Source organism: Cellulosimicrobium sp. SJTW-1, assembly GCF_047716875.1.
Lineage (GTDB): Bacteria > Actinomycetota > Actinomycetes > Actinomycetales > Cellulomonadaceae > Cellulosimicrobium > Cellulosimicrobium funkei.
The window spans coordinates 338838-569523 of record NZ_CP136680.1 but is presented as its reverse complement, the minus strand read 5'-3'; the positions used below and the strand labels follow the sequence as shown (position 1 = coordinate 569523).

At 75.0% G+C, this 230686-nt stretch carries 206 protein-coding genes, 4 tRNA genes and 1 pseudogene (2 of these 211 only partly in view); 92 read left to right on the top strand and 119 right to left on the bottom strand.

Annotation, left to right across the window (positions count from 1 at the left end):
• A protein-coding gene (locus tag RSE42_RS02645; protein WP_076403647.1) for a Bug family tripartite tricarboxylate transporter substrate binding protein crosses the window boundary here: on the bottom strand, positions 1-345 show its 5' portion. The gene continues 726 nt to the left of window position 1, outside the view; 345 of the gene's 1071 nt are visible here — the first part of the coding sequence; it begins with the start codon at positions 343-345; its stop codon lies beyond the left edge, outside the window.
• A 183-nt stretch (positions 346-528) separates the two neighbouring features.
• On the opposite strand from RSE42_RS02645, the gene RSE42_RS02640 reads away from it, so the two are divergent.
• From RSE42_RS02640 to RSE42_RS02620, 5 genes are all read left to right on the top strand, one after another.
• Positions 529-2223, top strand: coding sequence for an ATP-binding protein (locus RSE42_RS02640; RefSeq protein ID WP_415297803.1), 1695 nt, complete (start codon positions 529-531; stop codon positions 2221-2223).
• A complete protein-coding gene (locus RSE42_RS02635) occupies positions 2220-2960 on the top strand; it encodes a response regulator (protein WP_415297802.1) in 741 nt (246 codons plus the stop codon). The genes RSE42_RS02640 and RSE42_RS02635 overlap by 4 nt, the downstream gene beginning before the upstream one ends.
• A 49-nt stretch (positions 2961-3009) precedes the next feature.
• Positions 3010-3795, top strand: a complete 786-nt coding sequence (locus RSE42_RS02630) for an exodeoxyribonuclease III (protein WP_144721410.1) — start codon at positions 3010-3012, stop codon at positions 3793-3795.
• Between the two features lie 90 nt (positions 3796-3885).
• Entirely contained in the window at positions 3886-4536 is a 651-nt protein-coding gene (locus tag RSE42_RS02625; RefSeq protein WP_415297801.1) for a DUF4190 domain-containing protein, read from the top strand.
• Complete coding sequence (locus RSE42_RS02620) at positions 4533-5369, top strand: septum formation family protein (protein ID WP_415297800.1); 837 nt, start codon at positions 4533-4535, stop codon at positions 5367-5369. Before RSE42_RS02625 ends, RSE42_RS02620 begins: the two co-directional genes overlap by 4 nt.
• Before the next feature lie 41 nt (positions 5370-5410).
• Here the strand turns inward: RSE42_RS02620 and RSE42_RS02615 are convergent, their stop codons facing one another.
• From RSE42_RS02615 to RSE42_RS02600, 4 genes are all read right to left on the bottom strand, one after another.
• Positions 5411-5968: a hypothetical protein gene (locus RSE42_RS02615; protein WP_415297799.1), complete on the bottom strand. Its 558-nt coding sequence runs from the start codon at positions 5966-5968 to the stop codon at positions 5411-5413.
• 42 nt (positions 5969-6010) lie between these two features.
• Positions 6011-6778, bottom strand: coding sequence for a methyltransferase domain-containing protein (locus RSE42_RS02610; protein WP_415297798.1), 768 nt, complete (start codon positions 6776-6778; stop codon positions 6011-6013).
• Positions 6779-6869: 91 nt separating this feature from the next.
• Positions 6870-7541: a TetR/AcrR family transcriptional regulator gene (locus tag RSE42_RS02605; RefSeq protein WP_415297797.1), complete on the bottom strand. Its 672-nt coding sequence runs from the start codon at positions 7539-7541 to the stop codon at positions 6870-6872.
• An 88-nt stretch (positions 7542-7629) separates the two neighbouring features.
• Positions 7630-8439 (bottom strand): peptidoglycan-binding protein, encoded by an 810-nt coding sequence (locus RSE42_RS02600; protein WP_085386648.1) that lies wholly within the window; start codon positions 8437-8439, stop codon positions 7630-7632.
• A 292-nt stretch (positions 8440-8731) separates the two neighbouring features.
• On the opposite strand from RSE42_RS02600, the gene RSE42_RS02595 reads away from it, so the two are divergent.
• The 4 genes from RSE42_RS02595 to RSE42_RS02580 all read left to right on the top strand — a co-directional run bounded on the left by RSE42_RS02595 (position 8732) and on the right by RSE42_RS02580 (position 12447).
• Positions 8732-9445 (top strand): ABC transporter ATP-binding protein, encoded by a 714-nt coding sequence (locus tag RSE42_RS02595; RefSeq protein WP_415297796.1) that lies wholly within the window; start codon positions 8732-8734, stop codon positions 9443-9445.
• A complete protein-coding gene (locus tag RSE42_RS02590; RefSeq protein WP_085386650.1) occupies positions 9445-10338 on the top strand; it encodes a hypothetical protein in 894 nt (297 codons plus the stop codon). The genes RSE42_RS02595 and RSE42_RS02590 overlap by 1 nt, the downstream gene beginning before the upstream one ends.
• Positions 10339-10483: 145 nt before the next feature.
• Positions 10484-11791: a sensor histidine kinase gene (locus RSE42_RS02585; RefSeq protein WP_051028414.1), complete on the top strand. Its 1308-nt coding sequence runs from the start codon at positions 10484-10486 to the stop codon at positions 11789-11791.
• Entirely contained in the window at positions 11788-12447 is a 660-nt protein-coding gene (locus RSE42_RS02580) for a response regulator (RefSeq protein WP_108050948.1), read from the top strand. Before RSE42_RS02585 ends, RSE42_RS02580 begins: the two co-directional genes overlap by 4 nt.
• Before the next feature lie 2 nt (positions 12448-12449).
• Here the strand turns inward: RSE42_RS02580 and RSE42_RS02575 are convergent, their stop codons facing one another.
• From RSE42_RS02575 to clpB, 4 genes are all read right to left on the bottom strand, one after another.
• Positions 12450-13256: a YqjF family protein gene (locus RSE42_RS02575; protein WP_415297795.1), complete on the bottom strand. Its 807-nt coding sequence runs from the start codon at positions 13254-13256 to the stop codon at positions 12450-12452.
• Positions 13253-13999 carry a UdgX family uracil-DNA binding protein gene (locus RSE42_RS02570; protein WP_415297794.1) on the bottom strand — a complete coding sequence of 249 codons (747 nt, stop codon included), beginning with the start codon at positions 13997-13999 and terminating at the stop codon, positions 13253-13255. The genes RSE42_RS02575 and RSE42_RS02570 overlap by 4 nt, the downstream gene beginning before the upstream one ends.
• Before the next feature lie 62 nt (positions 14000-14061).
• Positions 14062-15045, bottom strand: a complete 984-nt coding sequence (locus RSE42_RS02565; protein ID WP_114554268.1) for a diacylglycerol/lipid kinase family protein — start codon at positions 15043-15045, stop codon at positions 14062-14064.
• Positions 15046-15177: 132 nt separating this feature from the next.
• Complete coding sequence (clpB, locus tag RSE42_RS02560; protein ID WP_137279793.1) at positions 15178-17799, bottom strand: ATP-dependent chaperone ClpB; 2622 nt, start codon at positions 17797-17799, stop codon at positions 15178-15180.
• A 295-nt stretch (positions 17800-18094) separates the two neighbouring features.
• Between clpB and RSE42_RS02555 the strand changes: the two genes are divergently transcribed.
• Positions 18095-19444: an LppM family (lipo)protein gene (locus RSE42_RS02555; RefSeq protein ID WP_415297793.1), complete on the top strand. Its 1350-nt coding sequence runs from the start codon at positions 18095-18097 to the stop codon at positions 19442-19444.
• 73 nt (positions 19445-19517) lie between these two features.
• Here RSE42_RS02555 and RSE42_RS02550 read toward each other — a convergent pair whose 3' ends face one another.
• Complete coding sequence (locus RSE42_RS02550; protein ID WP_415297792.1) at positions 19518-20849, bottom strand: enoyl-CoA hydratase/isomerase family protein; 1332 nt, start codon at positions 20847-20849, stop codon at positions 19518-19520.
• Positions 20850-20955: 106 nt separating this feature from the next.
• Here RSE42_RS02550 and RSE42_RS02545 point away from each other — a divergent pair, with 106 nt between their 5' ends.
• The 3 genes from RSE42_RS02545 (at position 20956) to RSE42_RS02535 (ending at position 24178) form a co-directional block, all read left to right on the top strand.
• Positions 20956-21933, top strand: coding sequence for an alpha/beta hydrolase (locus tag RSE42_RS02545; protein ID WP_043659840.1), 978 nt, complete (start codon positions 20956-20958; stop codon positions 21931-21933).
• Positions 21934-21998: 65 nt separating this feature from the next.
• Positions 21999-23603 carry an AlkA N-terminal domain-containing protein gene (locus RSE42_RS02540; RefSeq protein WP_396049468.1) on the top strand — a complete coding sequence of 535 codons (1605 nt, stop codon included), beginning with the start codon at positions 21999-22001 and terminating at the stop codon, positions 23601-23603.
• Positions 23600-24178, top strand: a complete 579-nt coding sequence (locus RSE42_RS02535; protein WP_415297791.1) for a methylated-DNA--[protein]-cysteine S-methyltransferase — start codon at positions 23600-23602, stop codon at positions 24176-24178. The genes RSE42_RS02540 and RSE42_RS02535 overlap by 4 nt, the downstream gene beginning before the upstream one ends.
• Before the next feature lie 27 nt (positions 24179-24205).
• On the opposite strand, the gene RSE42_RS02530 is transcribed toward RSE42_RS02535, so the two are convergent.
• The 12 genes from RSE42_RS02530 to RSE42_RS02475 all read right to left on the bottom strand — a co-directional run bounded on the left by RSE42_RS02530 (position 24206) and on the right by RSE42_RS02475 (position 36527).
• Positions 24206-24631 (bottom strand): DoxX family membrane protein, encoded by a 426-nt coding sequence (locus RSE42_RS02530; RefSeq protein WP_232322637.1) that lies wholly within the window; start codon positions 24629-24631, stop codon positions 24206-24208.
• Between the two features lie 258 nt (positions 24632-24889).
• Positions 24890-25906, bottom strand: a complete 1017-nt coding sequence (locus RSE42_RS02525) for a CAP domain-containing protein (RefSeq protein WP_415297790.1) — start codon at positions 25904-25906, stop codon at positions 24890-24892.
• A gap of 84 nt (positions 25907-25990) precedes the next feature.
• Entirely contained in the window at positions 25991-26983 is a 993-nt protein-coding gene (locus RSE42_RS02520; RefSeq protein WP_081600373.1) for a cation diffusion facilitator family transporter, read from the bottom strand.
• A 141-nt stretch (positions 26984-27124) separates the two neighbouring features.
• Positions 27125-27628 (bottom strand): monovalent cation/H(+) antiporter subunit G, encoded by a 504-nt coding sequence (mnhG, locus tag RSE42_RS02515; RefSeq protein ID WP_081895835.1) that lies wholly within the window; start codon positions 27626-27628, stop codon positions 27125-27127.
• Entirely contained in the window at positions 27628-28035 is a 408-nt protein-coding gene (locus RSE42_RS02510; RefSeq protein ID WP_076403690.1) for a monovalent cation/H+ antiporter complex subunit F, read from the bottom strand. Before RSE42_RS02510 ends, mnhG begins: the two co-directional genes overlap by 1 nt.
• Complete coding sequence (locus RSE42_RS02505) at positions 28032-28631, bottom strand: Na+/H+ antiporter subunit E (RefSeq protein ID WP_415297789.1); 600 nt, start codon at positions 28629-28631, stop codon at positions 28032-28034. Before RSE42_RS02505 ends, RSE42_RS02510 begins: the two co-directional genes overlap by 4 nt.
• Positions 28628-30226 carry a Na+/H+ antiporter subunit D gene (locus RSE42_RS02500; protein WP_034652703.1) on the bottom strand — a complete coding sequence of 533 codons (1599 nt, stop codon included), beginning with the start codon at positions 30224-30226 and terminating at the stop codon, positions 28628-28630. The genes RSE42_RS02505 and RSE42_RS02500 overlap by 4 nt, the downstream gene beginning before the upstream one ends.
• A complete protein-coding gene (locus tag RSE42_RS02495; protein ID WP_128082744.1) occupies positions 30223-30843 on the bottom strand; it encodes a Na(+)/H(+) antiporter subunit C in 621 nt (206 codons plus the stop codon). Before RSE42_RS02495 ends, RSE42_RS02500 begins: the two co-directional genes overlap by 4 nt.
• The gene (locus RSE42_RS02490; RefSeq protein ID WP_415297788.1) at positions 30840-33899 is read right to left on the bottom strand and encodes a Na+/H+ antiporter subunit A; all 3060 of its coding nucleotides are present in this window, start codon (positions 33897-33899) and stop codon (positions 30840-30842) included. The genes RSE42_RS02495 and RSE42_RS02490 overlap by 4 nt, the downstream gene beginning before the upstream one ends.
• Before the next feature lie 195 nt (positions 33900-34094).
• Positions 34095-35165, bottom strand: a complete 1071-nt coding sequence (locus RSE42_RS02485) for a hypothetical protein (protein WP_034652706.1) — start codon at positions 35163-35165, stop codon at positions 34095-34097.
• A 65-nt stretch (positions 35166-35230) separates the two neighbouring features.
• Positions 35231-35806, bottom strand: coding sequence for a dCTP deaminase (gene dcd / locus RSE42_RS02480; RefSeq protein WP_034652708.1), 576 nt, complete (start codon positions 35804-35806; stop codon positions 35231-35233).
• A 163-nt stretch (positions 35807-35969) separates the two neighbouring features.
• Positions 35970-36527 carry a TM2 domain-containing protein gene (locus RSE42_RS02475; protein WP_144721380.1) on the bottom strand — a complete coding sequence of 186 codons (558 nt, stop codon included), beginning with the start codon at positions 36525-36527 and terminating at the stop codon, positions 35970-35972.
• 154 nt (positions 36528-36681) lie between these two features.
• Between RSE42_RS02475 and RSE42_RS02470 the strand changes: the two genes are divergently transcribed.
• A tRNA-Gly gene (locus RSE42_RS02470) sits at positions 36682-36752 on the top strand.
• 73 nt (positions 36753-36825) lie between these two features.
• On the opposite strand, the gene RSE42_RS02465 is transcribed toward RSE42_RS02470, so the two are convergent.
• From RSE42_RS02465 to RSE42_RS02430, 8 genes are all read right to left on the bottom strand, one after another.
• A complete protein-coding gene (locus RSE42_RS02465; RefSeq protein WP_114552790.1) occupies positions 36826-37017 on the bottom strand; it encodes a hypothetical protein in 192 nt (63 codons plus the stop codon).
• A 53-nt stretch (positions 37018-37070) separates the two neighbouring features.
• Positions 37071-38351, bottom strand: a complete 1281-nt coding sequence (locus RSE42_RS02460; RefSeq protein WP_415297787.1) for an AGE family epimerase/isomerase — start codon at positions 38349-38351, stop codon at positions 37071-37073.
• 150 nt (positions 38352-38501) lie between these two features.
• Positions 38502-43937 carry a GH92 family glycosyl hydrolase gene (locus tag RSE42_RS02455; RefSeq protein ID WP_415297786.1) on the bottom strand — a complete coding sequence of 1812 codons (5436 nt, stop codon included), beginning with the start codon at positions 43935-43937 and terminating at the stop codon, positions 38502-38504.
• Between the two features lie 285 nt (positions 43938-44222).
• Positions 44223-45350 carry a LacI family DNA-binding transcriptional regulator gene (locus tag RSE42_RS02450; protein WP_415297785.1) on the bottom strand — a complete coding sequence of 376 codons (1128 nt, stop codon included), beginning with the start codon at positions 45348-45350 and terminating at the stop codon, positions 44223-44225.
• A gap of 1 nt (position 45351) precedes the next feature.
• Positions 45352-46566, bottom strand: coding sequence for a sugar ABC transporter permease (locus RSE42_RS02445; RefSeq protein ID WP_400112562.1), 1215 nt, complete (start codon positions 46564-46566; stop codon positions 45352-45354).
• On the bottom strand, positions 46563-47375 hold the full coding sequence (locus RSE42_RS02440) for an ATP-binding cassette domain-containing protein (RefSeq protein WP_415297784.1): 813 nt from the start codon (positions 47373-47375) through the stop codon (positions 46563-46565). The genes RSE42_RS02445 and RSE42_RS02440 overlap by 4 nt, the downstream gene beginning before the upstream one ends.
• Positions 47372-48502 (bottom strand): substrate-binding domain-containing protein, encoded by a 1131-nt coding sequence (locus RSE42_RS02435; RefSeq protein WP_415297783.1) that lies wholly within the window; start codon positions 48500-48502, stop codon positions 47372-47374. Before RSE42_RS02435 ends, RSE42_RS02440 begins: the two co-directional genes overlap by 4 nt.
• Positions 48499-49617 carry an ROK family transcriptional regulator gene (locus RSE42_RS02430; protein ID WP_085386671.1) on the bottom strand — a complete coding sequence of 373 codons (1119 nt, stop codon included), beginning with the start codon at positions 49615-49617 and terminating at the stop codon, positions 48499-48501. The genes RSE42_RS02435 and RSE42_RS02430 overlap by 4 nt, the downstream gene beginning before the upstream one ends.
• A 372-nt stretch (positions 49618-49989) precedes the next feature.
• Between RSE42_RS02430 and RSE42_RS02425 the strand changes: the two genes are divergently transcribed.
• The 5 genes from RSE42_RS02425 to RSE42_RS02405 all read left to right on the top strand — a co-directional run bounded on the left by RSE42_RS02425 (position 49990) and on the right by RSE42_RS02405 (position 58431).
• Positions 49990-51291: an ABC transporter substrate-binding protein gene (locus tag RSE42_RS02425; protein ID WP_085386672.1), complete on the top strand. Its 1302-nt coding sequence runs from the start codon at positions 49990-49992 to the stop codon at positions 51289-51291.
• Between the two features lie 140 nt (positions 51292-51431).
• Positions 51432-52334 carry a carbohydrate ABC transporter permease gene (locus tag RSE42_RS02420; protein WP_021482933.1) on the top strand — a complete coding sequence of 301 codons (903 nt, stop codon included), beginning with the start codon at positions 51432-51434 and terminating at the stop codon, positions 52332-52334.
• Positions 52331-53233: a carbohydrate ABC transporter permease gene (locus RSE42_RS02415; RefSeq protein ID WP_034652728.1), complete on the top strand. Its 903-nt coding sequence runs from the start codon at positions 52331-52333 to the stop codon at positions 53231-53233. The genes RSE42_RS02420 and RSE42_RS02415 overlap by 4 nt, the downstream gene beginning before the upstream one ends.
• Positions 53234-53492: 259 nt before the next feature.
• Positions 53493-57470 (top strand): discoidin domain-containing protein, encoded by a 3978-nt coding sequence (locus RSE42_RS02410; protein WP_415297782.1) that lies wholly within the window; start codon positions 53493-53495, stop codon positions 57468-57470.
• A gap of 247 nt (positions 57471-57717) precedes the next feature.
• Positions 57718-58431 carry an anaerobic ribonucleoside-triphosphate reductase activating protein gene (locus RSE42_RS02405; protein ID WP_043657556.1) on the top strand — a complete coding sequence of 238 codons (714 nt, stop codon included), beginning with the start codon at positions 57718-57720 and terminating at the stop codon, positions 58429-58431.
• A 78-nt stretch (positions 58432-58509) separates the two neighbouring features.
• On the opposite strand, the gene RSE42_RS02400 is transcribed toward RSE42_RS02405, so the two are convergent.
• The gene (locus tag RSE42_RS02400) at positions 58510-59133 is read right to left on the bottom strand and encodes a GyrI-like domain-containing protein (protein ID WP_415297781.1); all 624 of its coding nucleotides are present in this window, start codon (positions 59131-59133) and stop codon (positions 58510-58512) included.
• A gap of 324 nt (positions 59134-59457) precedes the next feature.
• Here RSE42_RS02400 and RSE42_RS02395 point away from each other — a divergent pair, with 324 nt between their 5' ends.
• Positions 59458-59706 carry a hypothetical protein gene (locus RSE42_RS02395; protein ID WP_051028388.1) on the top strand — a complete coding sequence of 83 codons (249 nt, stop codon included), beginning with the start codon at positions 59458-59460 and terminating at the stop codon, positions 59704-59706.
• Here the strand turns inward: RSE42_RS02395 and RSE42_RS02390 are convergent.
• The 3 genes from RSE42_RS02390 to RSE42_RS02380 form a co-directional block, all read right to left on the bottom strand.
• The gene (locus RSE42_RS02390; protein WP_285678225.1) at positions 59681-60607 is read right to left on the bottom strand and encodes an alpha/beta fold hydrolase; all 927 of its coding nucleotides are present in this window, start codon (positions 60605-60607) and stop codon (positions 59681-59683) included. The two genes, RSE42_RS02395 and RSE42_RS02390, sit on opposite strands and share 26 nt — an antisense overlap.
• 136 nt (positions 60608-60743) lie before the next feature.
• Positions 60744-61346, bottom strand: a complete 603-nt coding sequence (locus RSE42_RS02385; RefSeq protein WP_409141246.1) for a TetR/AcrR family transcriptional regulator — start codon at positions 61344-61346, stop codon at positions 60744-60746.
• 117 nt (positions 61347-61463) lie between these two features.
• Positions 61464-61536, bottom strand: a tRNA-Arg gene (locus tag RSE42_RS02380).
• Positions 61537-61766: 230 nt separating this feature from the next.
• On the opposite strand from RSE42_RS02380, the gene RSE42_RS02375 reads away from it, so the two are divergent.
• Positions 61767-62534 carry an ABC transporter ATP-binding protein gene (locus RSE42_RS02375; RefSeq protein WP_085386678.1) on the top strand — a complete coding sequence of 256 codons (768 nt, stop codon included), beginning with the start codon at positions 61767-61769 and terminating at the stop codon, positions 62532-62534.
• The gene (locus RSE42_RS02370) at positions 62531-63904 is read left to right on the top strand and encodes a hypothetical protein (protein WP_415297780.1); all 1374 of its coding nucleotides are present in this window, start codon (positions 62531-62533) and stop codon (positions 63902-63904) included. Before RSE42_RS02375 ends, RSE42_RS02370 begins: the two co-directional genes overlap by 4 nt.
• Positions 63905-64082: 178 nt before the next feature.
• Here RSE42_RS02370 and RSE42_RS02365 read toward each other — a convergent pair.
• Together RSE42_RS02365 and RSE42_RS02360 are read right to left on the bottom strand one after the other, a co-directional pair.
• Positions 64083-64171: transfer RNA gene (locus RSE42_RS02365), tRNA-Ser, on the bottom strand.
• Positions 64172-64257: 86 nt separating this feature from the next.
• A complete protein-coding gene (locus RSE42_RS02360; protein ID WP_415297779.1) occupies positions 64258-65535 on the bottom strand; it encodes a threonine/serine ThrE exporter family protein in 1278 nt (425 codons plus the stop codon).
• A 96-nt stretch (positions 65536-65631) separates the two neighbouring features.
• Between RSE42_RS02360 and RSE42_RS02355 the strand changes: the two genes are divergently transcribed.
• Positions 65632-67446 carry a GMC oxidoreductase gene (locus RSE42_RS02355; protein WP_415297778.1) on the top strand — a complete coding sequence of 605 codons (1815 nt, stop codon included), beginning with the start codon at positions 65632-65634 and terminating at the stop codon, positions 67444-67446.
• Positions 67447-67455: 9 nt separating this feature from the next.
• Here the strand turns inward: RSE42_RS02355 and RSE42_RS02350 are convergent.
• The 5 genes from RSE42_RS02350 to RSE42_RS02330 all read right to left on the bottom strand — a co-directional run bounded on the left by RSE42_RS02350 (position 67456) and on the right by RSE42_RS02330 (position 73665).
• Positions 67456-67543, bottom strand: a tRNA-Ser gene (locus tag RSE42_RS02350).
• A gap of 99 nt (positions 67544-67642) precedes the next feature.
• Positions 67643-68251, bottom strand: a complete 609-nt coding sequence (locus tag RSE42_RS02345) for a GTP-binding protein (RefSeq protein ID WP_043657559.1) — start codon at positions 68249-68251, stop codon at positions 67643-67645.
• Between the two features lie 526 nt (positions 68252-68777).
• Positions 68778-69188, bottom strand: a complete 411-nt coding sequence (locus RSE42_RS02340; protein WP_021483501.1) for a DUF742 domain-containing protein — start codon at positions 69186-69188, stop codon at positions 68778-68780.
• 10 nt (positions 69189-69198) lie between these two features.
• Positions 69199-69648 carry a roadblock/LC7 domain-containing protein gene (locus RSE42_RS02335; RefSeq protein ID WP_021483502.1) on the bottom strand — a complete coding sequence of 150 codons (450 nt, stop codon included), beginning with the start codon at positions 69646-69648 and terminating at the stop codon, positions 69199-69201.
• A gap of 36 nt (positions 69649-69684) precedes the next feature.
• Positions 69685-73665 carry an ATP-binding protein gene (locus tag RSE42_RS02330; RefSeq protein WP_415297777.1) on the bottom strand — a complete coding sequence of 1327 codons (3981 nt, stop codon included), beginning with the start codon at positions 73663-73665 and terminating at the stop codon, positions 69685-69687.
• Between the two features lie 230 nt (positions 73666-73895).
• Between RSE42_RS02330 and RSE42_RS02325 the strand changes: the two genes are divergently transcribed.
• Together RSE42_RS02325 and RSE42_RS02320 are read left to right on the top strand one after the other, a co-directional pair.
• Positions 73896-74873 carry an NAD(P)H-quinone oxidoreductase gene (locus RSE42_RS02325; protein WP_415297776.1) on the top strand — a complete coding sequence of 326 codons (978 nt, stop codon included), beginning with the start codon at positions 73896-73898 and terminating at the stop codon, positions 74871-74873.
• Between the two features lie 54 nt (positions 74874-74927).
• On the top strand, positions 74928-75560 hold the full coding sequence (locus RSE42_RS02320; protein ID WP_043655284.1) for a bacterial proteasome activator family protein: 633 nt from the start codon (positions 74928-74930) through the stop codon (positions 75558-75560).
• A gap of 13 nt (positions 75561-75573) precedes the next feature.
• Here the strand turns inward: RSE42_RS02320 and RSE42_RS02315 are convergent, their stop codons facing one another.
• The 5 genes from RSE42_RS02315 to RSE42_RS02295 all read right to left on the bottom strand — a co-directional run bounded on the left by RSE42_RS02315 (position 75574) and on the right by RSE42_RS02295 (position 81421).
• Positions 75574-76494 (bottom strand): EamA family transporter, encoded by a 921-nt coding sequence (locus RSE42_RS02315; RefSeq protein ID WP_415297775.1) that lies wholly within the window; start codon positions 76492-76494, stop codon positions 75574-75576.
• Positions 76495-76604: 110 nt separating this feature from the next.
• Positions 76605-77555 carry a carbohydrate ABC transporter permease gene (locus RSE42_RS02310; protein ID WP_021483010.1) on the bottom strand — a complete coding sequence of 317 codons (951 nt, stop codon included), beginning with the start codon at positions 77553-77555 and terminating at the stop codon, positions 76605-76607.
• On the bottom strand, positions 77552-78535 hold the full coding sequence (locus tag RSE42_RS02305) for a carbohydrate ABC transporter permease (protein ID WP_034652574.1): 984 nt from the start codon (positions 78533-78535) through the stop codon (positions 77552-77554). Before RSE42_RS02305 ends, RSE42_RS02310 begins: the two co-directional genes overlap by 4 nt.
• A 178-nt stretch (positions 78536-78713) precedes the next feature.
• A complete protein-coding gene (locus RSE42_RS02300) occupies positions 78714-80120 on the bottom strand; it encodes an ABC transporter substrate-binding protein (RefSeq protein WP_043655287.1) in 1407 nt (468 codons plus the stop codon).
• Positions 80121-80392: 272 nt separating this feature from the next.
• Positions 80393-81421 carry a LacI family DNA-binding transcriptional regulator gene (locus tag RSE42_RS02295; RefSeq protein ID WP_415297774.1) on the bottom strand — a complete coding sequence of 343 codons (1029 nt, stop codon included), beginning with the start codon at positions 81419-81421 and terminating at the stop codon, positions 80393-80395.
• A gap of 171 nt (positions 81422-81592) precedes the next feature.
• Between RSE42_RS02295 and map the strand changes: the two genes are divergently transcribed.
• Both map and RSE42_RS02285 read left to right on the top strand, forming a co-directional pair.
• Positions 81593-82384 carry a type I methionyl aminopeptidase gene (map, locus tag RSE42_RS02290; protein WP_194227774.1) on the top strand — a complete coding sequence of 264 codons (792 nt, stop codon included), beginning with the start codon at positions 81593-81595 and terminating at the stop codon, positions 82382-82384.
• A gap of 212 nt (positions 82385-82596) precedes the next feature.
• Positions 82597-83613: a hypothetical protein gene (locus RSE42_RS02285; RefSeq protein ID WP_415297773.1), complete on the top strand. Its 1017-nt coding sequence runs from the start codon at positions 82597-82599 to the stop codon at positions 83611-83613.
• Between the two features lie 44 nt (positions 83614-83657).
• Here RSE42_RS02285 and RSE42_RS02280 read toward each other — a convergent pair whose 3' ends face one another.
• Positions 83658-84488: an HAD family hydrolase gene (locus RSE42_RS02280; protein ID WP_415297772.1), complete on the bottom strand. Its 831-nt coding sequence runs from the start codon at positions 84486-84488 to the stop codon at positions 83658-83660.
• Entirely contained in the window at positions 84485-85768 is a 1284-nt protein-coding gene (serS, locus tag RSE42_RS02275) for a serine--tRNA ligase (RefSeq protein WP_114553170.1), read from the bottom strand. The genes RSE42_RS02280 and serS overlap by 4 nt, the downstream gene beginning before the upstream one ends.
• 138 nt (positions 85769-85906) lie before the next feature.
• Between serS and RSE42_RS02270 the strand changes: the two genes are divergently transcribed.
• Positions 85907-87040: a diacylglycerol/lipid kinase family protein gene (locus RSE42_RS02270; protein WP_396049490.1), complete on the top strand. Its 1134-nt coding sequence runs from the start codon at positions 85907-85909 to the stop codon at positions 87038-87040.
• Between the two features lie 60 nt (positions 87041-87100).
• On the opposite strand, the gene RSE42_RS02265 is transcribed toward RSE42_RS02270, so the two are convergent.
• Entirely contained in the window at positions 87101-87667 is a 567-nt protein-coding gene (locus RSE42_RS02265) for a TetR family transcriptional regulator (protein WP_415297771.1), read from the bottom strand.
• Positions 87667-88191, bottom strand: a complete 525-nt coding sequence (locus RSE42_RS02260; RefSeq protein ID WP_415297770.1) for an FBP domain-containing protein — start codon at positions 88189-88191, stop codon at positions 87667-87669. The genes RSE42_RS02265 and RSE42_RS02260 overlap by 1 nt, the downstream gene beginning before the upstream one ends.
• A 171-nt stretch (positions 88192-88362) precedes the next feature.
• On the opposite strand from RSE42_RS02260, the gene RSE42_RS02255 reads away from it, so the two are divergent.
• Positions 88363-93036: a hypothetical protein gene (locus RSE42_RS02255; RefSeq protein WP_415297769.1), complete on the top strand. Its 4674-nt coding sequence runs from the start codon at positions 88363-88365 to the stop codon at positions 93034-93036.
• A 4-nt stretch (positions 93037-93040) separates the two neighbouring features.
• Here the strand turns inward: RSE42_RS02255 and bsh are convergent, their stop codons facing one another.
• Both bsh and RSE42_RS02245 read right to left on the bottom strand, forming a co-directional pair.
• Entirely contained in the window at positions 93041-93988 is a 948-nt protein-coding gene (bsh, locus tag RSE42_RS02250; protein WP_021482494.1) for a choloylglycine hydrolase, read from the bottom strand.
• A gap of 122 nt (positions 93989-94110) precedes the next feature.
• Positions 94111-94752, bottom strand: coding sequence for a GntR family transcriptional regulator (locus RSE42_RS02245; RefSeq protein WP_043656750.1), 642 nt, complete (start codon positions 94750-94752; stop codon positions 94111-94113).
• A 111-nt stretch (positions 94753-94863) separates the two neighbouring features.
• On the opposite strand from RSE42_RS02245, the gene RSE42_RS02240 reads away from it, so the two are divergent.
• From RSE42_RS02240 to RSE42_RS02210, 7 genes are read left to right on the top strand one after another with little or no spacing between them, the layout of a single operon-like run.
• Positions 94864-96006: a mandelate racemase/muconate lactonizing enzyme family protein gene (locus RSE42_RS02240; RefSeq protein ID WP_415297768.1), complete on the top strand. Its 1143-nt coding sequence runs from the start codon at positions 94864-94866 to the stop codon at positions 96004-96006.
• Complete coding sequence (locus RSE42_RS02235) at positions 96003-96776, top strand: SDR family NAD(P)-dependent oxidoreductase (RefSeq protein WP_085386691.1); 774 nt, start codon at positions 96003-96005, stop codon at positions 96774-96776. The genes RSE42_RS02240 and RSE42_RS02235 overlap by 4 nt, the downstream gene beginning before the upstream one ends.
• Positions 96773-97195, top strand: coding sequence for a sensory rhodopsin transducer (locus tag RSE42_RS02230; RefSeq protein WP_415297767.1), 423 nt, complete (start codon positions 96773-96775; stop codon positions 97193-97195). Before RSE42_RS02235 ends, RSE42_RS02230 begins: the two co-directional genes overlap by 4 nt.
• A gap of 40 nt (positions 97196-97235) precedes the next feature.
• Entirely contained in the window at positions 97236-98678 is a 1443-nt protein-coding gene (locus tag RSE42_RS02225; protein WP_171467348.1) for a sugar porter family MFS transporter, read from the top strand.
• 18 nt (positions 98679-98696) lie between these two features.
• Positions 98697-99122 carry a hypothetical protein gene (locus tag RSE42_RS02220; RefSeq protein WP_415297766.1) on the top strand — a complete coding sequence of 142 codons (426 nt, stop codon included), beginning with the start codon at positions 98697-98699 and terminating at the stop codon, positions 99120-99122.
• Positions 99119-99460, top strand: coding sequence for a transcriptional regulator (locus RSE42_RS02215; protein ID WP_021482310.1), 342 nt, complete (start codon positions 99119-99121; stop codon positions 99458-99460). The genes RSE42_RS02220 and RSE42_RS02215 overlap by 4 nt, the downstream gene beginning before the upstream one ends.
• Complete coding sequence (locus tag RSE42_RS02210; protein WP_415297765.1) at positions 99457-100023, top strand: GNAT family N-acetyltransferase; 567 nt, start codon at positions 99457-99459, stop codon at positions 100021-100023. The genes RSE42_RS02215 and RSE42_RS02210 overlap by 4 nt, the downstream gene beginning before the upstream one ends.
• Positions 100024-100035: 12 nt before the next feature.
• Here the strand turns inward: RSE42_RS02210 and RSE42_RS02205 are convergent, their stop codons facing one another.
• The 5 genes from RSE42_RS02205 to RSE42_RS02185 all read right to left on the bottom strand — a co-directional run bounded on the left by RSE42_RS02205 (position 100036) and on the right by RSE42_RS02185 (position 105450).
• Complete coding sequence (locus RSE42_RS02205; protein WP_082774333.1) at positions 100036-100917, bottom strand: glycosyltransferase family 2 protein; 882 nt, start codon at positions 100915-100917, stop codon at positions 100036-100038.
• A gap of 225 nt (positions 100918-101142) precedes the next feature.
• Complete coding sequence (locus tag RSE42_RS02200; protein WP_061267219.1) at positions 101143-101967, bottom strand: DUF5926 family protein; 825 nt, start codon at positions 101965-101967, stop codon at positions 101143-101145.
• A gap of 23 nt (positions 101968-101990) precedes the next feature.
• Complete coding sequence (locus RSE42_RS02195) at positions 101991-103082, bottom strand: pirin family protein (protein ID WP_415297764.1); 1092 nt, start codon at positions 103080-103082, stop codon at positions 101991-101993.
• A 644-nt stretch (positions 103083-103726) separates the two neighbouring features.
• Entirely contained in the window at positions 103727-104794 is a 1068-nt protein-coding gene (locus RSE42_RS02190; RefSeq protein WP_415297763.1) for a hypothetical protein, read from the bottom strand.
• 83 nt (positions 104795-104877) lie between these two features.
• Positions 104878-105450: a DinB family protein gene (locus RSE42_RS02185; RefSeq protein WP_415297762.1), complete on the bottom strand. Its 573-nt coding sequence runs from the start codon at positions 105448-105450 to the stop codon at positions 104878-104880.
• A gap of 87 nt (positions 105451-105537) precedes the next feature.
• Here RSE42_RS02185 and RSE42_RS02180 point away from each other — a divergent pair, with 87 nt between their 5' ends.
• The 5 genes from RSE42_RS02180 to RSE42_RS02160 all read left to right on the top strand — a co-directional run bounded on the left by RSE42_RS02180 (position 105538) and on the right by RSE42_RS02160 (position 110503).
• Complete coding sequence (locus RSE42_RS02180) at positions 105538-106152, top strand: TetR/AcrR family transcriptional regulator (RefSeq protein WP_021483301.1); 615 nt, start codon at positions 105538-105540, stop codon at positions 106150-106152.
• Between the two features lie 141 nt (positions 106153-106293).
• The gene (locus RSE42_RS02175; RefSeq protein WP_415297761.1) at positions 106294-106962 is read left to right on the top strand and encodes a heme oxygenase (biliverdin-producing); all 669 of its coding nucleotides are present in this window, start codon (positions 106294-106296) and stop codon (positions 106960-106962) included.
• A 240-nt stretch (positions 106963-107202) separates the two neighbouring features.
• Positions 107203-108471, top strand: coding sequence for an ABC transporter substrate-binding protein (locus tag RSE42_RS02170; RefSeq protein WP_415297760.1), 1269 nt, complete (start codon positions 107203-107205; stop codon positions 108469-108471).
• Positions 108472-108623: 152 nt separating this feature from the next.
• Positions 108624-109634: a FecCD family ABC transporter permease gene (locus RSE42_RS02165; RefSeq protein ID WP_051027807.1), complete on the top strand. Its 1011-nt coding sequence runs from the start codon at positions 108624-108626 to the stop codon at positions 109632-109634.
• Entirely contained in the window at positions 109631-110503 is an 873-nt protein-coding gene (locus RSE42_RS02160) for a heme ABC transporter ATP-binding protein (RefSeq protein ID WP_415297759.1), read from the top strand. Before RSE42_RS02165 ends, RSE42_RS02160 begins: the two co-directional genes overlap by 4 nt.
• A 160-nt stretch (positions 110504-110663) precedes the next feature.
• Here the strand turns inward: RSE42_RS02160 and RSE42_RS02155 are convergent.
• Positions 110664-111844 (bottom strand): IS3 family transposase gene (locus RSE42_RS02155; RefSeq protein WP_253705691.1). Its coding sequence is split into 2 segments (ribosomal slippage): positions 110664-111557 and positions 111560-111844, totalling 1179 coding nucleotides; the frame shifts between segments, so codons are not numbered across the junction.
• Between the two features lie 662 nt (positions 111845-112506).
• Between RSE42_RS02155 and RSE42_RS02150 the strand changes: the two genes are divergently transcribed.
• The 5 genes and pseudogenes from RSE42_RS02150 to RSE42_RS02130 all read left to right on the top strand — a co-directional run bounded on the left by RSE42_RS02150 (position 112507) and on the right by RSE42_RS02130 (position 117094).
• Positions 112507-113217, top strand: a complete 711-nt coding sequence (locus tag RSE42_RS02150) for a hypothetical protein (protein WP_171467207.1) — start codon at positions 112507-112509, stop codon at positions 113215-113217.
• Positions 113218-113981: 764 nt separating this feature from the next.
• Positions 113982-114422, top strand: coding sequence for a VOC family protein (locus RSE42_RS02145; protein WP_114552744.1), 441 nt, complete (start codon positions 113982-113984; stop codon positions 114420-114422).
• Complete coding sequence (locus tag RSE42_RS02140; protein WP_114552741.1) at positions 114419-115522, top strand: winged helix DNA-binding domain-containing protein; 1104 nt, start codon at positions 114419-114421, stop codon at positions 115520-115522. Before RSE42_RS02145 ends, RSE42_RS02140 begins: the two co-directional genes overlap by 4 nt.
• Before the next feature lie 359 nt (positions 115523-115881).
• Positions 115882-116559: pseudogene (locus tag RSE42_RS02135) on the top strand (IS30 family transposase); the annotation flags it as partial.
• A gap of 28 nt (positions 116560-116587) precedes the next feature.
• Positions 116588-117094, top strand: coding sequence for an IS30 family transposase (locus RSE42_RS02130; RefSeq protein ID WP_415297758.1), 507 nt, complete (start codon positions 116588-116590; stop codon positions 117092-117094).
• A gap of 125 nt (positions 117095-117219) precedes the next feature.
• On the opposite strand, the gene RSE42_RS02125 is transcribed toward RSE42_RS02130, so the two are convergent.
• Complete coding sequence (locus RSE42_RS02125; protein WP_232089073.1) at positions 117220-117696, bottom strand: AAA family ATPase; 477 nt, start codon at positions 117694-117696, stop codon at positions 117220-117222.
• A 259-nt stretch (positions 117697-117955) separates the two neighbouring features.
• Here RSE42_RS02125 and RSE42_RS02120 point away from each other — a divergent pair, with 259 nt between their 5' ends.
• The gene (locus tag RSE42_RS02120; protein ID WP_171467210.1) at positions 117956-118555 is read left to right on the top strand and encodes a recombinase family protein; all 600 of its coding nucleotides are present in this window, start codon (positions 117956-117958) and stop codon (positions 118553-118555) included.
• Between the two features lie 9 nt (positions 118556-118564).
• A complete protein-coding gene (locus RSE42_RS02115; RefSeq protein ID WP_114552731.1) occupies positions 118565-118831 on the top strand; it encodes a hypothetical protein in 267 nt (88 codons plus the stop codon).
• A 59-nt stretch (positions 118832-118890) separates the two neighbouring features.
• On the opposite strand, the gene RSE42_RS02110 is transcribed toward RSE42_RS02115, so the two are convergent.
• The 8 genes from RSE42_RS02110 to RSE42_RS02075 form a co-directional block, all read right to left on the bottom strand.
• Positions 118891-120996 (bottom strand): elongation factor G, encoded by a 2106-nt coding sequence (locus tag RSE42_RS02110; RefSeq protein WP_415297757.1) that lies wholly within the window; start codon positions 120994-120996, stop codon positions 118891-118893.
• Between the two features lie 104 nt (positions 120997-121100).
• Complete coding sequence (locus RSE42_RS02105; protein WP_415298816.1) at positions 121101-121925, bottom strand: MerR family transcriptional regulator; 825 nt, start codon at positions 121923-121925, stop codon at positions 121101-121103.
• Positions 121926-121990: 65 nt separating this feature from the next.
• Positions 121991-123145, bottom strand: a complete 1155-nt coding sequence (locus tag RSE42_RS02100) for a glycosyltransferase family 2 protein (RefSeq protein ID WP_415297756.1) — start codon at positions 123143-123145, stop codon at positions 121991-121993.
• On the bottom strand, positions 123142-123267 hold the full coding sequence (locus tag RSE42_RS02095; RefSeq protein ID WP_354050127.1) for a hypothetical protein: 126 nt from the start codon (positions 123265-123267) through the stop codon (positions 123142-123144). Before RSE42_RS02095 ends, RSE42_RS02100 begins: the two co-directional genes overlap by 4 nt.
• Before the next feature lie 236 nt (positions 123268-123503).
• Positions 123504-123887, bottom strand: coding sequence for a hypothetical protein (locus tag RSE42_RS02090; protein WP_415297755.1), 384 nt, complete (start codon positions 123885-123887; stop codon positions 123504-123506).
• Between the two features lie 48 nt (positions 123888-123935).
• On the bottom strand, positions 123936-124466 hold the full coding sequence (locus RSE42_RS02085) for a DinB family protein (protein WP_034655021.1): 531 nt from the start codon (positions 124464-124466) through the stop codon (positions 123936-123938).
• Positions 124467-124500: 34 nt separating this feature from the next.
• On the bottom strand, positions 124501-124845 hold the full coding sequence (locus RSE42_RS02080) for a MazG nucleotide pyrophosphohydrolase domain-containing protein (protein WP_415297754.1): 345 nt from the start codon (positions 124843-124845) through the stop codon (positions 124501-124503).
• Between the two features lie 101 nt (positions 124846-124946).
• Entirely contained in the window at positions 124947-125720 is a 774-nt protein-coding gene (locus RSE42_RS02075; protein WP_415297753.1) for a YwiC-like family protein, read from the bottom strand.
• Positions 125721-125976: 256 nt separating this feature from the next.
• Between RSE42_RS02075 and nrdD the strand changes: the two genes are divergently transcribed.
• Entirely contained in the window at positions 125977-128175 is a 2199-nt protein-coding gene (nrdD, locus tag RSE42_RS02070) for an anaerobic ribonucleoside-triphosphate reductase (RefSeq protein WP_415297752.1), read from the top strand.
• Between the two features lie 2 nt (positions 128176-128177).
• On the top strand, positions 128178-128750 hold the full coding sequence (gene nrdG, locus RSE42_RS02065) for an anaerobic ribonucleoside-triphosphate reductase activating protein (protein ID WP_415297751.1): 573 nt from the start codon (positions 128178-128180) through the stop codon (positions 128748-128750).
• A gap of 24 nt (positions 128751-128774) precedes the next feature.
• Here nrdG and RSE42_RS02060 read toward each other — a convergent pair whose 3' ends face one another.
• The 3 genes from RSE42_RS02060 to RSE42_RS02050 all read right to left on the bottom strand — a co-directional run bounded on the left by RSE42_RS02060 (position 128775) and on the right by RSE42_RS02050 (position 131067).
• Positions 128775-129077 (bottom strand): hypothetical protein, encoded by a 303-nt coding sequence (locus RSE42_RS02060; protein WP_086149346.1) that lies wholly within the window; start codon positions 129075-129077, stop codon positions 128775-128777.
• A gap of 119 nt (positions 129078-129196) precedes the next feature.
• Positions 129197-130060 (bottom strand): ABC transporter permease, encoded by an 864-nt coding sequence (locus RSE42_RS02055; protein ID WP_415297750.1) that lies wholly within the window; start codon positions 130058-130060, stop codon positions 129197-129199.
• The gene (locus tag RSE42_RS02050; RefSeq protein ID WP_415297749.1) at positions 130057-131067 is read right to left on the bottom strand and encodes an ABC transporter ATP-binding protein; all 1011 of its coding nucleotides are present in this window, start codon (positions 131065-131067) and stop codon (positions 130057-130059) included. Before RSE42_RS02050 ends, RSE42_RS02055 begins: the two co-directional genes overlap by 4 nt.
• A gap of 133 nt (positions 131068-131200) precedes the next feature.
• On the opposite strand from RSE42_RS02050, the gene RSE42_RS02045 reads away from it, so the two are divergent.
• Complete coding sequence (locus tag RSE42_RS02045) at positions 131201-132169, top strand: TetR/AcrR family transcriptional regulator (RefSeq protein WP_051027800.1); 969 nt, start codon at positions 131201-131203, stop codon at positions 132167-132169.
• 78 nt (positions 132170-132247) lie between these two features.
• A complete protein-coding gene (pgm, locus tag RSE42_RS02040) occupies positions 132248-133942 on the top strand; it encodes a phosphoglucomutase (alpha-D-glucose-1,6-bisphosphate-dependent) (RefSeq protein WP_354806393.1) in 1695 nt (564 codons plus the stop codon).
• A 120-nt stretch (positions 133943-134062) separates the two neighbouring features.
• On the opposite strand, the gene RSE42_RS02035 is transcribed toward pgm, so the two are convergent.
• Positions 134063-134941, bottom strand: coding sequence for a 2Fe-2S iron-sulfur cluster-binding protein (locus tag RSE42_RS02035; protein WP_415297748.1), 879 nt, complete (start codon positions 134939-134941; stop codon positions 134063-134065).
• Positions 134938-136806, bottom strand: coding sequence for an FAD-binding protein (locus RSE42_RS02030; protein ID WP_415297747.1), 1869 nt, complete (start codon positions 136804-136806; stop codon positions 134938-134940). The genes RSE42_RS02035 and RSE42_RS02030 overlap by 4 nt, the downstream gene beginning before the upstream one ends.
• 231 nt (positions 136807-137037) lie before the next feature.
• On the opposite strand from RSE42_RS02030, the gene RSE42_RS02025 reads away from it, so the two are divergent.
• On the top strand, positions 137038-137769 hold the full coding sequence (locus RSE42_RS02025; RefSeq protein ID WP_144721299.1) for a hypothetical protein: 732 nt from the start codon (positions 137038-137040) through the stop codon (positions 137767-137769).
• Positions 137770-137826: 57 nt separating this feature from the next.
• Here RSE42_RS02025 and RSE42_RS02020 read toward each other — a convergent pair whose 3' ends face one another.
• Entirely contained in the window at positions 137827-138132 is a 306-nt protein-coding gene (locus tag RSE42_RS02020) for a GNAT family N-acetyltransferase (protein WP_061266992.1), read from the bottom strand.
• Positions 138133-138260: 128 nt separating this feature from the next.
• On the opposite strand from RSE42_RS02020, the gene RSE42_RS02015 reads away from it, so the two are divergent.
• Complete coding sequence (locus RSE42_RS02015; RefSeq protein WP_396049509.1) at positions 138261-139601, top strand: MFS transporter; 1341 nt, start codon at positions 138261-138263, stop codon at positions 139599-139601.
• Positions 139602-139667: 66 nt separating this feature from the next.
• On the opposite strand, the gene RSE42_RS02010 is transcribed toward RSE42_RS02015, so the two are convergent.
• From RSE42_RS02010 to RSE42_RS02000, 3 genes are read right to left on the bottom strand one after another with little or no spacing between them, the layout of a single operon-like run.
• The gene (locus tag RSE42_RS02010; protein ID WP_114553117.1) at positions 139668-139985 is read right to left on the bottom strand and encodes a type II toxin-antitoxin system PemK/MazF family toxin; all 318 of its coding nucleotides are present in this window, start codon (positions 139983-139985) and stop codon (positions 139668-139670) included.
• Positions 139982-140308, bottom strand: coding sequence for a hypothetical protein (locus RSE42_RS02005; RefSeq protein WP_244985509.1), 327 nt, complete (start codon positions 140306-140308; stop codon positions 139982-139984). The genes RSE42_RS02010 and RSE42_RS02005 overlap by 4 nt, the downstream gene beginning before the upstream one ends.
• A 33-nt stretch (positions 140309-140341) precedes the next feature.
• Positions 140342-140932, bottom strand: coding sequence for a helix-turn-helix domain-containing protein (locus RSE42_RS02000; RefSeq protein ID WP_396049510.1), 591 nt, complete (start codon positions 140930-140932; stop codon positions 140342-140344).
• Between the two features lie 47 nt (positions 140933-140979).
• Between RSE42_RS02000 and RSE42_RS01995 the strand changes: the two genes are divergently transcribed.
• The 7 genes from RSE42_RS01995 to RSE42_RS01965 all read left to right on the top strand — a co-directional run bounded on the left by RSE42_RS01995 (position 140980) and on the right by RSE42_RS01965 (position 149770).
• Entirely contained in the window at positions 140980-141903 is a 924-nt protein-coding gene (locus RSE42_RS01995) for a class I SAM-dependent methyltransferase (RefSeq protein WP_415297746.1), read from the top strand.
• An 8-nt stretch (positions 141904-141911) separates the two neighbouring features.
• On the top strand, positions 141912-142898 hold the full coding sequence (locus tag RSE42_RS01990) for an NAD(P)/FAD-dependent oxidoreductase (RefSeq protein ID WP_415297745.1): 987 nt from the start codon (positions 141912-141914) through the stop codon (positions 142896-142898).
• A 156-nt stretch (positions 142899-143054) separates the two neighbouring features.
• A complete protein-coding gene (locus RSE42_RS01985) occupies positions 143055-144863 on the top strand; it encodes a pyruvate dehydrogenase (protein ID WP_415297744.1) in 1809 nt (602 codons plus the stop codon).
• Positions 144860-146482, top strand: a complete 1623-nt coding sequence (locus RSE42_RS01980; protein WP_171467327.1) for a RecQ family ATP-dependent DNA helicase — start codon at positions 144860-144862, stop codon at positions 146480-146482. Before RSE42_RS01985 ends, RSE42_RS01980 begins: the two co-directional genes overlap by 4 nt.
• 63 nt (positions 146483-146545) lie before the next feature.
• Positions 146546-147565 (top strand): phosphotransferase family protein, encoded by a 1020-nt coding sequence (locus tag RSE42_RS01975; protein ID WP_415297743.1) that lies wholly within the window; start codon positions 146546-146548, stop codon positions 147563-147565.
• A gap of 144 nt (positions 147566-147709) precedes the next feature.
• Positions 147710-148180: an NfeD family protein gene (locus RSE42_RS01970; RefSeq protein WP_415297742.1), complete on the top strand. Its 471-nt coding sequence runs from the start codon at positions 147710-147712 to the stop codon at positions 148178-148180.
• A gap of 120 nt (positions 148181-148300) precedes the next feature.
• A complete protein-coding gene (locus RSE42_RS01965) occupies positions 148301-149770 on the top strand; it encodes a flotillin family protein (protein WP_034652746.1) in 1470 nt (489 codons plus the stop codon).
• 94 nt (positions 149771-149864) lie between these two features.
• Here RSE42_RS01965 and RSE42_RS01960 read toward each other — a convergent pair whose 3' ends face one another.
• Positions 149865-150761 (bottom strand): GAP family protein, encoded by an 897-nt coding sequence (locus tag RSE42_RS01960; protein ID WP_076403802.1) that lies wholly within the window; start codon positions 150759-150761, stop codon positions 149865-149867.
• A 171-nt stretch (positions 150762-150932) separates the two neighbouring features.
• Between RSE42_RS01960 and RSE42_RS01955 the strand changes: the two genes are divergently transcribed.
• A complete protein-coding gene (locus RSE42_RS01955) occupies positions 150933-152309 on the top strand; it encodes a sensor histidine kinase (protein ID WP_085386720.1) in 1377 nt (458 codons plus the stop codon).
• Complete coding sequence (locus RSE42_RS01950; protein ID WP_232322641.1) at positions 152306-153049, top strand: response regulator; 744 nt, start codon at positions 152306-152308, stop codon at positions 153047-153049. Before RSE42_RS01955 ends, RSE42_RS01950 begins: the two co-directional genes overlap by 4 nt.
• A 180-nt stretch (positions 153050-153229) precedes the next feature.
• Here the strand turns inward: RSE42_RS01950 and RSE42_RS01945 are convergent, their stop codons facing one another.
• The 3 genes from RSE42_RS01945 to RSE42_RS01935 are packed head-to-tail and all read right to left on the bottom strand — an operon-like array spanning position 153230 to position 156129.
• Positions 153230-154093 carry a carbohydrate kinase family protein gene (locus RSE42_RS01945; protein ID WP_415297741.1) on the bottom strand — a complete coding sequence of 288 codons (864 nt, stop codon included), beginning with the start codon at positions 154091-154093 and terminating at the stop codon, positions 153230-153232.
• A complete protein-coding gene (locus RSE42_RS01940) occupies positions 154093-154758 on the bottom strand; it encodes a pentapeptide repeat-containing protein (protein ID WP_415297740.1) in 666 nt (221 codons plus the stop codon). Before RSE42_RS01940 ends, RSE42_RS01945 begins: the two co-directional genes overlap by 1 nt.
• A gap of 42 nt (positions 154759-154800) precedes the next feature.
• Positions 154801-156129, bottom strand: coding sequence for an MFS transporter (locus RSE42_RS01935; protein WP_415297739.1), 1329 nt, complete (start codon positions 156127-156129; stop codon positions 154801-154803).
• Between the two features lie 213 nt (positions 156130-156342).
• Between RSE42_RS01935 and RSE42_RS01930 the strand changes: the two genes are divergently transcribed.
• Together RSE42_RS01930 and RSE42_RS01925 are read left to right on the top strand one after the other, a co-directional pair.
• Positions 156343-156915: a SigE family RNA polymerase sigma factor gene (locus RSE42_RS01930; protein ID WP_415297738.1), complete on the top strand. Its 573-nt coding sequence runs from the start codon at positions 156343-156345 to the stop codon at positions 156913-156915.
• Entirely contained in the window at positions 156912-158276 is a 1365-nt protein-coding gene (locus RSE42_RS01925; RefSeq protein ID WP_415297737.1) for a hypothetical protein, read from the top strand. Before RSE42_RS01930 ends, RSE42_RS01925 begins: the two co-directional genes overlap by 4 nt.
• A 10-nt stretch (positions 158277-158286) precedes the next feature.
• Here the strand turns inward: RSE42_RS01925 and RSE42_RS01920 are convergent, their stop codons facing one another.
• Positions 158287-159240: a sugar phosphate isomerase/epimerase family protein gene (locus RSE42_RS01920; protein ID WP_415297736.1), complete on the bottom strand. Its 954-nt coding sequence runs from the start codon at positions 159238-159240 to the stop codon at positions 158287-158289.
• Between the two features lie 154 nt (positions 159241-159394).
• Here RSE42_RS01920 and RSE42_RS01915 point away from each other — a divergent pair, with 154 nt between their 5' ends.
• Positions 159395-159664: an HPr family phosphocarrier protein gene (locus tag RSE42_RS01915; protein WP_034650738.1), complete on the top strand. Its 270-nt coding sequence runs from the start codon at positions 159395-159397 to the stop codon at positions 159662-159664.
• A gap of 44 nt (positions 159665-159708) precedes the next feature.
• Here RSE42_RS01915 and ptsP read toward each other — a convergent pair whose 3' ends face one another.
• Positions 159709-161442: a phosphoenolpyruvate--protein phosphotransferase gene (gene ptsP, locus RSE42_RS01910; RefSeq protein WP_415297735.1), complete on the bottom strand. Its 1734-nt coding sequence runs from the start codon at positions 161440-161442 to the stop codon at positions 159709-159711.
• Positions 161439-162833 carry a PTS transporter subunit EIIC gene (locus tag RSE42_RS01905; RefSeq protein WP_415297734.1) on the bottom strand — a complete coding sequence of 465 codons (1395 nt, stop codon included), beginning with the start codon at positions 162831-162833 and terminating at the stop codon, positions 161439-161441. The genes ptsP and RSE42_RS01905 overlap by 4 nt, the downstream gene beginning before the upstream one ends.
• A 360-nt stretch (positions 162834-163193) precedes the next feature.
• Here RSE42_RS01905 and RSE42_RS01900 point away from each other — a divergent pair, with 360 nt between their 5' ends.
• The 4 genes from RSE42_RS01900 (at position 163194) to RSE42_RS01885 (ending at position 165111) form a co-directional block, all read left to right on the top strand.
• The gene (locus tag RSE42_RS01900) at positions 163194-164048 is read left to right on the top strand and encodes a GntR family transcriptional regulator (protein WP_085386727.1); all 855 of its coding nucleotides are present in this window, start codon (positions 163194-163196) and stop codon (positions 164046-164048) included.
• A complete protein-coding gene (locus tag RSE42_RS01895; RefSeq protein ID WP_021482555.1) occupies positions 164045-164290 on the top strand; it encodes a glucose PTS transporter subunit EIIB in 246 nt (81 codons plus the stop codon). Before RSE42_RS01900 ends, RSE42_RS01895 begins: the two co-directional genes overlap by 4 nt.
• 126 nt (positions 164291-164416) lie before the next feature.
• Complete coding sequence (locus RSE42_RS01890) at positions 164417-164647, top strand: PTS transporter subunit EIIB (RefSeq protein WP_061267010.1); 231 nt, start codon at positions 164417-164419, stop codon at positions 164645-164647.
• Positions 164647-165111, top strand: coding sequence for a PTS glucose transporter subunit IIA (locus RSE42_RS01885; protein WP_085386728.1), 465 nt, complete (start codon positions 164647-164649; stop codon positions 165109-165111). The genes RSE42_RS01890 and RSE42_RS01885 overlap by 1 nt, the downstream gene beginning before the upstream one ends.
• 54 nt (positions 165112-165165) lie before the next feature.
• Here RSE42_RS01885 and RSE42_RS01880 read toward each other — a convergent pair whose 3' ends face one another.
• Complete coding sequence (locus RSE42_RS01880) at positions 165166-165561, bottom strand: RidA family protein (RefSeq protein ID WP_034650926.1); 396 nt, start codon at positions 165559-165561, stop codon at positions 165166-165168.
• Positions 165562-165634: 73 nt separating this feature from the next.
• On the opposite strand from RSE42_RS01880, the gene RSE42_RS01875 reads away from it, so the two are divergent.
• A complete protein-coding gene (locus RSE42_RS01875; RefSeq protein WP_051028499.1) occupies positions 165635-166057 on the top strand; it encodes a winged helix-turn-helix transcriptional regulator in 423 nt (140 codons plus the stop codon).
• Here RSE42_RS01875 and RSE42_RS01870 read toward each other — a convergent pair.
• From RSE42_RS01870 to RSE42_RS01860, 3 genes are all read right to left on the bottom strand, one after another.
• Positions 166035-168065, bottom strand: coding sequence for an NHL domain-containing thioredoxin family protein (locus RSE42_RS01870; protein ID WP_415297733.1), 2031 nt, complete (start codon positions 168063-168065; stop codon positions 166035-166037). The genes RSE42_RS01875 and RSE42_RS01870 overlap by 23 nt on opposite strands.
• A gap of 65 nt (positions 168066-168130) precedes the next feature.
• Positions 168131-168646, bottom strand: a complete 516-nt coding sequence (locus RSE42_RS01865; protein WP_415297732.1) for a hypothetical protein — start codon at positions 168644-168646, stop codon at positions 168131-168133.
• Positions 168647-168705: 59 nt separating this feature from the next.
• Positions 168706-169878 carry an FAD-dependent oxidoreductase gene (locus tag RSE42_RS01860; protein WP_415297731.1) on the bottom strand — a complete coding sequence of 391 codons (1173 nt, stop codon included), beginning with the start codon at positions 169876-169878 and terminating at the stop codon, positions 168706-168708.
• A 94-nt stretch (positions 169879-169972) separates the two neighbouring features.
• Here RSE42_RS01860 and RSE42_RS01855 point away from each other — a divergent pair, with 94 nt between their 5' ends.
• From RSE42_RS01855 to RSE42_RS01840, 4 genes are read left to right on the top strand one after another with little or no spacing between them, the layout of a single operon-like run.
• Positions 169973-170185 carry a heavy-metal-associated domain-containing protein gene (locus RSE42_RS01855; RefSeq protein WP_085951370.1) on the top strand — a complete coding sequence of 71 codons (213 nt, stop codon included), beginning with the start codon at positions 169973-169975 and terminating at the stop codon, positions 170183-170185.
• Positions 170182-171153: a heavy-metal-associated domain-containing protein gene (locus RSE42_RS01850; RefSeq protein WP_415297730.1), complete on the top strand. Its 972-nt coding sequence runs from the start codon at positions 170182-170184 to the stop codon at positions 171151-171153. Before RSE42_RS01855 ends, RSE42_RS01850 begins: the two co-directional genes overlap by 4 nt.
• Before the next feature lie 46 nt (positions 171154-171199).
• Positions 171200-173518: a heavy metal translocating P-type ATPase gene (locus tag RSE42_RS01845; protein WP_415297729.1), complete on the top strand. Its 2319-nt coding sequence runs from the start codon at positions 171200-171202 to the stop codon at positions 173516-173518.
• A gap of 44 nt (positions 173519-173562) precedes the next feature.
• Positions 173563-173874, top strand: a complete 312-nt coding sequence (locus RSE42_RS01840; protein WP_043658900.1) for a hypothetical protein — start codon at positions 173563-173565, stop codon at positions 173872-173874.
• 112 nt (positions 173875-173986) lie between these two features.
• Here RSE42_RS01840 and RSE42_RS01835 read toward each other — a convergent pair whose 3' ends face one another.
• From RSE42_RS01835 to RSE42_RS01820, 4 genes are all read right to left on the bottom strand, one after another.
• Entirely contained in the window at positions 173987-174247 is a 261-nt protein-coding gene (locus tag RSE42_RS01835) for a hypothetical protein (RefSeq protein WP_228485195.1), read from the bottom strand.
• An 81-nt stretch (positions 174248-174328) separates the two neighbouring features.
• Positions 174329-175441, bottom strand: coding sequence for a hypothetical protein (locus RSE42_RS01830; protein WP_415297728.1), 1113 nt, complete (start codon positions 175439-175441; stop codon positions 174329-174331).
• A gap of 106 nt (positions 175442-175547) precedes the next feature.
• Entirely contained in the window at positions 175548-177989 is a 2442-nt protein-coding gene (locus tag RSE42_RS01825; protein ID WP_415297727.1) for a YhgE/Pip family protein, read from the bottom strand.
• Positions 177986-181087 (bottom strand): MMPL family transporter, encoded by a 3102-nt coding sequence (locus tag RSE42_RS01820; RefSeq protein WP_415297726.1) that lies wholly within the window; start codon positions 181085-181087, stop codon positions 177986-177988. The genes RSE42_RS01825 and RSE42_RS01820 overlap by 4 nt, the downstream gene beginning before the upstream one ends.
• 129 nt (positions 181088-181216) lie before the next feature.
• Between RSE42_RS01820 and RSE42_RS01815 the strand changes: the two genes are divergently transcribed.
• Entirely contained in the window at positions 181217-181918 is a 702-nt protein-coding gene (locus RSE42_RS01815) for a TetR/AcrR family transcriptional regulator (protein WP_415297725.1), read from the top strand.
• Positions 181919-181959: 41 nt separating this feature from the next.
• Complete coding sequence (locus tag RSE42_RS01810; RefSeq protein WP_415297724.1) at positions 181960-182325, top strand: VOC family protein; 366 nt, start codon at positions 181960-181962, stop codon at positions 182323-182325.
• 7 nt (positions 182326-182332) lie between these two features.
• Here the strand turns inward: RSE42_RS01810 and RSE42_RS01805 are convergent, their stop codons facing one another.
• Positions 182333-183238 (bottom strand): helix-turn-helix transcriptional regulator, encoded by a 906-nt coding sequence (locus RSE42_RS01805; RefSeq protein WP_171467313.1) that lies wholly within the window; start codon positions 183236-183238, stop codon positions 182333-182335.
• A gap of 50 nt (positions 183239-183288) precedes the next feature.
• On the opposite strand from RSE42_RS01805, the gene RSE42_RS01800 reads away from it, so the two are divergent.
• Together RSE42_RS01800 and RSE42_RS01795 are read left to right on the top strand one after the other, a co-directional pair.
• A complete protein-coding gene (locus tag RSE42_RS01800; RefSeq protein ID WP_137279864.1) occupies positions 183289-184026 on the top strand; it encodes an alpha/beta fold hydrolase in 738 nt (245 codons plus the stop codon).
• A gap of 130 nt (positions 184027-184156) precedes the next feature.
• Positions 184157-184363 carry a hypothetical protein gene (locus RSE42_RS01795; RefSeq protein ID WP_061267027.1) on the top strand — a complete coding sequence of 69 codons (207 nt, stop codon included), beginning with the start codon at positions 184157-184159 and terminating at the stop codon, positions 184361-184363.
• Between the two features lie 81 nt (positions 184364-184444).
• Here RSE42_RS01795 and RSE42_RS01790 read toward each other — a convergent pair whose 3' ends face one another.
• The 4 genes from RSE42_RS01790 to RSE42_RS01775 form a co-directional block, all read right to left on the bottom strand.
• Positions 184445-186841 carry a prolyl oligopeptidase family serine peptidase gene (locus RSE42_RS01790; RefSeq protein WP_415298814.1) on the bottom strand — a complete coding sequence of 799 codons (2397 nt, stop codon included), beginning with the start codon at positions 186839-186841 and terminating at the stop codon, positions 184445-184447.
• A gap of 137 nt (positions 186842-186978) precedes the next feature.
• Positions 186979-187920, bottom strand: a complete 942-nt coding sequence (locus RSE42_RS01785) for a type IV toxin-antitoxin system AbiEi family antitoxin domain-containing protein (RefSeq protein WP_415297723.1) — start codon at positions 187918-187920, stop codon at positions 186979-186981.
• 224 nt (positions 187921-188144) lie between these two features.
• Positions 188145-190253 (bottom strand): cytochrome c oxidase assembly protein, encoded by a 2109-nt coding sequence (locus RSE42_RS01780; protein ID WP_415297722.1) that lies wholly within the window; start codon positions 190251-190253, stop codon positions 188145-188147.
• A 41-nt stretch (positions 190254-190294) separates the two neighbouring features.
• Positions 190295-190828, bottom strand: a complete 534-nt coding sequence (locus RSE42_RS01775) for a PPOX class F420-dependent oxidoreductase (protein WP_415297721.1) — start codon at positions 190826-190828, stop codon at positions 190295-190297.
• Positions 190829-191032: 204 nt separating this feature from the next.
• On the opposite strand from RSE42_RS01775, the gene RSE42_RS01770 reads away from it, so the two are divergent.
• The 8 genes from RSE42_RS01770 to RSE42_RS01735 all read left to right on the top strand — a co-directional run bounded on the left by RSE42_RS01770 (position 191033) and on the right by RSE42_RS01735 (position 198302).
• Positions 191033-192031, top strand: a complete 999-nt coding sequence (locus tag RSE42_RS01770; RefSeq protein ID WP_415297720.1) for an AAA family ATPase — start codon at positions 191033-191035, stop codon at positions 192029-192031.
• Between the two features lie 32 nt (positions 192032-192063).
• A complete protein-coding gene (locus RSE42_RS01765) occupies positions 192064-192951 on the top strand; it encodes a DUF58 domain-containing protein (protein WP_415297719.1) in 888 nt (295 codons plus the stop codon).
• Positions 192938-193441 carry a hypothetical protein gene (locus tag RSE42_RS01760; protein WP_043660582.1) on the top strand — a complete coding sequence of 168 codons (504 nt, stop codon included), beginning with the start codon at positions 192938-192940 and terminating at the stop codon, positions 193439-193441. Before RSE42_RS01765 ends, RSE42_RS01760 begins: the two co-directional genes overlap by 14 nt.
• Positions 193435-194529 (top strand): vWA domain-containing protein, encoded by a 1095-nt coding sequence (locus RSE42_RS01755; protein ID WP_415297718.1) that lies wholly within the window; start codon positions 193435-193437, stop codon positions 194527-194529. The genes RSE42_RS01760 and RSE42_RS01755 overlap by 7 nt, the downstream gene beginning before the upstream one ends.
• A 7-nt stretch (positions 194530-194536) precedes the next feature.
• Positions 194537-195622, top strand: a complete 1086-nt coding sequence (locus RSE42_RS01750; protein ID WP_415297717.1) for a vWA domain-containing protein — start codon at positions 194537-194539, stop codon at positions 195620-195622.
• Positions 195619-196665 carry a hypothetical protein gene (locus RSE42_RS01745; protein WP_415297716.1) on the top strand — a complete coding sequence of 349 codons (1047 nt, stop codon included), beginning with the start codon at positions 195619-195621 and terminating at the stop codon, positions 196663-196665. Before RSE42_RS01750 ends, RSE42_RS01745 begins: the two co-directional genes overlap by 4 nt.
• A gap of 168 nt (positions 196666-196833) precedes the next feature.
• Entirely contained in the window at positions 196834-197469 is a 636-nt protein-coding gene (locus RSE42_RS01740; protein WP_415297715.1) for a nitroreductase family protein, read from the top strand.
• A gap of 110 nt (positions 197470-197579) precedes the next feature.
• A complete protein-coding gene (locus tag RSE42_RS01735) occupies positions 197580-198302 on the top strand; it encodes a GNAT family N-acetyltransferase (RefSeq protein WP_415297714.1) in 723 nt (240 codons plus the stop codon).
• 76 nt (positions 198303-198378) lie between these two features.
• On the opposite strand, the gene soxR is transcribed toward RSE42_RS01735, so the two are convergent.
• Positions 198379-198849 carry a redox-sensitive transcriptional activator SoxR gene (soxR, locus tag RSE42_RS01730; RefSeq protein ID WP_074804932.1) on the bottom strand — a complete coding sequence of 157 codons (471 nt, stop codon included), beginning with the start codon at positions 198847-198849 and terminating at the stop codon, positions 198379-198381.
• A 272-nt stretch (positions 198850-199121) separates the two neighbouring features.
• On the opposite strand from soxR, the gene RSE42_RS01725 reads away from it, so the two are divergent.
• Positions 199122-200153 (top strand): zinc-binding dehydrogenase, encoded by a 1032-nt coding sequence (locus RSE42_RS01725; RefSeq protein WP_415297713.1) that lies wholly within the window; start codon positions 199122-199124, stop codon positions 200151-200153.
• The gene (locus RSE42_RS01720) at positions 200150-201685 is read left to right on the top strand and encodes an MFS transporter (RefSeq protein WP_415297712.1); all 1536 of its coding nucleotides are present in this window, start codon (positions 200150-200152) and stop codon (positions 201683-201685) included. The genes RSE42_RS01725 and RSE42_RS01720 overlap by 4 nt, the downstream gene beginning before the upstream one ends.
• On the opposite strand, the gene RSE42_RS01715 is transcribed toward RSE42_RS01720, so the two are convergent.
• The 18 genes from RSE42_RS01715 to hisC all read right to left on the bottom strand — a co-directional run bounded on the left by RSE42_RS01715 (position 201675) and on the right by hisC (position 223947).
• On the bottom strand, positions 201675-202469 hold the full coding sequence (locus RSE42_RS01715; RefSeq protein ID WP_415297711.1) for a sirohydrochlorin chelatase: 795 nt from the start codon (positions 202467-202469) through the stop codon (positions 201675-201677). The genes RSE42_RS01720 and RSE42_RS01715 overlap by 11 nt on opposite strands.
• Positions 202466-203557 carry a uroporphyrinogen-III synthase gene (locus RSE42_RS01710; protein WP_137280062.1) on the bottom strand — a complete coding sequence of 364 codons (1092 nt, stop codon included), beginning with the start codon at positions 203555-203557 and terminating at the stop codon, positions 202466-202468. The genes RSE42_RS01715 and RSE42_RS01710 overlap by 4 nt, the downstream gene beginning before the upstream one ends.
• A gap of 44 nt (positions 203558-203601) precedes the next feature.
• The gene (cobA, locus tag RSE42_RS01705; protein WP_415297710.1) at positions 203602-204969 is read right to left on the bottom strand and encodes a uroporphyrinogen-III C-methyltransferase; all 1368 of its coding nucleotides are present in this window, start codon (positions 204967-204969) and stop codon (positions 203602-203604) included.
• Complete coding sequence (gene nirD, locus RSE42_RS01700; protein WP_415297709.1) at positions 204966-205406, bottom strand: nitrite reductase small subunit NirD; 441 nt, start codon at positions 205404-205406, stop codon at positions 204966-204968. Before nirD ends, cobA begins: the two co-directional genes overlap by 4 nt.
• Positions 205403-208132: a nitrite reductase large subunit NirB gene (gene nirB, locus RSE42_RS01695; protein ID WP_415297708.1), complete on the bottom strand. Its 2730-nt coding sequence runs from the start codon at positions 208130-208132 to the stop codon at positions 205403-205405. The genes nirD and nirB overlap by 4 nt, the downstream gene beginning before the upstream one ends.
• Before the next feature lie 257 nt (positions 208133-208389).
• Positions 208390-210117 (bottom strand): FAD-dependent oxidoreductase, encoded by a 1728-nt coding sequence (locus tag RSE42_RS01690; protein WP_415297707.1) that lies wholly within the window; start codon positions 210115-210117, stop codon positions 208390-208392.
• On the bottom strand, positions 210114-212294 hold the full coding sequence (locus RSE42_RS01685) for a molybdopterin oxidoreductase family protein (RefSeq protein ID WP_415297706.1): 2181 nt from the start codon (positions 212292-212294) through the stop codon (positions 210114-210116). Before RSE42_RS01685 ends, RSE42_RS01690 begins: the two co-directional genes overlap by 4 nt.
• Before the next feature lie 2 nt (positions 212295-212296).
• A complete protein-coding gene (locus tag RSE42_RS01680; protein WP_415297705.1) occupies positions 212297-213757 on the bottom strand; it encodes an MFS transporter in 1461 nt (486 codons plus the stop codon).
• 145 nt (positions 213758-213902) lie between these two features.
• On the bottom strand, positions 213903-214604 hold the full coding sequence (locus RSE42_RS01675; RefSeq protein WP_186325187.1) for a DUF6766 family protein: 702 nt from the start codon (positions 214602-214604) through the stop codon (positions 213903-213905).
• 85 nt (positions 214605-214689) lie between these two features.
• Complete coding sequence (locus RSE42_RS01670; RefSeq protein ID WP_415297704.1) at positions 214690-215193, bottom strand: hypothetical protein; 504 nt, start codon at positions 215191-215193, stop codon at positions 214690-214692.
• 132 nt (positions 215194-215325) lie between these two features.
• Positions 215326-216849 (bottom strand): dihydrolipoamide acetyltransferase family protein, encoded by a 1524-nt coding sequence (locus tag RSE42_RS01665; protein WP_137279882.1) that lies wholly within the window; start codon positions 216847-216849, stop codon positions 215326-215328.
• Between the two features lie 56 nt (positions 216850-216905).
• Positions 216906-217898, bottom strand: coding sequence for an alpha-ketoacid dehydrogenase subunit beta (locus RSE42_RS01660; RefSeq protein ID WP_043656580.1), 993 nt, complete (start codon positions 217896-217898; stop codon positions 216906-216908).
• Complete coding sequence (gene pdhA / locus RSE42_RS01655; RefSeq protein WP_212715453.1) at positions 217895-219073, bottom strand: pyruvate dehydrogenase (acetyl-transferring) E1 component subunit alpha; 1179 nt, start codon at positions 219071-219073, stop codon at positions 217895-217897. The genes RSE42_RS01660 and pdhA overlap by 4 nt, the downstream gene beginning before the upstream one ends.
• 248 nt (positions 219074-219321) lie before the next feature.
• Positions 219322-219588 carry a hypothetical protein gene (locus RSE42_RS01650; RefSeq protein WP_076403859.1) on the bottom strand — a complete coding sequence of 89 codons (267 nt, stop codon included), beginning with the start codon at positions 219586-219588 and terminating at the stop codon, positions 219322-219324.
• A gap of 56 nt (positions 219589-219644) precedes the next feature.
• Complete coding sequence (locus tag RSE42_RS01645) at positions 219645-220340, bottom strand: ABC transporter ATP-binding protein (protein WP_232422994.1); 696 nt, start codon at positions 220338-220340, stop codon at positions 219645-219647.
• 10 nt (positions 220341-220350) lie between these two features.
• A complete protein-coding gene (locus RSE42_RS01640) occupies positions 220351-222396 on the bottom strand; it encodes a hypothetical protein (RefSeq protein WP_415297703.1) in 2046 nt (681 codons plus the stop codon).
• A 60-nt stretch (positions 222397-222456) separates the two neighbouring features.
• A complete protein-coding gene (locus RSE42_RS01635) occupies positions 222457-222747 on the bottom strand; it encodes a lactococcin 972 family bacteriocin (protein WP_021483224.1) in 291 nt (96 codons plus the stop codon).
• A 120-nt stretch (positions 222748-222867) separates the two neighbouring features.
• Positions 222868-223947, bottom strand: a complete 1080-nt coding sequence (hisC, locus tag RSE42_RS01630; RefSeq protein WP_085386760.1) for a histidinol-phosphate transaminase — start codon at positions 223945-223947, stop codon at positions 222868-222870.
• Between the two features lie 103 nt (positions 223948-224050).
• Here hisC and RSE42_RS01625 point away from each other — a divergent pair, with 103 nt between their 5' ends.
• Positions 224051-224440 carry a phage holin family protein gene (locus tag RSE42_RS01625; protein WP_021483630.1) on the top strand — a complete coding sequence of 130 codons (390 nt, stop codon included), beginning with the start codon at positions 224051-224053 and terminating at the stop codon, positions 224438-224440.
• Between the two features lie 70 nt (positions 224441-224510).
• On the opposite strand, the gene RSE42_RS01620 is transcribed toward RSE42_RS01625, so the two are convergent.
• Both RSE42_RS01620 and RSE42_RS01615 read right to left on the bottom strand, forming a co-directional pair.
• Positions 224511-226181 (bottom strand): hypothetical protein, encoded by a 1671-nt coding sequence (locus RSE42_RS01620; RefSeq protein ID WP_415297702.1) that lies wholly within the window; start codon positions 226179-226181, stop codon positions 224511-224513.
• A complete protein-coding gene (locus RSE42_RS01615) occupies positions 226178-226495 on the bottom strand; it encodes a hypothetical protein (protein ID WP_415297701.1) in 318 nt (105 codons plus the stop codon). The genes RSE42_RS01620 and RSE42_RS01615 overlap by 4 nt, the downstream gene beginning before the upstream one ends.
• A gap of 170 nt (positions 226496-226665) precedes the next feature.
• Between RSE42_RS01615 and purB the strand changes: the two genes are divergently transcribed.
• A complete protein-coding gene (gene purB, locus RSE42_RS01610; protein ID WP_396049538.1) occupies positions 226666-228153 on the top strand; it encodes an adenylosuccinate lyase in 1488 nt (495 codons plus the stop codon).
• A 100-nt stretch (positions 228154-228253) separates the two neighbouring features.
• On the opposite strand, the gene RSE42_RS01605 is transcribed toward purB, so the two are convergent.
• The gene (locus RSE42_RS01605; protein WP_415297700.1) at positions 228254-229366 is read right to left on the bottom strand and encodes a hypothetical protein; all 1113 of its coding nucleotides are present in this window, start codon (positions 229364-229366) and stop codon (positions 228254-228256) included.
• Positions 229363-229776, bottom strand: coding sequence for a PadR family transcriptional regulator (locus RSE42_RS01600; protein WP_144721078.1), 414 nt, complete (start codon positions 229774-229776; stop codon positions 229363-229365). Before RSE42_RS01600 ends, RSE42_RS01605 begins: the two co-directional genes overlap by 4 nt.
• A gap of 236 nt (positions 229777-230012) precedes the next feature.
• On the opposite strand from RSE42_RS01600, the gene RSE42_RS01595 reads away from it, so the two are divergent.
• A protein-coding gene (locus RSE42_RS01595; RefSeq protein WP_415297699.1) for a glycoside hydrolase family 10 protein crosses the window boundary here: on the top strand, positions 230013-230686 show its 5' portion. It continues 964 nt past the right edge of the window; the window shows 674 of its 1638 coding nt (coding positions 1-674); its start codon is at positions 230013-230015; its stop codon lies beyond the right edge, outside the window.

The window sequence follows — 230686 nt, the reverse complement described above, 5'->3', positions numbered from 1 at the left end:
GTCGGTGGTGTTGGCGAGCGACGCGAGACCGACCGTGCCGCCGGCGCCGCCGACGTTCGTGACGGTCGCGGTGCGCACGAGCCCGGAACCCTGGAGGTCCTGCTGCATCGCGCGGCCGGTCTGGTCCCAGCCCCCGCCGGGGTCGGCCGGGACGACGATCGCGAGCTCGTCGACCGACGCGGCGGCCCCGCCGGACGCGTCGCCGGAGCCGCCCGTCGTGGGGGCGCCGGGCTCGAGGCCCGAGCACGCGGCGAGACCGAGGACGAGTCCTGCGGCGAGCGTCGCGGTGAGAGCGTGCCGCGGGCTGACGGTGTGCCCGGAGCGCGGGCGGACGACGGATCGCATGTCTCCTCCTTGAGCGGGACCCGCAACGGCGCGGGCCTCACGACCTGATCCGGGGAGCCTAGGAGCGCGGGGCGGCGCGGCGAGGGCTGCGGTCGTACTGGACGTTGTGGTCGATCCGGTGGTTGCGGTCGTTGTGGTCACGGCCGAGGCCCGGGTGCGGCGCACCTGGGGCACACTGGTGCGGTGGGTCGAGCAGTGTCGCTCCGGGTGCAGCTTCTCGTGCTGCAGGTCGCCATCGTGCTGCTGGTCGTGGCGTCGGCGGGGGCCGTCGCCTCGACCCTGCAGCACCGCCAGCTCCGCGACGCCTACCTCGACCGCATGACCGCGGTCGCGTTCTCCGTCGCGCGCCTGCCCGCGATCATCGACGCGTTCGACGACGACGACCCCGCCGCGACGATCCAGCCGATCGCGGAGGTCATCCGCGAGGCCTCCGACGTCACGTACGTCGTCGTCACGGACGACGAGGGCGTGCGGTACTCCCACCCGGACCCGACCCGCATCGGCGAGAGGGTCTCGACGGACCCGTCGGTCCCGCTCTCCGGCGAGGTGTGGACGGGCACGCAGACCGGCACGCTGGGCGAGTCGTGGCGCGTCAAGGTCCCGGTGTTCGGGCCCGAGGGGGACGTCGTCGGGACGGCGAGCGTCGGCATCCTCGAGTCCGACCTGGCCGACGACCTCGCCGACGACCTCGGGTGGCTGCTCGCGGCCCTCAGCGTCGCGGCGGCGCTCGGCGTGGTGTGCGCGGCATTCGTGACGCGTGCCGTGCGCCGCCGCATCTTCCGGCTCGAGCCCGAGGAGATCGGCCGGCTGCTCGAGACGCGCGACGCGATGCTCCACGGCATCTCCGAGGGCGTCGTCGCGCTCGACCGCGACGGGACGGTCGTGCTCGTCAACGACGAGGCGCAGCGCCTGCTCGGGGTCGCGGCGGCCGACGCCGTCGGGCGGCCCGCGCACGACGTCCTCGACCCGCAGCTCCTCGCGCTCGTGCCCGACACCGCGGAGACGGCCGACGACCCCGACGCGCCCGCCGCCGGGCCCGAGGAGGGCGGCGCGCTCGTCCTCGCGGGCGAGCGCGTGCTGCTCGCGCGCGCCGACCGGGCCCGCGTCGACGGGCGCGCCGTCGGGACCGTGCTGCTCCTGCGCGACCACACCGAGCTGCACGCGCTCCTGCGCGACCTGGACGGCGCGCGCGGCCTCACCGACGCGCTGCGCGCGCAGTCCCACGAGTTCGCCAACAAGCTCCACGTCGTCTCGGGCCTGCTGGAGCTCGGGCAGGCCGACGAGGCCGTCGCGTTCATCGAGCGCGCCGGGCACGGCGGGCTGCTCACCGCGTCGGGCGTCGCGCCCGGCGTCCACTCCCCCGAGGTCGCGGCGCTGCTCCTGGTCAAGGCCACGACGACGCGCGAGCGCGGCTCGCGCCTCGAGGTGTCGCCGTCCGCGCACCTCGCCGCGCCCACGGGGCCCGACGACGCCGCCCTGCACGGCGACGCCCTCACCGTGCTCGGCAACCTCGTCGACAACGCGGTCGACGCCGTCGGGGCCGGGGGACGCGTCCGCGTGCTCGTGACCGACCGCGCGCCCGACGGCACCGGCCCGACGCCGGGCGACCGCGTGGTGGTCGTCGTCGAGGACGACGGGCCCGGCATCCCCGCGGGCTCCCGCGCCGACGTCTTCGCCGCCGGGTACACGACGAAGGCGGGCCCGCCCGGGCGTGGGATCGGTCTCGCGCTCGTGCGGCGCGTGGCCGCGCGGCGCGGCGGGACGGTCGAGGTGACGACCTCCGTGCTCGGCGGGGCGCGCGTCGCGGTGGCTCTCCCCGCACAGCCCGTCGACGCGGCCGCGGGCGCCCGGGCCCGGACGCCGGAGACGGCGTCGTGACCCCCGCCGGCCGCTCCCCCGCCCCCACCGGCGCGCCCACGGCGCCGCCGGGCGACCGGCTGCGCGTCCTCGTCGTCGAGGACGACCCGACGATCGCGCGCCTGCACCGCGGCTTCGTCGAGTCGCACCCGCGCTTCGTCGTCGTGGGCGAGGCACGCACGGCGGCCGAGGCGCTGCGCGCGTTCGCCGTGCTCGACCCGGACGTCGTGCTGCTCGACATCTACCTGCCCGACGCGACCGGGCTGCACGTGCTGCGCCAGATCCGGCGCCGCCCGTCCCCGCCCGTCGACGTCGTCGCGACGACCGCCGCGCGCGAGCTGGAGAGCGTCCGCCAGGCCATGGCGGGCGGCGTGCAGCACTACCTCGTCAAGCCGTTCACGGCCGCGGCGCTGCGCGGCCGGCTCGACGAGGTCGCCCGGCTGCGCGACTCGCTGCGCACCGCGGGCGACGAGCTCGACCAGGACGCCGTCGACCGCCTCGTGCGGCGCGGGACGCCGGAGGTCGCGGCGCTGCCGAAGGGGCTGTCCGAGCGCAGCCTGCGGCTCGTCGTCGAGGCGCTCGCGGCCGCGTGCGCCGACGCGGGCGACGCGTCGGCGGGCGAGGTCGCCGCGCGGACCGGGATGTCGCGCGTGAGCGCGCGCCGCTACCTCGAGCACCTCGTCGCGACCGGGCGCGCCGACGTCGCACCCCGGTACGGCGCGGCCGGGCGGCCGGAGAACGGCTACCGGCCCGCCTGACCGTCGGGGCCGCTGCGGGTCGCGCCCGCGACGCCGTACGGTGGGGCCCGTGCGCCTCGCGACCTGGAACATCAACTCCGTCCGTGCCCGCGTCGACCGCGCGGTCGCGTTCCTCGAGCGGACGGGGACCGACGTCCTCGCGCTCCAGGAGACCAAGTGCACGGACGCGCAGTTCCCCGTCGCGCCGTTCGAGGCGGCCGGGTACGAGGTCGCGCACGTCGGCGTGAACCAGTGGAACGGCGTCGCCGTCGTCTCGCGCGTGGGCCTCGACGACGTCGAGACGTCGTTCCCCGGCCAGCCCGCGTTCGGCGACACGGTGGAGGCGCGCGCGCTCGGTGCCACGTGCGGGGGCGTGCGCGTGTGGAGCCTCTACGTGCCGCACGGGCGCGAGGTCGGCGACCCGCACTACGCCTACAAGCTGCGCTGGCTCGACGAGCTGCGCGCGCAGGCCGCGGGCTGGCTCGCCGCCGACCCGGCGGCGCAGGTCGCGCTCGTCGGGGACTGGAACGTCGCGCCGCTCGACACCGACGTGTGGGACGTCGCGTACTTCGCCGGGAAGACGCACGTCACCCCCGCCGAGCGGGACGCCTTCGCCGCGTTCGGCACCGCCGGGTACACCGAGGTCACGCGCGAGGCGATCCCCGCCGAGCGCACCTACACCTACTGGGACTACCAGCGGCTGCGGTTCCCGCGGAACGAGGGCATGCGCATCGACTTCGCGTACCTGTCGCCCGCCGCCCGCGCGCGCGTCACGGGCGTGACGATCGACCGCGACGAGCGCAAGGGCAAGGGCGCGTCGGACCACGTGCCGGTCGTCGTCGACCTGGCGGACTGACCTCCGGGGCGTCCGCCGTCGGGCTCGGGCCGCCGGTCCAGGCCGCGGGTCCGGGCCGGGCGGGGCGCGTCCCCTCGCTACGGTGTGTCCATGACGACGCCACCCGTCCCTCCGTACGGGTCCCCCGACGAGCCCGCCGACCCGTACGCCCCGCGGCGTCCGCATCAGCCGCCGCTCACGCCGTACCACCCGCCCACCGAGGACGCCCCCGCCGCGCCGGACGACGGCGGGTTCGTCGCGCCGTCGGGGGCCGGGGGCGGGTACGGGAGCACGCCGGGCGGCGGGAGCGGGCCCGGGAGCACACCGGGTGCCGGCGCCCCGTACGGCGCGCCGGCCGCGCCCGCCGGGTCGCCCTACGGCCCCGGCTCCCCCTACGCCCCCGGGGCGACGCCGTCGTACGGCGGGACGCCCGGGTACGCGGCGCCGCCCGGACCCGCGGCGTACCCGGCGCCCGGCTACGGGGGCTACCCGCCGCCGTACGGCGCGCCCTACGCGCCCCCGCCGCGGACCAACGGGCTCGCGCTCGCGTCCATGATCGTGTCGATCGCGAGCCTCGTGCTCTGCGCGGGCTTCCCCGGCCTCGTCGGCCTCGTGCTGGGCATCGTGGCGCTCAACCAGGTCATGCGCGACGGCACGCGCGGGCGCGGTTTCGCGGTGACCGGGATCGTCGTCGGCGCGGTCGGCACGGCGTTCGCGATGCTCGTGGTCCTCGCCGGCACGCTCGGGGACTCGGCACCGTGAGCGACGACGACCTCTTCGCCCCGCCCGGCGGCCGCGCGTCCGGGCCCTCGGGAGGCCAGCCCGTCCCGCCCCCCGCGGGAGCGCCCGGGGCCTCGCAGCCACGCGCCGCGGACGCAGGGGCGCCCCGGTCCGGCCCGACGCCGCACGACCCCTCGGGTGCGGCGGCACCCGTGCCGCCGCCCGGGGCCGGCGACCGGCCCGGCTTCGCCCCGGAGACGTACTACGCACCCGGGTGGCAGCCCGCGGCGCCCGGCGTCGAGCCGCTCGCCGTCGCGAGCGTGCCGGCGGGCGTGGTGCTCGGACCGGTCGGGGTCGGCCTCGGCGCCGCGGCCCTGTCGCGCGTCCGCTCGCGCGGCACCCGCGGACGCGGCCTGGCCGTGACCGGGATGGTGCTCGGCGCCGTCGCGACGCTCGGATGGGTGGTGGGCGGGATCGCCTGGTGGCAGGGCGAGCAGGCGCGCACGCCGCTCGCGGGCGACGTGGACGCGCCCCGCACGGCGAGCGCGGTGCAGCTCGTGCTGGGGACGTGCCTCGACGTGCTCCCACCCGACGGCGAGGTGTCGCGCGTGCGCGCCGTCCCGTGCGCGGACGAGCACCGGGCGCAGGTCGTCGGCCGCACCGATCTGGGCGCGGACGAGGTCTGGCCCGGCCAGGACGCCGTGGACCGCCGGGTGGCGCGCGTGTGCACGCCCGAGACCCTCGGTCCGGATGCCCCGGAGGACGTGCGGCTCGTGGTGTGGGCACCGACCGAGGCGTCCTGGCGCGGCGGCGACCGCACCGGGCTGTGCCTGGCGAGCAGCGAGGCCCCGCTCCCGGCGGACCTGATCGGCTGACGCGAGGGGCACGCCCTCGAAGCAGGCTGCCTGACCCGGGGTCACTGCTCGTCGGCACCACCCGGCAGGGTGTCGACGAGCAGCCCGCCGTTCGGACCGACCCGAGCGTCCTGGACGACCACGGACGACGGCTCGGAGCGGTCGGGCAGGAGGAGCAGCGCGGCGGTGGCCGCCGCCACGAGGAACGCGGCCGTCGCGCCCAGGCGGCGCCACGGAGCACGGGCGGTGCGCGGCCCGTCGACCACGCCGTCCCGCTGCCGGTCGAGGAGGCGCGCGGCCCGCAGCAGCGCGAGCGTGAGCGCGCCGGCACCGAGCGCCGCGGTGGCGACGTGGAGCGCCAAGGCGACGCCGAGCGCACCCGCCTGCCAGGACTCGGGGTCGTAGCTGCCGAACCGGTCCACCGCGTACGCGTCGAGGGCGTGCTGCACCGGCCGCAGGAGGAGAGAGCACGCCACGAGGACGACGCCGGTCCCGAGCACCGGTGTCACGGCCGCCGGTGGGGTCGGTTCGTCGGCCGCCGGAGCCTCCGCGGCGCCGCCCCCCGCGGTCTCCGCGTCGTGGGCCTCGTCGTCCGCCGTCAGCTCGAAGACGTGTGTCATCCGGGCATCCTGCCGTGCGCAGCCCGGGTCCCCGGTCGGCGTTCAGCGATCGAGAACGACCACGAAGAGGGTCACGGACGCGAAGAACCGCGCCGTCAGGAGGTGGTCGGTCCAACGGCAGGCGCCCTCGTCGGTGAGGTACCCGGCCTGCCGCGCCCTCTCGGCCACCCGTCCGAGGCCGAGGAACCTGTCCGCCTCGACCACGTCGTGGAAGACGGCCGTCAGCGGGACGACCCGGTCGACCGTGAGCCCGGCGTGCTCGGCGAGGCCGGGCAGGCGGCGTCCGATCCACGCGTTCCGCACGACCTGCTCGACGACGAACGCCTGGTACGCGTCGGTGGTGTCCGCGTCCGGCCCGTCGATCGCCAGCGTCCCCCAGTCCGGCTCGGCGAGCACCGCGCGCCCGCCCGGGCGCAGGACCCGAGCGATCTCCTCGACGACACCGCGCGGGTCGGTGACGTGCTGCAGCACCCGGTCCGTGTGCGCGCGGTCGACGCTGCCCGTCCCGAGGTCGAGCGCGTGCGCGTCGCCGACGACGACCCGCACGTTCCCGGCGCCCGCGACGCGCTCGCGCGCAGCCTCGACGGCGCGCGGGTCGTGGTCGATGCCCAGCACCGACCCGCCCGCACCGACCGCGTCCGAGAACGCCGGGAGGTCGACGCCCGGCCCGCAGCCGAGATCGAGCACCGTCTGTCCCTCGGCGAGGTCGAGCGCCGCCGTCGCCACCGCCTTGGAGCGCCGCCCGAGGTCGGAGGCCGCGAGGCGCTCCAGGTAGTCGTCCGGGTGGGTCGTCTCGAGCGTCCTCGTCATCGGGCGATTCTCGACCGCCGTCGGAGCCGGGTGGGGCGCGGAAGGGGGAGGCTCGGTGCCGGACCGGTGAACCATCGCCGGTCCGGCGCCGTCAGCGTTCGGCGTCGGACAGCACGAGGCGCAGGTACGCGCGCAGGTCCGCGGCCATGTCCACGCGCTCGGGCCGCGGGCGGTCGAGGGACAGCAGCCACTGGACCTGGAGACCGTCCATGAGCGCGACGAGCTGGCGGGCCGCGACCTCCGGCTCGACGCCGTCGCGCAGGCCGCCCGACCGGGCGCGCTGGGAGAGCTGCTCGCCGATGCGCGCGACCGTGGACTCGTAGCGCTCGACGAAGTACGCGTGCGCCGGGTGGTCGGGCGACGTCGCCTCGGCCGCGAGCGCCGTGAACAGCTCGACGATGGGCCTGCGCAGGGCGTTGCGCTCGACGAGCCGCACCAGCGCGTCGAAGAAGTCGGTCCCGCGCGCGAGATCCTCCTCGAGGTCGGCGCGGTCGACGGTCTCCCGGTGGTCGAGCACCGCCTCGAGGAGCGCCGCCTTCGTCGGGAAGTGGTGGAGCAGCCCGGGGTGGGACATGCCCACGCGGGACGCGAGCTCGCGCAGCGACGCGGCGTGGAAGCCGACCTCGCCGAAGAGCACGACGGCCGCCTGGAGGATCTCCTCGCGCTTGGCGCGCCCCTTCGCGTACCCGCGGGCGGGGTCGGGCGCCGCGGCGCGGCGGGAGCCCGTGCGGTCCTGCCCGGCGCCGATGGCCGCGCTCGTCATGGCACTGCTCCGTCCGTCGTCCGACGAGGGCACACCCTACCGACCGCGGTGCGGCCCGGCGGGGTGCCCGCGCCCGGGCGGAGAAGGTTCAGGGTGCGGGGGCGAGCGTCGGGGCGGGCTCGTCGGCGCTCGACGACGGCCCGGGCACCGCCACCGACGGCCGGTCGGTGGAGGGCGTCGGCGCGGGCTCGGCCGGGGGCGTCGGGCCAGGTCCGGTGGGGTCCTCGACGTCGGGCGGCGCGGCGCGCAGGGCCTCGGCGGTCGCCGCGGTGACGGTGCCGTCGGGTGTGAGGCCGTGCGCCTTCTGGAACGACCGCAGCGCGGTGCGCGTGGCGTCGTCCATCGTCCCCGTGACGGCGACGTCGGCACCGTGCACCCGGAGCCGCTCCTGGACCCACGAGACGGACCCGGTGCCGGGGTCGGTCGTCGGGGAGGACGTCGGGGCGGGCTCGGTCGGTGCCGGGGTCGGCTCGGACGCGGTGGGAGCGGGCGCGGGCTCGGTGGTGGGCGAGGGCGCGCCGGGCGCGGCCTGCTCTCCCTGGCCGCTCGCGGACGGGCGCGGGGACGGGGCCGGGCGCGCGTCGTCGGACGTGCCGTCCGCCGCGTCGGGCGGAGGGATGCGGGTCACCTCGGGGCGGGGGGTGTCGGGGCGCGGCGTGACCGCGGGGACCGTGTCCTCGCCGTTCGCGCCGCCCTCGGCAGAGACCCCGCCGACGACGACCGCCTCGCCACCGCCCGTCGCGGCACCGACCATGCCCGCGACGGCGACGACGAGCGTCACCGCCCCGGCACCGGCGGCGACCGTGACCCACGGCGTGGCGGTGCGGCGCGCGGGCCGCTGGAGGGGGGCGGTGCGGTCCCGCTCGGCGGGTCCGGACCGGTCGTGGCGTCGGCGCACGTCGCCTCCTTCCGGGGCTGTCGAGGGGGCGGACGGCGCGACACGCTGCCCGCCGGGGCGGTCGGGTGGACGTCCACCCTGCCCCATCCCGGCTCGTGTGTCACGCCCGACGCCCTCACCTGCGGCGATACCCGCCACGGCTCCCCCGGTCCAGCGGGGCGGCGCCGCGCCTCCCACGGAGGTCGCAACGCAGGTTCCGCCCTGCGCCGCAAGACCCGGTGGGGGCCCGCGCGACAGCCTGGTAGGGCACCGCACGGGAGGCCCGTGCGGGACGCACGAGGGAGGGACCGGCATGACCACCATCCACGTCTCCGGGCTGCGCAAGGCGTACGGGGCGTTCGACGCCGTGCACGACGTGACGTTCACCGCCGCGCCGGGCCGCGTCGTCGGGCTGCTCGGCCCGAACGGCGCCGGCAAGACGACCACGCTCCACGTCCTGCTCGGGCTCGCGGCCCCGACCGCGGGCACCGCGACGTTCGACGGCCGCGCGTTCGCGGACCTGGTGCACCCGGCCCGCACCGTCGGCGCGCTGCTCGACGCGGGCGGCCTGCACCCGGGGCGGACGGGGCGCGACCACCTGCGCGTGCTCGCCTCCGCCGGCCGGATCCCGGCGCGGCGGGTCGACGAGGTGCTCGCGCTCGTCGGCATGACGCCCGCCGCGGACCGCCGCGTGCGCACCTACTCGCTGGGGATGCGGCAGCGCGTCGGGATCGCGGCCGCGCTGCTCGGCGACCCGGAGGTCCTCGTCCTCGACGAGCCCGCGAACGGTCTCGACCCCGCCGGGATGCGCTGGCTGCGCGACCTCGTCCGCGCGTTCGCCGACGACGGCGGCACCGTGCTCCTCGCGAGCCACGTGCTGTCCGAGGTGCGGCAGGTCGCGGACGACCTCGTCGTCGTCGGGCAGGGTCGCGTCGTCGCGGAGGGGCCGCTCGACGAGCTGCTGCACGGGGAGTCCCTCGAGGACTTCTACCTCGACCTGACCGCCACGACCGAAGGGGTGCGCTGATGTACCGCGCCGAGATGCTCAAGCTCCGCACGACCCGCGCGACGTGGGTCGTCGCGGCCGTCGCCGTCGCCGGGATGCTCGTCGTCCAGGCCTTCACCCTGCTGCTCCCCACGATCCTGCGCAGCGCCGACGCGGCCGGCAGCGGCACGACCGTCGGGCTCCAGGCCCCGCCCGAGATGGTGGCCGAGCTCGCGCCGGACCTCGGTGCGCTCGCCGACGTCTCGCAGCCCGCGTTCCAGCGCTCGATGCTCGACCTCCTCGGCACCGGCCTCGGCGGCTCCGGCTCCGTCGGCGTCGCGACCGTGTGCATGCTCCTGCTCGGGGTGCTCGCCGTGACGACCGACTTCCGCACGGGAGGCATCGTGCCCACGGCGCTCGTCCAGCCGTCGCGGCTGCGCATCCTCGGCGCGAAGGCGGGCGCGACGGCGACCGTCGCGCTCGGCGTGGGCGTCGTCCTCGCCCTCCTGGGCGCCCTGGGCCTGCTCGTCGCGATCGTCACGACGCCGGGCGCGGGCCTCGCGCTCGGCCCCGGCGACGTCCTCGGCGTCTGGGCCCGCGGGCTCGCGGTGCTCGTCCTGCTCGCGTGGCTCGGGCTCGGCATCGGCACCCTCGTGCGCGGCCAGGTCGCGGGCGTCGTCACGGTCGCCGCGCTCGCGCTCGCCGAGCCGATCGTCCGCGGCGCGGTGACGCTCCTGTCCGGCGGCGACTCGGCCGCGGCCGAGTGGCTCCCGCTCGGGCTCGGTGCGCTCGCGTCGACCGGCGGGTCCGCCGCGACGCTCCTCGGCGGCGCGGCCCCGCTCGGCGCGCTCGCCGCCCTCGCCGGGCTCGCGGCCTGGGCCGCGCTCCTGCTCGGTGGGGGCGCCGTGAGCCTGCGGCGACGCGACCTCGTCTGACCACAGCCGGCTCGGCTCCCGACGCGACGACCTGGTCGTCCACAGGCCGGGAGCCGCACGGCGCCGTCGGCCCGCCCGCCCCGTAGGGTGGGCGGGCCCGACGGCGCACCCCGTCCCCGCACCCGTCGCCCGTTGGAGGAGGACCGTGACCGAGACCCTGCGCCGCGCGCTCGACCGGGTCGGCGTCCGCACCGACACCGGCCGCGACGCCGTGCTGGCCGGTGTCGTCGCCCTCGCGACCGTCGCGCTGTTCCTCGGCATCGAGCGCGTCCTCGCGACGGAGGTCGGCGCCACGTTCGGCGCGGGCCCGGGCGAGAGCGTGATCGGCCCGGGCGTGCGCGCGGCCGTGCTCGCGCTCGTCGTCGGCCAGGCGGCGGCGCTCGTGCTCCGCCGTCGGGCGCCGCTGCTCTGCCTCGCGCTGACGGTCGTCGCGCAGGTCGCGATCACCGCGCTCCTGCCCCCGTACGTCGGGTTCCAGGCCCCGGCGACGCTCGTCGCCGCCTACTCCGCCGGCGCGTACGCGCCCCGCCGCGCCCGCCTCGGGGCGCCGGCGCTCGCGGCGCTCGCGCAGGTCCTGCTCGTCTTCGCGCTCGGCGGTCTCGGCAACCCCGCCGGCGCCGGCCCCGCGCAGCACGCGCTCCAGGTGGGCGGCGCGCTGCTCTCGGCGGTCCTCACGTTCGTGGGCGCGGCCCTCGTCGGCTCGTACGTCGCGACGCGGCGCGAGCTCGTCGCCGAGCTGCGCGACCGCGTGGTGCGCGCCGAGCGCGAGCGCGAGGCGCTCGCCGCGCAGGCCGTGCTCGAGGAGCGTGCCCGCATGGCGCGCGAGCTGCACGACGTCGCGGCACACCATCTCTCGGGCATCGTCGTGCAGGCGTCCGCGGCGGAACGGCTCGTCGACGCCGACCCGGAGCGCGCCAAGGAGTCGGTGCGCTGGATCCGGTCGCAGGGCCGCGAGACCCTCGACGACCTGCGCCTCGTGGTCGGCATCCTGCGCGGGCGCGACGACGAGGGCGACGAGCGCGAGGCCCCGCAGCCGACGCTCGCCGACCTCCCCGCGCTCCTCGAGACGGCGCGCGCGGCGGGCACGACGGTCACCGTCGAGACCGAGGGCGAGCCCTGGGAGCCCGCGCCCACCGCGCAGATCGCCGTCTACCGCGTGCTGCAGGAGGCGCTCGCCAACGCGCGGCGGCACGCACCCGGGCGACCGGTCGCGGTGCGGCTCGCGTGGAGCCCGGCGGCCGTCGTCGTGACCGTGCGCAACCCCGCCGGTCGCGCCGCTCCCCCGCAGGACGCGCGACCGGGCCACGGCCTCGTCGGGATGCGCGAGCGCGCGGCCGTGCTCGGCGGCACGCTCGACGCGCGGCGCACGCCCGACGGCGCGTGGCTCGTCCGGCTGACCGTCCCCCGCGCCCCCGCGCGCGACCCCCGCACCCCCGCCCAGGAGGCCTCGTGACCCGTGTCGTGCTGGTGGACGACCAGGCCGTCGTCCGCGCCGGCTTCACCGTCATCCTCGAGAGCGAGGGCCTGGAGGTCGTCGGCGAGGCGTCGAACGGCGCGGACGCCGTGCGGGTCGCGCGCCGCGAGCGCCCCGACGTCGTGTGCATGGACGTGCGCATGCCCGGCGGCGACGGCATCACGGCGACGCGCGCGCTCGCCGGGCCCGACGTCGCGGACCCGGTGCCCGTCCTCGTGGTGAGCACGTTCGACCTCGACGACTACGTGTTCGGGGCGCTGGAGGCCGGGGCGAGCGGGTTCCTGCTCAAGGACGCGGAGCCGGAGGTGCTCGTGGACGCCGTCCGCCGCGTCGCGTCGGGCGACGGCCTCGTGGACCAGTCGCTCACGCGCCGCGTGCTCGGCGAGTTCGCGCGGCGTCGTGCCCCGGTGTCGCGGGACGACGACGCGGCCGCGCTCCTCACGCCGCGCGAGCTCGACATCGTGGCGCTGCTGTGCCGGGGGTCGTCGAACGCGGAGATCGCGACGGCGCTGTTCCTCGAACCGAGCACCGTGAAGTCGCACCTGAGCCGGGCCATGACGAAGACGGGCGCGCGCGACCGCGTGCAGCTCGTCGTGTGGGCGTTCCGGCACGGGATCGTCGACCCGGCCGCCTGACCTCAGCCCACCGGCCGCGGGACCGCGAACCGGGCGTGCACCGGCGCGGCGACGTGCACGAGCGGCGGGTCCGCGGGGGGCAGCCCGAGGCGGTCGAGCAGGTCGGTGTCGAGGACGTCGAGGGTTCCGCGTCGCAGGGTCCACGGCTCGTGCACGACGGGGAACCGCCACAGCCGCCCGGCCCGCGCGCCGTACGCGGACCACCGTGCCGTGAGCCACCGCACGAGGCCCGACGACGCGTCCACCTCCTCGTGCGCGCGCACCTCGGCGTGCAGGGAGAGATCGCGCAGCCCCGGGTGCTCGTGCGGCACGCGCAGGGGCCCGCGGCCGTCGGACCGGAACCGGTAGCGCACCGCGGACGGCGCCCCGGCCCGGTCGCCGCGCGCGTGCACCGCCGCGCGGGCCGGGTGGTACGGGACGCCGGCCGCGCGCGTCGCGGCGACGAACGCGCGCGACGTCGCCCACAGGCCGAGGAACCACACGCCCTCGGCGCCCGCACGGTCGCGCACGTACACGCGGACGTTGAGCTCGGGGAACGTCGACCACGCGCCCAGCGCCGGCAGCGGCGGGACGCGGACGCCCGCCATGCGGAACGGGACCACCCCGAGCCACGTCGTCCCGCCCGCCTCCTGCACGGTGAGGCCGGGCGGGAGCCACCCCTGCACGACGGCCGGGTCGACGGGCCAGTGCAGGAACGTCAGGGCCTCCCAGCGCTGGGCGTTCACCACGACCCGCGGTGCCGGGTGCGGCGACGCACCGGGCGGCGGCATGCCCGGCCCCGCACCGGGCGGGGCCGGGTGGGCGCTCACCGCGTTCCCGCCGCGTCGGCCGCGAGGCGGAGGTCGTCGACGAGCGCGGCGAACGCCGCCTCGCGCTCGGCGCGGTCGCGCACGCGCAGCAGCGCGGACGGGTGGGTGGTGAGGACGACGCGCGGCGCGTCCGTCGGCCGGGGCAGGCGGGCGCCGTCGGACGGCTCGGAGCGCCCACCGCCGCCGGGTGCGCCCGGGGAGAACGGTGACGCCGGCTCCGAGTCGCCGAGGTCGAGGACCCGTCCCCGCTCGGCGGTCACGCGCACGGGCCGCCCCAGGACGGCGCGCCCCGCGGTCGCGCCCATCGCGACGACGACGCGCGGCCCCACGGCGGCGACCTCGGCGGTGAGCCACGGCAGGCACGCGCGGACGTGCGCGACGTCCGGGCTCTTGTGCAGGCGTCGCCCGCCGCGCTGCTCGAACCGGAAGTGCTTGACGGCGTTCGTCAGGTACACGTCGTCGGCCGCGAGCCCGGCCGCGTCGAGGGCGTCGTCGAGGAGGCGCCCGGCCGGGCCCACGAACGGCTCGCCCTCGCGGTCCTCGTGGTCGCCGGGCTGCTCGCCGACGAGGGCGAGCCGCGCGTCCTGCGGCCCGCGCGAGAACACGACCTGCGTCGCGTCCGCCCAGAGCTCGCACCCGTGGCAGTCGTGCGCCGCCCGGTCGAGCGCCTCGACGTCGTGCACGGCGCGGCCGCGGGGCAGCCACTCCTGCGCGCCGGGGCGCTCGGGCGGTCGTGGGCTCATGGCCCTACGGTGCTCCCCCGCGCTCGTCCTCGCACGAGGTCGGCGCGCCGGTCAGAACAGGCTCAGCGGTTGCCGGGAGCGCCGCGCGTGAGGTCCTCGGACTCCTCGGGGTGGTAGACGCACACGTGCAGGGCGTCCGGCCGCACGCTGACGTCGAGCCGCTCGGCCGGATCGATGACGTCGCCGTCGAGCTGGCGGGGCTGCGGCCGGTCGGACACGACGGACACCTCGCGCCCTCGCACGACCTCGCGGCTCGGCACCCGGCTCTTGCCGCGCACCACGCCCCACAGGAGCTGGACCCAGTGCTGGAGGTTCCGGGGCGCGATGATCGCGACCTCGAGCTGGCCGTTGTCGGGTTCCGCGTCCGGGAGGAGGTTCGTCCCGGCCTGGAGCCGCCCGACGTTCCCGACCACGACGGTGCGCGCCCGACGGCGGCGCGTCCGCCCGTCGACGGTGACCTCGACGTGCATCTCGTCGTCGGCCAGGTGCTTGAGCGCGGAGAAGACGTACGCGATCGAGCCCGCGCGGGCCTTGAGCGCCGTCGGCGCGTCCTGCATCATCGCGGCGTCGAGGCCCATGCCGGCCATGATCGCGAACGTCTGCCCGTCGGCCACCCCGACGTCGATCGTGCGCCGACCGCCGCGCAGCACGAGCCGGATGCCCTCCTCGGCGTCCGACGGGACCCCGAGGTTGGCGGCGAGCAGGTTCCCCGTGCCGCCCGGCAGGATCGCGAGCGCGGCGTCGGTGCCCGCGAGCCCCTCGACGACGGCGCGGACCGTGCCGTCGCCGCCGCTCACGAAGACCACCTCGGCGCCGTCCTCGACGGCCTGGCGCGCCTGCCCCGTCCCCGGGTCCTCGGCCGTGGTCTCGAGCCACGCGGGCTCGGGCCACCCGGCGTCCGTGAGGCGCGCGACGATGAGCTCGCGCAGCGCGTCGAGCCCCTCGACGCGGTTCGGGTTCACGATGACCGCGGAGCGGCGCGGGACGTCGTCGGGCCGCCGCTGCGCGGAGGTGGTCGCGGAAGAGGTCGTCTCGTCGGTCGGCACGGACCGAGTATGTCCCGGTCGCCGCGAGGACGCGCGGCCGAGGACCGCCGAGGACCGCCGAGGCGCGAAGACGCCGCGGCCCGTGCCGCGGCCCGCCCGCGGGGGCAGGGCGCGGCACGGGCCGCTGGTCGGTCAGGCCGTGAGGATCTCCGTGCCGAGGGCGAGGCCGTCGCCCTCGGGGTCGCGGTCGACCCGCACGACGTCGCCGTCGGCGACGTCGCCCGAGAGCAGCATCCGCGCGAGGCGGTCGCCGATCTCGCGCTGCACGAGGCGGCGCAGCGGGCGCGCCCCGTACGCCGGGTCGAAGCCCTCGAGCGCGAGCCACTCGCGGGCGGCCGTCGTCACGTCGAGCGTGATGCGCCGGTCCGCGAGGCGCCGGCCGAGCGCGGCGACCTGGATGTCGACGATCCGGCCGAGCTCCTCGATCGTCAGCGGCTCGAACACGATGACGTCGTCGAGCCGGTTGAGGAACTCGGGCTTGAAGGACGCCCGCACCGTGCTCATGACGGCCTCGCGCTTCTCCGCGTCGTCGAGCATCGGGTCCACGAGGAACTGCGAGCCGAGGTTCGACGTCAGCACGAGGATGACGTTGCGGAAGTCGACCGTGCGGCCCTGGCCGTCGGTGAGACGACCGTCGTCGAGCACCTGCAGCAGGATGTCGAAGACCTCGGGGTGCGCCTTCTCGACCTCGTCGAGCAGCACGACCGAGTACGGCCGACGCCGGACGGCCTCGGTGAGCTGGCCGCCCTCCTCGTAGCCGACGTACCCCGGGGGCGCGCCGACGAGCCGGGCGACCGAGTGCTTCTCGGAGTACTCGGACATGTCGATGCGCACCATGGCGCGCTCGTCGTCGAAGAGGAAGTCGGCGAGCGACTTCGCGAGCTCCGTCTTGCCGACGCCCGTGGGGCCGAGGAAGAGGAACGAGCCCGTGGGGCGGTCCGGGTCGGCGACGCCCGCGCGCGAGCGGCGGACGGCGTCGGACACCGAGCGGACGGCGGCCTGCTGGCCGATGAGGCGCTCGCCGATGACCTCCTCCATGTGCAGGAGCTTCTCGCTCTCGCCCTGGAGCATGCGGCCGGCGGGGATGCCCGTCCACGCGGACACGACCTCCGCGATCTCGTCGGCGCCGACCTTGTCCGCGATCATCGGGGCGGCCTCGGGGCCGGACGCGGCGAACGCGTCGTCGGCCTGCTCGGCCGCCTCGGCCTCGTCGAGCTCGCGCTGCACCTGCGGGATCTCGCCGTACTGCAGGCGGCCCGCGGTCTCGAGGTCACCCTCGCGGATCGCGCGCTCGACCTGGACGCGCAGCTCGTCGAGCTTCGCGCGCAGGTCGCCGACGCGGTTGTGGCCCGCCTTCTCGGCCTCCCACCGCGCGGTGAGGGCTGCGAGCTCCTCGCGACGGTCCGCGAGGTCGGCGCGCAGCTTCTCGAGCCGTTCGAGCGACGCGGGGTCGGTCGACTCGGACAGCACGACCTCCTCCATCTCGAGGCGCGTGACGGCGCGCTGCAGCTCGTCGATCTCGATCGGCGAGGAGTCGAGCTCCATGCGCAGGCGCGACGCCGCCTCGTCGACGAGGTCGATCGCCTTGTCCGGGAGCTGGCGCCCGGTGATGTACCGGTCGGAGAGCGACGCCGCCGCGACGAGCGCGGAGTCGGCGATCGTCACCTTGTGGTGCGCCTCGTACCGCTCCTTGAGCCCGCGCAGGATCGCGACCGTGTCCTCCACCGAGGGCTCGCCGACGAACACCTGCTGGAACCGGCGCTCGAGCGCCGGGTCCTTCTCGATGTACTCGCGGTACTCGTCGAGCGTGGTCGCGCCGACGAGGCGCAGCTCGCCGCGCGCGAGCATGGGCTTGAGCATGTTGCCCGCGTCCATGGCGCCCTCGCCGCCCGCGCCCGCCCCGACGACGGTGTGCAGCTCGTCGATGAACGTGACGACCTCGCCGTCGGAGGACTTGATCTCCTCCAGGACGGCCTTGAGGCGCTCCTCGAACTCGCCGCGGTACTTCGCGCCCGCGACCATGCTCGCGAGGTCGAGCGACACGAGGCGCTTGCCCTGGAGCGAGGTCGGGACGTCGCCCGCGACGATGCGCTGGGCGAGACCCTCGACGACGGCCGTCTTGCCGACGCCCGGCTCGCCGATGAGCACCGGGTTGTTCTTGGTGCGGCGGCTGAGCACCTGCACGACGCGCCGGATCTCGGAGTCGCGACCGATGACGGGGTCGAGCCTGCCCTCGGCGGCCCGCGCCGTGAGGTCGGTCCCGTACTGCTCGAGCGCCTTGTACGTGCCCTCGGGGTTGGGGCTCGTGACGCGCGCGCTCCCGCGGACGGCGGGCAGCGCGGAGCGCAGGGCCTCGGCGGTCGCGCCGGCCTGCTGGAGGATCGTCGCGGCCTGCGACGACCCGGCCGCGATGCCGAGGAGCAGGTGCTCCGTCGAGACGTACTCGTCGCCGAGCGCCTGGGCCTCCTTCGCGGCGGCGTCGAGCGCCGCGGACGTGGCGCGCGACGGCGTCGGCTGCGCGACGGCCGAGCCGCTCGCGGTGGGCAGCGCGACGAGCGCCGCGCGCACCTTCTGCCCGACGGCCTGCTTGTCCGCGCCGACGGCGTCCAGGAGCCCGACGGCCACGCCGCCCTCCTGCGTGAGCAGCGCGGCCAGGAGGTGGGTCGGCTCGAGCTGGGGGTTGCCGGCGGCCGACGCGGTCTGGATCGCCTCGCCGATCGCCTGCTGCGACATCGTGGTGAACTTCGTTTCCATAGGTGCTCCGTGTGCTGCTCGAAAAGATGGTCTGACCAGTGGAACGACTCCTAAGTTGAGTGTATTCCGCTCAACTTCGATCGGCACCCCCGCGCGGCCTCTCCTCGCTCGCCCGCGTCCCCGGAGCGGATGAAGTCCGGCCGCATTCCGTCTCAAAACGGCATCGACCCTCGCCCCGGGCGACGATCCGCGACATGCTGGGCGGGTGAACTCCTCACCCTTGCGCAGACGACTCGGCCTCGGTGCCCTCCTCGCCACCCTCGCACTGTTCCTCACGGGGTGCATGAGGATGGACATGGCCATCACCCTCAACGAGGACGACACGTTCGACGGCAGCGTCGTCATGGCGTTCTCGGACGAGGTCGCCGAGTCGATGGGCTCGGACCCCCAGGAGCTCTGGGACCAGATGGGCTCCGAGATGGAGTCCGAGATGCCGGAGGGCGCGACGCAGGAGCCGTACGCGCAGGACGGCTACACCGGCACCAAGATCACCTACGCCGACCAGCCGATCGCGCAGCTCGACACCGGCGCCGCCGACTCGATCTCCGTCACCCGCGAGGGCGACGACTACGTCGTGAGCGGCTCGATGGACATGACGGGTGAGGAGTTCAACCCGGACACGGGTGACGCGGCGACCGACGAGATGTCGCGGCAGATGATGGAGGGTCTCGACATCAAGATCGCCATCACGTTCCCCGGCGAGGTGGCCGAGTCCAACGGCGAGGTCGACGGCAACACCGTGACGTGGACCCCGGTGGTCGGCGAGGTCAACGAGATGACGGCGCGCGGCTCGGCCGTGCCCGGCGGCTCCGCGGGCTCGGGGACGGACGAGGGCACGGACGAGGGGACCGACGACGGCGCGACCGCGCCCGACGCGGACAGCTCCGACGGGTCCGGCTCGTCGGCGTGGATCTGGTTCCTGGTCGGCGGCCTCGTGCTGCTCGGCATCATCGGCCTCGTGCTGTGGCTCGTGCTCCGCTCGAAGCCCGGCACGCAGGACGGCCAGGGCGCGGGCTTCCCGCAGGGCGGGTACCCCGGCCAGCCCGGACAGCAGGGCGTCTACGGCGCGCCGGGTCAGTACCCGGGCCAGCCCGGCCAGCAGGGCCAGTACCCCGGCCAGCAGCCGTACCCGGGCCAGCAGGGCCAGTACCCCGGGCAGGGCCAGCAGGGCCAGTACCCGGGCCAGTACGGCCAGCCCGGCGCGCACCCCGGCCAGCAGGGCCAGTACCCCGGGGCCCCGGGCCAGCCGGGTCAGTACCCCGGCCAGTACCCCGGCCAGCAGGGCCAGTACCCGGGCCAGCCCGGCCAGCCGCAGGGCTACGGGACGCCGTCCGGCCCGGGCCAGCAGGGTGGCCCGTACGGCGGCCAGCCGCCGGCACCGCCGCAGCAGGGCGGCTACCCGGGCGCCGCGCCGTTCGCGCCCCCCGGCGCGCCGCACCCGCAGTCGTCCCCGACGACGCCGCTGCCCGCCCAGCCGCCCGTCCCGCCGGGAGCGACCCAGCCGCTGCCGCCGCACCAGCCGCCGGCACCGACCCAGCCGCTCCCGCCGCAGCCGGGCCCCGCGGGCCAGGACGGCCCGGGCGCGCAGGCCGGTCCCGACGACGAGATCGACGACGCGACGCGCCTGCGCCCGCCGACCGACTGAGCGGTCCGCACCCCGCACGACACGACGGCCCGCCCCGGGAGACCGGGGCGGGCCGTCGTGCGTCCGGGACCGCTCAGGACTCGACGGTGACCTCGACGACGTCGCCGACGGCGTCGAGCCGCACCGCGGGCCAGTAGCCGTCGAGGAAGTGCTCGCCGCACGTGTCGGCGAGGTGCACGACGACGCTCCCGTCCTCGTGCCGCTCCACGAGCTCGACGACGAGGTCGTCGTGCGCCGCGGCGAGCTCGTCGGGCGTCGGATCCCCCTCGCTGAAGCGGCGCACGACGGCCTCGACCGCGCGGCGCGCGAGCCGCGGGCCGAGGGCGTCGTCCCACAGCGCCTCCGCGGGCACGTAGGCGAGCGCCTCGGCGCCGAGCGCGGGGTCGACCTCCGCGAGCGTCGCGGGGCGCCACGACGGGTCGCGGTCCTTGTCGACCACCTGCGCGCGGATCCCCTCGACGAGGTCGGGCTGCGTGTCGACGAACCAGCAGACGAGCCCGTACTCCTGGGTGAGCGCCGCGCGGAGGTCGGGCAAGTCGCGCGCGCTGCAGACGGCCGCGAGCGCGACGGTGACCGCCGTGGGCGAGAGCCGTTCGAGCTCGTCCGCCTCGGCGCCCGCACGCTCGTCGCCGTCCGCGGCGGCCGCGCGCAGGCGGGCCACGATCTCCGGCACCGTGTCCGCCGCGTACGCGGCGTCGATCGCGGCGCGGCGCGCGACGAGCCCGGACACCGGCGCCGGGAGGGCGTGCCGCCGCACGACGTCGCGCACGGCCTCGACGTCGAGCGGGTCGACGCCCGCGCTCGCGAGCGCGGCGAGGTCCGCGCCGAGCACGGGCAGCCGCTCGCTCGGCACGTAGTGGTCGGCGAACCCGGCGTGGACCGCGTCGGCGGCGTCCATCGTCACCGCGCCGAGGGCGAGCATCTCCCCCAGCCGCCCGGGCGCGCGGGCGAGGAGCCACGACCCGCCGACGTCGGGCGTGAAGCCGATCCGCGTCTCGGGCATCGCGACGCGCGAGCGCTCGGTGACGACGCGGACCGGCGCGTGGGCCGCGAGGCCGACGCCGCCGCCCATGGTGATGCCGTCCATGATCGTCACGACGGGCACGGGCAGCTCCGCGAGCGCCGCGTCGACCGCGTACTCGCGCCGGAAGTACCGGCGCGCGTCGCCCTGCCGCCCGGCGACGACCGACGCGTGCAGCTCGCGGATGTCGCCGCCCGCGCACAGGCCGCGGTCGCCCGCGCCGTCGAGCAGCACGAGCCGCACGGTCGGGTCGACACGCCACTCGCCCAGCACGTCGGCGATCTCGCCGAGCATCGAGTACCCGAGCGCGTTGAGCGCGCGGGGCCGGTCCAGGGTGAGGTGCCCGACGCCGTCGTCGACGCGGGCGAGGATCTCGCTCGTCATCCGCGTCACGCTACCGCCCGTCGGCGGCCGCGGGCACGCACGACGTGGGACCCTGGCACGGCAGAGGGGTCGGGCCGGCGGTGCCGGCGGCAGCGAGGAGGCGGCGGTGGACGAGGCGACGCGGACGGACGGGACCTGGCGGCCCGACGTGCTGGGCGGGGACTGGGTCGCGCGCGACCTCGACCTCCCGGACGGCGCGGTGGCGACCCTGGTGCGGCGCGACGCCGCGGCGCCCGCGGGCGACCGGCCCGCGGTGCTGTACGTGCACGGGTTCATCGACTACTTCTTCCAGACGCACGTCGCGGAGGCGGTCGAGGCGCGCGGGTACCGGTTCTACGCCGTCGACCTGCGCGGCTACGGGCGCTCGATCGGCCGCGGCTCGGGCGCGCCGTCGCGGCCCGACGACGACCCGAACTTCGTCACCGACCTCGCCGTCTACGCGCAGGACCTCGACGCGGCGGCGCGCGCGGTGCGCGCCGAGGGGCACGACCGGCTCGTGGTGCTCGGGCACTCGACCGGCGGTCTCCTCGCGAGCCTGTGGGCCGACGCGCGGCCCGGCCGGCTCGCGGCGCTCGTGCTCAACAGCCCGTGGTTCGACCTCAACAAGCCGTGGGTGTTCCGCGGCCCGGTGACGTGGGTGGTCGACGTCGTCGGGCGGGTCGCGCCGCGGCTCGTCGTGGGCGCGCTCGACCCGCACTGGGCGAAGGCGTTGCACGCGAGCACCGGCGGCGAGTGGGACTTCGACCTCGCGTGGAAGCCGATCGAGGGGTTCCCGGTGCGCGCCGGGTTCCTGCGAGCGGTGCGCCGGGGCCACGCCCGCGTCGCGCGCGGGCTGCACGTCGACTGCCCGGTGCTCGTGCTCGCGTCCGCGCGCAGCGGCCCGGCGTCGGGCTGGCACGACGCCCTGCTCACGACCGACAGTGTGCTCGACGTCGGGCACATCACGTCGCGCGCCGAGCGGCTGGGCGACGACGTCACGGTCGTCACGGTCGAGGGCGGCGCGCACGACCTGGCGCTCTCCCCCGAGCCCGCCCGGTCCACGTACCTGCGCGAGGTCCTCGACTGGCTCGACGCGCGGGTCTGACGCCGCCCACCGCCGTGTCCGAATCCCGCTAGCCAGGGCGTGGTCCGTCGGGTGAGGATCGAGTCATGACGACGACCCTCGCGACGCCCCCGGCGACCACGGACCCCGTGTTCGCCGAGCGCTACCGCGCCATCGCGTCGCGCGACCGCCGCTTCGACGGGCAGTTCATCACCGCCGTGAGCAGCACCGGCATCTACTGCCGGCCGTCGTGCCCGGCGCGGACCCCGAAGCCCGAGAACGTCACCTTCTACCTCACCTCGGCCGCCGCCCACGAGGCCGGCTACCGCGCGTGCAAGCGCTGCCTCCCGGAGGCGGTGCCGGGCACGCCGAGCTGGGACCTCGGGCACGACCTCTCGGCCCGGGCCATGCGGCTCGTCGCGGACGGCGTCGTGGACCGCGAGGGCGTCGACGGCCTCGCCGCCCGCCTCGGGTACTCGGCCCGGCACGTGCACCGCGTGCTCGTCGCGGAGCTCGGCGCCGGCCCGGTCGCGCTCGCCCGCGCGCTGCGCGCCCAGACGGCGCGCGCCCTGCTCACGGGGACGGACCTGCGGCTCGCCGACGTCGCGTTCGCCGCCGGCTTCGGGAGCGTGCGGCAGTTCAACGACACGATCACCGAGGTCTTCGACACGACGCCGGGAGAGCTGCGGCGTCGTGCCCGGCCCGACCGGGCGCCGTCGACCGGCGACCCGCGCCGCCCGCCCGCCGCAGCTCCCGCCGGGTCCACCGCGGACGACGGCGGCGCCACCGCCGCGCTCGACCTCACCCTTCCCCTGCGCGAGCCGTTCGACGCGCGCGGCGTGTTCGCGTTCCTCGCGGCGCGCGCCGTCGACGGCGTCGAGGTCGTCGACCTCGACGGCCCGCTGCTCTCCTACGCGCGGACGCTCGCGCTGCCGCACGGGCCGGGCGCGTTCCGGGCCACCTACGGGCCGCCGCCTGGGAGCCGACGGCGCGCACCGCGCTTCCACGTGGAGCTCGAGCTGACGTCCGTGGCCGACCTCCCGGCCGCGATCGCGCGAGTCCGGCGGCTGTTCGACCTCGACGCCGACCCGGCCGCCGTGGACGCGGCCCTCGCGGCGGACCCCGCGCTCGCCGCCTCGGTGCGCGCGGTGCCGGGCATCCGCGTCCCGGGGGCGGTGGACCCCGCCGAGATCCTCGTGCGCGCGCTCGTCGGGCAGCAGATCTCGGTCGCGGCCGCGCGGACGCACCTGTCGCGGCTCGCCGTCGCGCTCGGGACGGCCTTCGCGTCGCGGTTCGGCCCGACGCGCCTGTTCCCGACCCCCGCGCAGCTCGCCGCCGAGGGCGCGGACCACCTGCGCGGCCCCGCCCGGCGCACGGCCGCGGTGCTCGGCGTCGCGCACGCCCTCGCCGACGGGTCGCTCGCCCTGTCCCCGGCCGACGACCCCGCGGCCCAGCGCGCCGCGCTCGAGGCGATGCCCGGCGTCGGGCCGTGGACCTCCGGGTACGTGGCGATGCGCGTGCTGCACGACCCCGACGTCCTGCTCGACGGCGACCTCGCGCTCCGCGCCGGTGCCGCCGCGCTCGGCCTGCCCGACGACCGCCGCGCGCTCGCCGCCCGCGCCGAGCGCTGGGCGCCGTGGCGCTCGTACGCCGCGATGCACCTCTGGCGTGCCGCCGCGCCGACCCCGACCCCTGCGAAGGAGACCCCGTGACCACCGCACCCGCCCCGACCACCACCGCGACGCCAGGCACGAGCCCGGCCGTCACGACGACGCTCACCACGCCCGACGGCCCGTTCACGGTCGTCGTCGACGTCGGCGGCGCGGTCCTCGCGTCCGGCTGGACGGACGAGCCCGCGGACCTCGTCGCGCTCGTGCACCCCGGCCTGCGCCCCGCGACGGTCTCCCCCGTGCCCGACGACGACCCCGCCGTCGCGGCCGCCGTCGCCGCCGTCCGGGCCTACTACGCGGGCGACGTGCACGCGATCGACGCCGTGCCGGTGCGGCAGGCCTCGGGCCCCTACCGCGCGCACGCGTGGGACGTGCTGCGCACGGTCGAGCCCGGCGACCCGGTGACCTACACCCGGTACGCCGAGCTGTCGGGGCGGCCCGCCGCCGTGCGCGCCGCCGCGGGCGCCTGCGCGATGAACGCGGCGGCCCTGTTCGTACCCTGCCACCGCGTGCTGCGCACGGACGGCAGCCTCGGCGGCTTCCGCTACGGACTGGACGTCAAGCGCAGCCTCCTCGACCGCGAGGCCCGGGCGACCGTCTCGGCACCGGCGCGCTGAGCCCGGCGCGGACGGACCGGCCCGGCATCACGCCGCCGGAGCGCGCGCCGGCTCCGCGGCCGCGAGCGTGAACCGGGCCCCGAGCGTCGCCGCCGCCACCACCCCGGCGGCGGCGACGAGCACGACGTCCTTGAGCACGTACTGACCCATGAGGGTCATGCCGTCGCCGAACAGGTCGCCCGGGAAGAGCGCGACCGGGGAGAGGACGCCGGCCAGCGTGACGGCGAGCACGACGAGCCCGGCCCGCAGCGCGCGACCGGTGAGGAGCGCGAGCCCGACCGCCGTCTCGACGACCGCCGTGAGGACCACGGCGGCGGTGCCGTCGACGAGGCCGAAGGTCAGCGCCTCGACCGTGCGGCGCACGATCTGCTCCGCCGGGCTCGCGCCCGGGAAGAACTTGAGCACCCCGAAGACGAGGAAGACGAGGCCGAGGGCGACCCGCAGGGCCGGCACGGACCAGGCGGCGAGGCGCTCGCAAAGCCCTTCGCGGAGCCGCCGGGACGCGGCGCGCCGCGGCCCCTCCGCGGCGGGGGCGGTGGTGGACGGGGTCGGTGCGGCGGGTCCGGTGGGGGCCATTCTGAACTCCTCGTCGAGCAGTAGCGTTCCACTTTCCGGCGATAAGATAGCGGACCTGCGATATTCACCGCGCGTGGCCCCGCTCCCGCGAGACGCGGGACGGGCGGTGCGCCCGCCGCCGAGAGGGGCCGGGGCTCAGCCCCAGCCGAAGACCTGCGTCCAGGCCCCGTTCGCGTGCCCGACGCCGATCTCCCGCAGGCCGCAGTCGAGGATGTTCGCGCGGTGGCCCGGCGAGTCCATCCACCCGCGCACGACGTCCTGGGCGGTCCGGTAGCCCTTCGCCACGTTCTCGGCACCCGGGTTCGGGTAGCCCTGCGCGTGCGCCCGGTCCCACGGCGAGCGGCCGTCGAGGCTCGTGTGGTCCATGTACCCCTGCGCGTCCATGTCCTCGCTGTGGAGCTGCGCCGCGGCGGTGAGGCGCTCGTCGACGGCGAGCGGCTCACACCCGGCGGCGGCCCGCTCCGCGTTCGTCAGCTCGACGACCGCCGCGCCCTCCGCCGTGATCGTCCCCGGACCGGCTCCGCCGGGCGCCGCCGCCCCGGCGGCCGAGGCGGTCCCGGCAGCCGGCGCGACGCCGTCGGCCGTTCCGGTGCCGGGCGTCGGGCCCGACGCGGTCGCGCCGTCCGGGCCGGCCGGGTCCGCCGGGCCCTCGGCGGGCGGCACGTCCTCCGGGGTGGGCGTCGGCACCGGGTCGGCGGGAGGCTCCTCGGTCGCCGCGGGCGCGGGCGCGGTCTCCGCGGGCGGCGCGTCGTCGGCCCCGGGCGCACCGGGCGCCGTCGGGGCGTCCGCGGGGAGGTCGTCGCGCGCGTCGGCCAGGGTGCGCGACGCGCGGTCGTCGCGCGGGTCGCGCCCCGCGAGCCACTCCTGCGGCGCGCTCCCCTGCCACGGGAGCGCCGCGACGACGGGGCCGAGCGGGCCCACGTTCTCGGGCCGGATCTCGCCCGTCACCGTCGCGGCCGTGAGGCCCAGCGGAGGGCCGAGCAGCAGGGCGGCGGCGACGCCCGTCGTCACCGCGACGCGCGGACCGCTCCGCAGGTGCCGGGCGAACGGACCGCCGCGCGGTCGTGCGGGCGCGGCGGAGGACGCGGGCTCGGGAGACGGCGCGGGCGCCGCCCCCGCCGAACGGTGCCGGGGCGTGCGCTGCGAGGCCATCGCTCGACCCTACCCATCAGGACCACGGATGTGTACCGCTTCGTCCGTTCTGCGCCCGTTCGACGGCGGGGGTCGGCCGCCGGGTCAGACGATCGACGGCTCCTCCGGGGCGGAGACCGTGAACACCGCGCCCGCGATGAGCGGCACGGACGTCACCCGGCGCTCGAGCTCGTCGAGCCGGCGGGCGACGGACGTCTCGGACTCGTCGCCGCGCAGGTCCACGCTCGCCACGAGGTACAGCGCGCGCGGCCCGACGTACTCGAGCCGCAGGTACGTGACGCGCTCGACCTCCGGCAGGTCGCGGATGCCCGCGAGCACCGCGGCGCGCGTCGCCGGCATCGCCGCCTCCCCCACGAGGAACCGCCGGTTGCGGTCGATGAGCACGACGGACACCACCGCGAGGACGAGGCCGACGACGATCGACCCGACGGCGTCGGGCACGGGCGACCCGGTGAGCTGGTGGGCCAGGACGCCCCCGAACGCGACCACGAGGCCGATCAGCGCGGCGGCGTCCTCCGCGTACACCGCGCGCAGCGTCGGGTCCGACGTGACGAGCACGTGGTGCAGGGTGTCGCGGTCCGCGGCCTGCGCCTCGGCGCGCGCCTGCCGCCGGGCGCGCAGGAACGACACCCCCTCGAGCACGAACGCCAGGGCGAGGACCGCGTAGGCGACGACGAAGTCGTCCGCCGGCTGCGGGTGCACCAGCTCCTGGATGCCGTGCGTGATCGACACCCCCGCCCCGACGGCGAACAGCCCGATCGCCGCGAACATCGACCACACGTACGCCTCGCGGCCGAACCCGAGGGGGTGCTCGGTGTCCGCCGGGCGGCGCGAGCGCCGGTCGGCGACGAGGAGGAAGACCTCGTTGCCCGTGTCCGCCCACGAGTGGACGGCCTCCGCGAGCATCGACGCCGAGCCGGTCACCGTCGCGGCGACCGTCTTCGCGCCCGCGATGAGCGCGTTCGCGAGGAACGCGACGATCACCGTGACGGTGCTGTCGCCGCCGCCCTCCGGGCGCGCGACGCGCGGGTTGCGCGACTCCGGCTGCGGCGGGGCGGGCATGGGGGCGTCGGGCATGCTGCCGGTCTACCAGCCGCGTGCACGACCCGCGCGCGGAGGCCGGACGCTCACGCGTCGAGCACGCACGGGCCGGGCGCGCACGGCCCGGCGCGCACGGCCCGGGCGCCCGGTCCGGCACCGTGCGTGCGCGCGGCGGCGTCAGCGCGCCGGGCCCTCCGCGTCGGCGGGGCGACCCGCGTCGTCGGGCCCGGGGTCGCCCGTGTCGGCGAGCTCGACCCCGCCGGTGGCACCCGGCTCGCCGTGCCGGTCGGCGTCGTCGTGCTCGCCCGTGTCCTCGCGCTCGGCCGCCTCCTGGTCGCGCGTGAGCTCGTCGACGACGAGCAGGTCCGTGCGCACCTTGCCCGTGCGGTAGCCCGCACGGCCGACCATGTGCGCCGCGACGGGCGACGTGAGGAGCTGGAACACGACGACGAGGAACAGCGTCGCGACGGCGCCCCACGAGCGCAGCCGCAGGCTCAGGCCGGCGAGCACGAGGATCAGCCCGAGCACCTGGGGCTTGGTCGCCGCGTGCATGCGCGCCAGCAGATCGGGGAACCGCACGACGCCCACGCCCGCGGCGAACGCGAGGAACGCGCCGCACAGGAGGAAGACCGCGGACACGACGTCGGCGATCGTGTCCCACAGGCCGGTGGTCGGGTCCATCAGCGCACCTCCCCCTCGGGAGCGCCGCCGTGGTGCTCGGCGTCGACCGCCGAGTCCCGGTCGGACTCCTCGGCCTCGCGGCGGGCGGCGTCCTCGGCGGCGATCTCCTCGGCCGTGCGGATGCGGCCCTCGTCCTCGGGCTCGACCGACGCGAACCGCGCGATCGTCACCGAGCCCACGAACCCGACGAGCGAGAGCACGACGAGGATCGGGATGGTGTCCGTGCGCCGGGAGAACGCGGCCTCGAGCGCGATCGCCCCGACGAGCGTCGTCGTGAAGACGTCGAGCGCGATCGTGCGGTCGAGCATCGACGGACCGCGCTCGGCACGCGCGACGGCGAGGCTCGCCCCCGCGGCGAGCAGCACGGCGCTCACCACGACGATCACGAGGTAGACGGTGTCGCTCATGCCTCGGCCACCTCTCGCGCGGACGGGACGTCGTACAGGCCGGCGGCCCGCAGCTCGTCGTTCGACGCGAACGCGTGCAGCACGCGCGCCTCGAGCGCGAGGGTGTCCTCGCGGACCTTCTCCACGCCGCCCGCGGTCTCGACGTCGAGCACGTGCAGGTAGAGCATCCCGGTGAGGCGGTGCGCCTCGACGACGATCGAGCCGGGCACGAGCGACGACAGCTCGGCCGTGATGGTCAGGTAGATGTCGGACGGGTTCCGCAGCCGCACGCCCACGACGGCGCCGCGCGGCGTGTGCCGCGGGTTCAGCGCGAGCAGGCTGACCTGGAAGGACGCGACGATGAGGTCGGAGACGAAGCGCCCCACGAGCACGAGGAACGGCCACGGCCGGAACTTCCCGCGCGCCGCGATCGACGGCAGCGGGAAGAACGTGATGACGGCGAACCCGATGATGACGCCCGCGAGCACGTTGCCCACGGACAGGTCGCCCCAGAGCATGACCCAGACGATCGTCAGCCACAGGATGGTGCGCCACTGCGTGGTGACGCGGGCGAACCAGCCGGAGGCGAGCGCGCGGCGGCGGCGGTGCAGGCTCATCCGTCCGCACCTCCGCCCGTGCCCGCGGGTTCCGTGCCGTCGCTCTCGCCCGTCGCGACCTCGTTCGACTCGCCCTGGCCCCGGTCGGAGTCGCCGGGGAACACGGCGTCGACGTACGTGTGGCCGTCGAGCAGCGTCGCGGCGGCGCGCTCGGTGTACGAGTAGAGCGGGCCCGCGACCACGGTGAGCGCGAGGCCGAACGCGACGAGCGCCGTCGCCGGGCCGACCATGCCGCGCGGCAGGCGCGCGTCCGCGGGGATCTCGACGGGCGCCGTCTGCCAGAAGGCCTTGTTCCACGCCTTGACGATCGCGTACAGCGTGAGCAGCGACGTCACGACGGACCCCACGACGAGCGCCCACGTGAGCGGCGTGCCCTGCGCGACGCCCTCCTCGAGGAGGCCGACCTTGCCGAGGAAGCCCGACAGCGGCGGGATGCCCGCGAGGTTCATCGCCGGGATGAAGAACAGGATGGCCAGCCCGGGCGCGAGCTTGGCGAGCCCGCCGAGGCGGTCGAGCGACGTCGACCCGCCGCGGCGTTCCACGAGGCCGACGACGAGGAACAGCGTCGTCTGCACCGTGATGTGGTGCACCACGTAGAAGATCGCGGCCGCCATGCCCGGCTCGGACGCGAGCGCGATGCCGAAGATCATGTAGCCGATGTGGCTCACGAGCGTGAACGACAGCAGTCGCTTGATGTCGTTCTGCGCGACGGCGCCGAGGATGCCCACGACCATGGTCAGCAGCGCGAGCCACATGAGGACGTCGTCGACGACGCTGTCCTCGGGGAAGAGCAGCGTCTGCGTGCGGATGATCGCGTAGACGCCCACCTTGGTGAGCAGGCCCGCGAAGACCGCGGTGACGGGAGCGGGCGCCGTCGGGTAGGAGTCGGGCAGCCACGCGGACAGCGGGAAGATCGCCGCCTTGATGCCGAACGCGAGCAGCAGCAGGAGCTGGATCGCGAGCGCCGTCCCCGGGTCGATCTCCGCGTACCGCTCCGAGAGCTGGGCGAGGTTGACCGTGCCGGTCGCGGCGTAGGTCAGCGCGATCGCGACGAGGAAGACGATCGAGGAGAGCAGCGCCACGACCACGTAGATCGACCCGGCGCGGATGCGCTCACCCGTGCCGCCGAGCGTGAGGAGCACGTAGCTCGCGGCGAGGAAGATCTCGAACCCGACGTAGAGGTTGAACAGGTCGCCCGAGAGGAACGCGTTGAACACGCCCGCCGCGAGCACCATGAACGTCGGGTGGTAGATGGCGACCGGCGCCTCCTCGTCGCCGTCCGCCACGCCCTGCGCGAGCGAGTACAGCAGGACGCACAGCATGACGAAGCTCGACACCACGAGCATGAGCGACGAGAGCCGGTCCGCGACGAGGTCGATCCCGACCGGCGCCGCCCAGCCGCCGACGTCGACGACGATCGGCCCCGAGTCGGCCGCGACCAGGAGGCCGACGGACGCCGCGAGGACGAGCGCGAGCGCGGCCACGGTGATGATCCGCTGGGCGCGTGGGTGGCGCCAGAGCGCGAGCGCGAGGCCGGCCGCGACGAGCGGCAGGACGACGGGGAGCGGGACGAGGGCCGCGGCGGTGAGGCTCATCGCGGCTCCTTCCCGTCGGTCCGTCGGTCGTCAGGTCGTGCGTCGTCGTCCCGGGCGTCGGAGCCGCCGGTGCGGCCGTCCGTGGCGTCCCCGGCGTCCTGCCCCGCAGGGCCCGACGGCGGTTCCTCGCCGTCCGTGACGCCGTCGCCGTCGCCGTCGGTCTCGTCGCGGACCTGGGCGGCCTCGTCGTCCAGGGTGGCGCCGCTCTCCTCCGTGTCCGCGTCCTCGAACGCGGGCGCGTTGCGCGCGGCGTGCCGCGCGACGCGGCGGTCCTCGAGGTCGTCCTGCACCTCGTCGTGGCCGTGGAGCTGCCACGAGCGGTAGGCCATCGCGAGCACGAACGCCGTGATGCCGAGCGTGATGACGATGGCCGTGAGGACCATCGCCTGGACGAGCGGGTCGCTCATGTCCTCCTCGGGCGTCGTGCCGATGAGCGGCGCGCCCCCGGCGCGTCCGCCCGCGACGAGGAAGAGCAGGTTGGCGCCGTTCCCCATGAGGATGAACCCGAGCAGGACGCGCGTGAGGCTCCGCTCGAGGAGCAGGTAGACGCCCGCGGCGAACAGCACGCCGATCGCGAGGACGAGGACGACGCTGGGCGTCATGTCGATGACGTTCACCGGCGGCCACCTCCGATCGAGTCGGGCTCCATGGCCTCGAACGGCCCCGTGTCCTCGCCGGGCTCGCGGCCCGCGGCGGCGCGTTCCGCGTGCCGGTCGATCTCGGCGCCGAGCGTGCGCAGGATGTCGAGGACGAGCCCCACGACGACGAGGAACACGCCGACGTCGAAGAACAGCGACGTCACGAGGTGTATCTCCCCGACGAGCGGGAGCGCGAGGTCGTAGGCCTCGCTGCCGAGCACGTTGCCGGTGAGCAGGAACGCGACGAGACCCACGCCCGCGGACAGGAACAGGCCCGTCCCGAGGAGCAGACCGGGGTGGACGGGCGCGGCCTCGCCGAGCTCGTACCGCCCGCCCGCGAGGTAGCGCACGATGAGCGCGATGCCGACGACGAGCCCCGCCGCGAACCCGCCGCCCGGCGCGTTGTGGCCGGAGAACAGCAGGAAGAGCGCGAAGACGATCATGGCGTGGAACAGCACGCGCGTGACGACCTCGAAGATCACCGAGCGGCGTTGGGGCGCGAGGGTGCGCCCGGCGCTCAGCCACACGAGCATGCGCGGCTGGTCCTTCTCCGTGACCCCGCGGCGGCGCAGCGCGGCACCCGGGTCGTCGGTGTCGCTCCAGACGCCGGAGCCGCTGGCCGTGGTCGCGGGCCGGGCTCCCGACGCGCGCAGGATCTCGCCGCTGCGCGAGCGCAGGAACACGAGCGACGCGACGCCCGTCGCGGCGGCCAGGAGGACGGAGATCTCGCCCATCGTGTCCCACGCGCGGATGTCCACGAGGGTCACGTTGACGATGTTCTTGCCGTGCCCGAACTCGTAGGCCTCGGCCGGGAAGTCCACCGAGATGGGCGTCGCGACGCGCGCGAGCGGCGCGACGAGCGCGAAGCCCATCATGACGACGGCCACCGCGAGGCCGATCCCCAGGCGGACCCACCGGCTCGCCGCGAGCGGCCGGTTCGAGAAGTACGCGGGCAGGCGCCGCAGCACGAGCACCATGACGACGAGCGTGATCGTCTCGACGAGGACCTGCGTGAGCGCGAGGTCGGGCGCGCCGTGCAGGAGGAAGAGGACGGCGTTGCCGTACCCCGCGATCCCGACGAGGATCACGGCCTTGAGCCGGCGGCGCGAGCGCGCGGCGAGCACCGAGGCGATGCAGATCGCGGCGACGGCGACGAGCTGCGCGGGACGGTCCCAGGCCCGGAGCTGCTCGGGCCACGCGGTCTGCGCGACCATGACGACGCCCGGGCCGAGCACGAGGACCACGAGGATCGCGCCGAGGTAGAACGGGAGCGAACCACGCTGGGTGACGGCCGTGACGTCGGCGGCCAGGTCGTCGAGCTTGCGCATGACCTTGCGGTACGTGACGTCGGCCTCGGGCCCCGTCCACAGCGACGCCTGGAACCGCTCGACGCGCGACCGCTGCCAGAACAGCGCGACGCCGACCGCGAGCACGAGGACCGTCAGCGCGAGCGCGGGCGTGAGGCCGGCCCACAGGACGAGGTGCCCGGGCTCGCCGACGGGGTACGTGTCCGCGTACGGGGCGAGGAGGTCCTCGCCGAAGTGCGGCACGAGCGCCGTCGCGAGGCCGAGGACCGCGAGCACGACGGCCGGGCCCACGAGCAGGAACGGCTGGCGGTGGATGCGCGCCGGGTCGATCGGCGGCTCCTCGGCCTCGACGGCGGGGCGGCGCGCGGCGCCGACGCCCCACGCCTTCTCGTGCGCGTTGGCGCGCGCGGGCGACCGGCCGAGGTGCGGCTTGGACGCGAACGCGCCCCACCAGAAGCGCAGGCCGTACGCGACCGTGAACATCGAGCCGACGACGACCGACCACAGCACGACCGTGTCGACCCACACCGGCCCCTCGCCGTGCAGGAGCGACTCGAGCGCCGCCTCCTTCGCGACGTACCCGGCGAACGGCGGCAGGCCGATCATCGACGCGGTGGCCAGCCCGCCCGCGACCGCGGTCCACGGCAGGGCCTTGCCCACGCCCGTGAGGCGGCGCAGGTCGCGCGTGCCGGCCGCGGCGTCGACCACGCCGACGACGAGGAACAGCGAGGCCTTGAACATCGCGTGCGCGCCGATCATCGCGAGCCCGGCGAGCGCGGCCCCACGCGTCCCGAGGCCCACGAGCAGGATGATGAGGCCGAGCTGGCTCACGGTGCCGAACGCGAGGACGAGCTTGAGGTCGTACTGCCGCAGCGCGCGGTAGCCGCCCACGAGCAGCGTGCCCGCGCCGAGCACGACGACGAGCGTGCGCCAGACCGTCGTGTCCGAGTAGGCGGGCGCGAAGCGCGCGACGAGGTAGACACCGGCCTTGACCATCGCGGCCGCGTGCAGGTAGGCGCTCACCGGCGTGGGCGCCGCCATCGCGGCAGGCAGCCAGAAGTGCAGCGGGATGAGCGCGGACTTGCTCGCCGCGCCCACGAGGAGGCAGACGATCGCGGCGGTCACGGCGCCGCCCGTCGGGGGGTCCGCGATGATCTCGGACATGCGGAACGTCCCGCCCTGGACGCCGAGGATCACGACCCCCACGAGCATGGCGAGGCCGCCCGCGGTGGTGAGGATGATCGCCTGCATGGCGGCACGACGGCTCGCCTTGCGGTCGGCGTAGTGGCCGATCAGCAGGTACGAGAAGACGGTCGTGAGCTCCCAGAACACGAACAGGAGCAGCATGTCGTCCGCGGTGACGAGCCCGACCATCGCCCCCGCGAACGCGGTGAGGACGCCGCCGAACCGCCGCAGGCCCTGCGCGGTGGGCGAGAAGTAGGCCGAGCAGTAGACGAGGACGAGGGCGCCCACGCCGCCGACGAGCAGCAGCATGAGCCACGACAGCGTGTCCATGCGGAAGGCGAGCTCGAGCCCCAGCCCGGGCACCCACTCGATGACCTGCGTCGGGTGCTCCCCCGACATCACGCGGTCGGTCCAGGCGAGCGCGTAGGCCGCCGCGGACGCCGGCGCGAGCGCCATGACGAGGAACGCCCGGCGGCCGAGGAACGAGACGAGTGCAGGCGCGCCCAGTGCCATCACGAGATGGGCAAGGAGCACGTAGAGCACGGGCCGCTCCGTCCGGGTCGGGGGCGGGTGGGCGAAGTTCTTGCTGGACTTGTCATCGCCGCGCCCGGGCGGGGGGAAGCCGCAGGGCACGACAGTTCACGGCGCCGACGAGGCCGGGCCGAGAACCATTTTACCGACTCCTCAGCCGTGCGGGGCGCCCGTAGCCCCGTCCGTGACCGATTCCTCAGTCGGCCGTCACAGATCCTCGGGGTCCACGAGGAACTCCGCCTCGTCCGCGATCTCCCCGCCGACCGCCTGGTGCAGCGTGCGCGTGACCTGCGTGACCACCTCCGCGGCGCGCTTGCGCGCGATCTGGTGGTCGAGCGAGGGCTGCTCCCGCTGGGACTCCGCGAGGTCCTGCGGCTCCCAGCGCACGCGGTAGCTCACCGCGCCCCCCACCGTCCACGGCAGCCCGCGCAGCAGGAGGGGCAGCGCCTCCTCGCCGCCGACCTCGACCGCGACGAGCCCGTCCATGCCCAGGTCGACGAGGAGGCCGTACCCGTCGAGCACCGCACCGGTGGTCAGCGCCTTGATGTCGACGTCGTCCGCCGCGGCGTGCAGCGCTCGCCGCAGCTCGGGGTCCATCTTCTCGCCCGGGTAGAGCGGCAGCTCCGCGATGCCCTTCGGCGGCCCCTCGTACGGCTTGCCCTCCGTCGCGAGCCGCGTGCGGGGGTGGAGCCGTCCGACGAGCGCGAGCGCGGCGTGCGGGTCGAGCCACACGTCCGAGTACAGCGTCATGTCGACCGCGACGCCCGGGTCCGGCGTGAGGACGACGCCCGCCCCCGCCGGGTTGCCGACGTCGGTCCGGACCGACCCGCCGAGGCGGCGCGCCGCCGCGACGAGGAACGCGACCACGCGCTCCTCCTCCCGGACCGGCAGGCCGCCGGGGAACGCGCGCCCGACGCCGTCCCGGTCCCCGCCGCCCGGGTAGGGGACGTCCCCGCGCTCGCGGGGGCAGACGACGTCGAACACGAGCGCGGTGCCCGGCACGCCCGAGCCGGGGCCCGCGTACGGACCGGTGAGCGTCGTGTGGCGCGACGTGCGCAGGACGCCCGGCTCGCCCGGCCGCGCGGTGCGCGCAGGCGGCACGAGGGGCTCGGTGCCCTCCGGCGCGACGTCCCAGCGCGCGCCCGCGAACCGCGAGAGCGCGAGCGTCTCGACCTCGTCCACGAGGACGTCGGCGGGCAGCCCCAGCACGTGCCGCGCCTGGTAGGACTGCGCAGCGCCGGGCCCGGCGGGGTGCGGCAGGGGCGGGAGCGGGCTCATGCGGTGCGGTCCTCCGGTCCTCGGGTCCTGCGGGGTCGAGCGGCGTCCGACGCGGCGAGCCGCGCTCAGACGTCGGTGCGGTGGAAGTTCTGCCACGAGCGGGAGGCCGTCGGGCCGCGCTGGCCCTGGTAGCGGGAGCCGTAGACGCTGGAGCCGTACGGGTTGTCGGCGGGCGAGGACAGCCGGAAGAAGCACAGCTGGCCGATCTTCATGCCCGGCCACAGCGTGATCGGCAGCGTCGCCACGTTGCTCAGCTCGAGCGTCACGTGCCCGGAGAAGCCCGGGTCGATGAACCCCGCCGTGGAGTGCGTGAGGAGGCCCAGACGGCCCAGGCTCGACTTGCCCTCGAGGCGCGCCGCCACGTCGTCGGGCAGCGTGACCGTCTCGAACGTGGACCCGAGCACGAACTCCCCGGGGTGGAGCACGAACGGCTCGGCCGGGTCGACCTCGACGAGCCGCGTGAGGTCGGGCTGGTCCTGCGACGGGTCGATGAACGGGTACTTGTGGTTGTCGAACAGCCGGAAGAACCGGTCGAGGCGCACGTCGATGCTCGACGGCTGGAGCATCGCCGGGTCGTACGGCTCGAGCTGGACGCGGCCGGCGTCGAGCTCGGCCCGGATGTCGCGGTCGGAGAGCAGCACGGGCCCACGCTAGCCGACGCCGGAGCGTGCCCGGACCGGGCTCCGCACCGTGGATCGGTGCCCTGGACCGGCGCCCTGGATCAGCGGGTGCCGGGCGCCGTCGGGCGCGGGGCCGCGCCGGCTCGTCGTCGAGGCGGCGCGGCCCCCGCCCGCGGACGGGAGGTCAGGCGCGCAGCGGACGGCCCGTCGAGTCCACGGAGTAGTAGCCCGTCTTCGAGGTCAGGTAGAGAATGCCCTCCACGAGGCCCCAGATCGCGATCACCGGCGCCGCGAACCCGAAAGACAGCACCGACACGAGCAGCATCGTCAGGCCGATGCCGGTGTACCCGAGGTAGAAGCGGTGGATCCCGAGGCTGCCGACGAGGATGCCGAGCAGGCCCGCGGCGAGACGCGACTTCGCCTGGGGGTCGTACGCCGGGTCGTAGCCGGGCTGGCCGTACGCGCCGGGCTGGCCGTAGGCGCCGGGCTGCGCGTAGCCCGGCTGCTGGGCGTAGCTCTGCTGCGGGGCGGAGCCGTAGCCCTGGCCGGGCGCCTGCTGGCCGTAGTCGGGGGCGCTCGGCGTCCCGTACGCCTGCTGGCCGTACGCGTCACCGGCCCCGGGCTGCTGGCCGTAGCCCGGCGCCGGGCCCGACGGCGTGGCGGAGCCACCGTAGACCGGGTCACCGGGGGCGGTGCTCCCCTGCGACGGCTCGGGCTGCTGCTGGTACGGGTTCTCGGACAAGGCGGCTCCTCGGGCGGCGCGCCGCTCGTCGGCGCGGGACTGGTCGTGGTGCGGGCGGTTCTGGCATCACCGGCGTCGTCCGCTATGATCGGGTCGCGCGCTGGTTCGCCGAGGATCCTCCCAGAGGGCCCGGGGCGGACGCCACCGGCGCCGCGCGGGTGTAGTTCAATGGTAGAACTTCAGCTTCCCAAGCTGATAGCGCGGGTTCGATTCCCGTCACCCGCTCAGCCTGCGAGAGCCCCGCACCGGTCCGGTGCGGGGCTCTCGTCGTCGTGGGCCACAGGCCCGACGCGCTTCGTCACGGCCATGCCGCCAGCAGATCGTCTGCCGTCCACACCCGGGACAGGCGCGGATCGCCCTCGGCGGCGACGTCACGCGCGGCGAAGGGCGTGCGGGCGTGCCACGGGACGCTCCCGACGAACACCGAACCCCCAGCAAGAAGACAACTCTTGATGGGGGTGTCGTCGCCGAGCCCGAGGTCGCGCGCCACGGCGACGGTGACGTGGCGCGCGACCCCGGCCTCGGCGGTCCGAGGCCCGGGCGTCAGCCCAGGATGCTGCCCGCGGCCTTGGCCGAGGCGGCGAGGGAGCCGGTGAGCGGCAGGTCGGGGAGGATCACGGCCTGGGCCGCGTGGTAGACGTCGGGCTTGCCGACCCACGTGACGCCGTCGGGCCGGTTGGCGGTGTCGAGCTCGTGGTGCCACGACCCGCGCTCGTGGTCGACGAGGTGCGCGTCGATCCACTCCCACCAGCCCGCGGCGGCCTCGGCGAACCGGGGGTCGCCCGTGACGCGGCCCAGCACGTCGGCGGCCGCGACGGCCTCCGCGGCGACCCAGTGGTAGCGCCGGGGCTCGACCGGCGTGCCCGACCAGTCGACCGTGTACACGAAGCCGCCGCCGTGCTCGCCGTCCCAGCCGTCCGCGACGGCCCGGTCGAAGAGTGCGACCGCGGCGTCGGTGCGGGCGCCGGGCGTCCCGGCCGCGACGTCGACCTGGAGCAGCAGGCGTGCCCACTCCAGGCCGTGGCCCGGCGTCGACCCGTAGGGCTTGAAGGGGTCGCGGGGGCGGTCCGCGTTGTAGTCCGGCAGGGGGTTCCAGCCGGCGTCGAAGTGCTCGGGGATGCGCCAGTCGTTCTCGCGCGCCCACCCCACGACGCGGTCCGCGACCGACGCCGCGCGCGCGAGCCACTCGGGGTCGCCCGTCGCGTCGTGCGCGGCGAGGAGCGCCTCGACGGAGTGCATGTTCGCGTTGACGCCGCGGTACTCGTCGAGCACGGTCCAGTCGCGCGACCACTCGTCGGCGTGCATCCGCGGCCCGGGCTCCCAGAACCGCTCGTCGAGCACGGCGAGCGCCGCGTCGAGCAGCTCGCGCGCGCCCTCGCGGCCCGCGATCGTGCCCGACGCCGCGGCGAGCACCACGAACGCGTGCGCGTAGGCGCTCTTCGTCCCGTCCACCGGGACGGCCTCGCCCTCCGCCGGGTCGTGGCCGTCGCCCGGGCGCCGCGCGGGGCCGCGCGAGGAGACCCAGCCGCCGTTCTCGGCGTCGACGAGCACCGCCCGCAGCCCGTGCAGCGCGGCGTCGGCCCGCTCCCCCGCACCCGGCGCGCCGAGGAGCGACGCGAACGCGTAGACGTGCGCCATGCGCGACGTGATCCACGTGTGCACCGGCTGCGACAGGTCGGGGCGCCCGTCGTCGTCGAGCCACTGCGCGGCGCCGTCCGCGCGCAGCGACGCCTCGCCGAAGCGCAGCAGGTCGGCGAGCTGCTCGCGACGCCAGCCCCGCAGGTCGGTCGCTGGCGTGGGCTGCTCGGTCGGGTGCTCGGTCATCTCTCGGTCCTTCTCGTGCTGGGTGCGTGGCGCCGCACCGGGCGCGGTGCCCGTACGGCGCGGTGCCCCGGGACGATCATCCCGGGGCACCGCCGGTGGTGCATGCCTGCCTCACCCCGGTCGGACGCGGGGCGGGGCGGGCTCAGGGGTTCAGCCGCAGGTCACGGCGGCGTAGTCGGCCTGGATCGACGCCGTCACCTCCTCGTCGCCGGTGCCGCGCGTCGCCTCGACGGTGACGGTGCCGGCCTCGACCGCCGCGGCCCGCGTCGCGAACGACTGGTAGGCGTTGGCGCCCGGCGCGACGGCCGCGACCTCCTTGGTGCCGAACGGCGTGACGAGCCGGATCGCGAGCGGCACGTCCTCGCCGTTCTCGGCGCGGACCGCGACGTACGCCTTGCCGGCGAGGCAGCGGGTGCTCACCGTGACGTCGACGGCGAGCGCCGGCTCCGCCTCGGTCACGGTCACGGGGACCTCGACCACCTGGCTGGTCCAGCCGTCGTCGACCACGACGTACGCCGTGTACGTCCCGGCCGCCGCGTAGGCGTGCGAGCCGGAGACCGACCCGTCGCTCACCGTGCCGGCCGCGACGTCGGACCCGTCGCCCCACGTGACCGCCGCCCGGAGGTCGGCGCCCTCGCGGCCGCCGGCCACCTGGGCGAGCGCCACGTCCGTGGTCTGCCCGACGGCGAGCGTCACGCCCTCCGCGGCCGTGACCTCGAGCGCGGGGTGCTCGGCGAACGTGCCGTCGTGCGCGACCGCGACCACGTGGATGCGGCCGTCGCGCGAGAGCTCGCCCGGCTGGTCCGGGAGCGTGATGCTCACGGGCCGCTTGCCCTCGGGCAGCGTGATCGGCGCCGTCGCGAAGAACGCGGCGGGGGTGCCGGTCTGCGGGCTGCCGCCGCGGAGGCGGCTGTCCGTCACCGCGACGGGGATGTTGCCGAACACGGGGTTGCGGGCCGCGCCCGACCAGTCGCCGAAGCTCAGGTCGATCGGCTGGGTCGAGCCGTCGTCGAAGGTCAGCGTGCCGGTGGCCTGCTGGTTCTTCTCCGTGCCCGTGCCGATCACCGAGAGCTGCTCCGCGTCCGCGGGGACGTCGAGCTCGATGGTCTGCCCGTCGCCCGTCGCGTTGTCCGGCTGACCGGCGGGGACCGCCGGGACGTCGAACGCGAGGTCCGTGCCCGGCACCGTCGCGCGCTCGCCCTGGACGAAGCCCTTGGCCGCGAGCTGCGCCCGGTCGAAGAACACGCCCTGGCCGTCGCACGAGCCGACCGTCGTCCCGGCGTCGCCGATGCAGACGTTGTCGTACGCGGCGAGCAGCGAGCCCTCGCGCAGGAGGGAGACGTTGACGTACGAGGAGGTCGAGACGGTCTCGATCCCCTCGCCCGAGACCGTGACGGTCACGGGGTAGACGCCGGGTGCGGTCCACGTGTGCGCGGCGTCCACCGCGTACCCGCCGAACGCGCCCGCCCGCAGCGTCCCGGCGACCGGCTCGGAGCCGTCGCCGAACGCGACCTGCACGTCGAGCGCCGCGACGTCGCCCTCGACCCCGGTGAGGGTCGCGAACGAGCCCGAGACCTCGCGGCCCGTGACGCCGTCACGGTCCGGCGCGGCCGAGAGGGTGAGCTCCTCGGCCCCCGACTCCTTCGGGTCGGCGAGGAGCTCGACCTCGGCGAGCGACAGCGCGCCGGAGCCCGACGTCGCGGCCACCGTCAACCGGTACCGCGCGAACGCCGTCGGCTCGGCGACCGTGAACGGCCGCGTCTGCAGGGCCCAGCGGAACTGCTCGCCGGACCGCTCGTCGAGCGTCGTCCACGTCTCGCCGTCGTCGGAGCCCTCGAGGGTCCACGCGGACGGCGACGCCGTCCCGCTCGCCCCGGAGGTCAGCGTGTACGACCCGACGGTCGGGCGGATGCCGTTGCCCGCCCACGTGATCGACGGCGTCGTGGTGGCGAACGTCGTGCGCGTGCCGGACGTGTTGTCCGTGAGCGCCGCGGCGCTCGTGGTCGCGTCGCCGTCGGCGACGGTCGTCGTGCCGAGGCCCGCGGTCGTCGCGTCCTGCACCGGCGTCGGGGGCTCGTCGCCCTCGGTGAGCGACGGCGGCGCGTCGTCCTCGCCCGTGCCCCAGTCCGACGGCTCCGGACCCATGACGAAGTCCAGCGTCGCGCCGCCCGAGAGGTCGGCCTGCGAGAGCGACGTCGAGGTGCGGGCCTCGCCGTCCACCGCGAGGGACTGCACGTAGACGTTGTCGACCGAGTTGTTCTCGGCGTTGACGACGAGGTCGCCGTCCGGCAGGTGCACGGTCGCCTTGTCGAACAGCGGCGAGCCGACCGCGTACTGGTCCGAGCCGACCTGGAGCGGGTAGAAGCCGAGCGAGGCGAAGATCCACCACGACGACATCTCGCCGTTGTCCTCGTCGCCCGGGTAGCCCTGGCCGATCTCGCTGCCCACGAACAGGCGGCGGGTGACCTCGCGCACCTTCTCCTGGGCCTTCGACGGTGCGCCCGCGGCGTCGTAGAGCCACGGGATGTGGTGCGACACCTGGTTGCTCATGCCCCACTGGCCCATGCGCACGTCGCGCGCCTCGCGCTGCTCGTGGATGCCGCCGTTGCCGGCGCCCTTCTCCGGCGTGGAGAAGAACTCGTCGAGCTTGTCCTCGAGGCCCTGCTTGCCGCCGTAGAGGTTGGCGAGGCCCTGGCCGTCCTGCGGGGCGTGGAACGCGAAGTTCCAGCCGTTCGTCTCGGTGTACCCGCCGCCCCAGGCCTCCGGGTCGTACGTCTCGGGGTCGACGGCCCACGTGCCGTCCTCGTGCCGCGGCACGAAGAAGTCGACCTCGGGGTCGAACAGCTCGACGTAGTGCGTGGCCCGCTCGAGGAAGTACGCGGACTCCTCGCGCAGCGTCTCGCGGCGCTCGTCCGGCGTGGCCGGGTCCTCCGCGAGGGCGGCGGCCATGTTGCCGATGCCGAAGTCGTTGACCAGTCCCTCCAGGCCCCACGACACGGACTCGTGCGTGGACTCCGGCGTGAACCCGAGGAACGGCGAGGTCTGCAGGCCCTTGCGGCCCACGGCGTTGCTCGGCGGCGCGACGGTCGCGTTGCGCAGCGCGGCGTCGTACGCCTCGAGCGCGATGCCCGTGGGGAGCGAGCCCTTGAGGTACGCGTCGGCGAACGCGACGTCGGAGCTCGTGCCCGTCATGAGGTCGGCGTAGCCCGGCGAGGACCAGCGCGCGATCCAGCCGCCGTCGCGGTACTGCTGGACGAACCCGTCGACCAGCTCGGCCGCGAGCTCCGGGTAGAGGAGCGAGTACGCCGGCCAGGCCGTGCGGTACGTGTCCCAGAACCCGTTGTTCACGTAGATCTTGCCGTCGACGACCTTCGCGTTCGTCTGCGTGTCCGTCGCGGAGCCCGTGGTCGCGGAGACCGGGCTCGCGTACCGGTACACCGGCTCCTCGGCTGTGCCCGTGTTCTCGAACTGCGAGTTCGGGTACAGGTTGAGGCGGTAGAGGTTGGAGTACAGCGTGACGAGCTGGTCCTCGCTCGCGCCCTCGACCTCGATGACGCCCAGCCGGTCGTTCCACGCCTGCGCGGCGGCGGCCTTGACCTCCGTGAAGGTCTTGCCCGTCACCTCCAGGTCGAGGTTCTTGCGCGCCTGGTCGAGGCTGATGAACGACGTCGCGACGCGCAGCTCGACCGTCTTGTCGGACGACGTGTCGAACGTCGCGAAGCGCGCGTCCGCGCGGTTGCCCGCCGCCGTCCCGACCGCCGTCGGACTACGGTCGAAGGTGCCGGCGACGAACATCCGCGTGCGGCCCACGGAGAGGCCGGACCCGTTCTCGACCCAGCCGGACACCGTGCCCGTGGCCTGGTCGAGCGTGAGCTTGGACGAGCCGTCCACCTTGTCCACGAGCACGTGGCCGGCGCTCCCCGGGTAGGAGAAGCGCAGGACCGCGCCGTGGTCGGTGGGCGTCGCCTCGATCGCGGAGCCGTTGGTGAACGTGACCCCGTAGTAGTCGGGCCGCGCCGTCTCGTCGGCGTGGTCGAACTCGAGGCCGCGCGTCGAGAGCGTGGCGTTCGGCGTCCCGGAGACCGTGGACGGCAGGAACGTCAGCTGGTTGCGGTCGCCCATCCACGGGCTGGGCTCGTGCGAGATCCCGAAGCCCTGGAGGACGGGCTTGTTGTTGGCGTTGTTGGCCTTGTGGTACTCGTACAGCCAGCTCTGCGACGACGCGTTGGTGTACGGCGTCCAGAAGTTGAACCCGTTGGGCGTCGCCGTCGCCGGGATGTTGTTCCCGCGCGAGAAGCTGCCGGACGCGAGCGTGCCGCGGCGCGTGTCGACGTAGTTGGCGAGGCTCGACCCGTCGATCGTCGCCGGCTCCGCCGTGATCGCGACGTCGTCGAGCCAGCCCGCGAACTTCGTCCCGGCGTGACCGCCCGGGTTGTCGTACCCGAGGAGCACCTGGTCCACGGTCTTGCCCGCGGCGACGTCGCCGAGGTCGACCCGCACCGAGTTCCACTGGTCGGCGTAGAGGATCTTGCCCTCGCCCTGCGCCTGCGCGGTCGCGACCGTCTCGTGCGCGTCGCGCGCGCCGAGGTCGGACAGGTAGGTCCCGTCGGTGAACAGCACGTCCACCGCCGCGTAGGTCGACGGGTACTGGAGGTCGTCGAGCAGCTCGGGGAAGATCGTGTAGCTCAGACGCGTGTCCTCGCCGACGAGGACGTCCACGTCGTCGTAGAGCACGTTCGTCGCGTAGGTCTCGCCGTCGGCGAGGTGCGAGCCGTCGTACCGCAGCGAGTGCAGGCCGGAGAACCCGACGCCCGCCTTGTTGGTGAAGTTGACGCGCGGGCCCGTGCCGACCTTGGTGTTCATGGGCGCCGCGGAGGGACCGGCGCTCAGGTCGCCCGAGAGGTCCCACCCGGCGAGCTGGACGATGGAGTCGCCCGAGTTCGCCGTGACGTTGAGGCGCAGGTACGTGTACGCCGCGGTGGGCGCCTCGAGCTCGAACGTGCGCGTCTGCTGGCGGTTCGGGAAGTCCTCGTCGGTCCGCTGGTCGAGCGGGGTCCACGTCGTGCCGTCGTTCGAGCCCTCGACCGTCCAGGTCTTCGGGTCGCGACCGGCGGCGTCGTCGCCCGAGGTCATCGTGTACGCCACGAACGAGACGGGCTCGGTGAACTCGTACCGGACCCAGCCGGTCGATGCGAACGCGAGCCACTTGGTGCCCGAGCTGCCGTCGGCGAGGTTCGCCGCGCCCTCGTTGGGCAGGTTCTGCGCGCTCGCGGTGACGCCCTTGAGCTGCCCGAGGACGCTGCCGGGCAGGCCGGCAGTGAACGAGCCGACGTTCGCCTGCCAGGGTGCGCCGTCGCGCTCGGCCACGGTGGTGGGCAGCGCGGCCGGGTCGCCGGACTCGAACGAGGACGAGAAGTCGCCGGGCTCGGCGGCCGCGGCGGGCGCGGCGGCGAGGGCTCCCGCGGGGGCCGCGAGAGGCACCCCGAGCGGGACGGCGAGTGCGGCGGCGAGCACGAGGCCGAGGGGCCGGGCGCGGCCGCTGCCGGACCGCGCGACCGCGCGTCCGGGCGGGAGTGGTCTGGTCATGCCGCGATCTCCTTCGATCGTCTGACAGCGCTGTCAGGCTGCAGGGGTGCCCCTGACAACGCGCAGGGGGGAAGCGTTGTCAGGGGCGACCTGAACCTATGCGTCGGTTCCGGGCTTTGTCAACGCGGTCAGGGCTCTGCCGGAAGGGCGCGGACGAGAGGACCCCCTGGCGCGAAAGTCACGCTCGGTGTGACTTTCGCGCTACCCGCTCGACCACCGAGGGCGTCGCGCGCCGTCAGCACGACCGTGCTCGCACCGACACGCGCACGGGCACCGCGGCCACGCCTAGGCCGCGGGGCCGGAGACCTCCCCCGTGCCGCGGACGACGAGACGCGTCGGCACCACGACGAGCCGTGGGGCGAGCTCCGGGTTCTCGGCGCGGGACACCGCGAGCGCCGCCGCCTGCCGGCCCATCTCCACGACGTCGTAGCCCACGACCGTCACGTGCAGCAGGTCCGCGAGCTCGAAGTCGTCGAAGCCGACGAGCGCGACGTCCGCCGCCCCGCCCGTCGACTCGCGGTCGCGCAGCGCGTGGAGCGCGCCGACCGTGATCTTGTTGTTCGCCGTCACGAGCGCCGTCGGCGGCTCCGGCAGGGCGAGGAGCTCCGCGACGAACACGCGCGCGAGGTCGGCGTCGTGCGCGCCGTCGCGCACGTACCGCGCCGGGTCCTCGACGCCCGCGGCCCGCAACGTCGCGACGAACTCGTCGCGACGCTCCTGGAACGTCCACAGGCGCGACACGTCGCCGACGAGCGCGATCCGGCGGTGCCCGTGCGCGAGGAGGTGCGTCACGGCGTCGCGCACTCCCCCGCGGTTGTCGATGACGACCGTGTCCGCCTCGACGCCGCGCGCGGGCCGGTCGATGAACACGACCGGCAGGCCGTCGTCGAGCTCGCGGCGCAGGGCCGAGTGGTCGGTGGACGTCGGGGTGACGACGAGCGCGCCGACGCGGCGCTCGACGAGCGCCTCGGTGAGGGAGCGCTCGCGCTCCGGCTCCTCGTCGGAGCTCGTGGTGATGAGCTGGAGGCCGTGGTGGCGGAGCTCGCGCTCGATGCCGCTGGCCAGCGCGGAGTAGAACGGGTTGGCGAGGTCGCCGGTGACGAAGCCGACGAGCCGCGACGAGCCGCCGCGCGCGAGGTCCGCCGCGACGGCGTTGCGCCGGAAGCCGAGCCGCTGCGCGGCCTCCTGCACCTTGGCGCGCGTCTGCGGCGCGACGTTCGGCTCGTCGTTGAGGACGCGCGACGCCGTCTTGAGGCTCACGCCGGCGGCCTCCGCGACGGAGGCGAGCGTCGGGCGCCGGCCTCCACGTCCGCCGTGCGGACGCGCCACGGCCGCCTCGGTCGGGGTGTCGGGCACCATGACCCCGACCTCGCCCGGCGGGACCGTCCCCGCGCTCTCCCCCTGCATCACCATCTCAGACCTCCCGTCGACCACGAATGAGCATGTCGACGACGATAGCGAGGAGCAGGACCGCTCCGGTCACGATGTACCGCGTGGCCGTGTCGAGGTTGAGCAGCGTGAGCCCGTTCGCGATGGACTGCAGGACGAGCACGCCGAGCAGCGCTGACCACGCGCTCCCGCGCCCGCCGAACAGGCTCGTGCCGCCGATGACCGCGGCCGCGATCGCCGTCAGGTAGGTGTCCGCCGCGCCGGTCCCCTGGTTCGCCGCCGCGAGCCGGCCCGCGGCAAGGACCCCGCCGAGCGCGGCGAACGTCGAGCACGCGACGAAGCACGAGACGACGGTGCGGCGCACGGCGACGCCCGCGAGGAGCGCGGAGCGCCGGTTGCCGCCGACGGCGCGCACGGAGCGTCCCCAGCGCGTGCGGCGCAGCAGCACGTCGACCACGACCACGAGCGCCACGAAGAGCACCACGGTGTAGCCGATCCCCCGCGCCGTGCCGAGGTACGCGACGGTCGCGACGAGCACCGCCGCGAGGACCGCCGTGCGGACCGCGATGCGGCCCAGGCCCGGGCTCGGGAGCTCTGCCCGGACCCGGCGCACGTGGTCGGTCACGCGCAGCGCGGCGTACCCCGCCACGACCACGACCACGAGGCCCCACGCGACCGCGGGGGCGAGGAAGCCCTGCTGGACCGTGCGGACGAGCCACGACTCGAACGGCAGGTTGATCGAGCCCTTGGGCCCGAGGACGCGCAGCTGGACGCCCGCGAAGATGAGGAGCCCCGCGAGCGTGAAGACGAACGACGCGAGCCCGAGGCGCGTGGACAGCAGGCCGTAGCCGAGCCCGACGACGACGCCCACGGCCAGCGCCGCGACGATCGCGACCCCGACGGGCCAGCCCAGGCCCACCGTGCCGACGGCGAGCACCGCCGCGGCGAGACCGCTCACCGAGCCGACCGACAGGTCGATCTGGCCGACGAGCAGCACGAGCACGACGCCGAGCGCGATGATCCCCGTGGGGGCGCTCTGGAGCGTGAGGTTGACGAGGTTCTCCGCGGAGAGGAACGCCGGGTTGATCGCGCCGAGCACGACCCAGATGAGGACGAGCGCGGCGACGATGGGCAGCATGCCGAGGTGCGCGCCGCGCAGCTGCTGCACGACGGACCCGGACAGCGCGCCCGTCGCGGGCCGGTCGAGCGCCGCGCCCGAGGCGCGACCGGGGACGCTCATCGGTGCACCGCCCCGGTGCCGCCCGTACGCCGCTCGCGCTCGGCGCCGCCCGCGCTGCTGCCCGTACCGCCCGGGCGCGCCGGGCGCACGGCGCCCGTCATCGCGGCGAGCAGGTCCTCGTAGGAGGTGTCGCCCGGGAACTCGCCGTGCACGCGGCCGAGCCGCAGCACGAGGATGCGGTCGGCGACGGCCTGGAGGTCGCCCGCCTGGTGACTGATGAGGACGACGGCGTGCCCGCGCTCGCGCAGCTTCTCGATGAGGTTGAGCACCTCGGCCGTCTGCCGGACGCCGAGCGCCGCCGTCGGCTCGTCGAGGACGAGCACGCGCGGCGACCCGAGGAGGGCGCGCGCGACGGCCACGACCTGCCGCTGGCCGCCCGAGAGCGTGCGCACCGGCTGCCGCACCGACGGGACGGTCGCGGCGAGCTGGTCGAGCAGACCCCATGCCTCGCGCTCCATCGCGATCTCGTCGAGGAACGGCCCGCGGAGGACCTCCTGGCCGAGGAACACGTTCTCGACGACGTCGAGGTCGTCGACGAGCGCGAGCTGCTGGAACACCGCCGCGATCCCGTGCTGGCGCGCCGCCGCCGGGGAGTCGAGCACGACGGGCGCGCCGTCGAGCAGCACCTCGCCCGCGTCGGGGCGGAACGCGCCCGCGACGACGCCCGCGAGCGTCGACTTGCCGGCGCCGTTGTCGCCCACGACGGCGAGGACCTCGTGCTCGCGCACCTCGACGTCGACGTCGACGAGCGCCCGGACGCCGCCGAAGTTCTTCGAGACCCCGCGCAGGGCCAGGACGGGGGCGCTCACGGCGCCGCCTCCAGCAGACCCGCGGCGACGCACGCGTCGACGTACGACGGGGTGCAGATCTCGTCGACCGTGTACACGCCGCCGTCGACGAGGACGCGCTGGACGTCGTCGACCCCGACCGCGCGCGGCGCGAGGAGGAGGCTCGGGACGCCGTCGATCACCACGGTCGCGCGGGGGTCCTCGCCGCGCAGCACCCGCACGGCGAGCTCGGCGGCCGTGCGCGCCTGCTGCGTCGTGGCCTTGTAGACGGTCATGTACTGGTCGCCCGAGACGACGCGCTGGACGGCCGCGAGCTCGCCGTCCTGGCCCGTCGTGGGCGGCACCGGGTCGAGGCCGGCGGCCTTCATCGCGGCGATCGCACCGCCCGCGATGCCGTCGCTCGCCGCGAAGACGCCGTCGACGCGACCCGGGTACTGCGTGAGCTGCCCCTCGACCCACTCGGTCGCCTTGTCGGGGCTCCAGTCGGGCGTGTCGTACTCGGCGAGCACGTCGATGTCCTCTCCCTCGAGCGCACGGTGGGCGCCGGCGGCGAGCTCCGCGGCGTTCGGGTCGGTCGGCGAGCCCTGGACGAGCAGGACACCCGGCCGCCGGCCCTGCGCCGGCGGGTCCTGCTCCGCGCGGTCGCGGACCGCGCCGACGAGCGCCTCCCCCATGAGGTACCCGATGAGCTCGTTGTCGAACGAGACGTAGTAGTTCGCGCCGTCGACGAAGCGATCGTAGGCGATGACGGGCACGCCGAGGCGCTGGGCCTCGGCGACGACGCTCACCGCCGCGACGGCGTCGACCGCGTCGAGCACCAGGACGTCCGCGCCGCGCGCGAGCATCGACTCGGCCTGCTGCTGCTGGTTCGCGGCGTCCTGGGCGGCGTTCGCGTACAGCACCTCGCACGACGGGCAGCGCCGCTCGACCACCCCGACGAAGGTCGGGCGGTCGGTCGTCTCGTAGCGCGCGGTCTTCGCCTCGGGCAGCAGGAGCCCGATGGTCCCCTCCGACGGCCCGGCGGGCTCCTCCGGCGGCGCGCAGCCCGCGAGCGCCAGGAGGGCGACCACGACCGCCGTGACGGCCGTCGTCACCGCACCCCGCGCGCGACGGCGGGCGCCCCCGGCCGGGACGAAGGCCCCCGTCATGCGGTCACCCCCAGGGAGCCGCTCACGCGCGCGAGGTCGAGCGCGACGGCGAGCGCGCCGCGCACCTCGGCGGCCGACCCCAGCTCGGACGCGACGACCTCGACCGGGCCCGCCGTGCTGGGGACCGTGCGCTGCTCGAGCGCGGTGCGGAGCGGGCCGAGCAGGGCCTCGCCCGCCTCGGCGAGCTGCCCACCGACGACGACGATCTCCGGGTCGACGAGGTTGCACAGGTTCGCGGCCGCGACGCCGAGGTGCTGCCCGGCGTCGAACAGGACGCGACGGCAGCCGGGGTCGCCCTCCTGGGCGCGCGCGATGACGTCGCGCAGCGTGAGGTGGCCGCGGCTCTCGGAGAGCATGGACAGCAGCACGCCCGCGCCGACGTACATCTCGAGGCACCCGCGGTTGCCGCACCGGCACACGGGGCCGTTCTCGTCGATCGTCACGTGCCCGATCTCGCCCGCGACGCCTGCGCGGCCGTGCACGACGCGCCCGCCGAGGACGAGCCCGCCGCCCACGCCGTGGGACACGCGCAGGTAGGCGACGGCGTCGTGCCCGACGGCCGCCCCGAACCGGGTCTCCGCGAGGGCGCCGAGGTTGGCGTCGTTGTCCACCGTCACGGGCGCGCCGAGCTCGGCCTCGAGCAGCTCGGGGACGACGACGCCGTCCCAGCCCCGCATCATGCCGACCGTCGCGATGCGCCCGGCGCGCACGTCCACGGGGGCGGGCACCCCGACACCGACGGCGAGCAGCTCCTCGGGGGACGCGTCGACCGACGCGACCATCTCCCCGACGAGCAGCGCGGCGCGCTGCAGGCCGGTGTCCGCGCGGTGGTCCGGGGCGAGCGGCATGCGCTGGTCGGCGAGCACGCGCATGGACGCGTCCGCGAGCGCGACGCGCATCGAGCGGGTGCCGAAGTGCACCCCCGCGACGAGCCCGAGGTTGCGCGCGAGGGTGACCTGGAGGGCGCGGCGCCCGCTGCGCGTGGACGGCGAGGTGTGCAGGACGCCCGCGCCGGTGAGCTCCTTGACGATGTTGGAGACGGTGGCCGGGGACAGCCCGGTGACGCCGGCCAGCTCGATCTGCGTGAGGGAGCCACGCTGCTGGACGGCGCTCACGATCCGGGCTCGGTTGGCCTCACGCAGTGAAGTCTGCGAGCCCGGTGTCACCCGGTCAGCGCGCACGTCGGTCAGGATACCGCCGGGACGCGCCGGTCCTGGTGGGGCGCCTCGCCGTGCAGGTGGGGGCGGACAGCTCGACAGGGATCGGACAGCGCTGTCAGAATGATGGTCACCGCACGACCACGCGGTTTGGATCCATGTCCTGACGCGTACATCACGATTCAGCGACGCTTGCGTTCATTTCTTGACATCAAGCGTCGGGCGCCGTTGTATGGGCCTCGGGTTCGAGGGCGCGCCGGTGCGCCCGGCCGGTGCGACGTCGTCGTCCCGCCGGTCCCCCACGACCGAAGAAGGCGTAGGGATATCACGATGCGAATCGATCGCAGGACGAGCGCGACGGTGGCGACGGCCGCCCTCGTAGGTCTCGCACTCGCCGCGTGCAGCGGCGGTGGTTCCGGTGACGGGGGCACCGGTGACGGGGGCGCTTCGGGGGGCGGCGACGAGGTCGAGGTCTTCACCTGGTGGGCCGCCGGCTCCGAGAAGGCGGGTCTCGACGCGCTGGTCGGCGTGTTCGAGGAGCAGCACCCCGACGTGGAGTTCATCAACGGCGCGGTGGCCGGCGGTGCCGGCTCGGCCGCCAAGGACCTCCTCCAGTCCCGCCTCCAGGCCCAGGACCCGCCGGACACGTTCCAGGCGCACGCCGGTGCCGAGCTCCAGGACTACATCGACGCCGCGCAGATCGAGGACGTCTCCTCGCTCTACGACGAGTTCGGCCTGACCGACGTCTTCCCGGCCGACCTCGTCGACCGCCTCAAGTCCGACGACGGCGCGATCTACTCGATCCCGTCGAACATCCACCGCGCGAACGTGGTCTGGGCGAACCCGACGGTCCTCGAGGCCAACGGCGTCGACCCGGCCGCGACCTACGCGGACCTCGACGCCTGGATGGCGGACCTCGACAAGCTCCAGGCCGCGGGCGTCACGCCGCTGTCGGTCGCGACGACCTGGACCCAGGTCAACCTCCTGGAGACCGTGCTCCTCGCGGACCTCGGGGCCGAGGGCTACAACGGCCTGTGGGACGGCTCGACCGACTGGGAGGGTGCCGAGGTCACGGCCGCCCTCGAGGACTTCGAGAAGCTCATGAGCTACACCAACACCGACCGTGACGGGCTCGACTGGCCCGAGGCGACCCAGATGGTGATCGACGGCAACGCCGCGTTCAACGTCATGGGCGACTGGGCCGTCGCGGCGTTCGAGGAGCAGGGCAAGACGCTCGGCACCGACTTCACCGCGTTCCCCGTCCCGGGTACCGACGGCGTGTTCGACTTCCTCGCCGACTCGTTCACCCTCCCGGTGGGCGCCCCGCACCCCGACGGCGCCAAGGCGTGGCTCGAGACCGTGGGCTCGCTCGAGGGCCAGGTCGCGTTCAACAAGGCCAAGGGATCCATCCCGGCTCGCACCGACGCCGACCCGGCCGAGTTCTCGGAGTACCAGCAGACGGCGATCGAGTCGTTCGGCAACGACACGATCGTCTCCTCGCTCGCGCACGGCGCCGCCGCCCCGGTCGCGACGCTCAACGCGATCTCCGACGCGACGAGCAAGTTCACGTCCGGCGGGTCCGACCTCGCGACCTACCAGTCCGAGCTCGCCGCGGCCACCGCACAGGGCTGACACCGCTTCACGGAGCCGCCGCGCGTCGTCGGGCACGTCCCGACGGCGCGCGGCAGCCCCGCGAGCGGAACACGTCCCCCGGGGACGCCGGCGCTCCCGAGCGCCGCGTCCCCCGCACCCCACGACCGGGAAGACCCACCATGCTCAAGTCACTGCGACGAGCCGGCCCAGCGCTGCTGCTGCTCGCCCCCTCGCTGATCCTCGTCGGCGTGTTCGTCTACGGCCTGATCGGCGCGAACTTCAGGACGTCGATCACGGACAACCACACCGCGGCACAGGCCACGGGCCAGAAGCCGTCGGTCGTCGTGTGGTTCGAGAACTACACGGCCCTCCTCGGCAGCGAGGCGTTCCAGCACTCGCTGAAGAACCTCGTGCTCTACACGGTGGTCTTCCTCGCCGGCACGATGCTCATGGGCTTCCTGTGGGCGTGGATGCTGGACAAGCCCGTCAAGGGCGAGGGGATCTTCCGCTCGGTCTACCTGTTCCCCATGGCCGTGTCGTTCGTCGCGTCCGGTGTCGTGTGGCGCTGGCTCCTCAACTCGAACCAGGGCGAGCAGGCGAGCGGCCTCAACCGGTTGTTCCAGATCGTCGGGCTCGACTTCCTGCAGAACAACTGGTGGAACAACGTCACGTGGGGCATCACGGCGATCGCGATCCCCGCGATCTGGCAGCTCTCCGGGTACGTCATGGCGCTGTTCCTCGCCGGGTTCCGCGGCATCCCCGACGAGCTGCGCGAGGCCGCCCGCATGGACGGCGCGAGCGAGTGGAAGCTGTACCGCCACGTGCTGTTCCCGCAGCTCTCGCCGATCGCGCTCTCGGCGCTCATCATCATCGGCCACATGTCGCTCAAGGCGTTCGACCTCATCATGTCGATCTCGAAGCCCGCGAACTACCAGACCAAGGTTCCGGCCGTCGACATGTACGTCTTCAAGTCGAGCTTCGACTACGCCAACGCGGCGGCCGTCGGCTCGATCCTGCTGATCATCGTGGCCGTCGTCATCGTGCCCTACCTGATCCGCACCAACCGTCAGGAGAAGCGATGACGACCACCTCGACGCCGGCCGTCCCCGCCCCCGACGTCGTCGGCACGCCGCGCCAGCCGGCGCGCCGCACGCCGCGCGAGCGCTTCTCCGTCGGCCGCACGCTCAAGTACGCGGCGCTGGTCCTGTTCCTCGTCATCGTCCTCATCCCCGTCTACGTGCTCTTCGTGACGAGCTTCAAGGGCGCGGGCGACGCGTCGCCCGCGCGCGCGTGGTCGCTCCCGCAGACGTGGACGACGGAGAACTGGCAGACGGCGTGGACCGCGCTGTCCCCCGCCATCTGGCGCACGGTGCAGATGGTCGTGCCGTCGGCGATCATCGCGGCCTTCCTCGGGTCGCTCAACGGGTTCGTGCTCTCCCGCTGGTCGTTCAAGGGCGCGAACATCGTCTTCACGCTGATCCTCTTCGGGATGTTCATCCCGTACCAGGCCGTGATGATCCCGCTCAACCAGCTCGTGCTGGGCCTGGGCATCCCGAGCGGCGTGCCGTCGCTGATCCTGCTGCACGTCGTCTACGGCATCCCCATCACGACGCTCATCTTCCGCAACTACTACATGACCGTGCCGCACGAGCTCGTCGAGGCCGCGCGCGTCGACGGCGCGGGGATGCTGCGCACCTACTGGTCGATCATCCTGCCGATCTCGATCCCGAGCTTCGTGGTCGTGCTCATCTGGCAGTTCACGTCCGCGTGGAACGACTTCCTCTTCGCCGTGTTCTTCTCCTCCAGCCAGAACGGCCCCGTGACGCTCGCGCTGAACAACCTCGCGAACGGCGCGCTGCTGCAGAACTACGGCGTCTCGATGGCCGGCGCGCTCTTCGCGTCGCTCCCGACGCTGCTCGTGTACATCGTCCTCGGCAAGTACTTCGTCGGGGGTCTGATGTCCGGCTCGGTCAAGGGCTGACCCGACCGACCGCCCACCGCGGTCCCGAGGCCCGTCGGGGAGCATGGTCACCACCACGCTCCCCGACGGGCCTCGGCGCGTTCCCCGCCGCCCGCGGCTTCACCCGCGGCAGTTTCGCCGAACCTCTGGACTCTGCCAGACAGCGCTGTCAGGATGGCGGGCACCGGAGCTCCGCACCCGCACCCCGCACCCGCACCCCGCGCCGCACCGCCGTCCACGGCGGACCCGCTCCCGACGACGACGACGAGAGACCCCCACCATGACCCGATCACCCGCCCGGCCCCCGGCCGCGCGCCGCCCGCGGCGCCGCACCACGACCGCCGTCCTCGCCCTCGCGACGGCCGGCTCCCTCCTCCTGGCCCCCGCGACCGCCCAGGGCGCGCCGACCGCTCCGCCCGCGGCCCCGGCGTCGACCACGGCCGATGCCACGCCCGCGTACGGCGCCCCCGACGAGACCGCCGCCGACTACTACGGCGCCCTCCTGCGGCACACCCGCTGGGTCGAGACCGTCTGGGACGAGTCCGCCGGGGTGTACCAGCTCAAGGACTTCAACTTCGCCGTCGTGCTGGGCAACGCCGTGCTCCTGACCCACGGCGAGTACGACGCCGAGCTCGCGGGCGTCTCGGAGGAGACGCTGCGCGCCCGCACGCTCGCGACGATCCGGCACTACGCGGCCACCAACCGGTTCGTGGACCCGGCAGGCACGTGGGGCAAGAAGCTGTTCTGGGACTCGACGTTCCAGTCGTACTTCCTCGCGGCCGGGACGCTGCTGTGGGACGAGCTCGACGCGACGACGCAGGCCAACCTCACGACCATCGCGACCGGCCAGTCGAAGTACACCGCCGACCTGGACTTCGGCAAGGACCCGCTCTCCGGGTCGTGGACCGCGGACTGGCCGACGGGCAAGCACGAGGGCGACACCGCGCAGGAGGAGGTCGGCGTCTACACGCAGGCCCTCGCGCCCGGCCTCGCGTGGGCGCCCGACGACCCCGACGCCGCGCGCTGGGCCGAGCAGCTCGGCGACTGGGGCCGCAACGCGGCGGGACAGCCGACGGCCGACCGGAACAACCCGGCCGTCGTGGCGGGCAGGCCCGTGTCGACGAACACCATGCAGACCATCCACGACACGTACCTCGTGGAGAACCACGGGTCGTTCGGCCCGCACTACCAGTCCGACATCTGGCGGTCCGGCGGGCGCAACGCGATCCACTTCCTGCTCCGCGACGAGCCGCTGCCGGAGATCCTCACGCACCAGCCCAACTCGGCGGAGCTGTGGGAGTCGATCAAGCTCGTCATGTCGGACGCGGGCGAGCCGTTCATGCCCATGGTCGCCGACCGCGAGTTCCTCTACGGCCGCGACGCCATCCCCATGGCGTTCCTCGGCCAGGTCCTGCGCGACCCCGACGCCGCGCGCGCCGAGGCGAACCTCGCCGCCGCGCTCGAGGACTACCAGTCGTACGCGCCGGTCCACCGGCTGGCGAAGTTCTCGGGCGAGCCCAAGTACGAGCCCGAGGCGCGCGCGGAGATCGCGATCTCCTACCTCCTGCACGTCGAGGCGGCCGAGTCGCCCGAGGGCCCCGTCGAGCCGACGCCGCAGGACGAGTTCTTCGAGCGCCTCGCCGGGGTGCGCGACTTCGGCGCCGGGCCCGGCCTGACCGTCCAGCAGACGGCGGACGCGTGGGCCGCGGCGTCGAGCCGCAAGGGCTTCGTGAAGTTCCCCTGGGTCCCGTCGCACGACTCGTGGCTGTTCCACGTCTCGGGCTCGACCCCGTTCCTCTACCCCACGACCGGTGCCACGGTCGACGACCGGCACGTGCGGACGTACACCGGCCCGCGCGACGGCTTCGAGGGCACGTCGTCGGTGTTCCGGGTCGGCAGCGGCTACGCGGGTCAGGTCACGCTCCCGACCGGCGCGGCCGTCTACGCGTCGACCGGGGCGGGCACGGAGGACGCCAGCCTGTCGGTCCGCAACCTCGCCATGAACGGCTACTCGGGCCTCGACGGGTCGCGCACCTACACGACCGCCGAGGGCGAGACCACCGCGACGCTCCCCGTGACGCGTCCGGCCGACCCCGCGGACGCGAAGGCCGCGCGCGTCGACGACCTGTCGTTCGCGCCCGTCACGGCGCGGTACGTCCGGCTCCTCGGGCAGCAGGGCCACCCGCAGTACGGCTACTCGATGTTCGCGTTCCACGCCTACGGCGACGAGGGGTCGACGACCGACCTCGCCGCCGGGAAGGTCGCGACCGCGTCCAGCCAGGACACGGCGGGCGGCCGCACCGCGGCGCGCGTGACCGACGGCAACCCGTCGACCCGCTGGGCCGTCGCGGTCGGCGAGCGCACGCGACCGGACTCGTGGATCCAGGTCGACCTCGGCGAGGAGACGACCGTGGGCGCCGTGCGGTTCGCGTGGGAGGCGAGCGCGGGCGCGCGGTACCTCGTCCAGACGTCGACCGACGGCCGGACGTGGACCACCGCGACCGCGTACGGCAAGGCCCCGGCGGACGTGAACGTCGCGCGCCTCGACACCGTCGACCTCACCCCGGAGGGCGCTGACGAGCCCGCGCCGGTCACCGCGCGCTACGTCCGCATGCAGGGCGTGCGCGGCGACGCGGCCTACGGCTACTCGCTCTACCACCTGCGTGCGTTCTCGCCCACGGGGACGGACGTCGCCGCGGGCAAGCCGGCCACCGCGTCGAGTGCCAACGGGTCCAACCCCGCGAGCGCCGTCACCGACGGCTCCGCCACGACGCGCTGGGCGGTCGCGGTCGCGGACCGCACGCGGCCCGACTCGTGGGTCCAGGTCGACCTCGGCGCGCCCACCGCGGTGAGCCAGGTCCAGCTCGGCTGGGAGGTCGCCGCGGGCCAGGAGTACCGCGTCCAGACGTCGCTCGACGGGCAGACGTGGCACGACGCCGCGTCGTTCCGGTACACGGGCGACCAGGTGCTGCGCAGCGAGGGCGACTGGCTCAACGTCGAGGGCGAGGCCGGGTTCGTCGTGCGCGGCTCGGACGCCCCCGTGACCGTCTCGCGCGCGACCGACACGCGGCACGTCGTGCGGCTCACCGACGGCGCGACCGGGCCCCGGCTCGTCGAGATGGTCCCCGGCGACGCCGCGGCGACGGCCGCGCAGGCGGGGGTCCGCGTGCCCACGGCCGACGCGGCGGGCGTGCTCGTGAGCGCGGTCGACGGGTACGTCGTCGCGTTCAACCTCACGGGCGCCGACGTCGCGACGACCCTCACCGTCCCGCACGACGGCGGGGCCGTCCCGGTCTACGCCGGCACCCAGACCGTCGGGGCGGACGCCTCGACGCTCGCGGTCACGGTCCCCGCGGGCGACGCCGTCGTCCTCGCGCCGCGCGCGACGGTCGCCACACCCGCCGGGCAGACCCCGACCGGGGTCACGGTCGCCGTCGACGACGCCCGCTCGTTCCGCGTCAGCGGCGACGGGTCGCCGGTCGAGCTGCGCCACGCCGAGACGGGCGCGACGCGCACGGTCGGGGCGGCGCCGTCGGGCACGCGCGTCACCCTCCGGGACTCGACCCCGTTCCCGGTCGCGGACCACGCGCTCAGCACGCTCACGTTCCCCGCGTCCGTGCTGCCCACGGGCATGACGTCGCCCTCGCTCGCCGTCGACGGCGACGCCGCGACGGCGTGGGTCCCCGGGCCGGACGGCCGCATGGTCACCGACCTGGGCGCGCCGCGCGAGATCGGCACCGTCGTCGCCGCGTGGGAGCGCGGCGGCGCGCCGGAGTCGGTCCTCTCGGTGAGCGACGACGGCCTGACCTTCACCGACGTCGGCACGATCGGTGCCGGTGGCGCGCGCGGCACGCTCGCCGTGGACCGCACGGCCCGGTACGTCGCGCTGAGCACGTCGTGGCGGGACGGCGACCCGGGCCTCACGGCCCTCCGGGTGCTCGCGCCCGGCGCGGCGGACCCGGCGTCGCCGGCCGCCGTCGCCGTGACCGCGACGGCCGAGGTGCGGTGCCTCGCGGGCAAGGCGTACGTGGCGGTGCGCGTCGTGAACGACGACGACGTCCCGCTCGACGTCGACGTCGCAACCCCGTGGGGCGCGAAGAGCTTCCCGTCCGTGGCACCCGGCAAGAACGCGTACCAGTCGTTCGCCGTCCGCGGGGCCACGACCGGCCCCGTGACCGCGACGGCCGCGCCGTCCGACGACGCCGACGAGCGCGAGACCGTCGCGACTCCGGAGCACGGCCAGCCCGCCTGCGGCTGACCGTCCCGGTCCCCCGGACCCGGGGTCGTGCGCCCGCCCGGGGCGCGCGGCCCCGGGTCCGTCGCGTCCGGCGCGCGCGTCCCGCGTGGGGCTGCGTCGGGCCTGGACCGGGCCCGGATCGGGCCCGGCAGGTCGGGACCTTCGGCCGGTCCGGCGCGGGGGCCCGCGAGGATACGTTCGAGGTCCTGACGGCACCGCCGTCAGGAGGTCCGGACCGCCGGGCCGTCGTGGTCCGAAGGAGCCGCCGATGACCCGCCCCGGCCTCGTGGTCGCCGGACTGGACCGGCTGTCCGTCACGGACTGGCCCGGCCGACGGGTCGCCACCGTCCTCACCCAGGGCTGCCCGTGGCGCTGCGGCTACTGCCACCACCCGGGGCTGTGCGCGGTCGCCGCGCTCGGCGGCCCGCCGCCGCAGGACACAGTCCCCTGGTCCGAGGTCGTCGCGTTCCTCGCGCCGCGCCGCCGCCTGCTCGACGGCGTCGTGTTCTCGGGCGGCGAGCCCACCCTGCACCCCGGGCTGCTCGGCGCGATCGACGACGTGCGGGGCCTCGGCCTCGACGTCGGCCTCCACACGGCCGGCCCGTGGCCGGCGCGGCTCGCTCGGCTGCTGCCGTTCGTCGACTGGGTCGGCCTCGACATCAAGCACCTGCCGTCCCGCTACCCCGTCGTGACGGGCACGATCCCGTCGGGTCGGCGCGCGTTCGAGGCGCTGGCCGTGATCCTGCGCTCGGGCGTCGACCACGAGGTGCGCACGACCGTCGACCCGAGCGTCCACTCGCGCACCGAGCTCCTCGCGCTCGGCACGCACCTGCGCCGCCTCGGCGTGCGCGAGTGGGTGCTCCAGGAGGCCGTGCCCGACGGCGCGTCCCCCGCCTGGGCGCGCGGCCTCGCGGGCCGCCGCCTCACCGACGTGCTCGACGCGACCGACCTCGCCTGGGCGCGGCGGCGGGTCGCCGCCTGACGTCGCGCCGCGGGTGCGCGGGGTCGGGCCGCACGCGACGGCCCGATCGGGCGTGCCGGCGCCGCGCGAGCCCGCCCGTCAGACCGGGCGGACCGGCTGACGGAGCACGGTGCGCAACTTCGCGGAGTCGGTGCGCCGGACGTCGCTCAGGTAGATCTCGTGGTGCGGCCCGGCGAACGTGAGCCCGTTCTCGGGCAGGTAGACGTCGTGCAGCTCGGCGAGCACCGGGCCCTCGTCGTCGTACGGGCCGACGTGCAGCGTCTGCACCGACCGCCCCTCCGTGAGGCTCGTGCGGCGCACGAGGTCGAGCGCGACCGGCGGCTCCTTCTTCGCCCGGAGCGTCTCCGTGGCGGCGACCACCGTGTCCTCGTCCACCCAGTCGGGCTGGAGGACGAGGAGGGTCCACCGCCACGCGCCCTTCTCGCGGCGCACGAACGTGCCCGGGTCGTCGGCCGTCCACAGCCCCTCGAGCGGCCCGACGACGTAGTCCCGCCCCGCGCGCTTGCTCGCGAACTTCACGGCGTAGGACAGCGAGAACAGCGCCTCGACCGCCTGCGCGTAGGCCGACGCCGTGTTGGGGTCGCCCTCGCCGTCGACGGCGAGATAGGCCAGGGTCGGCACGTCCACCTCGACGAACCGGCCGCGGGGCGGCGCGTAGAGCTCGCGGTGGGACGCCTTGAGGTCGACCTTGTCCGACGGCATGGCCCGACGCTACCGGGCCCCTCCGACACGCGAGCGCGCCGCCGGACGGTCCGCGCACGATGCCCGCACGCCTGATATCCAGGACGGGTGACCTCACCGCCGCCCCACCCCCCGCACGACCCGCGGCACGGGTCCGCGTACGGCGGCCCCCCACCGGGGCCGCACCCCGCCTACCCGCCGCACCCCGGGCACCCGGGTCCCGGGTATCCGCCGCAGCCCGGGCACGCGGGGCACCCGGGGCTCGGGTATCCGGCACCGGGGTATGCACCGCCGCCCCCGCCGCCGGCGGCCGCCTTCACACCGAGGTACCGACGCACCGCCTGGGTGCTCATCTGGGTGCCGGTCGTCCTCATGGTCGTCGCGGGCGCGCTGAGCATCGGCCTGCTCGCCTACGCGGACAGCGACCCGTCGAACAACTCGGCCGCCGGCTACCTCGCGCTGATGATGTGGGCGGCGATGCTCGTCGTCGGGCCGCTCCTGCTCGGGGCGTTCGTGCCAGGCTGCGTGATGCTCGCGCGCTCGAACCGGGCACGGGCGCTCACGCAGGTCACCGGCTACCGGCCGCCGGCCTGACGACGGGCTCCGGGTCGGGCCGCGCGGCGGGTGGCGTCACGTAGTCGACGACCGCCCGCACGACGTCGGGGTCGCGCAGCAGCCGGTGGTGCCCGAGCCCGTCGGTCGTGAGCAGCTCGCCCTCGGGCCAGGCCGCCGCGAGCGCGGCACCCACGGGGTACGGGACCTCCTTGTCGGCGCGGTCGTGCACGACGAGCGCCGGCGGCACCGGGTGGGTGCGCAGCGTCTCGCGCACGTCGAGCTCGGGCAGCGGGCGCCCGGCCAGGTCGGAGAGCCGGCTCTGGAGGAGCTCGCGCGTCGGGCGCGACAGGCCCAGCAGGTCGGCGAACCCGTCGAGCTGGCCGAGGACGTCGGCGATCGCCGCGACGAGCACGAGACGCCCCGCGGGCAGGCCGTCGCGCACCGCGAGCACGGTCGTCGCCGTGCCGAGCGAGTGCCCGACGACGGCCGTCGCCTCCCCGTGCTCGCGCACCACCGCGGCGAGGGCGTCCGCGAGCTCGGGCATCGTGCTGCGCCGCGGACCGAGGCGGCCGGGCCCGGAGTCCCCGTGGCTCGGCGCGTCGAACGCGACGACGCGGTGGCCCGCGGCACGCAAGGGCTCGACGAACGCTCCGAGCTGGCCGCGCCGCCCGCCCCACCCGTGCGCGAGGTAGACGACGCCGGCCCCCGCCCCGTGCCCTGCGGTCCCGTCGGCCGCGTCGTCCGCGGAGGCGTGCGGGTCCCACGACTCGACGACGACCCGCGCGCCGGACGACGTCGTCACGGTGCTCAGCGCACCGGCGACGGCGCGGTCGTCGCGGCGACGACCCGCGCCGTCGGGCGGGGTGCACCACAGGTCGAGGGCGAGCCGGGCGGCACGCCGGGGCGACACCGTCTGGAGCACCGCGAACCGGGCGCGCACGAGCGCGAGTCGAGCCGCGGCCTTCCGACGACGCGCGGCGCGCCGTCGGTCCAGGCGAACGGTCGTGCTTTTCTCGGCTCGCGAGGTGGTCACGAGGATCCTCTCCGTCGGGATGGGTCGGGTGCGGGGCAGGTGCTCAGGCGACGGGCACGGGTGCGCGCGACCCGTCGAGGAGCGCCTCGAACGCGCGACGCGCCCGGTCCTCGGCCAGCGGGTCGGCCATGAAGACGTGCGCGTGGTGCAGCGCGAGCATCACCCCGTACAGCTCCGACGCGAACTGCTGGGGGTTTACGTCGTCGCGGAAGCCGCTCTCCGCGACGCACGTCCGGTAGACCTGCGCGACGGTGTCGTACAGGTCCTGGTGGTCGCGCACGAGCTGGTCGCGGACCGGCCCCTCCTGGGCGGCGAGCTCGGTCGCCGCCTTGACGAACAGGCAGCCGCCGGGCTGCTGCCGCAGGTCGCACACGAGCCAGCGCTCGAACAGCTCGCGCAGGCGGCGCTCGCCCCGGGGCGTGCGCAGCGCGGGCGCCACGACCGTGTCGACGAACTCCGCGCGCGCCTGGTCGAGCACCGCGAGCTGGAGCGACTCCTTGGAGCGGAAGTGCGCGTAGAGCCCGCTCTTCGACATGCCCGTGGCGCGCGCGAGCTCACCGATCGTCAGGCCCGAGAGGCCGACGCGGTACGCCGCCTCCACGCCGCGGTGCAGGATCGTCTGCCGCGTGTCGTCGCCCTTGGTCACCCGGCGAACGTAGCACGACCGTGCGGAAACCAAGAGAGTCGGCCGCCCGGCCGCGGCGTCACGCGACGCGCGGGAAACGACGAACGGCCCCACCCGTCGGGTGAGGCCGTTCCGCTGTGCGCCCGGAGGGATTCGAACCCCCAACCTTCTGATCCGTAGTCAGATGCTCTATCCGTTGAGCTACGGGCGCTGGTCGTGCTGGCCGTTGATCGCTCACCGGCCGTCGAGAACACTACCGCGTCCTCGCCCTGATCCCAAACCGGGTCCGGGCCCGGAGGCCGCGGCGTGACGGACGCCACGCCGTCCGACCCTCGCCGCACCGACGACGCCCCACGGTCCCCCCACGGTCGGACCCGGGCCGGGCGACGTCCCGTCCCCAGCCCGACGCGGCGGCACCGCTCCCCGGCGGACGATCGACGCATGACGTTCACCGGCCCCACTCCCGTCCCCGGCGGCTCGCCACTCGTCGCGAGCGCGCTCACCAAGGTCTACGGCTCCGCGCAGACCGCGACGCACGCCCTCGCGGGCGTGAGCCTCACGGTCCGTCCCGGGGAGTCGCTCGCGATCATGGGCCCGTCCGGGTCCGGCAAGACGACGCTCCTGCACTGCCTCGCGGGCATCATCACGCCGACGTCCGGCTCGGTGTCGTGGCGCGGCGAGGACGTCGCGACGCTCTCGGAGGCGCGGCGCACGATCCTGCGCCGCCAGGACTTCGGCTTCGTCTTCCAGTCGGGCCAGCTCCTGCCCGAGCTGCCCGCCGTCGAGAACGCGGCGCTGCCGCTCATGCTCGCCGGCACGGCCCGCGCGGAGGCCACCGCGGTCGCCGCCCGCTGGCTCGCCCACCTCGGCCTCGCCGGGATGGAGCAGCGCCGGCCGGGCGAGCTCTCCGGCGGGCAGGCGCAGCGCGTCGCGATCGCGCGCGCCCTCGTCGGGTCGCCGGGCGTCGTGTTCGCCGACGAGCCGACGGGCGCCCTCGACCAGTCGACCGGCGCGGAGGTGCTCGACGTCCTGACCCGCGCGACCCGCGACTCGGGTGCCGCGCTCGTCGTCGTGACGCACGACGCCGGGGTCGCGCGGCACTGCTCGCGCACGGTGACGATGCGCGACGGGCTCGTCTCCGGCGAGTTCTTCGCGCCCGGCCACGACGTCGCCGCCCCGGCCGTCCCCGGTCAGGAGAGCGCCCGATGAGGACCGTCGACCTCTGGTGGCTCCTGCGCCGCCGCAGCGCCGACGAGCGCGACCCGCAGGGCCTGACCAACGTGCTCGCCGTCATCGCGTTCGCCACGACCACCGCGATCCTGCTCGTCGTCGTGGGCGGGTTCGGGGCGTTCCTCGGCCGCGCGGGCGGGATCGAGGGCATGCAGGAGGGCGTGGACGCGGCCGTGACGTCCTACGACACGCAGTACCCGATCTTTGCCGGCATCGCCTCGCTCCTGCTGCTCATCCCGCTCGTGACGCTCGGCGGGGCGGCCGCGCGGCTCGCCGTCGCGCGCCGCGACGCGCGCCTCGCGGCGCTCAGGCTCGCAGGGGCGACGACTGGCCAGGTCACGTCCCTCACGGTGCTCGACGCCGCCGCCCAGGCCGTCACGGGCGCGCTCGTCGGCCTGGTCGGCTACGGCGCCCTCCTGCCGCTCGTCGCGCAGCTGCGCTTCCAGGGCCGCACGTTCGACGTCGGCGAGCTGTGGGTCGGCGTGCCCGCCCTGCTGGGCGCCGTCGTGCTCGTGGTCGCGGTCGCGCTCGTGTCGGCGCTCGTCAGCCTCCGGCGCGTCGCGATCACGCCGCTCGGCGTCGCCGCGCGCGTCACTCCCCCGGGCCTCAAGGCGGTGCGCCTGCTCGCGACCGGGCTCGCAGCCGTCGCGATGATCGTCGCGACCAACCTGTCGTTCGGCTCGGCCGCGGTCGGGATCACCGTCGTGGTCGTCATCCTGCTGATCGGCTTCGCGACGCTCAACCTCGTCGGGCCGTTCGTCATCTGGGTCGTCGGCAGGATCACCGCCGGCTCCGCACGCCGCGTGCCCACGCTGCTCGCCGGGCGGCGCATCGTGGACAACCCGAAGACCGCGTGGCGGTCCGTGGGCGGGGTCGCGCTCGCGACCTTCATCGCGGGTCTCGCGAGCATCTTCGCGCTCTTCGACCCGGGCATGGCGTCCGACCCCGCGGAGGCCCAGTTCCTCGTCGACATCAAGACGGGCGGCTTCCTCACCCTCGCCATCGCGGGCGTCCTTGCCGCCGTCTCGACAGGCGTCATGCAGGCGGGCCGGGTAATCGACCAGCGCGGCGAGTACCGCACGCTCGTCCTCGCGGGCACCGACCTGCGGACGCTCGACCGGGCGCGCTTCCGCGAGACGCTCGTGCCGCTCGTCGTGAGCGTGGGCGTCGCGACCGCGGCCGTGCTGCTGTTCATGGTGCCCGTCCTCGGCATCAACGCCTTCACGAACGCGAGCGTCGCCCTGCAGTTCCTGCTGTGCGTCCTGGGGGCGTCCGCGCTCGTGCTCGCCGGGGCGGGCGCGTCGCGGTTCGTCGTGCGGTCGGCGCTCGCGACGACCGGCACGGCGTAGGGCACGGCCCACGGCGCAGGGACGACGTCGGGGCGTCACGCAGGGCCGGTGACGGCACCGGGGCGGCTGGGGCTCGCCACGAGCCCGGCCGCCCCGCCCGCACGTCGGGCGGTGGAGGCCGCACGATCCCGGGCAACAGAAAAGGCCCCGGGTGCGAGCACACCGAGACCTTCCTGAGCGGAGACGGAGGGATTTGAACCCTCGAACGGGTTGCCCCGTTACCACCTTAGCAGGGTGGCGCACTAGACCTGACTATGCGACGTCTCCTCGCAGGACTCCGCGGAGAGCCTGCGTCGCCCAGGGTACAAGGGCGTCGCCACCAGACCAAACCGCCGGCCCGACGGCGTCCCCTCCTACCGCTCGAACGTCCACTCCCGGTCGGTGAGCATCCGCGCGACGGCGAGCCCGATCGCGAGTGCGACGATGACCAGGCCCGCCTCCACGGCGTAGGCGAGGGCCTGCGCCGTCGCCCCGGTGTTGAACTCGTACACCGCCCGGTACGCCGTGACGCCGGGGACCATGATGACCACGGCCGGGACGGACACCGTGATGCGGGGGACGCGCAGCGCGGGCGCCACCGTCGCCGCGAGGAGCCCCACGAGCAGCGCCGCCGCCGCGGCGGCCGCCTGCGGGACGACGTCGGCGTCGACGAGGAGCAGACGCCCCACGTTGGCGACCATCCCGATCGAGGCCGCCCCGAGCGCCATCGCCCAGGGGCTGTTGAACATCAGCGCGAAGCCGAGCACGCCGAGGAAGCTCGCGACCGCCCGCAGGCCGAACAGCACGGGCTCCGCGAGGGCCGGCGGCGGCACCGGGTCCGGGGCGAGCCCCGCGGCAGCCGAGACGCCCCACACCGCCAGCGCCGCCGACGCGAGGATCATCAGCGCGTACGTCACGCGCGCGACGCCCGCGGAGAAGTCGAGCTTCGCGAGGTCGAGCGCGCCCGTCACGAGCGCGAACCCGGGCACGAGGAACAGCACCGCCGAGACGTACCCCGCCTCGTGCCCGCCCTCGACCCCCGCGAGCGCGGAGAGCGCCAGCACGAGCCCGAGGTACGCGACGCTCGCGACCGCGGCCGCGAGCATCGTCACCCCGAACTGGTTGATGCCGCGGTGCAGCATCGCGCGCCGCACGCCCTGACCGAGCGCCGCCGCGACGAGCACCGCGCCGCACTCGACGAGCCCGCCGTGGTTGAGGAACGCGAACGCGGCGCACGCGATCCCCGCCCACAGCGCGTTGAGGAACGCCCCGTAGAGCGGCTCACGCCGCGCGATCCGGTCGAGCTCGGCGTCGACCTCGTCGAGGTCGGCCCCCGCCGGCAGCGTGGCCGAGAAGCGCTCGAGCTGCGCGAGCCGGTCGGCGTTGATCCCGATGGAGCGCACCTCGGTGAGCTCCGTGCGGAAGATCGGCCCCCGGTACGACGTCGCGGTGATCTCCGTGAGCGTCACGTGCGCGGCGATGCGGTCCAGGCCGAGCGCCCGGGCAGCGCGCGTCATGTGCGACTTCACGCGGTAGCTGCCGGTGCCCGCGGACAGCGCGAGACGACCGATCCGCAGCACGGTGCCCGACCGGCGGATGAGGTCGACGGGTTCGAGACCGGCTTCGTCGGCCGGGGAGGGCTCAGGCGTCACGACGCCATGATCCCGTACCGCCCCGGGCCCGGCACTCGCCGAAGGTCCCGGAACGCCCGGCCAGAGCCCCGCGTCGTCGTGACGTACCGTCTGCCCATGGCCGCCGACGTCCCCCGCACCGCCCCCGCCGACGCACCCGGGCGCGGAGGCCCGCACGTCCCGACCGACTTCGACGTGCTGATCGTCGGCTCGGGGTTCGGCGGGAGCGTCGCCGCCCTGCGCCTCACCGAGAAGGGCTATCGCGTCGGGGTCCTCGAGGCCGGCCGCCGCTTCGCCGACGAGGAGCTCCCCCGCACGTCGTGGCGTCTGCGGTCGTTCCTCTGGGCTCCCGCCCTCGGATGCTTCGGGATCCAGCGCATCCACCGCCTCCGCGACGTGCTCGTCCTCGCCGGCGCCGGTGTCGGCGGAGGCAGCCTCGTGTACGCGAACACGCTGTACGAGCCGCTCGACGACTTCTTCACGGACCCCGCCTGGGCCGGCGTCGCCGACTGGCGGGCCGAGCTGGCGCCCTGGTACGACCAGGCGCGCCGGATGCTCGGCGTCACCACCTACGCCGGACGTACCCCCGCGGACGACGTCATGGAGGACGTGGCCCGCGAGACCGGGGTGGGCGACACCTTCGTCAGAGCGCCGGTCGGTGTGTTCTTCGGCCGAGGCGGGACACCGGAGCCGGGCGTCACCGCCCCCGATCCCTACTTCGGCGGGGCCGGGCCCGAGCGACGCGGTTGCACCGAGTGCGGCGCGTGCATGACGGGGTGCCGGGTCGGGGCGAAGAACACGCTCGTGAAGAACTACCTCTATCTCGCCGAGGCCGGTGGCGCCCAGGTCCTGCCGCTCACGACCGTCACCGAGGTCCGTCCCGTGCCCGACGGCGCGGGCGGCGTCCTGCACGAGGTCCTCGCCCACCGCTCAGGGCGCCCCTGGGCAGGACGGCAGCGCTACACGGCACGCCACGTCGTGCTCTCCGCGGGGGCGCTGGGCACGCAGAGACTCCTCCACGCCATGCGGGACTCGGGACGCCTGCCGGGAGTCTCCGAGCGACTGGGACATCTCACGCGCACCAACTCCGAGGCCCTGCTCGGCGCCACGGTCCGGCGTCGCGACCACCTGCGGCGGCCCGACGCGCCCGACTACTCGCGCGGCGTCGCCATCACGTCGTCGTTCTACCCGGACACCCGGACCCACGTCGAGCCCGTGCGGTACGGGAAGGGGTCGGGCGCCATGGGGCTGCTCCAGACCGTCCTCACGGACGGTGGCCCGGGCAGGTGGCGCACCTGGCTGCGGGAGCTGTGGCGCCGACGTCGGGACCTGCCGGCGATGGCCGACCTGCGCGACTGGTCGTCGCGGACGATCATCGCGCTCGTCATGCAGAGCCACGACAACTCGCTCACGACCTCACTACGGCGAGGGCTCCTCGGCCGCAGGGTCCTCACCTCCCGCCAGGGACACGGCGCGCCCAACCCGACCTGGATCCCCGCCGGGAACGACGCCGCACGGCGCATGGCCCGGCGCATGGGCGGCATGCCGGGAGGGACCGTCGGCGAGCCCTTCGACGTCCCGATGACGGCTCACATCCTCGGCGGGTGCGCGATCGGCACCTCGCCGCGGACGGGCGTGATCGACCCGTACCACCGTGTCCACGGTCAGCCCGGCCTGCACGTCATGGACGGGTCCGCGGTGAGCGCGAACCTCGGGGTGAACCCGTCGCTCACGATCACGGCGCTCGCGGAACGGGCCTGTGCGCTCTGGCCCAACGCGGGCGAGAAGGACGTGCGCCCGCCGCTCGGCGCTGCGTACGCGGTGCTGGGCCCGGTCGCACCGCGGCACCCGCTGGTCCCGGCGCACGCCCCGGCGGCCCTGCGCCCGGCGCGCGTCAGGCCGGGACGGAGCACGGCTCCCGACCCGGCCTGACGGCACGACTGGCGGAGGGCGAGGGATTCGAACCCCCGGTGCGTTGCCGCACAACGGTTTTCAAGACCGTCACATTAGGCCGCTCTGTCAGCCCTCCCGGCGAGCCATTGTGGCACGCCCCGCCCCTGCACGACGACGGCGGGCCGACCCGTGGAGGGCGGCCCGCCGTCGTGCGTGGCGCGGGGTGCGGGAGCGGTCAGGCCGCGCCGCGGAGCTGGCGCATCGCGAGCTGGACGAGCGCGATGAGCGTCTGCTTCGTCGCCGCGCGCGAGCGCGCGTCCGTGTAGAGCATCGGCACGTGCGGCGGGATCTGCAGCGCCTCGCGGACGTCCTCGAGCTTGTGCTTGGCCACGCCGTCGAAGCAGTTGACGCCCACGACGAACGGGATGTTGCGCGACTCGAAGTAGTCGATCGCCGGGAAGCACTGCTCCAGGCGGTCGGTGTCGACGAGCACGACGGCGCCGATCGCGCCGCGGACCAGGTCGTCCCACATGAAGAGGAAGCGGTCCTGGCCCGGCGTGCCGAACAGGTAGAGCCACAGGTTGCCCGGCAGCGAGACGCGGCCGAAGTCCATCGCGACGGTCGTCGTCGTCTTGCGGTCGGACACGCCGCCCGCGTCGTCGACGCCCACCGAGTGCTCCGTCATCGCGGCCTCGGTGTTGAGCGGCTCCACGTCCGAGATCGAGCCGATGAACGTCGTCTTGCCGACGGCGAAGCCGCCCGCGACGACGATCTTCACGACCGTCGGCGCGGTCCGGGACGCCGCCGCGCCACCGGGCTGCGCCGCCGCGGCGGGCGGAGCCACGGGCGCTGCCGCGACCGGGCGCGCGGGGGCCGCCTGCTGCACCGGGGCGACCGGCTGAGCGGGCGCCTGCTGAGCAGGCGCCTGCTGAACGGGAGCCACGGGCTGCGCGGCAGCCAGGGGCTGCGGCGCGGTGCGCGGCTGGGCCGCGGCCTGCGCGACGGGAGCCGACGCAGGCTGCGCGGCGGCCGGGGACGGCTGCGCGGCGGCCGGAGCCGGGGCGGGCTGCGCGGCGGCCGGAGCAGGGGCGACCGGCTGCGGTGCGGCCGGAGCCGTCGCGGGCTGCGGTGCCACCGGCGCAACGGGCTGCGGTGCCGCCGGCTGCGGCGCCGCCGGAGCGACGGGCTGGGCCGCGGCCGGCTGCTGCGGTGCCGCAGGCTGGCCGGGCGTCGCCGGAGCCGCCTGGGTCGGCACGCCGACGGGGGCGCTCACCGGAGCCCACGCCGTCTGGCGCAGCGCCGGCTGACCGCCGGGCGCACCCCCGCTCGCCCCGGACGGCTGCCCTGCCTGCGGCCCGCTCCCCGAGCCGTCAGAGGGTGGAAATGCCATTGAGAACACTCTCCAAGACGCTCAGGGACAGACCCGAGTGGTTGCTGCCGTGACCCGTGTGGACGTTGAGCGGGGTCGACGTGTGGACGGTGATGTAGTTGTCCTCCTGCAGGTCCGCGACGAGCACCTTCGTCACGCCGAGCGGCAGGCGCAGGAGCGCGGAGAGCTCGGCGATCGAGACGTACGTGTGCGCGGCGTGCTGGAGGATCGAGCGCTTCTCGGGCGGCAGCCCGAAGCTGTTCACGGCACCCGGCATGACCTCGACGAGCGCCTCGAGCGGGAGGTCGGACGTGGCGGACCGCACGCGACCACCCGTCACCGCGTACGGGCGGACGGTCGCCGCCTCGTACCCGTCGTGGGCTCCCATGCTGCCGAAAGGTACGTTCGTCATCGATCAGTCCTCATCCCACCGGGGTTCGGGTCGCACCGTCGACCGGAAGGCTACCCCGCATCTCCGAGATGAGCTGCGGCGTCAGGGTCGCCTCCGTGCGCGAGACGAGGAGCGCCATCTCGTAGCCGATGAGGCCGATGTCGCAGTTCGCCTCGGCCACCACGCCCAGGACGGAGCCGTTCGACACGTTCATGAGGAACAGGAACCCGTTGTCCATCTCGATGATGGCCTGCCGGACGTTCCCGCCGTTGAGCTGGCGGGCCGCACCGCGGGTCAGGCTCGACATGCCCGAGACGATCGCGGCGAGCTGGTCACCGCTCGTCCGGTCGAGCTGGTCGGACATCGCCATGAGCAGGCCGTCCGCCGACACCACGAGCGTGTGCCGGCTGCCCGGTACGGTCCGCACGAAGTTGTCGAGCAGCCACCCGAAGTTCGTGGCCTCGGTGCTGAGCGCGTTCACTGTTCCTCCTCGTCAGTTGCCGCAGACGGCATGTCGTCACCGCGCCTGCGGCGCTGAATCAGGGACATAATCCATGGCCTCGGGGTTCCACGTCGAACTCGTCTCGTCCTGCCCCTCGACACGCCCGCGGGCGGTCGCCGACTGGAACGCCGACAGGCGCGCCCGCAACTGCTCCGGGTCGCGGTCGATCCGCGCCGTGAAGCGGTCGACGTACCCGTCGCGCTCCTCGCCGCGCGAGCGTCGCGCGAGGCCCGACGCCGCGGCGTCGACCTTGAGCGGCTGGTAGATGCCGTCGTTCGGGTCCGCCAAGGTCGCTTCCTGGAAATCGGTGCTGCCCTGCAGCAGGGTGGACATCTCCTCGTACAGCACCGCCGACGCCATCCAGTCCGACCGCGCCTCGACGGAGTCGGACACGTAGCCCGCGTCCAGCGGCTCGAGGGACTCCGCGACCGGGCGCCGGGCGAGCGGGCTCGGCGGACCGTAGCCCGACGCCGCGTCCCTGGCGGGAGCGGCGTCCCACGCGGCGGCGGGGGCCGGCTCGGGCGCGGACGGTCGGACCGCGGGGTACGGGTCGTCCTGGACCGGGGGGAGGCTCCGCGTCTCCTGCACCGGGGCCGCCGGCGCCTCGGGGGCGAAGGACGGCGTGGGCGCAGCAGGGAGGTCGGCGCGCGGCGCGAACGCGGACGTGCGTGCCGGCGCGCCCGGCTCCTGCCGCGCGGCCGGGGCCCCCTGGACCGGGGCGGGCGCCGCGGGCGCAGGTGCCACCGGGTTCGACGCCGCGGGTGCGGCCGCCGCCGGTGCCGGCGCCGGCGTCGAGACCGCCGGGCGCGAGGCGAGCGCCTCCGCCGAGGGGCCGGCGGGTCGCGTCGCCTGCGGCGTGGCGGTCGTCCGCGGACGACGCCCGAAGAGACCGCGCTTGCGCGCCTGGCTCTCGCGCAGCGATCGGCGCGTCGGGAGGTCGGCCATGAGCTCCTCGAAGCGCGGCAGCGCCTCGAACGAGAGCTCGGCGGGGATCTCTTCTGCGCCGTCCCCGGCACGACCCTCGGCCACGACAGGGACGTCCGTCGTCTGCTCCGGGGCGGAGGGCGCCACGGGCCGGACCTCGGTCGCGGCCTGGCTCCGGTCGGCGAGCGGCGCGCGCTCGGCCGCGGGCTGCTCGGGCTGCACCGCCACGGGCGGGACGACGCGGGTCGCGTCGAGCGGCTCGTCGGCGAACGACGACGGCGCCCAGCCCGCAGACGCGGTCTCCTGGGCAGGCTCGGGCTCCCACGCCTGCTCGGCGGGCTGCTCCGGGGTCCACGCCTGCTCGGCGGGCTGCTCCGGGGTCCACGCCTGCTCGGCGGGCTGCTCCGGGGTCCACGTCTGCTCGGCGGGCTGCTCCGGGGTCCACGTCTGCTCGGCGGGCTGCTCCGGGGTCCAGGCCTGCTCGGGCGCCCAGGCCTGCTCCGTGCCCGTCGCCGCGCTCGCGGCGGCCGGCTGCTCCGCGACCTCCGGCGGGGTCCAGACGACCTCGTGGTGGACGGCGGCCTCGGCCGTCGGCACGTCGCTCACCAGCGGGATGTCGGTCGCCGTGACGTCCGGCGCGACCGGCAGCTCGACCGGGTTCTCGGTGACCGGCCGCTCGCCCACGGGGCGGAAGCTCGAGAAGAGCGCGCTGCGGGTGCTGACGTCGAGCACCGGGATCTCGGCCGAGACGGGCTCGACCGGGGTCGTGGCGGCACGGGACCGGCTCGGGAGCGCCGACGCGGCGGGAGCCACCTCCGCGGGCGGGGTCCAGGCCTCGTCCGCGGCGGGCAGCTCGTCCGGGAGTGCCGGGGTCGCGAGCGGCGGGAGCACGATCGCGCCCGTCTGCGGGCCCGACGCGAACGACGCGCTGGGCGCGGCCGCCGCCGGGTCGACCGTGCGGGAGCGACGGCGCGGCATGCCCGTCTGCGTGGTCCCGTCGGTGAGCGCGTCGAGGTCGACCGGCACGGCGGCGGGGGCCTCGGGCTCCACGGCCGCGACGGACGCCGTCGGGGCGGGGGCGGGAGCGGCGGGCTCGGCGGGGAGCGCCGGCATCACGCCCGTGCTCGTGAGCTGCTGCGCGGCGGCCTGGGTGCTCGTCTCCAGCGGGTCCGTCGGCTGCGGGAGCGGGACGTTCGAGTCGGGGACGAAGAGGACCGCCGGGAAGGACACGACGACCTCGGTGCCCTGCTCGTCGCCCCCGGCGCTGAAGCGGACCTTGGCGCCGAGCCGCTCCGAGAGGCGGCCGACCACGAACAGGCCCAGGCGCTGGGCGCCGACGACGTCCGAGGCCGCGTGCGTCGCGACCTTGCGGTTCGCCTCCGCGATCTCCTCGGCCGTCATGCCCAGACCGTGGTCCCGGACGGTGATGTGCACGAAGTCCGCGTCACGGCCGGTGGTGACCTCGACGGGCGTGTGCGGCTCCGAGAACATCGTCGCGTTCTCGAGGAGCTCGGCGAGCAGGTGCGCCGCGTTGAGCGCGTTGTGCCCCAGCATGAGCGGGTCGACGACGAGGTTGAGGCGCACCCGGTCGTACAGCTCGATCTCGGAGGACGCGGTGCGGATGACGTCGGAGGCCGGCATCGGCTGGCGCACCCGACGGCCCGAGTCGATGCCGGCGAGCACGAGCAGCGACTCGGCGTTGCGGCGCATCCGGGTCGCGAGGTGGTCGAGGCGGAAGAGGTTGGACAGCGTGCCCGCGTCCTCCTCGGAGCGCTCGAGGTCGTCGAGGAACGCGAGCTGACGGTTGAGGAGCACCTGGTCGCGGCGGGCCACGTTGACGAACATCTCGGCGATCGAGCCACGCAGCGCGGCCTGCTCGCGGGCGACCTTGATCGTCGTCTGGTTCACGTCGTTGAACGCGGTCGCGAGCTGGCCGACCTCGTCGCTGGACTCGACGGTGATCGGCGCGAGGTCGATGCCCGGGCCCTGGCCAGGCACGGCGACCTGCTCGACGAGCTTGGGGAGCTGGTCACGGACGTCCTCGGCGGCGTCGGTGAGGCGCCGCAGCGGGTTGACGATCGCGCGCGCGATGAAGCCCGCCACGAGGATCGAGGCGACGACCGCGGCGAGCGTCACGAGGATGGTGATCACGGCGCGGGTCGTGGCGGCCCCCGCGAGGTCCGAGGCCTTCTCCGCGGTCTCCGTGCGCACGGCGTCGCGCACGGGGGCGGTCTGGTCGCGGTCCTCCTGCGAGAGGGTCGGCCACTGCGCTGCCTGGCTGGGCGGGGTGGCTGCCGGGCGCGATCCGATGAGGTTCTCCCGGATCTGGTTGTAGGTCGCGGTCGGCGTCTCGAGGCGGAACTCCCCCGGCAGCTGGCGGACCGCGGCGCGTGTCCGACCGGCGAGTGTATTACCGGTGGTGATGAGGACGGCGGCCTGCTGGTTGGTGGTGTCGCTCTGCTGCCCCGCCTGCGCGGCCTGGAGCACCGCTCCGGCCAGCGGCTGCTCGAGCGCCTGCTGGGCGAGCAGCTCGTCGAGGAGCACGTAGGTGTCGAGGTACTGCGCGAGGCTGCGGTCGGGAGTGGTGTCCGCGAGCGTGCGCGGCACGTCCAGCGCCGCGTCGATGAGGTCGCCGTACAACGAGTTGCGCTGCAGCTGGCCGAGACCGGACCGGTCGATCGCCTGGCGGACACCGGTGAGCTCGGACCGGTCACCGATCGTGTCGGCCATGGCCTTGCGCACGCGGGGGTCGAGCGCCGACGTGTTGAGCCGCTCGTACGCGCGGTCGCGCGCGTCGAGCGCGCGGTCGGTCTTCTCGCGCTGCGCCATCATCTGCGCCTCGGCCTCCTCGGCCGTGTCGCGCGTGCTGTTGGCGTCGAGGAACGAGTACGTGCGCTCGGCCGCGATCTCCGTCCCGGCCGCGTCCTGCGCCGCGAGCGCCGCGACGAGCGCGCTCGTCTGGCTCGCGTCGCGCGCGGTCCCGATGGCCTGGGCCGAGATGATCGCCGCGGCGGCGAAGAGGACGAGGACGGGCACCGCGAGTGCCGCAAGGATCTTCCCGCGGACGCTCAACCTGCGGAGCATACGAACCTGCCTCCATCACCTGGTCCACCCGTTCGGCGGCATGGTCGACGCGCGTGGCAGCGGCGCCTCCCGGGCTCGCTCCCCGGTCGTGCGTACTAACTATCGGTGCACTTCCCCCGGACACCTAATCCGCGAGGAGCACGAACGATCGCCCTCGTCACGCGGTGCCCCCGTCGGTGATCCGGCGCCTCCCGGGCCCTCCGCGTAGTCTCGGCGAGATGCGAGGCGTCACGATATCGGGCCCCGGTGGCCCTGAGAAACTAACGGTTTCCACGCTCCCTGACCAGACCCCTGGGCCGGACGAGCTCGTGGTCGACGTCGCTTCCGCTGGCGTGAACCGTGCTGACCTGCTACAACGCGCTGGATCCTACCCTCCCCCGCCCGGCGCACCCGACTGGCCGGGCCTCGAGGTCTCGGGCACGGTGGTCCGCGTCGGGGACGCGGTGTCGGGCTGGTCGGTCGGCGACCGGGTGGTCGCGCTGCTCGACGGCGGCGGGTACGCGGAGCAGGTACGGGTGCGCGCGACGCAGGTGCTCCCCGTCCCCGACGGCGTCGACCTCGTGGACGCGGCCGCCCTCCCCGAGGCGGTGTGCACCGTCTGGAGCAACGTGGTCGACGTGGGCCGCCTGGCGCCCGGCGAGTGGCTGCTCGTGCACGGCGGATCGGGCGGCGTCGGGACGGTGGGCGTCCAGCTCGGTGCGGCGCTGGGGGCGCACGTCGCGGTGACCGCGGGCGGTCGCGACCGCGCCGACCTGTGCCTGGCGCTCGGGGCGAGCCTCGCCGTCGACCACCGCGCGGAGGACTTCGTCGCCGCGGTGCGGGACGCGTCGGGCGGCCACGGCGCGGACGTGGTGCTCGACGTCGTCGGCGCGGCCTACCTGCCGCGCAACCTCGAGGTCCTCGCCACGGGCGGGCGCCTCGTCGTCATCGGCATGCAGAAGGGCCGACGCGCGGAGCTCGACCTCGGCCTCCTCCTCGCCCGGCGCGCCACGGTGGCCGGCACGACGCTGCGGGCCCGCCCGCCGCACGAGAAGGCGCGCATCGTGCACGAGGTGCTGACGCACGTCTGGCCGCTGGTGGAGGACGGCCGGGTGCGGCCGGTCGTGCACGCGCGCCTGCCGCTCGACGAGGCGGCGCGCGCGCACGAGCTGCTCGACTCGGGCGAGGTGTTCGGCAAGGTGCTGCTCGTCCCGTGACGGCGGGTCGCGCCCGTCGGTGCGCGCGGGGGTGGCACGCGCAAGACTGGACCCATGGCTGACGAACCGCGCGACCCCCGTCCCGACGAGCCCACCGCTCCCGACCCCGCGGCGACCGCGCAGGGCGACGACGAGCCCGGCCGTTCCACCGTGGTCATGCCCGACGGCACGGGGGTGAGCGTCGTCGAGAGCGACGACTCGACCGACCCCGACCGCAACCCGGCGACCGTCATCGAGGAGCCGGCCAAGGTCATGCGCATCGGCGGCATGATCAAGAAGCTCCTCGACGAGGTGCGCGACGCCCCGCTCGACGAGGCGGCGCGCTCGCGGCTCGCGGAGATCCACGAGCGGTCCCTCACGGAGCTCGAGGAGGGCCTCTCGCCGGACCTCGTCGAGGAGCTGCACCGCATCACGCTGCCGTTCTCGGACGACAGCGTCCCGACGGACGCGGAGCTCCGCGTCGCGCAGGCGCAGCTCGTGGGCTGGCTCGAGGGGCTGTTCCACGGCATCCAGACGGCGCTCGTCGCGCAGCAGATGGCCGCGCAGGCGCAGCTCTCGCAGATGCGCCGGGCCCTCCCGCCCGGCTCGCTGCCGCCCATGGGCCCCGGTGCGCCCGGCGGGATGCCGGGGCAGCAGCCGCGCCCGGACGAGCACGACGGCCGCCCCTCGCCCGGCCAGTACCTCTGAGGTCCGGGCCCGCTCAGGCGGGCGGGGGGTCGGTCGGCAGCACGTCGTCCGGCTCCCCGCGCCCGCGCGCGCCCGGGCGCGCGGCGGTCATGGCGATCGCCCCGGAGACGAGCACGAGGCCGACCAGCTCCAGGGGGCTCGGGACCTGCCGGAGCACGACGGCGCCCACGACGGCCGCCGTCGCCGGGAGCAGCGCGAGGAGCACCGAGAACGTCGCCGCGCTGACGCGGCGCAGGATCACCTGCTCGAGCGCGTAGGGCACGACGGACGAGAACAGCGCGATCCCCACGACGGCCAGGGCGTGCCGCCAGTCGCCGAGCACCGGGACGGCATCCGGCGCGAGGAACGGCGCGAACGCGAGCGCGCCCACGGTCATCCCGACCGCGAGCGACGTGACGCCCGAGCCCCCCACGGCGACCCGGCGGCCGAGCACGATGTACGCCGCCCAGCACGCGGCGGCGACGGCGATCGCCGCGAGGCCGAGCACGGCGTCGCCGTGCGGGAGGTCGGACCCCACCGTCACGCCGGCGAGCAGCACGACCCCGGCCGCCGCGACCGCGATGGCGCCGCGCTCGCGCCAGCCGCTGCCGGTGACCGCCGCGACCGCGACCGGGCCGAGGAACTCGATCGCGACGGCGGTGCCGAGCGGGAGGTGGTCGATCGCGACGTAGAACGCGAGGTTCATCGCGGCGAGCGCGGCCCCGAAGACCGCGGCCCACGCGAGGTCGTGCCGCGTCCAGCGGCGCCGCCACGGGCGGCGCCAGGCCAGCAGGAGCAGCGCGGAGGCCGCGATGCGCAGCCACCCCACCTCGACCGCCCCGGCGACGGCGAACAGCCCGACGGCGATCGCCGCGCCCAGGTACTGCGTGAGGCCCGAGACGACGAACAGGGCCGGTGCCGGGACGCGGTCGAGGGCGGCGGTTCGGGTGGGCACCGACCGACTCTACGACCGCGCCCGCCCGGAGACGTCGCACGCCGGTCGTGCGACGGCGGCCCGCCCGCCGTGCGGGACGGGCCGCCGCCACCGGCTCGCCGCGGCCGGCGTCAGCCCTTGACCGAGCCGGCGAGCAGGCCGCGCACGAAGTACCGCTGGAGCGCGAGGAACACGACCACGGGCACGACCATGGAGATGAACGCGCCCGCCGGGAGCAGGTGCCAGCTCGCGCCGCGCGAGCCGGACAGCTCGGCGAGCCGCACCGTGATCGGTGCGGTGTCCTGGCCGGACGCGAACGTCAGCGCGACGAGCAGGTCGTTCCACACCCAGAGGAACTGGAAGATGCCGAACGCCGCGATGGCGGGGACGAGGAGCGGCATGAGGACCTGGAAGAAGATCTTCACGTGCCCCGCGCCGTCGACGCGGGCGGCCTCGACGAGCTCGCGCGGGATGTCCTTCATGAAGTTGTGCAGCAGGAAGATCGCGAGCGGCAGCGCGAAGATCGAGTGCGACAGCCACACGGGCCAGAACGAGCCGTCGATCCCCCAGTCCACGTACTGGGTGAGCAGCGGGACGAGCGTGACCTGGATGGGCACGATCTGGAGCGCGAAGACCGCGACGAACAGCAGGTTGCGGCCCTTGAAGTTCACCCACGCGAACGCGTACGCGGCGAGCGACGCGAGCGTGATCGGGATGATCACCGCGGGCAGCGTGATGACGAGGGAGTTGACGAAGTACGTCGCGAAGCTCGTCGAGCCGCCGAACAGCGCGTCCGTGTAGTTGTCGACCGTGAACTCGGGGTTCGCGAACGCCTCCCACCACCCCGACCGGCGGATCTCGCGCGGCGGCCGGAACGACGTGACGAGGAGCCCGAACGTCGGGATCGTCCACAGGACGGCGAGCACGATCGCGATGATCGACGCCGGCCGCGAGGAGACCTTGCGGCGCACCTTGTCGGCGCGCGCGTCGAGGCCGGCGACGACGCCCTTGCCGCTGCCCTCCTCGACGGTCTCGTCGACGAGCGGGGCGTCGGGCACGGAGGCGGACAGTGGGGTGCTCATCGGATCTCCTCCGCCTGCTTCAGCTGCCGCACGTTGTACACGATGATCGGGATGACGAGCACGAAGAGGATGACGGCGAGCGCGGCGCCCAGACCCTGCTCGCCCTGGCGCAGCGCCTGCGTGTAGAACTCGTTCGCCACCACCGACGTCTCGAACCGGCCGCCCGTCATCGTGCGGACGATGTCGAAGACCTTGAGCGTGCCGATGGCGATCGTCGTGAGGACGACGACGAGGGCCGGGCGGATGCTCGGCACCGTGATGTAGCGGAACATCCGCATGCCGCCGACGCCGTCGAGCCGGGCCGCCTCGACGATGTCGTCCGGGATGGCGCGGATCGCGGCGGCGAGGATCGTCATGGCGAACCCGGCCTGGATCCAGATCATCACGAGGATGAGGAAGAACGTGTTCGCCGGCGCGCTGAGCAGGAACTGCTGCGGCTCCAGTCCGAGCCACACGAGGACCTGGTTGAACAGGCCGATCTGCGGCTGGCTGGCCGGCTTGTACTCGTACATGAACTTCCAGATGATGCCCGCGCCGACCATGGAGATCGCCATGGGCAGGAAGATCAGGGTCTTCGCGAGCTTCTCGAAGCGGGACCGGTCGACGACGACCGCGTACACCAGCCCGAGGAACGTCGAGACGAGCGGGACGACGATGACCCAGATCGCGGTGTTGCGCAGGACGATCTGGAACTCGTCCCGCGTGAACGCGGTGACGTAGTTGTCGAGCCCGACGAACGCGGAGCCCGTGCGGTTGTAGAACGAGTCGCGGATGGTGCGCAGCCCCGGGTACAGCAGGCCGAACGCGAGCATGACGACCGCGGGCCCGGCGAACGCGATCGCGACGACCCAGCCGGGCACGCGCTTCGGCCGGTCGACGAGGAAGAGGATCAGACCCATGACGACGACGAAGAGCAGGATCGCGACGACCATCACCGCGAGCTTGCCCCCCGTCCCGGAGGGTTCGAGCAACCAGTCCATGTGAGGCTCCTGAGGTGGCCGGCGGCGGCCGGGACGACGAGGTGGACGACGAGGGGCGGTCGCCCGAGGGCGGGCCGCCCGGGTCCGGCCCGGGCGACCCGCCCCCGGGTCGACGCGCGGGCCCGGGGCCCGACGACGTGGCTCGCGCCGCGCCGTCAGCCCCCGGGCCGCCCGCAGGTCAGGACGTCGGCCAGGACGCCTCGATGGCGTCGAGCACGGCCTGGTCGGACTTGTCGCTCGCGATCCACTCGGTCATCTCGGACCAGAACGAGCCGGCGCCGACGGCGGCGGGCATCATGTCCGAGCCGTCGAAGCGGAACGTGTAGCTCTCGTCCGTGAGCAGCTCGTACGCCTGCTGGTCCATCGGCGACTGCAGCAGCTCGGGGTCGAGGCCGTTGTTGGCGCTGATCCAGCCCTGCGGGGTCACGCTCGCCTTGGCGTTGGACCACTCGGGGCTCGACAGGTACGCGTGGAAGGCCTGGACCTCGGGACGGTCGTTGAACGCCGCGACGAACTCGCCGCCACCGAGCAGCGGCTTGTCGTCGGCCGACTCGCCCGGCAGGTAGAACGCCCACACGTCGCCGTCCTCGGCCACCTCGAGGTCGGGGTCGAGGGTCGTCCAGTTCGCCTGGTAGAACGTGGCCTGGCGGTGCATGTAGCACAGGCCGTCGATGATCGGGTACCCGCCCTCGGTGAACTCGGTCGTCGCGATGCTGCTCACGTCGCCCAGGCCGCCGTTGACGTAGTCCTCGTTCTTCAGCACGTCGCCGACCGCGGCGAGGGCCGTCGCGATCTGCGGGTCGTTGAACGGGATCTCGTGGTTGACCCACTGGTCGTAGACGTCAGGGCCGGCCGTGCGCAGGACGACGTCCTCCATCCAGTCGGTGGCCGGCCAGCCGGTCGCCTCGCCGGACGCGATGCCGGCGCACCAGGGCTTGACGTCGCCCTCCGGGTTGTCGGCGACGATCTGGTCGGAGAGCTCCATGAGCTCGTCCCACGTCGTCGGGACCTCGTAGCCCGCCTCCTCGAACATGGACGGCGAGTACCAGACGAACGACTTCACGTTCGCGCCGAGCGGCGTCGCGTAGAGCGTGCCGTCGACGGTGCCGTAGTCCTTCCAGGACTCGGTGTAGTACTGGTCGACGTTGGCCGCGGCCTGGTCGCCGACCGGCTGGATCGCGTCGGGGAAGTCCGCGACGATGCGGCGCAGGAGGCCGGGCTGCGGCAGGTACGCGATGTCGGGCGCGCTGCCGGACTGGATGCGGACGGGGAGCTGGGCCTCGAACTCCTTGGAGCCCTCGTACTCGATCGTCGCGCCGGTGCACTCCTCGAACGGCTCGTACGACGCCTGCTGCTGCTCGGCCTCGGTGTCGACGATCGTCGAGTAGACCGAGACGGTCTTGCCGGACAGGTCGCCGTACTGCTCGAAGTCGGCGCAGTCCACCTCGGCGCTGGGCGACTCGTCGTCGCCCCCGCCGCCGCCCCCGCTGCTGCACGCCCCGAGCACGAGCGCGAGGCTCGCGCCGCCGGCGGCGACCGCCAGCGTGCGGCGACGCGCCGCGCTGGTCCTCGTGGTCCTGGTCATCTCAGCCTCCACCTCGTCGTGGGTCCGGACGCCGTCACCCCGGTCCGGTGAGGACCGGGCGCATCGCGACGTCGCGAGCGCGGGTGCGCTCTCGCCCTCCCCCCATGCAAGCGGTTGCATCCTCGGGGTGCAAGCACAGCGGAGGTGAGTTTGCGTAACGATTCCGTCACGCGCGGCGGGTGCGCGCTCTCTCGGGGCCCGGACGGCTGGCCGCGCTCCCACACGGTGCGCGCGCACGGGCGTCCCGGCGTGGACCGGGGACGCGGCCGGGCCTACGCGCCCGAGGCGAGCGGCGCCGTCGACCCGCGCCGGACGAGCTCCGTCGGGTACGTCAGGCTCTCGGGGACGGGGGCACCGTTGATCATGTCGAGCAGCAGGAGCGCCGCGTCGAAGCCCTGCTGGTAGGCGTCCTGCGCGATCGTGGTCAGGCCGACGAGCTCGCCGAGGTCGTGGCCGTCCACGCCCACGACGGACAGGTCCTCCGGCACGCGCCGGCCGAGGTCGCGCGCCGCGAGGATCGCGCCCATCGCCATCTCGTCCGACGCCGCGAACACCGCGGTCACGTCCGGGCGGCGGCGCAGCAGCTCCGCGGTCGACTCGCGGCCGCCCGCGACGTCGAAGTCGCCGTTCACCTCCAGGTCCGGCTGCACGACGACACCCGCCTCCTCGAGCGCGCGCACGTACCCCCGCGCGCGCTCCACGGGCGGGGACCACGACGACACCAGGTCCGGCACCCCCGTCACGTGCCCGATCACCCGGTGCCCGAGGTCCAGCAGGTGGCGCGTCGCCGCGCGCCCGGTCGCGACGTCGTCGAGCCGGACCGTCACCTGCTCCGCCGGCCCGGACCCCACGAACGCCAGCGGGCGCGCCAGCCCGACGAGCGAGCGCACCTCGTCGTCGTCCAGCGGCAGCCCGACGACGAGCGTCCCGTCCACGCGGTGGCGCAGCACGCTCGGGTCGACCCGGCGGCGCGACGACGTGCGCCGGACGTCGAACGTGTAGAGCAGGACGTCGTAGCCGAGGTCGCGCAGGGCGCGCTCGGCGCCCTCGATGACGTTGGCGAAGAACCACCGGTTCACCCACGGGGTCAGCACGCCGATCGTCCGGGTCCGCCCCGTGGCCAGGGACGACGCCGACGGCGTGGGCACGTACCCGAGCCGCGCCGCCTCCGCGAGCACCCGCAGGCGCGTCGCCTCGGAGACGTTCGGCAGGCCGCGCAGGGCGCGCGAGACGGTCGCCGTGGACACCCCGGCGGCCTGGGCGACGTCGTCGATACCTGCCACGACGGGTGATGCTGCCACGCCGGGACGGAGCCTGGCGAGGCGCCGTGCCGCATCGTGAGCAGATCGATGCAAGCGCTTGCTCCCGCGGGGACCGATATCGTGGTCGGGCCCGCCCTCGGCACCGCTCGGCACGCCCGAGCCCGCCGCGCCGTCGTCGGGCACCACCACCTGCGAACCGGAAGGACCACGATGATCGAGCTGAGGACCCCGCGGGAGATCGAGCAGATGCGGCCCGCCGGACGGTTCGTCGCCGACGTCCTCACCACGGTGCGCGCCGCCACGAAGGTCGGGACGAACCTGCTCGAGCTCGACGAGGTCGCGCACCGGATGATCCGCGACCGCGGGGCCGAGTCCTGCTACATCGACTACCACCCGTCGTTCGGTGCGAGCCCCTTCGGCAAGGTGATCTGCACGTCCGTGAACGACGCCGTGCTGCACGGCCTGCCCCACGACTACGCGCTGCGCGACGGCGACCTGCTGAGCATCGACTTCGCCGCCTCCGTCGACGGGTGGGTCGCGGACTCGGCGCTGTCGTTCGTCGTCGGCACGCCGCGCGCGGGCGCGCTCGGCGAGGCGGACGCCCGGCTCATCCAGACGACCGAGCGCGCGCTCGAGGCGGGCATCGCCGCCGCGCAGCCGGGCAAGAAGGTCGGCGACATCTCCGCCGCCATCGCCGACGTCGCGCACGCCGCGGGCTACTCGGTGAACACCGACTTCGGCGGGCACGGCGTCGGCCGCACCATGCACGGCGAGCCCCACATCCCCAACGACGGCCGCCGCAAGCGCGGGTTCCCGCTCAAGCCGGGCCTCGTCATCGCGATCGAGCCCTGGTTCCTCGAGACCACCGACGAGATCTACACCGACCCCGACGGCTGGACCCTCCGCTCCGCCGACGGGTCGCGCGGCGCGCACAGCGAGCACACCATCGCGATCACCGAGGACGGCCCCGTCGTGCTCACCGCGCGCGAGCCCCGCGACTGACCGTCCCCGAGGTAGAGCCGCGGTCCGCCGAGGTAGAGCCGCGGTACCGCGGGTCGGCGGGCATCGTCACTGCGGGCGCCGAGCGACGTCCGAGCACCGCCAGACGTCGCCACCCGCCCCCTTCCGCCGCACCGTCCGGGACGCGCCTGACGCCGGGACGCGCCTGACGCCGTGGCGCCACGTTCCCGTCGTCGATCGAAGAGGATGCAGGGATGACGCACGACGCTCACGGACGCGACCTCGACCGAGGCTCCGGGGAGGCGCGGACCACGGTGGCCGGCCGCCCCCGCGACGCTCGGCGGCGGCGAGCCGCTGCCCGCCTCACCGGCGGTCTCGCCGTCTCCGTCGTGCTCGCCGGGTGCGCACCGGGCGCGGTCGACACCGACACCACCGAGAGCGTCACGGTGGTCGAGGACTTCTTCGCGAGCCTGGAGGCCGGGAGGGCGCGCGACGCCGCGGCGCTCACCACGATCGACCTCGACGAGGATCTCGTCGACGACGACTTCTACCGTGCCTCCGTGGCTCGGCCCACCGACGCGCGCGTGGTGGCGTCCTCCGGCTCGTCGGCCGGCGCGAGCGTGACGGTCGAGTTCACCCTCGACGGCGTCGACGGCGCCGTGCGCCTGGAGGTCCGGACGACCCGCGACGGCGACCGCACCACGATCAGCGACCTGGGCACCGCCGACACGATCGGTGCGGGTCAGCCGGTGTCCGGCACGCTGACGGTCAACGGCCAGGTCGAGTACCCGGCGGCGGAGCTCACTCCCGTCACGTTGCTCCCGGGTGCCTATGCCGTCGAGTACACCGACCCGACCGGTCTCCTCGAAGGGTTGCGCCGGGGCTCGTCGTTCACGGCCTACGTGCCCGACGTCGTCCGGGAGGACGGGGTCGTGGCCGAGGGCTTCGCGTTCACCCCGACCTTGCGGCCCGACGTCGAGCCGGGGGTGGAGGAGGCGATCGAGGGTCTGCGGGCCGCCTGCGAGGACGAGGGTCTCACCGGTCCGTCGTGCCCGTCGGAGCTCGTCGAGAACGCACGCGAGACCTCCCGCACGGAGTGGTTCGCCGAGCCCGGGCCAGAGATCCGGTACGTCGACGGGGCGTACGAGGCGACGGCGGAGTACACCGTCCTGCTCTGGGACGACGGCGACCTGCCCGTCGAGGTGCGCGCCTCGTACACCGGTACCGTCGCACGCGACGCAGCGGGGAAGATCACCTTCACCCGACCCTGAGGCGTGCGGCCCCGGTCGGGCGCCTCTCCCCCGGCGCCCGGGCGCTACCGCGCGGGCAGGAGGCTCTGCAGGACGCGCGCCGCGCCGTCGTCCTCGATGGTGCCGGTCACCTCGTCGGCCGCCGCCTGCACGACGTCGTCCGCGTGGCCCATCGCGACGCCGCGGGCCGCCCAGCGGAGCATCTCGACGTCGTTGCGCCCGTCGCCGACGGCCACGGTCCGGTGCGGCTGGACGTGCAGGGTGCGACGCACGAGCTCCAGGCCGGTCGCCTTCGTGACGCCGAGGGGCGCGAGATCCATCCATGCCGTCCAGCCGACGGCGTACGTGACGTCGTCGAGGCCGAGCCGCTCCACGAGCTCGTGGAACTGCTCGCTCGTCGACCCCGGCGCCCGCACGACGACGCGCGTCACCTCGCCGGACCACAGCTCGTCGAACTCGACGACGCGATGCACGCCGTCGAGCTCGCCGTCGGGGAAGAGCTCGTTCATGCGGAACCCGACGCCGACGTCCTCGACGGCGTACCGCGCGTCGGGCAGGTGCTCGCGCAGGAGCCGCAGGGCCGGGCCCGGGTCGAACGTCACGACGTCCTCGAGGACGTACCCGTCGGGCTCGTCGGGGTCCAGCCGCGCGGTCACGGCGCCGTTCGACGCGACGACCCAGCCGCGGTCGATCCCGAGGATCTCCGCGACGGGCGTCATCGCGATGAGCGACCGGCCCGACGCGAGCACCACGTGGTGCCCCGCGGCGCGCAGGTCGGCGACGGCGTCGCGCACGTCCTCCGACAGCTCCTGGTCGTAGGACATGAGCGTGCCGTCGATGTCGAGCGCGACGAGCAGCGGCTCGGCCGCATCGGTGGTCTCCCGGGGACCCGTCACGCCACCACCGGCTCGAGGACCTCGAGGCCCCCCAGGTACGGCCGCAGCCCCTCGGGCACGCGGACCGACCCGTCGGGCTGCTGGTGGTTCTCGAGGATCGCGACGATCCAGCGCGTGGTGCCGAGGGTGCCGTTCAGCGTGGCGACGGTCCGCGTCTCCGTCCTGCCGTCCGTCTCGACCCGCTCGCGGACGTTGAGGCGGCGCGCCTGGAACGTCGTGCAGTTCGACGTCGACGTGAGCTCCAGGTAGCGCTGCTGGGTGGGCAGCCACGCCTCGCAGTCGAACTTGCGCGCGGCGCTCGACCCGAGGTCGCCCGCCGCGGTGTCGATGACGCGGTACGGCAGGTCGACGAGGCGCAGCATCTGCTCCTCCCAGCCGAGCAGGCGCTGGTGCTCCGCGGCGGCGTCGGCCGGGTCGCAGTAGGAGAACATCTCGACCTTGTGGAACTGGTGCACGCGGATGATGCCGCGCACGTCCTTGCCGTGCGAGCCGGCCTCGCGGCGGTAGCACGCGCTCCACCCGGCGTACCGCAGCGGGCCGCCCGACAGGTCGACGATCTCGTTCGCGTGGTAGCCCGCGAGCGCGACCTCGCTCGTGCCGACGAGGTAGAGGTCGTCCTTCTCCAGGCGGTAGATCTCGTCCGCGTGCGCGCCGAGGAACCCGGTGCCCTGCATGACCTCGGGCCGCACGAGGGTCGGTGTGATGACGGGCGTGAAGCCCGCCGCGACCGCCGTGTCCATCGCCGCGTTGAGCAGCGCGAGCTCGAGGCGCGCGCCCACGCCCGTGAGGTAGTAGAACCGGGCGCCCGAGACCTTCGCGCCGCGCTCGGTGTCGATCGCGCGCAGGCCCTCGCCCAGCTCCAGGTGGTCGCGCGGCGTGAACCCCTCGGCGGCGAAGTCGCGGATCGTGCCCTCCTCGCGCAGCACGACGTAGTCGTCCTCGCCCCCGGGAGGCGCCCCCTCGACGACGTTCGAGATGCGGAACAGCAGCCCGCGCAGCTCCTCCGCCGCGGCGTCCGCGTCGGCCTGCCGCGCCTTGACGTCGGCGGCGAGCTGCTTGGTGCGCGCGAGCAGCTCCTGCTTCTCCTCCCCCTGCGCCTGCGCGACCTGCTTGCCGAGGGACTTCTGCTCGGCGCGCAGGCTCTCGAACTCGCTCAGCGCGGCGCGGTGGCGCGCGTCGGCGTCGAGGGCGGCGTCCACCAGCGCGGGGTCGTCACCACGGGTGACCTGGCTGGCACGGACGATGTCGGGGTTGTCGCGCAGGAGGCGGAGGTCGATCACGCCAGCAGCCTAACGAACCCAGCGGCGCAGCGGTCGTGGTCCTCCCCAGGCGGAGGTCGATCACGCCAGCAGCCTCACGAAACCCGGCGGCGCAGCGGTCGTGGTCCTCCACAGCCACGACCCCGCTACGGTGTCGCCATGGCCTGGACCCTCTGGGTCGCGATCGCGGCGCTCGCCGTCGCCGTCGTGGCCCTCGTCGTCGCGCTGGGGCTGCGCGCCCAGCAGTCGCGCCTGCGGCGCGCGCACGGCGCGGACCTCCCCGTCGAGGAGACGCCCCCCGAGGACGACCCGCGCGAGCTCGTCGCGTTCGTCGCCAACCCGTCGAAGCCCGACGTCGTCGGCCTGGAGGCCGTGGTGCGCCGCGCCTTCGCCGACGCCGCGCTCCCGGACCCGCTGTGGTTCGAGACGACGGTCGCCGACCCGGGCGTCGGGCAGACCCGCGCCGCGCTCGCCCAGGGGGCGGACGTCGTCGTCGCCGTGGGCGGGGACGGCACGGTGCGCGCGGTCGCGGAGGGCATGGTCGGCAGCGGCCGCACGATGGGCCTCGTGCCCGTCGGCACCGGCAACCTCCTCGCGCGCAACCTCGACCTGCCGGTGGGCGACGCCCGCGCGGCGCTCGCCGTCGTCATCGCGGGGTCGGACCGCCCGATCGACGTCGGCTGGGTCACGGTCCTGCGGTACGCGGACCCCGCGGGCCCCGGGGACGTGGAGGGCACGACCCTCGACCCCGTCCGGGAACCCGGCAAGGAGCACATCTTCCTCGTCATCGCGGGCCTCGGGTTCGACGCCGCGATGGTCGCCGACGCGGACGACGAGCTCAAGGCGAAGGTCGGCTGGGTCGCCTACTTCGTCGCCGGGATCCGCCACCTGCACGGCCGGCGCATGCGGGCCCGCATCCAGCTCGACGACTCGCCGCCCGTCGACGCGCGGTTGCGCTCCCTCATGATCGGCAACTGCGGGCGGCTCCCCGGCGGCATCACGCTCCTGCCCGACGCCGTGATCGACGACGGCGTGCTCGACGTCGCCGCGGTCGACACGCGCGGCGGCGTCGTGGGGTGGGCGCAGCTCTTCGGCGAGGTCGTCATGCAGGGCCTCGGCGTGCGGAACGACCTGCCCGCCAAGATCGGGCGCATCGACCACGCGCGCGCCCGGCGGGTCCGGGTGCGCGTCGAGGAGGGCGAGCAGGCGCAGGTCGACGGCGACGTGCTGGGCCTCGCGGTCGAGATCGAGACGCGCGTCGACCCCGGTGCGCTGGTGGTGCGCACGGCCTGACGCGCGGCGGCGGGCGACGGGCCCGGTCCGCGGTCGGTGCCGCGCGGTCAGTCCACGAGGTCAGTCCGCGCGGGCCGTCTCCGCGTCGATCGCCGACCGCATGACGGCCGCCGGCGGGACGACCCGCTCCCCGCCGACGCGGGTGAGGCCCGCGAGGCCGACGCCGACCATGAGCAGGCGTCCCGCGGCCTCCCGACGTCGCGCGTCGCCGCGGTCGCCGAAGACGTCCGCCAGGACGTCGGTCAGGAGCCCGAGCGTCTCCACGTACGCCCGCGCGACGGCGGGCCGCAGCTGCGCGTGCGCCCCGGCCTCCGCCCACCGGGCGAGCGCCTGGCCGTCACCGTCGGGCCCGAGCAGGTCCTCGAAGAAGAGCTCGAGCGCGGCACGGGCGGAGCGGCCGCGGGCAGCCTCCTCGAAGGCGCCGATCTCGACGTCGGCGTACCGCCGCCACGCCTCGGCGACGAGTTCGTCGGTCGACGCGAAGTGGTGGTGGATCTGCCCCGGCGACCCGCCGAGCTCGTCGGCGACGACGCGCGCGGTGACGGCGCCGAGCCCGTCGCGGCGCACGACGGCCGCCGCTGCCGCGACGATGGAGTCCCGACGCTCCGCGCGCGGCAGGTAGGCCATCAACGACTCCTCGTCCGCGCCGTCGGGGCGCCGTCGGTCAGGGTGTGCAGGAACGCGACGGTACGCGCCCGCAGGCCCTCCCGACGAGTCCGCACGACCTCGTCGGGAGGGGGGTCGAGCGGACCGCCGGACCGGACGGTCCGGACGTTGCGGTGGCAGTCGAGGTCGGTGCACAGCAGGAGGCCCACGCTGCTGAGCCGCTTCCGCGGGTCGCGCGACGGCCGGTGCGCCGCGAACAGCGCGACCTCGTTGAAGCGCCGCGAGAAGCGGCACAGGGCGCACATCACGGCGCGCGAGCCGGCCTCGGCGTGGCTCGGGCTCTGGCGCAGGAGCGCCCCGCCCGCGCGCCCGTCGACGTCCGCGACGAGGAACGCGCGGGAGGGCGCGCGCGGGTCGCGCCACCCGAGGTAGTCGAGCTCCTCCCAGCGCAGCGCGTCGAAGTGGCCGGGCAGGCGGACCTTCCCCTCCGCCGGGTCGACGTTGACGATCGCGGACCGCGCCTCGGCGCGGGTCAGCGCACGCACCGTCGCTCCTTCAACTTGTACATGTATACAATTTGTACACGCTCCCAAGTCTGCTCGTCCAGAAGATTGCGCGCAGCCCCCGTGGAGGCGGCGTGAGCGTCGCGCGCGGACCTGCGCCGACGCGGTCGGGCCGGTCGGGGGCGGCGCGTCGCGCCCCCGTAGGCTGGCCCGGTGACGTTCCCGGCCGCCGCGCTCCCCCCTGCCCGCACCCAGCCCGTCCGCCGGGACCGGGGCCTCGGGCGGCGGACGGCGGCGCTCGCCACCGCCGTCGCGCTGCTGCTGACGTTCCTCGCGACGGCGGGCCCGGCAACGGCGACGACCGCGGCAGCGGCGACGACCGGGGCGCCCCCGGCGGTCGCGTCGGGAGGCTCCGGCACCGCGGCCGGCGCCGCCGAGGCCACGAGCCCGCTCACCGCCGTGCCGACGCACGACCCGCGGCCCGTCGTCCTGGTCGCGGTGGCCGGCCTGTACTGGAGCGACGTCTCCCCCACCGCGACGCCCACGCTGTGGTCGATGATCCGGACGGGGTCCGTCGCGTCGCTCAACCTCGGGCGCACGGTCTGCACGACCGACGCGTGGCTCACGCTGTCGGCGGGGCGCATGGTCTCGGCCCAGACGGCGGAGCAGCCCGCGGAGCCGCTCCCCACCGACGCCGAGGAGCCGGCGAGCGGCTGCCTCCCCCTGCCCGTGCCCGCCGCCGCGACGACCGGCACCACCACGCCCGACGCACGCCCCGCGGACGTCCCCGGCTGGGCCGTCCTCACGGCGCCCGCCACGGAGGAGACGCCCGCGCAGGCGGCGCGGCACGACCCCGGTACCGCTGCGCTCCGGATCGCCGAGACGGGCGTCTGCACGACCGCCGTCGGGCCGGGTGCGGCGGTGATGCTCGCGGACGCCGTCGGGCACGTCGAGCGGTACACGCCCTCGCTCGCGGCGCTCCCCGACGGCGGCCTCGACGCGTGCGACGTGACGGTCGTCGACCAGGGCGAGATCGTCGACTCGGCCACCGGCCGCGGCGAGAGCCTCGACGAGCTCGACGAGGCGCTCGCCCGGGTCATGGACGAGGTCGATCGGGGCACGCGCGTCGTCGTGGCCGGCGTGTCCGCCGGACCGGTCGGCGAGACGGGGCTCCAGGTCGTCGTCGACTGGCGCAAGGGGCAGCCGACGAGCCGGTGGCTCCACTCGCCGAGCACGCAGAAGGACGGCATCGTCCAGCTCACCGACCTGACGGCGACCGTCGTGGAGTCGGCGGGCGGCAGCACCGAAGGCCTTGAGGGCGCCGCCCTGGAGCAGGGCGAGGTCCGTCGCATGGACGTGGCCCGCACGGTCGAGAACCGGCAGTACCTCAACGTCCTCACCAGCACGATCCCCACGCTCTACCCCGTGCTCGTGGGCCTCCTCGTCGCCACCCTGGTCCTCGCGCTCGGCGGCGTCCTGTGGGCGCGCCGCGCCGCCGTCCGCCGTGGCCGCGAGCCCGGCCCGGGGCCGCGCGGCCTGCGCGTGCTCTCCGCCGTGCTCATGGTGGTCGCGGCGGCTCCCGTCGCGGCGTCGCTCGCGAGCCTGTCCCGCTGGTGGGTGTGGAGCGCGCCCGCCCCGGCGCTCACGCTGGCGCTCGCGGTGAGCGCGGTCGTCGTCGCCCTCGTCGCGTGGGTCGTCTCACGTCTCCTCCCGCGGCGCCCCTGGGCGCTGCCGTCGGCCCTCGCGGGGGTGACGTGGCTCGTGCTCACCGTCGACGGCGCGACCGGCACGACGCTCCAGCAGGCGTCCCTGCTCGGGACGTCCGCCGTCGTGGGCTTCACGCGCTTCTACGGCTTCAACAACGTGACCTTCGCCGTGTACGCCGTCGCCGGCCTCGTGCTGGCGGGCGGCCTCGCGTCGGCCGCGACCGCCCGCGGACGACGCCGGCTCGCGGCCTGGTCCGTCGTCGCCGTCGGGGTGGTCACGGTCGTCATCGACGGCTGGCCCGCGTTCGGCGCCGACTTCGGCGGCATCCTCGCCCTCGTCCCCGCGTTCGCCGTCCTCGCGCTCCTCGTGGGCCGCATCCGCATCACGTGGCTGCGGGCGCTCGTCGTCGCGCTCGCGACGGTGCTCGTGGTCGTGGTCGTCGCGGTCGTCGACTGGCTGCTGCCGGGCGGGCGGTCCCACCTCGGCGGGTTCGTCCAGTCCGTCGTGGACGGCGCCGCGCTCGACGTGATCGGCCGCAAGGCGCTCGGCGCCTGGGCGACCCTCGCGAACCCGCTCGGCGCTGTCGCCGCGGTGCTCGTGGTCGTCGTGGCCGTCGCCGTGCTGCGCCCCGAGCGCTTCCGCCTCCCGGAGGTCGCGCGGGCCTACGAGACCTGGCCGGTGCTGCGCCCGCTCGTCGTCGCGCTCGTCGTCGTCGCGGGCGTCGGCTCCGTCCTCAACGACTCGGGCGTCATCATCGCCGTCATGGTCGTGGTGGTCGCGACCGCGATGATCGTGCCGGGGTTCCTCGCGCGCCCCGCGCCCCGGCAGACCGCGGGAGCCGTTCCCGAGCCGGGGATCCGGCGCATGCCGACGATGCTCGCGACGGTGGGGGCCGGGCTCCTGCTCGTCGTCCTGCTCGCCGCCACGGTGCTCGCCTCGACGGGGCTCCGACCGGCGGCCAGCGCCGCCCCGGCGGGCGGCGAGGCGTCGGTGACCCGCTCCGACGCGATCGCGACGGACCGGCCGGTCGTCGTCGTCGGGACCACGGGCGTCACGTGGAGCGACGTCACGTCGTCCGCCACCCCGACCCTCCACGCCCTGCTCACCGACGGCGCGGGAGCCGGCGGCGTCTCCCAGCCCACGGGCGCGGCGAGCCGCTGCACCGTCGGCGGCTGGCTCGCGCTCTCCGCCGGGCAGCTCGCCGAGGTCACGACCGAGCGCGGGCCCGACGGCGCGTGGGCGTGCCCGACGGCGCAGCCCGCCCCCGACGGCGCGGACGGTGCGCAGGTCGAGGGCTGGGACGACCTGGTCGCGCTCCAGCGCGGCTCGGGCTACCAGGCGCGCCTCGGCGTCCTCGGCGACGCGCTCGCCGCGGCCGGCGCCGACGGCGCGGTGTGCGCGACGGCGGTGGGCCCCGGCGCGGCGGTCGCCCTCGCGGACTCCGCGGGCCAGGTCGCGCGCTACCGGGACCTCGCGGACGCGACCGCACCCGGCTCCGACGCGTTCGCGTGCCCCGTGACCGTCGTCGACGCGGGCGACGCGACCCCGCCGGCCGTCGACCCCGACCTCCCGGCGGACGAGCGCGCCACGCTGCGCAGCACCCTGCGCGCCGACCGCCTCACCGCGGTCGACGCGACCGTCGGTGCCGTGCTCGACGCCGCCCCGAGCGGCACGACCGTGCTCGTCGTGGACGTCGCCGGGACGCCCGGCACGCGGCCCGCGCTCGGCACGACGCTCGTGCGCCCGTCGTCCGACGGCCCCGACCAGTCGCGCTACCTGACGAGCGCCGCCACCCGGACCGACGGCGTCGCGCGCGTGCTCGACGTCCCCGCGACGGTGCTCGACGCCGCGGGCGCCGCCACGCCGGCGCGGATCCAGGACACGCCGCTGGCCTGGGGCTCGCCGCGCCCGGCCGACGCGACGTCGACCGCCGACGCCCTCGCCGACCTCACGACCCGCGACCACGTGCGCCGCGCCGTCTACACCGCGTTCGTCGACGTGCCGCTCTACGCGGGGCTCGTGATCGCCGGGCTCTGCCTCCTGCTCGCGCCGCGCGCCGCGCGCGCGACGGGTGACCGTGCGCGCGCCCGCTGGGCCCGGGCGGCGCACTGGGCCCGCGGGTCCGCGCTCGTCGTCGCCGCGGTGCCCACCGCCGCCTTCCTCGTGTCGCTCACGGGCTGGTGGCGGTTCGGGAACCAGACGCTCGCGATCGTCGTCTCCACGGTCCTCGCGACGGCGGCCGTCGCCGGCCTGGGCGCGCTCGCGCCGCGTCGGCCGGTGTGGCTCGGGCCCGGGATCGTCGCGGGCATCACGTTCGCCGTGCTCACGCTCGACGCGCTCGTCGGCACCCCGCTCAACCGGGCCAGCCCGCTCGGCTCGGCACCCACCTTCGGCGCCCGCTTCTACGGGTTCGGGAACCCGACGTTCTCCGTGTACGCGGTCGCGGCGCTCGTCGTCGCCGCGGCGCTCGCGCAGTGGCTCGTCGCACGCGGCCACCGGTACGCCGCCGCCGCGACGGTGGGGGTCATCGGCCTCGTGACGATGGTCGTGGACGTGTGGCCGACGCTCGGCGCCGACCTCGGCGGCGGCCTCGTCGTCGTGCCCGCGTTCGCGGTGCTGGGACTCGCCGCCTCGGGCGCGCGCGTCACGTGGCGCCGCTTCCTGCTCGTCGCCACGGCGGGCGTCGCGCTCGTCGCCGCCGTCGGCGTGCTCGACTGGCTGCGCCCGGCCGACGAGCGCTCGCACCTGGGCCGGTTCGTCGGGCAGGTCGTCGACGGGTCGGCGTGGGAGACGCTGCTGCGCAAGGCGGGCTACGCGGCACGGTCCGTGCTCGGCGGGGTGCCGGTGTGGCTGACGATCGCCGTGCTCGTCGCGGCCGCGCTGCTGCTGTTCTGGCCCCGACGCTTCACGCCGCGCTGGTTCGCGCGGACGGAGGCCGCCTGGCCGCTCGTGCGCCCGACCCTGCTGGCCCTGTGGATCGTGGCCGTCGCGGGCTCCCTCGTCAACGACTTCGGCGTGCGGATCGCGCTCATCGCGCTCATCCCGGCGGTGCCGCTGCTCACCGTCGCCGCGCTCCATGCGGCGGACGACGCCGACGGCACGGCCGAGGGCGAGGGCGAGGACCCGGACGAGCGCACCGGGGCGGGCTCCGCGTCGCGAGTCGAGAGCGCCACGTCGTGACGCGCTACACGAGGACGAGCTCCGTGCCGCCCGTGGCGTGGTCACCGAGGGCGACGCTCCGGATCGCCGGGTCCTCGTAGGTGTTCCAGTAGTACGTCGAGGTGCGGGACGAGAAGAGACCGGTGTACACCGTGATCTCGAACTCGCCCGACCCCATCGCGGCGCAGCCGTCGACCATCGCGACCTGCTGCAGCGTGTGGAAAGCGCGGCTGACGTTCTCCTCCTCGGTGCCCTTCGTCGGGTAGTGGGAGTTGACGTACGCGGCCCGGACGAACCGGGACGGCGAGTAGTAGTCGCCGGGGACGCCGCGCATGTGCGAGCCCGAGCCGAACGGGGCGAGGTGGGCCCGGCCCACGACCGTGTCCTCGGGGAAGTCGGGCGAGACGTTGAGGTAGTTGCGCAGGTTCTCGTGGTGCCAGTCGAACCCGGGCTGGTTCGTGAGCACGTCGACGTCGTCCTGGAACACGTGCAGGCCGTCCGCCGTGTGCTCGAGCACGATCGCGCGCTGCGCGTCGGCGACGATCCAGTGCAGCATCGAGCTGGGGTACTTCTCGTTGATGGGCCGGTCGACGACCACCACGTCCGCCAGGGCCGCCTCCACCTCGTCCACGCTCGCGAACTGCGCGCACACCCACAGCGGGAGCTCGAACGCGGCGACGTTGACCGCGCCGTCGACCGGCCCGGGCGCGTAGGCCGCGTAGCCCGGGAAGTTGAGCCCCGCGACGGCCAGGCCCGCGTCGTTGCCGCAGTCGAAGTAGAGCGGGGTGTCCTCCTCCACGATGCCCATGCCGATGACCGCGTGCTCGATCGCGCGCACGGCACCGAACGGCGAGCGTGGCGCGTAGCCCGTGGGCGTCACCACGACCTGCTGCCCGTAGCCGCTCGTCCAGTCGAGGTTGCGTGCCAGGTACACGCTGCCCTGGTCGTCCGAGAACCTGATCCCTGTGCACATCGCGCTGCCCCCGTCGTCGTCGGCGCGGCACGCGGGACCGCGCGCCGCCGGGTCACGACGTCGTGCCCCGTCCTCCCATGGTGCGTCCGGGCTCGGGAAGGGGCCACCGGCCGGGGCGCGCCTCAGGGCTGCAGGTAGACGGCGATGTGCTCCTCGACCGCGCGCTCCGCGCGGTCCGGGTCGCCTGACCGCAGCGACGCGAGCAGCTCCCGGTGCTGCTCGACGACGGCGTGCGGGTCCTCGTGGTGCGGCGCGTCGCGGACGAAGTACGCCCGGACGCGCGGCTGGATGAGCCGCCAGATCTGCAGCGACTGCGTGTGGCTCGCGGCGGCGATCACCGCCTCGTGGAACTCGAGGTCGAGGTCGGCGAGGCGACGGGCGTCGAGCGGGTCCGCCGCGCGCTCCATCGCCGCCACCGTGCGGTCGAGCGCGTCCAGGAGCGCGGGGTCCTGCGCACGCGCCGCCGAGCGGAACGCGACCTTCTCGATGACGGTCCGCACCGGGACGAGGATCTCGGCGATCTCCTCCTGGGAGATGTCCACCACGACGGCGCCGCGGTACGGGTGGGAGACGACGAGCCCTTCCTGCTCGAGCACCATGATCGCCTCGCGGACCGGGCCGCGGCTGATGCCGTAGGCGGTCGAGAGGTCGCGCTCGACGAGACGGTCCCCGGCGGCCAGGTCGCCGGAGGCGATGCGTTCACGCAGGTGGCGCAGGACCCAGTCGCGCCGGGACTCGGGCGGCGATGCGGGCAGGACGGGCACGACGGCGACCTCTCACTCGGGAGGGCTCCACCCTAGTGGGTGGCCGATGGTTGACCATCTACCATCGAGCGACCTAGAGTCGCGGTCCACGGCACCGACGAGAGGACACCCATGAGGATCACCGCCATCACCGCCGCCGGGCTGCGCGGCGCCACCCCCGAGGGCGGCTGGCAGGAGGAGCTGCGGCAGGACGACGTCGTGCACACCCTCGTCGCTGTCCACACCGACGAGGGTCTCGTCGGCGTCGGCAGCGTGTTCACCACGGAGGACCTCGTGCGCGGCGCGCTCGACGTCCTGCGGTCCTTGCTCCTGGGGGCGAACGCGCTCGAGCCCGAGCGCACGAGCGAGCGGCTGCACCGCACGACGTTCTGGATGGGCCGCGGCGGGTCGATCACGCACGCGATCAGCGGCGTCGACACCGCGCTGTGGGACCTTCTCGGCCAGGCGACGGGCCAGCCCGTCGGGCGCCTCCTCGGCGGGCGGTACCGCGACCGGGTGCGCCCGTACGCGTCGCTGCTCATGGACCAGCCCGACGCGCTGCGTGACCACCTCACCGCGCTGCGCGCCGAGGGGTGGACCGCGTTCAAGATCGGCTGGGGCCCCTTCGGCCGGGTCGACGAGCGGCTCGACGAGCGCATCGTCGCCGCGGCGCGCGACGCCGTCGGCCCCGACGCGATGCTCATGGTCGACGCCGGTGGCAGCGACAGCGCGTGGAGCCAGGGCTACAAGTGGGCCCTGCGCACCGCGCGCATGCTCGACGCGTACGGCGTCGCGTGGTTCGAGGAGCCGCTCCCGCCGGACGCGATCGAGGACTACACGCACCTGCGCCGGCGCTCGCCCGTGCCGATCTCGGGCGGCGAGGTGCTCACGCGTCGGCAGGCGTTCCAGCCGTGGATCGAGGGCGGCGCCCTCGACATCGTGCAACCCGACGTCACGAAGGTCGGCGGGACGAGCGAGCTGCGGCGCATCGCGTGGTCCGCGCACGACCACGGCGTCAAGCTCGTGCCGCACGGGTGGAACACCGCCGTCGGGCTCGCCACCGACCTCCAGCTCGCCTCCGCCCTGCCGGACACGGACCTCGTCGAGTACGTCACCGGCTCGCCCTACATCGACGATCTGACGACCGACCGCTGGACGCTCGACGCGGACGGGATGCTCCCGATCCCCGACGGTCCCGGGCTCGGCATCACGCTCGACCGCGACCGCCTCGCGCGCTACTGCGACGTCGACGCGCTGCTCGGGAGCGCGTCGTGAGCCCGCGGTCGCTCGTCGTGACGGGCGCGGCGTCGGGGATCGGCCGCGCGGTCGCCGTGGGCGCGGCGCGCGACGGCTGGTTCGTGCACGTGCTCGACCTCGACCCCGACGGCGCCGCGGCCACCGTGGACCTCGCCCGGCAGGCGGGCGGGGACGGGCGCGCGCACGTGCTCGACGTGACCGACGCCGCCGCCGTCGCGGCGGCGGTCGGGACGGTCGCGAAATCCGGACCGCCGCTGCGCGGCCTCTTCGCGGGCGCCGGGATCGACGTGGGCGGGGCGGCGCACGAGCTCGACCTGGCCACGTGGCGCCGCGTGCTCGACGTCAACGTGACGGGCACGTTCCTCGTCGTGCGCGAGGTGCTGCGCGCGATGATCGACGGCGACGGCGGGAGCGTCGTGCTGTGCGGCTCGCCCGCCGCGACGGTCGGCTTCGCGGCCGGGGGCGCGACGGCGTACGGCGCCTCGAAGGGGGCGGTGTCGTCCATGGTCCGCACCCTCGCGGTCGACTACGCGCGCCACGGCGTCCGGGTGAACGCGATCGTCCCCGGCCCGACGGAGACCCCCCTCATGTGGGCCAACGTGCCCGCCGACGAGGTGGCCGCCACGCGCGCGCAGATCGAGCACGAGGTCCCGCTGGGTCGGCTCGCGCGGCCCGAAGAGATCGCCGAGCCCGTGCTCTGGCTGCTGTCGGACCGCTCGTCGTACACGACCGGGTCGCTCGTCGGGTGCGACGGCGGCGTCCTCGCCAAGTCGTCGATCAGCGTATGAGTGCGCCGGACGCCCCGGCACGTCGCCCCCGGGTCGGGGCGACGTGCTGGGCGATCGGCGACGGCTGGATCCCGCCGTACGGCACGGGCGACGACCCGACCCTCGCAAGCCACGAGAGCCTGTGCCTGCTCAACGCCGGTCCCGACGACGCGTGCGTCGAGATCCGTCTCTACTTCGCCGACCGCCCGCCGGCCGGCCCCTACGTCGTGGTGGTGCCCGCCGAGCGGGTGCGCCACGTGACGCTCAACGACCTCGACGACCCCGAGCCCGTGCCCCGCGGCACCGACTACTCGGCCGTCGTCGTCGCGTCGGCGCCCGTCGTCGTCCAGCACACGCGGCTCGACTCGCGGCAGGCCGCCAACGCCCTCTTCAGCACGATCGCCCACCCCGTCGACACCCTTCGAGAGGACCTCCGATGACGCAGACCTCCACCCCGACGACCGCCCGCCGGGGCACGCCGTGAACGCCGCGACGGGCCGGCTCGGCCACGGCGCCCTCACCCCGCTCGTCGTCGCGTCGACCGTCGGGGCGGCGCTGGGCGGGTTCATGTTCGGCTTCGACACGGCCGTGGTCAACGGCGCCGTCGACGCCCTCAAGGCCGAGCTCGGCGTCGGGAGCGCGCTCGTCGGCGTGATCGTCGCGAGCGCGCTGCTCGGCGCGGCCGTGGGCGCCTTCGCCGCGGGCACGATCGCGGACCGCTTCGGGCGACGGCGCCTCATGATGGTCGCCGGGACCCTGTTCGTCACCACGTCGATGCTGTGCGCCGTCGCGCACGACGGCCCGACCCTCGCGCTGTGGCGCTTCCTGGGGGGCGTCGGGGTGGGGATGGCGTCCGTCGTCGCCCCGCTCTACATCGCCGAGATCGCCCCCGCCCGGCTGCGCGGGCGGCTCGCGACGGCACAGCAGATGTCGATCGTCCTGGGCATCTTCGCCGCGCTCGTCTCGAACGCGTCCCTCGTCCGCGCGGCGGGCGGGGCCGAGGCGGAGCTGGCCCTCGGCCTGCCCGCCTGGCGGTGGATGTTCCTCGTCGCGGTCGTGCCGTCGCTCGCGTACGTGGTCGCGGCGGTCCTGCTGCCCGAGTCGCCGCGGTACCTCGTGATGCGCGGCGACCGGGACGGCGCCGCCCGCACGCTGCGCCGCCTCCACCGCGTCCCGGAGGGCGACGCGCTGCTGGGCGTCGCGACCATCGAGGGGACGCTCCACGAGGCGCGGCCGGCGTGGTCCCACCTGTTCTCCGGCCCGGGCCGCCTCAAGCCCATCGTCTGGCTGGGGATCGCGCTCGCCGCGCTCCAGGCGCTGGTCGGGATCGACGTCATCTTCTACTACTCGACGTCGCTCTGGGCGCAGGTGGGCTTCGGCGAGCAGCAGGCCTTCTGGCTCTCGGCCCTCACGTCGCTCGTCAACGTCGCGGCGACCGTCGTCGCAATCTTCCTCGTCGACCGCGTGGGTCGGCGTCGCCTGCTGCTCGTGGGGTCGGTGGGCATGACGGTCGCCCTGGCCGTCATGGCGACCGGGTTCGCCCAGGCGCAGCAGACCGCGGACGGCGTCGCGTTCGTCGACGCGTGGGGCGTCGTGACCCTGGTCGCGGCGAACGTCTTCGTCGTGGCCTTCGCCGTCTCGTGGGGCCCGGTGGTGTGGATCCTCGTCGGGGAGATGTTCCCCAACCTGCTGCGCGCCCGCGCCGCGTCGCTCGCCGCCGCCGCCAACTGGGCGGCGGGCATCGCCGTCAATCTCACGTTCCCCTCGCTCCGGGACCTGTCGCTCCCCGGCAGCTACGCCCTCTACGCGGTGTTCGCGGCGGCGTCGTTCGTGCTCGTGCTGAGGGCGCTGCCCGAGACGGCGAACCGCCCGCTCGAGGAGATGCGGGAGGACACCGCGTCGGGTGGACAGCAATCACTTTAGGAGTGTTAAAGTGATTGCATGATCCAGAACTCCATCACCCCGGAGCAGGCCCGCCGTCAGCTCGGCCAGGCGGAGGAGGTCGCCGCCCAGGCCCACCGCGCGACCCGCTGGTACCCCTGGCTCAGCGTCGGGCACGCCGTCGCCGCCCTCGCGTACACGATCGCGATCGACGTCCTCGACGCACCGTGGTGGCCCGCCACCACGGTGCTCGTGGTCGTCCTCGCCCTGCTGTGGTCCGCCGTCGCGCGGCACCACCGGACGGCGCCCCGGCACTGGGTGCGCGACATGAGCATCGCCCTGATCACCTGGGCGGTGCTGTACTTCGTCATGCTCGACCCGGCGCTCCAGCTCGTCGGCGCGACGTCGCCCGCCTGGTGGGTCGTCGCCGGCGTCGTCGCCGCGTCCCCGTTCGCGGCGTGCGCGTTCGCGAGCGCACGCCGGTGAGCCACCCGCGCAAGGGCCTGGACGCGCTCATCCACTCGCCCGTGCGCTTCTCGATCCTCGCCGCCCTGGCGAACGTCGAGAGCGCGGACTTCCGCTTCCTGGCCGACCTGGTCGAGCTGAGCGACTCGTCCCTCTCCCAGGCCCTCACCGCGCTCTCCGACGCGGGCCTCGTCGAGATCCGCAAGGAGGCCGCCGGACGCCGGACGCGCACGTGGGTCCGCATCAGCGACCGCGGGCTCGACGCGTTCCGGCAGCACGTGCGCACCCTCGAGCAGATCGCCCGCACCGGCGCGATCGAGCCGCAGCCCGACCCGACCCCGAGAGGCACCGCACCATGACGCCGACGTTCCGTCGAGCAACCGCCGCCGACGTCCCCGCCGCGGCCCGCACCCTCGCCGCCGCGTTCCACGACTACCCCTGGACCCGCTGGGCCGTCCCGGAGGACGACTACCCCGAGCGCCTCGCCGCGCTCCAGGAGATCTACCTCGAGCACGCCCTCGCGCACGGGATCGTGGTCGTCCACGACCCGGCGGACGCCGTCGTCGCGCTCATGCCGCCCGACGCCCCCGCTCCCCCTGAGGACGTCCAGGAGCGCGTCGCCGCGCTGCACGGCCCGCGCATGCAGGCCGTGTCCGCCGCCGAGCTCTCGCCGTCCCCGCCGGACGCCTGGACGCTCGCGACGGTGGGGGTCCTGCCGTCGCTCCAGGGCACCGGGCTCGGCAGCGCGGTGTGCCGGGCCGCCCTGCGCGACCCCGCCCTCGGGGACGCGCCCGTCGCGCTCGAGACCTCCGACGCGCGCAACGTCACCTTCTACGAGCGGCTGGGCTTCGTGCGCACCGCGACCACGCAGGTGCACGACGGTCCCGTCGTGCACGGCATGGTCCGCACGCCGACGCCCTGAGCGCCGCCTCGGTCAGTGGTCGCCCGCGCGCACGCGGTCGACGGCGGAGCGCATCTTGCGCGCGTTCACCGCGAGCAGCACGTCGCGGTACTGGGCGGCGCGGTGGAGCTGGCCCTTGAGGTCGTTCGACGACGCGCGGTGGCGCAGGTCGCACGGCACCTCGACCGCCACGTACCCCTTGCGGAGCAGGTCGATCGTCATGCCCGTCTCGACGCCCCACCCGCGCGCGAGCGGCGTCGCGGCCTCGAACGCCTCGCGCGTGAGGCACCGCATCCCGGAGAGGGGCTGCGTCGGGGTCCACCCCGTGAGGGACTGGATCGCGCGGCGCGCGGCCCCCACGACGATCCCCCGGCCGCCCGCGCCCGGCTGCGGCGGGAGCAGCGCGATGGCGACGTCGGCGTACCCGTCGAGCACGGGCGCGACGAGCGGCGCGGTGTTCACCGCGGTCTCGCCGAGGTCGCCGTCGATGAAGAGCAGGAGGCGCGGCGGGCGGTCGGCCGCGTCGCGCATCGCGACGACGGCGGCGCCCGTCTCCATGGCCGCGGCCTTCCCGCGGTTGTGGGAGTGCCGCACGACGACGGCGCCCGCCTCGCGCGCGACGTGCTGGGTGTCGTCCTCGCTCCCGTCGTCGACGACGAGCACGAGGTCGACGTGCGGGATGGCCTTCGCGGCGCGCACGGTGGCGGCGATGCGGCGGGACTCGTCCTTCGCGGGGATGATCACCGCGACGCGCTGGCGGACGGCGCGGCCCGTGCGCCCGTCACCGGCCACGGGGCGCGGCGTGCGCGCCCGCGTGCCGGACGCCGACAGGTACGTCGGCGGCGTGCTCGCCGTGCTCGTGGGGGCACTCCCCGTGTTCTTCCCCGTATCGGTCGACCGATGGTCCGCGTTCACGCCGTCCAGCCTAGTAGTGCAAAGAGTTGGCCGCAGATGTGTCGTCGTTCCACCAGCGGATCCGCTCGGGATCTCCGCAGGACGACCGGGCTGCGTTCCCAGGTCTCCCGGATCCTACTCGACGCGAGAGCCCGCCGACAGGGGCGTCGGCGGGCTCTCGGCGTGGTCACGCTCCCGCGTCGTGCGCTCGCGCGGGGGCTCCGGATCAGCAGAGCATGCGCGGGGTCAGCGGAGCGTGACCTGCCGGGACACGATGCCCGCGCGCGCACGGCGCTCGTTCGCGTCGAGCGGCTCCGTGACCGCGAGCGCCTCGGTGAGCCGCGCGTCGAGCTCCGCGACCGGGCCCTCCAGCTCGTCCGCCTCCGTGCCGCGGGGCAGCTCCCACACGGGGACGAGCAGGCCGCTCGACCGGAAGGCACCGACGAACTTGCCGCCCGCGAGGCCGGACTCGCGCTTCGCGTGCAGGCGCGAGATCGCGTCGATGAGGGCGTCCTCCGGCTCGGGGCGGGCCCAGCGCAGGAACTCGCGCGACATGCGGCACCAGTACGCCGACTCGACCGCGTCGAGCTTGACGGTGGGCACCATCGACTCGGCCGCCTGGTCGAGCGAGGCGCGCAGGTCGGGCGTGATCTCCGCCGACGGGTCGAGCCAGAACGCGAAGTCCTCGTGCACGGTGACGTCGAACGGGACGGAGAGGTCGAGCACGTCCTGCAGGCGCGGGCCGGCGTCGGGCAAGGCGCTCGTCTCGATGGACGTGCCGGGCTCGGCGTCGATCGCCTCGAGGAGCGCGGCGGCGAGGTCGCGGCTCGTGTCGCCCGAGCCGGCGAGGGTCTGGACGGCGAGGAGGATCGCGCCGTCCTGGCGGTGCAGCGCGGCCCAGCCGGCGGGCAGGACCGTCACGACGAGGACGTCGCGCGCCCCGTGCTCGGCGGTCGTGCGCGCGGTCGCGGTGGCCGAGGGGACGACCTCGCGCATCGCGACCCAGTCGGTCTCGCCGGGGAGCCCCTCGAACGGGCGCAGCACGAAGTCGGGCGTGGTGTTCTTGGCCATGCGCGGCAGTCTACTGGCGCGGCCTACCGGCGGGGCGGCGCGGCGGGCCGGGTGCGCGGGCGCAGGCGGACGTCGGGCAGCGCGGGCGCGGGCAGGGGGCCGCCGTCGTACCCGACGACCTCGCCGTAGCGGCGCTCGCGCGCGCCGTCGGCGTACCGGGTGCCGCCGCGGTTCGGGCCCTGGTCCCCCGTGACGACGAGCTGGGCCTGCCAGTCCGCGCGGGCGCGCGCGACGTCGTCGTGCGAGCGGCCCACGAAGTTCCACCACATGACGATGTCCTCGCCGAACGGCTCGCCCCCCACGAGCACGGCCCGCGCCGGGGCGTCCGGCCCCGCCTCGACGACGAGCGTCGTGCGGCCGGGCTCGACGTACCCCAACGACGACGGCGGCACCGGCGAGCCCTCCAGCCGCACGAGGCCCTCGTCGACGAGGAGGCCGTGCTCGAACGTCGGGTCCACGTCGAGCGTGACGCGCGCGCCGGGCGCGAGGTCGAGCTGCGCACCGACGATCGGCGTGTAGGTCGTGGCGGGCGAGCGCAGGGCGGCGCCGCCCACGCGGAGCGCGCCGAGGAAGACCTGCACGCGCGCGCCGTCGACCGTGGCGACGGGGAGGTCGGCGTGGTGCTCGAACGCGGGCGGGTCCGCGAGGCGGTCGCTCGGGAGCGCGACCCAGAGCTGGACGCCGTGCAGGACCGGGGGCCGCTCGCCGCGCGGCGACTCCTCCGAGTGCGAGATGCCGCGACCCGCGGTCATGAGGTTGAGCTCGCCGGGCCGCACCGTCTGGAGCGACCCGACGGCGTCGCGGTGCAGGATCTCGCCGGCGAACAGCCACGTGACCGTCTGGAGCCCGGTGTGGGGGTGCGGCGGCACCTGCATGCCGTCGGTGCCGTCGCCGATCGCGGGCAGCGGGTCGGGCCCGTAGTGGTCGAGGAAGCACCACGCGCCGACGAGCGACCGCGCGCGCTGCGGGATCGTGCGCCGCACCCGCATCGCCCGGGTGCCCCCGAGCGGGACGTCGCGGTGCTCGAGGATCTCGACCGCGGCGCCTCCGCCGTCGTCGTGGGGCGCGCCCGCCGAGCAGACGCGCTCCTCGGGCCGGGTCTCGAGGTTGCTCATGGCACGAGCGTAGGCGCGCGGGGCGGAGCCGTCCTGCGCCTGTCGACGGTCTTCGCGTCGGGCCGTGCCCGCGGGAGAATGGGGACGAGGCCCCTCGGAGCAGGATTCCGAGGGGCCTCGCCGTGTCCGCGCGACCCCGGGGCGGTCGGGCCGGGTGGCCCGTCGGGGCGCCGCTCGCGACGTGGCGGCCCGGCGCCCTCGCGTCCGCCCGGGTGCCCGGGCAGGTGCGGTGACGCCGATCGCGGTCGGCCTTCCGGGTCCGGTAGGAACCTGCGCCGTCGCGCGCAGCCCCGCAGCAGGGGGTGGCGGGTCGTCCACCGTTCTCCGGTCGGCCGTGCCCTCGCGTGCGCGGCGAGACGTCGTGCGGTCCTGGCGAGGCCCTCAGACCCCTGCGTGATGCGTGCCGGAACCCCGTCGTCCGTGTGCGCCCGTCCGGGCCGTTACGGACGTTTGTAGTCCTCGGACCGGGGGTCTGCAAGAGTTCCCACCGTTGTCATTTGGGCCGGCCGGATCACCACAGGTTCGTCCACAGGACGGCCCGCGCCGTTCCCACGCCGCCCACAGGCCTGTGGATGAATTCTGTGGACAGGCCTCGCCGCGAGCCAGGCCCGTCCGACCCCGCGGCGCGGCCCGTGCGCACGCCCTCAGACCCAGAACCGCGCCGACGGTGCCGCCGCCGGGGAGAGCCGCTCGTCGAGGTCGAGGTCGCGCACGACGAACCCGCCGTCGTCGACGAGCGTCCCCGCGAGCCGGCCCTGGAGCATCGCCGCGAGCCGGGCGAGCAGCACCCGGGCACGCGAACGCGCGATGACGTGCAGCCCCGAGGGCCGCTCGACCGCGAGCTCGTCCGGCTCGGTCGGCACCCACGTGAGGCGGTAGGCGTGCGGCCCGTGCTCGCGCCAGTCGAGGCCGTCGAGCGCGAGCGGGACCCGCGCGACGCGTCGGGCCTCGAGCCGCACCTCGCCGTCGTACGGCGTCTCGCCCGACAGCACGTACTCCGCGAGGCCGTCCGCGCCCGGCCGCACCGCGACGACCCCCGCGCCGGGGACCGTCGTGCGCAGGACGCCGAGCGCGTCGTCGGGCCCGAGCACGTGGGCGCTGTAGAGCGTGAGGTCGACGCCCGACGCCGGGTCGGGCGTGAGCACGGTCCGGCCGTCCGCGACGACCGCGCCGCCGACGCGCCGGGCCGCGGCGACGGCCCAGCCCAGCACGCGGAGCTCGAGCCCCTGCGGCAGGCCTGCCGGGAACGCGCGCACCAGCCCGTCGCGGTCGTCGGTCAGGGAGCCGGTCGACGTGCCGGTCGACGTGCCGGTCGACGTGTCGGCCCAGGCGCCGGTCCACGAGCGGGGCGCGAGCCGCGCGTCGGGGTGGTCGACGTGCAGCGCGAACGCCTCGGCGCCCCCGCCCGCGAGGCCGAGCGCCTGCGTCTGCGGCGGCGTGAGCGCGAAGGGCCCGACGACGCGCGCCCCCTCGGCGAGGCGCAGCTCGCCCGGTGCGACGACGCCGTCGGGCACCACGCCACGGAACCGCGCGCCGGCCATGGGGCGCGCCGCTCCCCCACCGCCCGGCGGGGTCGTCCAGGCGGCACCGGCGAACCAGGCGCGCGCGAGCGCGTCCACGGGCGTGCGGGCCGCGCCGCGCGAGCGGGGCGTCGCGAGCAGGTGCGCACCGGCGTGCGCGTCCGGCACCAGGCCGGCGACGGGGGCGTCCATGACCGGAACGTAGAGCGCCCCGGAGGCGACGGTGTTACGGCGGTGTCACGAGCGTGGGTCCGCTCACGGGAACCCCGCGGGCGTCAGGCGCCGACGTCGTGGAGGTGGTGGACGACGTCGTGCACGAAGTACTGCCCCAGCGTCCGGACGGTGAAGACCGACCCGTTCGAGCGCCGGCCGGGGCGCTCCCACTGGTCGGGGACGAGCGCGTCGAAGCGGCCCGCGACACGGTCGCCCGCGATCCGGAGCTCGCGCGCGACGACGGCCGGGTCCTGGTGCGCGTAGTCGTCCGCGAGCGCGGTCGCGTCCTGGTCCCAGTTGGCGAACTGCGGGTCGTCGCCCTCGACCATGGACTGCACGCGCACGTCGAACACGGAGAAGACGTCGCGGACGTGCGCGGCGTACTCGAGCACCGACCACGTCGTCGGGTCGGGGCGGGTCCGCGCGTCGGGGCGGCCCAGGGCCGCGACGTAGCGCGGGACGGCGTCGCGCACGACGGCGCCCACGCGGTCGGGCGTGACCTCGCGGGCGACGAACCCGCACTCGGGGCACGGCCGCTCCATGACCCACGTCCAGTCCTTGGTGTCCGCAGGGACGGGCGGGAACTCCGGGTCCGGGGCGGCGGGGACGCCCTCGGGCGACGCGGTCGTGTCCATGGCGGCAGTGTGCCAGACGGCGCGGCGCCCTCCGCGGGCCCGTCGCCCGGGATTAGCGTTCTGACACGGACTGCCTATGATGTCAGCATGCCCAAGATCATCGGAGGGTCCCTCCACGAGCACCGCGCCCAGACCCGGCAGAAGCTCTTCGCGGCGCTCTCGACCCTCATGATGGACCGAGGCTTCGACGCCATCTCGCTCGCGGACATCGCCGCCGCCGCCGGGGTCGGCCGCACCGCGGTGTACAACCACTTCCCCGACAAGGAGGCCCTGCTCCTGGGGTTCATCACCCACGAGACGGAGCAGTACGTCGGGACGCTCGAGCGCGCGCTGGAGCACGTGGACGACCCGGTCGAGCAGCTGCGCACCTACATCCGCCAGCAGGCGCAGCTCAAGCGCATCTTCCACCTGGCCCCGGGGCCGGACCTGCGCACCGTGCTCTCGCGGACCACGCGGCAGCGGCTGCGCGAGCACGCCGAGCTCGTCGAGGCGATCCTGCGCCGCATCGTCCGGTCGGGGATCGAGGCGGGCGAGTTCCCCGCGCAGGACATCGACACGACGGTCCAGCTCGTCAACGCGTGCCTGTCCGGACGCCTCGTGCCCGACGACCCCGTCGCGCGCGAGCAGGCGATCGAGGCGACCGAGGCGTTCGTGCTGCGCGCCGTGGGGGCCGACGCGACCTCGCCCGCGCTCGCGGGCTGACGCCCTGCCCGTCTCGCGGGGCCGGATGACGGACAGAGGATAGGCAAGCCTCACCTCCGTGGGTTACAGTTCCTGACGCATCGTCATGACATGGCGTCAGGACGTGCAGTCCCGCCCCGACGCACCCGCAGGAGCCATACCGTGACTGCTCTCACCCACGACCTCCACCGCGCCGACGAGTCCGTCCCGCTGTCGCAGCGGCTGCGCGAGGGCACGCGCCCCGAGCACGAGCAGGCCGAGGGCTCCGGGTTCGTCGAGCGACTCATGTCCGGGCGTCTCGACGTCGCCGCGTACGCCGACCTCGCCGCCCAGCAGTGGGCCATCTACGGCGCGCTCGAGGACGCGAGCGCCGCGATGCGCGACGACACCCAGGGCGCGAGCCTCGTGTTCGACGAGCTGACGCGCACGCCCGAGATCGAGAAGGACCTCACGTTCCTCGTGGGCCCCGACTGGGCCGAGCGCGTGACGATCCACCCCGCGACGGAGCGCTACGTCGCCCGCCTGCGCACGGTCGGCGGGTTCTTGCCCGCGTACGCCGCGCACGCCTACACGCGCTACCTCGGCGACCTCTCAGGCGGGCAGATCATCAAGCGCATGCTCGAGCGCCACTACGGGCTCTCCGGCGACGGCCTCGCCTTCTACACGTTCGTCGAGATCCCCAAGTCCAAGCCGTTCAAGGACGTCTACCGCGAGCGCCTCGACGCCCTGGTCCTCACCCCCGGGCAGCTCGACGAGACCGTCGCCGAGGCCAAGCACGCCTTCCGCCTCAACAGCGACCTCTTCGCCGACCTCGGCGCCGCCCACCCCTGACCTGCCCCACCCCCCACCACGCCCCCATCCGGCTCCCCGCCGCCGACCATGCGGTCGCGGTCCGTCCCACCCAGCCGACGGGCCACGTCGCCATGCTCGGCCGCGCGCCGGGGGGTCGTTCGTGAGGTGAGTTACCTCCACGACGGTCGAGAAACGTCCGCGGGTCAGGTTAGGCTCGTCTTACCTGGTGGCGGCGGCCGTGGCGGCCGCGCCCTCGGACCGCTTCCTGGAGAACTCCCCATGCCTCACGCTGCCCGCCCTGCGCCGCACCCCGGCTCGTCGCCGCGCCGCCCGACGTCGCCCGCAGGCACGTCGGGTGCCGCGCCCCGCCGCGCACGCCGGACCGTGACCGCGCTGGCCGGGGCGGGCGCCGTCGTCCTGCTGGGCCTGGTCGCCGCGTGCGCGCCGCTCCCCTACGAGCCCCCCGCGACGCCGTCGGCCGCTGCGAGCCAGGACGCGGAGCCCGTCGAGGCGACCCCGACCGACACCCCGACGACCACGGCGCCCGCCTGCACGACGCTCGAGGAGTCCCGGGCCGCGGGCGGCGGCTCCGACGTCGACCCCGCGTCGTTCCCCACCGGGCCCACGAGCGCGATGTTCGCCGACGACGCGATCCACCCGGTCGCCGAGGCGCCCGCCCCGCAGCTCCCGGTGACGGTCGAGTCGGTCGACGGGCGCCAGGTCGAGATCACCGACGTGAGCCGCATCATCCCCGTCGACCTGTACGGGACGCTCGGCGAGATCGTCTACAGCCTGGGGCTGGGCGCGAACGTCGTGGGCCGCGACCTGCCGACCGGCTTCCCCGAGGCCGCGGACGTCCCCGTCGTCACGGGTGCCGGCCACGCGCTCGACGTCGAGGCGATCCTCGGGCTGGACCCCTCCGTGATCCTCACCGACGCGACGATCCTCACCGACGACGTGCGCGGCCAGCTCGAGAGCTCGGGCATCCCCGTCGTGTACTTCGACGAGGCCCGCACGCTCGACGGCGTCGACGACCGGATCCGCGCCGTCGCGACAGCGCTGGGCGTGCCCGAGCAGGGCGAGGCGCTCGTCGAGCGCGCGGACCGGCAGATCTGCGCGGCCCTCGCCGCGGTGCCGCAGGACACCGGGACGCCGCGCGTCGCGTTCCTCTACCTGCGCGGGGCGAACATCAAGATGCTGTTCGGGCCCGGCTCCGGCGCCGACGACCTGATCCGCGAGATCGGCGGCGAGGACGCCGGGACCGCGATCGGCCTCACGCAGCAGTACGCGCCGGTCACGAGCGAGGCGATCATCAGCGCCGCGCCCGACGCCTACCTCGTCATGACCGACGGGCTCGAGTCGATGGGCGGCCTCGACGCCATGATGGCGATCCCTGGCCTCGCGCAGACGCCCGCGGGCGAGGCGCGGCGCGTCGTCGACATGGACGGCTCGCGCCTCCTCACGTTCGGCCCCCGCACCGGCTCCACGATCGCGGCGCTCGTCGAGGCCTTCTACGGCGTGCCCGCGCCGGAGCTCCCGGCGTCGTGAGCGCGCCCGCCACCCGCCCCCTCGGCACGCCGGAGGGCGCGCCCGGTCCCGAGGGCGTCGCCGTGCCCGACGGCGCCCCGCGCCCGGGTGGTCGGCCCGCCCGGGTGGGGCCCGCCGTCGGGCAGCAGCGCCGCCACGCCGCCCGGTGGCTGATGGTCGGGCTGGGCGTGGCGCTCGCGGTGCTCACCGTCGTGTCCGGCATGACGGGGCAGGTGCCCGTGTCGCCCGCGGAGGTGCTCGGCTCGCTCGCGCACCACGTCGGGCTCGACTGGGGACCCATGCCGTCGCACCCGCAGGGCGAGAACGCGCTGTGGGTCGTGCGGTTCCCGCGCGTCGTCCTGGCGATCGTCGTCGGCGCGGCGCTCGCGTGCTCGGGCGCCCTCATGCAGGGCGTGTTCGGCAACCCGCTCGCCGAGCCCGGCGTCATCGGGGTCTCCTCGGGCGCGGCCGTGGGCGCGTGCGCGGTCATCGTCACCGCGGGCGCGCTCGTGCCCGGCACGTGGGTCGCCGCGGCGGCGTTCGCCGGCGGGCTCGTCACGACGTTCGTCGTCTACGCGCTCGCGCGCGCCGGCGGTCGCACCGAGGTCGTGACGCTCGTGCTCACGGGCATCGCGGTCAACGCGTTCGCGGGCGGGATGCTCGCGTTCTTCACGTTCGTCGCCGACCCGGCCGCGCGCGAGCAGATCGTCTTCTGGCAGCTCGGGTCGCTCGGCGGCGCGACGTGGCAGTCCGTCGCGGTCGTCCTGCCGATCGCCGTCGTCGGCGTCACCGGCGCGATGCTCGTGCGCCGCAAGATGGACCTGCTCGCGCTCGGCGAGCGCGCCGCGCAGCACCTCGGGGTCGACGTCGAGCGGCTGCGCCAGCTCGTCATCGTCCTCGTCGCGCTCCTCGTCTCCGCCGGGGTCGCGTTCACGGGGATCATCGCGTTCGTCGGGCTCGTCGTGCCGCACCTCGTGCGCATGGTGTGCGGGCCGAGCCACCGCACGCTCGTCCCCGCGTCCGTGCTGGGCGGCGCCGTCGTGCTGCTCGCCGCCGACCTCCTCGCGCGCAGCGCCGTCGCGAACGTCGAGCTGCCGCTCGGCATGATCACGTCGCTCGTCGGCGGGCCGTTCTTCTTCTACCTGCTGCGCCGCACGCGCTCGCGCCAGGGAGGCTGGGCATGAGCGACCTGCGCCACGAGGGCTCGTCGTTCCTCGGCTCCCTGCGCACCGCCGTCACCGGTGCCCGACGGCGGTCCCGCCTCCCGGGGCGTGCCGCGCCCGGCGACGTGGTCACCGCCGCGCACGGCGTGTCCCTCACCCTGGGCGAGGCGCCGATCCTGCGCGACGTGTCGGTCGACGTGCGCGCGGGCGAGGTCCGCGCGCTGCTCGGCCCGAACGGTGCCGGGAAGTCGTCGCTGCTCGGCGTGCTCACCGGCGACCTGCGGCCCGAGGCCGGCGACGTCACCGTGGACGGGCGCCCGCTCGCCGCGTGGACCCCGACCGAGCTCGCCCTGCGCCGGTCGGTCATGCTCCAGCAGGTGTCGCTGAGCTTCCCGTTCACCGCCGTGGACGTCGTGCGCATGGGCCGCTCGCCGTGGCGCGGCACCCCGTCCGAGGACGAGGACGACGCCGCGGTCGCCGAGGCGCTCGCCGCGACCGACGTCGAGCACCTCGCCGACCGGCACTTCACCTCGCTGTCCGGCGGCGAGAAGGCCCGCGTCGCGCTCGCGCGCGTGCTCGCGCAGCGCACCGCGCTCCTCATGCTCGACGAGCCGACCGCCGCGCTCGACCTCAAGCACCAGGAGCTCGTGCTCCAGCTCGCCCGGGCGCACGCCGCCGCGGGCGGTGCGGTGGTCGTCGTCGTGCACGACCTCTCGCTCGCGGCCGCGTACGCCGACCAGGTCACCGTCCTCGCGGGCGGGCGCGTCGTCGCCGACGGCGGTCCGCGCGACGTCCTCACCGCCGAGCTGCTGAGCGGCGTCTACGACTACCCCGTCGAGGTCGTCGACCACCCCGGCGGCGGCGCGCCGATCGTCGTGCCGCGCCGCTGAACGAGGAGCTTTATCTGGATCAGATAAACCACGGCGGTCTCAACCCACCAACGCACCACGAGGGTAGATGATGCGTTGTCGTGGAGGCTGGGATGAGTGTGGTGACGTCGCTGCCAGCGGCAGTACAGGAGGGGCTGCTGCATGATTCCGTGACAATTGGTTAGGCAGCTTGGTCGGCGGCCTGGCTCATGATGATCTCGAACTCGATCGGGGTCAATCGTGCGAGTCTGGCCTGGCGTCGGCGACGGTGGTAGGTCCGTTCGATCCAGGTCACGATCGCGATCCGCAGCTCCTCTCGGGTGGTCCATCTCTGCCGGTCCAGGACGTTGCGCTGAAGCAGGCTGAAGAAGCTCTCCATGGCGGCGTTGTCACCGGCTGATCCGACCTGGCCCATGGATCCGCGCATCTGGTGGCGCCAGAGGGAGTGCTGCAGCTTTCGGCTTCGAAACTGGCCGCCGCGGTCCGAGTGCAGGGTGCAGTCGGCCACGCGCACCCCGCGGCGCGAGACCGCCGATTCCAGGGCGTCGACGGCCAGCTGGGACGTCATGCGGTCGGCGATGGAGTACCCCACGATCCGGTTCGACCACACGTCCTTGACCGCACACAGGTAGACCTTGCCTTCGCCGGTGGGATGCTCGGTGATGTCCGTCAACCACAGCCGGTTCGGGCCAGGAGCGGTGAATTCGCGACGCACCAGGTCATCGTGCGCGGGCGCGCCGGGCCGCCCATTCTTCCCGCGGCGCTTCTTGCCGAACACGCACCACCACTGGTTCGCCGAGCAGATCTTCCACACCGTGCGCTCACTGACCTTGTGCCCGGCCGCGTTCACCTCGTCGAACAGCAGCCGGTAGCCGAACTCGGGGTCCTCACGGTGGGCATCGAAGACCGCGTTCGCGAGATACGCCTCCTCGAGCTCGCCGCCGGTGACCGGCTGGGCGAGCCAGGCGTAGTAGTGCTGGCGGTGGAGCTTGAGCACCCGGCACGCCACCGCGACCGGCACCCTGATCGGGGCACCGGCCGCGGCGAGCTCTCTCACGAGCGGGTAGAGCCTTTTCCCGGCAGCTGAGCCTGGGACAGGTACGCCGCCGCCCGCCGCAGGACCTCGTTCTCCTGCTCCAGCAACCGAATCCGACGTCGAGCCTCACGCAACTCCCGTGCGTGCTCCGAGGCGACGCCGAGCTTCACGCCGTCCTCGACATCGGCGGCACGCAACCACTTCGTGATCGTCATCTCATGGACCCCGAAGTCCTGGGCGATCTGTGCCAGCGTCACACCGGGACCACGGTTCCGGGCGACCCGCACGACGTCCTCACGAAACTCACGGGGATAGGGCCTGGGCACAGCAACATCCTTCCAGCCTGCTCGGCGAGCAAGCGATCTGAGATGTCACAGATCCGTGCAGCAGCCCCCTTCTTGGGCACAGCGACATCCTTCCAGCAGGACCTCGTCCCGCAGATGGAGTGTCAACCGATCCTGCAGCAGTCCCGGCGCGCCCGCGCCCGTGTTCGTCAAGCCGAACTACGTCGTCGGCGAGTACAAGGACTCTCGATGCAAGTAGAGCAGCAGCCGCCCGCCAGGGACGTCCCGTGGTGGAGACGCCACGCCCTCCCTCTTGCTCTGGTCGTGACCGCTCTCGCGCTCATCCCCACAGCACTGAACGGCTGGCAGCCCACCTGGTACGCGTGGGCTGCCGCGATACCACCGTGGATCGCACTGCTCGTGATTCCTGACCGCAAGAAGTAGCCCTACCGGGCATCGCCATCGAAGCGGCCCCTCTCCCATCGCGAGAGGGGCCGCTTCTCTGCGATGAACTCCACGCACTACCGATGGCACGAATATGGCCTCTTGCGGATGCGCTTAAGGGCCTCGATCCAGGCGCCGACCGACCCTGCGTCCGGGCGCGGAGGACGCCCGTTGAAGACACTGTCCACGACGATAGAGACCAGTGTTTGCAACGGATTCAGCGGACTTGCTCAGGGGAACTGGTGTTCGATACTGGAAGGGTGACGACGACCGCCCCAGGCGCGCTCGAGGTGGCTCGCGCGACCTTGCGCCGCGCCGAGCTGCGCACGGGCGTGCGCTCGTCGACGCCCGGCGTCGTCGACCTCGACGACGCCCCGCGGCCGCTCGGCACGGTCCTCGATGACGGTCGTCTGCCGCGTGGTGCGGCGAGCGTCATCACCGGGTCGACGTCGCTGCTCCTCGCGCTGCTCGCGACCTCGCAGGGCACCTCGGACTGGATCGCCGTCGTCGGTGCGCCCGACGTCGGGATGCTCGCGGCCACCGATGTCGGCGTGGCTCTCGAGCGCGTCGCCCTCGTCCCTGCCACAGGACACGACCCGGCCGGCGTCGTCGCGGCCCTGCTCGACGGCATGACGTACGTCATCGTCGGACCGGACGCCAGGCTCACCGCGTCCGAGCGACGGCGCCTACTCGCCCGGGCGCGCGAGCGCGGCGCCGGCCTGGTGAGCACGAGCCCATGGGAGCACGCCGCGGTCCGCCTGGACGTCGTCACGCATCACTGGGCCGGCACAGACCGGGGCGCCGGCTACCTGCGATCCTGCGAGCTCGGCGTCGCCCGCACCGCCAACGGCAGGACGGACCGGTGGACGCTCACCCTGCCGACACCAGGCAGCCTGCTCGTCGCCCCCGAGGAGGGACAGGCACGACCGGCTGCCTCGACGCGCCGCGCACCGCTGCGGCTCGTCGGATGAGGCGACCTCGACTCGTTCGACGCGGACAGGACCAGGCTCGAGTGCAGATACGGTATCCAGCAGGACTCACATGCGCGGGTCCGTGCCCCACGACTTTGGCAACGACATCGGCGACGTCGTCCGCGCTGAAGTCGACCCGTTCTCCCGCGTCGATATGCCCGTTACTGGTGACCCGGCGTAATCGTGACCGGCGTATTCGCTGTCGAGAATGTCCGTCCGACAATCCGCCGTTTCGGCGGGTCACGTTTCAGCGTGTCGCGCACTTGATGGTCATCGTCGGCCTGGTCGCCATACACGATCGTTTCCAGCGACCGCGTTGCCGACGGCGGCAGAATGCGCCCTAAACGTCAGGCGTAAGGGGTTGGTCTCGGCGTCTGGTGTCCGCCTCGCTATGGTGTGCGGTATGACTCTGACGGCAGACGCACACGTTCATAGCGAGTGGTCATGGGATGCGGGCTCGGATCCCGCATCCGCTGGAACCGCTGCTGGGGTCATCTGCTGCTCCTCGATCGTGGCGGGGACGGCCTCTGCTCGACCGCACTGGTCGACGGTCCGACACTAATGAGAAGTGGCGCCGCAGAAGAGGGCATTGACGATGTGGGGTCGGCGTCGTAGCTTGCGCGGCCTGTGGGCCGGGCGATGGCCGGGGGAGTGTGGACGAGGACCGGGCGATCGCAGCCCGCAGCGCACAGCCCATGGAATGTCCGAGGTCTGCTGTAGCGTGACGCCCACCGGCCATGTACTCGGCTCAGAGGAGAGTGTTCATGATGCAGTTGAACGGTTTCAGCAATGTGGTTCTGCCCGCGCGAGATCTGCCCGCGAGCATCGCGGCCTGGACGGCGTTGCTCGGTCGAGAACCCGCATTCCACAGCGACGAGTTCGCCGCGTTCTCCGGAGATGGCGTGGAGATCGGGCTGACCGCGGCGCCGTGGGTGGATCATCCGCTGGTCTTCTGGACGGTCGAGAACATCGAGCAGGCCCATCGAGCGCTCGTCGCCGCCGGGGCCACGGCGATGACCGAGGTCGCCGACGGATCCCTCGCCGAGCTCGGCACCGCCGAGGCCGCCGAGGGTGACAACATCGATCCGGGCACCGGGATCGTCGACATGCCCGGCGCCCGTCTCGCCGTGTTGAAGGCGGCCGACGGCAACCTGATCGGTATCACGCAGGAAGTACCGATGGACTGGTTGGTCGACGAGTCGTGAGCGCCGGTGTGCGCGCACTCACGCGGCGAGTCCTGAACCGGACGCTGCTGGAGCGGCAACTGCTGACCCGCCGCGTTTCTCGGACCCCACGGGAGGCGATCGAGCATCTCGTGGCGATGCAGGCGCAGGTGCCGAACGGACCCTATGTGGGGCTGTGGGCCCGGTTGGAGAACTTCCGGCGCGACGACCTCACGTCCCTGCTGGAGGGCCGGGACGTGGTGCACGCGACCATGTTGCGTGGGACGCAGCATCTGGCCCGCGGCGAGGACTTCGGTTGGCTGCGGGCGACGGTCGCGACGCTCGTGCGGAGCGCACTGGCCGAGCCATACTACGCGGCGCAGATCGAGGGGATCGATCCGGACGAGCTCGGCAGCGCCGGGCGGGGGATGCTGACCGGCAGGACGCTGCAGCGCCGGGAGCTCGGCGACCTGCTCGTCCACCGTTTCCCCGGCCGCAGCCCTGGCCGGCTTGCCGAGGCCTTCGAGCTGCTGGAGGCGCTGGTGCATCCACCCCCTCACCCCATCTGGGGCGGGTGGGGGCATCGCCGTGGGACACCGGTCGCCTTGGCCGACGAGTGGCTCTCCCGACCGATCGCCGACGCATCACAACCCGAGACGATGGTGCTGCGCTACCTCGCCGCATTCGGTCCGGCCTCTGTCATGGACGTCCAGGCCTGGTCGGGGATGACGCGACTCCGCGAGATCGTCGAAGGGCTGCGGCCGCGCCTGCGCGTCTTCCGGGATGAACAGGGAGCAGAGTTGTTCGACCTGCCCGACGCGCCGCTCGGCGAACCGGACGCTCCAGCACCCGTCCGGTTCCTGCCCGCCTTCGACAATGCTGTTCTCGGGCACCGGGACCGGACCCGGGTGATCAGCGAGGAGAATCGTCGACGTATCGCACCCCGGGCGTCCGCGGGCGTACCTCTGTTCCTCGTCGACGGCTTCGTCGAAGGAAGCTGGAGCCTGACCCGCGATCAGTTGCGCATGGCGCCCTTCCGGCCGCTGACGGATGCCGAGACAGCAGCTGTGCGGGACGAGGCCACCCACCTGGCCCGATTCGTCGCGCCGGACGGCACGGAGCCGGCGATCATCATGACGTGAACGTGGTCGGCGTCGAGCCTGCTCGTCGCGGTCGGGAACGGCTGTCATCACGCCTGAGGAGGGTGCCACCTGCACTGAGGGCAGATGCGGGGGAGCGCACCCGGGTTTTCGATTACCGACCGGTGACTCGGCGTACTCGTGACGGGCGTTCTGATTGTCGAGAGCGCTCGTCCGACTCTGCGCCGAATACGTACCACACGCGTTTCGGCGCCGTGAGGTTTCGGCGGTGGGTTTCGGCGGGTCAAGGTCGGCGTGTCGCGCGCATGAAGGTCATCACCGGCCGGATTGCCGTAAACGATGGCGGTCTCAACCCACCAACGCACCACGAGGGTAGATGATGCGTGGTCGTGGAGGCTGGGATGAGTGTGGTGACGTCGCTGCCAGCGGCAGTACAGGACGTCGTGTGGCAGGCATGGGGCGAGGGCGAGTCACTGCGGCGGATCGCCGATCGGGCCGGCGTCCCGTCGCATCACGTGCGCCGGTACTTGCTGCGTCATGGTGGGGTGCGACCCGCGTTGCCGAGACGCTCCCCACGGCACCTGAGTCCAGGTGAGCGGGAAGAGATCTCGCGTGGGATCGCTGCTGGTCTTTCTGCCCGGGCGATCGCCGAAGGGTTGGGGCGGTCGGCGTCGACGATCTCGCGCGAGATCGCCCGCAACGGCGGCCGTGACGCCTACCGTGCGACGGTCGCCGATGAGCGTGCCCGCGTCGAAGCCCGGCGGTCGCGGGTGCCGCGTCTCGCGAGCGACGAGCGGCTGCGGGCGGTGGTGCTCTCGCGGCTCGAGCTGGACTGGTCCCCGCAGCAGATCGCGGCGTGGCTGCGCCGCGAACATCCCCACGAGCCGGGCATGTGGGTCTCGCACGAGACGATCTACCGCGCTGTCTATCTGCCGGCATCGCGGAACCTGCCGAAGAGCACGTACCAGCGGCTGCGGTCCGGTCGCACGATGCGCCGGCCCCGGCTCGTGAAGCGATCGCACGGGCGAGGGCATCTGCGCGACATGGTCTCCATCCACCACCGCCCCGCCACCGTGACCGACCGGCTCGAGCCGGGTCATTGGGAAGGTGACCTCGTCATGGGCAAGCGCCCGAGCGCGGTCGCGACCCCTCGTCGAGCGCACCACCCGCTACCTGAAGATCGTGCCGCTGCCCGACGGGATCAAGGCCAAGGACGTCAGCATCGCGGTCGCCCGCGCCCTGTTCAACGTCCCACCCGGCATGTGCAAGTCCCTGACCTGGGACCGCGGCCGCGAGATGGCCGACCACGCCTTCCTCAGCGCACTCATCGACGCCCCGGTCTACTTCTGCGACCCCCGCAGCCCGTGGCAGCGCCGCACCAACGAGAACACTAACCGCCTCCTGCGCCAGTACCTCCCGCGGCGCACGAACATGAACGCGACGAGTAACGACGAGCTCGAACGCATCGAGAGGCTCCTCAACGAACGGCCTCGGCAGGTCCTTGAATGGGCGGCGCCGACGGAGAGGTTTCTTGAGACCGCAGCGGCGGCTCGAGAATTGCGCCGGTCGATGAGCAGATCCGACGCAGGCGTGCGAGCTGTAGCTGAGGAATGAAGCCGGGGCAGGCAATGAGAATCGGCGACTGTGATGTGTCTCTGCGAGACCGCCCACCGGGGATACCCCTTCGAGTCAGGAGGGCGACCAGCGTGGGCGTGGCGCCGGTCTGGGCGCAGCCACGATCACATCGGGCTTGTCACGTGGACGATCCTGAGTGGGCCTTCTTCAGGTGTGGGCGTCTCGAACCCGTCGATGTACGCGATCGCTCGCTCGCGCGACACAGCGATGTCGTCCGGGCCGGAGTTCTCGCGCTGGGCCAACCTGTCCAGGAGGATCGACCGCCTGGTGTCCAGGTAGTAGACGACCGGGACGACGCCGAGGGGGGCGCAGAGCCGCCTGAACTCATCGCGCGAGGCACGGGACCAGAACGAGGAGTCCACGACGACGCCCTTCCCCTGCTTCACACAGTCGACGAGCTTGTCCTGGAGCGTTCCGTTGACGACCTGGCGCGCGTCGTCGCCGATCGGGTGGGTCCGGTGCCCGAGGGCCCACGCCTCGCCGTCGAACGAGACCCTGACATAGCCCCGGGCCTCCAGGCCACGCGCGTAGGTCGACTTCCCCGATCCAGCCGGACCGCACATGAGGATGACCTGGTCCACGTAGCCAACCCTATGCGGGCTCAACGCAGGTGAGGGACAAAGGCGGTGACGCCCGGGTAGGAGTCGAGGGCTGCATGACCACCTACGGCCGGCATCACCCGGAAATCCGCTTGACCATACCGCCGTGCCGTAAGCCGATCCCCTACCGAGACACCCCGCGCACGCCCACGCGGCGAGGCAGCACCTTGATGTCGACTGTCTCGATAGACCCGCTCGAAAATCTGCCCGGTGAGGGCTGCCTATCTGCGACACTCACGGCATGACCGCGACGCTCATCGGGTACGCACGCTGCTCGACCGCCGAACAAGACCTCACCGCCCAACGCCAAGCGCTCGAGACGATGGGAGTCGACCCGAGACGCGTCTACGTCGACCAGGGCGCGACCGGCACCCACCGCGACCGGCCCGGGCTCCGCGAGGCCCTGGCCGCGACCCGGTCCGGGGACACGCTCGTGGTGACCAAGCTCGATCGCCTCGCCCGCTCGATCCGCGACGCGCGCGACATCGTCGACGAGCTCACCACCCACGGCGTCCGGCTGCAGATCGGAGGCACCGTCCACGACCCCAACGACCCGGTTGGCCGGCTGCTGCTCAACGTGCTCGCGATGGTCGCCGAGTTCGAGGCTGACCTGATCCGCGCCCGCACCCGCGAAGGCATGGCCATCGCGAAGGCAAAGGGCAAGCTCAAGGGCCGCAAGCCCAAGCTCACTCCTGCCCAGGAGCGTCACCTCGTCGACCTCCACCACGCCGGCAACCACACCTCCGCCGAGATCGCCGAGCTCTTCGGGGTCTCCCGCGCGACCGTCTACCGCGCCGTCGGGCGTGCTCGACCTCTGGCAGCACGCTCGGGCGAGGCCTAGCCTCGATCCATGTGGAGACGTCATAAGCCGAAGCCGCTGGATGAGGTCGATCGCTGGATCAACGAGGGCCAGTCCGCCACCGTCGAGGACCGGCTCAACACCATCGCGCACCAGCACGCCGGACACTCGGAAGACGAGGTCCGAACCGCGCTGCAGTCCGCGAGGATCCCAGCTCCCGCGTCGGTGATCGACGGGCTTGCGTCCCGGATCTCTGTCCTCGAGCCCGCCCAAGGGACACGGGCCACGGTGCGCATGCGCACCCACGATCCCCGCTGAGCTCGACGCTAGAGTTCCTCGGAGTGAAGGTGGTGCGTTGATCGGTTGAGACCGCCACCCTAAGAACGATAAGGCTCGCCGCCGATCGCCCCGGAGGCGATCTCGTAGCGGTCGGGCACGGCCGTGAACGACCCTCGCCCGCCGGTGATCGAGCGCAGGTCGAGGACGTAGCGGGTCAGCTCGGCCTCGGGCACGAGCGCGTCGACGCGCACGCGGCCGTCGGGCAGGGAGTCGGTCGCGGTGATGTGGCCGCGCCGCGCGGAGAGGTCGCCCATGACGTCGCCCTGCGCGTCGGGCGGGACGGTCACGGTCACCGCGGAGACGGGCTCGAGCACGACCGTCCCGGCCGTGGCGAGCGCCTCCCGCACCCCCACGCCGCCCGCGGTGCGGAACGCCATGTCGGACGAGTCGACGGAGTGCGCCTTGCCGTCGAGGACCTCGACGCGCAGGTCCACGACGGGATAGCCGTGCGGTCCGCCGCTCTCCATGGCCTCGCGGGCGCCGCGCTCGACCGCGGGCAGGTACTGGCGCGGCACCGACCCGCCGACGACGGAGCTGACGAACGCGAACCCCTCGCCGCGCGGGAGCGGGGAGACGCGCAGCTGCACGACGGCGAACTGCCCGTGCCCGCCGGACTGCTTCTTCACGCGTCCCTCGACCTCGACGGCGCGCGTGATCGTCTCCCGGTAGGCGACCTCGACGGGCTCGGTCGTGACGCGGACGCCGAAGGACCGTTCGAGCCGTTCGACGGCGACGGCGAGGTGCGTGTCCCCGAGACCGCCGAGGACCGCCTGGGAGCCCGTGAGGTCGACGTGCAGCGTCGCGTCCTCGGCGCGCAGCCGGGTGAGCGCGGCGGACAGCTTGTCGTCGTCGGACTGCGACACGGGCCGCAGCGCGAGCGTGTACACCGGTGGCCGGGGTGGCAGGTCTCGCGCCGCGACGGGCATCCGGCGGCCCGCGAGGAGCGTGCCGGTCGACGCGGCGGAGAGCTTCGCGACGGCGGCGACGTCGCCCGCGACGACCCGGTCGACGGCCAGGTGCTCGCGGCCGCGCAGCCGGAAGAGCCCGTGGACGCGGTCGTCCGCGCCGGTCGCGGTGCTCACGAGCCGGTCGCCCGTCGCGACGGTCCCGGACAGCACCTTGAACACGGACACCTGCCCGACGAACGGGTCGACGACGGTCCGGAAGACGTGGACGAGCGCGTCGCCCGCGGGGTCGGCCACGACCTCGGACGTCACGGCCTCGCCCGACCCGGCGGCGTCGGGCAGCGCGACGACGGCCGGGCGGTCCGCGGGCGACGGCCCGAGCTCGCACACGAGGTCGAGGACCCGGTCCACCCCGACCCCGGTGACGGCGGACGCGAGCAGCACCGGCACGGCCTCGCCCGCGAGCACCTCGTGCGCGAGCGTGCGCTCCAGGTCGGCAGGGCCCGGCTCGTCGCCCCCGAGGTAGGCCTCGAGCTGGTCGTCGTCGTGCGTGACGATCTCCTCGACGACCTCGTCGTGCAGCGCGTGCTCCTCGTCGCGGACGTCGGCGGGGACCTCCTCGTCGTGGCCCTGCCAGACCGCCTGACCGCCGCCGCCGTACTCGCGGGCGCGCTCGGTGAGGACGTCGGCGACGCCGTGCAGCGTCTGCTCCTCCCCGAGCGGGAGCTCGAGCGGCGCGAACGGCGCGTCGAACGCGGCCCGGAGCGCGGCGAGGACGGTGCGAAAGCTCGCCCGCGCGCGGTCCTCCTGGGAGACGACGACGAGGCGGGGGATCCCCGCCTCGTCGCACCGTCGCCAGACCTCCTCCGTGCCCGACTGCACCCCGTCGACGGCGCTCACCACCACGACCGCGAGGTCCGCCACCGCGAGCGCCGCGTCCACGGACCCCGCGAAGTCGGGCGAGCCGGGGGTGTCGAGCAGCGTGACCTGGTAGGTCGTGCCGTCGGGCGCGCGCCAGTCGAGGTGCGCGACGCCGAGGCTCACGGAGATGCCGCGCGCGACCTCCTCGGGCTCGTGGTCGCACACGGTCGTGCCCTCCGCGACGGAACCCGGGCGCGGGACGGCGCCCGCACGGTGGAGGAACGCCTCGGCGAGCGTGGTCTTGCCCGATCCGCTGTGCCCGACGAGGGCGACGTTGCGGGTCGTGGCCGGGCCGGTGGACGTCGACGTCGTGGCCATGGCTGCCTCCTGGCGGCGGCGGGGCGCCGTGTCCCGCCGGGGTTCCAGGCTAGTGACGTCGAACGGATCGTGCCCGGGCCGGAGGTCCCGGCCCGGGCACGGGGCTACAGGTGGGCGTCCGCGTAGACGCGCAGGGCGTCGCGCACGAGCGTCGCACCCTCGACGCCGCCGTAGCTCTTCGCGAACCGCTCGTCCGCGACGTACATCTCGCCGAGGCCGACGACGTACTCCTTGACCGGCGCCGCGCCGGCACCCGGGGTGCCGGGGATGCCGCCGAGCCACTCGACGTGGCGGCGCGCGAGCTCCTGCGCCGCGTCGGACGTCGGGTCGACACCCCGGGCGGCCGCCGCGGCCCAGTCCTCTCCGAGCGCGCGCGTGCGGTCCTGCCAGACGGCGCGGTCGTCGTCGGACATCCCCCGCCACCAGGTGTCGCTCCGCGCGTACGCGTCCTTCCCCCAGCGGGCCTCGACCTCGTCGCGGTGCTGCGTGTGGTCGAACCCGTCGAACATGTCGTCCGCCATGAGCTCGCCACCTCCTTCCATCGTGGTGATCGTCCGTTCGACCGACGCGATCTGCCGCGCCAGCCGCTGCCGCTCCGCCCGCAGCCACCCGAGGTGGCCGCGCAGCGCCCGCACCTGGGCCTCCCGCCGGGCGCTGGCCGACGGCGGCCCGTCACCCTGCCGGGCGGGCGGGCCGTCGAGCGCCTCGCGGATCGCGGGGAGGCCGAGACCGAGGTCGCGCAGGAGCAGGATCCGCTGGAGCCGGACGAGCGCGTCGGCGTCGTAGTGGCGGTAGCCGTTCGCCGCGACCCGGCTCGGGGGCAGGAGCCCGACCGCGTCGTAGTGACGCAGCGTGCGGCTCGTCGTCCCGGCCAGGCGCGCGACCTCCTGGATGGACCAGTAGGCCGTGCGGGTGCCCGTCGTGCCCATCTCCCGCTCCTCCCGTGCGTCGGTGGTGCTCTCGTGCGGCACCGGGACCACGGTAGAAGTTGACGTCACGTCAAGGTCAACTGCTTCGGGCTGTCGGAGTTCTCGATGCTGCTCGCGGGACCGGTCGCGGGCGCGTCCTCGGTCGCGCTCCCGGACGCGGTCGCGTGCGCCACGTGGTGCCACCCGGCGTCGCGCGACGTCGCGGCGAGGAAGCATGCCCGGACGAACGCCACCTGGAGGAACAGGTCGTAGAGCAGCTCAGGCAGCACGAGGACGGCGAGCAGCCGGCCCCTCGGCCCGTTCCGCCACACCGTCACGACCCGTTCGAGCACGAGGACCCCGCCCACGGCGAGCCACGCCGGGACCACCCGGAACGTGCCCGCGACGACGGTCAGCGCGGTGAGCACGAGGAGGCTCGCGAGCATCAGCGTGCTCAGCACGAGCATCGCCTGCTGCCCGACGTACCTGGCGGTGACCCGCGTGAACCCGTACGCGTGCAGGTTGTCGAGCATCCCCTTGTACCAGCGGACGCGCTGGCGGTGCAGGTCGCGGCACGTCGGCATGAGCTCCGTCGTGCAGGACATCCGCACCGGCGACGCGAGCTCGTAGCCGAGCGTGCGCAGCGCGAGGGTGAGCTCGGAGTCCTCGGTGATGGCGCCGACGTCGTACACGTCGCCGCGCCGCCCCGGGAGCCGGTCCCCGCGCGCGGCGGCCACCGCCCGCAGCGCCTCGGTCCGCACGAGCGCGGCCGTGCCCGTGAGGACGGACGTCCGCCCGGTCACGTCGATCTGCACGCCGTACCGCTCGTACTCGTCGGACTGGAGCTGCTCGAGCACCGAGCGCGGCGGGGTGCCGCGGAAGACACCACCGACCGCGCCGAGCTCCGGGCGCGCGTCGAGCAGGGCGAGGCCGTCCTCGACGAACGTCGGGGCGATGGTCGTGTCCGCGTCGAGCACGAGGACGTTCTCCGCCTCCACCCCGCGCAGCGCCTGGTTCAGCGCCCCGGCCTTGCGGCCGGTGTTGCCGACCGTCTCGACGACGTCGGCGCCCAGGCGGCGCGCGGTCTCGACCGTCGCGTCGGTGCTGCGGTCGGACACGACGACGACCCGGTCGACCGGGCGCGTCTGCGCCCGGACCGACGCGAGCGTCGTCGGCAGGGCCGCGGCCTCGTCGTGCGCCGGGACCACGACCACCACCCGTGGGAGCGTCGCCGCGCTCATCGGTGCTCCGCGAGCCGCTTGCGCAGGACGCGCGCCGTCATGACGAGCGCGAGCCCCGCCACGACGAGCGTCCAGGCTCCCACCACGTAGAAGCCCGCGATCGCTCCCGTCGTCGCGAGCACGGTCCCTGCCTGAGTCGTACCGAGCTGGTACACGATCCACCTCCTGTCGTCGTCGGTGGTTCCACCGTCCGTCGCGGAGGCCGGTACCCATCCGGGCCCGGGCGGCGGTGGAGCACCGCCCGGGACGTCGGGTGAGCACGCGGGGGCCGCGGAGGAGTGCCCTGCCGTCGGGCGGTGGGTACACGACGACGCCCGGCCTCCGCGGCGTGCGGGGACCGGGCGTCAGTGGTGGCGCGTCAGGCGGTCGGCGCCGTCCCGCCGTCGGACGGGGCGGAGCCGGGGCCGGGGCCGGGGCCGTCGGACGGTGCCGGCGAGGGCGCCGAGGTCTCCTGCGCCGGCGCGGCGCGGCGCCGTCCGAGGACGAACCCGACCGCCCCGCCCACCAGCAGGGCTCCGGCTCCCGCGAGGAGCGCCGCGGCGCCCGGCGGGTACGCGCCCACGGGGACGAACGTCGTCCCGGAGACCGGCGCGTACGCGAACCAGCCGAACGACGTCGGGCGGCTCGCGACCCAGAGCGCGGCGAGCAGCAGGCCCACCCCCAGCACGACGAGCACCACCAGGACGACGGCGGCGACGCGCGGACGGACCGGACGGGGCGCGGGCTGCTCGGGGGCGGTCACGTCCGCCATCGTCCCGGGCGACGGCGCCCGCGGCAACCGACCGCGGCGCTACTCCCCCACGGTCCCGTCGATCGCCTCGCGCAGCAGGTCGGCGTGACCGTTGTGCCGCGCGTACTCCTCGACCAGGTGCACGAGGATCCAGCGCAGCGTCCAGCGCTCGCCCGTGTGCCGGTCGGCGCGGGCGCTCAGCCGGTCGAGCCCGCCGTCCGCGAGCGCCGCGTCGAGCACCGCGTCCGACGCCGCGACCGCCCGGTCGAACAGCATGCGCAGCTCCTCCGGCGAGTCGCCCGCCGCGGAGGTCCAGTCCCAGTCGCGGTCGTCGGCCCAGTCCGCCGTGTCGAACGGGGGCATGAGCTCCTCGCCGCGGAACACCTGCGAGAACCACTGCGACTCGACGAACGCGAGGTGCTTGAGCAGCCCGCCCAGCGTCATCGACGACGGCCGCAGCCGGTGCGCGAGCTCCGCGGCGTCGAGCCCGGACGTCTTCCAGCGGAGCGTGTCGCGGTGGAAGTCGAGGAAGCCGCGCAGCGTGGTCACCTCGTCGGCGGCGACGGGCGGGTCGGTGCGGTGGTCGGTCACGGCGCCACCCTAGCGACCGAGCCGCTGCGCCCGCTCAGGGCAGGTCGACCTCCCACGCGAGCCACTTCCGCCGTACCGCCGCCTCGACGTCGACGCCCTGGGAGCGCGCGAGCAGCAGCAGGTGCGCCAGGACGTCGGCGACCTCGTCCGCGAGCGGCGAGGCTCCGCCGTCGGGCCCGGGCGTCCCCGCACGTCCGCGCGGGCGGGTGCGCCCCGTCGCGGCGAGGAACGCCTGGGTCAGCTCGCCGACCTCCTCGGTGAGCTTGAGCATGAACCAGTCCGGGTCGCGGTCGACGCCGAACTTGCGCGCGTACAGCGCCGACACCGCCTCGACGCGCTCGCCGAGCGCGGGCAGGGTGAGGGGCGCGTCGTCGTCCATCGCGCCAGTGAACCACCTGGCACCTCCGACCGTTCGGCACCCACGGTCCGCGTTCGGCAGCACGAGGTGCCGAACCCCGCACGACCTGCCGAACAGCGGACCTAACGCACGACGAGCGCGACGACGAGCAGCAGCACCGTCGCGACGATCTCCCCGGTCCCGACGGCCCGCGGGCTCAGCCGTCGGCCCGGCAGCACCGCCGCCCGGGCGGTCGCGGCGGCGAGGAACGCCGTCGCCCACCACCATGTGGGGTCGTGCACGACGGCGACGACGCCCGCCGCGACGGTGACCGCCGCGTGGTAGGCGACCGAGGCGACGACGTACGACCGCACGCCGCGCTCGCGGATCATCGTCTTGACGTAGAGCACCGTGCCGAACAGGTACGCGAGGAGCAGCGCGGCGACCAGCCAGACGACGGCCGGGACGGCGAGGGCGGACGCACCCGCGGGCCGGCACGCCGCGTAGGCGACGACCGTCATGAGCGACGCGGCGACCGTGAGGGCGCCGCCCGCGGCGACCGACCGCTCGGTGCGCCGCGCCGACGCCCACAGCCCGAGCGCGAGGAACGGCACGAACGCGGGCGCCCAGGCCGCGAGCGCCGGGTCGAGCAGGAGCACGACCGTCCCGAGAACGGTCGCAGCCGCGCCGTACGTGAGCATCGGGCGCCGGTAGCGGGGCCGGCGGCGGGACTTCAGCCACAGCCCGGCCGCGGAGTAGGCGAGGTACCCGACGAGCCAGAGCGCGCCGAGCGCGAGGGTCACCGGACGGAACCCGGCGTCCTGCACGCCGCGCACCGTGCCGACCACGAACGGCAGCAGGAGCATGGGCCACGCGCCGTGCTGGTTCGGCACCCAGCCGGGCGGACGTCGGGCCACGTCCCGAGGCTAGCGCCGCAGGGGCCGGCTCCGGCGGCGCGGAGTCCCCCGTGCGCGCGGCCGCACGTCCCGGCCGCGGGGGACCTTCGTCCTGACCTTCGACGGCGTCCCGCGGCGCGCCGTCGTCCGCCGTCACACGCGGTCGTCGGACTAGATATGGTGGCGCAGCCGTGATTCACACCCCACATGTTGGGGTACGGTCCGTCGCGCAACCCCTGCGTGCCGGCGAGAACCCGGTGGGCAGAGGGGACGAGCGATGACCGCCATCGAGCTTGACCAGGCAGCACCGCACCGCACGACCGCCACGCTGGAGGTCCTCAAGCGCGACGGCCGGCGACGGCCGTTCGACGACGCCCGCATCCGCGCCGCCGTGACGAAGGCGTTCGCGGAGGTGCACGGCGACCTCACGGCGACGCACCGCCGCCGCGTGGCGGAGGTCGTCGACCGGGTCGACGCGGAGATCGCCGCGCGGTTCGACGCGACCGTGAAGATCTACGAGATCCAGGGCGTCGTCGAGCACGTGCTCCTCGAGTCGCACGAGTACGACGTCGCGCGCGCCTACATCGACTACCGCGTGCAGCGCGACTTCGCGCGCAGCCGGGCGACGGACCTCAACCACTCGATCGTGCGGCTGCTCGACAAGGACTCGACGGTCGTCAACGAGAACGCGAACAAGGACAGCGAGGTCTTCAACACCCAGCGCGACCTCACGGCCGGGACGGTGGGCAAGGCGATCGGGCTGCGGATGCTGCCGCCGCACGTCGCGAACGCGCACCAGAAGGGCGACCTGCACTACCACGACCTCGACTACCACCCCTACGCGCCCATGACGAACTGCTGCCTCATCGACTTCCGGTCGATGCTGTCGAGCGGCTTCCGGATCGGGAACGCGCAGGTCGAGCCGCCCCGTTCGATCCAGACCGCGACGGCGCAGATCAGCCAGATCATCGCGAACGTGTCCTCCAGCCAGTACGGCGGGTGCTCGGTCAACCGCATCGACGAGCTCCTCGCCCCGTACGCCGAGCGCAACCTGGAGAAGCACCTCGCGGACGCGCGCCGGTGGATCGCCGACGAGTCCGCGCACGAGGAGTACGCGCGCGAGAAGACCCGTAAGGACATCTACGACGCGATGCAGTCGCTGGAGTACGAGATCAACACCCTGTTCACGTCGAACGGGCAGACGCCGTTCACGTCGGTCGGGTTCGGTCTCGGCACGGGCTGGCTGGAGCGCGAGATCCAGCGCGCGATCCTCCAGATCCGCATCCGCGGCCTCGGCAGCGAGGGCCGCACGGCGATCTTCCCCAAGCTCATCTTCACGCTGCGCCGCGGGCTGAACCTCGACCCCGGCGACCCCAACCACGACCTCAAGCAGCTCGCGGTCGAGTGCGCGACGAAGCGCATGTACCCGGACGTGCTGTCGTACGACAAGATCGTCGAGCTCACCGGGTCGTTCAAGGTACCCATGGGCTGCCGGTCGTTCCTCCAGGGCTGGCAGGACGAGCACGGCCGGAACGTCTCCGAGGGGCGCATGAACCTGGGCGTCGTGACGCTCAACCTGCCGCGCATCGCGCTCGAGGCGGACGGCGACCTCGACGCGTTCTGGCGCCTGCTCGACGAGCGCCTGGAGACCGTGCACGACGCGCTCGTCTTCCGGATCGAGCGCTGCAAGGAGGCGACGCCGGGCAACGCGCCGATCCTCTACGTCCACGGGGCGTTCGGGGAGCGCCTCGCTCCCGGCGACGACGTCGACCGGCTCTTCCGCGACGGCCGCGCCACGGTGTCGCTCGGGTACATCGGGCTGTACGAGGTCGCCGCCGCGTTCTTCGGCGGCGCCTGGGAGCACGACCCGCGGGCCAAGGAGCTGACGCTCGACGTGCTGCGGTCCCTGCACGCGCACGCCGCCGGGTGGACGGCGCGGCTCGGCTACCGGATCAGCGTCTACGCGACGCCGAGCGAGAGCCTGACCGACCGGTTCTGCCGCCTCGACCGGGAGCGGTTCGGCGCGGTGCCCGACATCACCGACAAGGACTACTACACGAACAGCTTCCACTACGACGTCCGCAAGAGCCCGACGCCGTTCGAGAAGCTCGACTTCGAGGCCGAGTACGCGCGGTACACCTCGGGCGGGTTCATCCACTACTGCGAGTACCCCGTGCTCCAGCAGAACCCGCGGGCGCTGGAGGCCGTCTGGGACTACGCGTACGACCGCGTGGGCTACCTCGGCACGAACACGCCCATCGACCGCTGCTACGCGTGCGGGTTCACGGGTGACTTCGACCCGACCGCGCGCGGCTTCGCGTGCCCGTCGTGCGGCAACGCCGACCCGCGCACGTGCGACGTCGTGAAGCGCACGTGCGGGTACCTCGGCAACCCGCAGCAGCGCCCCATGGTGCACGGCCGCCACGCGGAGATCTCCGCGCGCGTGAAGCACCTGCCGGACCCGGCGTCGGCGTGACCGTGGCGCGCACCCCCGGCCCCGGCTGGCGCTCGGACCGCGTCAGCCAGGGGTACGTCGCGGACTACAAGCCGTTCGTCATGGTCGACGGCGAGGGCGTGCGCTGCTCCCTGTACGTGAGCGGGTGCCTGTTCGCGTGCGAGGGCTGCTTCAACGAGGCCGCGTGGAGCTTCCGCTACGGCCGCCTGTACGACGACGCCCTGGAGGACCGCGTCCTCGCCGACCTCGCGCACCCCGCCGTGCAGGGCCTGTCCCTGCTCGGCGGGGAGCCCTTCCTCAACACGGGCGTGTGCCTGCGGCTCGTGCGCCGCCTGCGCGCCGAGCACGGCGACCGCCGGGACGTGTGGTGCTGGACGGGCTACACGTTCGAGGAGCTGCGCGCGGGGACCGCGGACCAGCGCGTGCTGCTCGCCGAGGTCGACGTGCTGGTGGACGGCCGGTTCGAGCTCGCGCGCCGCGACCTCACGCTCGCGTTCCGCGGCAGCACCAACCAGCGCGTGCTCGACGCGCGAGCCTCGCTCGCGACGGGGCGCGCCGTCCCGTGGGTGTCGGACCGCGTGACGACGAGCGCCTGACGACAGCAGCCCCGGGCCGCCGGATCACCGGGACGCGCGGCGCCTGGGAGCGGGGTCGGGTTCCGCGGGGCGGCGGATGCTCCCGATCATCTCCCACGTCGCCGTCGTCATCCGGAAGGTTCCCCAGAGGAAGAGGACGAACCCGCAGACGTAGAGGGCGTTGAGCGCACCGCGCGGGACAGGTGTGGTGACGTCGGGAGCGTCCGGGGCGACGACGACGGCGGTGAGGAAGGAACCCACGGCGGCGGCACTGAAGAAGATCACGCAGGCGATCACCGCGAGCACGAGCCCGGAGACCGCCTTCTTCGCCGGCGTGGTCCACGACATGTCGCCCTCCTGGTGGTCGGTTGCGCTCGACGATCTCATGAACGCCCCCGACCCACCACGGACGGCGACCACGCCCGCCGGAAGCGCCTTCACCCCGCGCAGCCGCGCCTGGTGAGGCGTCAGACGGTCTTGCGGGTGCGGCGGATGCCGACCCACAGCCCGACGGCGCACGTCACCGCCGCGGCGACGAATCCCCACAGCACGTCGGGGTCGGCGAACGACCCGGCGAGCAGCGCGCGCTCGGCGTCGACGATGTAGGTCAGCGGGTTGAAGAGCGCCGCGGTGCGCATCCACGCCGGCCCGGCCTCGAGCGGCAGCATCATGCCGGAGAGGATGAGCAGCGGGAACAGCAGCGACTGCTGCACTCCCCAGAACAGCCACTCGCGGTTCTTCGCGGCGAGCGCGAGCGCGATCGACAGCGCGCCCACCCCGATGCCGAACAGCCCGAGCAGCAGCAGCCCGACGAGCAGGTGCAGCGGGTAGAGCGTGAAGCCGAACGGGACGCACACGAGCGCGATGAGCAGTCCCTGCACGACGAGCGGCGCGAACTCCTTGAGCGAGCGCCCGACGAGGATCGCGGAACGGTCGAGCGGCGTCGCGAGCACGCGCTCGTAGGAGCCGGTCATCATCTCGTAGAGCAGGTTCGACCCGCTCATGGACGTGCCGAACAGCGAGATCATGACGATCACGCCCGGGACGAACCACTGCAGCGTCTCGGCCGTCGACCCGCCGCCCCCGGGTGCGCCGCCACCGAACCCGCCGACCGCGCCCGTGAGGAGCGGGCCGAACAGGCCGAGGAAGATCAGCGGCTGCAGCAGCGAGAAGATCAGCGTGAACGGGTCGCGCAGCACGAGCAGGATCTCGCGCGTGAACACGGCCCACGTGTCGCCGAGGAACTTCGCGACGCCGGTCCGCATCGCCGCGTCGGCACCGGCGGCCGGTGCCCCGACGCGTGCGCCCGCCAGGTCGGTCCGCGTGCTCATGCGGCCTCCTCTCGCAGGCTGCGGCCGGTGAGGTTGAGGAAGACGTCGTCGAGGCTCGCCTGCTTGAGCTCCGCCGAGCGCACGGCCAGCCCCGCGACGCGCAGCGCCTCGATGGCCTCCGGGAGACGGTCGGCGCCGTGCGTCGTCGAGATGCGGACCGTCACGACGCCGTCCGCGCCGGTCGTGGTCGCGACCCGGCCCGCGTCCTCGGCGAGGGACGCGCGGACGCGGCCGACGACGTCGGGCACCGCTCCCGGTGACGCCTCCCCCGGGGCGCCGCCGCCGGGCGCCGGGACCACGGCGAGCGTGATGACGTCGTCCGCGTGGTCGTGCTTGAGGGAGTCCGGCGTGGCGTCGGCGATGATCTCGCCGTGGTCGATGACGACGACGCGCTCCGCCATGCTGTCGGCCTCGTCGAGGTAGTGGGTCGTGAGCACGATCGTCATGCCGTAGCGCTCGCGCATCGCCGCGATGTGCTCCCAGAGGTTCGCGCGGGCGTGGGGGTCGAGGCCCGTCGTCGGCTCGTCGAGGAAGAGCAGCGGCGGGTGGTTCATCAGCCCGAGCGCCACGTCGAGGCGACGGCGCTGGCCGCCGGACAGCGACTGCACGGTCCGCTTCTCGAGCCCACCGAGGTCGAGGGCGTCGAGGAGCTCGGCGGCGCGCCGCGTGTACTCGGAGGGCGGCAGCCCGTAGAAGCGGCCCTGGTTGTGGAGCTCGTCGAGCACGCGGTAGGAGAACCCGCCGCCGTTGCCCTGGCCGATGAAGCCGATGCGCGAGCGGACCCGCGCCGGGTCGCGCGCGACGTCGTACCCGGCGACCTCCGCGTTCCCGGCGGTCGGTGCGAGGAGGCTCGTCAGCATCCTCAAGGTCGTGGACTTGCCGGCCCCGTTCGGGCCGAGGAAGGCGACGAGCTCGCCCTCCCGGACGTCGACGTCGATGCCCTTGACGGCCTCGACGGTCTCTTTCTTGCGGTGGAAGGTCTTGGTCAGGCCGCGGGCTCGGATCACCGGAGCCACCCTCTCGTACGCCGTACCGAAATGGAGCGACCACGCTAGCATACGGTGTACGGGAAAAGGCAAGCCTTCGTCGCACGCTCGCACCGGAGGCGAGATCCCGCGGGAAGTCGGGGAGGATACGCACGTGACGACCGACCCGACCGACGCCCGCGCGGCCGACCGTGCGCCGTCGGCCACCGCGCCGACCCCGCCCGCGACCCCGGACCCCGAGGGTTCCGAGCGTCCGCGCGGCGTCGCGGCCGCCGCGGACGCCGGGGTCGCCTCCGCGGTGCAGGCGGCCGAGCACGCGCGCGCCCAGTTCACCGAGATCGTCCGCACCCCCGAGATCACGCGCCGCCTCGCGCTCCTGTGGGACCCGCCGGCCCCCGCGACGCGCGGCCGCAAGCCGCGCCTCACGCTCGACGACGTCGTGCGGGCGGGGATCGCCGTCGCGCAGGAGGGCGGGCTCGACGCGCTGTCCATGCGCCGCGTCGCGACCGAGCTCGGCGTCGGGGCGATGTCGCTCTACACCTACGTGCCCGGCCGCACCGAGCTCGTCGACCTCATGATCGACCGCGCGTACGCCGAGCTCGACCTGCCCGCTGCGGGAGCCCCGTGGCGTCCCGCGCTCGCGCAGTACGCGCACGAGCTGTGGAACCTCTACCTGCGCCACCCGTGGATCCTCCAGACCAACATGTGGCGCGCCCCGCTCGCGCCGCACGTGCTCGACGCCCAGGAGGCCGGGCTGCGGACCATCGTCGACACGGGCCTCTCCGAGCTGCAGGTCGTCGACACCCTCGGCCTCGTCGACAACTACGTCCAGGGCCTCGCGCGCGCCACGATCGCCGAACGGACCGAGCGCGACGCGACCGGCGTGGGCAACGACGAGTACTGGACGACGCTCGGCAGCTTCTGGGAGGACTGGTTCGACGTCGAGCGCTACCCCGTCATGACGCGCGTCTACGTCGCGGGCGGCTTCGACGCGCCGCAGGGGCCCTTCGACGCGAGCCTCGACCGTCTGCTCGACGCCGTCGAGCTGGCCATCGACAGCGCGAGCGCCGACCGGTCCGACGACCCCGCCGCCGCGCCGGAGGACCCCGACCCCGCGGGCTAGGGAGGTCGTGCCGAAGGTCCCGCGGCACGACGTCCGTCCCGGCTGACGTGCGGGCGCCACCCCTGGCAGGATCGACCCATGGATCCCCGCGCCGGCACGCCCGCCCAGCCCAGCGACCTCATCGACGTCGACGCCGTGGTCGGCGCCTACTACGACCTCGCGCCCGACGTCGACGACCCGGCCCAGAAGGTCGTGTTCGGCACGTCGGGCCACCGGGGGTCGAGCCTGGACCACGCATTCAACGAGGCGCACATCATCGCGATCACGGCCGCGATCGTCGAGTACCGGCGCTCGCAGGGCACCGACGGGCCGCTGTTCATCGGGCGCGACACCCACGCGCTGTCGCTCCCGGCGTGGCAGACCGCGCTCGAGGTCCTCGTCGCGGCGGGCGTCCAGACGTACGTCGACGCGCGCGACTCGTTCACCCCGACCCCCGCCGTCTCGCAGTCGATCCTCCTGCACAACGAGGCGACGACGGTCGACGGCGTCCGCACCACCGGCCCCGGCCTTGCGGACGGGATCGTCGTCACGCCGTCGCACAACCCCCCGCGCGACGGCGGCTTCAAGTACAACCCGCCGCACGGCGGCCCCGCCGGGTCCGAGGCGACCGGCTGGATCGCGGACCGCGCGAACGAGATCCTGCGCACCGGCGTCGGCAGCGTGCCGCGCGTGCCGCTGACCCAGGCGCTCACGTCCGAGCACGTGCACAAGCACGACTTTCTCACCACGTACGTCGACGACCTGGCGAACGTCCTCGACCTCGACGCGATCCGCGACTCCGGCGTGCGGATCGGCGCCGACCCGCTGGGCGGCGCGTCGGTCGAGTACTGGGGCGAGATCGGCGAGCGGTACGGGCTCGACCTCACGGTCGTCAACCCGCAGGTCGACCCCCGCTGGGCGTTCATGACGCTCGACTGGGACGGCAAGATCCGCATGGACTGCTCCTCGCCGTACGCGATGGCGTCCCTTGTCGCGGGCATGACCGGGGAGTCCGGGAACGCCGAGGGCGGCGCGCCGTTCGACGTCGCCACCGGGAACGACGCCGACTCCGACCGCCACGGGATCGTCACGCCCGACGCCGGGCTCATGAACCCCAACCACTACCTGGCCGTCGCGATCCAGTACCTCTACGGCGGCGCGCGCGAGGGCTGGCGCGACGACGCCGCGATCGGCAAGACGCTCGTGTCGTCCGCGCTGATCGACCGCGTCGCGGGCGGGCTCGGCCGGCGGCTCGTCGAGGTCCCCGTCGGGTTCAAGTGGTTCGTGCCCGGCCTGCTCGACGGCTCGGTCGGGTTCGGCGGCGAGGAGTCCGCGGGGGCGTCGTTCCTGCGCAAGGACGGCCGCGTCTGGTCCACGGACAAGGACGGCCTGCTCCTCGCGCTGCTCGCGTCGGAGATCATCGCGACCACGGGCCGCACGCCGTCCGAGCACCACCGCGACCTCGTCGAGCGCTACGGCGAGTCCTGGTACGCGCGCGTCGACGCGCCCGCGACGCTCGAGGAGAAGGCGACGCTCGGCAAGCTCTCGCCCGAGCAGGTCACCGCGACCGAGCTCGCCGGCGAGCCGATCACCGCGAAGCTCACGAACGCCCCGGGGAACGACGCCCCGATCGGCGGGCTCAAGGTGACGACCGAGAACGCGTGGTTCGCGGCCCGGCCGTCGGGCACGGAGAACGTCTACAAGATCTACGCCGAGTCGTTCGTCTCCGCGGAGCACCTGACCCAGGTCCAGGCCGAGGCGAAGGACGTCGTCTCCGCCGCCCTCGGGAGCTGACGCCCCCGCCGAGGTAGAGGCGTGGTCACGACCACGCCTCTACCTCGCGAAACCGGGGCTCTACCTCGCGGGACCACGCCTCTACCTCGCGGGACCAGGGCTCTCCCTCGCGAGAAGGGGCTACGTCGTCCGACGGCGCTCGCGCTCGTCCCACGTGTCCGTCGCGACGCGCTGGGCGTCGCGGAGCGCGCGGGCCGGGTCGACGCCCTTGGGGCAGACCTGCGTGCACGCACCGATCTGGATGCACGGCCAGGCGCCGAACTCGGTGTCGAGGACGTCGGCGCGGTCGAGCTCGCCCGCGTCGCGCGAGTCCTCGTCCCAGCGGCGCGCCGTCGCGACGACGGCCGGGCCGAGGAAGTCGGGCGCGACGTCGAGCTGCGGGCACGCCGCGTAGCAGAGCATGCAGTCGATGCACTCGGCGAAGCCCTTGAACGCGGCGAGCTCGCCCGGCGTCTGCCGGTGGCCCGACGCCGGCCCGACCGCCCGCAGCACGTCGTCGCCGTCCGGCGTCGGCGAGCCGTCGACGTCTTCGCCCGCCTCGACTCCGGCGCCGGCCCCGGCCCCGGTCCCGGTCCCCGCCCCGACCCCGGCCGAGGGCGGGTCGACGAGCGGGAGGCGCGTGGCGCCGTCGGGCACGAGCCAGGGCTGCACGGTGGCGAGCTTGCCGAGGAACGTGTCGGTGTCCACGACGAGGTCGCGGAGCACCTCGGCGTGCGCGAGCGGCTCGACGACGAGGCCGGACGTGCGGTAGCCGCGCACGAACGTCTCGCACCCGAGCACCGGGCGGCCGTTGACCATGACGCCGCAGCTCCCGCAGACCGCCATCTTGCACGACCACCGGAACGTCAGCGTGGGGTCGGCGTGGTCCTTGACCCACTGGAGCGCGTCGAGCACGGACGTGCGGTCGTCGTAGGGCACGTCGAACACGTCCCGCCCGCCGGTGGCCGCGCCGTCGGGCGACGTGCGCGCGACCTCCAGCCGCACCGTCTGCTCGCTCACGCGCCCTCTCCCTCCTCCGCCGAGAACGACGTCGTCGTCGTCCCCGAGCCCTTCCCGACAGCGACCCCGTGCTCGGCGGGGGTCCCGGCGCCCACCGGGACGTGCGCCACCTCGATGGTGCCGCCCGCGCCGAGGCGGACCTCGGAGTGGCGCGCCACCGCGTCCGGCGCCGGGAAGTCCAGCCGCTGGTGGGCGCCGCGCGACTCCTCCCGCGCGAGCGCGGCGGCGACGGTCGCGTGCGCGACGAGCAGCGTCGCGCCGAGCTCGACGGTCGTCGCCCAGTCGGTGTTGAGCACGGCGCTCGTGTCGGCGACGCGCACGTCGTCGTACCGAGCCCGCAGGTCCTCGACGGCCGCGAGCGCCCGCCGCAGGCCGTCGGCGTCGCGGTAGATCCCGGCGTCGGCGTCGAGGACGCGCCCGAGCTCGGCCCGGATCGCGGCGGGCGGCTCGGTCCCCCGGCCGCGCATCGCGAGGTAGCCGTCGGCGATCTCGGCGGCCCGGTCCACGACCTCGGGGCCCGACCGGACGGCCGGGGGCCCGCCGTCGGCCCCGGGCGGGCCCATCTCCCGCGACCACGCGAGCGCCGCCTCGCCCGCCGCGCGCCCGACGACGAGCGTCTCGACGAGCGAGTTGGACCCGAGCCGGTTGGCGCCGTGCAGACCGGTGGAGGCGCACTCCCCCGCCGCGAACAACCCGGCGACGCCGGTCGTGCCGCGCGCGTCGGTGCGGATGCCGCCCATCGTGTAGTGCGCCGTCGGGCGGACGGGGACGGGCTCGGCCGCCGGGTCGACGCCCGCGAACTGCTTGGCCAGGCCGGTCACGAGCGGCAGGCGCTCGGCGAGCCGCTCCTTGCCGAGGTGCCGCAGGTCGAGCAGGACGACGCCGCCGTCGGTCGTGGGGATCGTGCGGCCGTCGCGGTCGGCGTGCCAGAACGCCTGCGACAGGCGGTCGCGCGGCCCGAGCTCCATGGTGCGCGGCACGGGTGCCCCGACGGGCGACTCGGGCCCGAGGCCGTAGTCGGCGAGGTAGCGGCGGCCGACGGCGTCGAGCAGCACCCCGCCCTCGCCGCGCGCGGCCTCGGTGAGGAGGATGCCGCTGCCCGGGAGGCCGGTCGGGTGGAACTGGAGGAACTCCAGGTCGCGCAGCGGCACGCCCGCCCGCAGCGCCATCGCGGTGCCGTCGCCCGTGCAGATGCCCGCGTTCGTGCTGGTCCCCCACGCGCGCGCCGAGCCACCCGTCGCGAGGACCACGGCGGGCGCCTCCAGGAGCAGCGGCTCGCCGCGGTGCTGGTCGTGCACGACGACGCCGCGCACCCGGGCGTCAGGCCCGCCCGGGTCGTCGACCAGGAGGTCGAGCACGTGGTGCTCGTCGTACCGGCGGACGGGACCGTCGGGGCCGGAGTGCCGCAGCGACGTCTGGAACAGGGTGTGCAGGAGGTGGAAGCCGGTCTTGTCGGCGGCGAACCAGGTGCGCGCGCGGCTCATGCCGCCGAAACGGCGGACGGCCACGTCGCCGGCGTCGGTGCGCGACCACGGCAGCCCCCACCGCTCGAGCCGGTAGAGCTCGCCGGCCGCCCGCTCCACGACGAACCGGACGGCGTCCTCCTCGCACAGCCCGGCGCCGCCCGCGAGGGTGTCGGCGACGTGCTGCTCGAGCGAGTCGTCGTCCCCCACGACGCCCGCCGCGCCGCCCTCCGCGGCGACCGTGTGCGAGCGCATCGGGTACACCTTCGACACGAGCGCGACCACGGGGGCGCGACCGTGGTCGCGGGCCGCCGCCTCGGCGACGGCGAGCGCCGCGCTCAGCCCGGCGGCGCCGCCCCCGACCACGACCACGTCGGCGCGCTCGACGCGCAGCGCGGTCACCGGCGTCCTCGGGGCGCGCGGGAGGGGCCGGCCGGTGCCGGTGCGGGGGGGGCAGGGCGAACCGGGGGGAGAGCGTGCCGAGGCATAGGGGAAGGGTCCCCGCGCCGCCGGGGCAGCGCAACAGGCGAAGGTCCCGGTCCGGGGCCCCATGGGCACCGCTCCCCATCGAGCCCACGACCCGTCTGTGGGTAAGGTCCGTGCGGAACCCCTCCCCGAACCACCGGAGCACTCATGCGTCCCGCCCGTACCGCCGCCCGCCTGACCGTCGCCGCCGCGCTCGCGCTCGGCCTCACCGCGTGCACCGTCGCCGTCGACGGCGGGGACGCCCCGAAGACGTCGGCCCCCGAGGAGACGACGACGGAGGAGTCCGCGCCCGCCGAGGACGCCGAGGAGACCGACGACGCCGCGGCGGAGGGGACCGGCTCGGACGGCGAGCTCCCCGACTGGGCCAACCCCGTCGCGACGCCGGGCGAGCAGATCTCGACGTTCAACGTCGGCGACGTGCGCGTCGACGTCTACCAGGTGGGCGTCACCCAGGCCTCGAAGGACGGCCTGTTCGTCGACCCCGACACCAACCAACCGCTCATCGCCGCGGGCGACGACATCGTCTTCATCAACTACGTCATCACGAACGAGGGCGACCCGATCGACCTCGGCTCGAGCCTCGTGAGCATCGACGAGCGCTACGACGACTGGCCGTACATGCAGGGCATGGACACGATCGTCGACGACGCGCTGTACGAGGCGCAGGGCGTGCACGACGACGCGATGCACAACCAGGCGTACCGCGAGCCGTCGGTGTACCCGTTCGCGACGGGGCAGTCGTACTCGTACGCCACGAACTTCCGCTACCAGCCCGGCTCGCCGATCACGTTCGACGCCGTGATCACGCCCGTGGACGCGGAGGGCGAGCTCCTGCACGACGAGCGCATCGAGGGCGAGGGCACCGGCACGATCTCCTGACGCCGCCCGCGCCTGCCGCGAGAGCCCCGGTCCCGACGGACCGGGGCTCTCGTGCGCTCAGCGCCGGGTCAGGTCCTCGTACTCCGGGTGCCGCTCGACGTACGCACGGATGAAGGGGCACAGCGCGACGACGCGCTCGCCCGACTCCCGCACGCTGTCGAGCGCGCCCGCGGCGAGCGCGGACCCGACGCCGCGCCCCTCGAACGCGGGGTCGACCTCGGTGTGCGTGAAGATCACCGCGCCCGGCTCCCGCACGTAGGCGGCGAAGCCGGCGACGACACCGTCGTCGGTGCGGGCCTCGAAGCGGTCGCCCTCGTCGGTGACGGTGACGGTGGGCGTGCGGGGTGCGGGGCTGTCGGTCATGCCGCCATCGTCGTCGGCCCGGCGCCCCCGGACAACCGCGGCGCGACGCCTGAGACGGCCGTCACGTCGGGCCCTCGCGAGGCGAATTCGCTACCGGCCGGACGGCTTCCGGGTGCGACACTGGGACGGTGGTCCAGGATTCCCCGTCGCGCGCTGACGACCCCGAGAACCCCGAGCACCGGCGGGACGACCTGACGACCGAGGGGACGACGTCGGTCACCGCGCCCGACGCCCCCGTCCGGGCCTCCCGCAACCCCTACCGCGCCGTGCTCACGCTGCCCGGCGCGTGGCGGTTCTCCGCCGCGGCGCTCGTCGCGCGCCTGCCGATGTCGATGGTCGGCATCGGCACGATCCTCATGATCCAGGGCATCTACGGCGAGTACGCCCTCGCGGGACGCGTCGCGGCCGCGCTCGTCGTCGCGCAGGCGGTCGTGTCGCCGCAGATCGCGCGCCTCGTGGACCGCACGGGGCAGCGCGTCGTCATGCTGCCGCTGCTCGCCGCCGCGACGCTCGGGCTCGGCGGGCTCATCCTGTGCGCCGTGCTGCGCGCGCCCGAGTGGACGCTCTACGTGTTCGCCGCCGTCTCCGGCGCGACGCAGGGGTCGTACGGCTCGATGGTCCGCGCGCGCTGGACGCACGTCGTGCCCGACGCGCGGCGCCTGCACACCGCGTACTCGCTCGAGTCCGCGCTCGACGAGCTCGTGTTCGTCGTCGGGCCCGTGCTCGCGACCGTGCTCGCGACGAGCGTGTCGCCGTCGGCCGGGCTGGTCGTCCCCCTGGTCGCGGCGGTCGTGGGCGGGCTGTGGTTCCTGTCCCAGCGTGCGACCGAGCCGCCCGTCGTCGTGCCCGAGGCCGGCGTCAAGCAGCGCTCGGCCATGCGGTCGACGGGCATGATCGTGCTCGCCGTGATCTTCGTGGCGATGGGCATCGTGTTCGGCGCGACCGACGTCTCGACCATCGCGTTCGCCGAGGAGGAGGGCCAGAAGGGCGCCGCCGGCGTCATCCTCGCCGTGTTCGCCCTGGGCTCGCTCATCTCCGGCCTCGTCTACGGCGCCCGCCACTGGGTGTCCCCGCTGTGGCGCCGGTTCGTCATCGGGATCGTCGCGCTCGCCGCGGGCGTCTCGCTGTTCTTCTTCGTCACGTCGATCCCCGTCCTCGCGGCGGTCATGTTCGTCACCGGGTTCGCCATCGCGCCGACGCTCATCAACGGCAACAACCTCGTGCAGAACCTCGTGGCCCCGACCCAGCTCACCGAGGGCCTCGCGTGGGTCGGGACGTCGCTCGGCGTCGGGGTGTCGATCGGGTCGTCCGTCGCCGGGTCGCGCATCGACGCGGGCGGCGCGCACGCCGGGTTCGAGGTCGTCGTCGCTGCGGCCGCGCTCGCCGTCGTGCTGGTGCTCGTGGCCCTGCGGTCGCTGCGACGCAGCGCCGACCGCGAGGACGTCGCGGACGGCACGCCCGCCCACTGACGCGGGGCACGCCGCGCGACGGTCGACGTCGAGCCGCCCGAGGACGACGGACGGGACGGCTCGGGGTCAGATGATGCCGAGGTAGCTCTGCACGGCCCGCTCGAGCGCGTCCAGGTCGTCTCGAAGAAGGAAGTCGACCGGCTCCCCGACGACGTAGTCGGTGTCGATCACACGGAGCTGGTCGACCAGGAGCACGGTCTCCTGGCCCGCGATCTCGAGGACGGGCCGGAAGATCGCACGCTGCGCGCTCGTCGAGGTCGGCACGATCGTCGCGACGGACCACGGCATGTTCGTCGGGGACAGGACCACCCCGTACCGCCGACCGCCCTGCTCGTGGCCCCGGGGGTCACCGAGGTCGACGCGGTAGACGGCGCCGCGGATCACCAGGCGTCCGGCTCGTCGTCGAGGTTCTCGTGGGCGAGACTCTCCGCATCGACGCGGGCCTGGTCGACCCACTTCTCGTGCGCGACCAGGTGCAGGCCACGACGGACGGCATCGCTGGCGGTGACGCCTTCGTCGCGGAGGCGGTCGAGGATCCGGCGCTCCTCGGGGGTGGGTCGGAACGTGACGGAGTCGCGCTTCGTCGAGGCGCCCTCGCCCTTCTCGCCCCGCGGGGTCCCCCCGGCAGGCACGTTCTTCCCGCCCCGCGAGGTCGAGCCTCGGGGGGTCGTTCTCTCGTGCGTGGTGCTGCGGGTTCTCGTCGCCATGGTCACGACACTACGCCGCGTGTCCCACATTTGTCAGACACGACCCGGCGCGGCTGACGCCGCGCCCGAGAGGTGGGCCCGCTCGCCCTCCTGGTCGAAGATCGTGAGGATCTCGACCGGGCCGTCGTGCGCGCCGAACGAGTGCGGCACCATCGTCGAGAACTCCGCTGCCTGGCCCTCCTGGACGAGGATCCGGCGGCCCGCGAGGTAGACGACGGCCGTCCCGGACAGCACGGTGAACCACTCGTGCCCCGGGTGGACGCGCTGGTGCTCCGGCCCGACGGCGCGCTCGGGCGTCAGGCGCATCTTCGCGACCATCGTCCCGGTCCGCTCACGGGACAGGAGCCACGTGGTCTCCCCCGGGCGGCGCTGCGGCTCGGGCCGGATCACGACGTCCTCGTCGTCGACGGGCTCGACGAGCTGGTCGAGGGTCGTGCCGAGCGCGCGGGCGATCGGCACGAGCTGGTCGAGCGCGATGCGCCGGTGCCCGGTCTCGATCCGGCTGAGCGTGGACGGGCTGAGGAAGCAGCGCGCAGCGAGCGCGTCGAGCGTCCAGCCGCGCGCGAGCCGCAGCCCGCGGATGCGCTGCCGCACGACGGCGTCGAGGTCCGGTTCTTGCGTCATGAGCAAGATCATATGCTCAGCGCGCACGGCCGTCCTACGGTGGAGCCATGGACCTCCCCGCCGCCGGGCGCCCCGCGCCCACCCCCGACGCCGCCGCCGCGGTCTCCCCGCACCGCGACGGTCACGCCCCGGGGCACCCCGCTGAGCACGGCCACTCCCACGGCCACGGCGGCCACGGCCCGCACGACGGCGCCGGGCTGGCCGAGCTGCTCGAGCTCGACGCGCTGGTCTTCGACGGTCTCCTCGACGAGGCCGTCGCGGTCGCCGTCGGGCACGCCCCGGACCCGACGCGCGCCGTGGTCGACCTCGGCGCGGGGACCGGCACCGGCACCCGGGCGCTCGCGCGGGCGTTCCCGGAGGCCGAGATCGTGGCGGTCGACGCGGACGCCGCGATGCTCGACCGCCTGCGCGCCCGGCTCGCCGGGACGGGTCTCGCTGACCGCGTGCGCACCGTCGAGGCCGACCTCGACGCCGGGTGGCCGCCCGTCGGCGCCGCGGACGTCGTGTGGGCGTCGGCCTCGCTGCACCACGTCGCCGACCCGGCGCGCGTCCTGCACGACGCCCGCGACGCGCTCGCCCCGGGCGGCCTGCTCATCGTCGTCGAGATGACCGCGACGTCGCCCGTCCTGCCCGACGACGCGGACCACGCCGACCTCGCCGCGCACCTCGAGCGCGCCATGGCGCACGCCGGTTGGAACCGCTACCCCGACTGGACCCCGTACCTGACCGACGCCGGGCTGGAGGTGGTGGACCGGCGCGAGCCGACCGCCGTCGTGCCGCCGGGGCCGGACACGTCCCGCTGGGCGCACGCCACCGCGCTGCGCCAGCGCGAGCACCTGGCGGACCGGCCGGAGCCCGCCGACCTCGCCGCGCTCGACGCCGTGCTCGCGGCGACCGCGCCCGGCACGACCGACCACACCGTCCGCGCCCGGGGCGGCCGCGTCCTCTGGGCCGCCCGCCGCCCCCGCTGAGGAGAGTCATGGACACCACCGCCGAGAAGAACGCCCCCTACGACGTCGCGATCGTCGGCGGCGGCCCCGCCGGGCTGAGCGCCGCGGTGACGCTCGCGCGGTCGCTGCGGTCCGTCGTCGTGCTCGACGCCGGCGAGCCCCGCAACGCGCCCGCGGAGGGCGCGCACAACCTGCTCGGGCGCGAGGGCGTGCCGCCGCGCGAGCTGCTGGCCGCCGGCCGCGCCGAGGCCGAGGGCTACGGCGCCGAGGTCCGCGACGCGCGCGTCGCCCGCGCCGACGGCGACGCCGGGTCCGGCTTCACGCTCACGCTCGACGACGGCGGGACGGTCCGCGCGCGCCGCGTGCTGCTCGCGACCGGCCTCGTCGACGAGCTGCCCGACGTCCCCGGGGTCCGCGAGGGCTGGGGGTCGAGCGTGCTGCACTGCCCGTTCTGCCACGGGTGGGAGGTGCGGGGGCAGCGGATCGCGGTGCTCGCGACCGGGCCCGCCGCGGCGCACCAGGTGCTGCTGTTCCGCCAGCTCACCCCGCACGTCACGCTGTTCCAGCACACCGCCCCCGAGCCCGACGACGCCACGTGGGAGCAGCTCTCGGCGCTCGGCGTGCGCGTGGTCGAGGGCGAGGTCGCGCGGCTCGACGTCGACGGCCGGTCGGTGCGGTCGGTCGTGCTGAGCGACGGGACGTCGTTCCCGGTGGACGCGGTCGTCGTCGGGCCGCGGTTCGTCGCGCGCGGCGAGCTGTTCGAGCAGCTCGGCGGGACGCTCGAGGAGCACCCGGCAGGCCGGTTCGTGCCCGCCGACCCGCGCGGCGCGACCGCCGTGCCGGGCGTGTGGGCCGCGGGCAACTCGAGCGACCTCATGGCGCAGGTCGGCGCGTCGGCGGCGGCCGGGGTCATGGCCGGCGCGGGGATCCACGGGGAGCTCGCGCAGGCGGACGCCGCGGCGGCCGTCGCACGACGACGGACGCCGTTCGCGGCGCACGCCGAGCCCGCGGTCTGAGGCGGCGGCCCGAGGCACCGGGCCGGGCCCGCGGTCGGGGGGCGACCGCGGGCCCGGCCGCGCGGAGGGTGACGCACGAGACGCCCGCTCGCGCTGCGCGGCCGGGCGGCCCGTCGCACGATGGAGGACGACCCCAGCCCACCGTGGAGGTACGTCATGCCGTTCGGAATCGGTCGCTCCCCGCAGGACAAGCGCAACCGCACGGTCGCCGACCTGCTCGTCGCGCAGCTCATCGAGGCGGGGGTGCGCCGGATCTACGGCATCGTCGGCGACAGCCTCAACCCCGTGGTCGACGCCGTGCACCGGTCCAACGCGGGCGAGAACGCGGGCAAGGGAATCGAGTGGATCCACGTGCGCCACGAGGAGGCCGCCGCGTTCGCCGCGGCTGCCGAGGCCGAGGTCACGGGCAGCCTCGCGGTGTGCGCGGGGTCGTGCGGGCCGGGCAACCTCCACCTCATCAACGGCCTGTACGACGCCAACCGGTCGCGCGTGCCCGTGCTCGCCATCGCGAGCCACATCCCGAGCAAGCAGATCGGCACCGGGTTCTTCCAGGAGACCCACCCCGACCGCCTGTTCACCGAGTGCTCCGTCTACTCGGAGATGATCTCGAGCGCCGAGCAGGCGCCGCGCGTCATCAACTCCGCGATCCACCACGCGTACGGCGCCCGCGGCGTCTCCGTCCTCACGCTCCCGGGCGACGTCGCCGACCTCGACGCCCCGGCCGCCGTGCCCGACGTCGCGTGCCGGCCCGCGCCCCCGCGCGTCGTCCCCGACGCGACCGCCGTCCGGCAGCTCGCGGACGCGATCGACGCCGCGAAGAAGGTCACGATCTTCGCCGGCGCGGGCGTGCGCGGCGCGCACGACGACGTGATCGCGCTCGCCGACAAGATCGCCGCGCCCGTGGGCCACTCGCTGCGCGGCAAGGAGTTCATCCAGTACGACAACCCGTTCGACGTCGGCATGTCCGGCCTCCTCGGCTACGGCGCCGCGTTCGACGCCATGCACGACTGCGACCTCCTCGTGCTGCTCGGCACCGACTTCCCGTACGACCAGTTCCTCCCGGAGTCGGTCCGTACGGCGCAGGTCGACGTCGACCCGACCCACCTCGGGCGGCGCACGCGCCTGGACCTCGCCGTCGTGGGTGACGTCGGCGAGACGGTGCGCGCGCTCCTGCCGCTCGTGAAGAAGGCGCGGTCCCGCAAGTTCCTCGACTCGATGGTTGCCAAGCACGAGAAGGCGATGACCGGCGTCGTCGGGGCGTACACGAAGAAGGTCGAGCGCACGACGCCGATCCACCCCGAGTTCGTCGCCGACACGCTCGACCAGGTCGCCGCCGACGACGCGGTGTTCACCGTCGACACGGGCATGTGCAACGTGTGGGCCGCGCGGTACATCACGCCCAACGGGAAGCGCCGCGTCATCGGGTCGTTCATCCACGGCTCGATGGCCAACGCGCTCCCCCACGCCATCGGCGCCGCGGCCGCCGGGCGTGCAGGGGGCCGCGAACGCCAGGTCGTCGCCATGGCCGGTGACGGCGGCCTCTCGATGCTGCTCGGCGAGCTCGTGACGCTCAAGCACTACGACCTGCCGGTCAAGGTCGTCCTGTTCGACAACGCGAGCCTCGGCATGGTGCGCCTCGAGATGCTCGTCGACGGGCTGCCGATGTTCGGCACCGAGTCGCCGCCCGTGGACTACGCCGCGGTCGCGAACGCGATCGGCATCCCGGCGGTGCGCGTCGAGAAGCCGAAGGATCTGCGCCGCGCGCTCCAGGAGGCGCTGAACCGGCCGGGGCCGGCGCTCGTCGACGTCGTCACCGACCCCCGCGCGCTCTCGATCCCGCCGAACATCACCGCGGGCCAGGTCCGCGGGTTCGCGGTCGCGATGAGCAAGGAGGTCCTCGGCGGCGGCATGGGCGAGGTCGTCTCGATGGCCCGCGCCAACCTGCGCAACGTGCCCCGCCCGTGACCGACGAGCCCACCCTCGCCGACGTCCGCGACACCGCCCGGGAGGTCTTCGGCTACCGCGACCTGCGCCCCGGGCAGCGCGAGGCGATCACCGCGCTCCTCGACGGCCGCGACGTCCTGCTCGTGCTGCCCACGGGGGCCGGCAAGTCCGCGGTCTACCAGCTCCCCGGCCTCGAGCTGCCCGGGCCGACGCTCGTCGTCTCGCCGCTCATCGCGCTCCAGCAGGACCAGGTGCGCTCCCTCCTCGAGCTCGGCGACGACGACGCGCGGGCCGCCGCCGTGAGCTCGGCCGTGCCCGCAGCCGAGCGCCGCGCCGCGCTCGAGGCCGCCGCCGCGGGCGAGCTGGAGTTCCTCTTCCTCTCGCCGGAGCAGCTCGCCAACGAGGAGGTGCTCGACGCCGTCCGCGCGGCCCGGCCCAGCCTCGTCGCGGTCGACGAGGCGCACTGCGTCTCGACCTGGGGGCACGACTTCCGGCCCGAGTACCTGCGCGTCGGCGAGCGCCTCGACACGCTCGACCCGCGACCGCCCGTGCTCGCGCTCACCGCGACGGCGTCCCCGCCCGTGCGCGAGGACGTCGCCGAGCGCCTGCACCTGCGCGACGCCGCGGTGATCGTCCGCGGGTTCGCCCGCCCGGGGATCGCGCTGGAGGTCGTGCGCACCGTCGAGGCGGCGGACAAGGACCGCGCGGTCGTCGAGCGCGTGCGCGCGGAGGCCGAGCACGGCGTCGGGATCGTCTACGTCGGCACGCGACGCCGCACGACCGAGGTCGCCGACGCGCTCGCGGAGGCGGGCCTGCGCACCGCGGCCTACCACGGCGGGCTGCGGAGGGCCGAGCGCGACGAGGCCCAGCGGCGGTTCACCGACGACGAGGTGGACGTCGTCGTCGCGACGTCCGCGTTCGGCATGGGCATCGACAAGCCGGACGTGCGGTTCGTCGTCCACGCGGACGTCCCCGGTTCCCCGGACGCCTACTACCAGGAGGTCGGCCGCGCGGGCCGCGACGGCGAGCCCGCCGTCGCGGTGCTCTTCTACCGGCCGGAGGACCTGGGCCTCCAGCGCTACTTCGCGGTCGGCGTGCCCGACCGCGACGACCTCCGCGAGGTCGCGCGCGCCCTGGGCCGGGGCGGCCCGGCGTCGGGCACGTCGTCGTCAGGAGGGCGGGCCCGGCTGCCGCGGCGTCTCGCACGCCTGCGCGCGCTCGTGGAGGACGCGCGGGCGCTCGCCGGTGAGGACGCGCGCCCGGGTGCGGTGGCCGACGTCGCGCACGAGCTCGCGGAGGCCCGGCGCCGGGTCGACGACTCGCGCCTGCAGATGATGCGCGCGTACGCCGAGACCCCGCAGTGCCGCCGCCAGTTCCTGCTCGCCTACCTCGGCGAGGAGCTGCCCGAGCCGTGCGGGCGCTGCGACAGCTGCTGGGCCGGCACCGCGGAGGAGCGGGCCGCCGACGACGCGTCCGCGCCGTGGTCGACGGGCACGCCGGTGCGGCACCCGGAGTTCGGCGAGGGGACCGTCATGGGCTACGAGGGCGACGACCGCGTGACGGTGCTCTTCGAGACGCACGGGTACCGGACCCTGAGCCTCGACGCGGTGACGGACCAGGGCCTGCTCACGGCGTCCTGACCCCGCCGGTGGCCGGCGCGGGCGCGCGTCGGGCGCCGCTGGCCCGGCCGGTAGCATCGCCGCGTGCTCACCAGGACGACGGTCACGGACGACCAGCTCGCGGCGCTCGTGGCGCCGCTCGGCGAGGCGCTGCGGTCCGAGCCGCTGAGCGGCGGGATGTTCGCGAGCGTCTTCGCGGTCGACCTCGCCCCGCGGCCGGGCACGGCGCCCGACGACGTCCCGGGCCGCGTCGTCGTCAAGGTCACGGGCGCCGACACGTCCCGGCTCCTGCGCTACGAGCACGGCATCCCCGGCACCGAGGAGGCGGCCTACCGGGCCGCCCACGCCGCAGGCCTGCCCGTCCCGCAGGTGCTGCACACCGACCTCACGCGCGAGCACGTGGACGGCGACGCGCTCGTCGTGACGTTCCTCGACGGGACCCTGTGGAGCGCGCGCGAGGCCGACGCGGCGGAGTCCGCCGCCGTCCGCCGCGGGCTCGGGTCGTTCATGGCGCGGCTGCACCGGATCGCGGGCGACCGGTTCGGCTACCCGGCCCCCGCGTCGGACCTCGCGGCGGCGAGCTGGCCCGACGCGGTCGCGCGCATGGTCGACGCCGTGCTCGACGACGCGCTCGCCTGGGGCGTCGACCTTCCGGCGGACCGGGTGCGCGACGCCGTCGCGCGGCACCGCGAGGTCCTCGCCCGCGTCGAGGTCCCCCGGCTCGTGCACGCGGACCTGTGGGCGGGGAACGTGCTGCTCGCGCCGGACACCCCGCGGATCGTCGGCGTGCTCGACGCCGAGCGGTCGCTCTGGGGCGACCCGCTGTTCGAGCTCGCGGGCGCCGACCAGCTCGGTGCCGGGCCCGTCGACGCGGACCTCCTCGCGGGCTACGCCGCCGAGGGCGGCGACCTGGGCCTCGGCGACGGCACGCCCGGCAGCGGCGACCCCGCCGCGTGGACGCGCCTGCGCCTGTACCGCACCTACCTGTCGTGCCTCCTCGCGGTCGAGGTGGTGCCGCGGGGCTACGAGGGCGACTGGGTCGAGGGGTACGCCGGCACGGCCCGCGCCAACCTGCTGCGGATGCTGGACGAGCTGGGCGTCTGAGACTCCCCCGTGGGGAGTCCTCCCCATGTGACGTACCCCCGGATCGCCCCACGGCACGGTCGGGTCACGGTAAGGTGTGCGTACGTTCACGACAACTCCACACGCCACTCCCGCGCCGTGGCCACCCGTCCGAGGGGACCTCGCATGATCGCGTTCATCGTCATCGGCATCGCCGGACTCGCCCTCCTGCTCCTCTCGCTGCTCGTCGGCGAGATCGTCGACCTGGGTGACGGCGCGGTGTCCGGGACGACGCTCGGCGTCGGTGGCGTGGTGTTCGGCGCCGTCGGCGTGATCGTGGCCTCCAACGACCTGCCGACCTCGCTCGCGTACGTCGGGTCCCTCGTCGTGGCGCTCGTCGTCATGGTCCTCGTCCAGCTGCTGGTCAAGAACCTGCGCGCGACGGAGGACGGCGTCCCCGTGTCCCTCGTGGGCGTCCAGGGCACCGCGACCACCGCGATCGACCCCGCGCGCGGCGAGGTCTCGCTCGACGCGGCGCACGAGCTCGAGCGCCGCCTCGCGTGGTCCGACGAACCGATCCCGGAGGGCGCGCGCGTCGTCGTGCTCGAGCAGTCCGGGAGCCGCGTACGCGTCCAGCGGCACTACCCCAACGACTGAGGTCCGACGGACCGACCACGACGCCCCGCGCGTCGTCCCGTGGGTGCCGCGCACCCGCACGACTGCCGCACGTCCTGACCTGCCCGCACCCACGGAAGGAGACGCGCCCCGGCGCGGACCATGTTCGACGACACGAACCTCATCACGACCCTGGCGATCGTCGCCCTGGTCATCGCGTTCTTCGCGGTGGTCATCTTCATCAGCAAGCGCATCCGCCGCGTCCCGCCGAACGAGGCCCTGGTCATCGTCGGCCGCGGCGCGGGCCGCAAGGAGGCCGGGGGCAGCGGGCAGAAGGTCGTCGTCGGCGGCCGCACGTTCGTCTGGCCGATCCTCCAGCAGGGCTTCTCCATCTCGCTCGAGCAGCGCCAGATCGGCATCACGGTCGAGGGCGTGGACAAGAACCGCATCAAGATCGCCATCAAGGCGTCGATCAACTTCAAGGTGCGTGGCGACGAGGAGGGCGTGCGCCGCGCGGCCCAGCGCTTCCTCTCCCAGCAGGGCACGCTCACCGAGATCATCAAGGAGTCGCTCGAGGGCTCGCTGCGCTCCATCGTCGGCGACATGACGATCGAGCAGATCATCTCCGACCGCAAGGGCCTGTCCGACCGCGTGGTCGAGTCCACGAAGGCCGACCTCTCGGAGCAGGGCCTCCAGGTCGACCTGCTCAACATCTCCGACATCTCGACGCCGGGGTCGGACTACCTCGCGAACCTCGGGCGCGCCGAGTCGGCTCGCGCCCGCCAGGTCGCCGAGGTCTCCGAGGCCGAGGCGCAGCGCGCCTCGGAGTTCGCCGTCATCGAGGCGGCCGAGCAGATCGCCGAGCGCCAGAAGGCCCTCGACCTCAAGCGCGCCGCGATCAAGGCCGACACCGACCGCGCCAACGCCGAGGCCGAGGCCGCGGGCCAGCTCGCGCGCGCCGAGCAGGACCGCCTCGTCGCGCAGCAGGAGCGCGAGGCGCTCGCCGAGCAGGCGCGCGTGACGCAGGAGCGCCTCGACATCGAGGTCCGCAAGCCCGCCGAGGCCAAGGCGTACGCGGAGGTCCAGGAGGCCAACGCGCGTCGTGACGCCGCGAACGCCGCCACCGAGGCCGACGCGTACAAGCGCACCGTCATCGCCGAGGCGAACAAGACCGCGGCCATCCAGGACGCCGAGGCGTCCGCGCAGGCCGTGCGTCGTGCCGGTGAGGCCGAGCGCGACCGCCAGGTCGCCCTCGCGGCCGGTATCCGGGCCGAGGGCGAGGCCCGCGCAGCAGCGATCGAGGCCGAGGGTCGCGCCGAGGCGGCGGCGACCGACGCCAAGGCCGACGCGCTGCAGAAGTACGGCGAGGCGGCGCTCGTCCAGGAGCTCATCGAGCGCCTGCCCGAGATCGTGCGGGCCGCGGCCGAGCCGATCGGCAACATCCAGGGCATGACCGTCGTCTCGACCGACGGCGCGTCCGCGCTCACGAAGAACGTCGCGTCCGTCCTGGGCGAGGGCCAGGGCGTCATCAAGCAGCTCACCGGCGTCGACATCAACCAGCTCATCGCCAACCTCGCGGGCACGCAGCTCGCGGGCTCGGGGGACGCGCCCACCAACGGCACGTCGCACTGACCCACCCCGCCGAGCATGCGGCCGTGGCCCGTCCGGACCTCCGGGCGGGCCACAGCCGCGTGGTCGGCGAGCCGGCCGGCAGAACCGGGGCCGGTCAGGCCCAGCCGAGGCGCCCGAACGCGTTGAGCGCGAGCAGCACGCCGAGCGCCCCGAGCACCCAGCCCGTCATGTCCGTCGCGTTCTTCGTGAGCCACCGGTCGAGACGGTGCAGCACCGGGTCGACCGCACGCGCCGCGACGAGCCGGCCGAGCAGCAGCAGGAGCGCGGGCGCGACCATGACGACGCAGTACGCGGCGAGGATCGCAGCGTTCCCGGGCCAGCCGACGTCGGACGTCGTGACGATCCCGATCGCGGCGAGGTACGGCAGCATCGTCCCTACCTCGATCGCGACGGCACCGAGGGCCAGCCCCATGAGCGGCAGCACCGACGAGCGCGTCCGGACCACCCCGGTCCCGACGGCGTCCGCCTCGATCCCGAGCGCACGCTCGCGCCACCGCGAGAGCCTCCCCGGACGCGGGGGCGCCGACGGCGCCCCTGGCCCGGCGGTCCCGGCACCGGCACCGGTCCACGGGCTGGGCCCCACGGCGTCGGGCCGGCCGGCGGCGGACGGGGCGGCGTCGGACTGCGCGGCCTTGCGCGCCGCGCGCTTGCTGTCGAACCGGAAGCTCAGCGCGAACAGCCCGATGCCCAGGAGCAGCTGCACGATCGCGGCGGCGCGTGTGTCGAGCGCGTCGCCGAACCGGTCGAGGAACGCGCCCGCGCCGAGCAGCACGACGATCCCGACGGCGAGGTAGAACCCCGCCACCGTGCCGAGGTACACGAGCACGCGCCCCGCACGTAGCCGCCCGGGCGCGAGCAGGAGCCACACGGGGATGAGCAGCGTGCCGAAGCTCGTGGAGTCGATGAGCGCCAGCACGACGAGCACGCCGGCCATCGCGGCCAGGCCGAGGCCCGGACCGCCGACGGCGTCGAGGTCGAGGGGGAGGTCCATGCCCCCGAGCCTCCCGTCCGGCGACCGGCGCGTCGTCCGGCGAACGACCGATCTGTGCTCCCCGTCGCGGGGCCGCGGAGACGGAAGAGGGGCGTGGTGCCGGGGGCGGGCGCGGGGGTCGTACACCGTTCGACGGATCCGTCGCCAGGCGGGCTGTGCTGGGATGGGGGCGTGAGCACGCACGACGACGGGACGCAGGACGCGCGCGCGGCCGCGCCCGGGCGCTCCGGGCGCTGGCGCGCGGCGGCCGGTTCCCTGCGCGGCGTGTGGCGCATAGAGGACCGGCGCAACGACCTGTTCTCCGCCGCGACGACGTTCGTCCTCGGTTGGGTGCTGCTCGAGGTCGGGCTCGTCGGCATCGTCCGCGCGTCGTTCGTCGTCGAGCCCCCACACGCCTGGTGGCGGGTCGCGCTGCTCGGCGTCGGGTGCCTCCTCATCCTCGTCAAGCGCGCGCACCCGATCCTCGCGCTCCTCGGCGGGGTCGTCGTGACCGCCGTCGACCTGCGGTGGGGCGGGAGCCTCGCCCTCATGCTCGTCCTCTGGGACCTGCTCTACGCCGCGGCGCTCTGGTCGCGGCCCCGGGCGCGCGCGTGGCTCTGGGGCGTCGCGGCGACGGTCGTGGCGGTGGGCGCCGTCGGGGCGGGCGAGGCCACGCGGGACGTGCGGGAGTTCGTGTACATGGGGCTCCAGCTCAGCGCGCTGCTCCTCGTGCCGATGTGGTGGGCCACCAACGTGCGCACCACGAGCGAGCTCGCCGAGGTCGCGAGCGAGCGCGCCGACCTCGCCGCGCGCGAGGCCGAGGCGTCGGCCCGCACGGCCGACCTGGAGCGCCAGCGCGCGAGCGACCTCGAGCGCATCGCGCAGCTCGACCGGCACGAGGCCGTCCGTGCGGAGCGGGCCGCGATGGCGCGCGACCTGCACGACGTCATCGCGTCGCACCTGTCGACCATCGCCATCCACTCCGGCGCCGCGCTCGCCCTCCCGCCCGACGCCGCGAAGGACCGCGCCGCGCTCGAGCAGGTGCGCGCGAGCGCCGTCGCGTCGCTCGACGAGATGCGGTCCATGATCCTGCTGCTGCGCACGGAAGGGCGGCGCGAGGACGGCGGTGCGTCCGACGCCGTCGTCGCCCCCGGCCGCCTCGCCGGCCTCGACACGCTCCTCGACGCCGCGCGCGCGACGACGACCGTCACGCTCCGCGACCCGGACGGCGTCGCCGGGTCGCCCCTGCCCGCGGCGGCGGACCAGGCGCTGTTCCGCATCGCGCAGGAGGCCATGACGAACGCGCTCAAGCACGCGCCGGGCGCCCCGGTCGTCGTCGAGCTCTCCCGGCACGGGGCGGCCGTCGTGCTGGAGGTGCGCGACGACGGCGCCCCCGGTTCCGGGCCCGTCGAGGCGCCGCTGAGCGCGGGCACCGGCCTGCTCACGATGCGCGAGCGCGCCGACGGGCTCGGTGGCACGTGCAGCGCCGGCCCGCTGCCCGCGGGCGGATGGTCCGTGCGCGCCGAGATCCCCGTGGCCGGGCTCCCGGTCGAGAGGCAGGACGCGTGACGCGACGACCGGTCCGGGTGCTCCTCGCCGACGACCACGCCGCCATCCGGGCGGGCCTGCGCCTGCTGCTCGACGCCGCGCCCGACGTCGAGGTGGTCGGCGAGGCCGCGGACGGCACCGCCGCCGTCACGAACGCCCGGGCGCTGCGGCCCGACGTCGTGCTCATGGACCTGCGCATGCCGGGCGTCGACGGCATCGAGGCGACGCGCGTGATCACCGGCGAGCACCTCGCCGAGGTGCTCGTGCTCACGACGTTCGACCTCGACGAGTACGTGGACGGGGCGCTGCGCGCCGGGGCCGCGGGGTTCCTCCTCAAGTCCGCCGAGCCCGCCGCGCTGATCGACGCCGTGCGACGCGTCGCCGACGGGGACGGCGTCCTCGCGCCCGAGGTCACCCGCCGGCTCCTCGCCGCGTTCGCGCGCGGTCCCGTGCCCGACGCCGGCCCCCCGCTCCACGCGGGATCGCGCCCGGGCGGCACGGACGGTCCCGCGGACCCCGCGGCGTCGGGCGGCGGGGGCGTCGTCGACGACCGGCCCGACCCGCGGCTCGCCGACCTCACGCCGCGCGAGGTCGACGTGCTCGCGGCGCTCGGCCGGGGCCTGTCCAACCAGGGCATCGCGACCGACCTCTACATCACCGAGGCCACGGCCAAGACGCACGTCTCACGCGTGCTCGCGAAGCTGGGCGTCGCGACCCGCATGCAGGCGGCGATCGTCGCGCGGGACTCCGGCCTCGCCTGACCGCCCCTTGCACCCGACCGCCGACCACGCGCCCGACGCCCGCCCGAGCACGGGGTTACCGACCGGAACCCGCCCGATCCGGTCGCCGACCCCGTGCTCGACGGGTGGGCAGGGGCGGGGCGTGGGCGGCGGGCCGGGGTCGCCGCCGGGGCGGGGCAGGCGAGGGGTCGTCAGGGCCGGTCAGGCCGGGGCGAGGTCCGGGCTCTGCACGACGAGGGCGGCGTGCCGGGCGCCCGTCCGCATCGCCTCCTCGACGCCTGCACCGCGCAGGTGCGCGTCGAGGAACCCGGCGAAGAAGCCGTCGCCGGCGCCGTTCGTGTCGACGACGTGCGGCACGGGCTGTGCCGGGACCTCGACGAAGCCGCCCTCCGGCGTGAGCGCGACCGCGCCGCGCGAGCCGTGCGTGCAGACCACCAGGCGCGCGCCCGCCGCGACCCGGGCGGCCATGAAGCCGCGCCAGTCGTCGAGCCGGTCCCCGCTGAGGAACACGTGCGTGCCCGCGTCGACCCAGGGCCGGTGGAACGCGGACTCCCCGTCGTAGTCGTGCAGGTCGACCCAGACGTCGCGACCGCGAACCACCGCGAGGTCGAGCACCGGGAGCGCGGGCACCGCGAGGTCGACGACGACGGCCCGCGCCGCGTCGAGCGCGGCGACCGTGGCGTCCCACGCCTCGCCCTGGGCCGGGACCTCGCCCGGTGCGCGCAGGTAGACCGAGACCCGGCCGCCGTCGTCGTCCATGAGGTTGAGGTGGCTCTCGGTGCGGCCGTCGGGCGACGGCTCCGCGAGCACCCGCACGCCCGCGCCCTCGAGCACGGACCGGACGCGCGCGCCGTCGTCGTCCGTCCCGAGCACGGTGCGCAGGAGCACCGACCGGCCGAGGCGCGCGAGGTTGAGCGCCTTGCCCGCGGACGTGCCGCCGACCGTGTGCCGGTGCGACCGCGCGAACACGGTGTGCGGCGTGGGGGCGGGCAGCTCGTCGAGCTGGACGAGGAGGTTCCACGACGCCGGCCCGGCCACGAGGACCTCGGCCTGCGGGGCCGCCATCAGTCCGTCACCGTGATGCCGAGGCTGTGGGCGAACGTCGCGGCCAGGCGGGCGAGCTGCATCGAGTCGATGGTCGATCCGCGCAGCGACTCGATGCCGCCGAGCTCGTCGATCTCGGCACCGCGCAGGTCAACGTGGGCGAGCGTGGCGCCCTGCACGTCGAGCCGGCGCACGCGCGTGCCCTCGAACGCGACGCGCAGCGCGTCGGACGCGACGAGGTCGAGCTCGTCGATCGTGCAGTCGGTGAACACCACGTCGCGCAGCGACGCGCCCCGCAGGTTGACGAACCCGAGCTTGCAGCCGACGAACCGCACCCCGGCCCACGACGACTCGTAGAGCTCGGCGGACCCGAGGCGCGCGCCCCGCACCTCGACCTCGCGCCACCGGCCGCGCGTCCCGCGCACCACCGGGACGTCGAGGCGCCCCAGCACGACCGCCGTGAGCGTCACCGCCCCCAGGTCGGCCTCGTCGGCGCGCACCTGGTCGAGCCGCGTGGAGAACACGGTCGCGCCGTGCAGGTCGAGCCGGTCGAGACGGAGGTCCGTGATCTCGAACCCCTCGAGGTCGGCCTCCGCCTCGAGGTCGTAGGCGTCACCGGGCTGGAGGTCGTCCAGGACGACCGGGTCGATCGCAGGTGGTTCGGTCGTCGGCTTCTTCGGGGGCACGCCCCAAGCCTAGGCCGGGCCGCCCACGCGGCGAGGAGCGGCTCAGGGCTCCGGGTGCAGGGCGTCGTAGCGCCAGAACCGGCGCTGGGCCCGCACGACGAGCCACAGCACGACGACGCACGCGACACCGCCCGCGACGGCGGCCCACGCCTCCCCCACCCAGGTGGCCTGCGCGCCGAGCACGAGCTCGCCGAGGCGGGGCCCGCCCGCGACGACGACGATGAACACGCCCTGGAGACGGCCGCGCATGTCGTCGGGCGTCGCGGTCTGGAGGATCGTCTGGCGGAACACCGCGCTCACGGCGTCGGACGCGCCCGCAAGCGCCAGCGCGACGCTCGCCGCGACGACGCCGCCCACGAGGACGGTCGTCGGGGTCGTCGCGCCCACGCCGAGGAGCACGACGCCGAACAGCACGATCGACAGCCCGTAGGCCGTGATCGCCCACACGATGACGCGGCCCTGCCACCGCACGCGCGACAGGCCGCCGGAGAACACGCCCGCGAGCACCGCCCCGACGGCGAACGCCGCGGTGAGGACGCCCGTCGTCGCCTCGCCGCCCCCGAGGAACACGACGCCGGCGGCGGGCAGGAGCACGCGCGGCGAGGCGAGCACCATCGCGGCGAGGTCGACGAGGAACGTCGTGCGGACGTTGGGCTGGGTCGCGAGGTACCGCAGGCCGTCGACGACGGACCGCCACCCCACGACGCGGCGCCGACGCCCTGCGGGGGCGGCGGCTACGGCCGGGGCGCCGGGCCCGGCGGGCAGAGGCGGGATGTCGGGGAGCCGCCACACGGCCCACAGCGCGGCCGTGAACAGGACGGCGTCGATCGTGTACGCGACCTGGTAGCCCCACAGCGCGACGAGGAACGCGCCGCCCAGCGGGCCGACGGTGAGCGCGACGTTCCACGCGATCGTCTGGAGCGCGTTCGCCGCGGGCAGGAGCCGGGGCTCGACGAGGCGCGGGATGATCGCGGAGCGCGCCGGGTTGTTGATCGCGAACGCGGCGGACTGCGCCGCGACGAGCGCGTAGAGCACGCCGACGGAGTTCAGGTGCAGCCACGCCTGGACGGCGATGAGCGCGGTGACCACCCACAGCGCCGTCGAGGCCGCGAGCGCGACCTTGCGGCGGTCGTACGCGTCGACGAGCGCGCCGCCGTAGAGCCCGAGCACCACGAGCGGCACGAGCGCGCAGAGGCCGAGCACGCCGACCGCGAGCGACGAGCCCGTGAGCGCGTACACCTGCAGGCCGACGGCGACGACCGTGAGCTGCGAGCCGAGGTTGGAGATCCCGAGCCCCCACCACAGGCGGCGGAACGGCGGGGAGATGCGCAGCGGGGTCGTGTCGGCGAGAAGACCGTTGACTCGAGCCACGACCGCCGAGCCTACGTCAGCCGGCCGCGCGGGCGGACCGGCCGCGCGGGCAGGCCGGGCGCGGGACCGCCCCGGGCGTCGACGGTGGCATCCTGGGCGATCCCTGCGAGCTCCCGGAGAAAGGTGGAACCCGTGGCACCCTCCGCTGCGTCTAGCAGTCGTGAGGAACCGACGTCGGCCGAGGTGCCGACCGCAGCAGGGGGGCGGTCGGCGATGACGGACGTCGCGACCGAACGGTGGGGCGGCGCGCCCGAGGTGCAGGTCGTGCGCGTCGGCCTGACCGCCGAGGAGCGCTTCACCGAGTTCGCCCGGACGAGCTCCGCCGACCTGTACCGGTACGCGTACCTGCTGTGCGGGGACGCCCACCGGGCGCACGACCTGGTGCAGCTCGCGCTCGAGCGCACGTTCCGCGCGTGGACGCGCGTGGGCGACGGGCAGCCGTTCGCCTACGCGCGGCGCGTCGTGGTGACGGCTCGCATCGACTCGTGGCGGCGCACCCGGAGGGAGGTCTCCGTGGAGCACGACACCCTCGTGGGTCTCGACGCCCCGGCGACGGGCGACTCGTCCGGGATCGAGGACCGGGACCGGGTCGTGCGGGCCCTGCTCGCCCTCCCCGTCAAGCAGCGGCGGGTCGTCCTGCTGCGCTACGTCCTCGACCGGTCCGAGGCCGAGACCGCCGCGGAGCTCGGGATCGCGGTCGGCACCGTGAAGTCGACCGGGTCCCGGGCCCTGGCCCGCCTGCGCACCCTGATCGCACCCGAGCACGGGACGGAGACCGAGCGATGAGCACGACGCCGGAACGCAGGACCCCGGACGACGAGGACCTCGTGGAGCGGGTGCGCGCCGCGCAGACCGCCGTCGAGGTGCCGCCCACGCTGGACCCGGACGCTCTGGCGCACCGCGCGGTCCGGCGCGTGCGGGCACGACGGCGCGTGGTCGCCGCGAGCGGGTCGGCCGTCGCCGTGGCGGCGCTGGTCGCGGTCGCGGCGATCCTCCCCGGGGCACTGTCCCGCGGGTCGGCGCCGGCGCCCGCCCTCGCGGCGGCCCCCGCGCGGACCACCGCACCGGCGTCGGAGGGACCGGCCCCCGCTCCCGCGGCGCCGCCGCAGGAGCCCGCACGCTACCTGCCGGTGGGCGACGGCGAGCTTCCGGCGCTGCCGGGTGTCGAGCACGGCGTCGTCGGCACGCACCACGGGGACTACACCGTGCAGGGCGGGCTCACGTACACGCTGCCCCCCGGGGGGTGGGAGGTCGAGGGCGAGGCGTTCGGCGAGCCCGCGTCGGTCCGCTGGAAGGGCCCGGAGCACTGGGCCCTCCAGGGGTCGGAGATCCCCGCGGACGCGGTCCCGCCGCCCATGGTCGACTCCGGCGCCACGGTGAGCATCGACGTCGATCCCGGGGCCGCGTCGTGGGTGGTGCCGGCCCGGGACTCCGGGGCCTGGACGGTCGAGGTCCCCGGCTCGGACTTCGTCGTGGTGACGCGGGGCCCGTCCGACGACCCGGACCTCGCCCGCTGGGAGGCCCGGGTCCGGAACGGGGGAACGGGCTGGACGATCCGCCTCGACTTCACGGACGACGCCGTGGGCGACGAGCTCGCCCGCAACTTCCTCGGCAACCTGTGGTTCGAGGCCGAGGGCGCGCCGGAGTGGTTCAGCCCGACGTACACGTACCCGGAGATCGGCCCGCTCACCACGGGCACGCCCGCCGGGTGGCAGACGGCCACGACGGGCACCCTCTCCTACGCCGTGCCGCCGGGCTGGACCGTCGCCGACGTCGAGGGCAACTACGGTCCCGGCGTGGAGTGGACGGGCCCGTTCGCCACGAACCCCGGGCCCATCCAGGACGGCACGTCCCCCGACGTGCACTGGAACATGTTCGTCCAGCGAGGCGGCTCCGGGGCGCGCGCGTTCGACTACTCCGGCGAGGGGTGGCACGGGCAGCGGATCGAGGTCCCGGGCGCCGACTTCGCCGAGCTGCTCCTGTCCCAGGGGCCGTTCTGGGCGGACGACGGGATGTCGGCGCTCAGCGCGGACGTCCGGGTCCACGGCGCGGACGGCGGAGAGAACCTCATGCTGATGATCTCGCTGCCCGGTGACGACGCGGGGCTCGAGACGCTGCGCGGGATCCTCGGCTCGCTCCGGTTCTGACGCTCCGCCGTCAGCCGGTGCCGGCGCTGCCCGCGGCGTCCTCCGCCGCCGCGATCTCGCGCGCCTCCGCCTCGCCCCACGCGTCGACGTGGCGGTGCGGAGGTCCGGGCGGCGGCGAGTACCTGGGGTGCGGCCCGGGCGTGAGGTAGGTGCGCGCGAAGAACAGCGAGGCGGCGAGGTCCTCGCGCCGCTCGGCCGCGGTGCGGGCGCGCCGCGTCGAGATCTCGACGACGACGTCCCCCTCCCAGCCGCGGCGCACGAGCTCGGCGAGGACGAGGTCGCACGGCTGGTCGCCGCGCCCGGGGACGAGGTGCTCGTCCGTGATGGACGACGACCCGTCCGCGAGGTGCACGTGCGCGAGGCGGCCGTCGAACACGTCGAGCAGCGCGAGCGCGTCCTGCTGCGCGACGGCGGCGTGCGACAGGTCGAGCGTGACGTGCTCGTAGCCGTGCTCGGACGGGTCCCAGCCGGGCAGGTACGCCTGCATCTCGCGCTTGCGGCTGCGCCACGGGTACATGTTCTCGACCGCGATGGTGACGCCCTCGGTCTCGTCGAGCTCGCCGACGAGGTCCTCGAACTCGCGCGCGTACCGGTACTGCCAGCGGAACGGCGGGTGCACGACGACGGTGCTCGCCCCGACCTCCTGCGCCAGCTCGACGCTGCGCCGCAGCTTGGGTCCGGGCGACCGTCCCCACACCCGCTGGCTCACGAGGAGCGTGGGCGCGTGGATGCTGCGGATCGGCACGTCGTGCTCGGCGGAGAGCCGGCGCAGCGCCGCGGCGTCCTGCGTCGTCTCGTCGGACCACACCATGACCTCGACGCCGTCGTACCCGAGGTCGGCCGCCGCCTCGAAGGCGTACTGGGCCTTGCGCGGGTAGACGCTCGCCGTGGACAGCGTGACGTGGATGCGCGGCTGCTCCCCCGGTGACCGGGGGGCCTCTCGCGGCGTCGTCGCGTCTGACATGCCGGTCACCCTAGACCCGTCCGCTGTGGCCCACACCAGCGGGCGGCCGGCGCCGACGACGCCGCGCCGCGCGGAGGGCTTCCGACCCTCCCCTTTCCGGGCCGGATCGCCTAGGATGCACTGGTCCAGACCACTTGTCTGCCGGAGGAACACCATGGACCGTGCCGTCGTCGTCGCGATCACCGAGGGCCTGCATGCCCGCCCGGCCGCGCTCTTCGTCAAGACCGCCGCCGCCCAGCCCGCGCCCGTGCGCATCGCCAAGCCCGGCGGCGACGCCGTCGAGGCGGCGAGCATCCTCGGGGTCATGACGCTCGGCGTCTCGGCCGGGGACGAGGTCGTGCTCTCGACCGACGCCGACGGCGACGACGCGAGCGCGTCGATCGACGCGCTCGTCGCCTTCCTGGAGCAGACCGAGGTCGCCTGACGCCGTGCCCGGCCCCGTCGTCGCGGGGCCGGGCACGGAGCTCGTCACAGACCCAGCTCGTCGAGCACGGGGAGCCGGGCGCGCACGGCGGCGCGCGCGGCGTCGGGCGTGGGCTGCTGCAGCGCGAGGAACGCGAGCTCCTCGCACTCCTCCGACGTCGTGGCCGCCAGCACCGCGGCGACGTCCGGGAGCGCGCGCGGCGTCATGGACAACGACGTCACGCCGAGCCCGACGAGCACCGGGGCGAGCACCGGGTCGGCCGCGGCCTCCCCGCACACGCCGAGCGGTCGCCCGTTGAGCGCCGCGCCCGAGCCCGTGGCCCCGACGAGCGCGAGAACCGTCGGCTGCCACGCGGTGGACAGGCGCGCGAGGTCGGAGACCTCGCGGTCGGCCGCCATCGTGTACTGCGTGAGGTCGTTCGTGCCGATGCTCGCGAACGCCGCCCTGGCCAGCACCCAGCGCGCGCCGAGCGCCGCGGCCGGCACCTCGATCATCACGCCCGCCGTCGCGAGGCCGTGGTCCGCGCACAGCGCGACGAACGACTCCGCCTCGTCCGGCGTCGCGATCATCGGCGCCATGACCCACACGTCCGCCGCCTCCGCCTCCGCCGCGCGCGCGACGGCCGTGAGCTGACGGTCGAGCACCTCGGGGTGGCGGCGCGCGGTCCGCAGGCCGCGCACCCCGAGCGCGGGGTTCGGCTCGGCGTCGGGCGTGACGAACGGGAGCGGCTTGTCGGCGCCCGCGTCGAGCGTGCGCACGACGACCTTGCGGCCCGGGAACGCGGCGAGCACCTCCCGATAGGCCGCGACCTGCTCGTCGACCGTCGGCTCGACGGTCCGGCCGAGGAAGCAGACCTCGGTGCGGAACAGCCCGACACCCTCCGCGCCCGCCTCGGCGGCGGCGCGCGCGTCCGCGCCGTCCGCGACGTTGGCGAGCAGCTCCACGCGCCGGCCGTCCGCCGTCCGCCCCGGGCCGTCGAGGCGCCGCCGGGCGCGGCGCGTACCCCGGGCCGCGACGACCGCCGCCACGTCGTGGTCCGACGGGTCGCGCTCCACCGTGCCGAGGCCGCCGTCCACGAGCACGGTCTCGCCGTCGCGCAGCGCGAGCGCGCCCTCGACCGCGACGACGGCCGGGATGCCCAGGGCGCGCGCGAGGATCGCGGTGTGCGACGTCGGCCCGCCGCCGCGCGTGACGACCGCGAGCACGCGCTCGGGGTCGAGCTGCGCCGTGTCCGCGGGCGCGAGGTCGTCGGCCACGAGCACGAACGGGTGGCCCGGGTCGGGCACGCCGGGTACGGGGAGGCCGAGCAGGGTCGCGACGATCCGATCGCGCACGTCCCGCACGTCGCGCGCCCGCTCGGCGAGGAGGCCGCCCAGCGCCTCGAGCCGCCCGACGACGACCCCCGCCGCGTCCCACACGGCCCGGGCCGGGGTGGCCCGCTGCTCGCGCACCCGCCCGACGGCGTCGCGCGCCAGGGCGGGGTCGGCCGCCATCGCGGCGGTCACGCCCAGGACCTCCGCCGCGGTGCCCTCGGCCCGCGCCGCGCGGGCGGTGAGGTCCTCCTGGACCGTCGTCACCGCCGCGAGGACCTGCGTCACCGCGAGGTCGACGTCGGCGTCCGACGCGTCGGCGGGCAGCGGCGCCGGGTCCGGCTCCGCGACCGAGCCGGGCATCCGGGCCACCGGTCCTGCCCCCCGCCCGGGGCTGACCGGCACGCCGGTCAGCCCCGGGTCGGCGGCCCGCGCCGGGGCGCGCGTCGCGTCGTCGGCGAGCGTCACGCCGCGCCCCCGCTGCCGGACGCACCCGCCCGGCCCCGGGCGCCCGCCTCCGCCGCGTCGGCGTCGCGTCGCACCGGTGAGACCTCCGCCGCCGAGGCGTCGGGCCGCGCGTCCTCGGTGGTGTCGACGGCGCCGGTCACCTGGACGGCACCCTCCGCGTCGTCGTCCTCACGACCCGGCGTCCGCAGGTTCCAGCGCGTGATGACGAAGCGGAAGAGGACGTAGTAGAGCACCGCGTACCCGAGCCCGATGGGGATGAGGAGCAGCGGCATCTCGGCGATCCGGAAGTTCAGCAGGTAGTCGATCGCGCCCGCGGAGAACCCGAACCCGTCGCGGATGCCGAGCGCGTTGACGAGCGCCATCGACGTGCCGGTGAGCACCGCGTGGATGACGTACAGCGGGTAGGCGACGAACACGAACGCGAACTCGAGCGGCTCGGTGACGCCCGTGACGAACGAGACGAGCGCGGCCGAGCCCATGATGCCCGCGACGACCTTGCGCTGCGCCGGCTTGGCGGTGTGGACGATCGCGAGCGCGGCGGCCGGGAGCGCGAACATCATGATGGGGAAGAACCCGGTGAGGAAGGTGCCCGCGGTGGGGTCGCCCGCGAGGAACCGGAAGATGTCGCCCTGCGCGACCGTGCCGTCGGCGGCGGTGTACTCGCCGAACTGGAACCACGGCAGCGAGTTGAGCAGGTGGTGCAGGCCGATGGGCACCAGGAGGCGGTTGAGCGTGCCGAAGACGAACGCGCCGAGGATGGTCGAGCCCGTGACGAACCCGCCGATCTGCTCGTTGATGAGCCAGTCGAACGCGGGGTAGATCAGCGCGCCCACCACGGCGATGAGCACCGAGACACCCGCCGTGACGATCGGCACGAACCGCCGGCCGCCGAAGAACGCGAGGTACTGCGGCAGCTTGATCCGGTAGTACTTCTGGTACAGGAGCGCGGCCGTCAGACCGATGACGATGCCCCCGAGCACGCCGTAGTTGATGAGCGCCTGGGTCTCGCCCTCGGCGGCCTTGCCGAGCACGTACGGCGACAGCGAGTCGCTGACACCCTTGAAGACGAGATAGCCGATGAGTGCCGCGAGGCCCGTCGTCCCGTCGGCCTTCTTGGCGTACCCGACCGCGACGCCGAGGGCGAAGATGATCGGCAGGTTGCTGAACAGCGCGTTCCCCGCGGCGCCGAGGACGTCCGCGACGGGCTGCATCCACGCGAAGGTCCCGGCGGCGCCCTGGGCGCCGAGCATGTCCGGCTGACCGAGCCGCAGCAGCAGCGCGGCAGCGGGGAGCGACGCGATGGGCAGCATGAGCGAGCGCCCGACGCGCTGGAGCTGCGCGAAGCCGGGCACCCCCCTCTTGGTCCGCGTCGGTTCGGCGACGGTCGTCATGTCCTTCTCCTCCTGGGCAGGCCTGGGGCGCAGGCGAGGTGCGTCGAGCGGCGGCTGTGGCGCGACGTCGAGCGGCGTCGTTGCCGGTCCCGGGGCACGGCGAGAAGACCTGGGGTCGTCGTGCCCGGGCAGTCGGTCCAGGTTGTCTGGACCACTTGCAGGAAGAGTGGTCTAGACCTCATGATGTGTCAACCCCCGAGGGTGACCCGGGACACACGGCGGGCCCCGCGGGGCGCGTCGTCGCAGGTCGCACGACGACCGGACGACGACAATGCAGCCGTGGAGAACGCGGCACCGGAGCAGGGCGGTCGGCGACGACCGGGACCAGGGACGGCACGAGGACGAGGACGCGGCACGACGATGAGCAGGTCACGATCGCAGGCGAGCGAGCACAAGTACCTCACGGTGCGCGCCTACCTCGCCGACCTCGTGGCGAGCGAGCTCTCCGTCGGCGACGCGGTGCCGTCCGAGCGCAGCCTCACCGAGAAGTTCGGCGTCTCGCGCATGACCGTGCGCCAGGCCGTCGACGCGCTCGTCACGGAGGGCGTGCTGGAGCGCGCGCAGGGGCGGGGCACCTTCGTCGCGCCGCCGCGCGCCGACTTCGAGATGCGCCTCACGACGTTCGGCGAGGAGGCACGACGGCGCGGCATGGAGCCGGGCACCGAGGTGCTGGAGGTCGGGACCGTCCCCGCGCCCGCGTCCGTCGCCGAGTCGCTCGGCCGCGCGACCGGCGACCCGATGCACCACGTCGTGCGCCTGCGCACCGCGGACGGGTCGCCCATGAGCGTCGAGGAGGCCTGGATCCCCGTGGACCTCGCCCCCGAGCTGCTCGACGACGGCGTGCCCGAGAGCCTCTACGGCGCCCTGCGCGAGCGCGGCCTCGCGCCGACGTGGGGCGAGGACACGATCACCGCGTCCGACGCCACCGTCCAGGAGCAGAAGCTCCTCGGGCTCCGCGCCTCGCGAGCCGTCATGCGCACCGTGCGGCGCACGTTCGCGGGCGACTCGCCCCTCATGTACTCCCGCTCCAGCTACCGCGGCGACCGGTACAGCGTCTTCGTCCCGCTGCGCGAGGCGCGCCCGACGCTCGTGCCCCGCAGCACCACCGCCGACGACGCCGCCGCGGACGGGGGAGCCGTCACCGACGACGCGCCGACCGACCAGCTCGCCCCCGTGCCGGTGCCGGCACGGGCGACCGAAGGGAACGACCGATGACACAGTCCGACGCGGAACGCGCCGCGACGATCCTCGCCGGCCTCGGCGGGGTGGGGAACATCGAGGAGATCGACCCGTGCACCACGCGGCTCCGGTCGCTCGTCAAGGACCCCGCGCTCGTCGACGCCGCGCTCCTGCGCCGCGCTGGCGCGTTCGGCGTCATGGTGAACGGGCGAGTCGTGCAGGTGGTGGTCGGCCCGCAGGTCGACACCATCGCGTCCGACCTCGCCGACCTCATGTGAGGAACCCGGCCCGGGCGCGACCCGGGCCACCGCCCTTCTCCGCGCACCCCGCGCACCCCGACCGGCACGGCTGCCGGCCGGCCCCCCGACCCGGCCCCGGCCGGACCCCGACCACGAGGAGCACCCGTGAGCAAGGCAGAGCAGATCCTCCGAGGCCTCGGCGGCGACGCGAACGTCCTCGACCTGGAGGCGTGCATCACGCGCCTGCGCGTCGAGGTCGAGGACCCGGCGCTCGTCGACGACGCCACGCTGACCGCGGCCGGGGCGATCGCCGTCGTGCGGTCGGGCGCCGCGATCCAGGTCATCGTCGGCCCCGAGGCGGACAACATCGCCTCCGACATCGAGGACCTCCGCTGATGGCGGCGCCGCTCACGGTGCTCGTCCCCGTCACGGGCACGGTCGTGGACGTCGGCGACGTCGACGACCCCGTCTTCTCCGCCGGGCTCGTCGGCCCCGGGCTCGCGGTCGAGCCCGACGACGCGCAGGGCGGCGAGGCCGTCGCGCCCATCACGGGCACGGTCGTCAAGCTGCACCCGCACGCGTTCGTCGTCCAGCACGACGACGGCCGCGCGGTCCTCGTACACCTCGGCATCAACACCGTCCAGCTCGGCGGCGAGGGCTTCACGACGCACGTCGCGCAGGGCGACCACGTCCAGCGCGGCACGGTGCTCGTCACGTGGGACCCGAAGGCCGTGCGCGCCGGCGGCCGGTCGGCCGTGTGCCCCGTGGTCGCGCTCGAGGCGGCGCCCGACGACGTGACCTCGCTCACCGAGGTCGGTGCGTGGGCCGCCCACGGCGAGGAGCTGCTCACCTGGGGCTGACGCCCGGCCCGCCCTGCCGGCGCGACCCGGCGAGGCCGGGCGGGGCGCCGTGTGTCAGTCGAGCACGGCGGTCGCCTCGACCTCGACGAGCACCCCCGGCGCGAAGAGCGCCTGGACACCGATCAGCGAGGCAGGGGGGAGCGGCCGCGGCATCGCGAGCTCGTCCGAGACGCTCTCGATGCCGGCCAGGAAGTCCGCCATCGCGGTCGGCTCCCACCCGACGACGAAGAACGTGAGGCGCACGACGTCGTCGAACGTGGCACCCGCGGCCGCGAGCCCCCGGGCGGTGCTGCGGAGGGCCGCAGCGACCTGGCGCGCGAGGTCGTCGCGGTCGGGGTCTCCGCCGACCTGGCCGGCGACGTGCACCTGGCGGCTCCCCGTCGCGACCGCGACGTGGTGGTAGGGGGCGGGCTGGAGCATGCCCTCGGGGGTGAGGCGCTGGACGGCCATGGGGACCTTCCTTCCGGTCGGGTATCCCATGGATACTTGATCGCCCGAACGCACTTCAACGAGACGAGGTGTCGTGCCCGATACCGCCCCACCACCCGCGTCGCACCGTCTGGAGATCGGCGACGACCACCGGCGCCTGCTGAACCAGGTGCTCGACACGTGGTCCGTCCACGTCCTCGAGACCCTCTGCGACGGCCCCGCACGGTTCAACGAGCTCCGGCGCGCGATCCCTGCCGTGACGCAGAAGTCGCTCGTGGCGACGCTGCGGCGCCTCGAGCGCCACGGCATCGTCGACCGTCGCGTGGTCCGCACCCGGCCCGTCGCGGTCGAGTACCGCATCACCCCGCTCGGCAAGTCGCTCCGCGAGCCCGTCGACGCGCTGCTCGCCTGGGTCGACGCGCACCGCCGCGAGGTCGAGGCGGCCCAGCGCCGGTTCGACGACGAGCTCGACGACGGCGAGCCGGACTACCTCGTCAGCCGCGCAGCGGGAGCGTGAGGGACGGGACGTCGCCCGGCTCGCCGCGGTCGACCACGCGGACCGGCACGCCCCAGTCCTGCTGCGCGAGGTGGCACGCGGGGAACACGTCCGGGTCGGGCTCGCCGTCGGGGCCGAGCGGGACGACGTCGCACGACGCCGCCCGGGCCGTCACGTGCAGCACGCCCTCCCCGACCGCGGGGTTGATGACCAGGTCGCGCCCGAGCTCGACGCCGACGCCCTCCCCGGACAGCAGGAGCTCGGGCGGCGTCGCGCTCACGCGCAGCTCCGTCGACGGACCGAACCGGTCGTCGAGCTTCTGCCCCGGCGCCGGGACGAACGGCACGTCGAGCCACAGCGGCCCGGCCCCGATGTCGGTGACGGGGCGCTGCGTGCGGTGCGCGCCGCCGTCGAGCACCTCGCCCGCGAGCGACGCCGGGAGCGCGACGCGCGTCAGGCGGTGCGCCGCGGACTCCACGACGAGCAGGTGGACCTGCGGCTCGCCGTCCGGCCCCTCGCCCACCTGCACGACGACGCCGCTCGGCTCCGCGAGGCCCGTCGCCAGGGTCGTGACCTCGCCGGCGAGGCGGGTTCCGAAGGTGTCGTCCCCGACGCTCCCGGCGTCACCGGCCGCGGGCGCGAACCGGCGCAGCGCGCCGTCGTAGGTGTCGGCGACGACGACGCTCCCGTCGGGCAGCGTCGCGACCCCGAGCGGGTGCTGCATCAGCGCCTGCTCGGCCGGGCCGTCGCGGTGGCCGAAGTCGAACAGCCCTTGCCCGACGGCGGTCCGCACCTCGACGCCCTCGGGCACCACGGCGACGCCACCGCCCAGCCCGGACACGCGGCGCAGCGCCGAGGTCTCGGCGTCGGCGACCCAGACGGCGCCGTCGGGTGCGACCGCCAGCCCGGACGGCTGGGCGAACCAGGCCGACGCTCCCGGCCCGTCCTCCAGACCCTCGTTCATCGTCCCGGCCAGCAGCCCGAGCTTCCACCAGTCGAAGGCCCACAACGTGTGATGGCCCGCCATCGCCACGACGAAGCCGGCCAGCTCGTCCGACCAGGCGACGTCCCACGGCGAGGAGAGCCGCACGTCGCGCGGGTCGTAGGTGGAGCCCGGATCGAACGGTCCGAACCGGGGCGTGCCCTCGTCGTCAGGGACGACCACGTTCTCGACCCCGCCCACCATGAACTGGTCGCCCGTGCCCGCGACCGTCGTCACGTGCCCGTCGGCGAGCCGTACCCCGCGGAGCGCATGGTTCGCGGTGTCCGCCACGAGGACGTCGAACCCGTACGTCGCACGCTCGCGCTCCGGGACGAGGCACAGCCCGTTCGGCTCGGCGAACCGCGCGTCCTCGGGGTCGCCGTCGGCGAGCCCGCGCTCGCCGGACCCGATGCGCCGGACGAGGGTCTCGCCGTCGGGCAGGAGCTCGGCGAGCGCGTGGTGCCCGGCGTCCGCGACGAGGATGTTGCCACCGGGCAGCTCGATCGCCTTCGCGGGGAAGCGCAGCGTGCCCGACGACGGCTCGGGCGCCACGTACGGGCCGTCGCCCCGGTGCAGCGTGCCCTTCGCGTCGTGCTCCGCGACGAGCTCCTCGACGAGCGCGGCGATCGCGGACGCGTGCCCCTCCCCCGCCATCTGCGCGACGACGTAGCCCTCGGGGTCGACGACCACGAGCGTCGGCCAGGCGCGCGCCGCGTACGCGGACCAGGTGACGAGCTCCGGGTCGTCGAGCACGGGATGGTGGACCTCGTACCGCTCGACCGCGGCCGCGAGCGCCGCCGGGTCCGCCTCGTGCTCGAACTTCGGCGAGTGCACGCCGACGACGACCAGCACGTCTCGGTGCCGCTCCTCGAGCTCGCGCAGCTCGTCGAGGACGTGCAGGCAGTTGACGCAGCAGAAGGTCCAGAAGTCGACCAGGACGATCTTGCCGCGCAGGTCGGCGAGGGTCAGGTCGCGGCCGCCGGTGTTGAGCCAGCCGCGCCCGACGAGCTCGGACGCGCGGACACGGGGAAGTCGCTCGGTGGTCACGCGACCATTCTCGCGCGCCGGCGCGCTGCGGACCGCCGACTGAGGAGCCCACCCGGCCGTCGAGGTCAGGCGACCGACGGCGTGTCCTTCGGGAACTCGACACCGAGCTCTCGGGCGATGTTCCGCGTGGTGGCGGCCTGAAGCGCGGCGACGAGGTCGAGGACGGCAGCGCGCTCGCCCTGTCCGAGGTGAGCGAGCAACCTCGCCGCGGTCTCTTCCGGATGGTCACGGTCCGCAGCCTGGACGACGAGGCGGGTCTCGTCCGCCTGATCGACGCCGGACGCCTCCCTGGGCACCGCGGCTGCTTCGTCGGTGCCCTCACCGAGTGCGGCCCGGTAGCGCTTTCTCGCTGCCTCGCCGGAGACGCCGAGGATAGAACCGACCTCGTCCCACGCCATCCCGTCACGCTTCGCAGCGACGACTGCACTCCGCAGGTCGCGTTCGGCAGCCGCACGGCGCATCGCAGCGTGCGCGAGAAGGCTACGGGTCGATGGCTCTCGGAACGCGTCAGGGCCCGTGCGCTCGAACAGCCCGGCGAGCTCGTCACCGTGAGCGATCAGTTCATCGAGGTTGCGTGGCATGGACGTTTCACCTCCCGGGGGGTCGTCGACAGAGCATGGCATGGATGACGTAGCTCCTCTTAGGGCCGGCGCAGGTCTCGGCGCAGCGCGTGGAGCTCCCGCGTCGCGCCGAGGCCGACCACGGCGACCAGGTCGCCCGCGACACGCAGCTCGGTGAGCAGCCCGCCGCCGTCGAGCGTGCGGTGCTCCGGGGTCGCGCCGGGCACCGCGACGCCGAACCCGGCGACCTGGGCGCCGTGCAGCACGAGGGAGAAGCCGGCGTCCGGCACGTACGGGCCGAGATCCGGGCCGCCGACGAGACGACGCAGGACGGCGCGCGCCGCGTGGGCTCCCTGCGCGACCGCGGCGTCCCAGTGGTCGGTCCGGAACCGTCGTCCGCGCCGGTCCCGGTGGACGGCGACCGCCCCGGCGGCGAACAGGCCGGGCGCGGCGGGGACGGCGAGGCGGTCGTCGACGTCGACGCCGCCGCCGGTGCCGGGTGCGGCGGGCGCGGTGCCGTGCGCGACGACCGCGAGGTCGGACTCCAGGGTCGCCCCGCCCGCGAGGCGCACGGTGACGCCGCCCGGGTGCTCGGTCACCGCCTCGACCCGGCGGCCGAGGTGGGCGTCGAGGTGCTCCTCGTGGCGCAGGGCGACGGCGCGCGCAACGGCGGTCCCGAGCGCCCCCGCGAGCGGGAGCCGCGAGCGGGCGACGAGGTGGACGGTCGCGCCGACCTCGGCGAGCCAGGCGGCGGTCTCGGAACCGACGAACCCGGCGCCGAGCACGGTGACCGTGCGCCGCGCGGGATCGGGGCCGAGCAGGGCACGCAGCCGCTCGGCGTCCCGTGCGGTGTGCAGGTGCACCACGCGGGGCTCCCCGCCGTCGGCGCCCGCGAGCGCCGGGACGCGGTCCACGGCCGGGCCGGGCCGAGGCACCGCGCCCGTCGCGAGGACGACTGTGGTGGGGGTGAGCTCGCGCCCGTCCGCGAGGACGACGGCCCGCCGCGCGGGGTCCAGCCCGATCGCGCGCCCCCGCACGAGCTCGACGTCGGGCGGCACGGGCAGGGCGGCCTGCTCCGCGGTGAGCAGTCCCTGGAGGATCGCCTTGTCGACGAGGGTGCGCAGGTACGGCTCCCCCTCCTCGCCGTGCACGAGGACGACGCGACCGTCGAACCCCTCGCCGCGCAGCGTCGTCACGGCGGCGTGCCCGGCTGCTCCGCCGCCGACCACCACCACGTCCGCCACGTCGCCCATCTCTCCTCCTTGACCTCAATACCCCCTGTGGGTATATTCGCCATCCTAGTCATACCCCATGGGGGTATAAGCACCGAGGAGGAACGTCGTGAGCATCGTCGAGATCGAGTACCAGGTGACCGGGATGACGTGCGGCCACTGCGAGATGTCGGTGCGCGAGGAGGTCGGGCAGGTGCCCGGCGTCACCGCGATCGACGTGAGCGCGACCACCGGTCGGCTGGTCGTCACGGCCGACCAGCCCCTCGACGACGCCGCGGTCCTCGCCGCCGTCGACGAGGCCGGCTACACGGCGGAGCGGACGCGATGAGAGCCCCCGCCCGGATCGCGCTCTACGTCGCCGGGCTCGGGGTCGTGTTCGTGGCCTCGGCCGCGGTCGCGGGCGCCGTCGTCCCCGAGGGCGCGCTGTCGGAGCCGCCCGCCGCGCACGCGCCGGAGCAGCACGCCGCCACGAGCGACGACCCCCCGCAGGAGACCACGAGAGGAGCGGACATGGTCGGCGGACCGTCCCTGGAGCAGGGCGGCTACACGCTCGGCGAGGTCGAGGCGCCGCAGTCGCCCGGCACGCCCGGCGAGCTCGCCTTCACCCTGACAGACCCCGCGGGCGCGCCGGTGACCGACTTCGCCGTCGCGCACGAGCAGCGCCTGCACCTCGTCGTCGTGCGCTCCGACGGGGCGCACTACCGCCACGCCCACCCCGAGCTGGACGACGCCGGCCGCTGGTCGGTGCCCTGGACGTGGGACGCCGCGGGCACCTACCGCGTGTACGCCGACACCGTCCCCACCGGGGGCGACCCGCTCACCCTGAGCCGCACCGTCGAGGTCGCGGGCGAGGTCGTGCCCGTGCGGGCCGACGCCCCCACGACCACCGCCTCGGTGGACGGGTACGACGTCGCGCTCGAGGGGAGCCTCGAGGCCGGTACGGTCTCGAGGCTGGCGCTCGAGGTCACGCGGGACGGCGAGCCGGTGACGACGCTCGAGCCGTACCTCGGCGCGTTCGGCCACCTCGTCGCCCTTCGCGACGGCGACCTCGCCTACCTGCACGCCCACCCCGAGGGCGCCGAGGCAGCGCCGGGCGAGGCCTCGGGCCCGACCGTGGCGTTCGCCGTCGAGGCACCGACCGCGGGCCGGTACCTCCTGTACCTCGACTTCCAGGTCGAGGGCCAGGTGCGCACCGCGGCCTTCACCGTCGAGGCCACCGGCGCCACGTCGACCCCGGGCGAAGCCCCGGGCGACGCCCCGGCCGACGACGACCCCGCCGCGCACGACGACCACTGACCACCCTGCACCGGGCAGCCCGCTGCCCGGCCGGAAGGAGAACCTCATGACGGCATCGGCCGCCCCGTCGCCGGGGACGTTCGTCGAGCTCGAGATCGGGGGGATGACCTGCGCCTCGTGCGCCATGCGGATCGAGAAGAAGCTCAACCGGCTCGACGGCGTCACCGCGACCGTGAACTACGCGACCGAGAAGGCGAGAGTCACCGTCCCGGACGGCGTCGACGCGGCCACGCTCATCGCGGAGGTCGAGAAGACGGGCTACACGGCGCAGGTCCCGCGCGCCGAGGCCCCCGCCTCCGAGGAGGACGCGGGCACGGACGCGGACGACCCCGAGCTCACCGCGCTGCGGCACCGGCTGGTCGGCGCCGTCGTGCTGTCGGTCCCGGTCATCGCCATGGCGATGGTCCCCGCGCTCCAGTTCACGTACTGGCAGTGGGCGAGCCTCGTGCTCACCGCGCCCGTCGTGGTGTGGGCGGCGTGGCCGTTCCACCGCGCCGCGTGGACCAACCTGCGCCACGGCGCGGCCACCATGGACACCCTGATCTCCGTCGGGACCAGCGCGGCGTTCCTCTGGTCGCTGTACGCGCTCTTCCTCGGCACGGCCGGGGAGCCGGGCATGACGCACCCGTTCACGCTCTCGGTCGCCCGGACCGACGGCGCGGCGAACATCTACCTCGAGGTCGCCGCGGGCGTCACGACGTTCATCCTCGCGGGCCGCTACTTCGAGAAGCGGTCCAAGCGGCAGGCGGGCGCCGCGCTGCGCGCCCTGCTCGAGCTCGGCGCGAAGGACGTCGCGGTGCTGCGCGACGGCGTGGAGACCCGCGTCCCGATCACCGACCTCGCCGTGGGCGACGAGTTCGTCGTGCGCCCGGGCGAGAAGATCGCGACGGACGGCACGGTCGTGGCCGGCACGTCCGCCGTCGACGCGTCGATGCTCACGGGCGAGTCCGTGCCCGTCGAGGTCGGGGAGGGCGACGCCGTCACCGGGGCGACCGTCAACGCCGGCGGGCGGCTCGTCGTGCGCGCGACGCGCGTCGGCGGCGACACCCAGCTCGCGCAGATGGCGCGCCTCGTCGAGGACGCGCAGTCCGGCAAGGCGCAGGTCCAGCGCCTCGCCGACCGGGTCTCCGCGATCTTCGTCCCCATCGCCATCGCGATCGCCGTCGGCGCGCTGGGCGCGTGGCTCGGGGCGGGTGCCCCGGCCTCGGCGGCGTTCACGGCCGCCGTCGCGGTCCTCATCATCGCGTGCCCGTGCGCCCTGGGCCTCGCCACCCCGACGGCGCTGCTCGTCGGGACGGGACGCGGCGCGCAGATGGGCGTCCTCATCAAGGGGCCGGAGGTCCTGGAGTCCACGCGTTCCGTGGACACCGTCGTGCTCGACAAGACCGGCACCGTGACGACGGGCGTCATGACGCTCGCCGACGTCGTCACCGGGACGGGCACGGACCGCGCGGAGCTCCTGCGCCTCGCGGGCGCGCTCGAGGACGCCTCCGAGCACCCCGTCGCCCGGGCGATCGCCCGCGGCGCGGTCCAGGAGGTCGGCCCGCTGCCCGTGCCCACGGAGTTCACCAACGTCGAGGGCAAGGGCGTGCAGGGCGTCGTGGACGGGCACGCCGTGCTCGTCGGCCGCGAGTCGCTCCTCGCCGAGTGGGCGCAGCACCTCCCGCGCGAGCTCGCCGACGCCAAGGCGCGCGCCGAGGAGCAGGGCGGCACGGCCGTCGTCGTCGGCTGGGACGGGCAGGCCCGCGGCATCCTCGTGGTGGCCGACGCGGTCAAGCCCACGAGCGCCGAGGCGATCCGCCAGCTCCGCGCGCTCGGCCTCACCCCGGTGCTCCTCACCGGGGACAACGCGACCGTCGCCCGACGGATCGCGGCCGAGGTCGGCATCGACGAGGTGATCGCGGAGGTCATGCCGCGCGACAAGGTCGACGTCGTCAGCAGGCTCCAGGGTGAGGGCAAGGTCGTCGCGATGGTCGGCGACGGTGTGAACGACGCCGCTGCGCTGGCCCAGGCGGACCTGGGCCTCGCCATGGGGACGGGCACGGACGTCGCGATCGAGGCCGCCGACATCACGCTCGTGCGGGGCGACCTCCGCTCCGCAGCCGACGCGATCCGGCTCGCGCGGCGGACGCTCGGGACGATCAAGGTGAACCTCTTCTGGGCCTTCGCCTACAACGTCGCCGCGATCCCGCTCGCCGCGCTCGGCCTGCTCAACCCCATGCTCGCCGGCGCCGCGATGGCGTTCTCGAGCGTCTTCGTGGTGGGCAACAGCCTGCGGCTGCGCTCGTTCTCCAGCCGCGCGACCGGCACGCACCCCGGCACGGCCGCCCCGACCGCGCCGACGGCCCGGCTCGCCGGCGTCTGACCCCGACTCCGATCCCGACCGACGACCCTCCAGGAGGACCCCGCATGTGCCAGCACCACGACGACACGCACCCCGGCCACGACGACCACCCGCACGACGGCGGGCACCACGGTGCGCACCACACGGCGCACCACCACGCGCCCGCGACCGCCGCGGGGGTCGCGCCTGCCACGGGTGAGGCGGCGGACGACGACCTCGCCGAGTGCCCCGTGATGCGCGGGAGCATGGTCGCGAAGGCCCACGCCGAGGCGGCCGGGCTCGTGCGCGACCACGAGGGCGTGCGCTACTGGCTGTGCTGCTCGTCGTGCGGCCCGCTGTTCGACGCCGACCCGGCCCGGTACGCGCGCGCCGCCTGACCGCACGGATCACCGGCCGCGCGTCGTCCCGGCGCCCTCGTGCCCGGTGCCGCACCCTCGCGGTGCGGTGCCGGGCACGCGTCGTGCGGCGGACGGGTCGTGGCGCGGAGGCTCAGGCGCGCGACGCCGTCACGTCGCCGACGACGCGCACCTCCACGTCGACGCCGTCCACGGTCTCGGGGACCGCGACGTCGTCGGACGTCACGTTCACGCGCAGCAGCCAGTCGTCGCCGACGCCGGACGTCCCGGCCCCGCGCACCGGGGCGCCCGTCAGGTCGGCGCGCGCGATGCCGACGCCGGTCACGCCGTCGAGGCCCGCGAGCTCGTCGCGCAGCGCGGCCTTGGCCTCCCGGGCTCGTTCGAGGGTCGCCACGGCAACCACCTCCCGCACCCATTGTGCGCCCGACGACGGCCGGGGGGCAGGGCCGAGCGTCCCGAGCAACGTCGCGGCGGTTCAGCCGGACGGCGTCGCGCCGGCTCGGCCGAGCAGCGTCGCCCCCAGCCGATCGAGGACCGTCCCGATCGGGTTGCAGTACGTGAGCCCCGTGCCGTTCGCGCCGCCGGTCTCCGACCCCGCGAACAGCAGCCCCAGCGCCACGCCGTCCTCGCGGTACACCAGCGACCCGGAGTCGCCGCCCCGCGAGAAAGGCCCGTCTCCCGTGGACTCGACCTCGATCTGGTCGTCGAAGCGCAGCGCGCCGAGCCCGTCGCCGTACCCGACGACGACGTCGTCGAGCTCGATCGCCGTGACCCGCCCCGCGGTGACGCCCGTGGTCCGGCCCGACTTGCTCACCACCTCGCCGCCCAGCGCGACCGCCGTCGTCGTGATCCGGCCGACCGGGTACTCCGGGTCGACGTCCGGGTCGTCGAGCAGCGCGACCGCGGCGTCCACGGTCTGCGTGACCCCCGCCTCCAGCGGGACCAGCCCGGCGAGGGTCCCCACGCGGTCGTCGGGCGCGCGACCGCCGTCGGCCGGGCCGGGCTGCACGACGACGTCCCCCACCCGCGCGGCCGGCGAGCCGACGAGCACGTGCCAGTTGGACAGCGCGTAGACCGAGGCCTCGTCGGCGCCGTCGACCGCGGGCGGCGCGACGCGTACGAACGCCCCGAGCGTCCCCGCGGTGACGTCCACGTGCGCGACGGAGACCCCGGGCCGCAGCGGCCGGACGCGGCCGGTCTCGCCGGTCGCGTACGCGGTGACGACGGGCGGGCGGACGCCCGGGCCGTCGCCGCGGGCACGCCCGGCGCCCGGCGCGGCGGCGAGCGGACGGATGCGTCCCGTGCGCCGCACGTCCACCGTGTCGCCCGCCTCGGAGGCGACCTTGCGCGCGATGCTGCGCGCGGTGGGCACCCCGAGGCGGTACCGGACCGCGATCGCGTACCCGCCGTCGTCGTGCGGGGCGAGCCCGATCGCGAGCGTGGGGGCGCGCACGACCTCCGCGGCGTCGGGCACGTCGCGAGCCTCGATCGCCGTGCCCGACCGGCCCGGCAGGCCCGACCGCTCGGCGAGCTCGCGCGCGTAGTCCGCGAGCTGCGACTTGATCTCTCGTGCCTTCTGCTGGTCCATCGGTGCACCGTCCCCTCGCCCGGCGGACGGCTCCCGCCGCCCGCGTCCTGCCGAGCGAGTCTGGCGGCAGCCGCCCACACGCGCACCGCGGCGCGCCGCACCCGCGTCAGGCGCGCAGGAGCTGCTCCACCCGGACGGACCGGCGGCGCGCGACGACGAGCGTCGTCACCGCGACGGACACGAGGCCCCACAGGACCAGGGCCACGGCGTCGCCCGCTCCCCCGGCCGCGCCGGGGTCGACGATCGACGTGAGCAGGCGGAGCGCCGAGCCCACCGGCAGGACGTCGCGCAGGCTCGTGAGCGCAGCCGGGACGGTCGCGACGATGCCGGTCGCGACGAGCAGCACCGCGACGAGCAGGCCGATCGCGCGCCCCACGTTCCCGAGGAGCGCGGCGAGCGCCTGGTTGAGCGCGACGAACACGACCGACGCGAGCGCCCCGGACGCGAGCAGACCGATCCAGCCGCCCACGCTCGCACCCTCGACCGCGGCGAGGACGCCGCCGACGACGAGACCGGTCGCCGCGGCGATCCCGGCCGGGAGCGCGAGCGCCGCGAGCGCGAGCCGGCCGGGGCCGCGCGTCGACCCGAGGAGCCGTGCCGGGACCGGCGGGAACGCGACGAAGATCGCGAGCGCGCCCAGCCACAGCGCGAGCACCGCGAACAGCGGGCCGGTCGAGCCGGTCCCGAGGTCGTCGACGCCGGGCGCGGCCACGGGGTCGGCCACGACGCTCGCGAGGTTCTCGCGCTCCGCGTCGGTGTACGAGGGGATCTGCCCGGTCGCCTCGCCCAGACCGTCGGCGAGGTCGGACGTGCCGCCCGCGAGCTGCCCGACGCCGCCCGCGAGGTCGCCCGCGCCCGTCGCCAGCTCCTGGGTGCCGGTCGCGAGCTGGTCCGCGCCGGTCCCGAGGGCGCCGACGCCGTCGGCGAGCCGGTCGGCGCCGCTGCCGAGCGCCCCGACCCCGGCGGCCAGGCCGTCGGCCCCGGTGGACAGCTGGCCCGCGCCGCCGGAGAGCTGCGCCGCGCCGTCCGCGACCTGGTCCGCGCCGGGCGCGAGCTGCCCGAGCCCGGTGGAGAGCGCGGCCGCGCCCTGGGCCACGCCGGCGGCCCCGGTCGACGCCTGCGCCGCGCCTGCGGCGAGATCGTCGGCGCCAGTAGCGAGCCGGTCGACGCCCGCCGCGAGCGCGTACAGACCGGTCGGGGCGCCACCCTGGCCCGACGGCGAGCCCGCCAGGGCCTCGTTCCCCGCGGCGACGCCCGCCGCGCCCGCGGCGAGCGGGCGCAGCGCGGCGAGCTGCTGGTCGAGCGCCTGGCACGTCGGGCTCGCCGGGTCCTGCGCGCACCCGGCAGCGACCTTCTGCTGCTCCAGACCGGCGACGACCTGGGCGAGGCCGCCCGCCACGTCGCGCGAGCCCGTCGCGAGCGCGGTCGCGGTCTCCGGGAGCGACCGGCCCGTCGACGTGCCGTCGGGCAGCCGCACGTCCGCGATCGAGGCGTCGAGCGCGCCGAGCCCGCTCGCGAGGTCCGACGCCCCGGTGGACAGCTCCCCCACGCCGCCCGCGAGGCTCTGCGCCCCGGAGGCGAGCTGCCCCGCGCCCGCGGCGCTCTGCCCGACGCCGTCCGCCACCTGCCGCGACCCCGCGGCGAGGCCCTGGGCGCCGCTCGCGACGCCCTGCGCGCCCGACGCGAGCTGGTCCGCGCCGCTGCCGAGCTCCCCGACCCCGGCGGCCAGGCCGTCCGCGCCCGTGCCGAGCTCGCCGACGCCGGACGCGAGCGCGCTCGCCCCGGTGGCGACCTCGCCCGCGCCCGACGCGAGCTGCGTCGCCCCGTCGCTCGCCTGGGCGGCGCCGTCGGCGAGCTGGTCCGCGCCGTCGGCCGCCTCGCCGAGCTGGTCGTGGAGCGTCGTGAAGCCGGTGAGGACGCCGTCCACGTAGTTCTCGGTGAGCGTCGTGCCGAGCACCGACGTCGCGGTCGTGGTGACGATGCGCGCGAGCGCCTCGTCGACGACCCGCCCGCCCGGCGTCGTCTCGACGGACAGCGTGGCCTGCGTCGCGGCCGACGGGTCGCCGCCGAACGACGTGGCCGCCGCGGAGAAGTTCTCCGGGATCGTCACGACGGCCGCGTACGTGCCGTCGGCGAGCCCGGCCGCGGCGTCGTCCGCGTCGGTGATGACCCAGTCGTAGTTCGTCGTCCCCGGGTCTGGCTGCACGGCGACCGCGCCGGTGTCGGTCGAGGCGGCGCCGCCGCTGACGAGCCCGGCGGTGAGCTGACGGCCGAGCGGGACGGTCTGGCCGTCCACCTCGACCGGCTCGTCGAGGTTCACGACCGCGGCCTTGACCGTGTCCAGCCGCTCCTGCGGGTTCCACAGCGCCCACAGGAGCAGGCCGAGGACGGCGAGGGGCAGCGCGACGGCGGCGGCCACGGTCCACGCGCGCCGGGCGTCGACGCGACGGGGGCGCGCCCCGCCGGTCGGTGCCGCCGGCGCGGTCGGGTGGGCGGTCGGGTCGGCGGTCGGGTCGGTCGGGACCGGCTCGGGCGGGAAGACGCTCATGCGGGCACCTCCTCGGTGCGCGGGCCGACGACGGGCGCGGCGGGGACGGTGCGGTCGGGCTGGTGCGGGTCGTGCAGGTCGAGCACGGGCGTCCCGGGCGGGGCGAGGTCCGTCGGTGCGGGCCCGACGGCGCCCAGCACCACCGCCGTGCCGCGACCCGCCGCGTCGGCGAGCACCTCGGCCAGCGCGGCCCGCTCGGCGGGCGACGTGACGGCGTCGGTCCCGACGACGGCGAGGAGCCGGGGCCGCTCGCGCAGGACCTCGGCGACGCTCGCCGCCGCCGGCACGCGGTGCGCCGCGGGCGCCGGGGCGTCGCCGGGGAGCGCGGCGACGTCCGCCGCGAGGTCCACGAGCGCGACGCGCCGCCGCACGGTCAGCGCACGCTCCGGCAGCACGAGGCCCGTGACCTTGAGCGCCCCGCTCGTCGGGCGCAGGCGCCCCGCGAGCGCGAGCACGACCCCGGACACCGCCGCGGGCGACTCCCCGTGCACGACGAGCGACCCGCCGTCGGGCACCCGGACCGTGACCGGCTCGGCCAGCGGGCCGCGCGCGCCGGCGACCACGAGGTCGTGCGCGACGACCGCGTCCGTGCTGCCCGGCTCCGGCCAGTCCGCGAGCGCGAGCTCCTTCGACAGCCCCTCGCCCTCGACGTCGAACGACGGCAGCACCCGGTCGAGCCAGCGCGGCATCCACCACGCCTTGTCGCCGAGCAGCGCGAGCACGGCCGGGACGAGCGTCATGCGCACGACGAACGCGTCGACGAGGACGCCCACCGCGAGGCCGAGCGCGATGGGCTTGAGGCTCATGTCGCCCTCGGGCACGAACGCCACGAACACGGCGAACATGATGACCGCGGCCGCGGTGACGACCTTCGCCGACGCCTGGAACCCCGTGAAGATCGACCGCCGGGCCTGGCCCGAGTGCACGTAGTCCTCGCGGATGCGCGCCACGAGGAACACCTCGTAGTCCATCGCGAGGCCGAACAGCACGCCCATGAGGACGATCGGCATGAACGAGATGACCGGCCCGAGCCGTGTCACGTGCAGCGCGTCCGCGAGGAACCCGTGCTCGAACACGAGCGTCACGACGCCGAACGCGGCACCGACCGAGAACAGGTAGCCGAGCGTCGCCTTGATCGGCACCGCGACCGACCGGAACACCATCGTCAGCAGCACGAGGGACAGGCCGACGACGACGAACGCGAACGGCAGCAGCGCCGCCCCGAGCTTCGCCGAGACGTCGATCCCGACGGCCGTGAAGCCCGTGACCGCGAGGTCGACGCCGTACTCGTCGAGGAAGTGGTCGTGCTGCGCGCGGATCTCCGTGACGAGGTCCTTCGTCTCCTCCGAGTCCGGCGCGCCGGTCGGGACGACCTGCACGATGCCCGTGTCCGCCGTGAGGTTCGGCGTCGCGAGCGGCACATCCGCCACGCCCGGGAGGTCCGCGATCTCGTCGCCCAGGTCGTTCATGAGACCGACGGGGTCCGTCGACGTGACGATCGTGCCCGTGACGATGAGCGGCCCGTTGAAGCCCGGGCCGAAGTGCTCCGACACCAGGTCGTACGTGACGCGCGCCTGGTTGTCCTCGGGCAGCGTCCCTGCGTCGGGCAGCGCGAGCTGCAGGTCGCGCGCCGGCAGCGTGAGCAGCACGATCGCGGCGACGACGAGCCCGATGGTCAGCAGCGGGATCCGCGTGACGGCGCGCACCCACCCCGCGAAGAAGCGGTTGCGGTGCCCGGTCGTGGTCGGGTCGGAGACGTCTCGGGTCGGGTCGGAGGCGTCCCGGGTCGGGTCGGAGAGGTCCCGGGTCGGGTCCGCGGTGGGGGCGCCCTCGGTGCTCGGGGCTGCCGCGCCGTCACCCGGGTCGTCCGGGCGGGGGTTCACGAGCGCGGCTTGACGCCCTGTCGCATCCGAGGCCGCCCCCACCGCTCGTCCGGTCCGTCGCCCGCGCGACCCGGTCGCCCCGGTCGCCCCGGTCGCCCCGGTCGCCCCGGTCGCCCCGGTCGCCCCGGTCGACCTTCCGCCGTCCGCTCCCGCGGCCGCACGCCGTCGCCCACGCCCTCGACGGCGCGGTGCCTTCGGGCGGAGGCGCTCGCCCGCGAAGCCCAGCATGGCGGGCAGCAGCGTGATCGAGACGAGGACGGCGAGCCCGACCCCGACGGCGGCGGCGACGCCCATGACGGTGAGGAACGGGATGCCGGCGACGCCGAGGCCGACGAGCGCGATCATGACGGTGAGGCCCGCGAAGATGACGGCCGAGCCGGCGGTGGCGACGGCCCGCGCCGTGGCCTCCTCGACGCTGAGGCCGGTCGCGAGCTCGTCGCGCTGCCGCGACACGATGAACAGCGCGTAGTCGATGCCGACGGCGAGGCCGAGCATGACGGCGAGCATCGGGGTCGTGGAGTTGATCTGCGCGACGGCGGTCGCGGCGAACAGGAGCCCCATGCTCACGCCGACCCCGACGACGGCGTTGAGGAGCGGCAGACCGGCGGCGACGAACGAGCCGAACGTGAGCACGAGCACGACGAGCGCGACGAGGAGGCCGAGCGCCTCGGTGACGGTGAGGGTCGGGAACTCGGTGCTGAAGAGCTGCCCGCCGAGCGCGGCCTGCGCGCCGTCGGGCAGGGCCGCGGCGAGGTCGTCGACGACGTCGCCGAGCGCGTCCTTCGTGGCGTCGGTGACCTCGCTCTGGCCCTCGTCGAGCTGGACGGTCATGAGGGTCGCGACGTCGTCGTCGCTGACCGACGCGGGCATGGTGTCGTCGTAGGGGGAGGTGACGGCGGCGACGCCGTCGACGTCGCCGAGCGCGGTGACGGCGTCCTCCACGGGGCCGCGGACGGCGTCGTCCTCGATGGTCGACCCGTCGGGAGCGACGACGACGACCTGCGCGGACGCCCCGCTGACCTGCGGGAACGTGGCGGCGAGACGGTCGAGCGCCGCCTGGGACTCGGTGCCGGGGATGGTCACCTCGTCGTCGAGGCCCTGACCGACGAGCCCGGCGAGCCCTCCGGCCAGCACGAGGATGCCGATCCAGGCCACGAGGACGAGCCGGCGCGCCCCGACCGCCCAACGGCCGAGCGAGTACAGCGCTGAGGACACGAGCGGCCTCCCGGGGAGAGTGCAGACGGATTCGAGGATACGCCGCTGTATCCGATGCGCGAACGTATCGGATACACTCGTGCATCGCAAGGCCGCCCGGTTCGGGCGGCGCCGTCCGACAGTGGGAGCATGTCCGGCGTGACGACGGACCTCGACCCGACCCGAGTCGACCGCGCGGAGAGCGACGCGCCGCTCTCGCGGCGCCGCGAGCGCACGCGCGAGCGCCTGCTCGACGCCGCCTACGGCCTCTTCGCCGAGCACGGCATCAACGGCACCTCGATCGAGGCGGTGTGCGAGGCCGCGGGCTTCACCCGCGGCGCGTTCTACTCGAACTTCGAGTCGAAGGAGTCGCTGTTCCTCGCCCTCACGGAGCGCGAGATCCGGACGCGCATGCGCAACCTCGAGGCCGCCGTCGAGCACCTGCCCGACGACCCGGTCCGGGACGGCGTCATCGCGCCCGACACCATCGCCGCGATCGTCGCGGCCGTCATGGCCGACCCGCGCGACGAGCGCCGCTGGTGCCTCATGAGCGCGGAGCTCGAGCTGCTCGCGCTGCGCGACCCGCAGGTCGCGGCGCGGTTCGCGGACCAGGAGGAGTCGTTCCGCGCCGAGCTCGCGGGCATCCTCACCCGCGTGCTCACCGAGGTCGGCATGCGGTTCGCGATCGACCCGGCCGCCGCGACGCGCGTGCTGATCAGCGCGTACACGAGCGCGGCGCGCGACGCGTTCCTCAGCCCCGCGGGCGACGACGCCGTGCAGCGCGCCCAGAGCGCGGACTGGCTCCCGGCGCTCGTCGGCCGGCTCGTCGAGCCGCTGCCCGCCGCGGACTGAGAACCGCCCCCGGTGTGGGTGGCGCGCGTCACACTGGCGGCATGACACTCACCTTCAGCGGCACCGTGGTCGACTGCGCCGACCCCGCCGTCGTGGCGGACTTCTGGCAGGCCGCGCTCGGGTGGACGGGGCGCGAGACCGGGCCGCACGGCGAGGCCGTGCTCTTCCCGCGCGACGGCGAGACGATCCTCGGGCCACCGAGCCTCGTCTTCCAGCGCGTCCCCGAGGGCAAGACGGTGAAGAACCGCCTCCACCTCGACTTCTCGTCGTCGACCCAGGCCGCCGACGTCGCACGGCTCGAAGAGCTCGGCGCGCGCCGCGTCGACGTCGGGCAGGGCGAGCACGAGACGTTCGTCGTCCTGGCGGACGTCGAGGGCAACGAGTTCTGCGTCCTGCGCGGCGACTGACCCCGGGTCACGCGGGGTCGGGGCGGTACACCGCGGCCGAGCCCGGGGGCGGCTCCCCCACGTCCGCGACGGGGCGCGGGTCGTACGCCTCCGCGGTGAGGTCCGCCCGCTCGACGCGCGAGAGCCGGAACCAGCGGATCGCCTCGCGCGTGCGGCACCACGCGACGAGGTACCAGCGGCCGTCGGTGTGCGCGAGCAGCACGGGCTCCACGCGACGCGTCGACGTCGCCCCGCGCCCGTCCCGGTAGCGGATCGCCAGCACGCGCCCGCCCGCGATCGACTGCTCGACCGCGCGCAGCACCCCGAGGTGGGTCCGCGCACGCCCGACGACGTCGCCGCGGCCGGACGCGGTCGTGTCGCCGTGCGGCTCATCCGGGTGGACGGCGGCGGGCGGGACGGCGTCGGCCGGGACGGCGGGCGGGCCTGCTGCGGGCGGGACGACGTCGGGCGGGCTCGCGGGCGGGACGGCGTCGGGCGGGCTCGCAGGCGGGACGGCGTCGGGCAGGTCCGGGTCCGGCGCGGCGTGGCGGACCCACACGCGGGCGGCGAGCGCCTCGGCCCGCGCGCGGTCGCCCGCGCCGAGCGCGTCCCACACCTTGCCGCGGGCGGCGAGGGCGTCGACCGCGAACGGGCTGCCGGGCGGGAGCGTCGCGAGCGCGACGGCCACGGCGACGGCCTGGCCGGGCGTGAAGTTCACGGGCGGCAGCGACGCGCTCGGGTCCAGCACGTACCCGCCCCCGGGGCCCGCCTGGGCCCAGATCGTGAGCCCGGCCTGCTGGAGCGCGGCGACGTCGCGCTTGATCGTCCGCTCGCTCACCTCGAGCGCCGCGGCGAGGCGCGGCCCCGTCGTCCCGGTCCGGCCCGCGCGGCGCAGCTCCTCCGCGAGCGCGTAGAGGCGCTCCGTCCTGTTCACCCGAGAATGGTGACAGACAGGTGTCACCGACACCCTGCGAGGGTGGCTGCATGAGCACCCACGGAACACCCGAGCAGCCCGTCCACGTCGTCCTCGTCCCCGGCTTCTGGCTGGGCGCGTGGGCCTGGGACGACGTCGTCCCCCACCTCGAGGCCGCCGGCCTCGTCCCCCACCCGGTGACCCTGCCGGGCCTGGAGCCCGGCGCGACCGCGGCCGACCGCGCGCACGTCACGCGCGCGGACCACGTCGCCGCGGTCACGCGCCTCATCGAAGAGCTCGACGGCCGCGTCGTGCTCGTCGGGCACAGCGGCGGCGGGCCGGTCGTGCAGGAGGCCCTCGACCGGGACCCCGCGCGCATCGAGCGCGTCGTCTACGTCGACACGGGCCCGCTCGTCGACGGCGCGGCGCTGTCGCCGGAGCTTCCGGCCGATGCCGCAGAGGTCCCGCTCCCGACGTGGGAGGAGCTCGCCGAGGCCGGGTCGAGCGTCGACGGGCTGGACGAGGCCGCGCTGGCGCGTTTCCGCGAGCGGGCGGTGCCCACCCCGGGAACCGTCGCGCGGGGGGCCGTGCGGGTGTCGGACCCGCGGCGCCTGCGGGTGCCCGCGACCGCCGTCTGCTCGTCGATCCCGTCCGCCGTCCTCGCCGAGATGGCGCACCCGGGGCCGCCCCTGCACACCGAGCTGGGCGAGGTCGAAGACCTCACCTACGTCGACCTCCCGACCGGCCACTGGCCGATGCTCTCGCGCCCCCGGGACCTCGCGGCCGTGATCGTCGACGCCGTGTCCTGACCTCCGGGTGAGACATCGTGCACGTTCCGGAAAAAAGTCTCCGAAGTCGCGTCACAGACGGAGACTTCTGCCGTCTCCTCGTGTGGACGGCCGACCGGCCGCCGCAGAACGACGGACGACGAGACGGACCATGCACGACACCCTGCCCTCCGCCCCCTCGCGCACCGAGGTGCGCACCGCCCTGCTCTGGGCGCTCGAGAACGACCGCGACGCGCTCCTCGAGCACCGCGAGACGACCCAGCACTGCCTGTGGGCGGCCGCGCGCGGCGCCGCCGACCGGCGCCTCGTGCGGCGCTGGCGCGCGGCGGCCGCGGGGCTCCCGTCGACCGTCGCCTGACGACCGTCGCCTGACGCCGGTCGCCTGACGCTGACCGTCGGTGGAAGCCCTGCGGGTCGCCGCCCGCGGGCGGCGACCCGGTCAGCCGAGCGTCGTCGGCAGCGCGGCGTCGCCCTCGCCCGGGACGGCCCCCAGCACGTGCTCCGCGAGGAAGGCCAGGACCACCTGGTACCAGACCTTCGCGTGCTGCGGCTGGAGGATCCAGTGGTTCTCGTCCGGGTAGAAGAGGAACCGGTGCACCGTGTCGCCGTCCGGGCCGGCGGGCAGCCCGGACGACGCGAGCAGCTCGTACCAGAGCCGCAGGCCCTCGCCGATCGGCACGCGGTAGTCCTTGTCGCCGTGGATGACGAGCATCGGCGTCACGATGTCCTGGACGAACCGGTGCGGGCTGTTCTCCAGCGCCATCTCGTCCGTCATCTCGCGCGCCCAGTAGTACGCGTGGTCGGTCGTCGGGCCGAACTGGTCGAGCGCCCACAGGCTCGCGTGCGTGACGATCGCGCGGAAGCGGTCCGTGTGGCCCGCGACCCAGTTCGCCATGTACCCGCCGAAGGACCCGCCCATCGCGGCCGTCCGGGTCGCGTCGATCTCCGGGCGCGCCTCCACGGCGTCCGTGATCGCGAGCAGGTCCGTGTACGGGGCCTTGCCCCACGCGCCCCACCCGCGCTGCACGAAGTCCTGCCCGTACCCGGTCGACAGCGCCGGGTCCGGCAGCAGCACCGCGTAGCCCTGCGCGACCATCAGCCACGGGTTCCAGCGCCAGCTCCACGCGTTCCACGACCCGAGCGGGCCGCCGTGGATCCACAGCAGCAGCGGTGCCGGGTCCTCCGCGGACGCGCCGTGCGGCAGCGCGAGCCAGCCCCGCACACGCACGTCGTCCCCCGCCGCCGTCTCGACGTCGACGAGCGTGCCCGGCAGGTCGGGCGTCGCGACCGGGCCGCGCAGCGGCGTCGCGGGCACCGGCGTGCGGCCGCCCGGCGTGCCGGAGTCGAGGAACGTCCCGAGGTCGACGCGCACCGGGTGCGCGGGCTCCAGGTAGCTCGTCCGCAGCGCGTAGAGCGTCCGGCCGTCGGGCGCGACCTGCACGTCCGTGAACGTCGCGTCGTCGCTCGTCACGCGCTCCGCCGTGCCGTGCTCGGCAGCGCCGTTGCCCGCGGGGTCGAAGGGGACGAGGAAGACCGGGCCGCGGCCGTCGTCGTCCGCGGTGACGAGCAGCCCCGAGCCGTCGGGCAGCCAGCGCAGCGACGTCGGCCAGCGGTCCCAGTGCGGCACGAGCGTGCGCGGCGACGCGTGGTTCTCGGCGCGCGTCGTCGCCGAGTCGTCGTGGCCCTCCGCGGTCCCGGCGGGCCCGTCCGGCGCGTGCAGCGGCACGACGGCGAGGCTCTCCTCCGGCGCCTGGTGCGGCGTCGAGATCGTCTCGCGCACGAACGCGACCCACGCGCCGTCGGGCGAGATCCGGGGCGAGTGCGCCTCCGCGCGCGGCTCGTCGACGAGCGTGCGGCGCGCGCCCGTCGCCGTGTCGATCGCGACGAGCGTGCTGCGCACCTGCGGGCCGGGACCCGGCACCTGCCACGTCGTGACGAGCGTCGTGCCGTCGGCGGACAGGTCTGCCGAGTGCTCGTGCAGCGCGCGCCCCGGCGCCGTGCCGTCGTGCCCGACGCCGCGGCTCACGTCGCGCAGGTCGAGCAGCCGCGCGTCGTGCTCGGCGGCGGCATGCTCGGCGGCGTGCTCCGCGGCGGTGCCCTGCGCTCCCGCGGCGAGCGGCGCGGCGGTGAGCGGCGCGGTGCTGCCCGAGCCCGCCGGCGCGTCGGTCGGGGCGGCCGGGGCGTCGGTCGGGGCGACCGGGGCCGGGAGGGGCTGCGCGGGCGCGTCGACCAGCGTCGTGAGGTCACCGACGAACCGGTGCGCCTCGTCGGGACCGCGGTCGTGGTCCCACTGCCGCACCGGGTAGGCGCTGTGCAGGATCGCCGCGACCTTCGCGTCCTTGCGCGCCGACCGGAGCTCGGCGTCGTGCGCGAGGTCGCGCGCGCTCGGCAGCACCGACGCCGCGACCGACACGATCGGCGCGTCCGTCGCCGCGAGCGGCCCGCTCACGCCCGCGGGCGCCGTGGCGACCACGCGCGCCTCCCCGCCCGACGCCGGCAGCAGCCACAGCGCCGACGTCGCGTCGTCGTCGGAGCCGCCGTCCGGGTCGGGCCGCGCCGACGTGAACAGCACGTCGCCCGCGCCGGTGAACGTCGCGCTCGACTCGCCCTTCGTGCTGCGCGTCAGCCGACGCGCGGGCGCCTCGCCCGCCGGGTCGACCTCCCACAGCGCCGCCCGGTACCCGGTGCGCTGCGGGTCGAGCGTCTGGACGGTCGTGACGAGGCGCGTCCCGTCGGGCGAGAGCGCGAGGCCCCCGACGCGCGGGATCGCGAGATATCGGTCGAGATCGTGGAACGGTCCCACGGTCGGGTCGGGTGTACCGGGCGTGCCAGCCAGATTGCTCACCCGTACGTCCTATCACGCCCCTCCCCCGGAAACGGCTCCCGCCGAACACGGGATCAGAGACCGGAATCCGCCGATTCGGGTCTTCAACCCCGTGCTCGACCGTCGCCTTTCCCGTGTTCGGGCCTCTGTCACGCGGGGAGGGCGCCGCGATGGCCGAGGAAGGCTCGTACCGCGGGGCCGACGCCGCCCGGCACGTCACGACCCGTGAACCGGAGCAGCTCGATCGTGCCCGAGGCGGCGAGACGGTTCTGGCGCGTGCGATCGGCGTACACGGCCTGAGGGTCGGAGTGCACGTCCGCTCCGTCCATCTCCGCCACCAGCCACCGCCCGCCACCGAGGCGCCAACCCATGTCTCCCCGCGCGACGACGCGACCGTCCGCGTTGAGGACCGGCAGCTGGAGGACGTCGGGCGGCACGCCCGCATCCACGCAGTCGAGCCGCCCGAAGGACTCCAACGGCGACTCCGCGCGGCCGTCCGCCATTCCCCAGAGCGCGTGCGTGGCGGCGACGCCACGACGCCCTCGTGCCAGGTCGTGCGCCCTCGCGAGCCCGTCGGGGTCGGTCGACCGCCGGTGCAGCGCGGAGTCCAGGACGGCCAGCGCGTGCGCGCGAGGCAGCTCGGGCACCGCCTGGGCGAGGGCGCGCTCGACGGTCGCGACGGCTCGCCCACCGATCTGGACGGTCGTCATCCCGTCGTCGAACTGCCGCAGGCGGATGCCGTCACGCGTGGTGCGGTCGCTCGCACGGGGCAGGGCGACCTCCGGGGCGACCCCGACGGGGATCCCCTGGACGCCGTGCAGCACGAGCGCCGTCGTCCCGACGGCGATGGCCTCCGGGCCGAACGCGAGCAGGCCCGCCCACGCCGATCTCCGCCGTCGATGGTCCCAGTCCCAGCGCTGACCGGCCGGCGGCCAGAGGTCGTAGACACCACGCGTGACGCGCGCCCAGGCACCCGAGTCGACGCGACGACGAGCGACGCGCGAGGAGACCCCTGCGGCGAGCAGCTGGTCGATCGACACGAGCCCGGCCTGCGCAGCGACGAGCCGGTCCAGCTCCGGTGAGAACGCCATGGCCGGCATGGCACCACGACACCCTCGTCCACTGCGGCACGAGCCTTCGCCCCCTGTGGACACCCGGCCCGGCACCGACCCTGTGCACAACAAGAGTCGCCCCCCATCACCGCCCCGCGAGCACGCGATCAGCGACCGAAATCACGGATTCTCGGTCGACAACCCCGTGTTCGTCGGGAGAGGGGGCGAGGAACGGGGGTCGGGGAGGGAGGGGGCAGGGTCGGTCAGTCGTTCCGCTTCGACATCTCGGCGAGCATGTCGTTGTACTCCTGGAGCTCGGCGTCGCCGTCGCGGTCTGCCTGGCGGTCGCGGCGCTTGGCCTCGCGCTCGTCGGAGCGCGTCCACATGACGGCGACGACGATCGCGAGGATGAGCGTCGGCAGCTCGCCGATGCCCCACGCGACGGCGCCGCCGCGCTGCTGGTCGGCGATGGCGCTCGGGCCCCACTCGCGGCCGAGGAGGCCGAACCACTCGGGCACGAGCAGCTCCTCGCCCGAGGTGAGCGCGACGCCGAAGAACGCGTGGAACGCCATGGTCGCGAACAGCAGGAGCAGACGCTGCGGGTAGGGCGGGCGGTGCGGGCCGGGGTCGATGCCGACGAGCGCGTTCGCGAACAGGTACCCCGCGAGCGTGAAGTGCACCAGCATGACGAGGTGGCCGGCGTACGTCGTGAGCGCGTACTCGAACGCGGGCGTGTAGTAGAAGACGATCATCGAGCCGGCGAAGTTCACCGCCGCGACGATCGGGTTCGCGAAGAACTGGCCCACGCGCGACGTCACGAGGGCGAGCACCCACTCGCGCGGTCCCCGCGACCCGTCCTTGCGCGGCGGCACCGCGCGCACCAGGAGCGTCACGGGGGCGGCGAGCACGAGGAGGATCGGCACGACCATCGCGAGGATCATGTGCTGGACCATGTGCGCGCTGAACAGCACGTGGCCGTACATCGCCGGGCCGCCGGACGTGACCCAGAACAGGATGACGATCCCCAGGCACCAGGAGACGGTGCGCCCCACCGACCACGAGTCGCCGCGCCGCGCGAGACGGCGCACCCAGCGCAGGTACACGACGATCGCCGCGACGCACGCGAACGCGGGCAGCAGGTCCCAGCGCCACTCGGTGAACCAGCGGGCGAGCGTCGGCTCCGGCGGGAGCGCGTGCCCCGTCACCTGGTACGCGGCGGAGGTGTCGAGCGGCTCCTCCTGCGGCACCGGCGGGGCGGTGGACCCGAGCGCGACCGCGACGCCGGACACGGCGCCCATGATCGCGAGCTCGACCGCGACGAGGCGCCAGAACAGCCAGCGCGTGCCCTCCGCGGCCGCCGCCCGTGCGCTCGTGGACGACGACGTCCCGCCCGTCCCGGCACCGCTCGCCGGGGCGTCGTCCCGGGCCGGGCGAGCGGCCGCCGTCGGGCCGGCGAGGCGACGCACGACGAGCTCGCGGTGCGCGAAGCCGACCGCGCCGAGGACGAGCAGGAGCGCGAGCTTGGTGAGCAGGAGGATGCCGTAGTCCGTCGTCAGGCCGGCGAGGGAGTCGACCCGGATGCTCGCGTTCGCGATGCCCGAGACGGCGACGGCGACGTAGCACCACAGCGCGATCGCGGAGTACCGCGCGACGGACGACGCGAAGTCCGCGCGGCCCAGGCCGCCGCGCACGCGCACGACGGCGAGCGTCCCGAGCCCGCCGACCCACAGCGCGGCGCCGGCCAGGTGCAGGAACATCGAGGAGACGGCGAGCTCGTGGCTCACCGCGCCGGCCGCGTGGCCGGTGTTGGCCTGCATCGCGAGGGCGACGAGGGCGAGGGCCGCGGTCCACATCGCCCCGGTCGCGCTGCGCACGGCGAGCGCGACGGCGGAGGTCAGGGCCGCGACGACGACGATCGCGAGGTAGTTCCGGCCGAGGCTGACCTGCGAGACGAAGAGGCCGAGCTGGTCGCCGAACGTCGGGTTGGTGACCGGCGTGCTCGAGATGGAGGAGTAGCGCAGCACGACCTGCAGGACGGTGAGCACCGCCCACGTGGCCGACGCCGCCCCCGCGACGCCGAGCGCCTTGCGCACGGGCGTCCCGGCGGGCAGCACGCACGCCGCGAGGACGAGCGAGCCGAGCGTGAGCGCGACGGCGAGCTCGGTGAGCACCGTGACGACCGGGGTGCCGAGGCGCGCGAGGGCGCCCGGGTCCGGGAAGCCGGCGGGGACGGTGAACGCGGCCGAGAACGCGCCGGCGGCGAGCACGGCGACGACCGCGACGACGACGGCGAACGGCCCGGCGACGACGAGCCACCACGGGTTCGCGGGTCGGGCGTCCGAGGGCGCGCCGCGCAGGGCAGTGGTGGTCACCCCACCAGGGTATCGACCGCGCGGGCCCCTCCGGTCACGGCTCAGGGCCGGGACAGGCGGGCCATCCCGTAGACCTTCGTCGCGCGCACGCGCAGCACCTGGCGGCGGTCCGCGACCATGGCGCGCCGGAACTCCTCCCAGTCCGGGTGCTCGCCCCCCGTGGCCGCACGGTAGGTCGCGACGAGCTCGTCGGCGGCGGCGTCGTGGGGGTCGAGCGCGACGGCGCTCAGCTCGGCGTCGCCCTCGACGACGGCGTAGCCCGCGAAGTCCTCCGCGCTCACGTGGAGCGAGACGCGCGGGTCGCGCGCCGCGTTGCGGGTCTTCGCGCGGTCGGCGGTGACGGAGACGCGCGCGAGCCCCTCCTCCGGGTCCCAGACGTAGAGCACGTTGGAGAGCTGGGGCCGCCCGTCCTTCTTCACGGTCGCGAGGACGCCCTGGCGGCGCGCGGCGACGAGGTCGAGGAGCGCGGGGTCCCCGAGCGGGGCGCGCGGGGCGCGGCCGGGGACGTCGCGGGCGGTGTCATGGGAGATGTCACGGGAGATGTCACGGGAGATGTCACGGGCGTCGGTGCTCATGCCGGGGCAACCGTAGCGCGCCCGCGGGGCATTCCCGGCGCACCGCACGTGGGGACCTCTCCCCACCCGAACCTGTGGACGACGCCCGGTCCGGCGGGGTCCGCGCTGGCATACTGGGCCGGGTTCGCCGGGGGCTCGCGAGGCTCCGTCCGCCCTCCGGCCGCGCACGGGACCACACCACCCGCACCACCCGGAGGACGACCGATGGCCGCAGGGCACGGCAGCATCTCGACGCAGGACCTCGACCGCGCGAGCCACCTGCTCAAGCGCGTCGGCCAGGTCTTCGACCAGCGCGTCGTCGGGCAGGAGGCTCTGCGTACCGCGCTCGTGAGCACGCTGCTCGCGGGCGGGCACATCCTGCTCGAGTCGGTCCCGGGCCTCGCCAAGACGACCGCGGCGCAGACGCTCGCCGCGGCGGTTGACGGCTCGTTCCACCGCATCCAGTGCACGCCGGACCTCATGCCGAACGACATCGTCGGCACGCAGATCTTCAACTACGCGACCGGCCAGTTCACGACCCAGCTCGGCCCGGTGCACGCGAACGTCGTCCTGCTCGACGAGATCAACCGCTCGTCGGCCAAGACGCAGTCGGCGATGCTCGAGGCGATGCAGGAGAAGCAGACGTCGATCGGCGGCGAGAACTACGCGCTCCCCGACCCGTTCATGGTGCTCGCGACGCAGAACCCCATCGAGGAGGAGGGCACGTACGTGCTCCCCGAGGCCCAGATGGACCGCTTCCTCATGAAGGAGGTGCTCACGTACCCGACGCCGCCGCAGGAGCTCGAGATCCTCCAGCGCATCGCGACCGGGCAGATGTCGCGCCCCCTCACGGCACAGCCGATCTCGCTCGACGACGTGCGCTTCCTGCGTGGTCTCGTCGACGACGTGTACGTGGACGACTCGATCAAGCGCTACGTCGTCGACCTCATCAACACGACGCGGTTCTCGGGCCCCCGCCCGGTGCCGGGCCTGGAGCGCCACGTGCGCGTGGGCGCGTCGCCGCGCGGCGGCATCGCGCTCATGCGCGTGGGCCAGGCGCTCGCGATCCTCGCGGGCCGGGCGTACGTCATCCCGGACGACATCAAGGCGGTGCGGTACTCGGTGCTGCGCCACCGCCTCGTGCGCACGTTCGACGCGCTCGCCAACAACGTGCCGCCGGAGCAGCTCGTGGACGCGGTGTTCGACGCCGTCCCCACGCCCTGACCGGTCCGCCCACCGTCCCGAGAGAGCACCACGTGCCCGACGTCTCCCGTCTCGCCCAGGTCCGGGCCCGGCTCGACCTGCCGGTCGCGCGCCGGGCGTCCGGCCTGCTCGAGGGCCGGCACCGCTCGGTGTTCAAGGGGCACGGGCAGGACTTCGACGACCTGCACCTGTACGCGCCGGGCGAGGACGTCGGCGACATCGACTGGAAGTCCTCGGCGCGCGCCGGGCTGCCGATCATCCGCCGGTTCGTGCGCGAGTCGAACCTCAACCTCGTGCTCGTCGTGGACACGGGGCGCACCATGGGCGCGACGGCGCCGAGCGGGGAGACGAAGGCGGAGATCGCGAGCTTCTGCTGCGCGCTCGTCGCCTACCTCGCCCGCGACCGGGGCGACCGCGTCGCGCTCGTCGCGGGCGACGCCGAGCGCCTGGTCCAGCTCCCGCCACGGGCGAGCACGCGCGACCTCGAGGTGCTGCTGCGCACCGTGGAGGGGCTGTGGCGCCCGGACGCTCCCGGGAGCGACCTGTCCCGTCCGCTCGACCGCGCGCAGACGGCGTTCCGGCGCCGCTCGCTCGTGGTCGTCGTCACCGACGAGGCCCGGCCGGCGGCCGAGCACGAGCAGCTGCTGCGCTCGCTGCGCGTGCGTCACGAGGTGATGGTCGTGCAGGTCGCGGACCTCTCGCCGGTGGGCGCCGGGACCGGGGAGGTGGCCGACGTCGACGGCACGCTGCGCCTGCCGCCGTTCCTGCGCGGGCGGGCCGCGCTCGCGGCGCCCGCCGCCGAGGCGCTGGCCGAGCGGCGCGCCGAGGTGGCCGAGCGGCTGCGCGCCCTCCAGGTCGAGGGCGTGCTCGTCGAGGGGTCCGACGACGTCCTGCAACGCTTCGTCGAGCTCCTGGGGAGGCAGAAGCGTGCCCGTCGATGAGCTCGTCGACCCCGTCGGCTACTCGGGGTGGTGGACGGCCCTGGGGGTCGTCCTGGTCCTCGCGGCCGCCGCGGTCGTGTTCCTCGTGATCTGGCTGACCCGCGCGAGCGCGGAGGAGAAGAACGCCCCGCGCCCAGCGCCGCTGCTCCCCACGGGCCCGCACGACCCGTACGCGTCGCTGCGGGCGGAGTACGAGCGGCGCCTCGACGCCGTCGCCGAGCGGTTCCGCGCGGGCGAGCTCGACGAGCGCACCTTGCACCTCGCCCTCTCGGCGGAGATGCGCGGCTTCGCGACCGGGCGGCTCGGCCAGGACGCGTCGTCCATGACGCTCTCGGAGATCCAGCAGCTCGCCGAGGCGGGCCGCCTCACGCAGCTCATCGCGCGCTACTACCGGCCGTCGTTCGCGGACCACGACAACGACCCGGCGGCGCGCTCGACGGACGGCGAGGACTCCATCGACCGCGCCCGGGCGGTGGTGCGCGGATGGTGACGCGTCCCGTCGCGGCGAGCGCCGCCGTCGTCCCCGGGCCGCAGGGCCCGTCGATCCTGTGGCCGTGGCTGTGGGTCGTCCTCGTCGTCGCGGTGCTCGCGGCGGCGGCGCTGGCGTGGTGGCTCGCGCGGCGGCGCCGGTCGCGCGACGCGGACGCGGGCGTGCTCTGGGTCGCGAACTCCGACTACCTCGCGCGCGTCCCGGCGTTCGCCGCGTGGGTGCGCCGCTACCGCGTGCTGCAGGGCCTCACCGCGGCGGGGCTGCTCGTGGCGGTCGTCGGGGCGGGCGCGGTCGCGGCCCGCCCGGTCGAGACGGACGTCGTCGTCGACCGCCTCGGCACGCGCGACATCGTGCTGTGCCTCGACGTGTCGGGCTCGATGATCGAGTACGACGGCGCGGTGCTCAAGGTGTTCCAGGAGCTCGTGGACAACTTCGAGGGCGAGCGGATCGCGCTGTCGATCTTCAACTCGTCGTCGCGCACGGTCTTCCCGCTCACGGACGACTACACGCTCGTCCAGGAGGAGCTCCAGGCCGGGATCGCCGCGCTCGACCAAGACCCGGCGACGTTCGACTACACGGGCGGCACCGACGACGCGGAGATCCTCGAGTACGCGCAGTTCACGGCGGGCACGACGGCGAACCTCTCGGGCGCGAGCCTCATCGGCGACGGGCTCGCGAGCTGCGCGCTCCAGTTCGACGCGGAGGACACCGAGCGCTCGCGCTCGATCATCCTGGCGACGGACAACTACGTCTCCGGCGAGCCGATCTACACGCTCCCGCAGGCGGCGGACCTGGTCGCGTCGCGCGACATCACGCTGCACGGCATCTTCGGCGGGTCCCAGCGCTACGAGGGCACGCCTGAGGAGACCGAGTACCGCGAGACCGTCGAGTCGGGCGGCGGCCTGTACTTCCTCGCGGACGACCCGGCCGCGGTGCAGGGCATGGTCGACGACGTCGTCGCCCAGCAGGCCGTCGAGCTCGACGCGTCCCCCGAGGTGGTCGTCACGGACCGGCCCGCGGGCTGGTTCCTCGTCGCGGTCCTCGGCGTCGCGCTGCTGCTCGTCGTCGCGTGGCGGGTGAAGGAGTGACGCGCCGATGAACCTCGCCGGACTCACGTTCCAGCCGCTCGTGCCCCTGTGGGGGCTCGCGCTGCTCGTGCTGCCGCTGCTCGGCCTCGCCGGGTGGCAGGCGGTCGTGGCCGGGCGCCCGGGGCCCGACGGCGCCCCCCGACCGGGCGCCCCGCGCGCGGCGTGGGTGCGCCGCGCCGGGGCGGTCGTGCTGCTCGGCATCATCGGGATCGCGCCCTCGGTCGCGTCGACGGACCGCGACACGTCGGTCGCGAACGTCGACATGTTCTTCGTCGTCGACCGCACGGGGTCGATGGCGGCCGAGGACTACGGGCCCGAGGGCGGCCAGGAGCGCCTCGACGGCGTGCGGCACGACATCACGAGCCTCACCGAGGCGATCCCCGGGGCGCGGTACTCGATCATCTCGTTCGACTCGCAGGCGTCGCGCCAGCTGCCGCTGACGACGGACGCGCGCGCGATCACCTCCTGGGCCGACACGTTCCACCGCGAGATCACGCGGTACTCGCAGGGCTCCCTCACGGACCGGCCGCTCGACGAGCTGCGGTCCGCGCTCGAGGGCTCGGCGGAGCAGCACCCGGCCAACGTGCGGCTCGTCTTCTTCCTCACCGACGGCGAGCAGACGGCGGAGGGCGAGCCGCGGTCGTTCGCCGACCTCGCACCGCTCGTCGACGGCGGCGCGGTGCTGGGCTACGGGACCGCCGAGGGAGGCCGCATGAAGGAGTACGACCCGGACGTGGACCCCGAGGACGCGGAGTACCTCGTCGACTGGTCGAAGCCGAGCGACGGCGGCGAGCCCGTCGAGGCGCTGTCCGTGCTGGACGAGGCGACGCTCACCGCGCTCGCCGACCAGCTCGGCGTGCCGTACGTGCACCGGCAGGAGCCGTCGGAGACGGCGTCGCTCGTCGCGGGCGTCGACCCGCAGCAGGTCGCGGCGGACGGACGCCGCGACGTCACGGCGTACCGGCCGGTCGTGTGGCCGTTCGCCCTCGCGCTCGTGGCGCTGCTCGGCGTCGAGGCGTGGTTCTGGGCGCGCTCCGCGAGCCGCTCGCTCGTCCGCCCGACGGCACCCGACCGGGCGGAGGTGCGCCGATGACCTGGACCCCTCCCCCGGCACCCCCGCCCGGCGCCCGCGCGCCCCGGCCCACCGGCGGGGCCGCCCTGCGCGCGGCGCGGCTGCGGCGGCGCCGGTGGTGGCTCCTCGGGACCCTGCCCGTCGTGCTCGTGCTCCTCGTGCTGGGGTTCACGCTCGCCCTGCGCGCCCCAGTCGCCTCGCTCGCGAAGGACCGCTACGACGCCGGCGACACCGAGGGCGCGGCGAGCACGTACGGCCTCCAGCGGACGCTCAACCTCGTCGAGCCGTGGAAGGCCCACTACAACCACGGGACGGCGCTCGCGCGGACCGAGGACTCGTGGTCGCTGTACGACGCGATCCGGTCCCTCGACCGCGCCTACGACCTCGCGGAGAACGCGTCTCCCGAGGAACGGTGCATGATCCAGACGAACCTGTCGCTGACGTACGAGATCCAGGGCGACGGCGACATGGCCTACGCCGACCGCAAGGCGGCGGAGCTCGCCCTCGTCGAGGAGGCGATCGCCGCCCGCGATGCGGGACTCCCCTACGACGAGGAGGTGCTCGACCCGTACGGGGACGGCACCGAGCCCGACCCGGCGGAGCTGCGCCAGGACGTCCAGGACTGGTACGAGTACGCCGAGCAGGAGTACGCGACGGCCGAGCAGATCCGCGGCTGGCCCGACTGCGGGGAGTCCGAGCAGACCCCCGAGCAGCAGGAGCAGGACGCGGCCGCGCAGCAGCGTCTCCAGGACAAGCAGCAGGAGGCGCAGGACGCGCAGCCCGAGAACCAGGACGGTGGCGACACCTCGGAGGGCGAGGGCGACGGCTCCGAGGGCGACGAGCAGTCGGACGCCTCGGGCGGGGACGGCGCGCAGGGCGAGGACCAGCAGAGCCAGGCCGAGCGCGAGGAGCAGGAGCGCCAGGAGCAGCTCCAGCAGCAGGGCTCCGAGGCGCGCGACGAGCAGGAGCGCCTCGAGCAGGAGTACCGCGACCTCTACGGGGACCAGCCGGGCACCGGCACGGACCCGGGCGACAGCAGCGGGAGCGGCACCAAGAACTGGTGAGCCCCGGCTGCGCCGCGGCCGAGCCGCCGTCGCCCGCCGGCCGCTCCGGCGTCCGCCTGCTCTCCACGCCGGCCGGTGGAGCAGGACGTGTCGCAGGGGTGCCCAGGCTGCGAGACGACGGCCACGAACCGCGGTCGCGCCGCTTGCCCGCCCGTACCCTCGGCGACCGTGACCACACCCGAGGACCTGCCCGTCCTGCGCGCGCTCCACTCGACGCCGTCGCGCCGCTACCTCTCGCCCGACCCGGTGCCCGACGACGTGCTCGACGCGATCCTCGACGCCGCGGTCCGCGGGCCCAGCGGGGGCAACCGGCAGCGGTGGGCGTGGGTCGTCGTGCGGGACCCCGCGACGAAGGCCCAGATCGCCGCCTGGTACCGCGAGGGGTGGCGCGCGGCGTACGGGGACCGCCGCGACGCCGTCCTCGGTGCCGCGACCGACGACGCCGGCGTGAGCGAGGCGGGCTTCCGCGCCGTCGAGCAGCTGGCGCTGCACCTGGAGGAGGCCCCGGTGTGGGTCGTGCCGGTGCTGCGGGACGCGGCGCGCTCGGCCGACCCCCGGCTCGGGGCCTCGATCTACGGCGCGGTGCAGAACCTCGTCCTCGCGGCCCGGGCCTACGGGATCGGGACGACGCTCACGACCTTCCACACCGTCCGGGAGCGCGACGTCGCCGCGCTGCTCGGCCTGCCCGACGACGCGCTGACGATGGGCCTGCTCCCGCTCGGGTACCCGACCCGGGGCCGCTGGTCCGAGCCGCGGCGGCGCCCGCTCGCGGAGGTCGTGCACCGGGACCGGTGGCACGGCTGAGCGCGCCGGGAAGAGGCGACCGCCCGGACGCGTTCGCCCCGGAGGACACGCACGGCCGGACGGCCGCGACGACGGCACGGCACCCGGGCGACCGGGCGAGGAGGAGCAGCATGACCGCGACGAGCACGGGGCCCGGCACCACCGGCGTCGACGACCCGGCCCTGGACAACCCGTCGTGGAGCGCGCTCACCGGCGCGCACGCGCACCTCGCCGAGGGCGACGACCTGGCGCGTCGCTACCCGGCCGACGTCTCCCCGATCACGGGCGTGCGCTCGTGGACCGACCCGGGCGTGTGGGACGCGATCGCCGCGCTCGTCGGCCCGGGCGGGCACTTCTCGGCGCCGCCGGTCGGGGTCGAGCCGCCGCAGGGCTGGACGGTCGAGGCCCGCGTCGAGGGCGTCCAGCTCGTCGAGACCGAGCGCCTCGTCACCCGACCCGACCCGGAGGCGGTCGTGCTCGGCGCGGACGACGTCCCGGAGATGCTCGCGCTCGTCGAGCGCAGCCGACCGGGTCCTTTCGAGGCGCGGACCTACCTCCTCGGCCGGTACGTCGGGTTCCGCGACGGCGACGGGCGCCTCGTCGCCATGGCGGGCGAGCGCCTGCGGCCCGCGGGGTGGACCGAGATCAGCGCCGTGACGACCGACCCCGACCACCGCGGGCGCGGCCTCGCCTCACGCCTCGTGCGCGACATCGCGTTCCACGTGCAGGAGCGGGGCGACCGCGCGTTCCTCCACGCCGCGGCGCAGAACGTCGGCGCGATCGGGGTCTACGAGCGGCTCGGGTTCGCCCTGCGCCACCGCCCGACGTTCGGGTCGCTGCGCGCACCGGACTGACGGCCTCGTCGGCGGGCCCCGCGCCACGGTCCTGCCACGCGGCCCGGCAGCGGGCCGGACGCTCGGCGCCCCCTGGCTAGTCCTCGATCCCCTCGACGAGCAGCGTGCGGGGGCCAGGGCCCTCGTCGGCGAGCGCGTCGTGCGGGTTGACGAGGACGCATCGGCGCAGCGACAGGCACCCGCAGCCGATGCAGTCCGTGAGGTGGTCGCGCAGGCGCGTGAGCTGCTCGATGCGCGCGTCGAGGTCGGCGTGCCACCCGGCCGAGAGCCGGTGCCAGTCCTTCGCCGTCGGCGTGCGGTCCCCGGGGAGCGTCGCGAGCGCGGCGCGGATCCGGGCGAGCGGGATGCCCACGCGCTGCGACGCGCGCACGAACGCGACCCGCCGCAGCGTCTCGCGCGTGAAGCGCCGCTGGTTGCCAGGCGTCCGGCGGCTCGTGATGAGCCCCTCGCGCTCGTAGAAGTGCAGCGCGGACACGGCGACGCCGCTGCGCGCCGCGAGCTGGCCGACGGTGAGCTCGTCGCTCGGGGACGGGGCGGCGTCGGGCACGGCGGTTCCTCCACGCGGACGGGTCTCGCCGCGACGCGGCGGACACGGCAGTCCGTCCGTCGGCACGGGCGCTTGACCTGAACAAATGTTGAGGTTCGAGACTAGCAGGGCGCGACCTTCGGGCCGCGTGACCGCGACGCCGCGCGACCGCACCAGCGAAGCCGTTCGCCCGGAGACCGACCGCGTCGCCCGGCACGACCGCCCAGCACGACCGCCCGGCACGACCGGCCAGCACGACCGCCCAGCACGACCCCGACCCTGAAGGAGCACCCGTGGACGCCATCCGCCTGCACGCGTTCGGACCACCCGAGAACCTCGTGCTGGACCAGGTCCCCGACCCGGTCCCCGGCCCCGGCCAGGTGCGGGTCGCCGTGCGCGCGCACGGCGTCCACCTGCTCGACACGACCCTGCGCCGGGGCGAGGCCACGGGCGGCCCCCTTCCGCTCCCCGCCCTCCCGACGATCCCCGGGCGCGAGGTCGCCGGGGTGGTGGACGTCGTCGGGCCGGGCGTCGACGTCGCGTGGCGCGGGCGACGGGTCGCGGCCCACCTCGGCGCCACGCCCGACGGCGGCGGGTACGCGCGTCTCGCCGTCGTGCCCGTCGAGGCGCTGCACCGCATCCCCGACCACGTCACGGCGCCCGACGCGCTCGCCATGATCGGCACCGGGCGGACCGCCGTCGGCGTCCTCGACCTGGCGGAGCTGACCGCGACGGACACCGTCGTCGTCACGGCCGCGGCCGGCGGGCTCGGCACGCTGCTCGTCCAGAGCGCGCTCGCGGCGGGGGCGCGCGTCGTCGCGCTCGCCGGCGGGCCGGAGAAGGTCGCGCTCGTCCGGTCGCTCGCCAGGGAGGCGCAGGAGGATCGACTCGCCGCCGTCGACTACCGGGCGGACGCCTGGCTCGACGAGGCGCGGGCCGCCGTCGGGCAGCACGCTCCGGAGGGCGCGACCGTGCTCCTCGACGGCGTCGGCGGCGACGCGGGCGCCGACGCCGCGAGCCTCGTCGCACCGACCGGTCGCCTCGTGCTCTACGGCTGGGCGTCGGGGGCACCGAACCGGGCCGGTGACGTCGACCACCCGGACGAGAAATCGGGGGCCGCGGGCGGCACGCCGGACGTACGGTGGGCCGTGGGACCCCGGGCCCGACCCTGGGGAGACCTGTCCACGCTGCAGGAGCGCGCGCTCGCGCTCGCGGCGGACGGGACGTGGCGGGTCGTCACGCACCAGATCCCCCTCGCGGAGGCCGCGCGCGCCCACCGCGAGCTCGAAGCGCGCGCCACCACCGGAAAGGTCGTTCTCGTATGACGGCGGACCCCCGCACCGACGCCGACGCACCGGCGTACGGCTCCCCCGCGCCCGGCGCGGACGAGACCGGCACGTTCGAGGCCGGCACGGGAGACGTCGGCACGGCAGACGTCGGCGCGCCCGCGGCCGACCCCGCCGAGGCGGGTGCGCTCTCGCCCGGGACGCAGCGCACGGTGCTGTTCGGCATGGTCGCGTTCGTGTTCCTCGGCGCGTTCGAGGCGCTCGCCGTCGCGACCGCCATGCCGACGGTCGCCGTCGAACTCGACGGCCTCACCCTGTACACGCTCGCGTTCGCCGCGTCGCTCGCGTCGAGCGTCGTCGGCATGGTGGCGTCCGGCCGCTGGAGCGACCGCGCGGGGCCGACCACCCCGCTGTGGACCGGCATCGGGCTCTTCCTCGCGGGGCTGCTCGTCGCCGGGCTGGCGCAGGACATGCTCGTGCTCGTCGCGGGCCGCGTGCTCCAGGGCGTCGGGACCGGCTTGTACATCGTCGCGCTGTACGTGCTCGTCGCGCGCGTCTTCCCCACCGACCGGCGTCCGAAGGTCTTCGCCGCGTTCGCGGCGGCCTGGGTGATCCCGTCGATCGTCGGGCCCGCCATCGCCGGGCTCGTGGTCGAGCACGTCGGGTGGCGCTGGGTGTTCCTCGCCGTCCCGGTCCTCGCGGTGCCCGCGCTGTTCCTCATGCACCCGGGCATGCGCGCCGCCCGCGGCTCGGCCCCCGAGCCCGCCTCGGCGCCCACGGACCGGCCCGACGACGCCGAGCCGCCGCTCGACCGGACCGCGCGCCAGGCGTCGCTCACCTGGGCCGTCGTCGCCGCCGTCGGCATCGGGGCGCTCAACTACGCGGGGCAGCTGCACGGGGTCGGGCTCGCGGCCCTGCTCGTCGCGTCGCTCGCCGCCGTCGCGCTCGCCGTCCCCCGCCTGCTCCCCCGCGGCACGACCCGCGCGGCCCGCGGCCTGCCGAGCGTCATCGCGATCCGCGGCCTCGTCGCGGCCGCGTTCACCGGCGCCGAGGTGCTGCTCCCGCTCCTGCTGTCGCACGAGCGTGGCCTCTCGCCGTCGCTCGCGGGCGCCGTGCTGACGTTCGGCGCCGTCGGGTGGTCGACGGGGTCGTGGCTCCGCGGCCGGGCGACCTGGGGTCTCCAGCACGCGGGCTACGTGCGCCTCGGCGGGACGCTCGTCGCGCTCGGGATCGGCGGCGCCGCGCTGCTCGCCTGGACCGCCGTGCCGCCCGTGGTCGGGATGGTCGCGTGGACCCTCGCCGGGCTCGGCATGGGCATGACGCACCCGACGCTGTCCGTGCTCACGCTCGAGCTCTCGCCCGTCGCCGAGCAGGGCGCGAACTCGTCCGCGCTCCAGGTGTCCGACGCCGTCGCCGCCGCGACCGCGCTCGCCGTCACCGGGTCGCTCCTGTGGGCCCTGCACCCCGCGCTCGGCCTGGCGTCGTACGTCGTGTGCTTCGGGGTCACGGTGCTGCTCGCGGCGGGCGTCGCCCTCCTCGCACCGCGCACCCGCCCGGTCCTCAGGGCGTAGGGCGCAGCCCGGCGGCGGCGTCGGCGTACCGGTCGAGCACGATCGCGGTGAGCCGCGCGTCGGGCGCGAGCGGGCCGGTCACGACGTCGGCGCCCGCCTCCAGCACCCGGTCGTAGAAGAAACCGGGCGCGAGGAGGTAGGCCGCGACGACGACGCGCCCGCCCGGGGGGAGGCCCGCGCGGGCGGCGGCGACGGCGTCGGTCACCGTAGGGGTCGCCATGGCGCCGTAGCCGACGGAGACCGGGCCGGGGACGCGCTCGCGGAGCCCGGCGGCGAGCGCCTCGACGTCGCGCGCGGCGCCCGGGCGGCTCGACCCCGCGGCGGCGATCACGACGGCGTCGCCGTCGCGCAGCCCGGCCTCCGCGAGCCGCTCGGCGAGCAGGTCCACGAGGCGCGGGTCGGGGCCGAGCGGCCCCGACGCGGCAGCGGCCCCGGCGCCGGGGCCGCGGTCCTCGACGGCCGCGGCGACGTCCACGCTCACGTGGAACCCGGCGGAGAGCAGGAGCGGCACCACCACGGCGTCGCCGGGCGCCCCGCCGTCGGACGGGGCGACGACGGCCGTCACGACGTCCGCCACCTCGGGCTGCTGGACGTCCACGAACGCCTCGCGCACGTCGAGGTCGGGGCGGGCCGCGCGCACGTCGTCCAGGAGGGCGCGGACCACCGCGCGCCCCGCGAGGTCGTCCGTGCCGTGGGAGCAGCCGACGAGCACCGGCGCCGCGGCGCGCGGGGCGGCCGGAGCGCCGGCGACGGCGTCGAGGGAGGTGGGGCTGTCCGGGCTCATGCGAGCTCCAATCGGTATCCGCGCTTGACGACGGTCTTGACGAGGTCCCGGCGGCCGGTGGCCTCGCGCAGGCGCGCGACCGCGACCTCGGCCGCGTGCGGGTCGCGCGAGTCGCCGGGCAGGACGTCGAGCACGTCGTCGCGCGTGACGACCTCGCCGCGGCGCGCGGCGAGGAGGCGCAGCACCTCGAGGCTGCTGGGCGACAGGGGCAGCACCTCGCCGTCGAGCACGGCGACGCGCGAGCGGATCTGGAGCGTCCCGGCGACGGTCGCGAGGGCCATCGTCTCGGCCTGCTCGTAGTGCGCGACGAGCGTCCGCACGAGCGCGCCGAGGCGTCCGCGCTCGGGCTGCAGCGGCGTGACGCCGCGGTGCTCGAGCGGCCGCGCGGTGACGGGACCGACGGCGGCCGCGACCATCGACCCGTCCTGGAACCGGGACACGACGAGCCGCCCCACGCCGTGCTCCTCGGCGGCGCTCAGCCACGCCTCGGCGCCGGGGGCGGAGGTGAACACGACGGCGTCGATCTCCCCGACGGCCGCGGCCTCGACCGACGCGCGCAGCGCCTCGGGGTCGGGCGGCGGCCCCCAGCGGTAGACGACGAGGCTCGCGACCTCGGCGCCCGCCTCGGCGAACACGACGTCGAGGCCGTCGGCCCCGGCGCCGTGGTGCTGGACGGCGATCCGCAGCCCGGCGACGCCCTCGCCGAGCAGCACGTCGGCGATCTCGGCCGACGTCTCGGACTCGGCGACCCAGTCGGCGGTGAGCCCGGCGGCCTGGATCGCGCCGCGCGCCTTGGGTCCGCGCGCGACGATCCGCGCGTCGGCGAGCACCTCGAGCAGGCGGTCGGCGAGGCCGTGCGCGTCCGCGGCCTCGACCCAGGACCGGAAGCCGATGCCGGTCGTCACGACGACGACGTCCGGCGGTCGCTCGACGAGGTCACGCGTCCCCGCGAGGAGCTGCTCGTCGTCGGCGTGCGGGATCATGCTCAGCGCGGGCGCGTGGCGGACCTCGGCGCCCCGGCGCTGGAGCGCGGCGGCGAGCTCGCTCTTGCGGCGGTCGGCCGTGACGAGCACGGTGCAGCCCGCCATGACCTGGCCGAGGGCGGGGCGCTCGCCGTCGGGGCCGGAGTCGCTCACGCGACCGTCGCCGGGTCCGGTTCGAGCCGTCCCGCGGCGGCGACGTCCCCCACCACGATGATCGCGGGCGCCCGGACCCCGACCTGGGCGGCGCGCTCCACGACCTCGCCGAGCGGGGCGCGCGTCACGCGCTGGCGGGGCGTCGACCCGTTCTCCACGATCGCGACGGGCAGCGCAGGGTCGGCCCCGGCGTCGAGGGCCTGGGCCGTGATGCGTACGAGCTGCGAGACACCCATGAGGACCACCAGCGTAGCCGTGCGGTCGCGCACCCCGGCGAGCGCGGCGGCGTCGAGCCCGTCGTGGCCGCTCACCACGTGGAACGCGGCGACCGTGCCCCGGTGCGTGAGCGGGATGCCCGCGAGCGCGGGGACGCTGAGCGCGCTCGAGACGCCCGGCACGACGTCGACCGGCACACCCGCCGCGCGGCACGCGAGCACCTCCTCGCCGCCGCGCCCGTAGACGAACGGGTCGCCGCCCTTGAGCCGTACGACGCGCCGCCCGCGCTGCGCCTGCTCGACGAGGATCGTGTTGATCTCGTGCTGCGGCACGGGGTGGTTCCCGGGGGTCTTGCCGACGTCGATCACCTCGACGCCGGGCGCGAGCTCGTCGAGCACGTCGACCGGCCCGAGCCGGTCCGCGACGATGACGTCGGCCTCCGCGAGCGCCCGACGGCCCCGAACCGTGAGCAGGTCGACCGCGCCGGGCCCTCCCCCGACGAGCGTCACGCGCCCCAGGCCTCCCGGCGCCGGACGGTGGTGGCGCTGGTCGGCGCCGCCGGAGCGCAGGTGCTCGGCGATCGCGTCGCGCACCGCGCGCGCCCGCCGCGGGTCGGCGCCTCGTCGCTCCCCCGGGCTGTCGGCCTCTCGTCGCTCCCGAGCGCACCCGTCCGCCGGAACGCCGGCCGCGGGGACGTCCGTGACGACCCCGACGAGCACGTCGCCGCTGCGGGTCGTCGCCGGCGTGCGGGCGGTGCCCTCGTGCGCGGCCCCGGCGTGGACGCACCAGGTGCGGCGCGCCGCCGCCCACGCGGCGACGTCGCGGTCGGTCCCCGAGTCGTCCGTCGCCGCGAGCACGAGCCACGCGTCCTCGACGTCGGACTCACGGACCTCGCGCGGCGCCCAGGTGACACGACCACCCGGCGCGACCTCGCCGTCGGCCCGCAGCCCGGCGGGTGAGGGTGCCCGGAGCGGGGCGCGCAGCGAGGCGGCGACGAGATCGCGCAGGTCCTCGCAGACGTGGGGCGCGACGACGCGGACGTGCGCGCCGTCGTCGGCCATCGCCCGCGCGCGGCGGGCCGCGACGGGGCCGCCGCCCGCGACGAGCACCGTGCGCCCGGCGAGGTCGATCCCGAGGAGCGTCGTCACGACGCACCGTCCGCGGGCCCGGCGGCGTGGGGGCGCACGCCCACGTGCACGACGCCGTCGCGCACCTCGGCGGGCCACGTCGCCAGGTCCGGCGCGAGGCCTTGGACGGGCACGTACCCGGCGGCCTCGAGGCACCGGCCGGTCGTGAGGTCGAAGACCTGCTTGTACATGGGGCCGGCGACCGTCGGCACGCCCCCGCGCGTGCCGACGATGCCGCGCGACAGGACGTTCGCACCGGAGAACGGGTCGCGCTGCTGCACGACGCGGACCGTGTCGTCGGGGAGGCGGAACAGCGCGACCTGCACCCCGCCGACGAGGGCGGCGGCGCCGCGCTCGACGAGGAGGTCGCGCAGGAGGCACACGCGCTCCCACCCCGCCGCGTCCGACGTCGGCGTCTCCCCGGGGTACGCGGCCTGCTCTGCTGGCACGACGATCATCGACGGACCTCCAGGGTCGTGCCGGCGATCACCACGGGGCCGGCGGGGACGGTGGCGAGACCCGCGGCGCGGGCCTCCTCGAGGGCGGCGCGCTCGTCGGCCGTCGCGGGCCGGATCTGGCCGCGCTCGGTGACGTACGCGAGGTCGGGGTCGGGCTCGGCGGGCGCGTTGACGAACGAGCCGAAGCGGCGCAGCTTCTCCGGGTCCTCGAGGACCGCGCGCCACTCGTCCTCGTAGTCGCCGACGTGGCGGGCCATCGCGGCGTCGAGGTCGGCACCGATGCCGAGCGAGTCCTCGACGACCACCTCGCGGATCGCGTCGAGACCGCCTTCGTGGTCCTCGACCCACGCGGCCGTGCGCTGCAGGCGGTCGGCCGTCCGGACGTAGTACATGAGGAAGCGGTCGACGGTGCGGACGAGCGCCTCGTCGTCCAGGTCCTCGGCGAGGAGCTGCGCGTGCCGGGGCGTGAACCCGCCGTTGCCGCCGACGTACACGTTCCAGCCCTTGTCCGTCGCGATGACGCCGACGTCCTTGCCGCGCGCCTCGGCGCACTCGCGCGCGCACCCCGAGACGCCGAGCTTGATCTTGTGCGGCGAGCGCAGGCCGCGGTACCGGAGCTCGAGCTCGACGGCCATGCCCACCGAGTCCTGCACGCCGAACCGGCACCACGTGGACCCGACGCACGACTTCACCGTGCGCAGCGACTTGCCGTACGCGTGTCCGGACTCGAACCCGTGCTCCACGAGCCGGCGCCAGATGTGCGGGAGCTGCTCGATGCGCGCCCCGAACATGTCGATGCGCTGGCCGCCCGTGATCTTCGTGTAGAGCCCGAAGTCCTTGGCGACCTGCCCGATGACGAGCAGCCCGTCGGGCGTGATCTCGCCCCCGGGGATGCGCGGGACGACGGAGTACGTGCCGTCCTTCTGCATGTTCGCCAGGACGTGGTCGTTCGTGTCCTGCAGCGTCGCCTGCTCGCCGTCGAGGACGTGACCGTTGCCGAGCGACGCGAGGATCGACGCGATCGTGGGCTTGCAGATGTCGCAGCCGCGCCCGGCGTCGCGCACCAGCACGGCACCCTGCGTGTCGGTGACCGGCTCGGGCACCCGGCCGAACCGCCGGACGATCTCGCTGAACGTGTGCAGGTCCGCGACGCGCACCGCGTCGAAGAGCTGCGCGCGCGAGAGGTCGAAGTGCTCGCACAGCGCGTTCGAGACCTCGACGCCGGCCCGGGCGAGCTCGGTCGTCGTGATCTTCTTGACGAGCGGCAGGCACGACCCGCAGCTCGTCCCCGCGCGCGTGCACGCCTTGACGCCCGCGAGGTCGGTGCAGCCGTGCTCGGTGACCGCGCCCCGGATCGCGCCCGCGCCGACGTTGTTGCACGAGCAGACCGTGGCGTCGTCGGGGAGCTCGAGGCTCGGCGCCCCGCCGCCGGACCCCTCGGGAAGGAGGAACAGCCCCGGGTCGCCCGGAAGCTCCGTGCCGAGCATCGGCCGCAGCGACGCGTACGGCGCGGCGTCGCCCACGAACACCCCGCCCAGGAGGGTGCGCGCGTCGTCGGACAGGACGAGCTTCTTGTAGACGCCCGCGACCGGGTCGGCCCAGACGAGCTCCATCGCGCCCTCGGTGCGGCCGTGCGCGTCGCCGAAGCTCGCGACGTCGACCCCCTGGAGCTTGAGCTTGGTCGCCGTGTCCGCGCCGGGGAACGTCGCCTCGCCGCCGAGCAGGCGGTCCACGACGACCTCCGCCATCGCGTAGCCCGGCGCGACCAGGCCGAGGCACCGGCCCTCGAGGCACGCGACCTCGCCGACCGCCCACACGTGCTCGTCCTCGGTGCGGCACGCGAGGTCCACGACGGCGCCACCGCGCTCCCCGACCGCGAGCCCCGCCGCGCGCGCGAGCTCGTCGCGCGGCCGCACGCCCGTCGCGAGGACCACGACGTCGACGTCGAGCCGGCCGCCGTCGGCGAAGTCGAGCCGGCCCACGTGCCCGGTCTTGCGGGAGACCCTCAGCTCCTTGGTCCCGGTGTCGCACCGGACCGCGATGCCCATGCCGTTGATGAGGCGCTTGAGGGCCTCGCCGCCGCCCAGGTCGATCTGCGCGTCCATCAGGTGCGTGCCGAACTGGACGACCGTGGCCTGCGCGCCGAGGGCCTTGAGCGCGCCTGCGGCCTCGAGGCCCAGGAGTCCGCCGCCGATGACGGCGCCGCGCACCGGGCGTTCCCAGCCACCCTCGGTCGTGGCGTTGCGCCGCTTCTCCTCGACCCAGCCGCGCAGCGCCGCGACGTCGTCGATCGTGCGGTAGACGAACACGCCGGGCAGCTCGTTGCCGGGGATCGGGGGGCGCGCGGCGTTCGAACCGGTCGCGAGGACGAGCTCGTCGTAGGCGTGCACGCGCCCGAGCCGGTCGGTGACGGTCTGCGCCTCGCGATCGATCGACGTCACCGCGCAGTCGCGGTGCAGCGTGACCAGCGGGTCGTCCCACAGGGCAGGGTCGCCGAGGGTGAGCTCCTCGGCGTCGCGCGCCGAGAAGTAGCTCGTCAGGGCGACGCGGTCGTACGGCTTGCGCGGCTCCTCGGCGAAGAGCGAGACGCGCCACGTGCCGTCGGCGTCGCGCGCGCGCAACGCCTCGACGAGCCGCTGCGCCACCATGCCGCCGCCGACGACGACGAGGTGCCGGGGCGCACCGGGGGCCGAGGCGGGGGCGGGATCGGTCTCAGGTCCGGTCACGGCGGGCTCCTGGGGGCGTCGGGGCGGATCGGTCACCGTCCGCGGGGTCCGACGCGAGCGAGGAGAGGCCCCCGGGGATGGTGCTGACGACGCTACGGACGGGCGGTTTCGCGACCGTGCCCCGCCCGTTGCCCGTCCGTAACGGTGTTCTCACCCGGCCGGACGCCGCCGTGTGAGGTCGGCGGAGCGGTGCGAGACCGGCAGGTCGTGTCCAGATCGGCGATCGTGACTGCCGATCTCGGCAGGGCTTGCCGACCTCACGCGCCGAGGCCGACGCTCGCCCGTGCGCCGTCGGCCTGCGGCTGCTCCGGGTCGGTCTGCGCGAGCCAGTCGACCAGGCCGCACACGACGTCCTTGCACCCGCCGCAGCCCGTCGTCGCGCGCGTCGCCCGTGCGACGTCGTCGACGCTCCGGGCGCCGTCGTGCCAGCAGCCCACGACGTCGCCCTTGGTCACGCCGTTGCACGTGCACACGGTCGTGCGGTCGGGCATGAGCGTCGGGGACGACGCCGGCGCGGGCGCCTGCGCGACCGGGCGCAGCAGCAGGTGGGCCGGGTCGGCGGGCACGGGGACTCGGCGCGTGTACGCGGCGGCGAGGTCGGCGCCCACCTCGGGCGCGCCGACGCACGTGGCGCCGACGAGCAGCCCGTCCGCGACGACGACCTCGACGTGCCGCCCCGCCGCCGGGTCGCTCAGCGTCACGGACCGGTGCGCCGCGTCGGGCGCGCGACGCTCGCCGCACACGCCCATCGTCACGATCTCGAGCCCCGCCGCCTTGAGCCGCACGACGTCGGTCCCGGCGGTCGCGCGCGTGCCGACCCCGGGGTCGGCCGTCGGCTCGAGCGGGCGCGCGACGACGTCCGTGGCGAGCCGCAGCGCCACGCTCGGCCGGTCGGCGGCCGGTCCTCGGCGCGCACGCCGCCGGTCGGGCGCGGCCCCCTGCGCGGCGCCCGGCCTCCCCGCGCCGTCGGCCCCGGCGGCGAGCCGCTCCGCGAGGTGCTGCGCGAGCCGGCGCGCCTGGTCCCACCCCTGGGCGATCAGCCCGGTGCCGCCCTCGGGCGGCTGGGCGCAGTCGCCGATCGCGAACACGCGCGGGTCGTCCGGGCTGGCGAGGTCGGGCCCGACGACGACCCCACGGTCGACCGTGAGCCCCGCCGCCCGTGCGAGCCCGGCCTCGGGCACGGTGCCGCACGCGAGCACGACGAGGTCGGCGTCGAGGTCGACGCGACGCACGCCGTCCGGCACTCCCCCGGCCGCGCCCGGCCGATCCGCCGCGGGGTCGTGCGGGCCAACGTCGGGCACGCGGAGCGTCACGCCCCGCACGCTGCCGCCGGCCACGACCACGCGCTCGGTCCGGGCTGAGGTCCAGGCGCGCACCCCGAGGCCGGCGAGACCGCGCGCGACGACGCCGCCCGCCGCACGGTCGAGCTGGCGGTCCATCACGCTCGCGCCGCCGTGCACGAGGCTCACGGCGACGCCGCGACGCGCGAGCCCGCACGCGACCTCCAGGCCGAGGACGCCCGCCCCCACGACGACGGCGTGCCGCGCGTCGAGCGACCCCGCGACGATCGCGCGCGCGTCGTCGAGCGTCCGCAGGACGTGCGCGCCGCGCGGCAGGCCGCCGGGCAGGCCGGTGAGGCCGGGCACCTCGGGGACGCGCGCGGCGGCGCCCGTCGCGAGCACGACGACGTCGTACGGGTAGGCACCCTCGCCCGTGAGGACGCGGCGCGACGCCCGGTCGATCGCGAGGGCCTCGGTGCCGCGCCGGACCGTCACGCAAGGGTCGTCCGTGGCGGGCAGCGCGATCGCCGCGAGGTCGGCCCGGCCCGCGACGACCTCGCTGAGCAGCACGCGGTTGTACGGCTCGTGCTCCTCCGCGCCGAGCACGGTGACCTCGACGTCGGCGGACCCCCCGCACCGCGCCGCGAGGTCGCCCGCGAACCGCGACCCGACCATGCCGTGACCGACCACGACGACGCGCGTCATCCCACGACCTCCTGGAGCGCAGGGGCGCGTCGCACGTCCACGGCGCAGACCTTGAACTCCGGCATCCCGGAGACGGGGTCGGTCGCGTCGGTCGTCACGCGGTTGACGCTGCCCTCGCCGCCCCAGTGGAAGGGCATGAAGACCGTGTCCGGCCGGACGCGGTCCGTCCACCGCACGACCGCCTCGATCGCGCCGCGCGCGGTCGTGAGGCGCGCCCGGTCTCCGTCGTCGATGCCGAGGCGCGTGCCCAGGACCGGGTGGACCTCGACGAACGGCTCCGGGACGAGTCGGTCGAGCTCCGGCACGCGCCGGGTCTGCGCGCCCGACTGGTAGTGCTGGAGCACGCGGCCCGTGACGAGGTAGAGCGGCGCGTCGGGCCGCACGTCGTCGCTCGGGCCCGTGTGGTCGACCGCGACCAGGCGGGCACGTCCGTCCGGCGTCGGGAACCGGTCGAGGAACATCCGCGGGGTGCCCGGGTGGTCGGGGGACGGCACCGGCCAGTGCAGGCCCGGGCCGCCGTCCGCCTCGTCCGCGTCGAGGCGCGCGTGGCTGAGCCCGGCGTAGTCCGCGACGCCGCCCGCGGACGCGCGCGCGAGCTCGTCGAAGACGACGGCCGGGTCGGTCGGGAAGGAGACCGGCGATCCCAGCCGACGCGCGAGCTCCGCCAGGATCCACAGCTCGGACCGTGCGTCGCCCGGCGCGTCGACCGCGCGGCGCCGTCGGATCACGCGTCCCTCGAGCGACGTCATGGTGCCCTCCTCCTCGGCCCACTGCGTCACGGGCAGCACGACGTCCGCGAGCAGCGCCGTCTCCGACGGCACGAGGTCGCACACGACGAGCAGGTCGAGCGCGCGCAGGTTCGCCGCGACCCGGTCCGCGTCCGGGGCGCTGACCACGACGTTCGACCCGTGCACGAGCAAGGCGCGCGGGCGCCCGTCCTCGGCGTAGGTCGTGGTCGCACCGCCCGGTCCGGGCCGCGCGCCGAGCGACCGCAGGAGCTCGACGGCGGGCATCCCAGGACCGGGGAGCGTCGCCGGGTCGACGCCCCACACCGCGGCGACGTGCGCGCGGGCCGCCGGGTCGTCGATCCTGCGGTACCCGGGGAGCTGGTCCGCCTTCTGCCCGTGCTCGCGTCCGCCCTGCCCGTTGCCCTGGCCGGTGATCGCGCCGTACCCGGACCCCACCCGGCCGGGCAGGCCGAGGGCGAGCGCGAGGTCGATCGCCGCGGTCACGGTCGCCGTGCCCTGCGCGGACTGCTCGACGCCGCGGCCCGTGAGCACGTACGCACCCGCACCCCCGTGGACGGGCGACGCCGCCGCGAGCAGCCGGGCGACGTGCCGCAGCCGTCCCGCCGGCACCCCGCACACCGTCTCCGCGCGCTCGGGCCACCACCCGGCGACGGACCGGCGGACGTCGTCGAACCCGGTCGTGCGCGCGTCGAGGTAGGCCGTGTCCGCGAGCCCCTCCGCGACCACGACGTGCAGCAGCGCGAGCAGCACCACGAGGTCGGTGCCCGGGACCGGCTGCAGGTGCACCCCCTGCCCGACGGCGTCCCCCGCCTCCCCCGTGAGCGCCGCCGTCGCGCTGCGGCGCGGGTCCACGACGACGAGCCCGCCCCGCGCCCGCACGCCGGCGAGGTGCTGGACGGACGGCGGCATCGTCTCGGCGACGTTCGACCCGAGCAGCAGCACGGCGTCCGCGCCGCCGAGGTCGGCGAGCGGGAACGGGAGCCCGCGGTCGGCGCCGAACGCGCGGTTCGCCCCCGCCGCGGCGGACGCCATGCAGAACCGCCCGTTGTAGTCGATGTTCGCGCTCCGCAGCACCGTGCGCGCGAACTTCCCAAGCGCGTACGCCTTCTCGTTCGTCAGGCCGCCGCCCCCGAACACCGCGACGGCGTCGCGGCCGTGCGCGGCCTGGACCCGCTCGATCCCGGCCGCGACCACGTCGAGGGCCTCGTCCCACGGGGCGGGCCGGAGCTCGCCGTCGGGCCCGCGCAGGAGCGGGCTCGTCAGCCGGTCGGGTGCGCGCAGGACCGTCGCGCTCGTCCAGCCCTTCTGGCACAGCCCACCGCGGTTGGTCGGGAAGTCGCGCGGGGCGACCGCGACCGGCAGCGGGCCGCGCGCGGGTGCGAGCGTCATGCCGCACTGGAGCGCGCAGTAGGGGCAGTGGGTGTCCACGCTCAGATCCCGGCCGCGGCGAGGGCCGAGCCCTTGCGCAGGTAGACCGCCCACGCGACGACCGCCATCACCGCGTACATCCCCACGAACGTCCACAGGGCGGGGACGAGCGAGCCGGAGAGGCTCGTCGACGCGGCGAACCCGCGCGGGATGAGGAACCCGCCGAACGCGCCGACGGCGCCCGCGATCCCGATGCACCCGGCCGCGGCCTGGCGGGCGCGGACCCGGGCCGCGGCCAGAGCCGCGGGGTCGCTCGCCGTCGGGCCGTCGAGGGCCCGCGCCGCGCTCGCCTGGAAGACGGCCGGGATCATCCGGTAGGTCGAGCCGTTGCCGACGCCCGTCGCGACGAACAGGACGAGGAACGACGCGAAGAAGAGGCCGAAGCTGTGCGTCTCCAGCGCCCGGATCGCGCCGACCGCACCGAGCGCCATGACCCCGTACGACGCGATCGTCACGCGCGCGCCGCCCAGGCGGTCCGCGACGATGCCGCCCAGCGGCCGGGACACCGAGCCGACCAGCGCGCCGAGGAACGCGATCGAGAGCGTGACCTCCGGGAACTGGCCCGCGAGGAGCGTCGGGAACGCACCGGCGTAGCCGATGAACGACCCGAACGTCCCGATGTAGAGGAACGAGATGATCCACGTGTGCCGGTTCCGCGTCGCGACGGCGAACGACCGCGGGTCCGCCTTCGCCGTGGCGAGGTTGTCCATGAACCGCCACGCGAGGAACGCCGCGAGCAGGACGAACGGGATCATCATGAGGCCCGCGCGCTCGAGCGCGACACCCGCCCCGGCGACGATGACGAGCGGCACCGCGAGCTGCACGACCGCCGTCCCCAGGTTGCCGCCCGCGGCGTTGAGGCCCAGCGCCTTGCCCTTCTCCCGCTCCGGGTAGAAGAACGAGATGTTCGCCATCGAGGACGCGAAGTTGCCGCCGCCGAAGCCGGCGAGCGCCGCGACGGCCAGCATCACGCCGAACGACGTCCCGGGGTCCTGCACGACGACCGCGAGCGCCGCCGTCGGGAGCAGCAGGAGGAGGGCGGACACGACCGTCCAGTTGCGCCCGCCGAACAGGGGCACGGCGAACGTGTACGGGATGCGCAGCGTCGCGCCGACGAGGCTCGGCACGGCGATGAGCCAGAACTGCTGGTCCACGGTGAAGGTGAACCCGGCGGCGGGGAGCTGCGGCACGACGATCGACCACAGCGCCCAGACCGCGAAGCCGAGGAACTCCGCGAACACCGAGATCCCCAGGTTGCGGGTCGCGACCCGGCGGCCGCCGTCGCGCCAGAACGTCGGGTCCTCCGGGTCCCAGCGGTCGATCCACCGCCCGGAGCGGCGGTGCGGCGTCCTCGGTGGTGCCGGGGCGAGTCCCGGGGCGGGCGGCGTCGCGGGCGCGACGCCGGACGGGCGGGCTGCGGACTGCTCACCCTCGTGGGTGGTGGGGCTCGTGGGCGCGGGCATGGCGGCTCCTTCAGCAGGTCCCGGTCAGTGACCAGGACGCTAGGAACGCCGTGTTTCCCCCGCGCGCGACCCCCGTTAAGCCCGTGTGAGGTCTTCCGCACACCCGCTCGGCGGCCGCTGTGAGCGGCCGTCCGTGCGGTCGCCGTCAGCCCTCGACGCCGGTCGCCTCGTGGGACGAGCCCACCGGCTTGGACTCGGGCGACCCGCGCTCGCGCAGGTAGATCGCGAGGACGACCATGCTGAGGACGGCCAGCATCTCGGACTGCCAGTTCTGGAACGTGCGGCTCCAGAAGTCCGGCATGGACAGGTACTCCGTCCACGGCACGGGGTCCTGGAGGTCGCGCAGCTGCTCCTCGCTGAACGCGACCGCGCCCGCCGCCGACTGCGCGGCCCACGACCCGACGAAGATCGCGCCCATGACGAGCGACAGGGAGCGCGAGTAGACGGCGAGCCGCCAGCCCCGGGCGCGGGCCCACGCCGGGGAGTCGTCGGTCGCGTGCTCGCCGACCTTCTGGTCCTCGTCGGACTCGCGGCCCGCCTGGTCGAGCTTCTTCGACTCGGGCGAGCCCCGCTGCACGAACCACACCGTCGCGGTGATGAAGAGGAGGAACTGCAGGTACTCGGACTGCCAGTTCTCCGTGACGTCGACCCAGAACGCCGACGACAGCACGTACTGGCCGAACGTCACCGGGTCGAGGCCCGCCGCCCGCTGGTCGGTGTTGAAGACGGCGACGCCGCTCACGGCCTGCGCGACGAGCGACGCGAGGAGCGCGAGCGCGAAGAACAGGCTCAGCGAGCTCGCGCGCAGGCCGCCGAGGACGCCGCCCTTCCCGCTGCCGGCGCTCATCGGTGCACCGCCGCCAGCACGAACGTGACCGCGAGGCCCGCGACGACGAGCACGAGCGTGGCCCAGAACATCAGCCGCGGGACCCTCATGCCTCCACCTCGCAGTCGTAGGGGCGGTCGTCGCGGGGCGTGCAGCCTGCTGCGGTGACGACCCACGCGTCGCCGGAGAGCGCGAGGAAGACGGGGTCCGTCGCCGTGACGACCTGCGCCTGACGCCCCGCGACGTGCACGTCCTCGACGACGACCTCGGTTCCGGCCGCGGTCAGCCCGGCGAGGGGGCCGTCCGGCGCGGTGACGACGTCCGCGCACGGCTCGCCCTCGTCGGCGGCGAGCGCGTCGGCCGCGGCGGGCAGGATCAGGGCGCACGCGGCGTCGCCGTCCCCCACGGCGAGCGCGCCCGCGAGGTCCTCGACGACGTCCTGCGCCTCTGCCACGCCGGGTCCCGCGCACCCCGCGAGCGTGGCGGTCACGAGCGCGAGGGCCGCGAGCCCGACGCCCGGACCCGTCCGTGACCCCCGACCAGCACTCCCGAGCACACGACCCTCCTGTGGCGACACCGCGCCGACCGGGTCGCCGACGCTGAGCCTCATGCTCGCGGTTCTCGATGCGCTCGCAAGCAGTGGCCCGGGCACGGTTCGGCACGGAGCGTGCCCGCTCGGCACCTCGAGGTGCCGAGCGGCGCAGCGTGTGCCGACGCGCGTCCCGCGTGCCGACGGGTGGGCTCAGCCCCAGACGAGACCGCGCGCCGGGTCCTCGAGGATCCGCGCGACGTCGGCCAGCACGCGCGCGCCGAGCTCGCCGTCGACGAGGCGGTGGTCGAAGCTCAGCGCGAGCTGCGTGACCCAGCGCTTGCGGATCTTGCCCTTGTGGACCCAGGGCTGCTCGCGGATCGCGCCGAACGCGAGGATCGCGGCCTCGCCGGGGTTGAGGATGGGCGTGCCCGTGTCGATGCCGAACACCCCGACGTTGGTGATCGTGATCGTGCCGTCGGACATGTCGGTGGGCGACGTGCGCCCGGCCCGCGCGGTCGCGGTGAGGTCCGCGATCCCGCCGGCGAGGCCGTGCAGGTCGAGGCGGTGCGCGTCCTTGATGTTCGGCACGACGAGCCCGCGCGGCGTCGCCGCCGCGATCCCCAGGTTCACGTAGTGCTTGTAGACGATCTCCTGCGCGGCGTCGTCCCAGCTCGCGTTGATCTCCGGGTGGCGGCGCACCGCGAGGAGCAGCGCCTTGGCGGTGACGAGCAGGGGCGTGACGCGCACGTCCGCGAACTCGCGGTCCTCCCGCAGGGTGCGGACGAGCTTCATGGTGCGCGTGACGTCGACCGTGTGGAAGACCGTCACGTGGGGGGCGGTGAACGCGCTCGTGACCATCGCCTCGGCCGTGCGCTTGCGCACCGACTTCACGGGCACGCGCGTCTGGCGGCCGTCGGCCGTGACGGCGCCCGTCGCGAGCCACGGCTGGTCGTCGTCGGCGTACGTCGCGAGCGGCTGCGCCTTCGCCTGCTCGTGGTAGGCCTGCACGTCCTCGCGCGTGACGATCCCGCCCGGGCCGGTGCCCGCGACGCTCGCCAGGTCGACGCCCAGGTCCTTCGCGAGCTTGCGCACCGGCGGCTTGGCCAGCACCGGCAGGGTCGCGTGCCCGACGGCGGCCGGCGCGCTCGCCCGCGCGGCGGGGGTCGGGGCCGGGGCCGGGGCCGACGGCGCGGTGCTCGCCGCCGGGGCCGTCCGGTCCGGGGTCGCCGGGCCGGGGCGGTCGGTCGCGGGTGCTGCGGCGGTGGGCTCGGCCGCGGGCGCTGCGGCGGCCGGCTCGGCCGCGCGGCGCCGCCGTCGGGCCGTGCCCGGCTCGACGGTGCCGTACCCGACGAGCACCGAGCCGGAACCCTCGCTCGCGGCGGGCGTCGCGTCCCCGGTGCCCGTCTGCGGCGACGCGGTCGCTGCGGGCGCGTCCGCGCCGTCGGGCACGACGCCGGCCGGTGCGGTCGGCGCCGGGGCCGTGCCGCCCGGGTCCGTGTCCACGACGATGATCGGCACGCCGACCTCGACCGTCGTGCCCTCGGGCGTGAGGATCTCCGTGACGACGCCCGTGTACGGCGACGGCAGCTCGACGAGCGACTTCGCCGTCTCGATCTCGACGATCGTCTGGTTGACCGTGACGGCGTCGCCGACGGCGACGTGCCAGTGCACGATCTCGGCCTCGGTGAGGCCCTCGCCCGCGTCGGGGAGGTTGAACTTCTCGAAGGTGGGCACTGCGTGGTCCTCCTGGTGGTCCCGGTCGGCGCTGTCGAGGTCGCGGTGGACGCGCGTCAGAACGCGAACGCGCGGTCGACGGCGTCGAGTACGCGGTCGAGGCTCGGCAGGTAGTCGTGCTCGATCTTCGCGACGGGGTACGGCGTGTGGAAGCCGCCGACGCGCAGCACGGGCGCCTCGAGCGAGTAGAAGCACTCCTCGGTCACGCGGGCCGCGACCTCGGCGCCCGAGCCGAGGTAGGTCGGGGCCTCGTGCACGACGACGCAGCGTCCCGTCCGGCGGACGGACTCGACGACCGTCGCGGTGTCGAGCGGCGAGATGCTGCGCAGGTCCACGACCTCGATGCTGCGGCCCTCCTGCTCGGCCGCCGCGGCGACGCGGAGCGCGGTCGCGACGGTCGGACCGTAGGCGACGAGCGTGAGGTCCGTGCCGGGGCGGACGACGCGCGCCCGGTCGAGCACGGTCGCGCCCTCGCCGCGACCCGCGACGTCGACCGGCCCCTTCTCCCAGTAGCGGCCCTTGGGCTCGAAGAAGAGCACCGGGTCCGGCGAGGCGACGGCCTCCTGGATCATCGTGTACGCGTCCTGCGGCGTGGACGGCGACACGACGCGCAGGCCGGCCGTGTGCGCGAACAGCGCCTCGGGGCTCTCGCTGTGGTGCTCGACCGCACCGATCCCGCCGCCGTACGGCACGCGGATCACGACGGGCACCTGGAGCTTCCCGCCCGAGCGGTAGCCCATCTTCGCGAGCTGCGTCGTGATCTGGTCGTACGCGGGGAAGATGAACCCGTCGAACTGGATCTCGCACACCGGCCGGTAGCCGCGCAGCGCGAGACCGATCGCGGTGCCGAGGATGCCGGACTCCGCGAGCGGCGTGTCGACGACGCGGTCCTCGCCGAAGTCCTTCTGCAGGCCGTCCGTCACGCGGAAGACGCCGCCGAGCGCGCCGATGTCCTCGCCCATGAGCAGGACCTTGGGGTCGTTCTCCAGCGACCGGCGCAGCCCCTCGTTGATGGCGCGGGCCAGGGTCAGGGTCTTGCTGTCGCTCATCGCGCCACCTCCGCGGTCGGCTCCTCGAAGGACTGCTGGTAGTCGGCGAACCACGCCTTCTCGCGCTCGACCACGGCGTTCGGGGTCGCGTAGACGTGGTCGAACATGCTCGACGGGTCCGGTGCAGCGAGCGCACGGACCTCCTCGCGCAGCCGCTCGCCCAGCGCGTCGGCCTCGGCGGCCAGGTCGGCGGCGAACGCGTCGTCCCACGCGTCCTCGGCGCGGAGCAGGTTCTCGAGCCGGTCGATCGGGTCCCGACGGCGCCAGTAGTCCTCCTGGGCGCGCGACCGGTACTTCGTCGGGTCGTCGGACGTCGTGTGCGCGCCCATGCGGTAGGTGAACGCCTCGACGAACGTCGGGCCGCCGCCGGAGCGGGCACGCTCGAGCGCCTCCGCGGTCACGGCGTAGCACGCGAGCACGTCGTTGCCGTCGACCCGCACGCTGGGGATGCCGAACCCGCCGCCGCGCCGGTAGAGCGGCACGCGGGTCTGCCGGGTCGTCGGCTCCGAGATCGCCCACTGGTTGTTCTGGCAGAAGAACACGACCGGCGCGTTGTTCACGGCCGCGAAGACGAGCGCCTCGTTGACGTCGCCCTGCGACGTCGCGCCGTCGCCGAAGTACGTGACGACGGCCGCGTCGCGCTCCGGGTCGCCCGACCCGACGAGGCCGTCGCGCTGGACCCCCATGGCGTACCCCGTCGCGTGCAGCGCGTGCGACCCGATGACGAGCGTGTACAGGTGGACGTTGTGCGCCGTCGGGTCCCACCCGCCGTGGTCCACGCCGCGGAAGAGGCGCAGGCGCGCCGTCGGGTCGATGCCGCGCACGTGCGAGACGCCGTGCTCACGGTACGACGGGAAGACGTAGTCCTGGGGGGCGAGCGCGCGGCCGGAGCCGATCTGCGCGGCCTCCTGGCCCTTCGCCTGCGCGAACAGCCCGAGCTCGCCCTGGCGCTGGAGCGACGTCGCCTCGTCGTCGAAGCGGCGCGTGAGCACCATGTCGCGGTAGAGACCGCGCAGCGCCGCGGCGTCGAGGTGGGCGACGCGCTCGCGGTAGCCGTCGGTCTCCGGGGTCGTGACGCGGGCGCCGGCGGGCGTCACGAGCTGGAGCAGGGGTGCGTCGTCGGGACCGCCCGCGACGTCGGGGAGGTCGGGGTGCGTGCTCGCAGCGTCCCGCACGCCGGTTCTCGCGTCGTTCTCGGTCACGCGACTCTCCTTCGGTGCGGCCCGGCCGGCGGCCGGCCCGCTCGGGGGCAGGAGGCGCCCGGTGCGGGGCGCCGTCGGAACCTACGTCTCCGTAGCCTACGCAAGCGTAGGCTACGACCCCGTAGGTAGCGCCTCCGACGTGTCGCCCAACGTCCGTCACGACCGGCTGTAGAGAACCTCCAATCCCCACCGGCGCACCCCCGGCCCCGGGAGGGCTGCCCCTACCGCGGGTAGACGCCGCCCGAGCGCAGCGCGTCGCGCTCGCGCAGGACCGGCCAGCGCGAGAACGCGAACACGAGGAACATGACGACGTTGAGGATCGGCACGAGGCCCACGAGCACCCACCAGCCGGAGTAGCCGGCCTTCTGGATGATCCGGACGTAGGCGATGAAGAAGATCACCGCGACCGCGACGTAGAGGACCAGGGCCGCGCCCCCGAAGAGCCAGCCGTTGTCCTCGACGAACTGCTCCCACTCCTGGTTGTCCATGCCGCGAGTCTTCTCGCGTGACCAGGACCCGGCAACCGCGCCGCCGTCGCCCGCCGCTACGCCGCGCCGTCGTCGTCCGCGCCGACGAACGCGCGGGCCACGTGCTGGGTCGAGGCGCCGAGCTCGAGGACGGTGTCGCAGGCCTGCTCGACGCGCGGGTTGTGCGTCGCGACGACCACGGCACGCCCCTCGTCCGCGAGCTCGCGCAGGAGCCCGACGATCGCGTCGGCGTTCCCCTCGTCGAGCGCCCCCGTGGGCTCGTCGGCGAGCACGACGCGCGGCCGCTTGAGGAGCAGCCGCGCCACGGCGACGCGCTGCTGCTCGCCGCCCGACAGCTCGTAGACGGCCGCGCGCTCGTACCCGCCGAGCCCCACGCGCTCGAGCACCTCCTCGCGCCGGCGCGCGCGGTCCGCCCGCCGGACGCCCCTGCTCACGAACGCGACGTCGAGGTTCGCCGCGACCGTCGCGTTGTCGATGAGCGCGTAGTTCTGGAACAGGTACCCGAGCTCGTCCCGTCGGAACAGGCGTCGCCCGTGCGGGCTCAGCGCGGTGACGTCGCGCCCGTCCACGAACAGCGTCCCCGCGTCCAGCCGGTCGAGCAGGCCCACGCAGTTGAGCAGCGTCGTCTTCCCCGAGCCGCTCGACCCCACGAGGCCCGCCATCGAGCCCGCCTCCACGCTCAGCGTGAGGCCCGTCCAGACCGTCCGCGCCCCGTAGAACTTGGCCGCACCCACGACCTCGATCATCGCCATCCCCCTTCGTTCAGCTGTCACTGGATCGCGTCCGCAGGAGCCTGCGCTGGGCCACCGCGAGCGCGGTCACCAGCAGGGCGGACGACACGAGGCACACCGCCACCGCGACGAGCGGCTCCGCTCCCCCGAGCAGCCGCGGTGCGGCGGCCGCGACGACGGCGCCGAGGGCCGGCGGCGTGCGCGGCGGGTTCGCCGCCACGTACGCGACGAGCAGCACCGCCGAGGCGGCCTCGGCGAGGAACGCCGCGCGGTACCGCGCGGCGAACGACCACCCCGCGATGTAGCGGACGAACACGCTCTGCGCGTACCGCCGCGTGTACGCGCTCGACACCACGACCGCGGTGAGGAGCACGACGCCGGCCGCCGCCGCGATGTTCGCGAGGCCGAGCCGGAAGCTCCGGACGAGCTTCTGGTACTCCTCGGCCGCGGCGTCCGCGATCGGCGTGACCGAGAGGACGTAGTCGCGGATGCCCGCCGCGCGGCTCTCCTCCAGCACGTACGCCGGGTCGAGGAAGACGACGTCCCCCGTCGAGGTGTACGCGCCGTACCCGTCGGCGCTCACGACCTCCGAGGCCGGGTCCACGACGAGCACGACCGGCTCGTCCACGAGCGGTGACGCGCTCGGGTCCGCGGCGTTGCCGTAGTCGAACAGCGTGCTGCCCTCGGCGAGCGGCGCACCGCGCTCGACGGCGCACGTCGCACCGAAGTAGTCCGCCCACGAGCCGACGGCGGCCACGACGTCGTCCTGCTGGTCCGCCCGCAGCGTGGTGGGCAGGTGGATCGTGAGGCACGACCCCGGCGCCGGGACGAGCCGCGACCCGGTCGCGTCGCGGACGTCCTGCTCCTCCAGGTACGACGGGCTGACGAGGAGGACCGGCTGGTCCTCGGGCGCGACCGTCACCGTGCCGAACGCCGAGACGGGCTGCCGCGCGGCGAGCACCGCCTCGCGGTCGTCGAGCGCCCGCACGACGACCTCGCCGAGGCGCTGCGCGAACTCGCCCGCGCGGGCCTGGTCGTCGCCGCCGACGCCCACGGAGGTCGCGCCGCCCGCGCTCTGCCAGGCGGAGCGGGCGGCCTGCTGACCCGCGATGAGCTGGCCCGCGTGCACGGCGGAGAAGATCGACGCGACGAGGATGACGAGGGCGCAGAACCGCACGCCGAACGCGGCGGGGACGACCCAGGCCCCCACGGACTCGCCCTTGATCGCGGCCGCGAGCGGGATGCGCTGCGCGGCGGCCGTCGAGACGGCGTGGGCGGTCACGGTGACGAGCAGCAGCCCGGCGAGGACGGCGCCGGCCAGGCCGAGGAACGTCGTCGCCTGCGCGAACCCGTTGTAGGCGCCGAGCACGATCGCGCACACGACGGCAGCACCACCCAGGTGGAGGGCGAGGCGTCGGCCGATCGGGGCGAGGTCGCGCCGCAGGATGCTGGAGAACGGCGCGCCCTGGAGGCGCTGGACCGCGTACGCCCGGGCGTTGAGGAGCGCGCCGCACCCCGCGAGGAGCACGACGGCGACCGCCGCGATGGCGTAGCCCGCCGGGATCGGCGTGCCCGCGAGGTAGCGGTGCCACGAGAGGATCGTCGGGTAGGAGTCGGCCGACGCCGTCACCCCGGCCTCCCGCAGCGCGGCGGCCAGCGCCTCGGCCTCCGCCGTGCCGCACGAGAGCCCGTAGGAGCCCACCGGGCTCGTGGCCCCGAGCTCGGTACCGGGGTGCACCTGCGTGGTGACGCCGCGGCTGAAGTCGGCGACGCCGTGGTCGAGCCACCGCCCGCCCGGGTCGGCCGAGCCGTCACCGAGGACCGAGAGGTGCCGCGTCGAGACGTCGGTGAGGTCGAAGGTCACCTTGGCGACGGTGCAGTCGCGGGAGGTCGCGAAGGTCGCGATCGTGCCGTACGCCTCGGCGCTCGACGCGGTCGTGCCGAGGGAGTCGACGCGGAGCTGGGCGTCGAACCCGCGGACCGCGAACTCGCTGTACGCCTGCACCGTGAAGAAGGCGAGGAAGAGGCTGACGACCACCGCGAGGGCGTAGGCCAGGCTGAGGCTTCTGTTCGGCATGGAGGCTCCGCGCCGGACCGGGCAGGGGCGGCACGGCGCCGCCCCTGCCCTGCGTCCGTGCTACGCGCACTTGTGCCAGTAGGCGTGGTCCACGCGCATGGGCCAGTCCTTGGCGTGCACCTTCGCCCAGACCCCGGGCTTGATGTTGGTCACCCGGTAGAGCTTCCCGTTGTGCACGGACGCGCCGTGGCACTGGGTGTTGTGCAGGTAGTGCGAGTAGATCGCCCCCGCACTGGTCCCGTAGTTCCAGATCCCGCCGCCCACGAGCTGCGAGCCGGCGAACGCCGCCGCCGGTGTGAAGGCCAGGACCCCGGCGACCATCGCCGTCGTCAGTACTCGACCAAACCTCATATCTCCCCCTTCGGAAGTGATTGCTACGTAAAAGTAGCAATCCGGAGACGCGAGCACCAGGGGTTCGGTCGATCTGGGGAAGTTCCGTTGCCGGAACGCAGAGGGGCCGTCGAGGAAGGGCTACAGCCAGGTCGCGCTGACGCGCAGGAAGAGGTCGGTCGCCTCGGGCTCGCCCACGCTCACGCGCAGGCCCTCGCCCGCGAACGGGCGCACGATCGCGCCGGCAGCACGCGCCTCCTCGGCGCGCTGGGCCGTGCGCTCCCCCAGGTCGAACCACACGAAGTTCGCCTGCGACTCCGGCAGGGACCAGCCCTGGTCGCGCAGACCCTCGACGAGGCGGGTGCGGTCCGCCACGAGGTGCTCGACCCGCTGCAGGAGCTCGCCTCGCGCCCCGAGCGACGCGATCGCGGCCCGCTGCGCCACGTGCGAGACCCCGAACGGCGTGGAGACGGCACGGATGCCCGCCGCGAGGCGCGGACGCGCGACGGCGTACCCGACGCGCAGGCCCGCGAGCCCGTACGCCTTGGAGAACGTGCGCAGCAGCACGACGTTCGGGTGCTGCGCGTACACCGCGAGACCGTCGGGGGCCTCCGGGTCGCGCACGAACTCGAGGTACGCCTCGTCGAGCACCACGAGCACGTCCGACGGCACCGCCGCGAGGAACGTCTCGAGCTCGTCGCGGTGCACCGCCGGACCGGTCGGGTTGTTGGGCGTGCACACCATGACGACGCGCGTGCGCTCGGTGACCGCCGCGGCCATCGCGGGCAGGTCGAGGCGCCCGCGGTGCTCCCCCGTCCGGAGCGGGACCCGCACCGACGTGCCGCCCGCGACGGCGACCGCGATCGGGTACGCCTCGAACGAGCGCCACGGGTAGACGACCTCGTCGCCCGGCTCGACGACCGCCTGGAGCACGTGCGCGAGGACCGCGACCGACCCGTTGCCCACCACGACCTCGTCGGCCCCGACCCCGAGGTCCGCCGCGAGCGCCTCGGTGAGCTCGGTCGCGTACATGTCCGGGTAGCGGTTCGCGTCCGCCGCGGCGTCGGCGATCGCCGCCACGACCGAGGGCAGCGGCGGGTACGGGTTCTCGTTCGAGGAGAGCTTGAACGCCGCCGCACCCGGGGCGACGCGCGCCCCCGGGACGTAGGCCGGCAGGGCGGCGACGGCAGGACGCAGGGGGACGCGGGGTTCGTGGGCCACGGTCCTCGATCATGCCACTCGTGCACCGCGGTCCGTGGCGGACGACGGCGCGCCACGCGCGGCGCCCGTGCCGGACCACCGCCCGGATGGCAGGATGCCGGGTATGAGCTTCGTCGTCCGCGTCCTCATCACCGGTCTCGCGATCTGGCTCACGAGCCTGTTCATGGACGAGCACTTCCAGATCGTCGGCTCCGACACGGCCGGCGGGAAGGTCGTGATCGTCCTCGTCGTGGCGCTGCTCTACTCGCTGGTGAACGCGGTGATCAAGCCGATCGTGCAGGTCCTCTCGATCCCGCTCTACATCCTCACGCTGGGGCTGTTCTCGCTCGTGGTCAACGCGCTCATGCTCATGCTCACCGCGTGGATCACCGAGCAGACGGACTGGGGCATCCGCATCATCGGCGGGTTCTGGTGGGCGCTGCTCGCGGCCCTCATCATCGCCGTGATCAACTTCCTCGTCTCGGCCGTCGTGCCGAAGGCCCAGGACCGCTGACCCGAGCGCTCCACCGCGCGCGCCGCTGCCCGCCCTCCCGACCGGCCCGCCGGGGGACGGCACCGGGCCGTCACCGCGCATCGTCCTCGCCACCACCCGTCCCGGCGCCCCCGAGCGTGCCCGTGCCGCCGAGCGTGCCGGAGCCACCGGTCGTCCCGGACGGACCCGGCGTGCCGAGGGACGGGCCCGGCGCCGTCACGACGCCGTCCGGAGCCGGCCACGGGGGCCACGGCGGCCTCGGCACCGCGAGCTCACCGACGCAGAACGTCGTCTCGGGGTCCGGGACGAGACGCGCCTCGTAGACGAGCGGGTCCTCCGCCTCGCCGTCGAGCCAGTGCTCCACGTCGGCGAGGTGCTCCTCGAGGCCGCGGTCGCCCACCTCGACCGCGGCGTCGAGCACGTCCTGGTGGTAGCCGACGGAGTGCGGCACGTCGAGCGGCGGCCCGCCGCCGGGCGCGAAGACGGTACCCGTCACCGTCACGCGCTCGGGCGTCGCCGGGTTCGGCTTCCCGTCGAGGCCGGAGACCCCCTCCCCGCTGGTCTCGAGGTGCGTGGCGCGCACGCCGGGCGGGAGGCCGTGCCCCCCGACCGGTGACCCGGCCGTCACGACGTGGCGCACCTGGTAGGTCCCGACCGTCGCCGCCGCGATCGTGGCCGCGACCATGCCGCCCTGGCTGTGCCCGACGAGCACGACGTCGTCCCCAGGCGCGATCCCCGACTGGCCCATCGCGTCGAGCACCGCCCGCACGCTGTCCGCCCGCGCGCGCTGGGACTCGTCGTCGGACATGAGGTCGTAGTTGGACGTCATGTTCCACACCGTCCGGAGGTTGCCGGGCTGGGTGCCCGGGATCGCGACGACCCACGTGGGCGTCCCGCCGTCCTTGACGATGCGCTGGACGCTCAGCACCGAGTCCGTGCTCCCGAGCGCCGCCACGGCGCCGAGGGCGGACCGCGTGTCCGTGGGGGTCGGCAGGTCGTAGGGCGCCGCGTCGACCCGCCGCACCTCCGGGTCGGGCAGGAACCGGTCGCGCAGCGGCTGGACGGACGCCCGCAGCACCGCCGCCGCGTTCCCGACCGTCGGCACGGCGTACCAGGGGCGGTCCGGGTCGAGCATGCCGATCGTGCGACCCAGCGCGCGGACGGTCGCGGGGTGCAGCGCCTCGCCCGTCGTGACGAGCCGACCGAGAGCGGGCCCTCCGTGCAGCAGCGACTGCGCGAGCCCGGCGAGGCCTTGCGCGACGATCATCCCGAGCCCGGCGGCGCCCGCCCCCGCCAGCCCGTAGTGCCGTCCCGCCACGACCAGCGCGGTGTCGGACCACCCGGCGGCGGCCGCGGCGTCCGCGTCGTCGTACACCCGGACCGCCTGGTGCAGCCGCCCGGCGAGCCCGCGCAGCCGCTGCTCCTCCCGCCCGGTGAGCAGAGCGGCCGCGTCGAGGCCGTCGAGGAGGGCCGCACGCGCGGCCCGGACCTCCGCCGACCAGAACGGCGTCGTCGTCAGGTTCGCGCCCGCGGCCGCCCCGAGCGGCTCGGCCGGGACGAGCCGCCCGGCGAACGCCGTCGGCGTGGCCGTCGTGACCTCCACCGCGTGCCGCGCGTCCCGCAGCGCCCCTGCCGCTCCCGCCAGGAGGTCCGCACGGGCCGCGAGCACCGCGGCCTGCGCGACGACCCCCGCCGTCTCGACGACCGTCGGCTCCGTCCCGCCACGGATCACGACGGACGGGCCGGGCGGCGACCCGCTCACGAGCCGCCTCCCGAGGCGAGCCCCGCGGCCAGCCCCGCCCGCATGCTCGTGACGTCGGCCTCCGCGAGCACGGTGAGCGCGTCCAGCCGCACGAGGCACGTCCCGAGCGTCTCGTCGAGCCGGAGCAGGGCTGCCCGCACCTCCGCCGTCGCGTCGTCGTACGCGTGCCGCGCCTGCCCGGCCCACGGGAGGTCGGGGGTCTCGAGGGCGGCGCCGGCGCGCGCGGCGTCGTCGGTCGCGGTGAGGACCTGGTCGCGGGCGCGCGTGATCCCGAAGGGTGCGGCGAGGCACGGCGGTGGTGGCGGGGTCGGCATGGCGGCGACCGTACGGAGCCCCGTCGGCCGACGGCGCGGCAGGTCGCCAGGCTGTGGACCGAACCCTCGCGCCCGGACGCTGGGGACGGCCACGGGCCGCGCGACGGCTCCGTTGCCCGGACTGCGGGCGGCACCGACCGACGTCGGGCACGCGTGGGAGAATCAGGGGCGTGCCCGAGAACCCTGCCGCAGCCGCCCCTGCCCGCGTGAGCCTCGCCGAGGTGACCCCGCCGATCGCGCTCGGCCCGCTCGACGGCCGCTACCGCGCCGCGGTCGCCCCGCTCGTCGACCACCTCAGCGAGGCCGCGCTCAACCGCGAGCGCATCCACGTCGAGGTCGAGTGGCTCATCACGCTGTGCAACGGCGTCCAGGCGGTCGACGAGAACGCGGTCCGCCCGGTCGTGCCCGGCGCGCCCCAGCTCTCCGACGCCGAGGTCGCCTACCTGCGCCGCATCCCCGCGGCGTTCGGTGGCGACGAGATCGCCGAGCTCGCCGCGATCGAGCGCGAGACGGTGCACGACGTCAAGGCGGTCGAGTACTTCGTCAAGCGCCGCCTCGCCGCGGCGCCCGACACGCTGGGCCCCGACACGGTGCTGTCCGGCGTCGGCGAGCTCGTGCACTTCGCGTGCACGAGCGAGGACGTCAACAACCTGTCCTACGCGCTCATGGTGCGCGGCGCCGTCGAGCACGTGTGGCTGCCCGCCGCGACGGCGCTCGCCGACCAGCTCGCGGACATGGCGCGCGAGCACGCCGACGTGCCGATGCTCTCGCGCACGCACGGCCAGCCCGCGACGCCGACGACGCTCGGCAAGGAGCTCGCCGTCCTCGCGCACCGGCTGCGCCGCCAGCTCCGCCGCGTCGGCGCGGCCGAGTACCTGGGCAAGCTCAACGGCGCGACGGGCACGTACGGCGCGCACACCGTCGCCGTCCCGGGCGTGGACTGGCCGTCGGTCTCGAAGCACTTCGTCGAGGGCCTCGGTCTCACGTGGAACCCGCTGACGACGCAGATCGAGTCGCACGACTGGCAGGCCGAGCTGTACGCGGACGTCGCGCGGTTCAACCGGATCCTCCACAACCTCGCGACCGACGTGTGGACGTACATCTCGCTCGGGTTCTTCACGCAGATCCCCGTCCCGGGCGCGACCGGGTCGTCGACCATGCCGCACAAGGTCAACCCGATCCGGTTCGAGAACGCCGAGGCGAACCTCGAGATCTCGTCCGCGCTGCTCGACACGCTCGGCGCGACGCTCGTGACGTCGCGCCTCCAGCGCGACCTCACGGACTCGACGACGCAGCGCAACGTCGGCCCCGCGTTCGGCCACTCGCTCCTCGCGATCGACAACGTGCGCCGCGGCCTGAAGGCCCTCGCCGCGAACGCCGACCTCATGGCGGCGGACCTCGACGAGAACTGGGAGGTGCTCGGCGAGCCCATCCAGTCGGCCATGCGCGCGGCGTCGGTCGCGGGCGTCCCCGGCATGGAGAACCCGTACGAGCGCCTCAAGGACCTCACGCGCGGCCAGCGCGTCGACGCGGCGCGGCTCCGCGAGTTCGTCGCGGGCCTCGGCCTGCCCGACGACGTCGCGCAGCGCCTCGCGGACCTCACCCCCGCGACGTACACGGGCCTCGCCTCCCGCCTGGTCGAGGACTACCTGGACTGACCGGCCGGCGCCGAGAACGGGGCTGCTGTCGTCGTCCGACGGATGACGACAGCAGCCCCGTTCTCGTCCGCACGCACCGTCGTGCTCGACGGCGCCCGGGTCAGACGGCGGTCGGCGCGCCCGGGCGGGGGCCGCCCCGGCCCGGCATCCCACCCGCGGCCGCGAGCTGGGAGCGGTGCGCCGCGCGCACTTCGGCGAGCTCGTCGAGGCGGTTGACGACCCAGGTCAGGACGAGCATCGCGGCGGCCGCGAGCGCGAGCAGCCCGAGCACGTTGCCGAGGTCCGCGGTCTGGACGTTCACGGTCCCCGACCAGAAGAAGGTCGAGCGGCTCAGCACGCCTGCGAGGGCGAGACCGCCGAGCACCGGGACGGCCGGCCGCGTCCGGCGCCACAGCAGCGCGACCCCGAGGAGCAGGACGACCGGCGCAGCCAGCGCGGGAGGCGTCCACGGGCTCAGCGCGACACCCGACCACCACGGCACCCCGAAGCTCGCCGCGTCGGCAGCGGTCGCCGCGGCGAACCCGCCGACGGCCAGAGCCATCGCCCCGAGGGTCGCGGCCCGGAGCGTCCACGGCTCAGGCCCGACCCGGCACGCCCGACGTGCGGCGAGCACGCCCGCGTAGACGGACACCGCCGCGACCCACGGCGCGTCGAGGTACGCCGCATAGCTGCTCCCCGCACCGAGCGAGACCGCGAGCCCGCCCACCCCGGCGACGGCGGCCAGCACCGCAGCAGCGAGGCCGGCGCGCTGCGCCCCGGCGAGCGTGAGGGCCACCGCCGCGAGCCAGAGGGTCCACATCGACGCCGTCGGGACGGTCGTCAGGAGCGGTGCGTGCCCGCTCGGGCCGAGCATGGCCCCGACGATCGCCGCGGCGAACGCGAGGACGCGCGCTGCCATGACCACGAGCACGGCGGGCAGGACCACGAGCAGGAGCCCCGTCCCCGCGCGCCGCTGCCGTGGGGACGGGCCCAGCGGCGCGAGCAGCCACTCGCGCGCGGCGGCGCGCAGCAGGTCCCACCGCTCGGCCCGCGTCGGCCGCGACTGCCCGGGCCGCGCGCCGTCGACCAGGTGCCCGAGCATCTCGGCCTCGTGCGCCCGCCGGTAGGTGTACGGGAACAGGCGCAGCAGCCGCCGGTAGTCCCGCACGAGGACCGGCGCCACGAGCACCGGGCCGGCGGCATCCGTGTCGCGGTAGCCGTCGTGGCCGCTCATGCCGGCACCGCCCCGCCGTCGACGACTCCCCCGTCGAGCCTGCGCGCGGGGCGGGGCGCAGTGCGGTCGCCCGCCGGGGCGGCCGTGCGGCGTCGGGCACCGAGACGCTCGAGCGCGCGGCGTGCCTGGGCCTCGGCGCGCTCGGCCTCGGCGGCGAGGCGCGACCCGCCCTCGCTGGTGAGCCGGTAGTACCGGCGCAGCCGCGAGTCGACGACCTCCTCGTGGTCGACCTCGACGAGCCCGGCGGCGACGAGCCGGTCGATCGCGCCGTAGAGCGTGCCGGCGCGCAGGGTCACGCGCCCGTCGGAGCTGGACTCGACGTCCTGCGCGATGCCGTACCCGTGCAGCGGCCCGGCGGCGAGCGCGGACAGCACGAGGAACGCGGGTTCCTGGAGCGGTTTCGATGCCATGGTGGCGACCATACTCTCGCCGCGAAGGCATGGGCAGGACCCGCAGTGCACGGCGCGTCGCGGCCCGCCGGGCACGGGCCGGGAGAGTCCACCTGGCGACCCGCACCGCGCCGGGCCCCGGAGCGCCGACGACCCCACGCTCGGCGCCGCCGCCGGGAGCGCGTGGCGCAAACCTTCACAGACACGACGTTCTGTGAAACTATCTGCCACATACTCGACGACCCGGAGGATCAGCAATGACGCTCGACGGCTCCCCCACGTCCCCCGCCTCGGCCCCGGCCGGCGTCGGACGACGACAGTTCCTCACCCTCGCCACGGCGGGCGTCGCGGCGAGCACGCTCACCGTGACGGTCGGCTCGCTCACCCCGGCCGCCGCGCTCACCGCGCCCGGCACGACCCACGCCGCACCGACCACGGCCCCGGCGCCCCGCAAGCGCGAGCTGCGCGCGATGTGGATCTCGAGCGTCGTGAACATCGACTGGCCGTCGGCGTCCGGGCTCTCGGCGGAGCAGCAGAAGGCCGAGCTCCTCGGCTGGCTCGACGTCGCGCGCGACTTCCGTCTCAACGCCGTGTTCGTCCAGGTCCGCCCGACGGCCGACGCGTTCTGGCCCAGCCCCTACGAGCCGTGGTCGCAGTACCTCACGGGCGTGCAGGGCCAGGACCCCGGCTACGACCCCCTCGCGTTCGTCGTCGAGGAGTGCCACCGGCGCAACCTCGAGATCCACGCCTGGTACAACCCGTACCGCGTGTCGATGCAGGCCGACCCGGGGCGGCTCGTCCCCGAGCACCCCGCGCGGCAGCACCCGGAGTGGGTGTGGGCCTACGGGGGCAAGCTCTACTTCGACCCGGGCCTGCCCGCGGCGCAGGAGCACATCAAGAACGCGATCCTGCACAGCGTCGAGAACTACGA

Bases quoted from the DNA above. Each gene is read 5' to 3' on its own strand.
- RSE42_RS02415 (WP_034652728.1), top strand. From the start codon at position 52,331: ATGACGACCACCTCGACGCCGGCCGTCCCCGCCCCCGACGTCGTCGGC.
- RSE42_RS02405 (WP_043657556.1), top strand. From the start codon at position 57,718: ATGACCCGCCCCGGCCTCGTGGTCGCCGGACTGGACCGGCTGTCCGTC.
- RSE42_RS01720 (WP_415297712.1), top strand. From the start codon at position 200,150: ATGACGGCGGACCCCCGCACCGACGCCGACGCACCGGCGTACGGCTCC.
- RSE42_RS02455 (WP_415297786.1), bottom strand. From the start codon at position 43,937: ATGACCAGACCACTCCCGCCCGGACGCGCGGTCGCGCGGTCCGGCAGC.
- RSE42_RS01885 (WP_085386728.1), top strand. From the start codon at position 164,647: ATGGCGGCGCCGCTCACGGTGCTCGTCCCCGTCACGGGCACGGTCGTG.
- RSE42_RS01945 (WP_415297741.1), bottom strand. From the start codon at position 154,093: ATGGCGGCCCCGCAGGCCGAGGTCCTCGTGGCCGGGCCGGCGTCGTGG.
- RSE42_RS01750 (WP_415297717.1), top strand. From the start codon at position 194,537: ATGAACCTCGCCGGACTCACGTTCCAGCCGCTCGTGCCCCTGTGGGGG.
- RSE42_RS01840 (WP_043658900.1), top strand. From the start codon at position 173,563: ATGTGCCAGCACCACGACGACACGCACCCCGGCCACGACGACCACCCG.
- mnhG (WP_081895835.1), bottom strand. From the start codon at position 27,628: ATGGACCCGACCACCGGCCTGTGGGACACGATCGCCGACGTCGTGTCC.
- RSE42_RS01965 (WP_034652746.1), top strand. From the start codon at position 148,301: ATGTTCGACGACACGAACCTCATCACGACCCTGGCGATCGTCGCCCTG.
- RSE42_RS01925 (WP_415297737.1), top strand. From the start codon at position 156,912: ATGAGCACGACGCCGGAACGCAGGACCCCGGACGACGAGGACCTCGTG.
- nirD (WP_415297709.1), bottom strand. From the start codon at position 205,406: ATGATCGTCGTGCCAGCAGAGCAGGCCGCGTACCCCGGGGAGACGCCG.
- RSE42_RS02445 (WP_400112562.1), bottom strand. From the start codon at position 46,566: ATGAGCGTCCCCGGTCGCGCCTCGGGCGCGGCGCTCGACCGGCCCGCG.
- RSE42_RS02180 (WP_021483301.1), top strand. From the start codon at position 105,538: ATGCCCAAGATCATCGGAGGGTCCCTCCACGAGCACCGCGCCCAGACC.
- RSE42_RS02595 (WP_415297796.1), top strand. From the start codon at position 8,732: ATGACCACCATCCACGTCTCCGGGCTGCGCAAGGCGTACGGGGCGTTC.
- RSE42_RS02300 (WP_043655287.1), bottom strand. From the start codon at position 80,120: ATGACCAGGACCACGAGGACCAGCGCGGCGCGTCGCCGCACGCTGGCG.
- RSE42_RS02195 (WP_415297764.1), bottom strand. From the start codon at position 103,082: ATGAGCAACCTCGAGACCCGGCCCGAGGAGCGCGTCTGCTCGGCGGGC.
- clpB (WP_137279793.1), bottom strand. From the start codon at position 17,799: ATGGAAACGAAGTTCACCACGATGTCGCAGCAGGCGATCGGCGAGGCG.
- RSE42_RS02590 (WP_085386650.1), top strand. From the start codon at position 9,445: ATGTACCGCGCCGAGATGCTCAAGCTCCGCACGACCCGCGCGACGTGG.
- RSE42_RS02055 (WP_415297750.1), bottom strand. From the start codon at position 130,060: ATGAGCACGCGGACCGACCTGGCGGGCGCACGCGTCGGGGCACCGGCC.
- RSE42_RS02165 (WP_051027807.1), top strand. From the start codon at position 108,624: ATGGTCGGGCTGGGCGTGGCGCTCGCGGTGCTCACCGTCGTGTCCGGC.
- RSE42_RS02370 (WP_415297780.1), top strand. From the start codon at position 62,531: ATGAGGACCGTCGACCTCTGGTGGCTCCTGCGCCGCCGCAGCGCCGAC.
- RSE42_RS01625 (WP_021483630.1), top strand. From the start codon at position 224,051: ATGAGCTTCGTCGTCCGCGTCCTCATCACCGGTCTCGCGATCTGGCTC.
- RSE42_RS02100 (WP_415297756.1), bottom strand. From the start codon at position 123,145: ATGAGCGCGGCGACGCTCCCACGGGTGGTGGTCGTGGTCCCGGCGCAC.
- RSE42_RS02305 (WP_034652574.1), bottom strand. From the start codon at position 78,535: ATGGACTGGTTGCTCGAACCCTCCGGGACGGGGGGCAAGCTCGCGGTG.
- RSE42_RS01795 (WP_061267027.1), top strand. From the start codon at position 184,157: ATGCACGACACCCTGCCCTCCGCCCCCTCGCGCACCGAGGTGCGCACC.
- RSE42_RS02025 (WP_144721299.1), top strand. From the start codon at position 137,038: ATGCGTCCCGCCCGTACCGCCGCCCGCCTGACCGTCGCCGCCGCGCTC.
- RSE42_RS02145 (WP_114552744.1), top strand. From the start codon at position 113,982: ATGATGCAGTTGAACGGTTTCAGCAATGTGGTTCTGCCCGCGCGAGAT.
- RSE42_RS01775 (WP_415297721.1), bottom strand. From the start codon at position 190,828: ATGAGCACCGACGCCCGTGACATCTCCCGTGACATCTCCCGTGACATC.
- RSE42_RS01960 (WP_076403802.1), bottom strand. From the start codon at position 150,761: ATGGACCTCCCCCTCGACCTCGACGCCGTCGGCGGTCCGGGCCTCGGC.
- RSE42_RS02485 (WP_034652706.1), bottom strand. From the start codon at position 35,165: ATGAGCCCGCTCCCGCCCCTGCCGCACCCCGCCGGGCCCGGCGCTGCG.
- RSE42_RS01915 (WP_034650738.1), top strand. From the start codon at position 159,395: ATGGACCGTGCCGTCGTCGTCGCGATCACCGAGGGCCTGCATGCCCGC.
- pgm (WP_354806393.1), top strand. From the start codon at position 132,248: ATGGATCCCCGCGCCGGCACGCCCGCCCAGCCCAGCGACCTCATCGAC.
- RSE42_RS01800 (WP_137279864.1), top strand. From the start codon at position 183,289: ATGAGCACCCACGGAACACCCGAGCAGCCCGTCCACGTCGTCCTCGTC.
- nrdD (WP_415297752.1), top strand. From the start codon at position 125,977: ATGACCGCCATCGAGCTTGACCAGGCAGCACCGCACCGCACGACCGCC.
- RSE42_RS02210 (WP_415297765.1), top strand. From the start codon at position 99,457: ATGACGCCGACGTTCCGTCGAGCAACCGCCGCCGACGTCCCCGCCGCG.
- RSE42_RS02120 (WP_171467210.1), top strand. From the start codon at position 117,956: ATGACCGCGACGCTCATCGGGTACGCACGCTGCTCGACCGCCGAACAA.
- RSE42_RS01770 (WP_415297720.1), top strand. From the start codon at position 191,033: ATGGCCGCAGGGCACGGCAGCATCTCGACGCAGGACCTCGACCGCGCG.
- RSE42_RS02540 (WP_396049468.1), top strand. From the start codon at position 21,999: ATGACGACGACCCTCGCGACGCCCCCGGCGACCACGGACCCCGTGTTC.
- RSE42_RS02625 (WP_415297801.1), top strand. From the start codon at position 3,886: ATGACGACGCCACCCGTCCCTCCGTACGGGTCCCCCGACGAGCCCGCC.
- RSE42_RS02000 (WP_396049510.1), bottom strand. From the start codon at position 140,932: ATGACGCAAGAACCGGACCTCGACGCCGTCGTGCGGCAGCGCATCCGC.
- RSE42_RS01635 (WP_021483224.1), bottom strand. From the start codon at position 222,747: ATGAGGTTTGGTCGAGTACTGACGACGGCGATGGTCGCCGGGGTCCTG.
- RSE42_RS01830 (WP_415297728.1), bottom strand. From the start codon at position 175,441: ATGGACCAGCAGAAGGCACGAGAGATCAAGTCGCAGCTCGCGGACTAC.
- RSE42_RS01985 (WP_415297744.1), top strand. From the start codon at position 143,055: ATGCCGTTCGGAATCGGTCGCTCCCCGCAGGACAAGCGCAACCGCACG.
- RSE42_RS02310 (WP_021483010.1), bottom strand. From the start codon at position 77,555: ATGAGCACCCCACTGTCCGCCTCCGTGCCCGACGCCCCGCTCGTCGAC.
- RSE42_RS01905 (WP_415297734.1), bottom strand. From the start codon at position 162,833: ATGACGACCGTCGCCGAACCGACGCGGACCAAGAGGGGGGTGCCCGGC.
- RSE42_RS01880 (WP_034650926.1), bottom strand. From the start codon at position 165,561: ATGGCCGTCCAGCGCCTCACCCCCGAGGGCATGCTCCAGCCCGCCCCC.
- RSE42_RS02060 (WP_086149346.1), bottom strand. From the start codon at position 129,077: ATGTCGTGGACCACGCCGGCGAAGAAGGCGGTCTCCGGGCTCGTGCTC.
- RSE42_RS01605 (WP_415297700.1), bottom strand. From the start codon at position 229,366: ATGAGCGGCCACGACGGCTACCGCGACACGGATGCCGCCGGCCCGGTG.
- RSE42_RS02460 (WP_415297787.1), bottom strand. From the start codon at position 38,351: ATGACCGAGCACCCGACCGAGCAGCCCACGCCAGCGACCGACCTGCGG.
- RSE42_RS01715 (WP_415297711.1), bottom strand. From the start codon at position 202,469: ATGAGCCCGGACAGCCCCACCTCCCTCGACGCCGTCGCCGGCGCTCCG.
- RSE42_RS01825 (WP_415297727.1), bottom strand. From the start codon at position 177,989: ATGAGCGTCTTCCCGCCCGAGCCGGTCCCGACCGACCCGACCGCCGAC.
- RSE42_RS02320 (WP_043655284.1), top strand. From the start codon at position 74,928: ATGGCTGACGAACCGCGCGACCCCCGTCCCGACGAGCCCACCGCTCCC.
- RSE42_RS01755 (WP_415297718.1), top strand. From the start codon at position 193,435: ATGGTGACGCGTCCCGTCGCGGCGAGCGCCGCCGTCGTCCCCGGGCCG.
- RSE42_RS02190 (WP_415297763.1), bottom strand. From the start codon at position 104,794: ATGGACGCCCCCGTCGCCGGCCTGGTGCCGGACGCGCACGCCGGTGCG.
- RSE42_RS02615 (WP_415297799.1), bottom strand. From the start codon at position 5,968: ATGACACACGTCTTCGAGCTGACGGCGGACGACGAGGCCCACGACGCG.
- RSE42_RS01680 (WP_415297705.1), bottom strand. From the start codon at position 213,757: ATGCCCGCGCCCACGAGCCCCACCACCCACGAGGGTGAGCAGTCCGCA.
- RSE42_RS02185 (WP_415297762.1), bottom strand. From the start codon at position 105,450: ATGGACACGACCGCGTCGCCCGAGGGCGTCCCCGCCGCCCCGGACCCG.
- RSE42_RS01810 (WP_415297724.1), top strand. From the start codon at position 181,960: ATGACACTCACCTTCAGCGGCACCGTGGTCGACTGCGCCGACCCCGCC.
- RSE42_RS02420 (WP_021482933.1), top strand. From the start codon at position 51,432: ATGCTCAAGTCACTGCGACGAGCCGGCCCAGCGCTGCTGCTGCTCGCC.
- RSE42_RS02555 (WP_415297793.1), top strand. From the start codon at position 18,095: ATGGCCATCACCCTCAACGAGGACGACACGTTCGACGGCAGCGTCGTC.
- RSE42_RS02425 (WP_085386672.1), top strand. From the start codon at position 49,990: ATGCGAATCGATCGCAGGACGAGCGCGACGGTGGCGACGGCCGCCCTC.
- RSE42_RS01865 (WP_415297732.1), bottom strand. From the start codon at position 168,646: ATGCCACGCAACCTCGATGAACTGATCGCTCACGGTGACGAGCTCGCC.
- RSE42_RS02270 (WP_396049490.1), top strand. From the start codon at position 85,907: ATGGCCTGGACCCTCTGGGTCGCGATCGCGGCGCTCGCCGTCGCCGTC.
- RSE42_RS02020 (WP_061266992.1), bottom strand. From the start codon at position 138,132: ATGACCGACAGCCCCGCACCCCGCACGCCCACCGTCACCGTCACCGAC.
- RSE42_RS01900 (WP_085386727.1), top strand. From the start codon at position 163,194: ATGAGCAGGTCACGATCGCAGGCGAGCGAGCACAAGTACCTCACGGTG.
- RSE42_RS02115 (WP_114552731.1), top strand. From the start codon at position 118,565: ATGTGGAGACGTCATAAGCCGAAGCCGCTGGATGAGGTCGATCGCTGG.
- RSE42_RS01660 (WP_043656580.1), bottom strand. From the start codon at position 217,898: ATGAGCGACAGCAAGACCCTGACCCTGGCCCGCGCCATCAACGAGGGG.
- RSE42_RS02265 (WP_415297771.1), bottom strand. From the start codon at position 87,667: ATGGCCTACCTGCCGCGCGCGGAGCGTCGGGACTCCATCGTCGCGGCA.
- RSE42_RS01640 (WP_415297703.1), bottom strand. From the start codon at position 222,396: ATGCCGAACAGAAGCCTCAGCCTGGCCTACGCCCTCGCGGTGGTCGTC.
- RSE42_RS02450 (WP_415297785.1), bottom strand. From the start codon at position 45,350: ATGGTGATGCAGGGGGAGAGCGCGGGGACGGTCCCGCCGGGCGAGGTC.
- RSE42_RS02610 (WP_415297798.1), bottom strand. From the start codon at position 6,778: ATGACGAGGACGCTCGAGACGACCCACCCGGACGACTACCTGGAGCGC.
- RSE42_RS02570 (WP_415297794.1), bottom strand. From the start codon at position 13,999: ATGAGCCCACGACCGCCCGAGCGCCCCGGCGCGCAGGAGTGGCTGCCC.
- RSE42_RS02510 (WP_076403690.1), bottom strand. From the start codon at position 28,035: ATGAGCGACACCGTCTACCTCGTGATCGTCGTGGTGAGCGCCGTGCTG.
- RSE42_RS02355 (WP_415297778.1), top strand. From the start codon at position 65,632: ATGGCCGCCGACGTCCCCCGCACCGCCCCCGCCGACGCACCCGGGCGC.
- RSE42_RS01645 (WP_232422994.1), bottom strand. From the start codon at position 220,340: ATGGCGATGATCGAGGTCGTGGGTGCGGCCAAGTTCTACGGGGCGCGG.
- RSE42_RS02435 (WP_415297783.1), bottom strand. From the start codon at position 48,502: ATGACGGGGGCCTTCGTCCCGGCCGGGGGCGCCCGCCGTCGCGCGCGG.
- RSE42_RS01650 (WP_076403859.1), bottom strand. From the start codon at position 219,588: ATGGACAACCAGGAGTGGGAGCAGTTCGTCGAGGACAACGGCTGGCTC.
- RSE42_RS01970 (WP_415297742.1), top strand. From the start codon at position 147,710: ATGATCGCGTTCATCGTCATCGGCATCGCCGGACTCGCCCTCCTGCTC.
- RSE42_RS02500 (WP_034652703.1), bottom strand. From the start codon at position 30,226: ATGAGCCTCACCGCCGCGGCCCTCGTCCCGCTCCCCGTCGTCCTGCCG.
- RSE42_RS02285 (WP_415297773.1), top strand. From the start codon at position 82,597: ATGACGCACGACGCTCACGGACGCGACCTCGACCGAGGCTCCGGGGAG.
- RSE42_RS01690 (WP_415297707.1), bottom strand. From the start codon at position 210,117: ATGACGCGCGTCGTCGTGGTCGGTCACGGCATGGTCGGGTCGCGGTTC.
- RSE42_RS01850 (WP_415297730.1), top strand. From the start codon at position 170,182: ATGAGAGCCCCCGCCCGGATCGCGCTCTACGTCGCCGGGCTCGGGGTC.
- RSE42_RS02400 (WP_415297781.1), bottom strand. From the start codon at position 59,133: ATGCCGTCGGACAAGGTCGACCTCAAGGCGTCCCACCGCGAGCTCTAC.
- RSE42_RS02520 (WP_081600373.1), bottom strand. From the start codon at position 26,983: ATGCCCGACGCCCCCATGCCCGCCCCGCCGCAGCCGGAGTCGCGCAAC.
- RSE42_RS01990 (WP_415297745.1), top strand. From the start codon at position 141,912: ATGGACACCACCGCCGAGAAGAACGCCCCCTACGACGTCGCGATCGTC.
- RSE42_RS02005 (WP_244985509.1), bottom strand. From the start codon at position 140,308: ATGGCGACGAGAACCCGCAGCACCACGCACGAGAGAACGACCCCCCGA.
- RSE42_RS02230 (WP_415297767.1), top strand. From the start codon at position 96,773: ATGAGTGCGCCGGACGCCCCGGCACGTCGCCCCCGGGTCGGGGCGACG.
- RSE42_RS02080 (WP_415297754.1), bottom strand. From the start codon at position 124,845: ATGGACGACGACGCGCCCCTCACCCTGCCCGCGCTCGGCGAGCGCGTC.
- RSE42_RS02410 (WP_415297782.1), top strand. From the start codon at position 53,493: ATGACCCGATCACCCGCCCGGCCCCCGGCCGCGCGCCGCCCGCGGCGC.
- RSE42_RS02505 (WP_415297789.1), bottom strand. From the start codon at position 28,631: ATGAGCCTGCACCGCCGCCGCCGCGCGCTCGCCTCCGGCTGGTTCGCC.
- RSE42_RS02170 (WP_415297760.1), top strand. From the start codon at position 107,203: ATGCCTCACGCTGCCCGCCCTGCGCCGCACCCCGGCTCGTCGCCGCGC.
- map (WP_194227774.1), top strand. From the start codon at position 81,593: ATGATCGAGCTGAGGACCCCGCGGGAGATCGAGCAGATGCGGCCCGCC.
- RSE42_RS01930 (WP_415297738.1), top strand. From the start codon at position 156,343: ATGACGGACGTCGCGACCGAACGGTGGGGCGGCGCGCCCGAGGTGCAG.
- RSE42_RS02550 (WP_415297792.1), bottom strand. From the start codon at position 20,849: ATGACGAGCGAGATCCTCGCCCGCGTCGACGACGGCGTCGGGCACCTC.
- RSE42_RS02110 (WP_415297757.1), bottom strand. From the start codon at position 120,996: ATGGCCACGACGTCGACGTCCACCGGCCCGGCCACGACCCGCAACGTC.
- RSE42_RS01745 (WP_415297716.1), top strand. From the start codon at position 195,619: ATGACCTGGACCCCTCCCCCGGCACCCCCGCCCGGCGCCCGCGCGCCC.
- RSE42_RS02220 (WP_415297766.1), top strand. From the start codon at position 98,697: ATGATCCAGAACTCCATCACCCCGGAGCAGGCCCGCCGTCAGCTCGGC.
- RSE42_RS01735 (WP_415297714.1), top strand. From the start codon at position 197,580: ATGACCGCGACGAGCACGGGGCCCGGCACCACCGGCGTCGACGACCCG.
- RSE42_RS01710 (WP_137280062.1), bottom strand. From the start codon at position 203,557: ATGGCGGGCTGCACCGTGCTCGTCACGGCCGACCGCCGCAAGAGCGAG.
- RSE42_RS01995 (WP_415297746.1), top strand. From the start codon at position 140,980: ATGGACCTCCCCGCCGCCGGGCGCCCCGCGCCCACCCCCGACGCCGCC.
- RSE42_RS02375 (WP_085386678.1), top strand. From the start codon at position 61,767: ATGACGTTCACCGGCCCCACTCCCGTCCCCGGCGGCTCGCCACTCGTC.
- RSE42_RS01815 (WP_415297725.1), top strand. From the start codon at position 181,217: ATGTCCGGCGTGACGACGGACCTCGACCCGACCCGAGTCGACCGCGCG.
- RSE42_RS02200 (WP_061267219.1), bottom strand. From the start codon at position 101,967: ATGGCCAAGAACACCACGCCCGACTTCGTGCTGCGCCCGTTCGAGGGG.
- RSE42_RS01600 (WP_144721078.1), bottom strand. From the start codon at position 229,776: ATGGCATCGAAACCGCTCCAGGAACCCGCGTTCCTCGTGCTGTCCGCG.
- RSE42_RS02340 (WP_021483501.1), bottom strand. From the start codon at position 69,188: ATGACGAACGTACCTTTCGGCAGCATGGGAGCCCACGACGGGTACGAG.
- RSE42_RS01895 (WP_021482555.1), top strand. From the start codon at position 164,045: ATGACACAGTCCGACGCGGAACGCGCCGCGACGATCCTCGCCGGCCTC.
- RSE42_RS01920 (WP_415297736.1), bottom strand. From the start codon at position 159,240: ATGTCAGACGCGACGACGCCGCGAGAGGCCCCCCGGTCACCGGGGGAG.
- RSE42_RS01845 (WP_415297729.1), top strand. From the start codon at position 171,200: ATGACGGCATCGGCCGCCCCGTCGCCGGGGACGTTCGTCGAGCTCGAG.
- RSE42_RS02605 (WP_415297797.1), bottom strand. From the start codon at position 7,541: ATGACGAGCGCGGCCATCGGCGCCGGGCAGGACCGCACGGGCTCCCGC.
- RSE42_RS01675 (WP_186325187.1), bottom strand. From the start codon at position 214,604: ATGAGCGCCGGCAGCGGGAAGGGCGGCGTCCTCGGCGGCCTGCGCGCG.
- RSE42_RS01860 (WP_415297731.1), bottom strand. From the start codon at position 169,878: ATGGGCGACGTGGCGGACGTGGTGGTGGTCGGCGGCGGAGCAGCCGGG.
- RSE42_RS02105 (WP_415298816.1), bottom strand. From the start codon at position 121,925: ATGGGCACGACGGGCACCCGCACGGCCTACTGGTCCATCCAGGAGGTC.
- RSE42_RS02160 (WP_415297759.1), top strand. From the start codon at position 109,631: ATGAGCGACCTGCGCCACGAGGGCTCGTCGTTCCTCGGCTCCCTGCGC.
- RSE42_RS01670 (WP_415297704.1), bottom strand. From the start codon at position 215,193: ATGAGGCTCAGCGTCGGCGACCCGGTCGGCGCGGTGTCGCCACAGGAG.
- RSE42_RS01615 (WP_415297701.1), bottom strand. From the start codon at position 226,495: ATGCCGACCCCGCCACCACCGCCGTGCCTCGCCGCACCCTTCGGGATC.
- RSE42_RS02240 (WP_415297768.1), top strand. From the start codon at position 94,864: ATGAGGATCACCGCCATCACCGCCGCCGGGCTGCGCGGCGCCACCCCC.
- RSE42_RS02525 (WP_415297790.1), bottom strand. From the start codon at position 25,906: ATGGCCTCGCAGCGCACGCCCCGGCACCGTTCGGCGGGGGCGGCGCCC.
- bsh (WP_021482494.1), bottom strand. From the start codon at position 93,988: ATGTGCACAGGGATCAGGTTCTCGGACGACCAGGGCAGCGTGTACCTG.
- RSE42_RS02325 (WP_415297776.1), top strand. From the start codon at position 73,896: ATGCGAGGCGTCACGATATCGGGCCCCGGTGGCCCTGAGAAACTAACG.
- RSE42_RS01785 (WP_415297723.1), bottom strand. From the start codon at position 187,920: ATGGCGTTCTCACCGGAGCTGGACCGGCTCGTCGCTGCGCAGGCCGGG.